Source organism: Alteromonas sp. P256, assembly GCF_036864455.1.
Taxonomy (GTDB): domain Bacteria; phylum Pseudomonadota; class Gammaproteobacteria; order Enterobacterales; family Alteromonadaceae; genus Alteromonas.
In genome coordinates this window covers 288358-504449 of the sequence record NZ_JAZETM010000003.1, presented here as the reverse complement: position 1 = coordinate 504449, position 216092 = coordinate 288358, and the positions used below count along the sequence as shown (strand labels likewise).

The 216092-nt window shown below is 43.7% G+C and carries 201 protein-coding genes, 5 tRNA genes and 1 pseudogene (1 of these 207 running past the window's edge); 112 read left to right on the top strand and 95 right to left on the bottom strand.

What is annotated here, in order from left to right:
* The 4 genes from V7R39_RS07890 to V7R39_RS07875 form a co-directional block, all read right to left on the bottom strand.
* Positions 1-951: DEAD/DEAH box helicase (locus V7R39_RS07890; protein WP_334029853.1), on the bottom strand; the 951-nt coding region annotated here is incomplete at its 3' end.
* The gene (locus tag V7R39_RS07885) at positions 948-1466 is read right to left on the bottom strand and encodes a hypothetical protein (protein WP_334029851.1); all 519 of its coding nucleotides are present in this window, start codon (positions 1464-1466) and stop codon (positions 948-950) included. The genes V7R39_RS07885 and V7R39_RS07890, both read right to left, overlap by 4 nt.
* Positions 1467-1986: 520 nt before the next feature.
* Positions 1987-2568 carry a hypothetical protein gene (locus V7R39_RS07880; protein ID WP_334029850.1) on the bottom strand — a complete coding sequence of 194 codons (582 nt, stop codon included), beginning with the start codon at positions 2566-2568 and terminating at the stop codon, positions 1987-1989.
* A gap of 462 nt (positions 2569-3030) precedes the next feature.
* Entirely contained in the window at positions 3031-3594 is a 564-nt protein-coding gene (locus V7R39_RS07875) for an HNH endonuclease family protein (RefSeq protein ID WP_334029848.1), read from the bottom strand.
* 337 nt (positions 3595-3931) lie between these two features.
* Between V7R39_RS07875 and V7R39_RS07870 the strand changes: the two genes are divergently transcribed.
* The 6 genes from V7R39_RS07870 (at position 3932) to V7R39_RS07845 (ending at position 8618) form a co-directional block, all read left to right on the top strand.
* On the top strand, positions 3932-4141 hold the full coding sequence (locus V7R39_RS07870; protein WP_334029846.1) for a hypothetical protein: 210 nt from the start codon (positions 3932-3934) through the stop codon (positions 4139-4141).
* A 357-nt stretch (positions 4142-4498) separates the two neighbouring features.
* Entirely contained in the window at positions 4499-5029 is a 531-nt protein-coding gene (locus V7R39_RS07865) for a DUF4145 domain-containing protein (protein ID WP_334029844.1), read from the top strand.
* Between the two features lie 69 nt (positions 5030-5098).
* Positions 5099-5743 carry a hypothetical protein gene (locus tag V7R39_RS07860; RefSeq protein WP_334029843.1) on the top strand — a complete coding sequence of 215 codons (645 nt, stop codon included), beginning with the start codon at positions 5099-5101 and terminating at the stop codon, positions 5741-5743.
* Positions 5744-6175: 432 nt separating this feature from the next.
* Complete coding sequence (locus V7R39_RS07855; RefSeq protein ID WP_334029842.1) at positions 6176-6811, top strand: DUF6988 family protein; 636 nt, start codon at positions 6176-6178, stop codon at positions 6809-6811.
* Between the two features lie 226 nt (positions 6812-7037).
* Positions 7038-7727: a LapA family protein gene (locus V7R39_RS07850; RefSeq protein WP_334029841.1), complete on the top strand. Its 690-nt coding sequence runs from the start codon at positions 7038-7040 to the stop codon at positions 7725-7727.
* Positions 7728-7847: 120 nt separating this feature from the next.
* Entirely contained in the window at positions 7848-8618 is a 771-nt protein-coding gene (locus V7R39_RS07845) for a hypothetical protein (protein WP_334029839.1), read from the top strand.
* A gap of 253 nt (positions 8619-8871) precedes the next feature.
* Here the strand turns inward: V7R39_RS07845 and cadR are convergent, their stop codons facing one another.
* On the bottom strand, positions 8872-9294 hold the full coding sequence (gene cadR / locus V7R39_RS07840; protein ID WP_334029838.1) for a Cd(II)/Pb(II)-responsive transcriptional regulator: 423 nt from the start codon (positions 9292-9294) through the stop codon (positions 8872-8874).
* A 79-nt stretch (positions 9295-9373) separates the two neighbouring features.
* Here cadR and V7R39_RS07835 point away from each other — a divergent pair, with 79 nt between their 5' ends.
* The 11 genes from V7R39_RS07835 to V7R39_RS07785 all read left to right on the top strand — a co-directional run bounded on the left by V7R39_RS07835 (position 9374) and on the right by V7R39_RS07785 (position 22659).
* Positions 9374-10000 (top strand): cation transporter, encoded by a 627-nt coding sequence (locus tag V7R39_RS07835; protein WP_334029837.1) that lies wholly within the window; start codon positions 9374-9376, stop codon positions 9998-10000.
* The gene (locus tag V7R39_RS07830) at positions 9997-10362 is read left to right on the top strand and encodes a DUF3703 domain-containing protein (protein WP_265609021.1); all 366 of its coding nucleotides are present in this window, start codon (positions 9997-9999) and stop codon (positions 10360-10362) included. Before V7R39_RS07835 ends, V7R39_RS07830 begins: the two co-directional genes overlap by 4 nt.
* Positions 10349-11248, top strand: a complete 900-nt coding sequence (locus tag V7R39_RS07825; protein ID WP_334029836.1) for a cation diffusion facilitator family transporter — start codon at positions 10349-10351, stop codon at positions 11246-11248. The genes V7R39_RS07830 and V7R39_RS07825 overlap by 14 nt, the downstream gene beginning before the upstream one ends.
* 19 nt (positions 11249-11267) lie before the next feature.
* Positions 11268-11645, top strand: a complete 378-nt coding sequence (locus tag V7R39_RS07820; RefSeq protein WP_334029835.1) for a hypothetical protein — start codon at positions 11268-11270, stop codon at positions 11643-11645.
* Between the two features lie 71 nt (positions 11646-11716).
* Positions 11717-13114: a TolC family protein gene (locus tag V7R39_RS07815; RefSeq protein WP_334029834.1), complete on the top strand. Its 1398-nt coding sequence runs from the start codon at positions 11717-11719 to the stop codon at positions 13112-13114.
* Positions 13107-14036: an efflux RND transporter periplasmic adaptor subunit gene (locus tag V7R39_RS07810; RefSeq protein ID WP_334029833.1), complete on the top strand. Its 930-nt coding sequence runs from the start codon at positions 13107-13109 to the stop codon at positions 14034-14036. Before V7R39_RS07815 ends, V7R39_RS07810 begins: the two co-directional genes overlap by 8 nt.
* 60 nt (positions 14037-14096) lie before the next feature.
* Positions 14097-17204, top strand: a complete 3108-nt coding sequence (locus tag V7R39_RS07805) for an efflux RND transporter permease subunit (protein ID WP_334029832.1) — start codon at positions 14097-14099, stop codon at positions 17202-17204.
* Positions 17205-17686: 482 nt separating this feature from the next.
* A complete protein-coding gene (locus V7R39_RS07800; RefSeq protein WP_334029831.1) occupies positions 17687-19708 on the top strand; it encodes an AIPR family protein in 2022 nt (673 codons plus the stop codon).
* A gap of 384 nt (positions 19709-20092) precedes the next feature.
* A complete protein-coding gene (locus V7R39_RS07795; protein WP_334029830.1) occupies positions 20093-20320 on the top strand; it encodes a hypothetical protein in 228 nt (75 codons plus the stop codon).
* 93 nt (positions 20321-20413) lie between these two features.
* Complete coding sequence (locus V7R39_RS07790) at positions 20414-21199, top strand: hypothetical protein (protein WP_334029829.1); 786 nt, start codon at positions 20414-20416, stop codon at positions 21197-21199.
* Positions 21200-21606: 407 nt separating this feature from the next.
* Positions 21607-22659, top strand: coding sequence for a Y-family DNA polymerase (locus V7R39_RS07785; RefSeq protein ID WP_334029869.1), 1053 nt, complete (start codon positions 21607-21609; stop codon positions 22657-22659).
* A 210-nt stretch (positions 22660-22869) separates the two neighbouring features.
* Here V7R39_RS07785 and V7R39_RS07780 read toward each other — a convergent pair whose 3' ends face one another.
* Positions 22870-23349 (bottom strand): glutathione peroxidase, encoded by a 480-nt coding sequence (locus V7R39_RS07780; protein WP_334029828.1) that lies wholly within the window; start codon positions 23347-23349, stop codon positions 22870-22872.
* 95 nt (positions 23350-23444) lie between these two features.
* On the opposite strand from V7R39_RS07780, the gene V7R39_RS07775 reads away from it, so the two are divergent.
* Positions 23445-24320: an NAD(P)-dependent oxidoreductase gene (locus V7R39_RS07775; protein WP_334029827.1), complete on the top strand. Its 876-nt coding sequence runs from the start codon at positions 23445-23447 to the stop codon at positions 24318-24320.
* A 28-nt stretch (positions 24321-24348) separates the two neighbouring features.
* On the opposite strand, the gene V7R39_RS07770 is transcribed toward V7R39_RS07775, so the two are convergent.
* Positions 24349-25929 (bottom strand): response regulator, encoded by a 1581-nt coding sequence (locus tag V7R39_RS07770; protein ID WP_334029867.1) that lies wholly within the window; start codon positions 25927-25929, stop codon positions 24349-24351.
* 408 nt (positions 25930-26337) lie between these two features.
* On the opposite strand from V7R39_RS07770, the gene V7R39_RS07765 reads away from it, so the two are divergent.
* The 4 genes from V7R39_RS07765 (at position 26338) to V7R39_RS07750 (ending at position 30307) form a co-directional block, all read left to right on the top strand.
* Entirely contained in the window at positions 26338-27492 is a 1155-nt protein-coding gene (locus V7R39_RS07765; RefSeq protein ID WP_334029826.1) for an acyl-CoA dehydrogenase family protein, read from the top strand.
* 48 nt (positions 27493-27540) lie between these two features.
* Entirely contained in the window at positions 27541-28659 is a 1119-nt protein-coding gene (locus V7R39_RS07760; protein WP_334029825.1) for an enoyl-CoA hydratase/isomerase family protein, read from the top strand.
* A 98-nt stretch (positions 28660-28757) separates the two neighbouring features.
* Positions 28758-29654, top strand: coding sequence for a putative RNA methyltransferase (locus V7R39_RS07755; protein ID WP_334029823.1), 897 nt, complete (start codon positions 28758-28760; stop codon positions 29652-29654).
* Complete coding sequence (locus V7R39_RS07750) at positions 29651-30307, top strand: D-glycero-alpha-D-manno-heptose-1,7-bisphosphate 7-phosphatase (protein WP_334029822.1); 657 nt, start codon at positions 29651-29653, stop codon at positions 30305-30307. The genes V7R39_RS07755 and V7R39_RS07750 overlap by 4 nt, the downstream gene beginning before the upstream one ends.
* Before the next feature lie 146 nt (positions 30308-30453).
* On the opposite strand, the gene V7R39_RS07745 is transcribed toward V7R39_RS07750, so the two are convergent.
* Positions 30454-31974, bottom strand: a complete 1521-nt coding sequence (locus tag V7R39_RS07745; RefSeq protein ID WP_334029820.1) for a DUF3413 domain-containing protein — start codon at positions 31972-31974, stop codon at positions 30454-30456.
* 12 nt (positions 31975-31986) lie between these two features.
* Positions 31987-32202, bottom strand: coding sequence for a DUF1414 domain-containing protein (locus V7R39_RS07740; protein WP_163106290.1), 216 nt, complete (start codon positions 32200-32202; stop codon positions 31987-31989).
* A 159-nt stretch (positions 32203-32361) separates the two neighbouring features.
* Here V7R39_RS07740 and yejK point away from each other — a divergent pair, with 159 nt between their 5' ends.
* The 3 genes from yejK (at position 32362) to V7R39_RS07725 (ending at position 35572) form a co-directional block, all read left to right on the top strand.
* Positions 32362-33468, top strand: a complete 1107-nt coding sequence (yejK, locus tag V7R39_RS07735; protein ID WP_334029819.1) for a nucleoid-associated protein YejK — start codon at positions 32362-32364, stop codon at positions 33466-33468.
* Positions 33469-33533: 65 nt separating this feature from the next.
* The gene (locus V7R39_RS07730) at positions 33534-34409 is read left to right on the top strand and encodes a 6-carboxytetrahydropterin synthase (RefSeq protein WP_163106292.1); all 876 of its coding nucleotides are present in this window, start codon (positions 33534-33536) and stop codon (positions 34407-34409) included.
* Between the two features lie 377 nt (positions 34410-34786).
* Positions 34787-35572 carry a M23 family metallopeptidase gene (locus tag V7R39_RS07725; RefSeq protein ID WP_438823528.1) on the top strand — a complete coding sequence of 262 codons (786 nt, stop codon included), beginning with the start codon at positions 34787-34789 and terminating at the stop codon, positions 35570-35572.
* A gap of 157 nt (positions 35573-35729) precedes the next feature.
* Here V7R39_RS07725 and V7R39_RS07720 read toward each other — a convergent pair whose 3' ends face one another.
* Complete coding sequence (locus tag V7R39_RS07720) at positions 35730-37592, bottom strand: M61 family metallopeptidase (RefSeq protein WP_334029816.1); 1863 nt, start codon at positions 37590-37592, stop codon at positions 35730-35732.
* Between the two features lie 186 nt (positions 37593-37778).
* On the opposite strand from V7R39_RS07720, the gene V7R39_RS07715 reads away from it, so the two are divergent.
* The 4 genes from V7R39_RS07715 (at position 37779) to V7R39_RS07700 (ending at position 41273) form a co-directional block, all read left to right on the top strand.
* The gene (locus V7R39_RS07715) at positions 37779-38462 is read left to right on the top strand and encodes a PilZ domain-containing protein (RefSeq protein WP_334029815.1); all 684 of its coding nucleotides are present in this window, start codon (positions 37779-37781) and stop codon (positions 38460-38462) included.
* A 232-nt stretch (positions 38463-38694) separates the two neighbouring features.
* Positions 38695-39156, top strand: a complete 462-nt coding sequence (locus tag V7R39_RS07710) for an Mpo1 family 2-hydroxy fatty acid dioxygenase (RefSeq protein ID WP_334029813.1) — start codon at positions 38695-38697, stop codon at positions 39154-39156.
* A 214-nt stretch (positions 39157-39370) separates the two neighbouring features.
* Positions 39371-40444, top strand: a complete 1074-nt coding sequence (locus V7R39_RS07705) for a sensor histidine kinase (protein WP_032094152.1) — start codon at positions 39371-39373, stop codon at positions 40442-40444.
* Position 40445: 1 nt separating this feature from the next.
* Positions 40446-41273: a LytR/AlgR family response regulator transcription factor gene (locus V7R39_RS07700; protein ID WP_334029812.1), complete on the top strand. Its 828-nt coding sequence runs from the start codon at positions 40446-40448 to the stop codon at positions 41271-41273.
* 87 nt (positions 41274-41360) lie between these two features.
* On the opposite strand, the gene V7R39_RS07695 is transcribed toward V7R39_RS07700, so the two are convergent.
* Entirely contained in the window at positions 41361-42356 is a 996-nt protein-coding gene (locus tag V7R39_RS07695) for an ATP-dependent 6-phosphofructokinase (protein WP_334029810.1), read from the bottom strand.
* A gap of 152 nt (positions 42357-42508) precedes the next feature.
* Between V7R39_RS07695 and V7R39_RS07690 the strand changes: the two genes are divergently transcribed.
* Positions 42509-43351 (top strand): DUF6279 family lipoprotein, encoded by an 843-nt coding sequence (locus V7R39_RS07690; RefSeq protein ID WP_334029808.1) that lies wholly within the window; start codon positions 42509-42511, stop codon positions 43349-43351.
* Positions 43352-43367: 16 nt separating this feature from the next.
* Here the strand turns inward: V7R39_RS07690 and V7R39_RS07685 are convergent, their stop codons facing one another.
* Positions 43368-45008, bottom strand: coding sequence for a response regulator (locus V7R39_RS07685; RefSeq protein WP_334029806.1), 1641 nt, complete (start codon positions 45006-45008; stop codon positions 43368-43370).
* A gap of 131 nt (positions 45009-45139) precedes the next feature.
* Between V7R39_RS07685 and V7R39_RS07680 the strand changes: the two genes are divergently transcribed.
* From V7R39_RS07680 to V7R39_RS07670, 3 genes are all read left to right on the top strand, one after another.
* Complete coding sequence (locus tag V7R39_RS07680) at positions 45140-45658, top strand: VC2046/SO_2500 family protein (protein ID WP_334029804.1); 519 nt, start codon at positions 45140-45142, stop codon at positions 45656-45658.
* 132 nt (positions 45659-45790) lie between these two features.
* Complete coding sequence (gene trhO, locus V7R39_RS07675; RefSeq protein ID WP_334029802.1) at positions 45791-46801, top strand: oxygen-dependent tRNA uridine(34) hydroxylase TrhO; 1011 nt, start codon at positions 45791-45793, stop codon at positions 46799-46801.
* A 71-nt stretch (positions 46802-46872) separates the two neighbouring features.
* The gene (locus V7R39_RS07670) at positions 46873-47115 is read left to right on the top strand and encodes an EF-hand domain-containing protein (protein WP_163106303.1); all 243 of its coding nucleotides are present in this window, start codon (positions 46873-46875) and stop codon (positions 47113-47115) included.
* Positions 47116-47207: 92 nt separating this feature from the next.
* On the opposite strand, the gene V7R39_RS07665 is transcribed toward V7R39_RS07670, so the two are convergent.
* The 3 genes from V7R39_RS07665 to V7R39_RS07655 form a co-directional block, all read right to left on the bottom strand.
* Positions 47208-48539, bottom strand: coding sequence for a DEAD/DEAH box helicase (locus V7R39_RS07665; RefSeq protein WP_334029800.1), 1332 nt, complete (start codon positions 48537-48539; stop codon positions 47208-47210).
* Between the two features lie 249 nt (positions 48540-48788).
* Complete coding sequence (locus V7R39_RS07660) at positions 48789-49445, bottom strand: CoA transferase subunit B (protein ID WP_334029799.1); 657 nt, start codon at positions 49443-49445, stop codon at positions 48789-48791.
* Entirely contained in the window at positions 49445-50152 is a 708-nt protein-coding gene (locus V7R39_RS07655) for a CoA transferase subunit A (RefSeq protein WP_269519810.1), read from the bottom strand. The genes V7R39_RS07660 and V7R39_RS07655 overlap by 1 nt, the downstream gene beginning before the upstream one ends.
* A 104-nt stretch (positions 50153-50256) precedes the next feature.
* On the opposite strand from V7R39_RS07655, the gene V7R39_RS07650 reads away from it, so the two are divergent.
* Complete coding sequence (locus V7R39_RS07650) at positions 50257-51252, top strand: LysR family transcriptional regulator (protein ID WP_334029798.1); 996 nt, start codon at positions 50257-50259, stop codon at positions 51250-51252.
* Between the two features lie 70 nt (positions 51253-51322).
* Here the strand turns inward: V7R39_RS07650 and V7R39_RS07645 are convergent, their stop codons facing one another.
* Together V7R39_RS07645 and V7R39_RS07640 are read right to left on the bottom strand one after the other, a co-directional pair.
* A complete protein-coding gene (locus V7R39_RS07645; protein WP_334029796.1) occupies positions 51323-52081 on the bottom strand; it encodes a hypothetical protein in 759 nt (252 codons plus the stop codon).
* Between the two features lie 190 nt (positions 52082-52271).
* A complete protein-coding gene (locus tag V7R39_RS07640; protein WP_334029795.1) occupies positions 52272-52973 on the bottom strand; it encodes a sensor histidine kinase in 702 nt (233 codons plus the stop codon).
* 209 nt (positions 52974-53182) lie between these two features.
* Here V7R39_RS07640 and cysB point away from each other — a divergent pair, with 209 nt between their 5' ends.
* The gene (cysB, locus tag V7R39_RS07635; protein ID WP_334029794.1) at positions 53183-54157 is read left to right on the top strand and encodes an HTH-type transcriptional regulator CysB; all 975 of its coding nucleotides are present in this window, start codon (positions 53183-53185) and stop codon (positions 54155-54157) included.
* A 100-nt stretch (positions 54158-54257) separates the two neighbouring features.
* Here cysB and V7R39_RS07630 read toward each other — a convergent pair whose 3' ends face one another.
* The 3 genes from V7R39_RS07630 to pabB all read right to left on the bottom strand — a co-directional run bounded on the left by V7R39_RS07630 (position 54258) and on the right by pabB (position 57857).
* Complete coding sequence (locus V7R39_RS07630) at positions 54258-55643, bottom strand: L-serine ammonia-lyase (protein ID WP_334029792.1); 1386 nt, start codon at positions 55641-55643, stop codon at positions 54258-54260.
* Between the two features lie 196 nt (positions 55644-55839).
* Positions 55840-56412 (bottom strand): CoA pyrophosphatase, encoded by a 573-nt coding sequence (locus V7R39_RS07625; RefSeq protein ID WP_334029790.1) that lies wholly within the window; start codon positions 56410-56412, stop codon positions 55840-55842.
* Positions 56409-57857 (bottom strand): aminodeoxychorismate synthase component I, encoded by a 1449-nt coding sequence (gene pabB / locus V7R39_RS07620; RefSeq protein ID WP_334029789.1) that lies wholly within the window; start codon positions 57855-57857, stop codon positions 56409-56411. The genes V7R39_RS07625 and pabB overlap by 4 nt, the downstream gene beginning before the upstream one ends.
* 209 nt (positions 57858-58066) lie before the next feature.
* Here pabB and V7R39_RS07615 point away from each other — a divergent pair, with 209 nt between their 5' ends.
* Together V7R39_RS07615 and rmuC are read left to right on the top strand one after the other, a co-directional pair.
* Positions 58067-59596, top strand: a complete 1530-nt coding sequence (locus V7R39_RS07615) for a fumarate hydratase (protein WP_334029787.1) — start codon at positions 58067-58069, stop codon at positions 59594-59596.
* A 124-nt stretch (positions 59597-59720) separates the two neighbouring features.
* Positions 59721-61112, top strand: coding sequence for a DNA recombination protein RmuC (gene rmuC / locus V7R39_RS07610; protein WP_334029785.1), 1392 nt, complete (start codon positions 59721-59723; stop codon positions 61110-61112).
* Between the two features lie 126 nt (positions 61113-61238).
* On the opposite strand, the gene V7R39_RS07605 is transcribed toward rmuC, so the two are convergent.
* On the bottom strand, positions 61239-64664 hold the full coding sequence (locus tag V7R39_RS07605) for a S8 family serine peptidase (protein WP_334029784.1): 3426 nt from the start codon (positions 64662-64664) through the stop codon (positions 61239-61241).
* A gap of 520 nt (positions 64665-65184) precedes the next feature.
* Here V7R39_RS07605 and V7R39_RS07600 point away from each other — a divergent pair.
* From V7R39_RS07600 to rmf, 28 genes are all read left to right on the top strand, one after another.
* The gene (locus tag V7R39_RS07600; protein ID WP_334029783.1) at positions 65185-66372 is read left to right on the top strand and encodes a thiamine pyrophosphate-dependent dehydrogenase E1 component subunit alpha; all 1188 of its coding nucleotides are present in this window, start codon (positions 65185-65187) and stop codon (positions 66370-66372) included.
* Positions 66372-67349 carry an alpha-ketoacid dehydrogenase subunit beta gene (locus V7R39_RS07595; RefSeq protein WP_163106318.1) on the top strand — a complete coding sequence of 326 codons (978 nt, stop codon included), beginning with the start codon at positions 66372-66374 and terminating at the stop codon, positions 67347-67349. The genes V7R39_RS07600 and V7R39_RS07595 overlap by 1 nt, the downstream gene beginning before the upstream one ends.
* A 17-nt stretch (positions 67350-67366) precedes the next feature.
* Positions 67367-69079 (top strand): dihydrolipoyllysine-residue acetyltransferase, encoded by a 1713-nt coding sequence (locus tag V7R39_RS07590; RefSeq protein WP_334029781.1) that lies wholly within the window; start codon positions 67367-67369, stop codon positions 69077-69079.
* A 234-nt stretch (positions 69080-69313) separates the two neighbouring features.
* Positions 69314-70165 (top strand): 23S rRNA (adenine(2030)-N(6))-methyltransferase RlmJ, encoded by an 852-nt coding sequence (locus V7R39_RS07585; protein WP_334029780.1) that lies wholly within the window; start codon positions 69314-69316, stop codon positions 70163-70165.
* Between the two features lie 2 nt (positions 70166-70167).
* Positions 70168-72021: a protein kinase domain-containing protein gene (locus V7R39_RS07580; RefSeq protein WP_334029779.1), complete on the top strand. Its 1854-nt coding sequence runs from the start codon at positions 70168-70170 to the stop codon at positions 72019-72021.
* Positions 72014-72874, top strand: a complete 861-nt coding sequence (locus V7R39_RS07575; RefSeq protein WP_334029777.1) for an acyl-CoA thioesterase II — start codon at positions 72014-72016, stop codon at positions 72872-72874. The genes V7R39_RS07580 and V7R39_RS07575 overlap by 8 nt, the downstream gene beginning before the upstream one ends.
* A 147-nt stretch (positions 72875-73021) precedes the next feature.
* The gene (locus V7R39_RS07570) at positions 73022-73540 is read left to right on the top strand and encodes a gamma carbonic anhydrase family protein (protein WP_334029775.1); all 519 of its coding nucleotides are present in this window, start codon (positions 73022-73024) and stop codon (positions 73538-73540) included.
* A gap of 651 nt (positions 73541-74191) precedes the next feature.
* A complete protein-coding gene (locus tag V7R39_RS07565; protein WP_334029865.1) occupies positions 74192-75280 on the top strand; it encodes a pyridoxal-phosphate-dependent aminotransferase family protein in 1089 nt (362 codons plus the stop codon).
* A 173-nt stretch (positions 75281-75453) separates the two neighbouring features.
* Positions 75454-76209 carry an SIMPL domain-containing protein gene (locus V7R39_RS07560; protein WP_334029774.1) on the top strand — a complete coding sequence of 252 codons (756 nt, stop codon included), beginning with the start codon at positions 75454-75456 and terminating at the stop codon, positions 76207-76209.
* A gap of 12 nt (positions 76210-76221) precedes the next feature.
* Positions 76222-76683 (top strand): GAF domain-containing protein, encoded by a 462-nt coding sequence (locus tag V7R39_RS07555; RefSeq protein ID WP_334029773.1) that lies wholly within the window; start codon positions 76222-76224, stop codon positions 76681-76683.
* Positions 76680-76970: a hypothetical protein gene (locus V7R39_RS07550; RefSeq protein ID WP_032094124.1), complete on the top strand. Its 291-nt coding sequence runs from the start codon at positions 76680-76682 to the stop codon at positions 76968-76970. Before V7R39_RS07555 ends, V7R39_RS07550 begins: the two co-directional genes overlap by 4 nt.
* A gap of 16 nt (positions 76971-76986) precedes the next feature.
* Positions 76987-77655 (top strand): RNA chaperone ProQ, encoded by a 669-nt coding sequence (gene proQ / locus V7R39_RS07545; protein WP_334029771.1) that lies wholly within the window; start codon positions 76987-76989, stop codon positions 77653-77655.
* 2 nt (positions 77656-77657) lie between these two features.
* The gene (gene prc, locus V7R39_RS07540) at positions 77658-79700 is read left to right on the top strand and encodes a carboxy terminal-processing peptidase (RefSeq protein WP_334029769.1); all 2043 of its coding nucleotides are present in this window, start codon (positions 77658-77660) and stop codon (positions 79698-79700) included.
* Between the two features lie 83 nt (positions 79701-79783).
* Positions 79784-81118 (top strand): sodium-dependent transporter, encoded by a 1335-nt coding sequence (locus tag V7R39_RS07535; RefSeq protein ID WP_334029768.1) that lies wholly within the window; start codon positions 79784-79786, stop codon positions 81116-81118.
* Between the two features lie 173 nt (positions 81119-81291).
* Positions 81292-82767: a Na+/H+ antiporter NhaC gene (gene nhaC / locus V7R39_RS07530; RefSeq protein ID WP_334029767.1), complete on the top strand. Its 1476-nt coding sequence runs from the start codon at positions 81292-81294 to the stop codon at positions 82765-82767.
* 31 nt (positions 82768-82798) lie between these two features.
* Entirely contained in the window at positions 82799-85411 is a 2613-nt protein-coding gene (pepN, locus tag V7R39_RS07525) for an aminopeptidase N (RefSeq protein ID WP_334029765.1), read from the top strand.
* Positions 85398-85640, top strand: a complete 243-nt coding sequence (locus tag V7R39_RS07520) for a DUF2835 family protein (protein WP_334029764.1) — start codon at positions 85398-85400, stop codon at positions 85638-85640. Before pepN ends, V7R39_RS07520 begins: the two co-directional genes overlap by 14 nt.
* Positions 85641-85922: 282 nt before the next feature.
* A complete protein-coding gene (locus V7R39_RS07515; RefSeq protein ID WP_334029763.1) occupies positions 85923-87986 on the top strand; it encodes a DUF1302 domain-containing protein in 2064 nt (687 codons plus the stop codon).
* Positions 87987-87998: 12 nt separating this feature from the next.
* Complete coding sequence (locus V7R39_RS07510) at positions 87999-89366, top strand: DUF1329 domain-containing protein (protein WP_334029761.1); 1368 nt, start codon at positions 87999-88001, stop codon at positions 89364-89366.
* Positions 89367-89445: 79 nt separating this feature from the next.
* On the top strand, positions 89446-90492 hold the full coding sequence (locus V7R39_RS07505) for a WD40/YVTN/BNR-like repeat-containing protein (protein WP_334029759.1): 1047 nt from the start codon (positions 89446-89448) through the stop codon (positions 90490-90492).
* A 15-nt stretch (positions 90493-90507) separates the two neighbouring features.
* Positions 90508-92826: an efflux RND transporter permease subunit gene (locus V7R39_RS07500; RefSeq protein WP_334029757.1), complete on the top strand. Its 2319-nt coding sequence runs from the start codon at positions 90508-90510 to the stop codon at positions 92824-92826.
* Between the two features lie 174 nt (positions 92827-93000).
* Complete coding sequence (locus V7R39_RS07495; RefSeq protein ID WP_334029755.1) at positions 93001-97839, top strand: NAD-glutamate dehydrogenase; 4839 nt, start codon at positions 93001-93003, stop codon at positions 97837-97839.
* 71 nt (positions 97840-97910) lie between these two features.
* A complete protein-coding gene (pyrD, locus tag V7R39_RS07490) occupies positions 97911-98918 on the top strand; it encodes a quinone-dependent dihydroorotate dehydrogenase (protein ID WP_334029754.1) in 1008 nt (335 codons plus the stop codon).
* 62 nt (positions 98919-98980) lie between these two features.
* Positions 98981-101077 carry a bifunctional 23S rRNA (guanine(2069)-N(7))-methyltransferase RlmK/23S rRNA (guanine(2445)-N(2))-methyltransferase RlmL gene (rlmKL, locus tag V7R39_RS07485; protein ID WP_334029752.1) on the top strand — a complete coding sequence of 699 codons (2097 nt, stop codon included), beginning with the start codon at positions 98981-98983 and terminating at the stop codon, positions 101075-101077.
* Positions 101074-101307 carry a glutaredoxin family protein gene (locus tag V7R39_RS07480; RefSeq protein ID WP_334029863.1) on the top strand — a complete coding sequence of 78 codons (234 nt, stop codon included), beginning with the start codon at positions 101074-101076 and terminating at the stop codon, positions 101305-101307. Before rlmKL ends, V7R39_RS07480 begins: the two co-directional genes overlap by 4 nt.
* Positions 101304-103244, top strand: coding sequence for an ATP-binding cassette ATPase Uup (gene uup / locus V7R39_RS07475; RefSeq protein ID WP_334029750.1), 1941 nt, complete (start codon positions 101304-101306; stop codon positions 103242-103244). The genes V7R39_RS07480 and uup overlap by 4 nt, the downstream gene beginning before the upstream one ends.
* Positions 103245-103256: 12 nt before the next feature.
* Positions 103257-105014, top strand: coding sequence for a DUF3466 family protein (locus V7R39_RS07470; RefSeq protein ID WP_334029749.1), 1758 nt, complete (start codon positions 103257-103259; stop codon positions 105012-105014).
* Positions 105015-105387: 373 nt separating this feature from the next.
* Complete coding sequence (gene rmf, locus V7R39_RS07465; protein WP_334029748.1) at positions 105388-105564, top strand: ribosome modulation factor; 177 nt, start codon at positions 105388-105390, stop codon at positions 105562-105564.
* Between the two features lie 75 nt (positions 105565-105639).
* On the opposite strand, the gene fabA is transcribed toward rmf, so the two are convergent.
* Positions 105640-106158: a 3-hydroxyacyl-[acyl-carrier-protein] dehydratase FabA gene (gene fabA / locus V7R39_RS07460; protein ID WP_032096223.1), complete on the bottom strand. Its 519-nt coding sequence runs from the start codon at positions 106156-106158 to the stop codon at positions 105640-105642.
* A gap of 130 nt (positions 106159-106288) precedes the next feature.
* On the opposite strand from fabA, the gene V7R39_RS07455 reads away from it, so the two are divergent.
* Positions 106289-106576 carry a hypothetical protein gene (locus V7R39_RS07455; protein ID WP_334029746.1) on the top strand — a complete coding sequence of 96 codons (288 nt, stop codon included), beginning with the start codon at positions 106289-106291 and terminating at the stop codon, positions 106574-106576.
* Between the two features lie 37 nt (positions 106577-106613).
* Here the strand turns inward: V7R39_RS07455 and V7R39_RS07450 are convergent, their stop codons facing one another.
* Together V7R39_RS07450 and V7R39_RS07445 are read right to left on the bottom strand one after the other, a co-directional pair.
* Entirely contained in the window at positions 106614-108224 is a 1611-nt protein-coding gene (locus V7R39_RS07450) for a cryptochrome/deoxyribodipyrimidine photo-lyase family protein (RefSeq protein WP_334029743.1), read from the bottom strand.
* A gap of 71 nt (positions 108225-108295) precedes the next feature.
* The gene (locus V7R39_RS07445) at positions 108296-109624 is read right to left on the bottom strand and encodes a DASH family cryptochrome (RefSeq protein WP_334029741.1); all 1329 of its coding nucleotides are present in this window, start codon (positions 109622-109624) and stop codon (positions 108296-108298) included.
* A gap of 124 nt (positions 109625-109748) precedes the next feature.
* Between V7R39_RS07445 and V7R39_RS07440 the strand changes: the two genes are divergently transcribed.
* The 7 genes from V7R39_RS07440 to V7R39_RS07410 all read left to right on the top strand — a co-directional run bounded on the left by V7R39_RS07440 (position 109749) and on the right by V7R39_RS07410 (position 120591).
* Positions 109749-111173, top strand: coding sequence for a cryptochrome/photolyase family protein (locus V7R39_RS07440; protein ID WP_334029739.1), 1425 nt, complete (start codon positions 109749-109751; stop codon positions 111171-111173).
* Positions 111174-111176: 3 nt separating this feature from the next.
* Positions 111177-112715 (top strand): cryptochrome/photolyase family protein, encoded by a 1539-nt coding sequence (locus V7R39_RS07435; RefSeq protein WP_334029737.1) that lies wholly within the window; start codon positions 111177-111179, stop codon positions 112713-112715.
* Positions 112702-112848, top strand: a complete 147-nt coding sequence (locus V7R39_RS07430) for a DUF2256 domain-containing protein (protein ID WP_081926553.1) — start codon at positions 112702-112704, stop codon at positions 112846-112848. Before V7R39_RS07435 ends, V7R39_RS07430 begins: the two co-directional genes overlap by 14 nt.
* 117 nt (positions 112849-112965) lie before the next feature.
* The gene (locus tag V7R39_RS07425; RefSeq protein WP_334029735.1) at positions 112966-114384 is read left to right on the top strand and encodes a DUF2254 domain-containing protein; all 1419 of its coding nucleotides are present in this window, start codon (positions 112966-112968) and stop codon (positions 114382-114384) included.
* 111 nt (positions 114385-114495) lie between these two features.
* On the top strand, positions 114496-115911 hold the full coding sequence (gene nhaC / locus V7R39_RS07420; RefSeq protein WP_334029733.1) for a Na+/H+ antiporter NhaC: 1416 nt from the start codon (positions 114496-114498) through the stop codon (positions 115909-115911).
* 3018 nt (positions 115912-118929) lie between these two features.
* Positions 118930-120054 carry a tyrosine-type recombinase/integrase gene (locus V7R39_RS07415; protein ID WP_334029732.1) on the top strand — a complete coding sequence of 375 codons (1125 nt, stop codon included), beginning with the start codon at positions 118930-118932 and terminating at the stop codon, positions 120052-120054.
* A gap of 186 nt (positions 120055-120240) precedes the next feature.
* Positions 120241-120591, top strand: a complete 351-nt coding sequence (locus V7R39_RS07410) for a hypothetical protein (RefSeq protein ID WP_334029730.1) — start codon at positions 120241-120243, stop codon at positions 120589-120591.
* 164 nt (positions 120592-120755) lie between these two features.
* Here V7R39_RS07410 and V7R39_RS07405 read toward each other — a convergent pair whose 3' ends face one another.
* Positions 120756-121178, bottom strand: coding sequence for a universal stress protein (locus V7R39_RS07405; protein ID WP_334029728.1), 423 nt, complete (start codon positions 121176-121178; stop codon positions 120756-120758).
* Between the two features lie 139 nt (positions 121179-121317).
* Between V7R39_RS07405 and V7R39_RS07400 the strand changes: the two genes are divergently transcribed.
* Complete coding sequence (locus V7R39_RS07400) at positions 121318-121800, top strand: c-type cytochrome (protein ID WP_334029727.1); 483 nt, start codon at positions 121318-121320, stop codon at positions 121798-121800.
* A gap of 70 nt (positions 121801-121870) precedes the next feature.
* Here the strand turns inward: V7R39_RS07400 and V7R39_RS07395 are convergent, their stop codons facing one another.
* A complete protein-coding gene (locus V7R39_RS07395) occupies positions 121871-123502 on the bottom strand; it encodes an FMN-binding glutamate synthase family protein (RefSeq protein WP_334029726.1) in 1632 nt (543 codons plus the stop codon).
* 323 nt (positions 123503-123825) lie between these two features.
* On the opposite strand from V7R39_RS07395, the gene V7R39_RS07390 reads away from it, so the two are divergent.
* The 3 genes from V7R39_RS07390 to bfr (V7R39_RS07380) all read left to right on the top strand — a co-directional run bounded on the left by V7R39_RS07390 (position 123826) and on the right by bfr (V7R39_RS07380) (position 126475).
* A complete protein-coding gene (locus V7R39_RS07390; protein WP_334029725.1) occupies positions 123826-125397 on the top strand; it encodes a cation:proton antiporter family protein in 1572 nt (523 codons plus the stop codon).
* Positions 125398-125531: 134 nt separating this feature from the next.
* Positions 125532-126008 (top strand): bacterioferritin, encoded by a 477-nt coding sequence (gene bfr, locus V7R39_RS07385; RefSeq protein WP_032096236.1) that lies wholly within the window; start codon positions 125532-125534, stop codon positions 126006-126008.
* Entirely contained in the window at positions 126008-126475 is a 468-nt protein-coding gene (gene bfr / locus V7R39_RS07380) for a bacterioferritin (protein WP_032096237.1), read from the top strand. The genes bfr (V7R39_RS07385) and bfr (V7R39_RS07380) overlap by 1 nt, the downstream gene beginning before the upstream one ends.
* Positions 126476-126483: 8 nt before the next feature.
* Here the strand turns inward: bfr (V7R39_RS07380) and V7R39_RS07375 are convergent, their stop codons facing one another.
* A complete protein-coding gene (locus V7R39_RS07375; RefSeq protein ID WP_334029722.1) occupies positions 126484-126963 on the bottom strand; it encodes a hypothetical protein in 480 nt (159 codons plus the stop codon).
* A gap of 228 nt (positions 126964-127191) precedes the next feature.
* Between V7R39_RS07375 and ccoN the strand changes: the two genes are divergently transcribed.
* From ccoN to V7R39_RS07315, 12 genes are all read left to right on the top strand, one after another.
* A complete protein-coding gene (gene ccoN, locus V7R39_RS07370; RefSeq protein WP_334029720.1) occupies positions 127192-128625 on the top strand; it encodes a cytochrome-c oxidase, cbb3-type subunit I in 1434 nt (477 codons plus the stop codon).
* A 15-nt stretch (positions 128626-128640) separates the two neighbouring features.
* A complete protein-coding gene (gene ccoO / locus V7R39_RS07365) occupies positions 128641-129246 on the top strand; it encodes a cytochrome-c oxidase, cbb3-type subunit II (protein WP_032096240.1) in 606 nt (201 codons plus the stop codon).
* Between the two features lies 1 nt (position 129247).
* Positions 129248-129409: a cbb3-type cytochrome oxidase subunit 3 gene (locus V7R39_RS07360; RefSeq protein ID WP_032096241.1), complete on the top strand. Its 162-nt coding sequence runs from the start codon at positions 129248-129250 to the stop codon at positions 129407-129409.
* Between the two features lie 16 nt (positions 129410-129425).
* Entirely contained in the window at positions 129426-130379 is a 954-nt protein-coding gene (gene ccoP / locus V7R39_RS07355; RefSeq protein WP_334029718.1) for a cytochrome-c oxidase, cbb3-type subunit III, read from the top strand.
* A gap of 228 nt (positions 130380-130607) precedes the next feature.
* Positions 130608-131087, top strand: coding sequence for a FixH family protein (locus tag V7R39_RS07350; RefSeq protein ID WP_163106358.1), 480 nt, complete (start codon positions 130608-130610; stop codon positions 131085-131087).
* On the top strand, positions 131087-133474 hold the full coding sequence (locus V7R39_RS07345) for a heavy metal translocating P-type ATPase (protein ID WP_334029715.1): 2388 nt from the start codon (positions 131087-131089) through the stop codon (positions 133472-133474). Before V7R39_RS07350 ends, V7R39_RS07345 begins: the two co-directional genes overlap by 1 nt.
* A gap of 1 nt (position 133475) precedes the next feature.
* Positions 133476-133691, top strand: a complete 216-nt coding sequence (ccoS, locus tag V7R39_RS07340; RefSeq protein WP_334029714.1) for a cbb3-type cytochrome oxidase assembly protein CcoS — start codon at positions 133476-133478, stop codon at positions 133689-133691.
* Complete coding sequence (locus V7R39_RS07335) at positions 133678-134337, top strand: sulfite exporter TauE/SafE family protein (protein ID WP_334029713.1); 660 nt, start codon at positions 133678-133680, stop codon at positions 134335-134337. The genes ccoS and V7R39_RS07335 overlap by 14 nt, the downstream gene beginning before the upstream one ends.
* 47 nt (positions 134338-134384) lie before the next feature.
* On the top strand, positions 134385-135125 hold the full coding sequence (gene fnr, locus V7R39_RS07330) for a fumarate/nitrate reduction transcriptional regulator Fnr (protein ID WP_334029712.1): 741 nt from the start codon (positions 134385-134387) through the stop codon (positions 135123-135125).
* 117 nt (positions 135126-135242) lie between these two features.
* On the top strand, positions 135243-136166 hold the full coding sequence (gene uspE, locus V7R39_RS07325; protein WP_334029711.1) for a universal stress protein UspE: 924 nt from the start codon (positions 135243-135245) through the stop codon (positions 136164-136166).
* Positions 136167-136345: 179 nt separating this feature from the next.
* Positions 136346-137299: a tRNA 2-thiocytidine(32) synthetase TtcA gene (gene ttcA / locus V7R39_RS07320; protein ID WP_334029709.1), complete on the top strand. Its 954-nt coding sequence runs from the start codon at positions 136346-136348 to the stop codon at positions 137297-137299.
* Complete coding sequence (locus V7R39_RS07315; protein ID WP_334029708.1) at positions 137300-138310, top strand: patatin-like phospholipase family protein; 1011 nt, start codon at positions 137300-137302, stop codon at positions 138308-138310.
* Here the strand turns inward: V7R39_RS07315 and V7R39_RS07310 are convergent.
* Genes V7R39_RS07310 through V7R39_RS07300 form a run of 3 tightly spaced genes read right to left on the bottom strand, consistent with a single transcriptional unit; the run spans position 138302 to position 140449 of the window.
* Complete coding sequence (locus tag V7R39_RS07310; RefSeq protein ID WP_334029707.1) at positions 138302-138937, bottom strand: DUF2987 domain-containing protein; 636 nt, start codon at positions 138935-138937, stop codon at positions 138302-138304. The two genes, V7R39_RS07315 and V7R39_RS07310, sit on opposite strands and share 9 nt — an antisense overlap.
* Complete coding sequence (locus V7R39_RS07305; RefSeq protein ID WP_334029705.1) at positions 138934-139725, bottom strand: glucosaminidase domain-containing protein; 792 nt, start codon at positions 139723-139725, stop codon at positions 138934-138936. Before V7R39_RS07305 ends, V7R39_RS07310 begins: the two co-directional genes overlap by 4 nt.
* Complete coding sequence (locus V7R39_RS07300) at positions 139718-140449, bottom strand: stress protein (RefSeq protein ID WP_163106368.1); 732 nt, start codon at positions 140447-140449, stop codon at positions 139718-139720. Before V7R39_RS07300 ends, V7R39_RS07305 begins: the two co-directional genes overlap by 8 nt.
* 524 nt (positions 140450-140973) lie before the next feature.
* On the opposite strand from V7R39_RS07300, the gene V7R39_RS07295 reads away from it, so the two are divergent.
* Complete coding sequence (locus tag V7R39_RS07295) at positions 140974-141405, top strand: tetratricopeptide repeat protein (protein ID WP_334029703.1); 432 nt, start codon at positions 140974-140976, stop codon at positions 141403-141405.
* A gap of 39 nt (positions 141406-141444) precedes the next feature.
* On the opposite strand, the gene V7R39_RS07290 is transcribed toward V7R39_RS07295, so the two are convergent.
* From V7R39_RS07290 to V7R39_RS07270, 5 genes and pseudogenes are all read right to left on the bottom strand, one after another.
* The gene (locus tag V7R39_RS07290) at positions 141445-142071 is read right to left on the bottom strand and encodes a LysE family translocator (RefSeq protein ID WP_334029702.1); all 627 of its coding nucleotides are present in this window, start codon (positions 142069-142071) and stop codon (positions 141445-141447) included.
* Between the two features lie 12 nt (positions 142072-142083).
* A pseudogene (gene cobB, locus V7R39_RS07285) lies at positions 142084-142857 on the bottom strand (Sir2 family NAD+-dependent deacetylase); the annotation flags it as partial.
* A gap of 34 nt (positions 142858-142891) precedes the next feature.
* Entirely contained in the window at positions 142892-143719 is an 828-nt protein-coding gene (locus V7R39_RS07280) for a sulfurtransferase (RefSeq protein ID WP_334029701.1), read from the bottom strand.
* A 119-nt stretch (positions 143720-143838) separates the two neighbouring features.
* A complete protein-coding gene (gene tpx, locus V7R39_RS07275; RefSeq protein ID WP_334029699.1) occupies positions 143839-144336 on the bottom strand; it encodes a thiol peroxidase in 498 nt (165 codons plus the stop codon).
* A 77-nt stretch (positions 144337-144413) separates the two neighbouring features.
* On the bottom strand, positions 144414-145097 hold the full coding sequence (locus tag V7R39_RS07270) for a tRNA-uridine aminocarboxypropyltransferase (protein WP_334029861.1): 684 nt from the start codon (positions 145095-145097) through the stop codon (positions 144414-144416).
* 209 nt (positions 145098-145306) lie between these two features.
* Here V7R39_RS07270 and V7R39_RS07265 point away from each other — a divergent pair, with 209 nt between their 5' ends.
* Positions 145307-146422 (top strand): EAL domain-containing protein, encoded by a 1116-nt coding sequence (locus V7R39_RS07265; protein WP_334029698.1) that lies wholly within the window; start codon positions 145307-145309, stop codon positions 146420-146422.
* Between the two features lie 121 nt (positions 146423-146543).
* On the opposite strand, the gene V7R39_RS07260 is transcribed toward V7R39_RS07265, so the two are convergent.
* From V7R39_RS07260 to V7R39_RS07120, 31 genes are all read right to left on the bottom strand, one after another.
* Positions 146544-147338 (bottom strand): phytanoyl-CoA dioxygenase family protein, encoded by a 795-nt coding sequence (locus V7R39_RS07260; protein ID WP_334029697.1) that lies wholly within the window; start codon positions 147336-147338, stop codon positions 146544-146546.
* 57 nt (positions 147339-147395) lie between these two features.
* Complete coding sequence (locus V7R39_RS17830) at positions 147396-147521, bottom strand: glyoxalase (RefSeq protein WP_438823522.1); 126 nt, start codon at positions 147519-147521, stop codon at positions 147396-147398.
* 23 nt (positions 147522-147544) lie between these two features.
* On the bottom strand, positions 147545-147688 hold the full coding sequence (locus V7R39_RS17825) for a VOC family protein (protein WP_438823521.1): 144 nt from the start codon (positions 147686-147688) through the stop codon (positions 147545-147547).
* Positions 147689-147973: 285 nt separating this feature from the next.
* Positions 147974-148141, bottom strand: a complete 168-nt coding sequence (locus V7R39_RS07250; RefSeq protein ID WP_334029696.1) for a hypothetical protein — start codon at positions 148139-148141, stop codon at positions 147974-147976.
* Positions 148142-148855: 714 nt separating this feature from the next.
* Positions 148856-152311 (bottom strand): PKD domain-containing protein, encoded by a 3456-nt coding sequence (locus V7R39_RS07245; RefSeq protein WP_334029695.1) that lies wholly within the window; start codon positions 152309-152311, stop codon positions 148856-148858.
* 13 nt (positions 152312-152324) lie between these two features.
* Positions 152325-155237, bottom strand: a complete 2913-nt coding sequence (locus tag V7R39_RS07240) for a hypothetical protein (protein ID WP_334029694.1) — start codon at positions 155235-155237, stop codon at positions 152325-152327.
* Complete coding sequence (locus tag V7R39_RS07235) at positions 155230-156513, bottom strand: hypothetical protein (RefSeq protein WP_334029693.1); 1284 nt, start codon at positions 156511-156513, stop codon at positions 155230-155232. The genes V7R39_RS07240 and V7R39_RS07235 overlap by 8 nt, the downstream gene beginning before the upstream one ends.
* Position 156514: 1 nt before the next feature.
* Positions 156515-159634, bottom strand: coding sequence for a hypothetical protein (locus V7R39_RS07230; RefSeq protein ID WP_334029692.1), 3120 nt, complete (start codon positions 159632-159634; stop codon positions 156515-156517).
* 2 nt (positions 159635-159636) lie between these two features.
* Positions 159637-160263 (bottom strand): hypothetical protein, encoded by a 627-nt coding sequence (locus V7R39_RS07225; RefSeq protein ID WP_334029690.1) that lies wholly within the window; start codon positions 160261-160263, stop codon positions 159637-159639.
* Entirely contained in the window at positions 160260-160853 is a 594-nt protein-coding gene (locus V7R39_RS07220) for a hypothetical protein (RefSeq protein ID WP_334029689.1), read from the bottom strand. Before V7R39_RS07220 ends, V7R39_RS07225 begins: the two co-directional genes overlap by 4 nt.
* Complete coding sequence (locus V7R39_RS07215; RefSeq protein WP_334029687.1) at positions 160854-163253, bottom strand: phage tail length tape measure family protein; 2400 nt, start codon at positions 163251-163253, stop codon at positions 160854-160856.
* A complete protein-coding gene (locus tag V7R39_RS17820; protein ID WP_438823520.1) occupies positions 163253-163519 on the bottom strand; it encodes a phage tail assembly protein T in 267 nt (88 codons plus the stop codon). The genes V7R39_RS07215 and V7R39_RS17820 overlap by 1 nt, the downstream gene beginning before the upstream one ends.
* Positions 163520-163560: 41 nt before the next feature.
* Positions 163561-164028 carry a hypothetical protein gene (locus V7R39_RS07210; protein ID WP_334029685.1) on the bottom strand — a complete coding sequence of 156 codons (468 nt, stop codon included), beginning with the start codon at positions 164026-164028 and terminating at the stop codon, positions 163561-163563.
* Positions 164028-164447 carry a phage tail tube protein gene (locus V7R39_RS07205; RefSeq protein WP_334029683.1) on the bottom strand — a complete coding sequence of 140 codons (420 nt, stop codon included), beginning with the start codon at positions 164445-164447 and terminating at the stop codon, positions 164028-164030. The genes V7R39_RS07210 and V7R39_RS07205 overlap by 1 nt, the downstream gene beginning before the upstream one ends.
* A gap of 2 nt (positions 164448-164449) precedes the next feature.
* The gene (gene gpU, locus V7R39_RS07200; RefSeq protein ID WP_334029681.1) at positions 164450-164848 is read right to left on the bottom strand and encodes a phage tail terminator protein; all 399 of its coding nucleotides are present in this window, start codon (positions 164846-164848) and stop codon (positions 164450-164452) included.
* The gene (locus tag V7R39_RS07195) at positions 164848-165399 is read right to left on the bottom strand and encodes a phage tail protein (protein WP_334029679.1); all 552 of its coding nucleotides are present in this window, start codon (positions 165397-165399) and stop codon (positions 164848-164850) included. The genes gpU and V7R39_RS07195 overlap by 1 nt, the downstream gene beginning before the upstream one ends.
* A gap of 2 nt (positions 165400-165401) precedes the next feature.
* Positions 165402-165683, bottom strand: a complete 282-nt coding sequence (locus V7R39_RS07190) for a hypothetical protein (RefSeq protein ID WP_334029677.1) — start codon at positions 165681-165683, stop codon at positions 165402-165404.
* A 2-nt stretch (positions 165684-165685) separates the two neighbouring features.
* Positions 165686-165934: a hypothetical protein gene (locus V7R39_RS07185; RefSeq protein ID WP_334029676.1), complete on the bottom strand. Its 249-nt coding sequence runs from the start codon at positions 165932-165934 to the stop codon at positions 165686-165688.
* 58 nt (positions 165935-165992) lie between these two features.
* Complete coding sequence (locus V7R39_RS07180; RefSeq protein ID WP_334029674.1) at positions 165993-167882, bottom strand: phage major capsid protein; 1890 nt, start codon at positions 167880-167882, stop codon at positions 165993-165995.
* Positions 167879-169438: a phage portal protein gene (locus V7R39_RS07175; protein ID WP_334029672.1), complete on the bottom strand. Its 1560-nt coding sequence runs from the start codon at positions 169436-169438 to the stop codon at positions 167879-167881. The genes V7R39_RS07180 and V7R39_RS07175 overlap by 4 nt, the downstream gene beginning before the upstream one ends.
* A gap of 3 nt (positions 169439-169441) precedes the next feature.
* Positions 169442-169954 (bottom strand): hypothetical protein, encoded by a 513-nt coding sequence (locus V7R39_RS07170; RefSeq protein WP_334029671.1) that lies wholly within the window; start codon positions 169952-169954, stop codon positions 169442-169444.
* Positions 169954-172020, bottom strand: coding sequence for a phage terminase large subunit family protein (locus V7R39_RS07165; RefSeq protein WP_334029670.1), 2067 nt, complete (start codon positions 172018-172020; stop codon positions 169954-169956). The genes V7R39_RS07170 and V7R39_RS07165 overlap by 1 nt, the downstream gene beginning before the upstream one ends.
* Positions 171953-172432, bottom strand: coding sequence for a hypothetical protein (locus tag V7R39_RS07160; protein WP_334029669.1), 480 nt, complete (start codon positions 172430-172432; stop codon positions 171953-171955). The genes V7R39_RS07165 and V7R39_RS07160 overlap by 68 nt, the downstream gene beginning before the upstream one ends.
* A 106-nt stretch (positions 172433-172538) precedes the next feature.
* Positions 172539-172760 (bottom strand): phage holin, encoded by a 222-nt coding sequence (locus V7R39_RS07155; protein WP_334029667.1) that lies wholly within the window; start codon positions 172758-172760, stop codon positions 172539-172541.
* A gap of 99 nt (positions 172761-172859) precedes the next feature.
* Complete coding sequence (locus V7R39_RS07150) at positions 172860-173264, bottom strand: hypothetical protein (RefSeq protein ID WP_334029666.1); 405 nt, start codon at positions 173262-173264, stop codon at positions 172860-172862.
* Positions 173261-173677, bottom strand: a complete 417-nt coding sequence (locus V7R39_RS07145) for a glycoside hydrolase family protein (protein ID WP_334029665.1) — start codon at positions 173675-173677, stop codon at positions 173261-173263. The genes V7R39_RS07150 and V7R39_RS07145 overlap by 4 nt, the downstream gene beginning before the upstream one ends.
* Positions 173678-173865: 188 nt before the next feature.
* A complete protein-coding gene (locus tag V7R39_RS07140) occupies positions 173866-174216 on the bottom strand; it encodes a hypothetical protein (RefSeq protein WP_334029664.1) in 351 nt (116 codons plus the stop codon).
* Between the two features lie 2 nt (positions 174217-174218).
* Positions 174219-174896, bottom strand: a complete 678-nt coding sequence (locus V7R39_RS07135) for a replication protein P (RefSeq protein WP_334029663.1) — start codon at positions 174894-174896, stop codon at positions 174219-174221.
* A complete protein-coding gene (locus tag V7R39_RS07130; RefSeq protein ID WP_334029662.1) occupies positions 174865-175695 on the bottom strand; it encodes a hypothetical protein in 831 nt (276 codons plus the stop codon). The genes V7R39_RS07135 and V7R39_RS07130 overlap by 32 nt, the downstream gene beginning before the upstream one ends.
* The gene (locus V7R39_RS07125; RefSeq protein ID WP_334029660.1) at positions 175692-176186 is read right to left on the bottom strand and encodes a hypothetical protein; all 495 of its coding nucleotides are present in this window, start codon (positions 176184-176186) and stop codon (positions 175692-175694) included. The genes V7R39_RS07130 and V7R39_RS07125 overlap by 4 nt, the downstream gene beginning before the upstream one ends.
* Positions 176186-176440 carry a hypothetical protein gene (locus V7R39_RS07120; protein ID WP_334029659.1) on the bottom strand — a complete coding sequence of 85 codons (255 nt, stop codon included), beginning with the start codon at positions 176438-176440 and terminating at the stop codon, positions 176186-176188. Before V7R39_RS07120 ends, V7R39_RS07125 begins: the two co-directional genes overlap by 1 nt.
* A 234-nt stretch (positions 176441-176674) precedes the next feature.
* On the opposite strand from V7R39_RS07120, the gene V7R39_RS07115 reads away from it, so the two are divergent.
* Together V7R39_RS07115 and V7R39_RS07110 are read left to right on the top strand one after the other, a co-directional pair.
* Complete coding sequence (locus tag V7R39_RS07115) at positions 176675-177148, top strand: hypothetical protein (protein ID WP_334029658.1); 474 nt, start codon at positions 176675-176677, stop codon at positions 177146-177148.
* Positions 177149-177356: 208 nt separating this feature from the next.
* The gene (locus V7R39_RS07110) at positions 177357-177533 is read left to right on the top strand and encodes a hypothetical protein (RefSeq protein WP_334029657.1); all 177 of its coding nucleotides are present in this window, start codon (positions 177357-177359) and stop codon (positions 177531-177533) included.
* A gap of 111 nt (positions 177534-177644) precedes the next feature.
* Here V7R39_RS07110 and V7R39_RS07105 read toward each other — a convergent pair whose 3' ends face one another.
* Positions 177645-177851: a Cro/CI family transcriptional regulator gene (locus tag V7R39_RS07105; RefSeq protein WP_334029655.1), complete on the bottom strand. Its 207-nt coding sequence runs from the start codon at positions 177849-177851 to the stop codon at positions 177645-177647.
* 95 nt (positions 177852-177946) lie between these two features.
* On the opposite strand from V7R39_RS07105, the gene V7R39_RS07100 reads away from it, so the two are divergent.
* Complete coding sequence (locus V7R39_RS07100; RefSeq protein ID WP_334029654.1) at positions 177947-178672, top strand: LexA family transcriptional regulator; 726 nt, start codon at positions 177947-177949, stop codon at positions 178670-178672.
* A gap of 7 nt (positions 178673-178679) precedes the next feature.
* Here V7R39_RS07100 and V7R39_RS07095 read toward each other — a convergent pair whose 3' ends face one another.
* Entirely contained in the window at positions 178680-179633 is a 954-nt protein-coding gene (locus V7R39_RS07095; RefSeq protein WP_334029652.1) for a hypothetical protein, read from the bottom strand.
* Between the two features lie 155 nt (positions 179634-179788).
* Between V7R39_RS07095 and V7R39_RS17815 the strand changes: the two genes are divergently transcribed.
* The 11 genes from V7R39_RS17815 to V7R39_RS07045 all read left to right on the top strand — a co-directional run bounded on the left by V7R39_RS17815 (position 179789) and on the right by V7R39_RS07045 (position 185056).
* Positions 179789-180208: a helix-turn-helix transcriptional regulator gene (locus V7R39_RS17815; RefSeq protein ID WP_438823519.1), complete on the top strand. Its 420-nt coding sequence runs from the start codon at positions 179789-179791 to the stop codon at positions 180206-180208.
* Between the two features lie 18 nt (positions 180209-180226).
* Positions 180227-181102 carry a hypothetical protein gene (locus V7R39_RS07090; protein WP_334029651.1) on the top strand — a complete coding sequence of 292 codons (876 nt, stop codon included), beginning with the start codon at positions 180227-180229 and terminating at the stop codon, positions 181100-181102.
* On the top strand, positions 181102-181305 hold the full coding sequence (locus tag V7R39_RS07085) for a hypothetical protein (protein WP_334029649.1): 204 nt from the start codon (positions 181102-181104) through the stop codon (positions 181303-181305). The genes V7R39_RS07090 and V7R39_RS07085 overlap by 1 nt, the downstream gene beginning before the upstream one ends.
* A gap of 30 nt (positions 181306-181335) precedes the next feature.
* On the top strand, positions 181336-181704 hold the full coding sequence (locus V7R39_RS07080; protein WP_334029647.1) for a hypothetical protein: 369 nt from the start codon (positions 181336-181338) through the stop codon (positions 181702-181704).
* Between the two features lie 2 nt (positions 181705-181706).
* Positions 181707-182564, top strand: coding sequence for a DUF2303 family protein (locus tag V7R39_RS07075; RefSeq protein ID WP_334029645.1), 858 nt, complete (start codon positions 181707-181709; stop codon positions 182562-182564).
* A gap of 39 nt (positions 182565-182603) precedes the next feature.
* Positions 182604-182789, top strand: a complete 186-nt coding sequence (locus V7R39_RS07070) for a hypothetical protein (RefSeq protein WP_334029643.1) — start codon at positions 182604-182606, stop codon at positions 182787-182789.
* Positions 182776-182958 carry a hypothetical protein gene (locus V7R39_RS07065; protein WP_334029641.1) on the top strand — a complete coding sequence of 61 codons (183 nt, stop codon included), beginning with the start codon at positions 182776-182778 and terminating at the stop codon, positions 182956-182958. Before V7R39_RS07070 ends, V7R39_RS07065 begins: the two co-directional genes overlap by 14 nt.
* A complete protein-coding gene (locus V7R39_RS07060; RefSeq protein WP_334029639.1) occupies positions 182958-183353 on the top strand; it encodes a hypothetical protein in 396 nt (131 codons plus the stop codon). The genes V7R39_RS07065 and V7R39_RS07060 overlap by 1 nt, the downstream gene beginning before the upstream one ends.
* Positions 183354-183567: 214 nt before the next feature.
* Positions 183568-183843 (top strand): hypothetical protein, encoded by a 276-nt coding sequence (locus V7R39_RS07055; protein WP_334029637.1) that lies wholly within the window; start codon positions 183568-183570, stop codon positions 183841-183843.
* A gap of 1 nt (position 183844) precedes the next feature.
* Positions 183845-184051, top strand: a complete 207-nt coding sequence (locus V7R39_RS07050) for a DUF4224 domain-containing protein (RefSeq protein WP_334029635.1) — start codon at positions 183845-183847, stop codon at positions 184049-184051.
* A gap of 3 nt (positions 184052-184054) precedes the next feature.
* Positions 184055-185056 (top strand): phage integrase central domain-containing protein, encoded by a 1002-nt coding sequence (locus V7R39_RS07045; RefSeq protein ID WP_334029633.1) that lies wholly within the window; start codon positions 184055-184057, stop codon positions 185054-185056.
* Positions 185057-185074: 18 nt separating this feature from the next.
* Here the strand turns inward: V7R39_RS07045 and V7R39_RS07040 are convergent, their stop codons facing one another.
* The 13 genes from V7R39_RS07040 to V7R39_RS06980 form a co-directional block, all read right to left on the bottom strand.
* Positions 185075-185770 (bottom strand): hypothetical protein, encoded by a 696-nt coding sequence (locus tag V7R39_RS07040; RefSeq protein WP_334029631.1) that lies wholly within the window; start codon positions 185768-185770, stop codon positions 185075-185077.
* A gap of 11 nt (positions 185771-185781) precedes the next feature.
* A complete protein-coding gene (locus tag V7R39_RS07035; RefSeq protein WP_334029629.1) occupies positions 185782-186048 on the bottom strand; it encodes a hypothetical protein in 267 nt (88 codons plus the stop codon).
* A 168-nt stretch (positions 186049-186216) separates the two neighbouring features.
* The gene (locus tag V7R39_RS07030) at positions 186217-186720 is read right to left on the bottom strand and encodes a Panacea domain-containing protein (protein WP_334029627.1); all 504 of its coding nucleotides are present in this window, start codon (positions 186718-186720) and stop codon (positions 186217-186219) included.
* A gap of 324 nt (positions 186721-187044) precedes the next feature.
* Positions 187045-187131, bottom strand: a tRNA-Leu gene (locus V7R39_RS07025).
* 58 nt (positions 187132-187189) lie between these two features.
* A tRNA-Cys gene (locus tag V7R39_RS07020) sits at positions 187190-187263 on the bottom strand.
* Between the two features lie 63 nt (positions 187264-187326).
* Positions 187327-187402: transfer RNA gene (locus V7R39_RS07015), tRNA-Gly, on the bottom strand.
* 169 nt (positions 187403-187571) lie between these two features.
* Complete coding sequence (gene pgsA, locus V7R39_RS07010; protein WP_032096271.1) at positions 187572-188144, bottom strand: CDP-diacylglycerol--glycerol-3-phosphate 3-phosphatidyltransferase; 573 nt, start codon at positions 188142-188144, stop codon at positions 187572-187574.
* 114 nt (positions 188145-188258) lie between these two features.
* Positions 188259-190076: an excinuclease ABC subunit UvrC gene (gene uvrC / locus V7R39_RS07005; protein ID WP_334029626.1), complete on the bottom strand. Its 1818-nt coding sequence runs from the start codon at positions 190074-190076 to the stop codon at positions 188259-188261.
* A gap of 18 nt (positions 190077-190094) precedes the next feature.
* Complete coding sequence (gene uvrY / locus V7R39_RS07000) at positions 190095-190739, bottom strand: UvrY/SirA/GacA family response regulator transcription factor (RefSeq protein WP_269519736.1); 645 nt, start codon at positions 190737-190739, stop codon at positions 190095-190097.
* Between the two features lie 224 nt (positions 190740-190963).
* The gene (locus V7R39_RS06995; RefSeq protein ID WP_334029623.1) at positions 190964-192331 is read right to left on the bottom strand and encodes an aminotransferase class I/II-fold pyridoxal phosphate-dependent enzyme; all 1368 of its coding nucleotides are present in this window, start codon (positions 192329-192331) and stop codon (positions 190964-190966) included.
* 9 nt (positions 192332-192340) lie between these two features.
* Positions 192341-194449: a 5-histidylcysteine sulfoxide synthase gene (gene ovoA / locus V7R39_RS06990; protein WP_334029621.1), complete on the bottom strand. Its 2109-nt coding sequence runs from the start codon at positions 194447-194449 to the stop codon at positions 192341-192343.
* Between the two features lie 383 nt (positions 194450-194832).
* Positions 194833-194924 (bottom strand) — tRNA-Ser (locus tag V7R39_RS06985).
* A 232-nt stretch (positions 194925-195156) separates the two neighbouring features.
* Entirely contained in the window at positions 195157-195615 is a 459-nt protein-coding gene (locus V7R39_RS06980) for a DoxX family protein (RefSeq protein ID WP_334029619.1), read from the bottom strand.
* Between the two features lie 203 nt (positions 195616-195818).
* Between V7R39_RS06980 and V7R39_RS06975 the strand changes: the two genes are divergently transcribed.
* Complete coding sequence (locus V7R39_RS06975) at positions 195819-196748, top strand: LysR family transcriptional regulator (RefSeq protein WP_334029617.1); 930 nt, start codon at positions 195819-195821, stop codon at positions 196746-196748.
* Here the strand turns inward: V7R39_RS06975 and V7R39_RS06970 are convergent.
* The 3 genes from V7R39_RS06970 to V7R39_RS06960 all read right to left on the bottom strand — a co-directional run bounded on the left by V7R39_RS06970 (position 196726) and on the right by V7R39_RS06960 (position 199656).
* Positions 196726-198192: a DUF3360 family protein gene (locus V7R39_RS06970; RefSeq protein ID WP_334029615.1), complete on the bottom strand. Its 1467-nt coding sequence runs from the start codon at positions 198190-198192 to the stop codon at positions 196726-196728. The genes V7R39_RS06975 and V7R39_RS06970 overlap by 23 nt on opposite strands.
* A gap of 124 nt (positions 198193-198316) precedes the next feature.
* The gene (locus V7R39_RS06965; RefSeq protein ID WP_334029613.1) at positions 198317-199126 is read right to left on the bottom strand and encodes an alpha/beta hydrolase; all 810 of its coding nucleotides are present in this window, start codon (positions 199124-199126) and stop codon (positions 198317-198319) included.
* A 438-nt stretch (positions 199127-199564) separates the two neighbouring features.
* Positions 199565-199656, bottom strand: a tRNA-Ser gene (locus tag V7R39_RS06960).
* 239 nt (positions 199657-199895) lie between these two features.
* On the opposite strand from V7R39_RS06960, the gene V7R39_RS06955 reads away from it, so the two are divergent.
* The 5 genes from V7R39_RS06955 to V7R39_RS06935 all read left to right on the top strand — a co-directional run bounded on the left by V7R39_RS06955 (position 199896) and on the right by V7R39_RS06935 (position 202353).
* Entirely contained in the window at positions 199896-200561 is a 666-nt protein-coding gene (locus V7R39_RS06955; RefSeq protein ID WP_163106388.1) for a Bax inhibitor-1/YccA family protein, read from the top strand.
* A 64-nt stretch (positions 200562-200625) separates the two neighbouring features.
* A complete protein-coding gene (gene tusD / locus V7R39_RS06950) occupies positions 200626-201015 on the top strand; it encodes a sulfurtransferase complex subunit TusD (RefSeq protein WP_334029611.1) in 390 nt (129 codons plus the stop codon).
* The gene (locus tag V7R39_RS06945) at positions 201015-201383 is read left to right on the top strand and encodes a DsrE family protein (RefSeq protein ID WP_334029610.1); all 369 of its coding nucleotides are present in this window, start codon (positions 201015-201017) and stop codon (positions 201381-201383) included. The genes tusD and V7R39_RS06945 overlap by 1 nt, the downstream gene beginning before the upstream one ends.
* Positions 201383-201796, top strand: a complete 414-nt coding sequence (locus tag V7R39_RS06940) for a DsrH/TusB family sulfur metabolism protein (protein ID WP_334029608.1) — start codon at positions 201383-201385, stop codon at positions 201794-201796. Before V7R39_RS06945 ends, V7R39_RS06940 begins: the two co-directional genes overlap by 1 nt.
* A 209-nt stretch (positions 201797-202005) precedes the next feature.
* Positions 202006-202353: a TusE/DsrC/DsvC family sulfur relay protein gene (locus V7R39_RS06935; RefSeq protein WP_032096282.1), complete on the top strand. Its 348-nt coding sequence runs from the start codon at positions 202006-202008 to the stop codon at positions 202351-202353.
* 239 nt (positions 202354-202592) lie between these two features.
* Here the strand turns inward: V7R39_RS06935 and V7R39_RS06930 are convergent, their stop codons facing one another.
* From V7R39_RS06930 to lrp, 7 genes are all read right to left on the bottom strand, one after another.
* Positions 202593-203291: an SOS response-associated peptidase family protein gene (locus tag V7R39_RS06930; RefSeq protein ID WP_334029607.1), complete on the bottom strand. Its 699-nt coding sequence runs from the start codon at positions 203289-203291 to the stop codon at positions 202593-202595.
* Between the two features lie 253 nt (positions 203292-203544).
* A complete protein-coding gene (serS, locus tag V7R39_RS06925) occupies positions 203545-204840 on the bottom strand; it encodes a serine--tRNA ligase (protein WP_334029605.1) in 1296 nt (431 codons plus the stop codon).
* A gap of 10 nt (positions 204841-204850) precedes the next feature.
* Complete coding sequence (gene crcB, locus V7R39_RS06920; protein WP_032096285.1) at positions 204851-205246, bottom strand: fluoride efflux transporter CrcB; 396 nt, start codon at positions 205244-205246, stop codon at positions 204851-204853.
* Between the two features lie 12 nt (positions 205247-205258).
* Positions 205259-206575, bottom strand: coding sequence for a replication-associated recombination protein A (locus tag V7R39_RS06915; RefSeq protein ID WP_334029604.1), 1317 nt, complete (start codon positions 206573-206575; stop codon positions 205259-205261).
* The gene (gene lolA, locus V7R39_RS06910) at positions 206562-207341 is read right to left on the bottom strand and encodes an outer membrane lipoprotein chaperone LolA (RefSeq protein WP_334029603.1); all 780 of its coding nucleotides are present in this window, start codon (positions 207339-207341) and stop codon (positions 206562-206564) included. The genes V7R39_RS06915 and lolA overlap by 14 nt, the downstream gene beginning before the upstream one ends.
* 4 nt (positions 207342-207345) lie before the next feature.
* Positions 207346-210171, bottom strand: coding sequence for a DNA translocase FtsK 4TM domain-containing protein (locus V7R39_RS06905; RefSeq protein WP_334029602.1), 2826 nt, complete (start codon positions 210169-210171; stop codon positions 207346-207348).
* Positions 210172-210394: 223 nt separating this feature from the next.
* A complete protein-coding gene (gene lrp, locus V7R39_RS06900) occupies positions 210395-210880 on the bottom strand; it encodes a leucine-responsive transcriptional regulator Lrp (protein WP_032096289.1) in 486 nt (161 codons plus the stop codon).
* Between the two features lie 160 nt (positions 210881-211040).
* Here lrp and ald point away from each other — a divergent pair, with 160 nt between their 5' ends.
* A complete protein-coding gene (gene ald, locus V7R39_RS06895) occupies positions 211041-212174 on the top strand; it encodes an alanine dehydrogenase (RefSeq protein WP_334029601.1) in 1134 nt (377 codons plus the stop codon).
* A 116-nt stretch (positions 212175-212290) separates the two neighbouring features.
* On the opposite strand, the gene pyrF is transcribed toward ald, so the two are convergent.
* From pyrF to V7R39_RS06875, 4 genes are all read right to left on the bottom strand, one after another.
* Positions 212291-212986, bottom strand: coding sequence for an orotidine-5'-phosphate decarboxylase (gene pyrF, locus V7R39_RS06890; RefSeq protein ID WP_334029860.1), 696 nt, complete (start codon positions 212984-212986; stop codon positions 212291-212293).
* Between the two features lie 63 nt (positions 212987-213049).
* Positions 213050-214219, bottom strand: coding sequence for a lipopolysaccharide assembly protein LapB (gene lapB / locus V7R39_RS06885; protein WP_334029600.1), 1170 nt, complete (start codon positions 214217-214219; stop codon positions 213050-213052).
* Entirely contained in the window at positions 214219-214479 is a 261-nt protein-coding gene (locus V7R39_RS06880; RefSeq protein ID WP_334029599.1) for a LapA family protein, read from the bottom strand. Before V7R39_RS06880 ends, lapB begins: the two co-directional genes overlap by 1 nt.
* Positions 214480-214578: 99 nt before the next feature.
* Positions 214579-216092, bottom strand: the 3' portion of a protein-coding gene (locus V7R39_RS06875) for a PilZ domain-containing protein (protein ID WP_334029598.1). The gene runs 826 nt beyond the window's last position; only the last 1514 of its 2340 coding nucleotides appear in the window; its start codon lies beyond the right edge, outside the window — the gene reads right to left on this strand; it ends in the stop codon at positions 214579-214581.

The window sequence follows — 216092 nt, the reverse complement described above, 5'->3', positions numbered from 1 at the left end:
GCCAACAGAAATTATCCACTTTTGACGGCTACCTTTGAATCGCCGAATAAGGCTTTCCGGATCGTCTTCCTGATATGTCACTATGTCACTTGACTCGCCTAACTCAGTCAGTAACAGTTGAACTTGTTTTGCGTGATTTACCGACGCTGAGACAACCAATCCTCCAGCATCTGGGAAAATCTGACGCTCTCTGTTTAATTGAACTATTCCATGCTTTAATATTCGGCGAATTACCTCATTGTGAGAAATAATTTCAGAATACGATAACCCGCTTTTGAGAAGAAAGTCTGAGATCGATGTAAATGAACTCTTATCATCATTTTCAATAACGTTTATAAGCTCACTGTCGAAAAGAGTCATATGAGGTGTGCGACATACTCCATCTTCAATAGCTTGAGTTAGGTCATATCGATAATCTACTTGTAATCTACTGTCTTCACCTAAGTAGTTAGCCAAAGCGATTGGAATAGTGTCACTCCTCCAGGGAGTCCCAGTTAATGCCATCGTGTAGCGAGCTCTTCCTTGTATGTTTGTGAGGATTTGCTCTCCCCAGGCATTAGCATTTTGAGTTTCATCACCAGCACAATGATGACTCTCATCGAAGATAACAAATACGTTATAGGTATTAAACAACGTCCAAAACGTTGCATCCAAATGCCTCATACTCTGATAAGTTAGCGATGAACCGCTTGCACCGAGTCCACCACAGAAACGTTTCTTCGTTATAGCTTCGAGTTCTACTTTGAAGTCATTTGCAACTACGCTTGATGGCGAAAAACACAATACCAAATCGACCTTATCTGTCTTTAAAAGAATATCTGCAAGGGTAGACGCCATGACGGTTTTACCTGCCCCCGGAGTTGCTAAGCATAAAAAGTGAGAAAACGGTGTTTTAAATTTATGTAGGGCGGCTTTAATGGCTTCAATTTGCCAATTTCTCAAATTCATCATAAATATGCTTCATATTGAGCCAACAGACGCTCGAACCCTTTTACTTTACCTAGCATCACCTTCGCTTGCTCTCGCGTATGCTGGTAGTGAAGCTTTACGTCGTCTGCTAACTCGGGCATTTCAGTTACCCACTCAGAATAAGCTTCAGTTTCACCAATATTTGTCAGCATTTCAGTCTTGTATAACCTGATCTTTTCTTGCAGATTTTTAATGATATGCATATGACTTTTATTTTCTATATGAGAAACTTTTTGCAATCTATTTGTGTCTTCGCCGTGCCCTGGCCAACAAAAGACTATGGCATTTTGACTATTTGTACTCAGTTTCTTAATGACTCCCTCTCTCTCAAGAAGTTTAAGGTGGCGATAGACGAATTGAGTAGCGTTTTTCTTTTTGTCGAACATCTTTACGTGAACTTCTGAAAGGAGTCTCGTAACATCTGTAACTGTGAACTTTTCTAGTGAAAGTGAACGTATAAAATCATGTATATCAATATCATACTGCTTCTTTGGCATTGTAAAATGTCTCTTTAAGTGACTTCTGTCTCGAATTTCGCGACAGTCTACTTTGTCTCTATCATCGAGACAATGAAAACATCAGTTTATTCACCTCATTACGACAAACTTAGGCTGTGGTTAAAAACACATCGTGAGGAGCAATGTCTCTCTTTGCGAGAGGTCTCTGAAAAATGGGGGAAGCATCACTCAATCTTAGGCAAGATTGAACAAGCGAGACGAAAAATAGAGCTCGTAGAGTTCATTGAGTTGTGCCAGATACTCGAGTTGGATCCACGTGAGGGACTCACTATTTTGATGAAATCAATGGATGTATATCACAATACTTCTGGGCCATGAGTGATTGGTGCACTCTTGTAATTATAGGAAAGTTAGAAAGTCCCATACTAGGTTGCTATATGTGTTGCCGTTCAGGCTGTGTTTTGAGAAGCAATTGAAAATAAAGTTTCCTAGCAGATGCTGGCTCATTGCAAGTTTTATAACAGAAATAATTCCATGAAACGGTGCTACTCATAGCGGCCTACCAGGGTTGTATTGAAGGAATGATAACTTCAACTAGGTATAATCCCAACGCTACTAAATGTGTTGCTACAGGGACGCCGTATTCTAGGAGTATCAGCTCTCGGAAAGTACGATTTGAAGACTCAATAAGTGTCTCTCTGTCTGCCTTGTAATCTGCAAGCCAATTTGTAAGCTCGTTATTCGTGAACTCGTTTGAAGTTATCCCTTCACTGTTTTCGATCTTTCTAGCCAAGGTTTCGATTCCTCGTTCGTACTTATCGAAAATATCGAAACTACGTGCGATTTTGTACTTAGCGAAATCAGAATGAGCAAACTTGACGAAGTACACTAAGTAATACGTCGCAATGAGGACTAAGGGTGTGGTAGGGCTAGTTGATGTGCTTTCAAATTTTAGCCAACCAACCTGAGTTAATTGAACACCAGCGAATAACAAATAGGCCGTAATACTTGAAAATAGAAGGAGTTTTGCTCGATGTTTTCTTGTATTTTCCGAAATCGGCTCTTTGAAAATAGAACTAAGAACCCTGTTTAAATCTGACTTTCTTGTTTGCAGTCCTGTATCGACGACAACTGTTCCCATAATTAATCCTTATTTATGAGGTAATGATCTGAGACTTCGAGCCAGCTATCAGATATTTCCCCCAGAATATAACCTTTCCAAACCATCAGCATTAATTATCAAACAATTCTTGAAAGGGCTAGCCGAACTAAACTGCCAACGTGGAACATTTCAAGCCTTAGAAACTTAGAGGTCAGCTTGTGAATAATGGAAAAAATCTAGCGAAAGAAGTCTGAACTCAAAGTCTGTTGGAGCCAGTAGAAGCTTAACTTAGGCTGTGAACGTGAAGCAGCCGATGGCTGATTGCAAGTTTATCGGCGACTATTAGCGAGGACCCGCTGTTCTAATGATTGCCCACGAATGCGAATAAAAGCGCCACACCAAGCATTCAAGCTTCGCACTTTAAATGATGGTTTCCGTTATAATGCGAGTTTCTCAATTTTTTGCGAAGTATCGTGGTTGCGAGTCCGAGTTCCAGTTTTCCTAACTTTTACAAGCATGGAGCATTCTATCGACGATCCTTTTCTCACTTGTTATATACGTTAGCTCGTATTTATATATCACCGCATTGAAGTGTCGCAGATATTCACACCTGTATGAGTGTCTGGGCGGCATCCATTCGTCGGGACCTTTAGCGCCCTTTTGACGGTTCAATGAAGCTTGCACCAGTAATAGATTATCTGGGTCGTTGGCAAACTGTCTCTTAAGCTCCCGACTCCACTTATCGCCGCCATGACCATGCGCCCACTTGAGCGGCACTACATGATCTAGGTCCAAAGCCACTGAGTCTGCCACTATTTCACCGCTGTATGGATCATGCCAAGAGCCAGTGAGCACATTGCACTCGTCGTCAGTTTTAAAGCCAACACGAGCCTGCGAGGTTATCAGCAACAACTCATGCCGTGTATTTTGGCAGTCGCCATCATCATCTGACCAATGCGGCCAATCGCTTCTATCGTAAAGAGCAACAAAATCTCTGCCTTCTTCTAGAGCTTCGTTGACAGGGGCGTTCACCCGTCCTTTAGGCAGTCGACCACCTGAGTCCACGCAAGTGCTTATACTGTCATAAGCGGTGAAATTTTTAGTCCGTTCATATGAGGCACTGGTTTCATCATGACATATACCAGATGAAGACTTTTTTACCGTGACTGGGGCAACGTTGGTTCTGATTTGGGCTGATCTGACCCACAGCCTGTTTGTAACAATAGGGCGCTGGCAATTACTAACAGCTTATAAATATTCATAAAGTTTCAGATAAATGATGCATAGATTGAGCCTGCCACATTGTTTAGGTAGTGCCAACACTACACTATTCCGAGGTACAGTTATAAAAGGGGAGGCTCGCTGCTAACATAGCTCTAAAATCAGAGGGGCTGGTGATAAAATGAACATAGAGCAAGTAAGAGTCGACATCGCTGATGAACTGAGATCTGTTCATGACATCATCAGCACGATACTCGAGAGCTTCCCAGACGATGAGCCAGAGCATAAAGCTATCAAGTGTAATGACAATGCAATAGTGCTGCTTGAGTATGCCCGCGGTTGTGTTAACAGCTCATTCAAATGTCTGGATAAGCTGAGTAACCATAGATAAGTTTTTATTCAATTTCAGCTTTCGTAGTAATCAGCCTGAAAAATTTTTCAATCGAAACGAACAGTCGTAATTTGCATATTCCCGTTTGTCGATAACAATCATGGGGCAGCAATGTACGTGAAGCAGAAGTCTCACATTTTTCCGCCGAAAAAATAGATATTGGTTCTTCAATGAAAACTGGTGTTACTATTTGGTCTAAGTAAAAGATGTTATGTATCAAGGAAATATAAAGTGAGAATCATCAGAGTTAGTACACAAGAAAATACGATAAAGTTTGATTGCCCAATTTGTCAGGCCAAATCTCTGAGTGATATTTTGTATATGAGTATTCAGGGACATATATCTACTGGAACTTACATGCTTTTGTGTAGAGCGTGTGGAGAAGGGTCTGTTTGGAAACAGTTTGATAGAAAGGATAACTATAACTACAACCTTCGACTGGTTGACCCAATACTCCCTTCGACTCCACTAGCTTCGGACGACATGCCAGAAGATGTTTCCAGTGACTACGAAGAGGCGAGATTGGTCGCAGCATACTCCCCTAGATCTGCCGCTGCTCTTCTAAGACTCGCACTTCAAAAACTCTGTAAGTATCTCGGTGAGCCAGGAACTCACATTGATACAGACATTCGTTCCTTAGCAAAGCGCCCTGAATTTGGAGAGCGGCTTATCAAGGCGGCTGATACTTTGAGAATTGCTGGGAATAACGCTGTTCACCCCGGTGAAATGAACGAACAAGACATAGATAATATCTGCAATGGGCTATTTGGACTGTTAAATTTAATTGTGCATGCAGGTATAACCCAGCCGAAGGAATGGGATGCAATGTATCTAGGACTACCGGAGAAGCCAAGGCAAGCCGCTGAGAAGAAAGACGGTAGAACTTAAACATATAACAATTCAATTTACTCAGCGCCTTCGGCGCCGGTTATTGAAGCTTTGGAGTTGAGAGAGAATATGTCTGAGTTGATGTTAAATATTGTCTTATCTTTTTTATCCGCAATGGCTGGCGCTTATGGCGGCGCACTAGCGGCGACGTGGTGGCAAGAGAAGAAAGAAGAGAAAAGCCTTGTGAAGGCACGAGAAGCTACGATTATCAATGCTCTTATAATCTGTCGTCATTATGGTGAGGTGATTAGTAAAGTTGATAAAAAGATTGTTCCCGATGGGCGGGAGCTAGAGTGGTACGAAGTTAATTTGGTTGAGATATTTATGCCCCCTAATATTCAGCATAACCCATCAGAGCTGATCACCTATCTAGGTAAAAGTGAATATGACCTTGTCGCCAGTATTATTCATGCTGAATGGGTTGCAAAATCTGCTATCAATGTAATAGAGAAGCGTGACTTGGAGTATTCAGAACTGCAAAAGTATCTAATCTCCAAAGGTTCTTCGAGAAAGCTGAGTAAAGAACAAGCAACTAAAATAATTGGTGATGCATGGTCTGCTAAATTAGATTCTCTAACAAAGGAAATGCATACCGCAGTTCGAGCTGCAATCAAGCAAAATATGGACTGTTTTAACAGCTTGGTTAAACTCTTACCCAACGAGAAAAAATTGAAAGATGCTTTTGAAAGAATTGAGCCAACGATAACACTCTAACAAAGTTGTCAAACTGACAGTTTTTCTGTAGTTCTTTCTGTACTTGGTAGCGCAAGCGGACGCTTTCAAAACGGTGCTTGATAATGGCGTTGAACGTCCGTTCATTGTCTCAAGCCGAACTTCACGAATGTACGTAAAGTGGACAGTTGGACATATCAAGAGGAGCAAAATCCATTTTCAAATAGTCCGCTGCTTAGCTCGATTTTTTTAATCTTGTATTCGCTGTTTAAAACATTTGTTTGCTCCCATATTCAGGAAAACGACCCAATTGCGCGTTTTTGTCATATGCTCGTTTAGCTCAGCTTTCTTGCAGCCATTGCCACCTTTGACTTTTAGAAGCTGGTGCGTTCTGGCACTATGAAAAAAACGAGTAAATGCAAGATAGAAAAATGCGCAATTTGCTCTACATTAAATTGTCAAAGGGCAGGCAGCATGGAATGCATATTTAAGGTTAGAGAGCAACTTGAAAAGATATGGACATTATCAGAATCTTGCTCTGTTAGTAACACTAGACGAAACCGTTTAGTATCTTCAATGCTTTTCGTGTCACTTAATCACTGCGATGCAATTCAATTACTTTCGCAAAAGAAGAATTTTTCATCTTCTTATGCATTGTTACGCCCTCTGTTTGAAACAACCTTCAGAGCAATATGGTTGCATCGTTGCGCAACCGATGATCAAGTAGCTAAATGCATAGAAACGGATAAGTGGAAGAGTGCATGGGATTTGGTTCAGGAAATCGAGTCACACACTGGAAACCCTCCTATATTCTCAAAAATGTGGGATGAGCTACGATTTTTTATGCATAGCTTCACTCACGGGGGAATTCAGAATGCGGCCAGGCAAATTGGAGATAAAAATTATATTACCCCGAATTTAAGTGATGACGAGGTTTTTCAATTAATGCAAAAAGTAGGCTTGTTTTCCTTGACCATTCTAGGCGAACTTATTGACTTGGCAGAAAAGGAAGATATTGTTCCAATTTACAAAGAGCTTGGCCTTACCTTGCAATCGTGGGCCTTTAACAAGTCAAGCACAAAGGACGTGCTAACGCCCCCCTCTTCTTGAAGCGTTGACAGTTGGCTCATTTTCCATTTATGCACGTTAAGGCTTGCTGTAGTTAGACTGAGTACATTTAGCAGACATTCCATTTTCTTTCCCACGCAAACACAGAATATAGTTTTTAATGGGGAACGGGTGTTACTATGAAATCTCAGTAAAAAGCTCTAGCAAAGCGTTGAACCGGACAAGCCGATGAACACGGCGTTAGTGTTCACATGAAATAGAGAATCGAATGGAATATATAGTTGTATTAGTATCTTTTTTACTTGGAATCGCGGCAGGTTACTTTGCTGCTTATGGAAAAGAAAAAGGTAAAAATCGTGCCTTAAAAGAAGATATTGAAAACTTAGAGGAGCAAAAGCAGCAAGTTCAGGTCAAATACACGAAAGAAATCGAAGAACTAAAGAAAAATAATGTTCTAGATGTTGAATTAAGAAAGCACAAGTATGGTGAGAAGAAAAACCAATTCGCAAAGTTCTTTACCTTACTCGACAAATTTCACGCCAAAAGCAACGAGATTTTCATAGAGCGATTTGGCCCGATTCATTCGAAGTTTATGAAAAACTATTTGGTTGATGATGCATCAACACAAAATGAAGCTATTGCTGAGTTTAACCAAGGCATGATGGCTTTATTTGGTGAGCTACACCAAGAGCATTTAAAGCTCACAACGGAAACAAATAGCATTCGCCTGATTTCATCATCAGTTTTAGATGGTCTTCTGGATCAATTAACAGCTAATGTTGGCGAAGCAACAAATACAGCGCAAGAAATGTTGAGGATGATGGCAAGCCCTGAGTTCTGGGCTGATCAAACGATGTTATCACCACTTCAGGAAAAAGCCGAAGAACAAGGCCGAGAGATTATTTCAATTCGCGACAATATTCGTAAACAAATGAAGGTTGAATTAGACCTAATATAAAACACTAACAGAGCCATCAATTGACAGTTTTTCCGCTACGTCTTTTGTGCTTTAAAATAGTACAAATGCCCCCAATCCAAGACTGCAAATTATGGCAGCGTTACTTTTCGAAAGGTACTGATGGACACTGAAACTTTAGTAAAGCGAACATTGGAAGAGCACTTTAACCTCCAAGTCGAGAAAATCCCTGAGTCGGACAAGCGAACGCCGGACTTCTTTGTGTTCAACGGCATTAACGAATATTTGATAGAAGTCAAAGAGAAAGAGGCAAATCCAGAGCTTGGTGAAGCAAGAGAGGAAGCTTTTTCGAGAGGTGAAATTTTCGAAATTTCTGAAGCTCTCGCTACAAAAAGTGTACTTCAAAATGTAGTGCGAGACGGCCGCAGGCAAATCAAAGCACACGTTACTGACGATTTAACTTTCAGAGTAGTTTGGGTTCACTGTACAGGGTTAGCTTACGACGCCTTACTAGAGCAAATAATTACTGGGCTTTATGGTAGTGAAACGGTTGTAGACTTTAGCTCCGATGAGGCTTTTGCGGGAACTTGCTATTACTTCGGCTTTAGTCAGTTCTTTAAGTATCGGGATTCAATAGACGCTGTAATGGTCACTGGCCGTAAAGGTGAGGCTACTATCTGTGTAAACAACCATTCACCTCGGTATGAGTCTTTCAAAGCGTCTGTTTTAGTGCAATCTATGCCAGTAGGTGTCAGAGACCCTATATATGAAGAAAAGGAAGGTTGTGCTTTTATAGTCGAAGGCGAGGTTGATCGTAATAAACCAAATGAAGTATTGAGCTATCTCAAAGAAAAGTACAAAACAGATAAGCTCAACGTAATGAAAATGCGCCATATGGAGGTACATATGGCTGTCCCACATAGAGAAATGTAACAAGCGCAGGCACAGGTAAAAAATTTCCTCAGCGCTTCAATTTTGCCCGCGCTGCGGGTGTTGAAGGTCTGCTCTTTGTCTCAAGATGCCCCTCACGCTGTGGGACTGAAACGTACGTGAAGCAGACCTTGGCTCATTAAGATTTTAATGACACGAATGAGGTAATCAACGGTCATGCTACTAATAAAAATTGAATGGCTGCTTTAGCCGAATACCTATGACAAAGCTCCAACATAAAACTGATAATTCGAGACTAATTCTCCGTACTAGAAGAACACACTTCTGCAAAGCTATCTAATTGATGCAATACCCCGCACTCTTTAACCTTCTTATCATGATCGCAAGCAGAACGAATTGAAATCAGTGTTTCTTGCAGTACTTTTAATTCAGCTATCCGATGTTCGATATCGTCAACATGCTTATCTATTGTAGTATTAACGTTTTCGCAGCTATTCTCTGGGTTTGCTCGGGTTTCCAGTACTAATTTAATTTCCTCGATTGTCATATCTAATGCGCGACATTGCTTTATAAACAATAACTGCTTCAGTGCATCTTCAGAGTAGCTTCGATAATTCGATGCCGTTCGCTCAGGTGCAGCCAATAGTGATTTACGCTCATAAAAACGAATTGTCTGAATACTTAACCCTGTCTTAGCTGCCAGAAGCCCAATTTTCATTTTAACTTGCCTAAAGCTTGACTCTATACCAAGTATAGAGTTTACACTCGCGTTATAGGTGAGTAAAGCGAGTGTTTTTATGAGTGGTTGTGGGTGCGAAATTGAGATAAAAGACCAAGAACAAAAGGCAGTTCTCTACTGGCTATTGGGCATCAATGCTGTGATGTTTATCATTGAAATGAGTGTAGGGTTACTCGCTGACTCAACGGCACTTATTGCAGACTCCCTTGATATGTTGGCTGACGCAGTCGTTTACGGTGTTGGTATATATGCAGTAGGGAAAACAATTGTTCACAAAGCCAATGCTGCAAAGGTAAGTGGATATTTTCAATTGGCATTAGGCCTATTAATTTTGTTTGACATAGCTCGTCGCGCAACCTTTGGAAGTGGGCCTGAATCTATGCTTATGATGGGCATGGGCGGTGTTGCACTTATCGCTAACGTTATATGTTTGGCGATAATCAGAAAACAAAAAAATGGCGAGGTGCATATGCGAGCAAGTTGGATATTCTCGGCAAACGACTTCATTGCAAACATAGGAGTGATATTGGCGGGTGTGATGGTTTATCTATTCGATACTCGTTGGCCTGATTTGGTCATAGGTTTTATTGTGTCTATCGTTGTGTTACGAGGCGCAGTCTTAATTCTAAAAGACGCCAGACAGGAATTCCGTGAAAACAGCTCGACGAATGGAGAGATCGTATGAATTTCACTCAAGCAGCAAAACCTTACATACTTCAAAAACTGAGCGCCGCGCATCAATCCCTTTCGAACAATGACAATAAAGCAGGATTTAAGGCCTTAGAGGATGCTCATGTCATCGGTCAGCACTCAACATACCACCACACACGAGTGCATTATGAAATGCTTAAATTTGGAATAGAACGCCGCGACCTTAAAGAGATATTTGGACAAATTTTTAGAATGCTAGGTGCGCTGACTAAAACTCCAATTGGCTTATTGCCTGAGGGCAATACTGGTGGGGCAAACGTGAGTCCATTCAAGCCAATGTCTATTTCACCCGAAAACAAAGCCATATTGGAAAAAATTAGAAATGCACAGTCATAACCATTCACACTCGCAAGAGAATTCAACCGACGCGTCTAAACGTATTGGATGGGCGTTTTTCTTAAATGTGGTGTTCACTGTTATTGAATTCATTGGTGGATGGCTTACCAACAGCACCGCTATTATGGCTGACGCAGTGCACGATTTGGGTGATAGTCTTTCCATTGGTACAGCGTGGGGATTAAACAAGCTTAGCGATAAAGATTCTAATCAAACATTCTCATACGGCTACAAAAGATTTTCCTTACTCGGTGCATTGATTAACGGTATTGTGCTGACGGTAGGCTCCATTTGGATATTGCTTGAAGCGATACCTCGTTTGGCTGAGCCTGAAATGCCCCAAGTTGAAGGGATGGTTTTATTGTCTATCTTTGGGATGGCAGTAAACGGCTTTGCGGCTTATAAACTGAGTGAGGGAGACTCATTAAATGAGCGAGTCCTCAACTGGCATTTGCTGGAAGATGTGCTTGGTTGGGTAGCAGTTTTTATCGTGTCCATCGTCTTAATGTTTAAGCCTTGGCCTATTTTAGATCCAATCTTATCCATTGGCTTTACTTTGTTCATCCTTTTCAATGTGTTCCGCAATCTCAAAGAAACTCTAATGCTGTTTTTGCAAGCAACGCCCGATGAAGAACAGCTTTCAAAGATTCGAAGCGATTTACTGGCAAACGATAAGGTAAGTGATCTTCATCATTTTCATATTTGGTCTCTAGACGGTGAGCGTAACGTAATGACGGTCCATCTTGTTCTTGATGAAGATGTCAGTCTTGAGCACCTCAAATCACTCAAAGAAAACATACACAGTTCGTTAGAAAAGTATAAATTTGAACATACGACAGTTGAGCTGGAGTTTGCTAATGAACAATGTCGTGACGAAGTGAATTAGGCTTGGTAAACTTTCATACATGAAAAATCTAAAACGCATAAGTTACATCGTGATCTCGCTGATACTCTTTCAGTCGTTTTCTGCCGTGGCGAATTCGTTAGATTTTCATGCAATAGACATTCAGCACTTGCAACACGAGCATAAGCATTCTGAGCACGAGCAAGTGCAGTCTGAGCTGTCTGCCAATGAAACCAGTGATAAAGTAAGTACAGAGCACCACAATCCTGCTGATTGTCACCATTGCGGCCACTGCCATGGCACACATGCACAGTGGGTTAGTCAGAATCATATCAACAGTCTGAAAACAGTGGTTTCAATCCACAATTTCAATTATTTAGATGCGGTAATTGACGCACCTATTAACCGATTACTTCGCCCACCCAAAATTACGTCCTAGTACTTTTTTCGATAGTGCCGCGCTGATAACACTCGCGACGCTAAACTTTGATAAATTATTAGGATATTCCAATGAAAATGTTTCCTATTTTCGTGCATGCACCTGTCATTGTGTGTAGTTGCATAGTGGGCTTATTACTCAGTCCACCGACCGCACATGCGGCGAAAACCAACAGATTTGTAGACGAAAGTGTTCAAGCGCCCATACGAGAAACGCTGACTCTTGAAGACACTATTAGAATGACACTTGCCAACAATCCAAGTTTGTATGAATTTGAATTTAAACAACGTGTTATAGACGGAGAGTCAAAAACGGCAGCGCTTAAACCAGCACTGAATGCCGGGGTTGAATTAGAGAACTTTTTGGGAACCGGCGAGGTATCGGGTCTCAAAGAGCTTGAAATTACCTTGACACTATCATCAGTATTACAGCTCAATGATAAGCCAGCAGCAAGGTTGAATGTACTCTCTGAACGGAGAATACAGCAAGATGTTGAAAAGCGAATACTCACCTTAGATATCCTCGGTGAGCTTAATCGTCGTTACATCAAAGTACTCGTATTGCAGGCGAACTTAGACGTCATAAAAGATGCAGAGGCACTTGCACTTTATACATTGAATGCCGTAACGAAACGCGTTGAAGCAGGCGCGTCCCCCTTGTTAGAACAAAAACGTGCCCAAGCTGCGCTGGCCCAAGCAAAGCTCGATGTTAATCTAGCTCAACAGGACCTAACGTTTGCCTTGCGCAGTTTATCCATCATGTGGGGGGAGCAGACCCCGAGCTTTAAGCATGTGGAAGGCGATCTTTTTGCTTTTAACAAAGTTGCGTCGTTTGATGCGCTGGCAGTCGCAATCCAAAATAGCCCTCACATTGACCTATACGCTAAACAAAGCCGTGTGCAAGCGGCGCAGCTTCGTTTAGTGCAAGCGAATAACCGCGCTGATATTGAGTGGTCAGCGGGGCTTCGCAGAATGCAAGGTATTGATGAAACAGCACTGGTTGCCGGAGTAAGCGTTCCACTGTTTCAAAAAGAACGAAACCTTGGTGAATACGAAGCACATAAAGCACGTCTTGACGCAATAGAGCTGCAAAAACAAAGCAACCTTCGCAGTCTATTACATTCAATTAATCAAGCGTTAGGCGAACATACACGTGCATTGCTAGAGGTTGAAACGATTCAACTCAACGTAATCCCCCCCTTAAAAGAAGCATTAGATTTAGTTGAGAGCGCCTACTTAGAAGGCCGTTTTAGCTACTTGGAATGGGTAATTACTCGACAGGAACTTCTGGCAACCCAGCTGACATTAATAGAGTCGGCGTCTCAAGTGCATTTAAGCAAAACAGAAATTGAAACACTCACAGGCCTCGCGCTGACGACTGATCACAATGATGACTCAACGCACTCAAGTCACCAAAACAATTGGCAGCAGTCATCTAACATTTCGATAAGAAGTCATGATTATGAATAAATTCACACTACAAAAAGTACTTATTTCTATCTTCACCCTTAGCCTTTATAGCTTCACCGCAATCGCAGGTTATAAACAAAGTGATGCAAATTCCAACGATAGAGGCAATCACGCAGGTGAAGTCGTAAGGATGAGCAATGAAACAGCAATTCATAGCGGTATTTCTGCAACTCCCGTGCTCGCACGCGAAATTGCGGTAAAAGCTACACTTTACGGACGAATTAGTGCAGATCCCGCCTCATTAAGTCATATAAGAGCACGGTTTGACGGCGTTATTAAGGATGTAAAAGTTAATATTGGAGACCCCGTTAAGAAAGGCGATATTTTAGCAGTTGTGGAGTCCAATGAGAGTTTGAAAAGTTATTCCATCACGTCACCTTTTGATGGCAATGTGATTGCGCGACATGCGAATAATGGTGAGCTATCAAACGGGCAAGTACTCTTTTCGTTAGCTAACTATAAAAAAGTATGGGCACAACTAACCGTTTTTTCGCAAATGCTTAGCAACATAAAGGTTGGACAGTCAGTTGACCTAAGCCACGCAGGTTTCAACCAAACCTCCAAAATTGCTTACATTACGCCTTCCGCTGATGGCAATCCACACTCTCTTGCCAATGTAACTGTCGACAATAGTACTGGATATTGGCCACTCGGTACGCTGGTCAAAGCACAGGTTACGACATCAACTAAGTCAGTCAATCATGCTGTTCCTCTATCTGCTGTGCAAGAGTATGAAGCCAAGCAAGTTGTGTTTGTGGTTGAGGGTGATGAGTATGCGCCCAGAGCGGTAGAGCTTGGTGTCTCAGATGGTCACTATATCGAGGTTATCAGTGGCCTTGAAGCAGGCGAACGCGTCGTGGCTTCCAATAGCTACATAATTAAAGCAGATTTGGAAAAATCGGAGGCAGGCCATGATCATTAATGCCTCACTACAACTGATATTTCCCTGTCAAATGGCGTGTAGTTCTAAGGGAGGTTTAAGATGCTAGTTTCCATTATTCGTACTGCAATCGAAAAGCGCGGTATTTTTCTGATGCTTTCCTTTTTGGTGATTGGATTAGGCCTATTCAGTTATCAAAAGCTGCCTATTGATGCCGTACCCGATATCACCAACGTTCAGGTACAAATCAACACACAAGCAGAAGGTTATTCACCGCTTGAAACTGAACAACGTATCACCTTTTTGGTAGAAAACGCTTTGGCAGGATTACCAAACTTGGACTACACACGTTCACTATCGCGCTATGGCTTATCACAAGTGACGGCCGTTTTTGAAGAAGGCACGGATCTCTATTTTGCCAGAAACCTCATAAACGAACGGCTAGGCATTATCAAAAGCCAATTACCCGATGGTATTGAGCCTAAGATGGGGCCGATTGCCACAGGTTTGGGTGAAATTTACATGTACACGCTTAGCGCGAAGCCCGGCACAGTAACTGCCGATGGCAGAAAATTTGATGCAATGGCGCTTCGAGAGTTACACGATTGGGTGGTGAAACCTCAACTGGCCTTGGTTAAAGGGGTAACAGAGGTTAATGCAATTGGGGGGTTTACCAAACAGTATCATGTGAAGCCTAATCCTCAACTTATGCTTAATTACGGCGTTAGTACTGACGATTTATTGCGGGCATTAAATCGAAATAACGCTAATCAGGGCGCTGGGTACATTGAACGCAACGGCCAGCAGATACTAGTACGTTCACAAGCGAGACTTTCGAGCGTTGAGGACATCAGTAACGTGGTGGTAACGCTTACAAACCGATCTCCCGTTACGGTAAATGACATTGCAGAGGTCGCCATCGGTAAGGAGCTTAGAACGGGCGCTGCAACACGAGAAGGTCAAGAGACGGTGTTGGGCACAGCTATGATGCTAATAGGCGAAAATAGCCGAGCTGTTGCGCTAGACGTGGCTGATAAAGTGGATGAAATCCAAGCAAGCCTGCCAGAGGGCGTAATTATCCAAAGTGTATACGATCGCACTACGCTCGTGGATAAAGCCATCAATACAGTACAAAAAAACCTTGTTGAAGGCGCACTACTCGTTATTGTTGTCTTATTTTTATTGCTGGGCAATATACGGGCAGCAATTATCACCGCCGCTGTCATCCCACTTGCCATGCTTGCCACAATAATAGGCATGGTACAAACGGGCGTTAGCGCGAACCTAATGAGCTTAGGCGCGTTAGACTTTGGACTGATTGTCGATGGAGCGGTTATTATCGTCGAGAACTGTATTAGGCGATTAAGTGAATCGCAGCGGCGAACGGGTGCAATACTGCCTCTCAGAGAACGTCTTGAAGTCGTATTTGAGGCAACGAATGAGGTGGTACGCCCAAGTCTGTTTGGCGTGATGATAATCACGATTGTGTATATTCCTATTTTTAGCTTAACAGGTGTAGAAGGGAAGATGTTTCACCCAATGGCGGCTACCGTAATATTGGCATTGCTAGCGGCAATGGTATTTTCAATCACCATTGTGCCCGCAGCCGTTGCTATGTTTATGTCGGGCAAAGTCAGTGAAAAAGAGAGTCCAATAATCACTGGGGCTAAATCAGTTTACCGCCCTGTATTGGAGTGGGCATTAAAATTACGATGGTTGGTAGTAGGTGCAGCAACATTACTCGTAATTATCAGTGTTTGGTTTGGGATGCGCCTAGGTTCTGAATTTGTGCCGCAACTAGATGAGGGTGACATAGCCCTTCATGCAATGAGAGTGCCCGGCACAGGAATTGAACAAGCTGTCGATATGCAAAAACGGCTTGAACAGGTCATTATGCAATACCCACAGGTAAACACCGTATTTGCTAAAACGGGTACTGCTGAGGTGGCTACTGATGCTATGCCACCCAACGTCACTGACACTTTTGTAATGCTAAAACCAATTGATGAATGGCCAAACCCTGCATTATCGAAAGCGGAATTTGTCGAGCAATTGGAGAGGGATCTTCAAAATGTACCTGGCAATAACTATGAGTTTACGCAACCTATACAGATGCGCTTTAACGAATTAATTAGTGGCGTTAGGGCAGATTTAGGGATCAAGATATATGGTGATGATCTGGATAAGCTGCGGGATTCAGCTGGTGATGTTTTATCCGTATTACAAGATATTCCGGGCGCTGCTGATGCACGAGTAGAACAAGTAGATGAGATCCCCATCTTCACGGTGAACCCGAAGCCTTATGCGCTGGCGCGTTACAACTTAGACGTAACTGACTTGCAAACGTGGTTAAGTGCATCAGTTGGCGGCAAAGAAGCTGGTTTGGTATTTGAAGGCGACAGACGCTTTGAGATTGTTGTTCGTTATCCTGAAGAGATTCGCAGTGATTTAGAAGCGCTGAGAAATATCCAAATCATGACCAATGATGGTGAGTATGTGCCAATCGCCGAGGTGGCTGAGCTTGAATATACCAATATTCCCAGTCAGATAAGTCGAGAAAACGCAAAGCGCCGTATCGTCGTCACAGCAAATGTGAGAGATCGTGATTTAGGCTCTTTTGTCAATGATGCTAAAGAGCAGATCGCCGCCAATGTGGCACTGCCAAGTGGCTACTGGATAAGTTATGGTGGAACGTTTGAGCAATTGGAAAGTGCAAGTCAACGACTGAGCTTGGTTGTGCCCGCAACGCTTTTCCTGATCCTTGCATTACTTGTGATTGCATTTGGCTCAGTCAAAAACGCCTTGATAATTTTCACAGGCGTCCCTTTGGCATTAACCGGCGGCATCTTTGCTCTTTGGATCAGAGATATGCCTCTTTCAATATCGGCAGGGATTGGTTTTATCGCGCTCTCTGGTATTGCTGTATTGAATGGTCTGGTAATGCTGTCTTTTATCAGGCAGAGGATGGAAGAAACTGGCGAGTTGGTAAACTCGATTATTGATGGTGCAATGACTCGCTTGCGGCCAGTGCTGATGACAGCGTTAGTGGCGAGTCTTGGTTTCGTGCCCATGGCGCTTAACGTAGGTACTGGCGCAGAGGTGCAGCGACCTCTGGCAACGGTGGTCATTGGTGGGATCATATCCTCTACCTTGTTAACTCTGGTTGTACTACCTGTACTCTATAGACTCGTTCACTATAAGGTGAATTAACAGCACTGGGGCATTTGGGTTTATAAATCAATGCCCCGGATTTACTTACCCCCATGACGATCATTCGACTTCTTTTGACAAAATGGGGAGGTGGCTCGTAAATCGCTTTGTAATAAAAATTTGGAGTTGTAGGGTTGGTTATCAATTGTAATATTCAACATTCGGCTTTTGGAGGCGCATCCTGTGGACTATTGTGGTCTGAATAACTGCTTTATGCCACTGAAGAGTCAGTCAGAATAAAGCATGTTAACTTCCGCTTATGGTAAATATCGGAATCAAGAGCAGAGAGCCCTGAACGTCTGCTGTTTGTCTTTTGTTGCCAGCCAGCTTAACTCATGGGCCTTCAAAGTACCTCACGCGAACATCTAATTTACTTTCCCGAAAAACACGGGAATTGGTTTTTGAGTAAAAACGAGTGTTATTATGAAGTCTTAGTAATATGCAGTGAGGCACCCAACTCAAATTAGATCAAAGGACGGAATATGGCAAAGAATGATGCATTGTTACTTGATGGGATAATTGATGATCGAATTGAAAATAACACGCCGTCAAATAGACGAGACGAAGCATTTGAATATCTTGCGTTCGAGCAAATTCTTAAGAGCTATGATCTCTCTGGTGAAGAAATAACCTACGGTTCTATAGATGGTCGAAATGACGGCGGAATCGATGGCTTCTTTATTTTTGTTAATGGTCACCTACTCACGGATGTAGAATCATTTTTATGGCCTAAGTCAGGGGCATTGCTAGAGATATGGGTCATAACTTGTAAGCATCACGATACTTTTAAACAAGCCCCCTTAGATAATATGGTCGCAAGTTTGTCTGAGTTGTTCGACTTGAGCATAATCGCAGATCATTTTAAGGGGGATTATTCTGATGAAGTGATAAAGCTCAGGGAGAACTTAAAGTTCGCATATAGAAAACTCTCGCCCAGATTGAGTGGTTTCAACATTCAATACATTTATGCATCTAGAGGTGACACAGCGCTGATAGGTGAGTCTATCGCGTCTAGGTCAGATCAGCTCGTTAATATAACAAAAGACTTTTTTGGAATCTGTAAGGTTGGATTCCATTTTATTGGTTCCACTGAATTAGTAAATCTCCACCGAAAGACACCAAATTTTAGCCTAGAACTTCCATTTACCGAAGTGTTGTCTAGTGGTGAGCGATACGTACTACTAGCAAATCTAGCTGACTATTATGGTTTTGTGTCGGACGAGGGACGTTTAAGAAGGTATCTTTTTGACTCAAACGTTCGTGACTTCATGGGTCTAAACAGAGTTAATGAAGATATTAAGAATACACTTGAGGATGATGAGACTCCTGATTTCTGGTGCTTAAATAATGGAGTAACGATACTTGCAACCTCGGCTAGTCTCGTGGGTGATTGTATAAAATTAGAAAACATTCAGATAGTTAATGGATTGCAAACAACGGAATCAATTTTTAGATATTTTGAGGCCGGAGGGAAAGATAAGAAAAATAGATCTGTTCTAATTAAAGTGATTGTTTCTCAAAACAATGATGTAAGAGACTCGATAATCCGTGCCACAAACAACCAAACGGATGTTGAGATGGCTTCATTGCATGCAACAGATAAAATACAAAGAGATATAGAAGACATTTTCGAAAGATCAGATTATTTTTACGAAAGAAGAAAGAACTTCCATAATAATAATGGGAACCCTTCTGCAAAAGTTGTAACTCCTCTATATATTGCTTCAGGTTACGTAAGTCTTATCTTGAAGTCTCCCCAAAAAGCATCAAATCTGAGATCTCGTTTCATGCGCTCTGATGAGGCTTACAACACTGTCTTTTCAGAAAAAATACCTTTGTCAGTGTATCCGGTGATAGCCGCAGTACTTAAAAAAACAGATCTTGTGTTAGAAGGGATTCGCCCTAAGCGAGGTTCAGGGGGAGAGCGTTTTCTTAAGCGCTGGAGACAAATAATAAGCTTTATTACAGTATCAAGGCTTTTAGGTAGCTACGATTTTTCTGTGGTTGAGCTATCAAAATTGGATATCGCAGCGTATACATTTGATGAGGTGAAGACAACATGGGACTTTGTATGCCTGAGGCGCTCGGAAGATGTAAAATCTAAAAGCCTTAAGAATAAACGTTACTATGTTGAACTGTGCCAAGAAGCAGCTGAAGAGTTCTCAATTTCCTGTATTGCCCGTGTCGAGAAGGCTAATAATTTTAATGCTTCTGGCCCTGCAGCAGACCGATATACAACAGAAAAAATGATTGTTGATTTAGAGTTTGCTCGGAAAGTTGATAGCCTTCTGCCGCCTCAGCCATGGAAGCCAGGAGTTCATAGAAGAGTTACTCAAGAGCTAGGCTGCTCTAATAGAGAGTACTTTGAATCAGTGCAGATTCTTATTGATGAGGGCATAAGAAATAAGCAGGTTGACGGTGTCGTATATGATGATGAAGGTAATGTCATTGTTTTTGACCCAGAAAGAGTTGACCCAGACACTCTTGAGCTGCTGGACGGCTAAATACCACACAAACGCATTTTGTCGGACTGGTTTTCCGCTCCGCGACAAAGCAGCGGCAAATGCGGGAGTTACCGTCCTCTTCTTGTCTAGTAATGCCCGCCAATGCCTATGGTTGGGCAGGTTCGTACGCGAAGGGGAAGTTGGTTCATAGAATTATTGATGCGCCAATGAATTGTAACACGCATCAGGCAGTCAGTTCGAATTGAGCAGCTAACGGTCAACCTTGGCATGCTTTATGTTATGCCGCTAATGCATGGCCCTTTTGTCTAACCTATTCTCAATGTAATGCCGCACTCAGAATTGCTGATTAGCAACAATCAAATACTTTGCAGTGCTCGCTCAATATGCAACAATCTTTTTTAAAGTGATAAGGATATCTTCCCTATGAAAAATATAGCTCTCCTCTCAGTCGTCTTTCTCTCTCTTTCTTCGAACGCAGCCATGATGACCAAGGCTGAGTATATTGAAGTGGTGAAAGAAGCGCGAAGCACATACCCTAACGTTCAGGGAAACGGCACGGAACTGCCTGACTCCTACATGGTTGGTGACACCAACATTGTTGTCACTAGATTTAAGGATTTAGGGAAAGACTATTTTAAAGCGTACATCTAACATCCCTTCCCATAAAAACACAGAATATGATTTTTCAGGGGAAACGGGGGCTACGAAAATCACAGTAATAAATGTTCGCAGTTGGAGGGAAATTTGGGTATTTGCGCATATTGTGAAGAAGAAAAGAGTTTGACGAGAGAACATATAATTCCTGATTTTATATATAAAGTAGAAAAGGGAAATGAACCTCTTGTAGGCTGGAATGAAAAAGCAAAGAAAATAGTTGGAGGTGAGGGGAAAATAAAGGATGTATGTGTGGACTGTAACAACGTCAAACTAGGAACATTAGACCGCTACGCAAAGACAATGCTTCAAAAATCCGGTGTTCTGACTCAAAACTATTTAAGTAAGACTCTAAATTTAGAATACGATTACGATCTATTTAAGCGATGGATTCTAAAAGTTTCCTTCAATTCAGCGAGAGCTTCAAATAATAACCCTAAAACTTTCAAAAAATTTGTACCCTATATTTTAGGTTATGAAAAATCTTGTGATGATGTTGTTATTCTCGCTGGTCTTTATAAACCTGAAATTCTTTCCGCTGACGAAATTTTAAAATATAAAGGAAAATTTGATATCGGTCCGAATGGAGAGTTTAATCCTTTTCATGCGAGGCTTGCTTGGATGCCACAAGTTGATCCAGACTTTAAAGTTCGCGTTATTGTTGTAGGAGCCCTTTTAATTCACATTGTTATGTTTAAATTCAATTTACAAGCAGGTTACAAAAGAGCAAAACTGAGACAATGGCTAAAGCTGAATACTCTGATGCTGGAGGTTAGCCCTAAACGTAAAGCTCTAACAGTACACCAACTCGACATGACGTTTATTGATGCTCAAGAAGCCCAACATTCAAGAATGGAAGCGTTAGGTGCTATTTAGAGAAACTACTAACAAACAACTGTTGCCCCATTCTACTCTACCTAAGACTGTAGTGGATAAGTAAATTTGGACAGCCATATGTAAGTCGGACGTTGTGTTGCAATACTAGAAGTAATCCGAAAAGTCAGAGTGAACTATGGTGCGTAACTCGGAAATGTCCAGAAGTGAGTTGTGTGGTGTCGAGTGGAGATTGTACGATTACGCCCCTACGTAATTAGTCCGTTAGTCTCCCTCGGTAATCAAATTAGTACATCTTAGCGATCAAATTAGTAAAAAATTAGACATGTAGATCAATGCCCACCTTAAAAAATAGACAGCGGGTTGGGCTGGGTGATTTTTCTGGTGTTAGACGCCAGCAACCCTTGCGGCAGAATGGTTTCTAACTTACTCGCCTATTTTTAGCGGAAATTCTTAGCCAACTGTATGAGCTGTATCACTCTTTGAGTACCAAAATGATGGACACCATCGGCCAGTTCGCCGATGACATATACGTATATTCCATAGACGAAGTGTTTGCGCGCTTTAACACTGCGCTTTCTCACGAAAGTTGGATGGCGCTAGGCCGTGAAATCAGACAAACAGTATGGAAAGAGGTGAGATTACCTGTAGGCGCAGGAGGAGGATTAACCCCTACGTTAGCCAAAGCAGCCAGCCACGCCGGTAAGCGGCTGCCAGGGTACAATGGTGTCGCAGTTATTCACAGCGAGCAAGAGCGCGTCAATATCTTAGAGCAGATGGATGTAACGGATGTGTGGGGGGTAGGTCGCCGTATAGGACACAAGCTAGCAGCCCTTGGAATTAACAACGCGCTTCAACTGTCCCAGCAGTCACCGGCGCGGATAAGAAAGCAATTTTCAATTTTATTAGAAAACACGGTGAGAGAACTCAATGGCGAGCTTCGTATACACTGGGATGATGTGAGGCCTGATAAACAACAAATTTACAGTACCCGTACTTTTGGTGCACGAGTGACATCTAAATCAGAATTACACAAGGCGATTACAGGGCACTGCGAAAGCGCAATGCGCAAACTGCGTAAGCAGCGTGGGTTAACAAAGGCAATCACTGTTTTTGCCTCTAATTCGCCCCATGATGACGCGCGCTATTACAGAAAGTCGGTGTATCACCAATTTGCCATTCCCACTATGGACACCCGTTTAGTTACTAACGCTATCCCGGCCGTTATAGATAAAATTTACAAGCCGGGTATTTGTTTTTATCGCTGTGGCGTGGGACTTGTCGAGATTATATCCGCAGCTAATTATCAGGCTGACCTTTTTGCCGAGAGCAAAGATAACCCTAAATTGATGAATGTGCTTGACGCTGTCAATGATAGATATGGTAAAAGCACGCTCCAAATTGCATCAAAGGGTTTCACTAAAACTCATGAAATGAAACGACAGTTTATCACTCAACGAGCGACCACCCGATGGAGTGATATACCCACTATTCAATGTTGAACCACAGTTGATGGTAAAGCTTGATGGTAAAGCTTGATGGTAAATCGCGGCTCATAAAAACTCAGCAATCTGTTTTATTCATATCTCGCGTACTGAAACACGCAACCCGTATTGTTACGCTATTATTCATGCGTTCCCTTGGCGCTATTCATCATAAGTTTTTAAGAAAGGAGCTCATTTTAAAAAAAGGAGCTCTTTTTCAAAAAAGAGCTAGGGAAGTAACTTTACGATATCTTTTTCGATATCTTCAGGCTTCATGGTTGGTGCGTAGCGCTTTATCACATCGCCTTTATCACTTACCAAAAACTTAGTGAAATTCCATTTAATGCGTTTAGTGCCAAGTAAGCCGGGCGCTTTATTTTTTAATTCGGTGAAAAGTGGGCTCTCATTGTCGCCATTAACCTCAATTTTTTTAAATAAGGGAAAAGACACGCCAAAGTTTACTTCGCAAAATTGCGCAATTTCATCATCGTTACCTGGCTCCTGATGGCCAAACTGATCACAGGGAAACCCCAGTACTTCAAAACCTCTTTCTTTGTACTTTGTATACAGTGACTCGAGGCCTTTGTATTGTGGGGTAAAACCACATTTACTGGCGGTATTAACGATAAGCAGTGTTTTCCCCTTATACTGCTCAAGAGCAATATTTTCACCTCTATTACTTGCTACAGTGTGCTGATAAATAGTCAATTTCTTTCCTTTATATTTTTGTTAGTGTGAATTCTGATATTCTATTCGCCAAAAGAAGCTTAGCTTCTACTGTAAACAACAAGAGAGTATTTTGCATGTCAGATTTAAACGTAAGCTTTTTAGGACTCGGTGTTATGGGATTTCCTATGGCCGGACACCTAGCTAATGCAGGCTACAAAGTCACCGTTTACAACCGTACAGCATCGAAGGCAGAACAGTGGCTAGCAACTTACCCGGGTGCAGCGAACACGAGTTCCATAGCGAAAACCCCTGAAGAGGCGGCCGAGGGTGCAGATATTGTATTTATGTGTGTGGGTGACGACAACGACGTTAGAGAAATAGGTACTCGTGCACTTAGTAGAATGAAACCTGATGCGGTGTTAGTTGACCATACTACCGCGTCAGCTGATATTGCTAGAGAGCTTGATGCAGCATGCCGAAAGCAAAAAGTACACTTTTTGGATGCGCCGGTTTCTGGTGGGCAGGCAGGGGCTGAAAATGGACAGCTCACCATCATGGTGGGTGGAAAAGAAGCAAGCTTTCATCGCATTCAGCCAGTAATCAATAATTATGCTCGCCACAGTCAGCTTCTTGGAAAGTGTGGTAGCGGTCAACTGGCAAAAATGATGAACCAAATTTGTATCGCCGGTATTGTTCAGGGGCTTTCTGAGGCATTGCACTTTGGGCAAAAAGCTGGTCTCGACTGTAACGCGGTTATCGATGTTATTAGCAAAGGCGCGGCGCAATCGTGGCAAATGGAAAATCGCGCTAGCACCATGTTATCTAACACTTACGATTTTGGTTTTGCCGTTGACTGGATGCGCAAAGACTTGGGCATAGCATTAGATGAAGCAAAACGAAATGGTTCGACACTCGCGCTAACCGCATTGGTAGATCAATATTACGCCGATGTACAAAAATTGGGTGGCAGTAGATGGGACACTTCAAGCTTGCTGACACGCCTAAAGTAAGTTTATATGAACACCGTACTTGAGATAGCTAGCTGTTTGCCCTTACAGACAAGGTGAGCTGGGCGAGTCGCGCTGTGTTTGATTCGCTAAGGGCAAGCTCGGAAAGCGTATCTAACAATTGGTGAATATTAAATCGTCGGTATACTGCGGTATCAGCTTCAACCATACATTGTAATAGGTTGAGGCCGAATGCAGCAGTAGCGGGCGACAGTTGAAATGCATCATAAAAGTGCTTCATCGCCTGAGCGTATAAACCGTCAATGAAAAGTTGGGTCCCAGTGTCGTTAATCGCTACCGCGTGCTCATGATTAAGACCGAGGCGTTCACCTCCTGAAAAAATTGACTCCTCGTTCATCACCTGCTCAGAAATGCCCCGAATGTCGCTGTTCTTTTGTTTTGCCATCAGTAACAATTCACCTGCGCGACGCTCATCTCCCAAGCTGTGATGGACTTTTGCTGCGATAACCAGCATCGAAGGCTCGGTTCTGAGGTGGTTATCCATATAGTCAGGCTCAAGGAAATAAGCCGCTTTGTCTAAATCCCCATCAAGTACCGATGAAAAGGCGAGCAGGTAGTCTCGCTTTTGTAACGTTTGGGCGTCTGCCTGGTTTCGACCGGCAATGCCAACCAGCTTACGAGCTTGAGTTAAGCTTTCTTTCCGATTAGTCTGCGGAGAATCCTCTGCAAGCAGTAAATAAAATTCCGCTAGCTCAAAAGTGAAATCGTTGAATCTATCTTTGGCAGACCTATGTAGAGCTCGCTTTTTTTGCAGCAGGTCGATGGCTTCTACCACCTTATCTTGCTTTTGAAACGCTAGGCTTTTGAGCTTGGCCGCAGGTAAACTCAATTCACTAAACTTAATTTGTTCTAAGTACTTTTCAACATCCTCATAAGAGTGTTGTTCAAATGACAGAGACGCCAGCCATTCAAACGCTTCGTCTCTGGCTAAACTGGAGTTTACCATTGCGCTGAGCTGTTCTTTGCACTGTGGCCATTGACCAGCGGCATACTGGCATTTTATTTTTCCCCACTGTGCCCACAAAACTTTATCTGAGCGACTTAAAATATCGTCATAAATATTAAGCGCTCGTTGAACCTCACCATTACTGAATAATAATCGGGCGTACAACTTGCGAATATCTGAAACTAGGCGAGGGGGAATACCTTCTTTAATCTTAGTTCTTATGACACCTATCGCTCTTTCAAGCTGCTTATTATCAAGCGCTTCTAATATGTTTTTCACGAATTCGCGATAGTAGAGGTAATGTTCTATCTGACGGGAAAGGGATGCAATGGTGTAGGGCTTAATGAGCAACACATCGGGCTGTAGGTCCATGATTCGACCGATAACCTGTGGAGAGCGATCTGATGTAAGAAAAATCACACCAGTACTGGGTTTGATAAAGTCTGCCTCTTTTAAACTTTGCAGCCACTCTACACCCGTTTTTCCCTCGCCCAGGTGATAATCCATGATGAGCAATTCAAAATTCTGTTTTCGCAAGGCGGCTTTGAGCTCTACCCCCGAGGTGTAGCTACTAACCGATAAATTTGCGATAGACATAACGTGACCGCGCAATGCTGTGCGGGCGGTGGCGTTGTCTTCAACAATAGCTGCTCGTAATTCCACAAAAACCAAGGTTAGTGATAACTCTTTGGTTAGCTTACCAGCGAAGACTCAAAACTGCACGAAACAATAAAACCTTAGTATCCACATTCGCCAAAATTTAAGTTACACATTATCAGCAGCCTACTATCTGTATCCGTTCTGTTAAAAAAGCGGCTAATTTAACGGCTTGTGCAAACGCGAATAAAACGACAACGAGTCGTTGAGGCGTGACGGGCTTTAAAGATGCGCATGACAGAGAACAGTAAACATTAGTCCGCATTTTCGTCACATTTTATTTACGTCGTCGCAATTATAATTTAATTAATGTTTTACCTTTACGTTTACGTAAGGGGTAACTTTTAGTTATCGTGTTAATACAGTGTAAAGTCACAATAATGAAAGGCAATCCACATGAACTTTGAATTAAATGATGATCAACTGGCGTTTGAAGAGACAGCACGTCAGTTCGCACAACAAGAATTAGCACCACATGCTGCTACGTGGGACAAAGAGCACCACTTTCCAGTTGACGCCATTAAAAAGGCGGGCGAGCTTGGATTCTGCGGTTTATACACTCCAGAGGAAGCGGGTGGCCTAGGGCTTTCACGTTTAGACGCGTCAATTATTTTTGAGCAGCTATCGATGGGCTGTACGACTACCACTGCGATGCTCACCATACACAACATGGCCACGTGGATGATTGCTCTATGGGGTAGCGACGACGTAAAAGCCCAATGGTGTGATGAATTAGTCACAGGCGATAAGTTAGCGTCTTACTGTTTAACCGAGCCAGGCGCAGGTTCTGATGCCGCATCACTTAAAACCAAAGCCACAAAAACAGACGATGGTTATGTGCTTAATGGCGCTAAAGTATTCATTTCAGGTGCTGGTAGTACTGACGTATTGGTTGTTATGGCGCGAACGGGTGGCGACGGCCCTTCAGGTGTATCCGCTTTTGCCGTGCCGGCAGACAGCGACGGTATAATTTACGGTAAAGCCGAAGAAAAAATGGGCTGGAATGCTCAGCCAACACGAATGATCACCTTTGATAACGTTAAACTTCAAGACGCATGGCGACTTGGCGACGAAGGTGAAGGGTTTAAAATGGCGATGCAGGGTCTTGACGGTGGTCGTATCAACATAGCAACCTGCTCAGTAGGCACTGCGCAACAGGCCCTGAATGTAGCAAGAGACTATATGAACGAACGAGAGCAGTTCGGCAAGGCTATTGCGGGTTTCCAAGCGCTGCAGTTTAAACTAGCAGATATGGCAACAGAACTTGTAGCCGCTCGCCAAATGGTGCGCATGGCCGCATGCAAGCTTGATAATAATGACGTGGATAAAACCACCTATTGTGCAATGGCGAAACGGTTTGCTACTGACGTTGGCTTTAGTGTGTGTAATGATGCACTGCAGCTGCACGGTGGTTATGGGTATATTAAAGAGTATCCGTTAGAGAGACATTTCCGTGACGTGCGAGTGCATCAAATTTTAGAGGGCACTAATGAAATCATGCGCGTTATTATTGGTAGACGTTTGTTAGCAGATGAACGCAGCATTCTCTAGCCTTTAATCAAAATTAAAAATCGAAAATCAGTTTTAGGAAGTCGCAATATGGACTCGGTTGTTATCAAAGAAGAACTTTCGGCTAAAGATGGAAGCCATATTATTGGTCGGCTAACGCTGAACAAACCAAAGGCATTAAATGCGCTTGATTTAGACATGGCAACCATCATGCTGGATGCATTATTAGCTTGGCAAAGCAGAGATGATGTTGTCGCGGTTGTGATTGACGCCATGGGAGACAAGGCTTTTTGTGCGGGTGGCGATATTGTGTCTATGTATCGCTCTATGGTCGAGGCCGAAGGTGGAGTTCCAGAGTTTTTAGAAACGTTCTTTAAAACAGAATATACCCTTGATTACACCATTCACAACTATAACAAACCTATCATAGTGTGGGGTGCTGGTATCGTGATGGGCGGTGGAATGGGGCTGCTAAGCGGCGCTAGCCACCGAGTTGTAACCGAAACTTCACGCCTAGCTATGCCGGAGGTAAGCATTGGTCTTTATCCAGATGTAGGAGGGAGTTACTTTTTACCCAGACTACCTGAAAAGACAGGGCTGTTTTTAGGACTCACTGGCGGACAGATGAATGGTACGGACGCTCGATTTATTGGGCTAGGTGATCTGCTGGTGGCTTCATCTGAAAAAGATACGATGGTTGATAGCCTGTTGCAGCACTCATGGCAGCCAAACGATATGGCAGGTCAGGTTTCTACGCTGCTAAGCGCGTTGAAGCAGCCCGAAGAGCTTCCTCAAGGTAACATAGAGAAACACAGCGACCTGATAAATTCACTTTGCCAAGGCGATAGCGCAGAAGAAGTAGTTAACGCGATATTGAATTGCGATATGAAGGGCGATAAATGGCTTAGCCGCGCTCAATCTACGCTACAAAAAGGCTCGCCTATTACCATGCACTTGGTGTTCGAGCAGTGTCGTCGTGGTGCATCTATGACCCTCGCAGAGTGTTTTAAAATGGAGGTCAACATGTCATGCCGCTGCGGCGAAAGTGGCGAGTTTCAAGAGGGCGTTCGCGCCTTGTTGATAGATAAAGATATGTCACCTAAATGGAAATATGCATCTGTAGACAAAGTGCCCACAGAGGTTGTTGAGCATTTTTTCAGTTCACCATGGACAGAGGAAACTCATCCTTTAGCGTCTTTAGGAAAATAATTAGGTGTGAAAATCACTGACAGCAAACATGCGATTGCTGTCAGTGCATTCAATTTGATAAACTTAATATTATCGCAACCGACCTTAAGACCTCCACTATGTGGCTATGCCCACTTTGCAAAACACCTGTCTCGCTAAACGAAACCCCAATTCGCTGCATTAATAACCATAGCTTTGATAAAGCGAAAGCAGGTTACGTGAACTTATTACCCGTTCAGTTTAAAAAGTCAAAAATGCCGGGCGATGACAAAGCAATGGTAAGGGCAAGAAGAGAGTTTCATCAGCGAAACGCGTATAAACCGTTAAAAGACAGAATGTGCGAACTTATCGGCCTTCACTTAAACCCAAAAATAAAAGAGCGTGGACGTGTCAAAATCTACGATGCGGGATGCGGCGAGGGCAGTTATTTGAATGCAGTTGTAGCTGGTTTAAAAGAGAAAAGTTTTAAAGAGCACACGCTACAAAATCAAAAAATAAGCGGGCAAGCCTCTCAAGCACAATCTATTGAAGTTGCTGGTGCAGGCAGTGACATTTCCAAAATCGCCGTAGAGCTTGCTGCAAAGGCGTTTAAACAACACACCTTTGTTGTAGCCAGCAGTTTTGACCTTCCACTGGAAGCTAACAGCCAAGATGTAGTGCTTCAAGTATTTGCACCTGGCAGCAACGACGAATACCAACGCATCCTCACACCAGAACACGGGTTGTTGATCACCGTAGACCCAGCGGAAGATCATTTATATGAAATAAAGCAGCGGGTTTATGATGCTCCAGAAAAGCATCAGCTCGACGTGAGTGGTCGTGAAGGGTTTTCGATATTGACTCGCGAGACATTGCGTTTTGAAATATCGCTTTTAAACAACGAGCATGCATTATCGCTAGTGAAAATGACGCCTTTTTATTGGAAGTTACCTCAAGAGAGCATTACGGACATGGTAAATGCACTGACCACTGTGACCGCCCATTTTCACATTCAAGTGTGGGAAACGTGTGTATGAGCAAGCTTAAAGGCCTAAGTTCTCATCAGAAGAACACTCAACAGAAGCACACTCAACAGAAGCACACTCAACAGAAGCACACTCAACAGAAGCACACTCAACAGAAGTACACTCAGCATAAAGCGTTGTTTTTAGACAGAGACGGCGTGATAAACGTTGACCATGGCTACGTGGGTCATTACGACAACTTTGATTACGTTGAAGGTATATTTGACGTGGTAAGAATGTATGCCTTAGCAAAGTATAAAATTGTTATTGTCACCAATCAAAGCGGCATCGCGAGAGGACGCTATACCGAAGCCGACTTCCATGTGTTGATGGATAGGGTAAAAGAGGATTTTGCTGATAGGGGCGTGCCCGAGGTTGCTGTGTATTTTTGTCCTCATCACGTTGAGGGCAGCGTAGCAGAGTATGCCATTAACTGCGCATGCAGGAAGCCAAAGCCAGGAATGTTACTGCAAGCGTCACAAGAGCTCGGCATAGCACTTAATGATAGCGTACTTATTGGTGATAGCTGGAGAGATATTGAGGCAGCGCACGCGGCTGGCCTGAAGAAAAGTATCTACTTTTCTGAAAATGCCATACCCGCTGGCGCTACTATAAATGGTGTGCGTAAAGTTGTGTCCTTACAACAGCTTACTGCAATAGAGTGAGCGAGTGAAGAGAGCCGGTAAGGTGAAGAATAAGTTATGCGTAACCTCTTCTCCACCTTGTTGGGTTTTATTTTAACGTAAACCACTAACTTAGATGGGACCGCCTAGAACCGTTTGCGTAATACTGCTCGCTTAAAACGGCTTAGTCAGTTCTGTGTAGAAAAGCGAGACATGTGCTTTATCGCTTGGCTAAGCAGGTCTACATTCAAAGCATCATTGCTACGCTTACCAGTAGCCATTTCTGTTATTTCGTAACTGCCGTTGCTTAATACGTCTGTACGTTTTCCCGCATGAAAAACAACAATGCGCTCCCCAGATGTACTCACTAACCAAGGGCGTGTTGGCGCTAGCAGACTTTGTCCCGTCGAATAAAAGGTACTGGGCGCATTGCAGCCTAGTGCTTTTAAGATGGTGGGTGCCAGGTCCTCGGTGCTCGCAACGTTCGCTCGTAGTGGCAGGTTGCTATAGAGCACGCCTTTACTGTCATCACTTCCGTAGCCAGTCGCGACAATTACATCGTGTTGTCTTTGTATCGCATTCCCAATGTAATCCTCAATATCAACGCCGTCCATAAAGGCAATATGCAGGCCGTCATGCTCGTTTGATTGAGGCTGTTGGTAGCCGGATAGTTGCGACATTGGAAGGGGACTATCACTGTGAACCGATACAGGCATACCAGAGCCTAAAGGTAGCGCTAACATGACGGGGCGTTTTTGAGAGAGTGCGTCTTGATAAATTTCTGGCACACCGAACAAGGCCGTGGTCATCAAGCCTTCTAAACTGCTTGCTGTTGAGTAGTAATTATCAAGCCGGTTGAGGTTGAGTGATGTGCTTAAATCATTAATTGCCACGTCATCAGTTTGCACTACCACCGTCAGGTTCTTGCTGGTGTCTACAGAACAATAAACCGGCTGTGCTGGATAGGTTGTGCTGTGGAACTCGGGGTTAAACTGCAGCTGTTTACGCTCTTCATAAGCGGCAAGGTCTAATAACCCATAGCGAGACATGGTAGTTTTTGCCGTCGCTGGATAAGACAGCGGAAACATATTGTCTTGTTTGATGATGGGCTGATATAGCTTAGCATCCGCCCATACATGAACCGCATGGCTTGTGACAAAACAGGCTACGAAGAAGGTAGTAACCGGCACACCTATTTTGTATTTTGTAAAACGCTCTACGCGTTTATAAATGGCATTTGCTAACACTAATTGAAAGCTAAGCCACACAACAAAAAGCAAAAACAAAAATCCCCACTGCTGCCAATTCTCTATCGCTATTTGAGACTGTGCCTCGCTGCGAAGCAAGTCTGCCGCGTGAAAGCTAATGTGAAAGCCCGTGCGATTGAACAGCAGCGCGTCAAACGCTAGTAAGGCGAGGCCTACGGCGGCAATGACAGACGCACTGGCTTTAATAACCCGGGAATTACTCACGAGATAACATAAAGGGAGTACAAAAATGACAAAGCCGAAAAAGGTCATGAAACTAATATGACCAAACCAGTTTGCCAGCAAAAATACCGTTCCCACACCAGTGCCAGGCATTGGAGAAGAAAAGACAAAAATAGATGCGATTACAATCGCAATAATGATATTCGCTAGGGCAAACCAATGCCCCCAGTTTACTAGCTTTGTAACGCGCTGGCGGCGAGGAGATTCGGCAAGTATCATAGAACTACCTTATTACGCTTTGACACTTTTCTTCAACACGTCGGCAAATTGAGAAGCCATCGCTTCGCGGTTTTCTGCTTTAACTTGCGTATTTAAGATATGGGTAATGACATTGCCTAACACCATAAGTGAAAGATCGCGATTTGCACCACTTTCTTCAAGTGTTAATATTACCTTGTTCATCAGCGCTTCGAATTCGTCGTTGCTGTAACGGCTATTTTGGGGCATTGCTACGCCTCTTTTTTATGTTTTCTTTGATAAAAAGAATGGTTTTACTCGTAAAATGATTATAATCGTTGTTTGAGTGAGTACAATCATTCATTCTAAAAACCCACAATTCTTTGGGCATTTCATACACTTTTTAAGCAACAGGACACCCGATCAATTATGAGTGCACTGATTCACCACTTTGTTGTTCATCGTTTAATCGTTAACAAAGAAGAAAAAATAGAAGCGATCCCTCGCGATAAATGTTTAGCGGTTACCCCAGAAATAGAGTCACTCGCTCATCAAATTAATCACAGTTTTAATGCTAAACCTGGCAAGGGTGTTGGCCATTTTGTTTCAGAAGTGCCTCGCAGCGCCGATGTTAGCGATAGCGACGAAGACAGCTCACAAGAGAATACAGTACAAAACGTATCAGGTTTCGCTGAGGGTTTAAAAAATTATCTAAGCGCACACAAAGCAGGGGGCGACAATGTGGAAGACGCATTTCACGATTTCTCTGTTGATGCCACTCATCGCCTGGTTAAAACCCTCGCAGACACAGGTACGGTTGAAACGGGCTTTTTAATATTTTGTCAGTATGAGTATCTATCTACGCAGTTTCTTATGATCGCGTTACTTAACACGCGCTCCCACGTTGAGGTTACCAATTCTCTGGACTTATCATCAAGAGAGCATCTCGATTTAGCGAGAATGCAGTTAGCCGTTCGTTTCGATTTAACGCAGTGGGACATTCAGCCTGAACAACAGCGTTACGTGAGCTTTATTAAAGGCCGAATGGGCCGCAAGGTATCAGACTTTTTCATGCAGTTTGTTGGCTGTGAAGAGCTTGTTGATGTAAAACAGCAAAATAAACAGCTTATCTCTTCGGTTGATGCTTATTTGGCCAGCGAATCTCTCGACCCACAAGAGCAGCACCAACATCGAGAGGAAGTAAAATCCTATTTTAAAGAGCAAATTGATGCTGGCGAGAGTTTATCGGTAGATGAATTGGCCAACCGCTTGCCTTCAAATGAAGAAACGAAGAACAATTTTGCCGCGTTTACCGACTCACTTGAAGTGCCGCTGGAAAAAGAGATTCAGCCTGATCCAGCTGCGCTTAAACAGCTGGCGAAATTTACAGGCCAAGGCGGTGGCGTGTCGGTAAGCTTCGAACGCAAACTGATGGGGGATAGAGTGTTTTATGACCCTGCCACCGACACCCTAACTATCCGCGGGATTCCACCGAATTTAAAAGATCAGCTCAATCGTCAGTCCTCTATGGACTAATGACTGCGCTCAAGTGATAAAAAAAGTATACTAGCAACAGAAAATAAACTCGATTAAAGGGTGTTATGCAATTATTTGTAAATGATTTGACAGTAATGGACTTTTCTTACCTGTGTCCGAAGCGCGGAATGGTAGGGGAAAGTTGGATTGTCGATGTAGTATTGGACGGCGAACTGAACGAAGAGAGCATGGTCCAGGATTTTGGGCACGTGAAGAAAAATCTCAAGCGATTGATAGATGAATATGTCGATCATAAACTTTTAGTGCCCGCAGAATATGCTGGGTCAGAGGTTATTCACGATGAAGACAGCGAGCAAGTTGAAGTGCGTTTTAGTCGTGAGAACGGCGAGAAAATAATGCTTTATTGCCCGGCTGAAGCCTACGCCATTTTATATTCCGATGTGATCACCATGGACTCGGTAGGGGTTTATCTTAAAGAGGTGCTTGCGACGCATCTTCCCGAGAATGTAGATAATTTGACATTGAATCTACGAACGGAAGTAATAAGTTCGCCTTTTTATCACTATACCCACGGACTTAAAAAGCACGACGGCAACTGTCAACGTATTGCACACGGTCACCGGTCTCGTATCGACATTTATCTCGATGGTAAGATATGTGAGGAAAGCCAAACCTATTGGGCAAAACGTTGGGAAGACATCTACGTTGCCACTCGCGAAGACGAAATTAAGTACGCTGACAGAAAGTTATCGGGCTCTGTTGACGCACCTGAAGACTATTTGTGTTTTGGTTATGAGTCTTCGCAAGGGTACTTTGAGCTACTTATTGCAAAAGCCGTGTGTGAAGTGATTGAGACAGATTCCACGGTAGAGTGTCTAGCGCAGTACTTGCTAGTGGAACAAAAGAAAAGAACGCCAAACGGCGAATGCAAAGTGGTTGCATACGAGGGCGTTGGCAAGGGCGCATTAGTTTCTGGGTAACGCGTAACCGAAAAGTTGGGGTGCAGCCCTGGCGTCTGTGCTCTAGCTCCTGTGTCCTGTTTATCTGTATTAGAGACTCTGCGACGCACACATTTTTGTTGGTAAAGGATGTCGACCTCATGAAGTTTTCACTGAATACTAGAAATAGAAGTACGCAATTCACTTCTGTGCTAGCCGCATTTGTTATCGTTAGCTTTTCTATAAACGCTTATGCTACCAACGTGTACTCCACTGGCGCTTTTACAGGTAGCTCACTCCCAGGTAGCTCACTTCCAGGTAGCTTGCGCCCGAGCAGCGATGCGCCCAATATTGCCCTCAGAAATAGCTCGGTCGCGGGGGCTACGCTATCCACTGGCATTGCGGCGCAAAGCAGTAAAATGGATACCGAGCCAAGCGATAACAAGCAACCATCACCACTTGTGTTAAACGGCGTATTTACTCAAGGTGCATTGTTACGCGGTGAAGTACCTATAAATGCAACTGTGACCCTAAATGATGCTGCGGTGCCCACAAATCGTGATGGAAAGTTTGTTATTGGTTTTGAGCGAACTGCACCGCTTGAACATACCCTTACAGTAACCCTTGCTGATGGCAGTGAAACAGTGCGCCACATTTCGTTAGAAAAGCGTGAATACAATATTCAGCGTATCGACGGTTTAGAACAAAAGATGGTAACGCCGCCGGCATCGGTCACTCAGCGTATTAAGCAAGACAACATTAACGTGGCAAAAGCGAGAAGCACTAACAGTGATTTAGACGCGCTATTTACTCGCTTTACCTGGCCCGCTAAAGGCCCCATCACCGGCGTATATGGCAGTCAGCGGGTGTTAAACGGCGTGCCTAAGTGGCCACACTACGGCGTAGATGTGGGCGCTCCAACGGGAACACCTGTTTATGCCCCTGTTGATGGCATTGTCACCATGGCAGAGGATTTATATTACTCAGGTAATACTCTCATTCTCGACCATGGGATGCGGGTATTTTCTACCTTTCTTCATTTAAACAGTATGACCGTTAATGTTGGTGATAGGGTAAAAAAAGGCGAGCAAATTGGTACAATCGGCGAAACGGGGCGGGCCACGGGTCCACACTTAGACTGGCGTATTAATCTTGGTAAAATGCGCTTAGACCCGCAAACTATTGTATCTGGTACTCCAGAATAAGGACGGAATTGACTAAACACTTTTTACTTCAGCGTGGCGTTTAACAATCATTTCGATAAACAAGCGCCTTGATAAACAAGAGCCTCGTTCAACCAAGGTTTTTATGACACAAGGCAGCGCTGCAGTGCGCCGTCTCAGCGCACCGACTTTTGACAAATTACTTAACGCCAAGCCAATGACTAAACACGTCTGCGTCGTTTATCTCAAAAAATGCCATGTCTTTTCTCGCTTCCATGATAGGTAAAGTCACGTTTAACAATTGGCCGTCTCGAATTAAGCTGACTTCTGCTGTTGACTCTAACGTTGTATCCAAAATACGTTGTAGCTTGCCTTGAGAAACCACATGCCCATTTATCGCAATAATATTATCGTTCAGTAGGATCCCCGCGTGCATGGCGGCAAGCCCCTCAAATACTTGAGCAACAGTTAATCCTAATGGGGCGGGTTTAAGCGTTGCGCCAAGCTGTCGTTTCATTGGCGCCTTCAATGATAAGCCGCCTTTATCTTCGCTAGATACCTTTGCCCGAGTGCGAAGTGCAATACCAATTCGTTGGACTAATGCTTCTAATTCAACGTCGTCTGTGTGGTATACCACGCGATTTAAATAATCTGATACATCAATATCAAAGTGGACTTTACATAACGTCTGTATGACATTATCCGGCGTTCCACTCTCATCTTTACCGTACTGCTGCCATAAAACACGCATGACATCGTCAAGGCACACCTTTTCGCCAGATTGCTCTCGCAATAGTAAATCGAGCCCTAGCGCGATAATACCGCCCTTGGTGTAATAGCTAACAATATTGTTAGTGGCACTGGCGTCTTGCTTGTAAAATTTTGTCCATGCATCAAAACTACTTTCGGCCGCACTTTGCTTAAATCGTCCAGCGTTTTGCAAAAGCCTACTTATATTTTGAGCAACAATATCGAGGTACTTTTGCGCTGGTATTGTGCCAACACGAGCAAGGGTGACGTCGTCATAGAAACTGGTAAATCCTTCGTATATCCACAGTTGGTTGGTATAGCTTTCTTTGGATAAATCCGGTTTTACCATCACATTAGGTTTAATGCGTTTCACGTGCCATGTATGAAAAAACTCATGACTACAAAGACTTAAAAACGTAACGTATCCATCTGTCTTTTCTTCGCCGTCACCAATCAGAGGAAGCTCAAAGCGAGGGTAGAGCAATGCCGTAGAATATTTGTGTTCTAACCCACCAAAACCGTTATCGGCTAGCAGGGTCATAAACAGGTAATCTTTCACTGGATAGGGCGTGCCAAAAAGTGACAGGTGATGTTGGCATATAGGGGTTAAGTCTTTTGCAATTCTCGCATAATCAATGTTGTTGTTACCTGAAAATAGCAGCGTGAAGTTCACATTATCTACTTCAAACTCATAGGTGTCGGCAACGCCTACATAAATGGGATGATCGATAAACTCATCATAATTTTTCGCTCCAAAATACCACGCCCTCGCATTGGCATTAGCATTGGCATCGGCGTCTATCTTACTATTTAAAGAACAGGGCGCTCGCGTTTCCATAGACGTATGCGCACTCCAGTTGGATGGAATAGCATCGTCTAGTGTTATTTCAAGCTGATGCTGTGAGTTTTCAAATTCTGCAATATGTAAAAATGCACTGGTTCCATTGATAAACGCATATTCATGATTGATGAAGGCAGACCGAATAGATAAGTCATTAGCATAAATCGTATAATCGATAATGCAGGCCTCACCATCAGTCTCTATTGACCATGTTTGTTTGTCTAACTTCTCAATGCTAACGGATGATTGAGTAAAGGCTTCTGCTGCTGATGTATTCGCCGCTGTTTTCTTTGCAGACAGCGAGACAATGTTCTTTGCGAAATCGCGAACCATATAACTACCCGGTATCCAACTAGGTAAGGAAAGCGTTAGCGAAGAGGCGCTATGAGCTGGAATTGATAGCTGAACATCGAACTGATGACCCTGCCACTGAGATAAATTAAGAGAAAAATGCAACGTGTTATCAGACATAAAAACTCATTTTATTTACGTAGTTAAGAACTAGTGTACTATAAGTGAATACTGAAGTGAGCGTACTTAAGCATCAAACGTGCAAGACACTATCTGAAATATTGTCTAAGCCAAATGTGTTTCTAATAAGCGATAGCGCGACCGATATTGCTTCTAACAGGATGAGAAGGGCTGAGTAGTAAACCTATGGTTGAAAGAACTAGCACTAAAACAATAAGCGAAGAAGATTTTGAGGCGCTCAATGCGTTTCAACCAGGGGATGTTGTTGATCTTGAGATCACCATGCCTGCGGCTTCTAAACGCGTCAAAACTGAATATTTAGGTATGCATACCAACGAATGTATGATGTTTCATATTCCGACTTCATCAAAATGGATAACGGTAAGAGATGCGTTAACGGTTGATAATGATATTGTGGTTCGCTCGATAGTCGAGGGAAGCACCGGGCAAGTCATTGCTTATCGGGTAAAAGTGCTGAAGCTACTTTCTAAACCTGCTGGCATATTAATTACCAGCTTTCCTTCACGTATACAGCGAATAGGGCTTCGAGCCTCAACACGTTCACTACCTGGCGTTGCCATAAACATCAAGTCAGAGGTTTTCGAGGGCGATGAAGATGCGTCAGGCATCATCGTCGACTTATCAAAACACGGGTGTAAAATAGGGCTTCAGGTGAATCCTGAGTGGCCCACTTTGATTGACAATACCGAAATAACACTTGTATATATGCTCGATGGTGAAGCGGTTGAAATTAAAGCCATAGTCAAAAATCACAAGTTAGATAATCGCATAGTCTATTACGGGCTCAAATTTCAAACTGGTGATGCAATGATTGGCGAGTTGCTCGCAAGACATACTTTGGTGTCATAGCTTTTTTAAAACTGACCCTATGTGTTTTCATCAAAAGCGGTACTGTCACCAAAAGAGGTACTGTCACCAAAAAGTAAACGGCCATCAAAAGAGGCAGTGGCAACATAACGCGGGGATGGGTATATATTATCATCCACTGTATAATTTTTGATCTTAATGTAAGCATTTTATTTGCTAGTAAGCTAAGTAAAAACCTAACAAACTCATAATTCAAATAATAAGGTGAGGGACAATGAGAAGTATTGAAAGGCTGCTGATGCAGTACGGTGAAAGCCATCAAAATAAGACTAACGTGATAATTCACGCTATTGCAGTGCCGAGTATTTATTTGGTAACCCTTGGCTTGCTTTGGAGTATACCTACCCCAGAGGCTATCGCGCATTTTGATATTACGTGGGCGCACATCATCGCTATTCCGGTACTGTATTACTACTTTTCGTTGTCTGGTCCTATTGGTGCGGCTATGACATTACTGACTATCGCGTGTTTTGGCGTGGTAAATCTGTTGGTTCACTTCGATATTTCTGTTTGGCAATTCAGCTTAGCGCTGTTTGTAGTTATGTGGATTTTACAATTTGTTGGCCACAAAATAGAGGGGAAAAAGCCCTCATTTTTCGAAGATCTTCGTTTTCTGCTCGTTGGGCCTGCATGGTGGTGGGTTCACTGGCTTAAGCGTATGAACATTAGTTATTAAAGCAGTTACACAATTAGCCCGGCGTGTTGACGTTGATCTTTTCGTTTTGTCGTTACAAAGCGCTTATTGCTGCGAAAATACACAGTAAACGTCAACTCGCTCCTAGCTGCGACCAGACGCACTACCTACACGACCAAGCTGCTTGGGTCATTAAATTCCAAGCGTATAATCTCACTATAAGCTCTATATTTGGTAATAATAAGTTGGTGTTACAGTGAGTCGCTTCCAGCGAGTAATCGAAAGTAATGAGCGTTTATTTTGGACTTTGCACAGTGCAGGGTGGGCAGGATTTGCGCTAATTTACTACATAGGCTCTTTTCTACATGATGTAAGATCCATTTGGGTTTTCATTATCATGCTTAATGCATATGCAGGTTGGTTACTGACTATTCCGTTGCGCTATGTATATCGGTGGGCTCGAAAGCGTTCTCCACTCAAGATGATCCTCATTGTTATCGCATCGTGCTATATCGTGGCGCTGGTGTGGGCTGTAGTAAAAAACATCAACTATTGGGAGATTTACAAACACGGTTATCGCCCAGACGAATGGTATATGTACTTCACCAACACCATTAACTCGTTGATTATGGTTGGTTGTTGGAGTGGTGTTTATTTTGGTATCAAAAACTTTCAAATGCTGCAAAAAGAGAAGCAAAATGCGCTCAAAGCCAGCACTATGGCACATCAGGCTCATATCAAGATGTTGCGATATCAATTGAACCCTCATTTTCTATTTAACACGCTTAACGCTATCTCAACGTTAATCCTGTTGAAGGAGAATGACACTGCCGAAGCTATGGTTTCTAAATTAAGTAACTTTTTGCGTTACTCACTTGATAACGATCCCATTAAGCGAGTTCCGCTAGGCCAGGAAATAAAGGCACTTCGTCTCTATCTTGAAATCGAAAAAGTGCGATTCGACGACCGCTTAGAAGTCATCTGGGATATCGATACAAAATGCGAATCGGCATTGGTACCGAGTATGATACTTCAGCCCATAATTGAAAATGCCATTAAACATGCCATTTCTAAAATGGAAAATGGTGGCCAAATTGCGATAACGGCCCGTACCTTCGGCAATGACTTACTGATGGACGTGGCCGATAACGGCCCTGGTGCTGATATAAAAGATGGCAAATTGAGCCGTAAAAATGGCGTAGGACTTGTGAACATAAAAGAGCGCTTACAATCGCTTTACCAACGCAACTTTGCATTTTCTATTGAGCACAATCAGCCCTCGGGTGTACGAGTACGAATTCGTATTCCCTATGACGTAAAGGACGTATGATATGACCAAGCAAATGATTAAAACCATTGTGGTAGACGATGAGCCTCTTGCTCGCAGAGGGTTACGTGCAAGGCTTGAACGTCATAGCGATATTCAAGTGCTGGCCGAGTGCCAAAATGGTCTTGAGGCGGTAAGCAGTATTTCTCAACATCGCCCGGACCTCGTTTTTCTCGATATCCAAATGCCAGGGCTCAATGGATTTCAAGTCATTCACAAACTTCGTGAACTAAAACAGCCCATTCCAATGATTGTTTTTGTCACCGCATACGACAGCTATGCGATTAAAGCGTTTGACGTGCATGCGTTGGATTATCTATTGAAACCAGCAGATGACGAGCGACTTGGCGCAGCCCTCGATAAGGTAAGAGAATACACCAGCACGGCACACCAAGACGAACAGTCACAAAAGTTAGTGAGTTTAGTTGCAGAATTAACAGGCGACGACTGTGAAGAAATTTTACGCAAGCTAGCGAATGGTGAACCGGTAGAAACCAACCCTTACCCAGACGTGCTTGCTATTAAAGATGGCTCTGAAGTGACACGAGTCAATGTTCAAGATATTCAGTGGATAGATGCGGCTGGCGATTACATGTGTGTTCACGCGCTAGACGGTATGCACATCATGCGTAAAACCATGAAAGAGTTGGAGCAGGAATTGAACCCTCAGTTCTTTGTCAGAGTTCATCGCTCCGCAATTGCAAATATCCGTTTTGTGAAAAAACTAGTGAGTCATATTAGCGGCGAATACCACCTCATTTTACAAAATGATACCGAGCTAAAGGTGAGCAGAAGTCATCGCGACAAAGTGAAAGCTGCAATGAAGATGTAGTTGAGGTTTGGGCCTAAATTAACGCTTTTTTGCATTTTTACCGATAAAAAATGACTTTAATCATTGAATGGAAAAGGTTAGACGGTACTAACCATACCTTTTATTCATTATTGATTTCATTAAGGCAACTTGTGCGCTGTTTAAGGGTTTATTGTCACTGGTTGTGGTGAGCGGCACCGTAGTGGGTTCTCTGTTCACTTCTCCTACCATGACATTGTTCGTATCTGTACCCACTAGACTTACCGCGTATTCGCCTAATGAAGTCGCAAGTAGCCTGTCGTTGCTTACCGGAGTACCTCCTCGCTGCACATGTCCAAGAGTTACCGGTCTGACATCAGTAATTCCACTGTCGTTAAGCGCTGTAGTAAGGGCCTGCAGCCCTTGCGGCCATACGTTTTCTGCCACTACCACAATAAAGCTTACCGAGCCTCTCACGCGGCGCTGAGCATGAATTTGTGTGAGAATTTTCTTTATCTCACTTTCTGGCGATTCAAAGAATTCGGGTAAAATAACATAATCTGCTGCTGACGAGAGCGCTGCGTTCAGCGCTAAGAAACCGGCGTGCCTTCCCATCACCTCAACTAAAAATATGCGTTCAAATGCATCTGCAGTATCTCGTACCTTATCGATTGAGTTCATTGCAGTATCTATAGCAGTGTAATACCCAATGGTGGCATCGGTGCCGGCTATATCATTGTCTATCGTGCCTGGAATACCGATAATTTGACCATGGTAATGGTCGGCCAGATGTGTAGCCCCGCGAAATGAACCGTCACCACCAATAACAAGAAGAGCATCTACGCCTGCCTCGGACAAATTAGCAGCCGCTTGCTTTAATCCCGCTTCTTCAGTGAAGGCTTTACACCGAGCGCTGTGCAATACGGTACCCCCTTGCTGAATAAGGTTGTGAGTAGAGTCTAGCGAAAGAGAGATAGATTCTTGTTTAATTAATCCATTGTAGCCATGAAGATAACCTATTAAATCGTAATTCCGCTTTTTGCAGGCAATCACAATTGCCCTAATACATGCATTCATACCCGGTGCATCACCACCCGACGTTAATACTGCGACACGTTTTGACACAATAAAATCCTTCTCAGTAGGTTTCGTTCTTATAGTATGAAAAGTAGAGCAGACTGTCTGGAAGGTAAAGCCATTTATATTGCACTTTTTCCATCTTAGCGGTCTATACAGTATTACGCTCTTTGCACACAACATATTGAAGGCTAATCAAAATGCGCGTTGCTATTATCTTTGTTCTGCTACTTTCTCTTACAGCGTGTACCTCTAAGCTCGCTTACGACAACTTAGATTGGTGGGTATATTGGTATCTAGATGATTATGTAGAGCTTAACGATGAACAAGAAGAACGGTTTGATGACTACTTAACCAATTGGCTTCAATGGCATAAACGAAGTGAGTTGAAACGCTATGAAAATCAGCTTAAAACGCTGAAACAGCAAGTACTAAACAGCGAATTAGATTACGATACGGTTTATGCGCATATGAACGATGTGAGAACGCATTGGGAAAGGGTGAGGGCACAGATTAGCCCAGAACTTGCTGAGCTGGCTGTAGATCTTACTGACCAACAAATAGTGTCCTTATTCGCCACACTAGAAAAAGACAACAAGGAAGAAGAAGAGGAGCGGCAAGAGTTTCTCGAACAGTCAGAGGCAGAGCGCAGTGAAAAGCGTATTGAGCGGATGACTGACAACGTGGAAGAGCGCATTGGCGCTTTGTCTGAGGAGCAAAGACAAATTATTGCTACCTACAACGAACAGTTTGTGTCAACGTCTGACGAATGGTTGCAGTATCGCAGAAAAATTCAAAATGCAGCCCGTCGACTATTCATTACCAAAACCACTAATCCAAATTTTGTCCAAGACTTAACTTATTTAATGCAAAATCCAGATAAATACCGAAGCGAGGACTATCAGCAAGCAAGCGCCCATAATATGAAAGTGGGAGCAACCATGATTGCGGAAGTTGCATCCACACTCAGCGATTCTCAAAAGAAAACCCTGGTAGAGAATATTGATGAATTTATTGAGACTGTGGGTAAATTTCAAAAGTAGTCGTAAATCAAAAAAGTTATAAGCCAAGAAAAAGCGATAAATCGTCCCGTAAATTCGAGTACTTTTCGCTGTAGGCGTCTTTAAGTGGGATATTGTCCAATAATTTATAAAGGCGCCTGCATTCTCCTGCCATCTGAGAGTCTGCTTTGTTTATTATTTTAAATAGCTGAAGAAGGCACTGAAGCAGGTTCAAGGCTACGCCAATATTCACTGGGGCATAATTTTGGGCCAGAGCAAACGACGCTTTTGCTCGCTCAAATGAGTTCTGTTGATAGTGCTGAATACCTTCGCGGTTAAATTGCTGATAATTTGCCAAGTTGGTCTTTGCTTTTTCTGCCTTTTGTTCAAGCATTGAAGCGCTATTCTGATCTAATTCATCTGTTCTGGTTGCCACAATTTTCGACAGCGCAAGAGCATCATCGTACTCTCCCAATGTGTACATCACGTTAATACTATCGGGGAGATAAGCTGTGGGAGGCTCGGCGTACTTCTCCTCAATGGCAACTTGAGAGTTAACCAAGTGCTTTTTAGCATCAATCAACTTGCCGTCTATTGCGCTCACCCTGGCGTTGACAATATTTCCAAAAATGTCCACATCAAAATTTCGATCCATTTTCACAAGATGTTCGTCAAACTTGCCCCGTTGAAGTGCTAGCAATGCCTCTTGTTGATATTTGTTCCGCAGTTTTTGGTCTTCTGAATGCTCGGCAACATCTAGCAGGCTGCGTATTAACGTACACCAATGCAGACTGTTTTTATGTACGGTACGTTTAGATAAATTCCAAATAGCGCTGCACGAGAGAGACGCAGTGACGAAATCAAGATTTTGCTTTGCTATTTCGCAGGCTTGTAAATGACGGGAAACAGAGTAGGGCGATAGTTTTATTGCTTCCTTGATTGCGCTTAAGGCGGCTTCTCGGTTTTCTAACCCTTGATGGGCAAGCGCCAATATGTCGTTCGCATCAGCGCTAAAACGATTCCGCTTAAGGATTTTCATCGCGATAGTGATAGCCTTGTCGTACTCGGCGTTTTGAATGTAGGTTTTTCCCAATGCAATTTGAGCCCACAATACAGGCTTGCCGCTAGTGTAGGGGGCTAAGATAGCCAACGCCCGTTTACAGTCGTTTTTACGACAATAGGTTTCAACTAATAGCTGTTCACAATGGCCTTTGTAATGAGAAGGTTCTTTATACAGTTTGTTTAGCACTGTTATTGCATCAGTAAATTGCTCCTTCTCAATGAGCTCATAGGCATGCTGTAGAAACTGTCGTTTTTGCCATGCTCTGCTAATTCTGCTCTTCAATTGAACCTGTGAAAAGGGCTTAACTAAAAAATCATCAGGTCTTCTATCAATAGAACCAAGAACCATAGAGCGAGTACTATCTGCACTTATCAAAATAAATACAGAGGTCGTTTTTATCAGTCGCTTGACTCTTAGCTCTTCTACTAATTCATAGCCATTTTTGTAATCTGCACCTAAATGCAGATCGCACACCACAATATCAAACTTTGTGCGTTTGGCTTCAGAAATAGCGTGTTCTGCCGAGGATTTTGTCACGATGTTGGTCGCGCCCATCGATTGCAATAATCCTTTAAGCATAAGCAGAAATGGTCGCTGATCTTCAACAATCAGTACTCTTTTATCACTGTATTTCACTGCATCCCCAAAGATTTGCAGAGCAAGAATACATAATGATGGTTTAAAAATTCGTAATGAGCAATTTGATCCTTCAGAATATTCTTATTCAGCCGACAACTAACGTATGAATATCACTACAGTTTTTCATCATGAGCGTTGAGCAAGTCAATTCAAACAGCACTGTTGAATTAGACCCTAGTTATCGCTGGGAGTTTGACGGTACATTGGCAAAAGCCTCCTCACAAGGTTGCTTGTTTGCTCTTTATCTAGCCATGCATGAAAATGCGTTAGCCCATCCTATACATCTAACTCCACATGCAAAGAGCGAAGACTTACCCTATCAAAACGAAATAAGTAACCTCAGTCATTACAGGCAGCCCGCATTACAAGCTGCAGATAAAGACTGGGCGAATATGGCTACGTTGGCATCACTCATGTCATCTGATTTAGCCTCTGCTCGTTTATTCTTATCGATGAACCCTTCACCACTTGCCCAATCTGACGACGCTTCACGCATACCGGATGATGTAAAAGATAACTGTAGCTTAGGCACACAAAAGCGTTTAGCGAATCTTTACAGAAGTGATATCAAAGAAGATAACACCATGTTGTATGACATCATTAGCGCTAAAAACTCTAATGAAGAGGCTATTAGGATGGCAGTGTAGGGCAGTTTTATTGATTTAGATCTACTGCAACAGCGTTCTCTCGATTTTCCCATTGGTTTTACCTATCGTTTTGGTATACTGCGCGCCGCATTTTGCACTGGTCTTACGCTCCAATCAGCAAAGGTTAAAACAATGTCTACACAATCTGAATCAAAATATATTGTATGCGCGATGTACAAGTTCGTTGCGCTTGAAAACTTTAAGGCGATGCGCCAACCACTTACTGATGTCATGGAAAAAAATGGCATCAGAGGCACGCTACTACTCGCTCATGAAGGGATAAACGGAACCGTTTCCGGTCCTAGAGAAGGTATCGATGCGTTAATCAGTTACTTAAACAGTGACGAGCGGATTAACCCTATTTCCTGTAAAGAGTCTCTTCACGACGAGCAACCTTTCTATCGCACTAAAGTGAAACTTAAAAAAGAAATTGTCACCATGGGTGTTGAAGGGATAGACCCACGACGAACCGTAGGAACCTACGTAAAGCCCAGTGAATGGAATGACTTAATAAGCGACCCAGACGTTACCGTTATCGATACGCGCAATGGCTATGAAATAGAAATTGGTACGTTTAAAAACGCGATAGACCCAAAAACCGATACTTTCAGAGAGTTTCCTGAGTACGTCGCTAAGACCCTCGACCCAGCTAAAAACAAGAAAGTGGCCATGTTCTGCACAGGCGGAATACGCTGCGAAAAATCTACTGCCTATCTCAAAGAACAAGGCTTTGAAGACGTTTATCACCTGGAAGGCGGAATTCTTCAATATTTAGAAGATGTGCCAAAAGAAGAGTCTCTGTGGGAAGGTGACTGTTTCGTTTTTGATAACCGGGTTGCGGTAAACCACGATTTAGAAAAGAGTCATTACGAACAGTGCTATGCGTGTCGGCTGCCGATAACCGAAGAAGACAAAAAAAGTGATGTATATGAGCCAGGAGTAAGCTGCCCCCATTGCCATGGCACCCATACTGAAGATCAAATTTCCCGCTTTAGAGAGCGTGAAAAACAAGTGCAGCTAGCTAAAGCGAGACAGCAAGAGCATGTAGGAACAGACGCTAGGCTTACCATGGAACAGAAGCGTTTAGAAAAAGCTCAGGCGCAGCGCGAGCGGGCCTTAAAAGCAAATGAAAAAGCAAAATAAAAAGAGGCATAGACACTCGAAAGGAGAGACGATACACTCACTACATCGTTGTAAAGTTTTAAGGATTGAGAGTGAGTACTCAACTTTCAGATGCAAAAATTGAAGAGATAAGAAAAGACTTCAGTTTTTTTGACCGTGACGGAAATGGTCAGATAGATATAACAGAGTTTATTGAGCTTTTAACTATTATCTCGCCAAAAACAAAGGCGAGTCACGTTGAAGAAGGCTTTAAATTAATCGACGGCAATGACGACGGTTATATAGACTTCGAAGAGTTTTTAGAATGGTGGCAAGAGTGTTGGTGGGAATACTAATACGTTTGCAACAGCGACCAATTCAAACACGAACAAAAAAAGCGAGCATAAGCTCGCTTTTTTTGTATTAGCATCCGTGAATGTTTGATTGACTATTCTTCCTCAGAATCAGGCGCACTGGTATTACGGGGCTTGCGCTTTACAGGAACCATTCCAATATCCTCACCTTCCATAGGGTCAACACGTCTAACAGGCTTTGCTCTAACAGGTTTAGCATCACGGTTTTTACCTGTTGTTGGTTTTCCTTTGTTCTGCGTACTCTTCTTCTTAGTGAAACCTTCAAACTTTGCACTAAATTCATCATGAGGTTTACACTCAAGGGCGTATTGAAGATGAGTTTTAAGTGCCTCGAAACTGTTCCAGTCTCTTGGACCAACAAGAGAGAAAGCTTCGCCTTTTTGTCCTGCTCGGCCGGTACGTCCAATTCGGTGAATGTATTCATCGGCATTTTTGGGAAGGTCGAAGTTAACGACTAAACCTACTTTTGATAAGTCTAGACCACGAGAAGCTAAATCCGTTGTTACGAGAACACTTTGCTGACCTCTAGAAAAACTGCTCATGATAGAAGCACGTTGATGTTGAGCTAAATCGCCTCTTAAGGCGATAGCCTCAAGGTTATCTTCGTTGAGAATTGCTGCAATCCTATCGGTATCTTCGCGGGTAGCGGTGAACACAATGGCTTGGTTGTACTCTCTTTTAGCGAGTTCAAACCGAAGAATTTCGTCTTTGTTACTCACATTATCGGCAAAAAAACAGGTTTGTTCTATATCGCCATGCTCGCCCGTAGAACTACCCACAGCCACTCTTACCGCTGAATGAGTGAGCTGCGTTGTCATGTGCTTAAGCTCAATGTTATCGAGGGTGGCGGAAAATAACATGGTTTGACGTTTTCTGTGGTCGGCGTAGGTATTTATTAATTTAAGCTGAGCGGCAAAACCCAAATCAAGCATGCGGTCAGCTTCATCAAAAATGAGTAGTTCTAAGCCGTTTAAATACATACTCTTGCCAATCAAGTGGTCGGCTATACGTCCGGCTGTACCAACAATGATGTGTGGATTGCGTCGCAAACCTTTTACTTGGTCGTTGAAGTTATCGCCGCCAACAATCAGTTCGCAGGACAAACTTAGGCCACTACACATTGACTTTGCTTCAATAAAAACTTGCTTTGCCAGCTCTCTGGTTGGAGCAAGTATAAGCGCACGAGGGTCTTGTCGACTCAGTGCTTTTTGCGACATAAGTCGATTAATTGCAGGCACCAAAAAGGCAAACGTCTTACCTGATCCTGTCTTTGAGGACGCGATAATGTCCTTACCCTGAATACCGGGTAGCATTGTCCGCTCCTGAATTTCCGTAAGGGTGGTGATATTCTTACTTTCAAGTTTGGAAATAATTTTATGATGAACCGGTAAGTCAGTAACTAACAAGGTAGAGCCTCTATGTGAATATACCGCGCATTATCCCTCAAAGGTCACCGATTTGAAAGCAGGCGATTTATAATCTTTGAAAACATGCTCTGTTAAACATGGCTTCTTAAACATGGTCTCTTAAACATGGTCTCTTAAACATGGTATTTAAAACCAAAAAAGCCAGAAAATACTGCTTTTGAAAAAAGAACGGGATTCTTTTGCTCTCTTACGCGTTGTATTTTCTGGCTTTGTTAAATGCAGGAAAAGTTAGAACACCATTTCTGCTACATCGTCAGGCACAATAAGCTTACCAAGGGTTTTCTCTTTAATCTCTTCTACAGATACACCAGGCGCTTTTTCCTGCAATACAAAAGCACCGTCCTCTACGGATAAAACGGCGAGGTCAGTGATAATACGCGTTATACAGTTTACGCCTGTTAGGGGGAGCGTACACGCGGGTAGAAGTTTTGAGTTACCGTGTTTATCTGTGTGGGTCATAGTCACAATGATATTTTTAGCGCCTGCTACTAAATCCATTGCACCGCCCATACCTTTAACAAGCTTTCCAGGGATCATCCAAGACGCAATATTGCCAGACACATCAACCTCAAAGGCCCCAAGTACCGTAAAGTCCACATGGCCACCGCGGATCATGGCAAAACTTTCTGCACTGTTAAATATTGATGCGCCAGTGGTCGCCGTCACGGTCTCTTTACCTGCATTAATCATGTCTGCGTCAACTTCGGCCTCGGTTGGGTAACGTCCCATTCCCAATAAGCCGTTTTCTGATTGAAGCATAACGCTGATGTCGGCAGGCACATAATTGGCTGCAAGGGTAGGAATGCCGATACCGAGGTTTACGTAGTCACCGTCTTTAAACTCTTGTGCAACTCGCATTGCAATTTGATCTCTAGTTAAAGCCATTACACGTCCTCCTTTGTTACTACACGGCGCTCTATACGTTTTTCAAATTCGCCTTTAATAATGCGGTTAACGTAGATCCCCGGCGTATGAATTTCGCTAGGTGACAAGGTTCCAGGCTCTACAATCTCTTCTACTTCCACTACCGTAATTTTACCTGCTGTCGCTGCCATAGGGTTAAAGTTTTGCGCTGTGTGTCTAAATACACAGTTCCCAAACTTGTCGGCTTTCCACGCTTTCACAATGGCAAAATCGCCAGTAATGGCGTGCTCTAATATATAGGGTCGGCCATCAAATTCTTTCACTTCTTTGCCTTCGCCCACAGGGGTTCCATAGCCAGTAGCGGTATAGAACGCTGGAATACCGGCACCACCAGCGCGCATTTTCTCGGCCAGGGTACCTTGAGGCGTCAGCTCTACCTCAAGTTCACCGTTTAACAACTGTTTCTCAAATAGTGCATTTTCGCCCACATAAGACGATACCATTTTAGAAATTTGCTTGTCTTCTAGGAGTAAGCCTAATCCGAATCCATCGACGCCACAGTTGTTCGATACGACAGTAAGATCTTTTACGCCCATGGTTTTAATATGTGCAATCAAACCTTCAGGAATACCACAAAGACCAAACCCTCCAGCAATCACCGTCATTGAGTCCGATAATCCCGAGAGTGCTTCTTCATATGTGTTAACTACTTTATTAAATCCAGCCATTTAATTCTCCACCAATGGATTGTTAAGAAATAGTATCTGTTCTGTAGCAACTTATGTAAAATTGAATTTATCTTCTTATTAATAAGATAAAGTTATTAATTGCCATGAACATTTCCTATCGTCACTTGCGTGCATTCATCGAAGTTGCTCACTCTACAACGTTCGCAGAGGCGGCTGCCAAGCTTTTCCTCACTCAGCCTGCGCTATCTTCGTCAATAAAGAAAATGGAAGCTGAATTAGGTGGAAGATTATTCAAGAGAAACACACGAAATGTCAGTTTAACCCCCGAGGGAGAAGCTCTGCTACCCAACGCACTTCGCTTAAGTAGAGACTGGGATAATACGTTTTCGGATATTCAGAATTTATTCGCAATGGCAAAAGGTCAGCTTACCATTGCCGCAATGCCATCATTCGCAGATTCACATTTACCGAGTCTGCTGCGCGACTTTCATCACAAAGCGCCCAATATTAACCTTCGCGTTGTAGACGTAGTGATGGAGCAAGTCGTTCAGGAAGTAAGAAACGGACGTGCAGAAATTGGCTTTACCTTTGAACCTGAACATAAAGAAGGCTTAGAGTTTGAGAGCTTGTTCACTGATCATTTTGTGGTTGTAGCGTCAAAAGAGCAGGCTGCAAAATTCAATAATAAGTCGAGCTGGCAGCAGTGCCTTAATTTTCCTCTGGTGATGATGAATCGTGGTTCAGCGGTAAGAAAGTGGACTGAAGCAGAGTTGTTACAGTATGGCGAACCCAATATTGTGGCAGAAACCGGGCAGTTGGCTACGTTGGGAAAACTGATCAAAAGCGGGTTGGGAATTTCTATTATGCCATCAATTTGTCAACAGCAGATGGAAGCGTTGGGTCTTATAGCGCTTCCTTTTTCAGAAGCGTCTTCTGATACACTTCCCTGTGATAGAGAGCCCTGTGATAGAGAGCCCTGTGATAGAGAGCCCTGTGATAGAGAGCCCTGTGATAGAGAACCCTCTGACAAAGGACCATTATGTAAACGAGTGGGATTATTAAGAAACGAGCGTCGAGGGCTGTCTGTTTCAGCGCAAACCCTGTGGCAGCTAACCACAGAGCGCTATACTAATGAATAAAATGTCAGAAGATTAGTTAAAAGCTCGTGATTGAGTAGGGTACGCAGCAGTAGCAAATGCAGGAAAAGTGTTACCACTTTTTCTTGGGAGCGAAGAGTTCGTCGAGCTCGTCTCGTTCTTCTTCTTGCTTTCTCGCGCGATCTTTTTCGTTAACGCTTTTAAGGTCAGACTGAATTTCATTTAGCCATGCGTTCAGCGTTGCGAGTTTTGATGACACATATTCATCATGATTAATTTGATTTTCTAATGCGATTTTTGCTTTTTCGAAGTATTGACGGGCTGAGCCTAGCATATTTGAAGACTGAGCGGCTCGCCCTCGCTTGATCAGTGTTTCCACATTCACCTTAACTTGCAGTCTTTCTAACTGCTTATCTTCTTCAGAAAAAAGCTTTGAACCCACTTGGCCCTTGCTGTGTTCCGAGCGCAATAAAACACGAAGCTTTTTAACCGCTTGAATATATTGAATGATAGTTTTGTCGTTGTCTGGCAGTACAAAATCGACATTATCACTGCCATCGGTTTGAAGTGACGCGTCTGCAGCTTGCTTGCTACTCTCAATGCGTTGCTTTACATCACGGGTCGGTGCAATACTATCAATCGCCTCAAGAGCATTTGCCATGCGATTATGCAAAATACCGATAATTCGAGATGAAACAGTCATGTTGGTACAAGCAGTAAGCACGTTCTCCGTCTCATCAACAATGGTTTTTTGCTTTGCTAATTCGGCTCTTCGCTCAGCTTCCAGTTTTTGTCTGTGCTGCTGAATGGCGTTTATGAATATCGCGGCAATGAGCAATACAACAATTAGAATAATTATTATCACGTACATGCGTGTGGTTCCATCAGTTCATTATTTGTGAAACATTATTTTTAAATATACTGTTTTTTAAATACATTGTTCTTTAAATACATTGTTTAAGAAACACTATCTTAAACACACAGTTCTTTAAAAAATAGGGGCTCAGTTGCCAATTATTGCTTCGTGTTTTTTAAATTGTTCAATACGTTTATAACTAATACTACGGTATTTTTACTTCAAATACACTTCCGCCGAAACATCCGCCGTTAGATAGTGAAATGATACCTGCTTTATCATTGTGTGAGTGAGCGTCTGCTATCAATTTAGCAAAAAATAAACCCAATCCAGTGCGGCCCTGACTCAGTTCAAAGTTGCTCAAGGTTGAATGACTTTTAGAGAGCATTTCTTCTGGGTAGCCATTCCCGTCGTCTTCAATTTTTATCGACAAATAATCATCGTCAATGCGCGCCTGTATGGCAATACGAGATGTGCCGTAGCGCAGTGCATTGACAATGACATCGTTGATTAAAAGATAAATAAGCTCGCTGTCTAAATACCAACTTATATCCTCATTAACATTCACACTAAGTTCGATGTTTTTTTGTTCTATGTAAAACGCATTTGACCCTACAACATCGTCAATCAAATCCGCAATAAAGCACTCATCAGCACTGATGGGAATACTTTCTAATTCCGACCGATACAGTGACAGTATTTGAACCAAATTCGTGTTTAGACGAGAAGCTTCGTAATGCACATTGGCGACTTGCTCTCTAGCTCCGCTATTGTCTTTGGGCAACGCGTCCCTTAGCCCTTCTATTGATTGAATGAGTAGAAACAAGGAATTTTTCATGTCGTGCACTGCGGCAGCTAACACTGAGGAAAAGTCAATTTTCGAGGATATTTGTTTGTTCGATGTCATTGTTTCTCAGTCAGTAAGGCGGCGACAACCTATGCATAATGTAGAATAAAACTAAGCAAAATGAACCCATGTTTCTGAATTTTATTCATTTTAATCACTATTTGAACTGTATTATGGCTATTTAGTAATATCAACCTTTAAAAAATTGTAGTTTTGGTTATAAGTATAGGAGTATAGTGTATATAAAGAGCAATGAAGCGGTATAACCAATGAAACTACAGCAACTTCGATACATAGTAGAAGTCGTCAACAATAACCTCAACGTATCTGCAACTGCAGAGAGTTTGTACACCTCTCAGCCCGGCATAAGCAAGCAGGTTCGTATGTTGGAAGATGAGCTTGGCGTTCAAATTTTTGGTCGCAGTGGAAAGCATCTTACTCACATAACGGATGCCGGCGGCGATGTTATTAATATTGCTCGGGAAATACTAGCCAAAGTGGAAAGTATAAAAGCGGTTGCTAGAGAGCACACGTTGCCCGACCAGGGTAAACTCAACATAGCCACCACCCATACTCAAGCGCGCTATGCATTGCCCGATGTTATTCAAGGCTTCATGACAAAATACCCAAAGGTGTCATTGCATATGCACCAAGGTACGCCTTCGCAAATAAGTGATTTAGCAGCAAAAGGAGAGGCGGATTTTGCAATAGCAACTGAAGCACTTCATCTGTACAACGACCTTGTTATGCTGCCTTGCTATCACTGGAATAGAAGTGTCATTGTAAACAAAGACCATCCGCTATCGAAAAAAGGCTCGATCGATATTAGCGATATTGCGAAATATCCGCTTGTCACTTACGTTTTCGGCTTTACTGGGCGTTCTGAACTAGACCACGCGTTTGAACGGGCAGGCCTTACCCCTAAAATTGTGTTTACCGCCACCGATGCCGATGTCATTAAAACCTATGTGCGCCTTGGTGTTGGTATTGGCGTGATTGCTTCCATGGCGGTTAATGAAGAGTTAGATTCTGACCTAGTGAAAATTGATGCCAGTCATTTATTCGACTACAGCACCACGAAAATCGGCTTTAGAAAAGGCTCATTCCTACGCAGTTACATGTACGACTTTATTGAGCGCTTTGCTCCCCATCTAACTAAAGATAAAGTCGAAAAAGCCATGATGCTTAAAAATAATGATGAAGTTGAGAAGATGTTCAAGGGCGTTACACTGCCCGTTAAATAAAAAGCTCAACAATAAAGCGATGCCTGTCAGCGAGTTTAGGCATAGCCGTAAGAAAGGGGCACACTGGCCCCTTTTGTCGATATCACAAATTTATGCAGCGCTAACACTCAATAATGTTGACCGCTAAGCCACCGCGTGCGGTTTCTTTGTACTTTGTTTTCATATCGTTTCCAGTATCGCGCATGGTTTTAATTACCTTGTCTAAAGATACTTTGTGCTCGCCGGTACCGCGAAGAGCGAGTCTTGAGGCGTTTATCGCTTTTATCGCGCCCATCGCATTACGCTCAATACAGGGAACTTGAACTAAACCGCCAACGGGGTCGCAGGTAAGTCCTAAGTTGTGCTCCATCCCGATTTCCGCTGCGTTTTCTACCGATGAGGCGGTTCCGCCCATAATTTCTGCAAGTGCGCCGGCTGCCATTGAACACGCCACACCCACTTCACCCTGACAGCCCACTTCAGCGCCAGAGATGGATGCGTTCTCTTTATAAAGTATGCCTATTGCGCCAGCGGTGAGTAGAAACCGACTGGCTACTTCTTCATCTACAGGTCGAATAAATTTATCAACGTATTGTAAAACTGCCGGAATGATACCTGCCGCACCATTGGTCGGTGCTGTTACTACACGACCTCCCGCAGCATTTTCTTCGTTAACGGCCAATGCAAACAGATTTACCCAGTCCATGGTTTGCATAGGGTCGGTGGTGTGTTCGGTTTGTAGACGACGATAGAGCCCTGGAGCACGACGCACCACCTTCAACCCACCAGGTAAAATGCCTTCGCTTTCTATCCCACGCTGAATACACGCTTTCATGACCAGCCAAATGTCATACAGCGCTTGCTTTACTTCATGTTTAGGCCTGAATGTTGACTCATTGTTGAGCATTAACGAACTGATGCTCAAACCATTGTTTTTACACAGTAGTAACAGCTCTTCTGCGCTCTTAAAGGGAAGGGGCACTTCAGCCTGTAGCGATGCGGCGTGAGCTTTCGTTTCATCAAAATCTTCATCTTTAATAATGAAGCCACCGCCAATGCTGTAATAGGTTTGCTGAGCGATAACCGTCGCGCCGTTCATGGCGAAAAACGTTAATGCATTTGCGTGTTTAGGCAACGTCTTTCTGCGGTGAAAAACAATGGCGTTCTTGTTAGGGAACGCTATTTCTTTTTCACCGTTTAAACACAGTGTTTCTGATAAGCGCACATGCTCAAGCATGGCGTCAATTTTGTCCACGTCTACAAATTCAGGGGTGTGTCCTAAAAGACCGAGGATAACGGCTTTACCCGTTCCATGACCTATACCGGTTTGGCCCAATGAACCAAAAAGCTCAACCTTTATTGTATCTACGCTTGATAAAAGCGACTCAGATTTCGTCTGGGACTTCGCTAAAAAAGCAGCAAATTCCGCACCTGCTTTCATTGGGCCAACAGTATGTGAGCTCGAAGGGCCAATACCAACGCTGAACATGTCAAATACACTTATCATAAACTTCTAAATGTTATTTAGGAATGACGACGATCATGCATTCAGCAAACATTAACTACAATACAGAAATGCTAATAATGTGATTAGTTTTGCTAATAGACTGTAAAGATAAATTGATAGGCACTACGGCTAGCCCGCGCTCAAGGTGCCGGAGCCTTTGTGAATGAAAACTCAAATGTAACTATTTTTCAGTTGCTTACGGATGAATATGGTGTGAAAGATTTCGTAGGATAGCTGCGGTAGCTCCCCAAATCATTCGCTCTTGCCATGGAATGAAATAAATAGGAAATGACCGTTTATTAAGATGGGTCTTATGAATTAAGTGATTTTTTCGGTTTAAAACGTGCGCTAGCGGTACTTCAAAAGCGCTTTCAACTTCATTAGGGTCAAGAGTGAGTTCAAAGCTTGGATTAACAAACCCGACTACGGGTGCAATTTCATAACCACTGACGGTGCGATAACGTGGAAGTACACCAACAATATCGACATGGCTTGGCGGCAATCCAATTTCTTCATCGGCCTCTCGCATTGCGGCATCATAAAGTGTGTTATCAGACTCTTCAACTGCACCGCCGGGAAAGCTAATTTGCCCTGGATGATGGCGTAAATGATGTGCTCGTTCTGTGAGAAGTACGTTAAGCGACGTGCCGTAGTCTATCAAGGGAATAAGAACCGCTGCGGGCCGACCCGTTTTAGTAAGCGGAAAATCAGGCTCTAAACGCGGCAGTCGCAAATGATGAAACTGATTCAAAAACTCGGTTTTTGTCATTCATTGCCCTCGTTAAAAGCACCTAACACAGGAATTATTTTCGATACTTTATCTAATGTTTCCTGGTATTCGTCCGTCGCCTGTGAGTCCAAAACAATACCACCGCCCGCCCAGCAGTGCAGTTTATTATTTTCTGCTAGTACTGTGCGTATACAGATACTTGAGTCCATATCCTCACGATACCCCATGTAAAATATGCTACCACAATAAATATTGCGCCTATGCGGTTCTAACTCATCGATAATTTCCATCGCCCTTATCTTGGGCGCGCCAGTTATTGAGCCCCCAGGAAATGCTGATGCCAAAAGGTCTAGTGGTGTTGATTCGCTCGCTAACTTTCCTGTGACAGTACTTACTAAGTGGTGCACCGCTTCATAGCTTTCAAGTGCAAACAGGGCAGGAACATTCACCGTTCCGGGGGTACAGTGTTTTGAAATGTCATTGCGAAGCAAATCTACAATCATCAAATTTTCAGAGCGATCTTTTTCTGCACTAAGTAACGAGTTTGCACTTTCTTCATCGCGCTGTCTATCCGCAAAGCGGGGACGGGTGCCCTTAATAGGCTTGGATTCTACAATGCCATTCTTTACACTCAGAAAGCGTTCAGGCGATATGCTCGCTATGGTTCCTTCGGGTAAATGAAAATACGCTGAAAATGGTGCTTGGTTGGTATCGCTTAATCGACAGTATGCTGTCCAAAAATCGCCACGATATTGGGCTGTGAAACGCTGAGCCATGTTCACTTGATAACAGTCACCTGCAGTAAGGTACTCGTGGATTGTTGAAAGTCGCTGACAATATTCCTCTTTAGTGAGGTTCGACGCAAAAGGCGTGGTTATTGAAAAATCGTTGTTATTTTTAAACTTATCAGGCTGAGAAAAGTCAGGCTGAGTACTGCCATCTGCTGAGCAATAATAGAAAACCCCTGTTTCCGTATCTTCAATAATCGACTGTAAGTAGAGGCCTGCAGCAAAATCAGGCGTATTGTAGTCATCTAAAGCTTTAGCGGGTAGGGTTTCGTAAAACCTGCCTGTATCATAGCCTGCCATTCCAGCAATTCCTATGAGAAAAGGCAAATGAGCAAATTGGCTGTCAACCGTATCGGCAAGATGTGCAACCTGTTTGTGAAGATATTTCTCAGTTGCTTCGAAAGGCCCTTCAATGACTGTACGTGAGGTATTACTGATGGTATCAATAAATTCGGTTTGTCCTTTTGCGGCTCTAATCATCAAAGGCGGGTTCCACGCCATGATGTTAAAACGGCCATCACTGTGCTTTGAGCCCGCAGTGTCAAGCAAAATAGACCATTCACAGTTAGCCACCTGACTAAACAGGTTTAAAAATGTGGTCGAGGCAGCCGTGTTATCGACACTCAAAAATTGTGAAATTTGTTGCTGTGTGAAAGCGGTAACGGAAACGTTGGTGATATCTGCAATAAAAGACATAAATATTGTTTGCGCTTTATTCTTATATACTAGGCATATTCGCTGCACTCAAATGGGTATATTCGTTGTAATGAATGCGTAAACTACGCTTCCAAGAATGATTAAAATCCCACGGCACACGCTTTTGCATGGTGCGATGATAATAGATGCGCTAGTATACGCTTTTTTAGCTAGCTAAGACCACGAAAGCCAAATAAAAAGAGGATGTCATGACCGTTATCCGTCAACAAGACTTCATTGATAGTATTGAAGATTCCCTGCAGTTCATTTCTTACTACCATCCACTAGACTATGTAAAAGCAGTCGAGGAAGCCTATAACAAAGAGCAAAGCCAAGCGGCCAAAGACGCCATGGCTCAGATTCTTATTAATTCTCGTATGTCGGCAGAGGGCAAACGTCCCTTGTGCCAAGACACTGGAATAGTCACCTGTTTTGTGAAAGTAGGAATGGGCGTGTCGTGGGATAAGACCGAAATGACAGTGCAGCAAATGGTAGATGAAGGAACGCGTCGTGCCTATCTCAACCCAGATAACCCCCTTAGAGCCTCTATTGTGTCAGACCCAGCAGGGGCAAGACAAAATACAAAAGACAACACACCAGCAGTTGTCCATATCGACATGGTGCCGGGTAATAAAATTGAAGTGATGATCGCAGCTAAAGGCGGTGGTTCTGAAAATAAATCAAAAATGGTTATGCTTAACCCTAGTGATGACATTGCTGATTGGGTGGTAAAAACATTGCCAACTATGGGTGCAGGTTGGTGTCCGCCAGGTATGCTTGGCATAGGTATCGGCGGTACTGCTGAAAAAGCAGCAGTATTAGCTAAAGAGAGTTTGATGGACCCTGTGGACATTCAGGAACTGATTGAACGCGGCCCACAAAATACCGATGAAAAATTGCGTCTCGAGATTTTTGAACGGGTGAATAAGCTAGGTATTGGCGCTCAGGGACTTGGCGGTCTGACTACCGTTGTTGATGTTAAGATTAAATCACTGCCTACTCACGCTGCATCTAAACCGGTAGCGATGATCCCTAATTGCGCGGCCACACGCCATGCACATTTCTACCTCGATGGTTCGGGTCCTGCAGATTTCACACCACCGCGTTTGGAGGATTGGCCAGAAGTAACCTGGGAAGTCGGTGAAAATACTCGCCGGGTTAATTTAAACGATGTCACTAAAGAAGACATTCAAGACTGGAAAGTAGGCGAGACCGTATTACTTTCTGGAAAAATGTTAACCGGTCGAGATGCTGCGCATAAGCGCATTCAAACTATGATGGATAATGGTGAAGGGTTACCAGAAGGCGTTGACCTGACTAATCGATTCATCTACTACGTTGGACCAGTTGATGCGGTTGGCGATGAAGTGGTTGGCCCAGCAGGCCCAACAACCGCAACACGTATGGATAAATTTACCGATATGATGCTTGAAAAAACAGGCCTTATCGGCATGATTGGTAAAGCCGAACGCGGTCCTGCCACGGTAGACTCAATTGCTAAACACAAGGCCGTATATTTAATGGCTGTGGGCGGTGCCGCTTACTTAGTGTCTAAAGCCATCAAGAAGTCTCGGGTTGTAGCCTTTGAAGAGCTTGGCATGGAAGCTATTTATGAGTTTGACGTTGAAGATATGCCAGTAACGGTAGCGGTTGATAGCACTGGTGCTAATGCCCACAAAACTGGACCTGCTATATGGAAGGCAAAAATCGAAGATTTAGATTCGTCACTGAGTAAATAAACGTTATTTTAGACGATGCCGAACACGCATGATGAGCGTTGGGTAGTCACTAGAAAAAAACAGGTGCCAATGGCGCCTGTTTTTGTTTATAGTGCTGTACAAAATAACAGTACAAAAGCGCACTATGTTTATCCAATACTTATCCTCACACTCCCTTGTATTATTCATCATTGCTGTCATCACCTTACTTCTTCTTGTCGGCTTTGTTGCTCGCTCTTTTCATTTAAACGCTCAATTACGGAGCAAAGAAAGCAGTTATGACGAGCTATCCAGTGAACTTACGTCTCTACGACAACATTTTGCAGTGGTTAGCGCAAAATCTGAACGAGTAGAGCAGCTCGAAAATACGAATCAATCCCTTGTGCAGTCGCTACATGAAGAGCGTATTGCGCTAGCTAGAGTGAAAGCGCAAAACGAGGCTCAGCAGGCTCGAATAGATGCGCTTCATGAAAACCACGAAGAAAAATTGGCGAACATGGCTGCCTCTGAACAACGACTTCAAACCCAGTTTGAAAATCTAGCCAATAGAATTTTTGAGGAGAAGCAGCAGCGTTATACAACGCAAACCAAACAAAATATTGAGGCAGTGCTCGCGCCGTTTAAGAACGAACTTGAAGGCTTCAAGCGTCAAATATCAGAGCAGCATATAAGAGAAGGACAAGAGCGAGCGTCTCTTAAAACAGAGATACTAAGCCTTAAAGAGCTTAATCAAAAAATAACAGAAGAAGCATCTGCGCTGACCAGCGCGCTCAAAGGAGATAATAAGAAACAAGGTAATTGGGGCGAAGTGGTTCTAGAGCGCATACTAAAAGAGTCGGGCCTTAGAGAAGGGCATGAATTTGAGACCCAAGTATCTGCTAAATCTGATAGCGGCAGGCGTTTGCAACCGGATGTTGTTGTCCATTTACCTAACGATAAAGATGTCATTATAGATTCAAAAGTCAGTCTTGCGGCCTATGAGCGTTTTTACAACTGTGAGGATGAATCGCAAAAAGCGCTGTATTTAAGCCAGCATGTAACTTCTATCAAAGGACACATTAAGGGGTTAGGGGCAAAAGACTATCAAAATCTGAAAGGATTAAGAACCCTTGACTATGTGCTGCTATTTATCCCTATTGAGCCCGCATTTTTATTGGCGGTAGAAGAAGAACCAGAGCTAGTCACACTGGCGCTAAATCACAATATCATGTTGGTCAGTCCCACTAATTTACTTGTTGCCCTGCGTACAATTAACAATATTTGGCAGTACGAATATCAAAATCAAAACGCGCAAAAAATAGCAGAGCAGGCCGGAAAGCTTTATGACAAATTTGTAGGCTTTATTAACGATATGGAAAAAGTAGGCAAGTCGTTAGAAAATGCCCAAGGTAGTTTTGAGCAGGCTATGAACAAGTTAACCCGTGGTAGAGGAAACATTGTTCGCCAAATAGAAAACTTTAGAGAGTTGGGAGTGCAACCTAGTAAGCGATTAGATGTGAACCAGCATGGTTTATCTAGCGACGATAAACAGGATTAAGCTTGCGCTGATAAGAGCATAAATTTAAACATTTACTCAAACAAAAACGTCTACTTACTCTTGTGTTTGCAGAGTTTAAACCAATAAAAAAGCCCCTTAGATAAGGGGCTTTGTAATTTCAGCTACTTAAGACTTTTTAAAGCGTCTACGTAGGTAAATTGCTGGTAGAAGTAACACACTTAACCAACCTGTAGAACCACCGCCTGTTGAGCGAGGTTCTGGCGCTGGCGGTGGTGGAGCAGGCTGCTCACTCACTTCGTCAGCAAGGTTGTTAACCGTTACTGTCACTTCCGCTGGCTCAGAAATGTTTCCAGATGTATCGATGGCTACAACTTCCATTGTTACACTTTCAAATCCGGCATCAAAATCTAGTAATGAACCGTCTGCAACCGTAATAGTACCATCACGTGAAACAGAGAGTGCAATTGAGCTAGAAGACTGAACGAAGAACTCTGACACTGGGCTTGTTATGCCGTCAACGTCGGTTGCCTCGATAGTGCCAACTACCGTACCAGTTTCAGTGTTTTCATCAACGTCGAAAGACTGTGCTTCAATCGTTGGCGCATTTCCACCGTCTACAGGAATAGTTGTTGCAACAGCACCGTCAGCACCTAGGAAAGTAAAGCCACCAGCCCCTACACCACTAAGGAACGCTGTCTCACCTGGTTTTAACGTTTCTACCGCTTCACCGCTAGCGTCAACTACTGACGGTGTGCCTAGAAGTGGGAATGAGTAATTAGCAACTACCAAGTCTTCGTCATACGCTGCCGATGGGAAAAAGTCGAACGCACTGTTTTCAGCACGGAACGCAACAGTTGCATCCGCATTACCAAGGTCCGCAATTGTCAACCCTAGTGCATCTGCACAACTCAGCATAGTAAGAACATTTGAACCTGGCTCGTGAAGAGTACCAAGCAATTGACCTGATAGCGCGTTAAATGGGCGTGTAAAAGTGACAACTGCAGTAGAGTCTCTACCGAATGCCGACTCGTTTAGCGTCTGTGCTGTAAAGTCAAAAACGCCATCGCTATCAATATCAACATCCATGAAGAAGCCGGAAGAATGAAGCGATGTAATCGGATCGCGCATAGTAATATTAGTAAGCACAACCGCTTCAGCTTCACACATTTCAGGAGACACGGACGCGTACTCAAGAGACGTACTAACAATGTCAAACTGCTTATCAGCATCTACACCGCTGTCAATCATCGTAGCGACAAGCGCTGGATCAAAATCGACAGAGCCTGTGTTTGTTACCGTACGTAAAACGCCGTCATCTGTTAACTCTGTGCCTAATTCTACCGAGCCGTATGCTTTTGGCAGTACGTGGTAAACAAGGTGCATTGTTTCTTCAGACTCGTCAGTAAACATAAGTGCACCGTCGAATTCGACCGAAGTAAGGTCTGCTGTTCCATCTGGACCACCGACCACTGCACTATCTAACGTCCACTCAGGTAGTTTAGCTGGATCGATAGTTGCGACAACATCAAACGTTACTGTTTGGCCCGCAGGTACAGTAACTGTACTTGGGTATTCCATTGTAAGCGCACCAGTTTCTGCATCATCAGCAAAACGGGCCTCATCTGACAATGTATAGGTTTTTGATTCGCCAGAGAAGTTTTTAACCGTGACTGTTTTGGTAATTGACGCTGTTTCGTTTAGACCAAGGAGGCCAAACGCAAGAGCAGCTTGATTAGTTGAAGAGTCCCAGGCTGCGGTAGCAGACATCGATGCTTTTTCTACGTCCACAAGACCGGCACCAATATAACTAATTGGAGCAAGTTCAGCTTCTGGATTCGTTGAGCGAGGCTCTAACGTAACGTCAAGGTTAGCGTTGTTCATTAATGTCGCTTTAAGCTCAAACGCATTACGGTTAGGGAATACTTCCGCTAACATTGCCATGGCACCGGCCGTAATTGGGCTTGAGAATGATGTACCGCTTATCGGAGCCGTACCGTCACCCGTACCAACAGCTGCTGTATCAATCGCTGTACCTGGTGCAGTAATTTCAGGCTTTAACAAGCCATCTACAGATGGACCGCGAGAGGTAAAGGTTGCAATCGCTCCTGGCTTGGCCACCAATACAGAATCGAACGCAAACGTTGCAGTGCCTGCCGTAATCGCTTCTTTAAGAGTGTCACCATCTTCTTTCGAGATCATCACTGAGTTAATACCGATTGGCTCAGCTGGCGTCCCGCCCATTGTGAACGCGCCGTCGCCTTCAACATTGTTAGCCACAATAACAAACGCTGCTCCCGCAGCTTCAGCATTAATTACTTTTGTCGTAAAGGAACAGCCGCCGCGGTCAATCAGTACCACTTGGCCTGTCAAATCTGCCGAATACTCAGCACATCCCGTTGCATTTGTTTCTGGTTCTGCATAAACGATAGGCGTAGTGCTGTCGATTGAAAACTCTGGCTCCGGGTTAAACGCTGCAGCTAAAGCAACAATAGCCGTTTCGCCAAATGATGCTGTTACATTTGGTGTTTCAGCAGTGGGGTGGGTCATCGCGCCAACAGAAAGTGCGTTAGTTGTTGTACTAGGACCACCGACAATAAAGGGAGTAGGGCCGTCATTGCCTGCAGAAATAGCAACTACAACACCTAACTCAACCGCCTTATCAATAAGCTCTGCAACCGCACCACCACGATTTGTTCCATAATCACCGCCAAGAGACATATTGATAACGTCCACACGGTCTGAAATATCGCCATCGCCATTCGGGTCCATTGACGCCTCAAGGGCAGCAAGTTGATCGGCGCCTGGACAGCTTTGATCGCACACTGTGTAAGCATAAATTTGCGCGTCAGGGGCAACACCGAGGACGGAGTGAGTTACATGAGTCCCGTGGTTGTTGTTATCCATTGGGTCAGGGTCGCCGTTAAAGAAGTCGAAACCGCCAATGACGTTTCCGATAGGCCATGCTGGCGTATCAGCCAAATCGGCAGACGCTGCTTCAAACGCTTCTATTGTGCCTGGCCCACCTACAGCGGCATGCGTATAATCTAGACCCGAATCGAGAATGGCAACACGAACACCTTGACCGCTTGCAACATTACCAGTTACCAAGCTTGTTGCGTTGATGTATTCAGCACTCTCGGCAATGTGAAGCTCTGAATTCACAACAGGTAGTACGCTTTCTACGCCACTGAGCGTTTTGATTTTTGCGATGTCTTGTGATGTACCGTCAATTACCAAACCTGCAACTAATTTGGTCGTTCTTAACTTAAATGATACATCTAAACCTAACGACTCAATTTGTGACTGTAGTAAATCAAGTCCAGCGTTAGCGTCGTAAACCGCATCAGATGGGTTTGATACACTTAACAAGCCACTTTTATTTGCCAGAGCAACATCCGCTACTGAAGTCGCAGTTGTGCTCTTTGCTTTAACTAACCAAGTTGTGCCCGTCTTTGAAACTGCTGACTGGTCAACGGTTACATTTTTTTCGAACCTTTTAGCTAGCGCGTCTAGGTCTAATCTGTCATTAGCCGCAGCAGTTGTGGCAGACAAAGCCATCAACACTGCAGCGCTTAAAGTTGTTTTTTTCATAATTAATCTCTTGTGGTTTTATTCCCCGATGCCTCGATGATTGTGCTTTTATTGTTTTTTAGCTGACAGTTCGTCACTGCCTTTATCACCGAACCATTACAATTATTAGCACACTTGTCACATGAATGTCATGAGTGTTTCAAAATTAAATACATTACATATTTTGTTACATTTACAGCGGGCATGATTTTGGAATAAAACAAAAAGATTTTGCGAAGTTTTCGCTGTGAGATACGCAAATCTCGTAACTAAATTACACATTTAGGCTTCGACAAATGTTTCTTTTCCGACACCGAGCTGTTCATTAAATAGAATTATATTTCTCATTAATGTCACAATTTTTACAACGAATTTACCTTTGTAGGATATATATCCTATCTTGAGCAGGTTTAGTAGTTCATGCTCTTCATCTTGCAAACAAATTCATTTCTAATGAGGGATACACTTCCTCATTGTTTCTACTACCATCTTTTACAACGATAGGTATTGCTATTAGCCCTCAAATATAAGAGGAAAAATTGTGAAAGATAGAAATCATCTCGCAGATGTAAAAACCGTATCCAACGTACAAATAATAAAAAATGGTGTGGTCGACATCCCAATGCTTCAGATTTTGTCTGCTGAAGGAAGTGTCATTGATGGCGCAGTGGAACCCACACTGACAAAAGAAGAATCACTTAAAATTTATAACACGATGGAATATATTCGTGTCTTAGACGAGAGAATGGTGGGTGCGCAGCGCCAAGGTCGTATTAGTTTTTATCTTGCCAGCACCGGCGAGGAAGCTGCGTCGGTAGCAAGTGCGGCAGCGCTGTCGCCAGACGATATGATCATGTCGCAGTACAGAGAGCAGGGCGCATTAGCCTATCGTGGTTACACGACAAATCAATTCATGAACCAAATGTTCAGCAATAAAGACGACCCAAACAAAGGCCGTCAAATGCCCATCCATTATGGTGACAAAGCGCTGAACTTCATGACTATCTCATCACCCCTTGGTACCCAGATTCCTCAGGCATCGGGTTATGCTTACGGCCAAAAGATGTCTGGAAAAGACGTTGTTACCATCTGCTATTTTGGTGAAGGTGCTGCATCTGAGGGTGATTTCCATGCAGGTTTGAATATGGCTGCGGTATTAAACTGTCCAGTTATATTTTTCTGCCGGAATAATGGATACGCCATATCGACGCCAGCTGAAGAGCAATTTGCAGGTGACGGAATAGCGTCTCGTGGTCTTGGTTACGGTATTAAAACTATTCGCGTTGATGGTAACGATCCGCTGGCAGTTTACGCTGCAACGAAAGAAGCCAGAGCCCTTGCTATTGCAGAGAAATGTCCAGTACTTATTGAAGCTATGACATATCGCCTTGCTGCACACTCTACGTCTGACGACCCAACGGGTTATCGCTCAAGAGACGAAGAAGATAAATGGCGCGCCAAAGACCCAATTACCCGAATGGCCAATTGGCTTGAAGGAAAGGGATGGTTTGATGAGAAAGAAAATGATAAGCGCGTGGAAAAAGCCAGACAAGACGTGCTTGCAGCCATGAAGGCGTGTGAAAAAACAGATGTATGTGATATCGACGACATCATCGAAGATGTATACGACACCCCACCTTGGCATCTGAAGGAACAGTTAGCCTCACTAAAGGCACATATAAAGAAATACCCTCAGAGATACCCTAAAACAGCGGGGAGAGTGAAGTAATGGCTAAAATGAATTTATTACAAGCAATCAATAACGCCCTCATTACTGCCATGACCGAAGATGAAAAAGTAATGGTATTTGGTGAAGATGTTGGCCACTTTGGCGGTGTTTTTCGCGCAACAAGCCACTTACAAGAAAAGTTCGGTAAAGGTAGATGCTTTAACACGCCATTAACCGAGCAAGGGATTATTGGGTTTGCGAATGGATTAGCGTCACAGGGCTCAGTACCGGTGGCAGAAATTCAATTCGGCGATTATATTTTTCCCGCATTCGATCAAATTGTAAATGAAACCGCGAAGTGGCGATACCGCTCAGGTAGCCAGTTTGATGTTGGTTCGTTGACCATTCGCACTCCTTACGGTGGCGGCATTGCAGGCGGGCTGTATCATAGTCAATCTCCGGAAGCGTTTTTTGCCCACTGTCCTGGCCTTAAAATTGTGGTACCCAGAGACCCTTACCATGCAAAAGGATTACTGCTTGCCTCTATTAGAGATAAAAACCCGGTTCTGTTTATGGAGCCTAAGCGCCTTTACAGAGCCTCTGTGGCCGATGTTCCTGAAGAAGATTATGAACTGCCTCTTGGTAAAGCCGATATTGTGCAAGAAGGTAACGACATAACGTTGCTAGGATGGGGTGCTCAAATAGAGATTTTGCAAAAAGCGGCAGATATGGCACTACAAGATGGTGTGTCATGTGAAATTGTAGACTTAAGAAGCATATTGCCATGGGATGTTGAAACCGTCATGCAGTCAGTCATGAAAACGGGACGCTTGCTGATTAACCACGAAGCACCACTTACTGGCGGTTTTGCCAGTGAAATTGCAGCAAGTATTCAAGAGCGTTGTTTTTTATATCTTGAAGCGCCCATTGCACGAGTGTGTGGCTTAGATACGCCATACCCCCTGGCTCATGAAAAAGAATATATGCCAGACGAAACTAAAACGTATGAAGCTATTAAGCGTACGCTTCATTATTAATGACGGGAGAAGTAGCAATGACAATTGAATTTATTTTACCCGACATTGGTGAAGGCATCGTTGAATGCGAATTGTTGGAGTGGTTGGTTAGCGAAGGCGAACACATTGAAGAAGACCAGCCAGTAGCAGAAGTGATGACGGATAAGGCAACGGTACAAATTCCTGCTATGCATGCTGGCGTAGTAGAAAAGTTGCATTATGCTGTTGGCGAAATAGCAAAAGTGCACGAGCCGCTATTCTCTATGAAGCCAGACGCTTCTGATGCAGAAGCATCCATTTCAGAAGTAACTGAAACAGATACGGCGGAACCAGACGCACCTCAGACTAACAGTAGCAATTCAACAACTTCAGATGTGTCATCTAATTCATCGACTATCGAAGACTTTATCCTTCCCGATATTGGTGAGGGGATCGTTGAATGTGAAATTGTTAAATGGAATGTGCAAGAAGGCGACAGCATTGAAGAAGATCAGGCCGTTGTTGAGGTGATGACCGATAAAGCTGTAGTGGAAATTCCTGCTAAAAATGCGGGTATCGTTCACAAACTTTATTATGCACAGGGCGAAATTGCTGAAGTACACAGCCCACTTTTCGCGCTTTCTGTTGAGGGCGCTGAAGTAGGAGAGCAAGCACCAGCCGACGCGAAAGCATCAGACTTTAACAGTGCAGCTATCGCCAAACCAACATCTTCGAATGCGAATGCACAAAGCAGCAGCAAAGCAGTCGAACGGGAAAACAATTCCAAGTGGAAAGACGGCGACTTTGAACCACCTGTTTCTATTCCAGGCAAAGTGCTAGCAAGTCCTGCGGTACGTCGTATCGCAAGAGAAAACGATATTGATTTGCTCAACGTATCGGGGTCGGGGAAAAAGGGGCGTATTTTAAAATCTGACGTACTTGAGTCTACATCAGCTTCTGCGTCTGCTTCTGATCGAGGCCAATCGGTGTCTGGAAAAGATACTACGTCTGCAGCAGCGTCAGCGAAAGAGACTTCAACAAGCGCAGTTCAAAGTACTGTTACAGGCACAACTCGCGTGGAAAAAGTGCGCGGTATCCAATCTGCAATGGCTAAACAAATGGCGGCCTCTGTTTATACCATTCCACACTTTACGGTAAGTGATGAGGTGGTAATGGATAACCTCATTGCACTTCGCAAAAATCTCAAGCCCGAATTTGAGAAAAGAGAGGTTAAACTTAGCTTCATGCCGTTTTTCGTCAAGGCCATGTCGCTTGCGCTTACCGAGTTTCCAGTCATCAACAGTCAGCTCAATGATGAAGGTACTGAGCTGACGTATTTCGATGACCACAATATTGGATTTGCGGTGGACTCCAAAATAGGGCTGTTAGTGCCAAATATCAAAGGGGTTCAGCACCTGTCGCTACTCGATATTGCTGTGCAAATGCAGGGTATTATTGACCAGGCAAGAGCAGGGCGAGTATCCGGTGAGCACCTTAAAGGAGGTACTATCAGTATCTCAAATATCGGTGCGATTGGTGGGATCACAGCGACTCCTGTGATTAACAAACCGGAAGCAGCCATTGTTGCCTTGGGCAAAACGCAAAAATTGCCACGATTTGATGCCGACGATAACGTGATTGCTCAGCATATTATGGCGGTTAATTGGTCAGGGGATCATCGCATAATTGATGGCGCAACCATGGTTCGTTTCAATAACCTATGGATGAGCTACCTTACTTCTCCTGAAAAAATGCTCATGCATTTGAAATAAGCATCGTTTGAAAGCGCTATCGTTAGAAATAGCTACGACAGCGTGACTAATTGAGCGCTCAGAAAGTAGCGTCTTATAAGGGTTAATTGGTATGTCAATTAGCCCTTTTTTATTGCCCTTTTTTCTACCTTTTTTAGCCCTTTTATTAGCTCCCACAGGCTTAGGAATGTACTCGGTTAACACGAGAGGTTATTATGGCGTTACAGAGTTATCAAAAATCGATGTAGAGGTTTTGTGTTAAGTTATCAACATGCATTTCACGCGGGCAATCACGCCGACGTTATTAAACACTTGTGCTGGTTAGGTGTAATAAAAGCGCTTAAGAAAAAAGACAAGCCCTTTACCCTTTATGACTCCCATGCAGGTGCCGGTTTGTATGACTTTACCGATTCGCTATCTGCGAAGAATAAAGAATACGAAACTGGCGTGTCGAGTTTAAGCAATGTGTCAGCAAGTTGTGAACTACTCAATGATTACATCACGTTATGCCAACGGTTTGTAGACAAAGATGCCTACCCTGGCTCTCCCATCATCAGCGTTGAATTAAAGCGGGATCACGACGTACTTCATGCTATGGAACTTCACCCTGGGGAGTATGCCAAGCTAGAGGCTAATTTTGCTGCCTATGCAGGGCATCATTCACATTGTCACAAGCGAGATGGTTTCGAAGGCCTAATAGCGCTTACTCCCCCAAAGCCAAACAGAGGGGCGATATTAATAGACCCACCTTACGAAAGAGCGAATGAATACGGCGATGTGGTAAGTGGTATCGAGGGCGTTTTAAAGCGATGGCAACAAGCCCAAATAGTGGTGTGGTATCCGCTACTGTCTGAGCGTGCAGGGGCAAAACACGGTGCCAGTGAACGTATGTGCGAAGCACTCAGTGCATTGGGAGCACCTTGTTTTAAAGCTGAAATGCAGGTAGCGGAAAATACCCATGATGCAGGCATGTATGGTTCAGGGGTAATGGTGATAAACCCACCATGGCAGCTTGATACCACACTGAGTGCGGCTATGAATGAGGTAACAGGTTACATTGGTGAAAACAGCACATGTAGACTTGTTTGGGTTAACGAAGATAATTAATCATGTCCCAACTCAAAGGTCTTAAGCATTTTTATATACCCGACGAGCAGTCTATTTACTTGCTGTCCCATGCAGACGCTAAAAAGTTAAAAGACTGGGTGAGTCTGTGTATGGCCGAACTTAAGAGCCTAGGTTATATCAATATTGAACTGCTAGGAAAAGGTGCCTTTGGTTTTGCCTTCTCTGGTAAATCGCCCAATGGCGAACAACGGGTATTCAAATTCTCACGAATCACACTTCCCCAACATATTCGAGAGCGGTTAGAAGAAGAAGCGTTCATGCTGTCTCATGTAAAGCATAAATATGTCCCTCGCTTTATTGAATATCAGCAAATCAAAAAGCAGTCCATTCTAGTTATGGCCCAAGCACCAGGAGAGGACCTTGAAAAAGTAAGCCTTCGATTAGGCCCCTTACCGCCGCGAGTGATTGTTAAAATTGCGGTGCAAGTTGGTCAGCTGCTGTTTCATTTTAGGCATTTCGTCGACAAGGGGCTGGAAAAACCCATCGTACACGGCGATATTAAGCCGTCAAACTTGGTATGGGACGCCGAAAACGAGTGCATTGGCCTTATCGACTGGGGCTCGTCGGTGTTCGCCCAAACTGACGCATCAGGGCAATTCATTACTAATAACGTTATGGATTTAATGTCGGGGGAACTTCATCAAACTAACGCTCGTCTTGGCGATGTGTATTTTATTGGTGAAGAGCAACTTAACGGCGCTTTATCCACTCCTCGTTTTGATGAGCAGGGACTAGCCAGTACGCTCTATGCACTGGCTTCTGGGCAATCTTGCCGTTATGGCAGTAAAGTCATTACACCTTCATCGTTAGGCCTGCCCAAAATGCTGGCTGATATACTCACCTATATGTTAGATGAAGATGCGACCAAAAGAAGGCAGGGGGGAGACTACTTTTTTAAGCACCTTCATGTGCTGAAAAACATGGTGTTTTCCGAGGATAAAGATACTGCTTACACGTCGCTTATTCCTACCTGGGTCCACCAAACGAGCCAAGATATTGAGACTGTGGTTTACAGCTCAAGAAAATCATATCTTCGTCAGCAAGCGGCGCTTGAAAGTGAAGAGTTACGGTATATTGATGACGCCCAGTTTGATCGATATTACAAAAACTACCTTCAAGGTATGGGAGATACTGAAAAAGCGTTTGTTTCTGCTATCAGTCGTTTAGGTCGCTATCCCGTGGTTGGGGGAATGGCTGTCAGATGGGAGCCAGAGGGTATCTATGTAGACTCTAGTTTGAACCTGCACGACCCAAGTTTACGCCGTGCATTTGAACAGGCCGTCAATAATGTAATTACTCTAGCGAGGGCCATTCACAAGCCAGCAGTATTTAAATGCTGTATGTTCAATGCGAAAAACACCGTACACATTGAACGTGATAATGAGCAACAAGACTTTATTCCGTCAAAGGCGCTGCACATTCCTTACGAGTTATCAAAAGTGTCATTGTCAAAAGACGACAGTAGAACCCATTCTTATTTCGAAGATGGCGATGATCCCGATGAGCTGCTTGAGCTGCCTGAAACAATTATCGACACTATCAAGGCTCTCAATGCAATTCATCATACGGGGTGCATTATTTTTGAAGCCTTACCCATGCATTTGAAAATTCATAATTACTATACGCTACTCGATCACAGTCAAGAAGATACGTTTAAAGCACTTCTTGCAAACTTAGTGGCGCAAATTCCGCTTGTAAAAGGGTTAGGTATTTCAGGGTTTATGAAGTTACCCTATAAAGATACTCGCTTTTTTGAGCATAAGGCATCATTGCCTGAAAAGTATTATCCAAGAAATCCCAAAGCATTAAATCAAGAGAAAGAACAACATGTCTGACATAAAACTATCCTCGCTATTTGAGTTAGAAACTGTAGAAGCAGGCCTTTACCGAGGACAAAGCTGGGACCTAGGATTTAGAGCGCTTTTTGGTGGTCAAGTGCTTGGTCAAGCCCTTGCAGCAGCCTATGAAACTGTTGATAAAGACCGCGTTGCCCATTCGTTTCACACCTATTTTTTATTACCTGGCGATGCGAAAAAACCGGTTGTTTATGATGTTGAAATTGTCCGTGATGGCCGCAGCTTCTCTGCGAGAAGGGTGAAAGCTATTCAAGACGGTCGAAACATTTTTTACATGACGGCATCATTTCAAGTACCTCAAGAAGGCATGCATCATCAGGCGCCCGAGATGCCTGACGTGCCGCCACCTGAAGAGGTGCAGTCAGACATCGATTTTTACCAAGAGAATTTTAGTAAAATAGCGAGGCCAATGAGAGAGGCCCTGAGCTATCACAAACCGGTAGATATACGCACTATTAATGCGGCTAACTCTTATCAACCAGTAAAGCGTGACCCAACGCGCTATATATGGATGAAGGCGAGAGATCCCCTCGCTGGGTCTTTGTCCGTTCACCAAGCTGCTGTTGCTTACGCGTCTGACTACCATTTTTTAAGTACATCACTACAACCACATGGCGTCGCGGTAACCGACAAATCTCTACGAATGGCAACCATTGATCATGCAATGTGGTTTCACCGTCCTGTTAACTTAAATGAATGGTTACTTTATGCCATGGACAGCCCTTTTAGTGGTGGTGCTCGTGGCTTAGTAAGAGGTCAAATTTTTACGCAGCAAGGCGAGCTTGTCGCCTCAACGTCTCAGGAAGGGTTGATGCGTCAGGTAGACGTGTAATTTTATATGGCAAAATCACATCACTATTTGCGTCTCGTCTATAAGTCAATCGACACAAAAAAAGAACAGAGCCTGATTCGAAGCCTGATTGGTTTTTAAAAGGGCTTTTAAAACGGCCATTAAAAAAGGCACTTGAAGGAGAACAACATGCACTATTCATTAGGCGAATTAACGCCAACGGTTGACGAAAGTGCGTATATCGCACCCGGCGCTCATCTCATCGGTAACGTGAACCTTCATCAGGGAAGCAGCGTGTGGTTTAACGCGGTTATTCGTGGCGATATGGATATAATTACGGTAGGCAAAGATACCAACATCCAAGATGGCAGTGTTCTGCACACTGATGCTGGTGTTCCTCTTACTCTTGGCACAGGTGTTACCGTTGGTCATAAAGTGATGCTTCATGGTTGCACCATTGGTGACTATTCGTTGGTTGGTATCAATGCGGTTGTTTTAAATGGGGCAAAAATTGGAAAATATTGCATTATTGGTGCAAACGCTTTAATCACCGAGAACATGGAGATACCAGATTATAGCTTGGTGGTCGGTTCGCCTGGAAAAGTGGTGAAAACACTTGATGAAAGCGTATCGTCAAAGCTAGAAGCTTCCGCAGCGCACTATCGAGGCAATGCGCAACACTATTTGAAGCACCTAACTGCTTTGTGATGCAGCTTAGTTCCCGCTGTTTAATTTTATCTCGATAAAAGACATGGTCTATAAAAATTTAGGTCTACACTAACGAAAACGCATAAAGAATTAAATCAATAAACAATTAGCCCCAATAAAAAACGCCCAGAACAATCGTTCTGGGCCTAGGGGAATGGCCCATTGCTGAGCCGTGCGCTAACTTTGACAGGGAGAGATAATGCGTATATCAACGTTGAATATTAAGTATAGGATAGCTTTGTGCATTTTATAAACAAATTAACGGTTAATTTTTTGTGACACCGTTATTTTAAAAATTTATATAACCGCTACAATGCGTTACACTCCAACATCTCTGGTTCGACCATTAAATTATTCCTTGTTTTGCACACCACCCAACCAAACTATCAGTGCGTAATGTATAGAAATCCCGCTGTGTATTGTCAAAATCTTCCTCCATTAAGCCTGAAACACCGCCATATTTTGAAAATGTTTAACTAAAACCCCATTCATAAAATTTATGTTGAGTACAGATGGTTGTACCCCATGACGAACCTTGTAGTATGTGCCAATGAATTAAAACTCCTGAATGTAAGAGGGGCTAATATGAAAGCATCTACAACGCCATTTACAAAATCATTATCAACATTTATTCCACCAGAGCGCACTTTAATGGGACCGGGCCCCTCTGATGTAAGCCCTCGTATTCTTAACGCCATGGCGCGTCCTACACTAGGGCATCTCGACCCTTTGTTCATTGAGTTAATGGATGAAACCAAAAACTTGCTGCAATACGCGTTTAAAACTGAAAATGCGCTAACAATGCCAATTTCTGCCCCTGGCTCTGCCGGTATGGAAGCCTGCTTTGTGAATCTTGTCGAACCTGGAGATAAAGTCATTGTTTGCGTTAACGGTGTTTTCGGTTTGCGCATGGTTGAAAATGTAGAACGCTGCGGCGGCACTGCCATTACTATCCACAACACGTGGGGAGAGCAGACCGACCTTAATGCAGTGGAAGATGCGTTGAACGCCAATCCCGATGTAAAAGTAGTGGCATTTGTGCATGCAGAAACCTCAACAGGGGTGAGAAACGAAGCCAAATTGCTTTGTGAGCTTGCGCAAAAACACAATTGTTTAACTATTGTTGATGCTGTTACCTCTCTTGGCGGTATCGAACTTGATGTGGACGGCTGGGGAATAGACGCCATTTATTCTGGTTCGCAAAAATGTTTAAGCTGTGTTCCCGGTATAGCGCCAGTGTCTTTCAGTGAGAAAGCAGTTTCAGTGATTCAAAATAGAAAAACCAAAGTGCAAAGCTGGTTTCTCGATATGAATTTGATTGTAGGGTACTGGGGCAAGGGCGCTAAACGTGCGTATCACCATACTGCGCCGGTTAACAGTATGTACGCGATGTACGAATCGCTTCTCGTATTGAAAGAGGAAGGCCTTGAGAATGCTTGGGACAGACACGCAAGCGGACATGCAAAGTTAGCGCAGGGCCTTGAGGAAATAGGTCTAAAGCTAACAGTTGATAGCGACTTTAGATTACCACAGCTCAACGTTGTACAAATACCCGATGGTGTTGATGACGCCGCGGTGCGCAGTCAGTTATTAAATGAGTTTAATTTAGAAATTGGTGCTGGTTTAGGAGAGCATGCTGGAAAGGTATGGCGTATTGGTCTTATGGGATATGCCTGTAAACAGCGCAATATCGACCACTGTATCGCGTCGCTTAAGACTGTACTTAAGTCATCTACTTAAATTACAAATACTAAATTACAAATAGAGATTAACCTAAAGCTGGAGGCATAAATATGCAGCCAGCTTTTTTATTTTAAAACCAACGCCTTGTTATTTGTTCACTCAGGGTTCATATAGGATGGCATAGACTGGATGCGCTATAATTAACCTAAGTATCGATTAAAGGAACTGATATGCAAAACGTGCTTACATTTACCAAGACACTTATACTCCTTACCGTATTTACCGCGCCTTTATATACTGCACAAAGTTATGCACATACTGAGGCGAGTAAGGATGCTGCTAAGGAAAAAGAATCGCAAGCCAATGAAAGGTCATTAGGAACAATTAGTGTACAAGGAGTAGGGGCCATTGATGTTACACCTAATGCTTACTCCGTAACCTTTATCGTTGAAGAACAAGGCACCACGGTATCTAAGCTCAGTGGGCAGCTTGAAAACGATTTAACCTCTATTGTTAGTTTCTTATTAGAAGAGGGTATCGAAGAGCGTTACATTCAAAGTATGCAAGTACGTCTTTCGCCCCGATACAACAATACGCCGCAGGGTAGAGAACAAAATGGTTTTACACTGTCTAGAGAAATCGCCATTACCTCAACAGATATAGAGAATTACGACCGTGTGCTTGATGGCGTGCTCAAAAGGGGGGTTGATCGTATCCAACAATTCAATTTTGTAAACATGGGTGAGGCTTCTGTCTATCAAAAAGCGTTGGTAACAGCGGTCGCTGATGCAAAGAATAGAGCACAGTTGCTAGCAAAAGAATTAGGTGTGGAAGTGGGTGAAGTGGTTGCAATATCTGAATCTGGTGGCAATATGCCGATACCAGTCATGCGCGCCAACACGTTTTCCAAAGAAATGTCGCTGTCTTTGCCAGGGCAAGAGAGCGTGAACGCCCGTGTGAATGTGACGTTTAACATCAATCAATAACAGGGTTACCGTTTGAAACAACAACAATATAGCCAGCTAATAAGCCAAGCGAAAAGCTTGGTATCGGGCGAGCAGGACTTAATTGCCAATATGGCAAACATAAGTGCACTGCTGTTTAATGGCCTTGCAGATGTAAACTGGGCTGGTTTTTACCTGTACAAAGACGAACAGCTGGTTCTTGGGCCTTTTCAAGGTCAGCCTGCTTGTATTCGAATTCCAATGGGAAAAGGCGTGTGTGGTACCAGTGCGTCCACACAGACGGTTCAGCGAATTGACGATGTCCACGGGTTCGATGGTCACATTGCATGCGATGCGGCGTCAAATTCTGAAATTGTTGTACCCATTGTGGTTAACAACACATTAATCGGTGTGTTGGATATAGACAGTCCAAATCACGCTCGCTTCACGCAAGATGATGAGGATGGCCTTGTCGAAATTGCGAATATATTGATTGAATCTCAGCAAGCACTATGAAATCAAACGTCGATATTCATGTAGTATTATCTACATTCGAGGACATGGAAGACGTTCATGATGACCCAGATGAGGCATCTGAACGTTTAAACTTCATTCTTCACGGGATATATGATGCTGCTGAAGAAGATATAGAAACACAGCGTTTAGAGCAAATTTTGCACTACGCTTGGGAGTCTTGGCAACAAGATGCACATTTATTAGAAATTGATGACGACGAATTGCTCGATTGGGTTGACCACACGCTGGCAACTTGGGATGATGCAAATAACGATGAAATCTCCTGAATAATTTAGAAAGTTAATGGAATCAACAGAGAAGTTTACTACGAGTAAGGAAGTTATTGCTTTCCTTGCAGAGACCTTCCCAAAATGTTTTAGCATTGAAGGCGAAGCCCTCCCACTTAAGATTGGTATTTTTCAAGATCTTGCTCAACGGTTAGACGGTGAAGAGCGCGTGAGTAAAACGCTATTGCGCTCAACCCTTCGTCATTACACAAACAGTTGGCGTTACCTATACAGCATTAAGGAAGGCGCTCACCGCGTTGATCTTGATGGTGAAAAGGGCGAAGCAATTGAGAAAGAACATTCAGATCACGCGCAAAAGCAACTCGAGGAGAGTAAAGCTAAGGCTGCAGAAAAACGCAAGGCGAAGCTAGCACAGCAGCCTAAGCGTTCAGAAAAGCGTCAGTTTAATCGTCCTAAAGGCGAAAAACCGGTTAATTCTGCGCAACCTGAGGCGAAGCGCGGAACTAAACCGAAGAATAACAGACCAAATACTACGCCACCTGCTAAGTTAACTGAAGACGACATGAAGCCAGGCACTCGCGTTACCGTTAAGCTGGGTAAAGAACCTATGCCAGCGGCTATCACCGAGATTGCTAAAGACGGTATTCATGTTCAGCTTGATACGGGTATGGTGGTAAAAGTAAAAGCAGATGCTTTACGTTTGGCACGTTCCAAGAGGTCGTAAATATGAAAGATATCCTTCGAATTTCTATTGCTAGCGCATTTTTGACGGTAGGCGTCGGCGCCGGTGCAGTTACGTCAACACCAGACGTTGATGAGCTTCCTATATTACAACAGGAATCTCAGCACAGTGTGGCAGCTAAAAGAGTCAGTGCATTGTTCACTCGCGCCCACTACAAAGAAATTTCGTTGGATAATCTTCTTTCAGCTCGCGTTTATCAACGTTTCATAGAGTCACTTGACCACAACAAACAAGTGCTTTTATTAGACGATGTCGTCAGCTTTGAAAAGTACCGTGATTTGTTTGACGATGCGTTGGGCAAAGGTAATTTATCCATTGCTTATGACATGTACAATGTTACTGCTAAGCGCAGGGTCGAGCGTTATGAATATGCACTTGCATTGCTCGACGATGGGCCTTTTGATTTTGCTAAAGAAAACGACAAGTTCTATTACGACAGAGAAGACGCCGATTGGGCGAAAGACACTGCTGAACTTGACGAAATTTGGCGTCAGCGAGTTAAATACGATGCGCTGAATCTTATATTGGCGGATAAAACGTGGGAAGAAGCGAAAGAGCTACTTACCAAGCGTTATACCCGTGCAATAAAGCGCACAAAGCAGGCGAAAAGTGAAGATGTTTTTCAAACTGCCATGAACGCGTTTGCAAGAACTATCGAAGCCCACACAAGTTACCTTTCTCCTCGAAATGCAGACCGTTTCCAAATGGAAATGAATTTATCATTTGAAGGCATAGGTGCGGTACTGCAAAGCGAAGATGACTACACCATTATTAAAAGTGTAGTGCCAGGTGGTCCAGCAGACCAGTCTGGGGCAATCAAGCCGGAAGACAAAATTGTTGGTGTGGCTCAAGACGATGAAGAATTTGTTGATGTCATTGGATGGAGACTCGACGAAGTTGTCGAGTTGATTAAAGGTCCAAAGGGCAGCATGGTGCGCTTGCAAGTAGAGAAGGGCGCAACAGAAACAAAGACAACATCAGTCGTAAAGCTAACCCGAGATAAGATAAAGCTGGAAGATAGAGCGGCAAAGTCTGAAGTGTATGTACCTGACGAAGGTCCGCATTCAGGGGAGCCCTTAGGTGTTATTACCATTCCCAGTTTTTACAACAACCTAAGTGTTGACGTTGCAAAAGAAATTGAAGCATTAAAGTCACAAAACGTGAAAGGTGTTATCGTCGACCTACGCGGTAATGGCGGCGGTTCATTAACAGAAGCAACATTGCTGTCTGGACTTTTCATTGAAAAAGGTCCCGTGGTTCAAATTCGATACGGACAGTCTAAGATTAGCGTTAATCGTGACACCGATGGGAAAGTGTCTTATGACGGCCCACTGACTGTGCTTGTTGACCGTTACAGCGCCTCAGCTTCAGAAATTTTTGCCGCAGCAATGCAAGACTACAATCGCGCCTTAATTGTTGGTGAGCAAACTTTCGGTAAAGGTACGGTTCAGCAGCATCGTGGCCTAGGTAAAATTTACGACCTGTACGACAACCCGTTGGGTAGCGTGCAGTTTACAATAGCTAAGTTTTATCGAATTGATGGCGGCAGCACACAGCATAAAGGTGTTATTCCCGATATTTTGTATCCCTCAGCTATCGAACCTGCAGAGTGGGGTGAAAGTCAGGCTGATAACGCGCTTCCATGGGATAGCATTAACAGGGCCAACTACACTACGTTTGCTGACGGCCAATCTGCGTTAGATGTATTATCAGCGAAGCACAGTAAACGAATTATGCAAAACCCCGAGTTTTCATACATTAATGATGACATCGAGGAATACAAAAAGAATAAAGACAAAGATTTCATATCGCTTGTAAAGGCTGAGAGAGAAGCCAAGAAAAAAGAAGCTGAGGTAAAATCATTGGCACGCGCTAACGAACGACTGCAGCGCCTAGGCTTAGAGCCAGTAACGACGCTTGATGACCTTCCAGAAGACATGGAAGAGTTAGACCCGTTTTTAGACGAGGCGGCTAATATTACTTTCGATATGATTGAAACAGGCCGATACGCTATCACTACACATTAAGCGCTGTCGGAAAAGGGCTGGTCTAGGGCCAGCCCTTTTTTTGTGTCTATACAAATATTACAACAATAATAAAGGCAAATAACATGGCGATACGAGGCGAGTTTTCTTCTCGAATAGGATTCGTGCTGGCGGCTGCAGGCTCAGCGGTTGGGCTTGGAAATATCTGGGGTTTCCCCACAAAAGTAGCAAGTAACGGCGGTGCTGCATTTGTACTCGTTTATCTATTACTGGCCTTTGTCCTAGCTTATCCTGTCCTAATGGCCGAGTTGATCATTGGTCGTAGTACACGCTCAAATATGGTCGACGCGCTTGGCAAAATATCAGGTAGTTATGTAGGTAGAGCAACCGGCATCTGGGGCTGTGTTACTGTTTCTCTCATTTTAGCCTTCTATGCCATTGTCGGTGGCTGGATGCTGGTCTACTTTGCTGACTCAGCGGTAAGACTAGTAGGACTACAGTCTGCAAGCGATTGGCTTCTTACCTCTTCCGTTACGCGTAACGTTATTTTCTGCTCCTTATTCATGATGTTAACTGCATTTATCGTAGTCGGTGGTGTTAAAGCCGGTATTGAAAAATGGTCAGTTAGATTGATGCCAACCTTAGTCATTCTCATACTAGCGCTAATCGTGTACGTTAGTATGCAACCCGGTGCAGGTGAAGGATGGAGTGCGTATTTAGTCCCTGACTTCTCACGAGTACTCGACCCTGACTTGTTAATTAATGCAATGGGACAAGCTTTCTTCTCAATGTCTTTGGGTGTGGGCACAATGTTAGTGTATGGCTCATACTTAAGTAAAAAAGAAAACCTGCCAACAATTGGAGCCTCAGTGGCACTGGTTGACATTGGTGTAGCGGTAATAGCAGGTATGCTTATTATTCCGTCGATGTACGTCGCATTGAACAACGGCGTAGAAATATTCACCCCAGAGGGTGCCTTAATTCAAGGTGACACACTTATTTTTAAAGTGCTTCCCGCGTTGTTTGACACTATTGGCACTGTAGGTGTTTTCGTGTCGTTCACTTTCTTTGCGCTAATGGCTATTGCGGCGGTGACCTCTTCTATTTCCATGTTAGAAGTACCGGTCGCGTTCATGGTAGAGAGTAAAGGTTTGCAGCGTGGCAAGGCCGTGGTATTTATGGCTGCGTTAATCTTTATTCTCAGCTGCATCATAATTCTTAATTTCGATATGTTGTTTGGGTTCGTTATTGCGTTAACCACAGAATACAGCCAGCCACTGCTAGGTTTAGTGCTGTGTATTTTCGCTGGTTGGGTGTGGCGCAGAGATGCCATACTTGCTGAGCTTAAAGAGGGCAACGAAAACGTAGAGCACGGATTATTTTGGAAAATTTGGCCGTGGTATGTGCGCTTTGTTTGCCCTGTTATTATCGCGCTCATGTTCTATCGCTCTGTTTTTTAGATAATAGTAAAGGCTAATTTTTCAGCGATTCTTTTGAATGTAAGCAGCTTTTAAAATCAGTGCTCTCAATTTTAAAAGCGATTAATTTAAGAAGCTATTGATTCAAGAAGCACCATTTAAGTAGCTCGCAAAAACAAATAGCTTTCAAAAAAAGGTTTTATAAAATAATAACAATGACTAATAAAGAGTTAAAAACACCGTCACTTTTAGATGCCTTAATTCCAATTGTTGCACTGGTTCTTATGATGGGAACAGCGGTGTATTTGTTTGGAGACGGTTCATCCTATGGTCCAAATCAAATTGCGCTATTGTTAGCAATGGGCTTGGCAGCCATTATTGGAATGAAAAACGGCTATAGCTGGAAAATAATAGAGAAAGGGATAGTCGATGGCATTTCAATGTCATTGGGTGCCTGTCTTATCCTGCTTGCGGTTGGCTCCTTAATTGGCACCTGGATGCTGTCTGGAACCGTTCCTACGTTGATTTATTTTGGCCTCGAACTTCTTAACCCTTCGTTTTTCTATGCCGCGACGTGTTTAATTTGCGCAGTGGTTGCCATGAGCATAGGCAGTTCTTGGACAACAGCAGCGACAGTAGGTGTTGCGTTAATGGGCGTTTCAGCAGGTATGGAAATGTCAGCGGCTATCACAGCGGGAGCGGTTGTGTCTGGTGCCTATTTTGGCGATAAGATTTCGCCACTGTCTGAAACCACTAACTTAGCGCCCGCAGTAGCCGGTACTGATCTTTTCGACCACATTCGCTACATGCTCTGGACCACAATCCCAAGCTTTGCTATTGCGCTTATTTTGTTTACTGTTATCGGGTTTAGTGAAGTAGGTGAAGCGAAGGCCGAGCGCATTGAGCAAATGCAGCAGCTTCTCAGCGAGTCTTTCAATCTTGGATGGCACCTTCTTGTGCCACTTGTTGTGCTTCTTACTTTAGCAATTAAAAAGATGCCGGCATTTCCAGCCGTTTTTATCGGCGCGTTACTCGGCGGTATTTGGGCCGTTATATTCCAATGGGATGTCGTCGCTGCAATGGCAAGCGTTAATGACACTGCAAGTATTGGTGCATTAAAAGTGGTTTGGACAGCTTTGTTTGATGGAGTAAGCTTTTCAACACCTGATGAAAATTTAAATAGCTTATTATCTCGAGGCGGCATGTCCTCAATGCTCAATACAATATGGCTGATAATATGTGCCATGTCTTTTGGCGCTGTGTTAGAGCGAGTTGGACTTCTCAAGCGTGCTGTAGCCACTATTTTGCTAGGCGCAAAATCTGCTGGTGATATGGTAAGTCGAACCATTATGACGTGCTTCGCGACAAACTTAGTCACTGCCGACCAGTATATTGCTATTGTCATGCCTGGCCGCATGTACAAAGAAGAATATGCTAAAAGAGGGTTAGACCAACTAAACCTGTCACGCAGTTTAGAAGATGGCGGTACACTTACATCACCACTTATTCCTTGGAACACTTGCGGTGCCTATATGCATAGCGTGCTGCTAGTGAATCCTTTTGATTACATTTTCTACGCGTTCTTTAACTTAATTAATCCATTTCTTGCTATCGTTTACGCCTATCTGGGAATTAAAATTTTGCGCATTACGCCGCCAACATTTGAAACGAAAAGCGAAGGGTCCGTATAAACATTATATAGACGCTTCATTAAGGAGTTCTATGTCAGTTCAAATTAAACGCCGAGCGGATTACATGCCGCCGGCTTTTGCTATCTCTACCGTCGATTTACACATCACACTTCATCCAACTGAAACTCGTGTATTCAGTTCATTGCGTATAAAAAGACAGGGCAGTCATCAAGACGCCCTGGTATTGGATGGCGACAACCTTCCTGTCAACAAACTCACAATTGACGGTATTGAACTGTCACATAAAAGTGATAACAGCCTAGGCTACGTACTTGACGAATCGTCTCTGACAATTCCTGTTGAGAGCGATGATTTTACACTCGAGATTGAAACCACTATAGCCCCTAGTCGCAACAAAGCATTAGAAGGCTTATATCTTTCTGGCGGTGCTTACTGCACGCAGTGTGAGGCAGAAGGGTTCAGGCGTATTACTTTCTTTATGGACCGCCCTGATGTGCTGTCGGTTTATACGGTAACCGTAGTGGGGGATACATCGTTGCCTATGTTACTTTCCAACGGTAACCCTATAGATAAAGGGCAGTTAACTAACGGCCAACATTTTGTTAAATGGCACGACCCACATCCAAAGCCGTGTTATCTCTTTGCCCTAGTGGCAGGCGATTTTGACATGCTATCTGATACGTTTACCACAGCTAGCGGTAAAGAGGTTGCGCTGGAACTTTATGTGGATAAGGGAAAGCAAAGCCAAGGTACGTTTGCCCTTGAGTCGCTAAAACGCGCGATGAAATGGGATGAAGAGGTCTTCGGTCTAGAATACGACCTCGATATTTACATGATAGTGGCAGTAGATTTCTTCAATATGGGAGCCATGGAAAACAAGGGCCTTAATGTATTTAACAGTAAGTTTGTTTTGGCCGACCAAAACACTGCTACCGACGATGACTTCTTTAATGTGGAGGCGGTTATAGCTCATGAATATTTTCATAACTGGACCGGGAACCGAGTAACTTGTCGCGATTGGTTTCAGCTTAGTTTAAAAGAAGGGCTTACCGTATTCAGAGATCAGCAGTTTAGCGCTGATATGACGTCAGAACTGAGCAATCGTATTAAGCATGTGCGCGTGATGCGCGAACACCAGTTCGCCGAAGACGCAAGTGCAATGAGCCATCCCATACGACCCGATGAAGTGATAGAAATGAACAATTTCTACACGGTAACGGTGTACGACAAAGGTGCTGAAGTTATTCGTATGTTCCACACACTGCTTGGCCCAGATGGGTTTAGAAAAGGTATGGATGAATACTTTAAACGCCATGATGGGCAAGCTGTAACCTGTGATGACTTCGTCTCTGCTATGCAATCGGCAACGTCGTTAGATCTCAGTCAGTTTGCACGTTGGTATAGTCAATCTGGTACGCCGGTTGTCAGTGTAAAGCAGAGTAAGCTCGACGATGGCAAACATACCATTACATTATCTCAGCATACGCCGGCTACTTCTGAGCAGAGTGAAAAACACCCGTTATACATGCCTATCAAAATGGAAGTCATGGACGAAGACGGAGTGCAGTACACCGACAATGAAGCTATCATTAATGACGGAATGGTCATTTTAGATAGAGAATCGGTGTCCTTCACCATCGATGCTCCCAACAAAACATTGACTCCGGTGGTATTAGGCAACTTTTCAGCCCCTGCAAAAGTAAATAACGAGTTACCAACTTCCTCATTATTAACCATTTTCAAATATGGTAAAGATGCATTTAATCGCTGGGATGCAATGCAGTCTATCTACAATCGCTGTATCAGTGAATTAGAACGTGCTCCAGGCAATGCTATCGATAGCGATATTTGGGCGGGCATAAAAGAAGCCATTGCACGTGAGCAGGAGAATGTTGAGTTACTCGGCGAATGTCTGGTTATTCCTTCATTTGAAACGCTCTGTCAGTCTAGAACATCGATAAATGTTGAAACTTTGAGTGCCGCACGAAAGGCTTTTTGTTCTCAATTTGCACAACATCTCGAGTCATCATTGCTTGACGTATTTAATAGCATTGAAAGTGCACCGTATGCTTACAACCAGAATGCAGTGAATCAGCGACGTTGTAAGAATGTCGTTCTTGCACACTTGGCGCGTTTACCACAGCACGAGAGCCTTGTTATTGAGCAATTTGAACAAGCAGATAATATGACCGACAAGCTGGGAGCGTTAAGATGCGCACAGTTTTGTCAGCGTGACACCTTTGATTCGCTCATGGCGAAGTTCGAGCAAAAGTGGAGTAACGACCCGCTTGTACTCGACAAATGGTTTGCGCTACACGCTACGCAAGCATCTAAGGATATCTTCGCCACAATAACGATGCTCTGTGAACATCCTCAGTTTACTATGAATAACCCCAATCGGGTTCGCTCAGTCATTGGTAGCTTCGCGTTTTATAATAGCGAGATGTTCCATGCACTAGACGGCAGTGGCTATAAATTTGTTACTGATTATTTACTTAAACTCGATACATTGAATCCACAAGTTGCTGCTCGTATCGTAACGCCATTAACTCAATGGCATGGCTTTGCAGTTGAACATCAAACGCTAATGAAAGAACAGCTAGGTCGCTTGCTTAACCACAAAGGGCTGAGCAAGGATGTGTTTGAAAAAGTGAGCAAGAGCCTTGCTTATGGCGCAGATTGAACCAACAGATAGCGTATTTTATTTCTCTATAAGTGTGCCTTACACCCAGTGTGAGGCATTATATTCGCCTGCTGTACCGAGCGTTGTCATGTTGGCAGAATCTGGCGTTCGGGTGCAGGTTCCCACCAATCGTTTGCGCCAGTTTATCACCTCAGACGGGGTGAAAGGGCGCTTTCGTATGATTGTAGATCAGCACAATAAAATAAGGGCGATAGAACGCCTTAGGTAATTAATTAAGGGAAGTAAGCGAGGTAACATAACCCCGCTATTGCAAAACACCCACAAGTGAGCGATTTTTGCGCACTTTCAAGCTGAATTTTGTACAACCGCATAAATGACTTTTATACTCAGCATAAAGCAATAACTATTTGATACGATTAATGTTGTAAAAGTTGTTAACTGGTAGGATTAGTTCTTGCGGTTCTGGTAAAATGATGTAATGATTTTGTTAATCGTTATGGTTGGTCATGATGTCGGGCATGCACACGCGTCGACTTGGGAGTATAAAAATATGAAAAACAGGCCTAGCGCTTTTAAAATATCACCAATTGCTGCAGGGGTTCTCACTCTGCTAGGTGCTGCTGCAGTACCTGCTCACGCCGCTAATTGGCAAGTAGGTGATGTAAGCATTACGTTAGATTCAACGTTCTCGCTTGCAACAAGTATTCGTACTGAAGCTAGAGATTATGATTTAATCGGTAACAGTAATCATCCTCAATTTAACTGGACTGGTTACCACGCTGCATTCAACCCACTTTATTCTAGCGGTGATGTATGGGGCTTAGCCGATGGTGGTTACTCTACCAACGGTGATTTAGGTAACTTAGCACACGATCCAGGCGACGCATTCGCAACTCAGATTTCAGGTACTCACGAACTGGACATTAACTTCGGTGATTACGGCTTCTTTGCTCGCGGATTTTGGTTCTATGACTTTGAACAAATGGACGGTGACCGCCCATATTCAAACCCTATCACGGGTAACCAGTACGACCTATGTCAGGACCCAGAAGCAGAAGATTTACTGTGTACTGACGTACGTTTATACGATGCCTTTTTCTACGGCGATTGGTGGGTAGGCGATAAGCCGCTTACGCTGCGCGTTGGACGTCAGGTAATCAGTTGGGGTGAAAGTACGTTTATCCAGCATGGTATAAACACCACCAACCCCGTTGACGTAACGCGTGCTCGCGCACCTGGCGCTGAGCTAAGAGAAGTATTCTTACCTGTTGGTATGGTGTATGCATCATTAGGTTTAACACCTGATGTAAGTATTTCGGGCTACTATCAGTATGAGTTCCAACGCAGTTGGCTTCCTGTTTCAGGCAGTTATTTTGCTGGTAACGACTTCGCGGGTGACGGCGGTCAACGCCAGAATATCCAACTAGGTTTCAGTGGTAATCCAGATATTGATTTAGAGCACTTGTTAACAGCATTGAATGGCTACGGCGACTTGTTGCGTTCTGGCGCAGATGCTGCTGATATTTCTCAAGCCTATTTAGCGTACCCAACTAAAGTTGCTGTACGTGGTTTTGGCGATGACCCGCACAACGAAGCAGATGACCAAGGTCAGTTCGGCTTGCGTTTAACCGTGTTCTCGCCAGAGATTAACGAAACTGAATTCAGCTTCTATCACATTAATTACCACAGTCAGCGTCCACTTATTTCAGGTGTTACGTCAGACTTCACACAAGCAGGTATTGGTGCTGACCTTGCGTTTCTTGCGGGTAATGAAATAACGCGTGACAACATCACTGACTTACGTGCGTTTACAAAATCAGAGTTTTTCTACCCTGAAGACATCAAACTTTATGGTATGAGCTTTAACACCAACATTGGCACAACGGCATTAGCCGGTGAATTTGCTTATCGTGTTGATGAGCCGCTTCAAATAGATGACGTAGAGTTACTTTATATGGGTATGCCAGAACAGCTTGCAAATGCTGGTTTACGTCCTGACCTTGAAGGCATTTCTCAGTTAAATAATATCGGAAGAGCAGTAGGCCCTGGCGAAACAGCTCAAGGCTTTATTTTCTCTGATACATGGCAGATGCAGTTTACCGCTTCTCACGTGTTTGGCCCTAAATTTGGTGCAGACAATTTTGTATTACTGGGTGAGGCAGGTTACGTAAACATTGTTGATATGCCAGATCCAAACGTAGTGAGACTGAACGCACCTGGTACGGCAAGAACACCATCGCTAGAGCCAACAGCAAATGGTAATGCTCGCCAAGGTCTTCACTTAGGTTTATCTGATGGCCCAGAAACTAATCCTTTCGCGACTGATGATGCTTGGGGCTATCGATTACTCGCTGTTGCCGATTATAATTCAATTTATGCTGGAATGAATTTGCGACTTAGGGCAACGTTTTCGCACGATGTAGAGGGTACAACGCCTGATCCTCTATTCCTTTTCACAGAAGATGTTAAATCTGCGGCTTTTTCAATGACATTTGATTACCTAAGTAAGTGGGAAGCCACCGCATCCTACAGCGCTTTTTGGGGTGGTATTGGAACAACTAATGCTCTTGCAGACAGAGATTTCCTTTCATTTAACATCAGATACGCAATTTAGAGAGTGGTACTTATGATTAGAAAAGTAGGAATTATTGCAGCCGCCTTGTCACTAGCTTTGTCTAGTGGAAATGCCATGGCGAAAATATCAGATGCCGAGGCTGCTAAGCTGGGCAAAGAGTTGACACCTCTTGGTGGTGAAGTTGCCGCCAATGCAGACGGCAGTATTCCCGCTTGGACAGGGGGAATTACCTCTGCGCCAGCAGGATACTCAGTGGGCGACCATCATCCGGACCCGTACCCTGAAGATAAAATATTATTTGAAATTACCGCTAAGAATTATAAAGAGTACGCTGAGTATCTGTCTGAAGGGCAGATGAAAATGTTTGAAACATACCCAGATACGTTCCGCATGCCGGTTTATCCGACACGTCGCTCTGCTTCAAACCCGCAGGATATCTATGACGCGACTAAAGCAAATGCGACTCGTGCAGAGCTTTTAGACGGCGGTAATGGTATTAAGGGTGCTGCGATTGGGATACCATTTCCAATCCCTCAAAATGGGCTAGAAGCGATATGGAACCATATTCTGCGATATCGCGGGGAAGCTGTGCAGCGAAACGGTGGCCAAGCAGCAGTAACAACAAGCGGTGACTACAACGTTATCGGCTTTGATGAGCAGCTGCTTATTAAATACGCAGAAGAGAATGCTACGCCAGAGCAGCTGACGGAAGATAACGTGTTGTTTATGTTCAAGCAAAAGGTAACTCAGCCAGCCCGTTTGGCAGGTACAGCCTTGCTCGTTCACGAAACCGTTGACCAAGTTAAAGAACCCCGTAAAGCGTGGACGTATAACACCGGACAGCGTCGTGTTCGTCTAGCACCAAACATTGCTTACGATACACCTGGAACTGCGGCAGATGGCCTGCGTACTACCGATGATTTCGATATGTTTAACGGCTCACCAAACCGTTATGACTGGAACTTGATTGGTAAGAAAGAAATGTATGTGGCGTATAACAACTACGCATTACATTCTGATAACGCAAGTTATGAAAACATTCTTACGCCAAATCACGTTAACCCTGATTTGACTCGCTGGGAAAAACACCGTGTTTGGGTGGTTGAAGCTACATTGAAAGAAGGCTTCCGCCATATCTATCAAAAACGTGTGTTCTTCATTGATGAAGACAGCTGGCAGATTCAAGTTGCTGATATGTATGATAATCGTGGCGAACTGTATCGTGTTGCAGTAGCTTATGGTGTAAACTACTACGAAGTACCAACTCAATGGTCTACACTTGACTCGTACCATGATTTGAACTCTCGTAGATACCTAGCCATCGGCTTAGACAACGAAGAGCAAATGTACGACTTTACTGTACGTCCTCGAGATGTTGAGTTTACGCCGCAAGCATTGCGACGAGAAGGTATGCGCTAATCGGCTTACACACCAAACGGTTGGCACTTGCCAACCGTTTTTGTTTGCAGACAATTATTATTAGGGGGAATGGTTCAATATGAAAAAAACCATTGCAGCGTGCATTGCCGCCGCCTTTGCAGTGAATAACGTAAGCACTGCAATCGCTGAAGAAGTATTCATGGCACCATTGGTAGAACAGTCTGTTCTGCTCGATATTGACGCTGATCAGTTTGTTGTTATTGTCGGTGAACGTGGTCATGTACTTATTTCTGAAAACGGAGACGTTTTCGAACAAAAACGAGTTCCAACTCAGTCAACGCTTACCGCTACAACCGTAGTCGGTGACAATATATGGGCGGTAGGTCACGACGCCGTTATTATTCATTCATCAGATAAAGGTGAATCGTGGGAGGTGCAGCAGTACCAACCTGATTTACAGCGTCCTTTTCTCGACGTGCTCTTTTTTGACGAAATGCAGGGCGTTGCCGCAGGGGCATACGGCTTGTTTTACCGCACTGAAGATGGCGGGAAAACATGGAATGCAGAACGCCATGCAACCTTGCTAGACCCATACGATAGAGAGTATTTGGAAGACATCCGAAAAGAAGACGAAGCTTTTTATCAACAAGAACTGGAATCTATTCTTCCCCATATTAATCGCATTACGCTAGACGACAATACCCTGTATCTTGCTGGTGAAGCCGGTCTATTAGCTAAAAGCACCGACCTGGGAAAGTCGTGGGAACGCTACAGCGTTGATTACACCGGTTCATTTTTTGATATCAAGCCATTAGACGATAATTCAGTGCTCGCAGTTGGTTTGCGCGGCAACATGTTCATTAATCACAATGAATCGTCTTGGGAATATATTCAAACGTGTTCAACTAGTACGCTAAATTCAATTCTTATTGGCTCAGACTCTGTTGTTTATGCCCTTGGCAATAACGGCAAAATGGTGAGGGCCAACAGACCAATACCTACAAGTATGCGCGATCCTTATGCAAATCCTGTTGATTGCAAGCCAGGGAAAGGTATTTCGGTGTCTCAGATTGAAGATAAAGCTGCAATTCTTAATGCTAAGCAGTTCAAAGGCCTGAATCTCGCGGTATCAGCGAATGGCGTTAAAACGTTGAATTTAAAATAGGGCAGAATAAAAGCAATGACCCATTTTCTCGAAAAATTAGTCTTCAATAACCGAAAGCTTGTGGTAGCACTTTTCGCTATCGCAACGGTCTTTCTGGGCTATCAAGCTTCTCAAATGCGTTTAGACGCTGGTTTTGAAAAAAACATTCCTCTTAATCATGAATACATGCAGACCTATATTGAACATCGCCAAGATTTTGGTGGTGCAAACAATATCCTTGTGTCTGTATGTGACAAAAACGATGATATTTTTAACAAGAATTTTTTCGACACATTGAAAAATGTGCACGACCAACTTTTCTTTATCAACGGCGTCAATCGCTCATTGGTCATATCACTGTTTTCACCGTCCACTCGATTTACCGAAATCGTTGAGGGCGGATTTGCTGGCGGGCCGGTTATTCCTGCAGACTTTAACTCGTCAAACCCAGAAGCGTTAGAGCTGGTTGCGGCAAACATTGAAAAAGCCAATATTGTTGGGCGACAGGTTGCAAGCGATTACAGCTGTGCAATGGTGACGGCGCAACTGCTAGATATCGACCCTCAAACTGGCGAACCCCTTGATACACTGGCCCTTGCGGCAGAGTTAGAAGAGCAGCTTCGCGGCCAATATGAAAACGACGAAACGTCAATTCATATCATTGGCTTTGCCAAAATGATTGGTGACGTAGCCGATGGTGCCAAAGACGTACTGATATTCTTTGCTATCGCCATTGGTATAACTGCCATCATGGTGTACTTCTTCTCACGCAGCATAATGTTAACGGTGTTGCCATTACTGTGTTCTGTGATTGCCGTTATCTGGCAGCTAGGGCTACTTACCTCTATCGGCTTTGGTATGGACCCGATGTCTATACTTGTCCCGTTTTTGGTGTTTGCCATCGGCGTAAGCCACGGTGTGCAAATGATAAATGCGGTAGAGAAGCAGGCGGTATCGGGTATTGGTGCCAAGAAAGCATCTATGGCAGCATTTAGAAGCTTACTTGTGCCAGGCGGTATTGCATTGCTCTCTGACACAGTTGGCTTTATGACCCTACTGGTTATCGATATTGGTATCATCCGAGAGCTAGCGATTACAGCGAGTATGGGTGTAGCGGTTATTATTTTAACTAACTTACTGTTACTTCCTGTATTAATGAGCTTCTTGAAGCTTGACGAACGCTATGTAGAAAAATTTGCTGGCAAGGAAAAGGCGAACAGTAAGTTCTGGGATATGATTGCTGCTTGTTCACGTAAGAAACCCGCTGCAATTATATTAACTATCACCGCTATCTTATTTGTGTTCGGTCATTTCCAAGCACAAAAAATGAAAATCGGTGATTTACATGCCGGTGCACCAGCACTTCACGAAGACTCTCGGTATAACCAAGACACCTTCTTAATTACCGATAAATACGAAGTGACCGTTGACTACATTTCTATTTTGGTAGAAACCACGCCGGAAGCGTGTACCTCACACAATGTCATGAAAGCCATGGACGACTTCCAGTGGAAAATGGAGAATACCAAAGGCGTTCAGTCTGCAGTTTCTCTAGCGTCGGTCGCTAAAATTGTGAATGCGGGTTACAACGAAGGCAATGTAAAGTGGCAGGTTATTCCACGAAACCAACAAACATTGGTTCAGGCTATATCGCGTGTACCTACATCATCAGGTCTTCTAAACGGCGATTGCTCTGTAATGCCTATCATTCTATTTATGGAAGATCACAAGGCAGAAACCATCTCTCGCGTTGTTGATGCGGTTAAAGATTATCGTACAGAATATGAAACTGACGATATGAAGTTTAGCTTAGCGTCTGGTCCGGTGGGTGTTATGGCGGCAACGAACGAAGCGGTTAGCGAAGCGCAAGATCCTATGATGCTCTATGTATTCGGTGCGGTCATCGCTTTATGCTTAATCAGCTTCCGTTCAATACGCGCTACATTAGTGGTTGTTATACCGCTTTACGTAGTGTCTGTGCTGGCCCAAGCATTGATGACCTACCTGCAAATTGGTCTCACCGTCTCTACCTTACCAGTTATCGCACTGGGTGTGGGAATAGGTGTGGACTATGGTATTTATATACTATCGACCAAAAGCCTAATGTTGAAGCAGGGTGCAACGGTACAAGAAGCCTATTTTGCAGCGCTTAAAGAGCGCGGCAGTGCGGTGCTCTTTACCGGGGTAACGTTAGCAATTGGCGTCAGCACATGGGTATTCTCATCGCTCAAATTCCAAATGGATATGGGAATATTACTGACGTTTATGTTCGTTGTTAACATGCTTGGTGCAATAATTGTACTACCAGCGTTGGCTAGGTTCCTCTGGTGGAACAAAAATGACCCTGGTGCATAAATTATTTTTGCATAGCTAATCAAAAAAAAGGGCCTTTAGGCCCTTTTTTTAGGTGTTTTCTGCATAGTTATCTATGCTGTTAATATAAGGTTAAAAAGGGGCTTTTAATAAGCCGCTTTATTAGAGAAAATACAAAGGTTTTCAGCACTTACGATATTACTAAAAGGTTAACAAATGACAGTCACCTCACAGCGACACTCAGTACTGCTAGATAATGTATTCGCACTTATCGACAAAAAAGTAGATACGAAGCAGAAGTCTCTTGTGCAGCAATTCGGACGTCTGTTGTATAAAAACATATCAAGCGATGATTTAGAAAATCGCAACGACAGCGATCTTTACGGTGCAACTCTGAGTTTATGGAATGCACTCTCACGATTCGATAACTCTGCGCCCCACATACGCGTCTTTAATCCAGAAATTGCAAAACACGGTTGGCACTCAAGCCACACTATTGTTGAAGTGATTGTGTCTGACATGCCGTTCCTCGTTGATTCGGTTCGAATGTCGCTGAATAGACTGAACATAACTGCACATTTATTTTTGCATAGCCCCATAGGCATTAAGCGTGATACCAGCAACAAGGTGGAAAGCTTTTCTGAGCAGGGCAAAACCCTAGAAGGTGCAAAAAAAGAAACCGTTATTTTTATAGAAGTTGACCGTCAAACTTCCAAAAAAGATATCGACATACTGACAAAAGAGCTTCACTCAGTGGTCGATGAAGTATCACTGGCCGTGGCTGATTGGCAAGATATGACCAGCACACTGCACACGGTAATTAAAACCAGCGAATCGTTTAACTGGCCCGTGTCCGGTGAGCAAAAAGACCAGATAAATCGCTTTCTAAACTGGTTGGGCGATCATAACTTTACCATGATGGGCTACCGTTATTACGATGTAAAAGCCATAGAAGGTGACCATCGCTGGATCCCTAAAAACGATAGCAGCCTAGGTTTACTAAAGAACTCCGTCAATAACCGCGAGCGTCTTTTATCGAAGCTGCCAGCCTCAGCGCGCAGTGAAGCGTTAAGTGAAAACCCCCTTATTTTAACCAAGACCAATACTCGGGCTCGCGTTCATCGCCCTGCGTATATGGACTATATCGGCGTGAAAGTTTTCAACGATAATGGTCAAGTGGTTGGTGAGCACCGCTTTCTAGGGCTGTATTCGGCATCGTTTTATAACCAAAGCGTTATTGAACTGCCAATTTTAAGCGAAAAGATTCAGCTTATCTGTGCATTATCAGGCTTCGAGCCTGGTACTCACGCCTACAAGGCGTTTGTCAACATTGTAGAAACCTACCCAAGAGATGAGCTATTACAAACTCCAGCACAGGAGTTAGCTCAAATTGTCATGGGTATTTTCCAAATGCAGGAGCGAGGGATTTCTCGCTTATTCATACGCAAAGATACCTTTGGTCGCTTTTTCTCGTGCATGGTGTTTGTACCAAGAGAGCGCTACAACACGCAGTTGCGCAAAGAGACGCAGGAACTATTAAAGGTGTCGCTTAACGCATCAGAAGAGGTGGAGTTTACAACCTTCTTCTCTGAATCTGTTTATGCAAGAACACACTACATAGCGCGAGTTAACGATAATAATGCGGAATTTGATGTGAAGGAAATAGAACAAAATATCATCGAGCTAACCAAAACATGGAATGACAGGCTTGCGTCAGCTATTTCAGCATCTCACGGCGAGGCGTCTGGAAAGTCATTAGAGCGTAAATATAGCAATGCATTCTCTCGCAGCTACATGGAACATAACCTGCCATCAGCAGCGTTGGTAGACATGGGTAAATTGGAGATGCTAGACGATAAACATACCTTAGATATGCTGTTCTATCGCCCTCAAGAAGAAGACTCAGAGAGTCAAATTGTTAAGCTCAAGTTGTTCCACCGTGCAGAGCCCATTCATCTGTCTGATGTACTGCCAATGCTGGAAAATTTTGGGTTACGCGTAATTGATGAAAGCCCATATAAAATAACGTGTTCAGGTGGTGAGCATAACTGGATCATGGATTTCAAAATGCTGCACAAAAGCGGGCAGCATTTCGACATGGAAAACGCCCAAATTCTGTTCCAAGATGCGTTTGCTAAAGTGTGGTACAACACTCTTGAAGACGATGCGTTTAACCGTTTAATTCTTGGTGCAAACCTCACCGGACGCCGAGTGACTATTCTGCGTGCCTATGCAAAATACATGCGTCAAACAGGCAGCTCATTTAGCCACGATTACATTGCAAATACGCTGGCTAACTACACCGACATAGCGCGCTTGTTAGTAGATTTCTTCGACCAGCGCTTTAATCCGAAGAAAAAGCGTAACAAGAAAAAAGAAGACGCAATACTTGCCGATATTAAGTCTCAGCTAGACGGCGTGAGCAACCTTGATGATGACAGAATTATCCGTCGTTATTTAGACATGATGTCGGCCACACTGCGTACTAACTTCTATCAGCTTGATGAGTCTGAGAACGAAAAGTCTTACGTGTCGTTCAAAATGCTTCCTGAGCTTATTCCGGACATGCCTTTACCTCGTCCTAAGTACGAAATTTTTGTATATAGCCCTCGAGTTGAAGGTGTCCACCTTAGAGGCGGTAAAGTTGCCCGTGGCGGTTTACGTTGGTCAGACCGTCAAGAAGATTTCCGTACAGAAGTGCTTGGTTTAGTCAAAGCCCAGCAAGTGAAAAATACGGTTATTGTTCCGGTTGGTGCAAAAGGTGGTTTCGTATGTAAGAAATCTCCTGTAGAGCAAGGCAGGGAAGCTATTCAAGAAGAAGGAAAAGCCTGCTACCGTATTTTCATAACCAGCCTGCTGGACATTACTGACAATATTGTGAACGGAGAAATCGTACCGCCCAAAGATGTAGTGAGATTGGATGACGACGATCCTTATCTTGTTGTTGCCGCAGATAAAGGAACCGCGACCTTCTCTGACATTGCCAATGGCATTGCAGAAGAATTTAACTTTTGGTTAGGCGACGCGTTTGCCTCAGGTGGCAGCATTGGCTACGACCATAAGAAAATGGGTATTACAGCCAGAGGCGGTTGGGAATCTGTTAAGCGTCACTTCCGCGAAATGGGCGTGAATTGTCAAACTACCGATTTCACCTGTATCGGCGTAGGTGACATGGCGGGTGATGTATTTGGTAACGGTATGTTGTTATCTGAGCATACAAAGCTTATCTGTGCATTTAACCACCTGCATATTTTCTTCGACCCTAATCCAAATGCAGCAGACAGCTATAAAGAGCGTCAGCGCTTGTTTGAAAACCCAAGGTTGTCGTGGGAAGACTACGACAGCAAATTGATTTCAAAAGGCGGTGGTATATTTAACCGCTCAGCCAAGTCTATTAAGCTAACCCCAGAAATGAAAAAATGGTTAGGCACTAGACAACAAACCATGACACCCAACGAGCTTATTCATAATGTATTGAAGATGCCAGTGGATTTAATGTGGAATGGCGGTATCGGTACTTACATCAAGAGCTCTAAAGAATCGCATTCTGCGGTGGGCGATCGCGCTAACGACGATTTACGGGTAAACGGTAAAGACGTTCAGGCGAAAATTGTCGGTGAGGGGGGGAACCTCGGTGTTACTCAACTAGGTCGTATTGAATACGCTGCTAACGGCGGTAGAATCAATACCGACTTTATCGACAATGTGGGTGGCGTTGATTGTTCCGATAACGAAGTAAACATCAAAATATTGCTTAATAGTTTAGTTAATGACGGCGAGCTTACAATCAAGCAACGCAACAAGCTGCTTTATGATATGACTGACGATGTGTCTGCCATTGTGCTTAAAGACTGCTATCGTCAAACTCAGTCCATCTCGATTACTGAATTAGCTGGTGTAAAACAGCTTAAAGAGCAACTTCGCTTTATCCACGGTTTAGAAAGAGAAGGGCAGTTAAACAGAGAGCTTGAGTTTATTCCAAGTGATGATGAAATTTCAGATCGCGTTGCCACAGACCAAGGTTTAACGCGACCAGAGTTGAGTGTGCTGATTGCCTACGGCAAAATGGTGATGAAAGATGCGCTCAATATTCCTGAAGTTACCGAAAACCCCTATCATGCTCGCCTGTTGTTAGAAGCATTCCCAGAAGTGCTTCGCAGTCGCTTTAACGAACATATGCAGCAGCATCCACTGCGCGGTGAAATTATTGCCACTAAATTAACCAATAATATGGTTAACGATATGGGGTTGAATTTCGTTTTCCGCTTACAGGAAGAAACCGGCGCCAGCGTGAGCGAAATTGCTGACGCCTATGCAATTGTTCACGGCATCTTTAATATGGACGACCTATGGGGCCGTATTGAAGATTTAGACAATGTCATTTGTGCCAAACTACAGCTAACCATGCTTGATGAGGCAAGGCGCATTATGCGCAGAGGCGCCCGTTGGTATATTCGACATGGCAACAAAGCACATTCTATTGAAGACGCCATCGAAAGCTATCGCGGTACCTTCGATTTGTTGTCGAAGAACCTTCAGCATTACTTAGTGGAAAGTGAATATTCGCAACTTGAGGCTGCTACGCAGAAATATATCGAGCAAGACGTGCCCCATGATATTGCCTATCAAGTGGCTAGCTTCTCGAACATGTTCTCTAGTTTTGATTTGGCGCAAATTGTTGACGCTGATAAACATGAGACCGATGTGGTCGCTAAGCTTTATTATCAACTTGGTTCGAGATTGGAACTGCATTGGTTCCTTGACCAAATAAATAATCAGGCGGTAAGTAACCATTGGCAGGCACTCGCGCGTGCATCGTACAGGGAAGAGTTGGATTGGCAGCAGCGCTCTATTGCTGCTAACTTGCTGCAGTCACGCACCGATGCTGCAGATGCCGATCAAATCCTCGACGACTGGATAGACAGCAACCAAGTGTTGTTAAAGCGCTGGTATCACATGATGTCTGAGTTCAAAACAAGCACAACGCACGAATTTGCGAAGTTTTCTGTCGCTTTACGTGAATTGATGCTTTTAAGCGTGAAGTCTAACCATTAGAATACACGCACCTTAATGATTTAAGCCCTGTTCATCAGGGCTTTTTTATATTAGCGAGCGTTAGAATACCCATGCAATCTTTAGTGCAAAAGCTGCTACTTCAGTGTGAACCTGAAAAAAGCCACGATCTTACTATTAACTGGCTGAACAAAACGCAACATACACCGCTGAAATGGATGTACAGCACCACGCCTATTGCAAAACCAGTGACGGTAGCAGGAATTAGGTTTGATAACCCAGTTGGCCTTGCTGCAGGGTTAGACAAAAACGGTGATTGTATAGATGCATTCTCAAGCATGGGCTTTGGCTTTGTTGAGATTGGCACCGTTACGCCTCGTCCACAGCCGGGTAACCCTAAGCCACGCTTGTTTCGCCTGCCTGAAAAACAAGCCATTATCAATCGCATGGGTTTTAACAACAAAGGTGTTGACCACCTTGTTGAACAAGTGAAAGAAGCCAAATTTAAAGGGCCCATCGGCATCAATATTGGTAAAAATAAAGATACAGAAGACGCCAAGGCTCTAGAAGATTACCTTATTTGCCTAAACAAGGTTTATCCGTACGCGAGCTATATCACTATCAATATTTCGTCGCCTAATACACCAGGTCTACGAAATCTGCAGTACGGCGAAGCGTTAGACTCATTGCTTGTAGGCCTTAAAGCCGCGCAAGAAACGCTAACTCAGACACACAGTAAATACGTGCCCATGTTCATTAAAATCGCCCCTGATTTGAGCGATGAAGAAATAAGCAGTATTGCGGTGTCTTTGATGAACAGCAAAATGGATGGCGTCATTGCCACTAATACAACCCTTTCTCGTGATGCGGTGCAAGGTTTAGCCCATGCGGATGAAATGGGTGGCCTCAGCGGTTCAGTGATGACTGACATGAGTTTACAAGTGACGAAGAAATTAGATAAAGCATTGGACAAATCTATGCCTATTATCGGCGTAGGAGGCATAGACTCTCCTGAGTCAGCCCAAGCACGTTTAGATGCTGGTGCATCACTGGTTCAATTATATTCGGCCTTTATTTATCAAGGTCCATCGCTCGTTAAACGTATCGTAAACGCGTTATAATACCCCCGATCTCTCATAAAGTGCGCACGTGCTAATGTCGTGCGCCAGTTACAGGTAAATGAATGAATACAATTCTGGTTACAACCAGCCGCGGTCTCGACGAACTACTTAAACAAGAAGTGCTGACTTTATGCCCTGAGGCACAAATAAAGCAGGCTCCTGGTATGCTTCAGTTCGAGGGCTCTAAAGAAGACGCCTATAAACTTTGCTTATGGTCGCGACTGGCTAACCGAGTAATTTGGGTTTTAGCATCGGGTAAAGCGAATAATGCCGAAAGCCTTTACGATACGGCAATGACCGTAGATTGGCAGATGCAAATGGACTCTAGGCATACCCTGTCTGTTCAATTTGTGGGTACCAACTTTGCGATCAAGAACACCCAGTTTGGGGCTGTTCGAATTAAAGATGCCATTGTTGATACGTTTGTGGAAGAAGGCTTGGCGAGGCCGTCTGTTGAACGCAGACATCCTGATATTTCTGTTTATGCACGCTTGCAACGTGACAACGTAATTATCGGAATAGATTTAGCAGGGGCGAGCTTGCATCAACGAGCTTACCGCCAAGAAACCGGTGATGCGCCACTTAAAGAGCATATTGCTTGCGCCATGCTGATGCGAAGCGGTTGGACTGAAAACACCGACGCGCCATTGGTCGATTTAATGTGCGGCTCGGGCACTATCGCTATTGAGGCTGCGTATATCGCGCGTAATATCGCCCCGGGGATCAAACGTTCATACTGGGGTTTCACCAAGTGGTTAGGTCACGAAGAGAATATGTGGGACAACCTTGTTGATGACGCCTTAGACAATCAAAAGCCTTCAACTAGCGGAATCTACGCTGCCGACTTTAGCCGTAAAATGATTTCAATCGCAAAAGCCAATGCTGATTTTGCGGGGGTTTACAACGATATTGGCTTTAGTCAGCAAGATGCCACTAAATCTTCCCCACCTATCGCTACACCAGGGTACATTGTGTCAAACCCGCCTTACGGTGAGCGATTAGGGGAACTGACGTCACTCATTCCGTTATTCAGTGAATGGGGCAAGCGCTTTAAAGAAGCGTGGAAAGGCTGGCATGTATCCCTTTTAAGCAGTAACCGAGACTTATTGCGAGTACTTAAGCTGCGCGCGAGCAAAGACTACGCAATGAATAACGGTAAGCTAGAGTGTCGTTTAGCTAATTATGAATTAAACGAAGAAAATACCGTTCAGTTTAGCGAAGACACCGGTAACCATGAATTTGCTAATCGCCTTAAGAAAAATCTTAAAAAGCTTAAGCCGTGGCTAAAGAACGCAGATACAAACTGCTATCGCATGTATGACGCTGACTTGCCTGACTACAACGTGGCCGTGGATAAGTATGGCGATTGGTTAGTGGTACAAGAGTACGCTCCCCCTAAAACAGTGTCAGAAGAAAAGGCGCGCAGACGCCTTCAAGAAGTGCTATTGCATTTACCCGCAGTAACGGGCATTGCGCCTAAAAACATTGTGTTAAAAGTGCGTAGCCAGCAAAAAGGCACCAAGCAATACGAAAAATTTAATCAGTCTGGCGATATGATGGAAGTGTATGAGAACGGCGCACGTTTCTTAGTCAACCTGACAGATTACTTAGATACCGGTTTGTTCTTAGACCACCGCGATACCCGCCAGATTGTTATGAATATGGCCAAGGGCAAAGACGTACTTAATCTGTTTTCTTACACGGGCAGCGTGTCTGTGTTTGCGGCAAAAGGCGGCGCTAAATCAGTCACCACCGTGGATATGTCGAACACCTATTTAGACTGGGCAAAGAAGAATGTAGCGCTTAATAAGCTTGATGGGCCTCACGCCTTTGTTCAGGCTGATTGTACAACCTGGTTGGCCGACCACAAAGGCAAATACGACCTGATATTTATCGACCCACCTTCGTTTTCTAATTCCAAGCGCATGAGTAATACATGGGACGTTCAGCGCGACCATGTGGATATGCTGACACGGGCAAAAGCCTGCTTAAATGACAACGGCACGGTTATTTTTTCCAATAATAAGCGCGGGTTTAAACTTGATACGCAAGCCCTTGAAGCCCTTGGTTTTGGTATTGAAAATATTACGACAAAGACCATTCCTGAAGACTTTGCCAGAAAGGGTAAAATTCATCAGTGCTGGACATTACAGTCGTGAAGATAGTGTTTTATACCGGCCCCCAGTGCAGTTTATGTGACTTAGCTGACGTCGAGCTTGCGAAAACCAGCATGTTTTCGTCGCTAACAGTAGAGAAAGTAAATATAAGAGACAGCACCGACCTTTATCATCACTACGGTGCACGCATTCCCGTATTAAAACGGGAAGACACAAACAAAGAAATCGGTTGGCCTTTTGACAGTGCCGACCTGGAGGCATTTCTGCAGTGAGTATTTTGCAGTTAAAAAACATTACGGTTATTTATGGAAACCCGCCGCTATTAGACGGTATCGAACTTGTTGTAAAGCCGAAGGAAAGGGTGTGCCTCGTGGGTCGAAATGGCAGTGGGAAATCAACGTTAATGAAGGTTATCTCTGGTGACATCATTGCCGACGATGGCCAGCGAATTATTGAAAACAACACAGTAATCGCTCGTTTAGAGCAAGACCCGCCGCAAACCACAGACGTCACCTTGTTTGATTACGTGGCAGAGGGATTATCTGACATTGGCGAGACGCTTAAAGACTATTTCCATCAAACCCGATTGGTTGGTGAAGATCCCAGTGAAGCCAATCTCAACAAATTACAGCGTCTACAAGAAACCTTAGAAGCACGTGATGCTTGGCAGTTTGAACAACAAATTGAACAAACCCTCACCATGCTTAAACTTGAGCCAGAAACGTCGTTATCTACGCTTTCCGGTGGTTGGAGAAGAAAAGCGGCGCTGGCGAGAGCACTTGTACGTTCGCCAGATCTATTGCTCCTTGATGAACCGACAAACCACTTAGACATTGAAATGATCAAGTGGCTAGAATCAAGCCTGAGCAATTACAATGGTGCGATTGTGTTTGTCAGTCATGACCGGGCATTTATTCGTTCCATGGCCACCCGTATTATTGACTTAGATCGTGGCGGCATCACCAGCTATCCAGGCAATTACGAAACCTATTTAGAGAAGAAACAGCACGACCTTGAAGTCGAAGCTTCGCAAAACGCTGAGTTTGATAAAAAACTGGCGCAAGAAGAAGTGTGGATACGACAGGGTATCAAAGCCCGTCGTACAAGGAATGAGGGTCGCGTAAGAGCACTTAAAAAATTACGTGATGAACGCAAGGCGCGCCGCGCAGTGCAAGGAAGCGCAGTGGTAAGTCAGCATCAAGGGGCTCGCTCTGGAAAAGTAGTTTTTGAAGTTGAAAACCTTTCATACAACATTGGTGAGCTTTGCATTGTTAAAGAATTAAACCTGAATGTACTAAGAGGCGACAAGCTAGCGCTTATCGGCCCTAACGGCAGTGGTAAAAGTACGCTCATCAAATTGCTGTTAGGCGAGCTAGAAGCAAACAGTGGTACCTGCAAGCGAGGTACAAATTTAGAAGTCGCGTACTTCGACCAGCACAGGCATGGTCTTGACTTAGAGCAGACAGTGATTGACGCTGTAGGCGATGGCAAACGAGATTTAATGGTTAATGGCCACCCCAGACACGTAATCAGTTATCTGCAAGATTATCTCTTTACGCCAGAGCGCGTAAATGCGCCAGTGAAGTCCCTTTCTGGTGGAGAAAAAAATAGACTGATGCTGGCAAAGCTTATGCTTAAACCCAGTAACTTATTGGTTCTCGATGAACCGACTAACGATCTGGATGTTGAAACGCTGGAAATGTTAGAAACCCTGCTTAACGAATATACAGGTACCGTGTTACTTGTGAGCCACGATAGGGAATTTGTGGATAATGTAGCAAATAGCAGTCTAGTATTTGAAGGTGAGGGAAGACTCCGAGAGTTTATTGGGGGTTTCACTGACGTTGAAAGCTGGTATAAAGGGCAGCAGGAAAAACGCCTTCAGGTTGAAAAAGAAGAAAAAGCTAGGTCTAGGAATGAAACTAATCCAAGTTCAGATAGTCCTAGTGCTAAGCCTTCACCCCGCAAGGCTAAAAAGTTATCATACAAAGACCAACGTGAACTGGAATCACTTCCCGCAGAGCTAGAAAGTCTTGAGGCCGAGCTAGAAGTAATGCAAGAACAGGTAAATGACCCTGAATTCTTCAAAAAAGACAGTGACACCACTGCAAAAGCCCTCGCGCTTTTGGCAGACCAAGAATTATTGTTGTCCCAGAAATATGCGCGCTGGGATGAATTAGAAAGTATGCTGGAAGATAATCAGCAGTAAATAGGATTTTAGATGAAACAAACTCAGCTTGCCGCCGCCGTTCTGTTGGCAACAGGAAGTGTTTCGGCTCTTGCCGCGACTTATTCAGTGACACCTCTTCCGCTACAGGATTCTGCAAGAAGCAATTTTGGTCGCTCTATTGATGAAGCAGGACAAATGCTAACGATAGCGCAGCTTGAATACAATCCACCTATCGACGTTGACCAACTGATCGATGGTACCGTTTTCTTCGAAACGTTTGGCCCTTCGCTGGAAGATGAAGATGGTGCGAGAGAAGGGGTGTTCACTGACTCAGATTACTCCACTATTGTCAGCTATATCATTAGCAACCAAACGTTTCCTCAGATTCAAAAGCTGACACAGTTTAGAACTTACATTACCGATACCGTAGACGCGGAATTAGTACCTGGGTTAGACGAAATTACCGACAAGTTTGACGACTACACTCAGTCAGTTCGAGTATCAGGTAGAGACAGCCTTAGCGGTAATTATATTGTTGGTGACTCGGGCGGCTTAGTTGTTTTAGACCCCTACGAAAATGCCGACGGCGACATTATCAACTATACCTATCCGGAATCTTCACAGCAGGCGTTTGTGCAAGTTTCGGGGGAGACTAAAGTACTTCCTCCTGTAGATGATACCCTTGGCGGTTTTGGTTCAGCCCGAGCTATCAACAATAACCTACAAGTCGCTGGATTTAGTACAGTACGCTTTCAAACCGCTGTTGATGATGCGGTAGCGCGCTGTGACGATGACGAAGAGCGCGGTGATATTTCTGTTGACCGTTGTCTATTCAATTTATACACGGGTGAATTTACTGCCCCTCGCGTATCCACGCCTTTTGTGACAGCACAAAATCCTTCGGTTCCAGCCTTTGTAAGCCTATCAGAAGTCAACGCCACGATCTGGCAGCTTGATGTAAACGGCGATGTCATTGACACACAGACGTATCCTCTAATTGAAGAGCCTGCCGAGGACAACACTTTTTATCTGTACACCTACGCTTTCGATATTAATGAGCAGGGTATCGCAGTAGGTGAAAGCTTAACTGGAGATTTTGTTGCCATTACTCGCCCTAATTCAACGGCAAGAGCAGAGAGTGAGCGCGTTGCAACCGTGTTTAGAGACGGTGAAACTATTGAGTTATTGCCTCGTGATGAAAATATTATCAGCCAAGCCATTGGTATTAACGACAACAATTGGGTAACGGGTGCAGTACTGCCGCCATCAGACACAGCTTCTCGCTCTCGCCTCTTTGTCTATAACTTAGAAACTGAAGAGAAAGTATACCCAGAGGGTTTTTTTACAAGCGGTGGCGTAACGCCAAATGCAATTAACAACAATAATATTGTTGTAGGCAGCGCAGATGTAACAGCGACGAATGAAACCCAGCGTCAAATCACGGCTTTCATGTACAACATTGAAACTGAAGAGTTAATTGATTTAAACGATTTGGTATCTTGTGATAACACTTACGAGCTTGTTGAAGCTGTAGATATCAACGAGAACAATGAAATAATTGCTAACGCACGCTTAAGAACAACCAGTAAGTTTATTACTGGCGTGGAAATTTTAGACAGTGCCGGTGAAACTAACGCCGTTGATTCTATTGTTGCGGTTAAACTATCACCGATATCAAACGGTACGATAGACGACTGCGAGGTACCTGAAGATGAGCAGCCCTTTGAAAGACAGGCCGCATCGACGGGATTATTAGCATTAGGTGGTATGTTGTTAGCTGGATTACTTAGACGCAGAATACAACGCTAAGGTTCTTATTTATTACTAATTAGTACTTACACGAAATAGTTATTATCTAGCTGTGCATTTCATTGAAAGTGAATGATGTTAAAGGCTACTCTTGTCGAGTGGCCTTTTTTGTGACTGTTCATCAATCAAACGCTCATTCGTTCACAAAAATATGTGCAAAAAAATTCACAAAACTGTAAAAATAATTTCATATAAACTTCATCCATTTATTAAATGTCAAGAATTTTAATTTCAAAATTCTCTTGAACCAATTGGCTAAGTGCACTATCTAAGTAATGTACGCAAAAGATTTTCCGGCACTTTTAATAAATATGATGTAGAGCGCCCGCGAACTGACATTGTTGTACTTTCAACAAACAGAAGAGGCTAGTCAATGAAAAGACAAAAAAGAGATAAAATGACACGTGCACATTCTAAAGGCTATCAAGCTGGTATTAGTGGTCGTGCGAAGGAAAATTGTCCATTTCAGCAAAACGAAACTCGTTCACAGTGGTTAGGTGGATGGCGTGAGGCGGTAGAAGATAGGCACTTAGGATTAAGTGTAAAATAACGCATTCTCTTTTATACTGATTAAGCAAAAGGAAAAGCCCCTAAATAAGGGGCTTTTTTTATACTTGCGGTAAAGTTAGAAATTCGATGTATCTTGAAACAGACCTACTTTGAGATCTTTCGCCGCATAAATTTCTCTACCATCAACTTCAACAGTGCCATCAGCCATGCCCATAAAGAGTTTGCGCTTGATCACGCGCTTCATAGTGAGTTTGTAAGTCACTTTTTTCGCTGTTGGTAAAATTTGGCCAGTAAATTTAACTTCACCTACACCTAATGCTCTGCCTTTACCTGGACCACCGCTCCAGCCAAGGAAAAAACCGACTAGCTGCCACATTGCATCTAAACCAAGGCAGCCGGGCATTACCGGATCACCAGGAAAGTGACAATCAAAAAACCATAGGTCTGGAGATATATCCAACTCAGCGATAATTTCACCTTTACCGTGTTCTCCGCCATCTTCTGTAATTGAAACCACACGGTCCATCATAAGCATATTAGGCGCAGGAAGTTGGCTGTTACCAGGTCCAAACATTTCCCCACGACTACACGCTAGTAAGTCGTCTCTAGTAAAGCTATTTTTTCTCTCAGACATTCCCAACTCGTATTGTTTTAAATTTCAGTGCTAATTTAGCGAACAGTTGTGCGCCAAACAACTCCGAACAGTGATTTTTATAAAGAAAAACGCGTGGTACACTAAATTCTTCAATAGGTACGTGAAAATTATGACAGAAAAACAAACAAAAACAGCGCTGCAAAAGAAATTTAGCGATAAAGCGAAAGCAAACGCTGATAAACAGCGACGCTTCAGAGAACGCCAGAAAGAAGCCGGTAAAAAACTTGTGCGCGGCTATGTGTCTCCAGAAGCAAAAGCGTGTTACGACGAAATTCGCGAGAAGACAGGGTGGACAGATAGTGAGGCCATGTCAAATGCCATGCGACTTATGTATGCATCATACAAATGCGGGCAAATTAAACTTCTTACCGAGTGGCTTAGAAAGAACAATCGTTAATATGTGGTGCGATAATCAAAATAAGTGATAACTGAAACTATGCTTTCTTTTTTAGCCACTGTCGGCTCGGACTGTTTTGCATGGTGTGACGGTGCACTATGCGTCGAGCTTCACGCAATACGTCGTCGCGCTCTCGATACTGCCACAGTCTCTCTCCAGTTTTCTTAGCCATACTGCCAATATCCACAATTGGCAACACATAGTCTTTTTCTACGTCGAAATTCAGCATAATCGCTTCTAAAGGCGGCATGGCGTAGGGAGCATGCACAGTGTCACCAGGCAATTCGGCAAGCTCGGGTACCCACTTTCTAATAAACACGCCCTCTGGGTCAAGTTTCATAGATTGAGTATGTGGATTGTATAAGCGCACCGTATGAATGCCTGTTACGCTGGCCTGCATTTGAATTTGCGGGTAATGAATACCAGGCTCAAAGTCTAAAAATTGTGTGGCCAAATAGTGCGCCGCCTTTAGCCAATGTACATTAAGGTGATGACACAAAAAGCTCGTTACCATAGCCCTCATTCGAAAATTAATATAACCCGTTTGGGCGAGGGCCCGCATACAGGCATCAACCAATGGATAGCCTGTTATGCCGTTTTTCCAATGATAAAAACGTCGCTCTGCCTCGGGGCCATCAATAAATGGAAATTTTTCATAGGCAGCATTCATCGGTCGCCATTCAATAGAATGTTCACTCTCAAACTTTTGAATGAAATGACAGTGCCAATGCAGCCGAGATGTTAAGGCCGACAGTGCTCTCGACCACAGTGCTTTGTCTTTACCGGCGGAGATTTTTTTTATTAGCTTTTCTTTTTCAACAGAATGATAAACTTGTCTGATGGAGATATTTCCCCAAGCAAGATAGGGGCTTAATCGCGAGCAGGAACGACGAGCATCAAAAGGGCGAGATATATGCTTGTGATAATATTTTCCTCGCTCTTCAAAGAAATGCTTCATTACGTGCCATGCTCGTTTTTCTCCTCCTTTTTGCATTTGCTCACCAGTCTCTGATGCGCCTTCTAATAATGACCTGTTTTGAAGCTCGCCTGCATCTGAGCCAGAATTAATATCAGATCTTGAGCCAGAAAGTGAAAAAGTAGAGTAGGTGGTTTCGCTATCAGCCAAAAGCGCATGCTCAGTCCAGTTTACCCATTTTGCCAAGTCAATATCGATATCATAGGTTGCGGAATTAAAGTGCGCCTCCCAATTTTTCTGCCAACGGGTACGGTTAGGCAAGCCCCTTACCACCGCGCCTGTATTACACTCTAAAAATGGAATTTTATTTTTATGACAATAGGTTGCTATTGCCTTATCGCGGTTATACGTAACCAAAAGCCCAATTTCTTGATAGCTTCTTAGGGAAGATATGGTGAAATTTTCCTGAATCTTTAGTAGCGCATCGTGCACCTCCATGTGCAACTGCAATACTCGAATTCCGCTGGGCAATTGGGCGTTAATATCAGCAAGACTCTGCTCTACAAATCGCCAATGACGAACATCCATATGGGGGTCTGCAAGCAGGGACGGCTCCCAACAATAGAGTAAAAGGATGTTGTCACCGTTATTGACAGCATCAAACAGCGGCTGATGGTCTCGAAGCCTGAGGTCGCGCTTAAGCCAAATTACAGAAACGTCTTGTTTAGTCATACTTCCACGTTTACCTACTTGCTGTTCATTGTTTTAAACATTTCGTTCTCTAAAACATTTATATTCAACATCTAGGTTAACCATTTATTGCGAAATGCACCGTCGCGGTCGTAGGTGGCCGTTTGTTTATCTAGGTTAAACTGTCTATGTCCGCGAGGGTCGCTCCCCACGCCGGCAAGATAAAGCCAATTGCCCCAATTGCTACCCACATCAAAATCAAGTAACTGATTTTCAAACCATGCTGCTCCATAGCGCCAGTCTTGCTGTAACTCGTGTACAAAGCAGCTAGCTACCAATTGCCTCCCGCGATTAGACATGTAGCCAGTCGCTTTGAGCTGTTTCATGCAGGCATCAATAATAGGGTAACCAGTATCGCCGTTACACCAATCCACAAACACCTTGGGGTTATGTTTTGTGCTCGGCACTTTTTGCTGAATACCACCAAATTTGAACCATTTTTCACCGTATTTTGCTTGAAGCCAATGAAAGAACTCACGCCATAACAGCTCAAAATAAATCCAATAAGTCGATTCATTTTTCTCAACCTGCTCTTCAAACAAGGTAACTTGGCGTACTACCTCTCTGGGCGACAATGCGCCTACGGCAAGCCACGGTGAAAGCTTTGTGCTATCACGCCAACTGTCCAATGCGTTTCTCGTTTCTTTGTAGGTGGCTGCAGCATGCCACTCAAATAGGTATCTGTTCAGGTGCTCAAGGGCTGCACTTTCACCACCTTTAAAGTCATTACTGCTCTGTTGCAAAGTTTGGGGTTGCTTGTCGAGTTCGTCTTCAATAACTAACGTATCGGCAGAGAGATGCTCGACCACAAATGCTGTAGGATAGGTGTCAACGGGGCTGCAAACCTCTCTAGGTGTAAGCTTTTTTTCCACCTTACGGCGAAAAGGGCTAAATACATCAGGCATCTCTTTAATTGAAAAGGGTAAGTCAGATTCATTAAACAGTGTTAGCGACTCGCCCTCAACAATAGACAGCTTTGGATAGCATCGAGCGAGTTCCTCTACTTGTTTTTGCTCATGAAAACCGCAATGTTTACTTACTCCAAGATGGGTAAATTGACCTTGCTTCAGTACATCAGACAAACACTCTGAAATACTACCCTTAAGTACAATGAGTTCGTGACCTTTCTTTTCTAATGACGCTTTGAGGTCGCTGAGGGTTTCCAGTAAAAAGTGATAGCGATTATCACCAATTTGTTTCAACCCGTACTTGGTGGGTGAAAAATAGCTCTCATCTACTATATAAATAAAAGCAATTTCGTCTACTCGCTCACACAACGAAGCTAGTGCGACTTGGTCGTGAAGCCGTAAATCGTGTCTAAACCAAAAGACTCCTCGTTGTTTTGATGTTGTATTGTCACTGCTAAGGTTTTGATTTGACATGGTAATTCTCAGTTTTATTTTTATATCACTTTTGTAATCACAACGGATCCTGAACCCGTTGAATTGCGTACAAGTTCAATTACGGTAGTAATCAAAGATTAGAGCAACACATTAAGGAAAAAAAGTGACCGTTCCAGTAAGTATTATGTGGTTTAGACAAGACCTCAGAGTGAATGACAACCCAGCACTTAACGCAGCCTGTGATATGGGTAAAATTCTTCCCATTTACATTTATGACGATACCACCCCCGATGGGAGGGTACCCGGCAGTGCGAGTCAATGGTGGTTGCATCACTCGCTTACGTCGCTTAATGACAGGCTAAACGGCCACTTGAAAATCTTTAAGGGCGATCCTAAAGTGCTTATTCCGAAGATTATGGAAGCGCTCAAGGCGAAGGCAATTTTTTGGAATCGCTGCTACGAGCCGTGGCAAATAAATCGCGACAAAGAGATCAAAAAACAACTTATCGACAGTGATTTTGAAGCTTATAGCAGTAACGGCAGCTTGCTCTGGGAGCCGATGAAAGTATTAAAGAAAGATGGAACACCTTACAAAGTGTACACACCTTACTATCGAAATGGATGCCTAAAGATTGAAGAGCCACGCTATCCCAAGGCGCCTCCAGCGCGGATCACCTACGCAGATGACGAGTACAAGGATGACGGACTTGATGCGCTAAACTTGCTTCCCGAGGTTAAGTGGGACTCGACTATTAGTAAGATGTGGAAGCCCGGTGAAGAAGGTGCAGCAGATAACTTGTCAGAGTTTATACAACACGCGGCCAGACAGTACAAAGACGGCAGAGACATCCCATCCATGAGAGGAACGTCGAGACTCTCTCCTCATCTTCACTTTGGTGAAGTGTCTCCTAATCAGGTGTGGTATGCGATAAAAGATAAATTCGGCGCCACAGAAGATAAGAGTATCGACACCTACCTAAGTGAACTTGGCTGGAGAGAGTTTAGCTATTATCTGCTGTTTCATTTTCCCACATTGCCAAATAAAAACTTTAACGACAAGTTCGATAAGTTCCCATGGCGCAAAGACGCAAGAGCATTAAAAGCATGGCAAACCGGTAATACAGGGATTCCGATTGTAGACGCTGGCATGCGCGAACTGTGGCAAACAGGCTATATGCACAACAGAGTACGTATGATTGTCGGCTCTTTCCTTGTTAAAAACTTACTTTTAAGTTGGCACGAAGGTGAAAGATGGTTTTGGGATACCTTGTTAGATGCCGATTTAGCAAGTAATAGCGCAGGTTGGCAATGGGTGGCTGGATCAGGCGCAGATGCATCGCCTTATTTTAGAATATTTAACCCGATTTTGCAGGGCGAGAAGTTTGATAAGAAAGGTAAATACGTACGTAAATACTGCCCTGAACTTAAAGACCTTCCTGATAAATACATTCATAAGCCCTGGGAAACACCAGGCGTAATAGCCAAAGACGCCAACCTAGAGTTAGGTAAAAGTTACCCCGAACCCATTGTTGATTTAAAAGCCTCCAGGCAACGTGCTCTTGATGCTTTCCAAGAGATTAAAGGATAACAGATGGCGTCACTCATTCTTGTTTTAGGCGATCAGCTTACCGATAACCTGCCGGCCATTGCGAATGCAGCAAAGGCGCAAGACACCATTTTAATGGCAGAAGTAAGGGAAGAAGCAACCTACGTAAAGCATCATAAAAAGAAAATAGCGTTTTTGTTCAGTGCTATGCGCCACTTCGCACAAGAACTAAAAGATAACAACTACAACGTTGTTTACGTTACCTACAATGATGAGCGCAACAAGGGCAGCTTATTGGCTCAGGTTGAAGCAACATTAAGCGCTGGCGACTTTGACCAAGTGGTTGTTACCTCTCCAGGCGAGCACCGTCTGCTAAGTAGCATACAGCAATGGGAAAATACGCTAAAAACGCCTGTTAAAATATCAGAAGATAATCGCTTTCTCGCAACGCCTCAGGAATTTAGTGAATGGGCCGAAGGGAAAAAGCAGCTACGCATGGAATTCTTTTACCGTGAGATGCGTCGAAAGCATAACGTACTCATGGAGGGTAAAGATCCAGTTGGCGGCAAATGGAATTATGATGCACAAAATCGCGAATCGATGCCAGATGATCATAAAGTACCAAAGCACAGCACCTTTGAGGTTGACGATATAACTCAAGAGGTTATTGAGCTTGTTGAAAGCGAGTTTGCCGATCATTTTGGCGACCTAGACGACTTCTTTTTTGCCGTCACCCGTAAGGATGCTCTTAAGGTATTAAATACATTTATTGAGGAACGCCTGCCTAACTTTGGTCAGTATCAAGACGCAATGGTTGAAGGCAAGCCGTGGATGTATCATTCACATATTGGATTTTATTTAAACTGCGGCATGCTGACACCCGAAGAAGCAATAAGCGCCGCGGAGCAGGCTTATCACAGCGGGCAAGTTCCCCTTAATTCCGCCGAAGGCTTTATTCGTCAAATTCTAGGGTGGCGCGAGTACATTCGAGGGTTTTACTGGCACTTTATGCCGCAACTTAAAACGGATAACTACTTTAATAACGACAGAAATGTGCCTGAGTTCTTTTGGGACGCGCAAACCAATATGAACTGCATGCGTCAATGCATTAAAGAAACGAAGCAAAATGCCTACGCCCATCATATACAGCGGCTTATGGTGATTGGAAACTTCAGTTTACTCACCGAACTTAGCCCTGAACAAGTGCAGGCCTGGTATCTCGCGGTGTATGCTGACGCCTATGAGTGGGTAGAACTACCTAATGTAGCAGGCATGATCTTGTATAGTGACGGCGGAAATTTAGCCAGCAAGCCTTATGTAGCAAGCGGTAGCTACATCAATAAAATGTCTAACTACTGCAAAAATTGTGGTTATCAAGTGTCGAAAAAGACGGGGCCAAAAGCCTGTCCATTTAACTACTTATATTGGCATTTCATTGATAAGAATAAGGAAAAGCTCAGTAACAATCATCGCATGGCTATGATCCTTAAGACCTATGGCCGAATGAAAGAAGACAATATTAATGCGATGAAAGAGGATGCCGCCAAGTTTTTAACCAAGATAACGAAAAATGAAGAAGTCTGATCTACCTACCAAAATGTGCCCAGTATGTAACAGGCCATTCAGCTGGCGTAAAAAATGGGAAAGAGATTGGGAGCACGTTCGTTACTGTTCTAAACGGTGCGCCGGCAACAAAAACAAGACGCCAGCAAGTTAATTGGTAACTTAAGTGAAAGGGCGAGCCTACATTCGCCCTTGCTATTTATACCCCCGCCGAATATAAGTAAGCACCAGATAATAATACTAACAAGTAAAAACCAACAGGAGAAAAGGTATGGACGCGCCATTGTCGGTAGATAAAGTACGGTTTTTGCTATTCAGTTTTAAAGAAAAATTATGGATTAAACCTTTAGGTTTCTGCCTGCTTTCGCTTTTCGCGGTTTTCGCTGCGAAGATAGCAGACGGCACTTCTCTTGCTGAACACCTACCAAAAATTGAACCTGATTCGGTTAAAACACTGCTTTCTATTATGGCATCGAGCATGATGGTGATTGCCACGTTTTCCGCCGGTGCGATGGTAAATGCGTATGCATCTGCAAGCCAGTCATCAACACCTCGCTCACTCGGTCTCATTATTTCAGATGATGTATCGCAAAACGCGCTATCAACATTTGTCGGCGCGTTCATATATAGCGCAGTTGCACTGACTGCAATGAGTCAGGAATTTTACGAACAAGCGGGGGTGTTTCTGCTTTTCTGTATTACCTGCTTTGCTTTTGCCGTGGTCATCTTAACCTTTATTCGTTGGGTCGACAGTGTAGCGCGCTTAGGTCGCGTTGAATCAACGACAATGAAAGTTGAAGAAGCAACGCAGCGCGCCATTGAGCAGCGAATTAAAACCCCCTGTTTGGGCGCCATACCAGCAAGCGACATTAAAGAGCAGGGGAGTTTTGCAGTACAAACGTCAGAGGTGGGGTATATCCAGCTAATAGACCTTGCCAAGATTCAGGAGTGGGCAAACAATAACGACCTATTTGTCAACATTGCCATGCTGCCAGGGGAGTTTGTTACGCCGGAAAAGAACATCGCGTACGTGAATAAAGATATTGACTGTGAAGGGTTAATTTCAGCGTTTAGTATAAGCTCGTCGCGCTCTTTTGAGGCTGACCCACGCTTTGGTTTTATTGTGCTTGCAGAAATAGCGTCCCGTGCGTTATCGCCATCAGTAAACGATCACGGGACTGCAATCGGCATTGTAAGCAGTATCACCCGTTTATTGCTGTTGTGGTCGAAACCAAACAAGAGCGCTGATAATACCAATCAGGACGGGCGCGCTTCCAACCATAATGGAGCAGCAAAGAGCTTAGACGACAATACCTGTGAACAACCGCATCATGACGAACTGCATTATGAGAAACCGCATCATGACAAACCGAAATACGACCGCATTTCCGTTCCTAAAATTTCAATACACGATATCTTTGATGATGCATATACAAGTATCGCAAGAGATGGCGCTGGCAACATTGAAGTTGCCATAAGAATTCAAAAGTCATTACAAACGTTATCTGCGTGTTTCGAGAAACTCAAAAAAGACACCGGTAGCGAATTAGCGTCTGATTTTTCAAAAGTGGCGAATGACTTTGCCACACAAAGCTTTAAACGCAGTGAGCAGCAACTGTGCTTTGAGCAAGATAAAGCGCGGTTAGAAAAAATCTACCGCAGTAATTCTCAAAGCGCCAAGGATAAATAGTCCATTCACAAGTCGCACCAATGACAAATAGCTCCAATAACAAATAGTACCCACAAAGAAAACATGCGTTTTATACCATTAATTAGTCGCTAATAGGCAATTTAACTACTTATGTCCAAATCCACTATATCGCCACTGTGCACGCCTTCATTCCTGCAGTCTTTAATTTGCTTTAGCGTGATTGTTCTTGCCTTAGCTGGCGGTATTTTCGGGCTTGGTATTAGTCTGCATGCACTGATGTTTTTGTGTTTAATATGGGCGGGTTTAAACGCTTATTTACTTGGGTACAACTACCTACAAATTCGCGAGCTAATGACAAATGCACTGGCTCGCGCGATGCCCGCTATCTATATTTTCATATTGATTGGCATGGTAATTTCTAGTTTTATGCACAGCGGTACCATCGCGACACTGATGTATTACGGGTTGAGCTGGCTAAGCCCTAGCTTATTTTTAGCCGTAGGCATGGTGTTGTGTGCCATTATGTCTGTGGCAACCGGTACGTCGTGGGGCACAGTAGGTACACTAGGTGTTGTGCTAATTGGCATAGGAAGCACCATGAATATCCCACTTCCATTGGTGGCGGGCATGATTGTTTGTGGTGCTACCTTTGGCGATAAAATGTCACCTATTTCAGATACCACTAACCTTGCAGCAATGAGTGCAGGAAGCACACTGTTTCGCCACATTTACTCAATGCTTTTTACCACGCTACCTACGTTTATTATCACCCTCGTTATTTTTGTTGTTATAGGGTTAAGCTATGGAGATCAAAACCTTAACTTAAGTGAAGTAGCGTTAATTCAAAAAGCGCTGGCAAACAACTATAGCCTGACACCCTTTGTGACCTTGCTTCCTCTTATATTATTAGCCACCTTAAGCATTAAAAAAGTGCCTGCAGAAGTCACCATGTCATTCAGTATTTTATTAGCCGTGTTTATTGCCATCGTGTATCAAGGCGAGAGCTTTATTAGCGTGTTAAACGCGCTATGGGAAAATAAACCGCAATCGACAGGCATTGAAAACTTAGATGCTTTACTCGGTCGCGGCGGTATAACGAGCATGAGCTGGACACTATTGCTTGCCTTAATGGCTATCGCCTTAGGCGGCGTTTTACACGGAGCCGGTTTTTTAGGTTCGCTTCTTGCTGGCAGTATTGCCAGAGTAAAACGGACGGCAAGTCTCGTTGCTACCACTATCGTATCTGGCTTTGTGGGTAATGTGGCGATGGGAGAAGCCTACATCTCAATTATTCTTAGTTGCCAACTTTTTAAGCCAAAATATGAACAAAAGCAATTAGACAGCGCCGTACTTTCACGCTCAGTGGAAGAAGGGTCGACAATGACGACTGGCCTTATACCTTGGACAACGGCGGGTGCTTTTTATGCCGCAACCCTTGAAGTCGACGTTTTATCTTATGCACCATACGCCTTTTTCAATTACCTAAACGGTATTGTGGCGGTGACAATGGCGGCATTCGGAGTTGGGCTGCTTAAAAAGTCTTACTCTATACCTGTAAAGGATTAGGCCCTAGCGGCCGAGCATTAACGCTTAAGAAATTAGCGCTTTAGCTTTAGCGGCTAGATGTTTGCGAAGAGTTGATGAACCTAAAACCTAAATATTGTGACTGCGCATTCGAAAAATAGCTTGTAGAAAAACACGTGCCCAAAATATGGTAACCAGCAATCTAGTAACGAAGAAAGTAGGGTGGTCAGTACTGTTTTTGTAATAGGTAACATACGTTACTGATAGAAACCTCATGAGCTTTCTATGCTCGTACTTCAAAAACAGCGTCGGCACCTAATTATTCAAGAGGGTCAGCGTATTGCATTAACTTACTGGAAGCCCAACCTGGCGCATTGACTTATTGGAAACCCAGTTTCCAAGCCCAAGCGGAGCTACTATTTCATAGGGTAAAAAAAAACCGCCACAGTCGTTCCAATAATCTTAATGTGTATGAACAGAATCGTGAGTCATTATCAAATTAGCTTTATCTGCTTTTACCTATTTTAATTAGAATAACCGTTACTTTCACAAAGAAAATCATATACAGCCTCGATAAGCATTTAAAACCTCTCAAGCGATTTAATTTTTGAGACCGGTGTCAAAACCACTAGCTGATACTCAAGTCCTTCAAAAACCATTTGCTAAGAACTGAAAGTAGGACACTTAAATGTTCAGCATTTGTTTCAATCATCAAAAAATTTGGGAATTTTAGAATAACGTTCTGATCTTATCATCAAGGCCTGGTTAAAAACTGGCGGCTTCGAAAGAACTTATAATGATACTTATTAAATAAATCATCGGCTTGGAACTAAATAATAAACTGTAGAAAAAAGCCAACAAAGAAGTCACTCAAGCCGAGGGTAAAACCAAGAATTAAAACTTTGTTTAAGGACTGAAAAAAAGCTAAAAGACAGGAAACTAAAAAGCGTGGCCGTAATTTAAATTGAGGGAAATAAAACGACCCAGATAAATTACAGTTTGTAATACGAGTAAAACAAAGAAAGCACTTAAGCCATTGCTATAGGATTATAGGATTATAGGATGCTAACAAGATTTTAAGATAACGCTACGTGAATGAAATTAAAGAATGTGAGGTGTAGCACGTCAGATTTCACGTAGAAGGCGATTTGAAATAATACACATATCTATAGATAAAGCTGCTAGTAAGGCAGTCATTATCAAACATATACCAATTCAAAATCTTCAAAACAAGCCCCAGTAGAAAGCCAGTTCAAAGCACCGTAAACAAACTCGTAACCAGCCATCTAAAATTCCATAAAGATATAACTGACTGCAAAGCTCTGCAGATGCGATAAAAGTCGGTAAGTCTTCACGCACTGTAAACCAACCATATAGCAACACATACAACCCTGACACGTCACAATACCCAATTACATATAATGTATATTATGTTAAATAGACTATCAGAGTATCCTAAAAAGAATCACCACTCTAGAAGGTGTATCGCCAATCCATCTTTTATTGGCTTTTATTTTATGTAGAAAGGTTTTAGAGCTATTTAATTAAAAACGACACTCTTATATTGGCCCTTAGAATCGTATTCAGTGAAAAGCAAGGTTTCGACTAATTATTAGACGTGTGTTCTTCTGATTAAATTCAATAACACTTCATGTAATGGTTCTTTGTCACAAACCGGAGTTAATAGCGGCCTATACATTATAGATTAGTATGGCGGCCTGATATCTTATACATGTACTCTTTGGCTCAATCAAAAATAAGATATTGAATACTTTTGATAAATACTCTCTAGCAAAAAAGGCATTTTTAGTGACCGTTTATTTCCTATTTAATTCTTTTGATTTCATCTTATAAAATATACGTCAGTGATTTAAAGCGATGTATAGAAAGCCACAGGTGTGTTTGGCGGCGTAGCTAAAATACTTACCGTAGTTTTAATATTCAGCGACTAATAGGCTTATTCGCTTTCTGATTCTATTTCTATTTTCGCTTAGGTTTTTGAGGCTAGTTATCGATTCTTAGTTTACTAGTAATGACTATATGGAGGACAGATTTTCTCAATATTGCTCAGCTGGGATCAAATACCGTAATAGTTCGGAATCTATTTAATGATAAATTCAAGACAAGTTGTTTTGATTAACAAAGTTGAGTAAAACGACTGTACTGTCTATCTCCCACTTCAAATATTTAAAGTAAAAAAGAGAACGTTAGGTATCGATGAAGTGTTTATAAGTAATTTATGCTTTCTAATTTGTTTTATTAGCTACCAGGTATACATTTTAATGAGGCCCGAATTCGCGGGTTTTGAATTTTGTTTCATAATTTTGCGTGCTATCACTGCATACTTTTATGAGCCGAGTTTATGAGCGGAGTTTTTGAGCGCTGCCGCTTATTGCCTTTTAAGATAAAGAACTCGCTTCACATAGTTCTTGTTTACTGAAAGGTAACGTTATATCTAAAAACGTCATTTTTGTGAATTCTGCAAGGTAGATGCCCGGAAAAGGTCTCAGATTTTACGTAGGAGCGCCTGTTTTCTGAGCCACATTGCATCATCTGTAGTCTAAATCACACTAAAATACCGTCAAAAACTGTATAAATGAACAGTTATATGTTATTTTCCATGAGGTTTGAAGAGGTGTTTAATGTACCTGAATCGAGCTTATAATGCCGATATTGTCATGCTGAATATTCACGCATGATAATTACAGTTATCATGCGTGAATACTTAGAAAGGTTCGTATTTTCATATATTTATGAACTAACTTTAACTCTTCAGAACTGTGTGCCGACTATGGATTTATTAAGTATGTTCCCGCTTTGTGACGCCGCAGCTTAAGAGCGCTTATTGGTTTACAGTTAATCTAGTCTTTTTCTTCCCAAAAAGATATGCCATAAGTGTCCCTTAAGTTGCAGCATAAGCTGCTTCAACAAAAAGCGTCAACTTACACGGCACTTGGTCCGTTAACGTGATGCATTGAATACTTTGAACTCAGTGAGTAAAAGCCCTTTTCGAAAAAGGCTACCTACATTTGATAAAGAATCCATTGAGGCCTTGGCGTTATGACAATTAATCATCGTTCCCATCAAACATTCTCAGCACAGCTGGCAAATACAGCAGAAGATTCAAATGGTGCATACGGTGTTACTTCAGATAATCATGCCTATTCGTCTGCTGACCAAAGTTTTCAGAAGTATTTCACAGATATATTTTCTAAACTGCCTTACAACACACAGCGAGCTTATATCAGTGATTACAACGAATTTTCCATTTTCTGTAAGCAGAATAGTTTTCAAGGTTTGAACAATAGCTTTACCAACAATGAAGAATGCATAAAAGAATACGTTGCCCTGCTATGCCAAACTCCCCTTGCCTACAGAACCATCAAGCGACGGCTTTCAGCATTGAGTAAGTTCTTAGGCATGGCAAAGCTACCTAACCCGATTATTCGTTCGGTCTACCTTAGAGATTTTATTCGGTTGTCGCTTATAGAAAACAAAAAGTTTCGTATGTCTCATAAACAAGCGGTACCGCTCACTATCGAAATGGTCGAGCAGATCAATAATAAAATCATCCCCGATTCCTTGCTCGAACTTCGAGACCTAGCCATTATTAATCTTATGTTCGATGCCCTTCTTCGTGCAGACGAATTAGTCAGGGTGTGCATTGAACACATTTCTCATCGAAATAACACGGTACTCGTTGTGTCTTCCAAGAGCGACCAAAGTGGCGAAGGCCAATATCGATATGTTTCATCGAGTACACTTTCTATGATTAACGAATATATCAACGAGGCAAATAATAACCCTTCTACATCACTTCCTCGAGATCAAAATGACCCTCGTTCAATTAGTAAAGGTGTATTGTTTAGGCGGGTTAATAATCACAAAACGGCGCTTCATCCTTATCAAGAAACCCATAGCGCAAACCAAGACGCTGTGTTGAATTATTCTAGTATTTATAGGTTGTGGCAGCGAATTGCAGCCCGAGCAGGTCTCCAAGAAAATATCACGCCACACAGTGGACGAGTTGGTGGAGCTGTTTCGTTAGCAGAAGACGGCGCATCGTTGCCCGAATTGCAGTTAGCGGGCGGCTGGCAGTCACCGGAAATGCCAGGCCACTATACCAAACAAGCCAGTGTTAAACGTGGCGGCATGGCAAAACTGTCTTCAAAGCATAAGCGCTAGTGTTCTCAGCGTTGAAAAATTGAATCCTCAAAGTAACTATAAAACAGAGTGTTATGCACATCATAATGTTATGCGTAACCTAATCAGTTGATTGAATCTTTCCTGTCAGGGTAAATTAGAACTTACTTTACCTTTATTGCGTATCCATTAGGTAATACTGAATGTATACAAACGCATGGAGATACTATGAGTAATAGAATTGATTCTAAACATGGAAAATTATTGGCAGAAATTGTGATTCCCTCATCAAACTGGAAATTGCAACCTGAAAAGCAGTCGCCCTTTAAAAGTGATTCTGAAGCACTTAGCTATTTAGATTCTCATAACGAACCGCTTTACATGCATGTGCCTGTAAACGAAAGTGTTGACGCCATTCGCCTTTGTGTTTCGTCACGTGACGCCGATGTTGTGTTCACTATTAACAGTACTAAGTTTGGTGGGGAAACTGCAGTTCACTACTCTCACCTTAAAAATCTTGAAAGTACTATTCGCACCTTTGTGACAGACAGCTGCGGTTTATCAATCAAAGCGTTATAAAGTCTTAAACGTAGAATTTAGATTGCGAATTTGAGACGCGAATTTAATTAGCTAATTCTAATAGTATGTTTAAGTAATAGTGCAAGTGGAGCTTTCTAAAGCTCCACCTGTTTTTTTGCTTTTGATTTTATATGTGTATTTGGATAATTTTTGTGCGAGAGCTTTTATACTTTCACTGCTAACACATCGGTTTTAACACCGTGTAATACGGCATTGGCAGTAGAGCCTAAAAGTAGTTTCAAACCGCTTTGCCCATGAGTACCGACAACTATTAAATCTGCGCTTATTTTCTCTGCCAAATGATGTATCTCATCTGAAGGCGAACCAATCTCTACGTTAATGTTAGTTTGTGGTATTTCGTATTTATCTGCCACATCTTTCAATACGCTTAATGCGTGTTCACGTACTTCTTGTGAAAAGTCTTTCTCTAGAAAAAATCCATAAGGCTCTACATTAGTCTGCGGGTAAGCCACATATAATAGATGTAGCCGCTGACTGCTGCTCGATATTGCAATTGCTTTTTCGACTACCAACTCGTAATCAGAATACACATCAATAGGTACTAGAATAGTATCGTAGCTCTGCATAGTGTTGTCCTTTTAACTTTGTTGTGATGTTAATCATAGTGCATGTTTTTTAGCTTTGGATTGAGCTAAATCAAATTGTGTCGGTTATATTTAGACAATACTTGTTAATGAATCACATGGGTTGGTTAAGGAGAAAACTATGCGTATTACAATAATGCTACTGGCGTGCTTATTTCTAAGTGCATGCGATCAAGGTGCAAAATCCCCTAGAGGTTTCAGCTTACCCGAGGGCGACACCGAACAAGGTAAAACGGTATTTAAGAAGTATGGATGTAACGACTGTCACACGGTTGCAGGTGAAAAAGCAGACAGTGATGCGAGCTATTTAATAAGCCACCCTATTCCCCTTGGCGGTAGCAGTGGCAGAATTAAAACCTATGGTGAATTAGTTACCAGTATTATTAATCCTTCTCACAAACTTACACCACGTCGTCCGGCGAGTTTTACCAGTGAAGACGGCGTTTCGTTTATGCGTATTATCAATGATGAATTAACTGTGAGTGAACTCATAGACCTAGTGTCTTATTTGCAGCCTAAATACAAAGTGATGCCCTATCGCACCACCGACTACCGTTTATATCAACTGAGGGTCCCTGAAAAAGCGGCTGAAAACAACGACTGAATGGGCTATGTTAATTAGGTTTGAGAGTGTTATTCAACGCCTCTTTTAGATTTAAGGTAAAGGCAGATGTCTAGGACACTGCCTTTGTTTCTTTATCTATTTCCGCAAGCAAGCTAGAGGGCATAAAGCTATCTGCGTTAGCTTCCTCGTAGTGTAATTTGTAGCGCTCAGGAATTTCATCGGTTAAGAAAGCGCCTTTTTTAATTAAAGGGTACATTTCGTCATAACGGGCAACATTACACTGGTCGATACGCTTAAATATATGGGTTCTATTTAACTCATTGGTATTTTTGTGGCCGGTCGATGACAATAAATCAATAAGTGCATGAACCGTCTTTTGATGAAAGCGATAGACTCGCTCGAATTTGTCTTCGACGTTGAGACCTCTCGCCAATCGCGGATCCTGTGTAGCAACACCTGTTGGACACTTATTGGTATTACACGACAAAGACTGCACACAGCCTAACGCCAACATCATTCCTCTCGCGCTGTTACATAAATCAGCCCCTAAACTAAGGTTTTTAGCCAATTGAAATGCGCTGATTATTTTACCTGACGCAATTATCTTTATATTTTCACGTAAACCAAACCCCATTAAGCAATCATCCACAAAGGCCAGCGCGTCACGTAATGGAAAGCCAATAGAGTTGGTGTATTCAAGCGGCGCTGCGCCAGTGCCGCCCTCGCCCCCATCTACTGTAATAAAATCAGGGGTTATTCCTTTGCTCACCATGGCTTTACACATAGCAATAAATTCGCTTTTTCTGCCTAGAGCTAGCTTAATCCCAACGGGCTTCCCACCGCTTAAATCTCTTAGATGTTGAATAAAATCAACCATTTCCAACGGTGATGAAAACGCACTGTGCCGTGGTGGTGAGTCGACCTGGGTACCCGCTGTTACCCCTCTGATTTTAGCTATCTCAGGGGTATTTTTGTAAGCAGGTAAAATCCCGCCGTGACCCGGCTTTGCTCCCTGACTCAGCTTAATTTCAACCATTTTCACGTTTTCTAGCGTTGCTTTTTCTTTAAACGCTTCATCCTCAAACTTACCATCCTCGGTTCTGCAACCAAAGTAGCCCGTGCCTATTTGCCACACCACATCGCCCTTGTTTTCAAGATGATAAGGGGTGAGACCGCCTTCCCCGGTGTTGTGATAAAAACCGCCCTTAGCCGCACCTTTATTCAATGCCAAAATAGCGTTTTTCGATAGGCTGCCAAAACTCATAGCACTTATATTGAGTACACTCGCTCTATAAGGTTGTTTGCAATGGGGACCGCCAATATTCACACGTGGGTTTTGTTCCACATCGTCAACTTCCCGGGCGGCTAGAGAATGGCCCATCCATTCATAGCCTTCTTCGTAAGTATCCAGCTGTGTACCGAAAGGGACAGTTTCTCTGCTATCTTTGGCTCTTTGATACACTATGTTTCGAAACATACGAGAAATAGGGGCACCTCCTGTATCCGTTTCGATAATATATTGTTGAATATAAGGCCGTAACCCTTCAATTCCCCATCTTGCTCGGCCAATCAACGGAAAGTTTCTCAGTATGGCATGCTGAGGTTGATAAGCGTCATATAAACCAATGGTGAGTAATGATGCTGTGACGATGAGTAGCCACCACAAACTAGGCTCGATGACAGTCAAACCAACATTAATTGCAACTAATGCAGTTAATGTGAATAAAATTGTTTTTCGCATTGTACTTCCTTTACCTCTTTCACTGGCGTTGCTTGATTATTGGTATTGCTAAAACGGAAACCCAGTGCTCTATGCTTCCCATCGCAGTTTATGTAAACTTTAATATCTAATTGTTTTTATGTAACTTTATTGATTGAGATCAATAAATAGAGTTACGCATAACCAGTTATGGAGTTGGTGAGCCGTAATTGTTATGCGAATTTTATATTTTACGTGATAATGTTTATACCATTGAGGTCTGCCATACATAAAGACTTATTAATACTAGGGCGCGATGACCTTACAGCACCGTCATTATTAAAACTAATAGGGTTAAAGTATCCATGGAGTATGCGTTTCTTCTCTTTGCTTTCGTATGTGGATTAACGGTTAAATTAATTGGTGTACCGCCACTTGTTGGCTATCTCATCGCAGGTTTTCTTCTCAACTTCGCTGGTTATTCGTTAACTGATGATCTTACCCAAATAGCGAATCTGGGTATAACCATTATGCTATTCACTATTGGGCTTAAGCTTAATCTTAAAGATTTAAGTCGAAGAGAAGTATGGGCCGGCAGTGTTTCTCATACACTAATCTGGATTGGTGTTATCACCTGCCTTATATACGGTGCTGCGGCGTTGGTCGCCCAAACCTCTGACGCCGTTTCTTGGCAAAGTGCTGTTCTTATTGCCTTTGCGCTTAGTTTTAGCAGTACCGTTTGCGTTGTAAAAGTGCTTGAAGAAAGTGGTGAAAGTAAAACCCGTCACGGACGCTTAGCCATTGGCATTTTAGTGATGCAAGACGTTTTTGCGGTAGTGTTTCTCGTGGCAGCTACAGGTAAACTTCCCTCAGTATATGCGCTTGGGCTACTCGCACTATTCCCTGCCATGCCGCTTATTAATAAAATAATAAGCAAATCTGGACACGGTGAACTTCTCCCTCTTACCGGTTTTATATTAGCACTTGGCGGTTATCAATTATTTGAACTAGTGAACATAAAGGGAGATTTGGGTGCGCTCATTTTTGGCATCATGTTGGCTCAACATGAAAAAGCCACTGAGCTATCAAAATCACTTTTAGGCTTTAAAGATCTGTTTTTAATTGGCTTCTTCTTAACGATTGGTCTTACTGCATTACCTACTCTGAGTATGGTTGGGATGGCCTTAGTATTCTGTCTTTTTCTACCTTTAAAAGCCATGTTGTTTTTTGGGCTTTTTACTTCGTTACGCCTTCGCGGAAGAACCGCTTACCTCAGCAGTCTAGTTTTGGGGAACTACAGTGAATTTGGCCTTATTGTTGGTGCCGTCGCGGTTTCCATGGGACTGCTGGCAGAATCATGGCTTGTCATTATTGCCCTCGCGGTATCTATCTCATTTGTTTTTACAAGCGTTTTATACAAAGGTTCTCATTCACAATATAACCGGTTTAAAGACCAGATTAAGCGGTATGAAAAAGACGAGAGATTAAAAGAAGACGTATACCCTACTCTGTCGCAAGCAGAGTTTTTAGTGATTGGTATGGGTCGCGTAGGCCGAGGCGCGTTTAACGCCCTGTCTAAGCTGTCTGACGTCAATGTATGTGGTATGGATGCAGATAGAATTAAAATTAAGAAAATGGCAACCGAAGGCCATAAGGTAATTTGCGGCGATGGCGAAGATGTAGACCTCTGGGAAAATCTAGATTTAGACAGTACGCAGCTAGTACTGCTAGCATTACCCTCTATTCAAGACGCGATAAATATTACTACTCAGCTAAAGAACGCGGGTTATCAGGGCCGTGTTGCAGCCATAGCGCGCTATGAAGATGAAGTGTCTTACTTACTTGAAAACGGCATAGATAAAGTCTTTAATTTCTTTACTGAAGCAGGCCTTGGTTTCGCCGATGAGAGCTTAACGTATGTACGCTCCCATCAGTAAGGTATTACTAATGCGAACGAAGGATTGATTGAGAACTGTTTTCATTAGTAAATCATTGTTTTTACTTAAATTTTTTGACATACCCCGCACTTTCAACTAGACTCCAAACATTATTTCCAGATAGGACGTTCGCAATGCAAGGCGATAGACAAGTTATAGCGAAATTGAACGAGGTTCTCACAAGCGAACTTACCTCGATAAATCAATACTTTCTGCACGCTCGTATGTTTAAAAATTGGGGATTTGAAGTTCTCAATACCAAGAACTACAAAAAGTCGATTAAAGACATGAAGCAGGCAGATGACATTATAGAGCGCATTTTATTCCTTGAAGGCTTACCTAATCTTCAGGCGCTTGGAAAACTTTATATTGGCGAAGACACAGTTGAAATGCTCAATTGTGACGCTCGTTTTGAAAAAGAACAGCTTCCCCTTCTACGCGAAGCCATTGCGCTGTGCGAAGAAAAACAAGATTACGTTTCAAGAGATTTACTCGAAGACATTCTTGAATACGAAGAAGAACATCTAGACTGGATTGAAACGCAAGAATATCAAATTGATGCCATGGGCATTGAAAACTATCTTCAAGCGCAAGTAATGGGAGACGACTAATGAAAGGCAATCAAAACATCATCAATGGTCTTAACGAATTACTGGGCTATGAGCTTGCAGCGATGGATCAGTACTTTATACATTCTCAGATGTATTTAGACTGGGGCTTCAACAAATTGTACGAGCGCATCGACCACGAGTTTGACGATGAGCGTGGCCATGCTACTAAGCTAATAGAGCGCATGCTGTTTTTAGAAGGCACGCCAGATATGGTCACTCGCACAGGTCTTAAAGTGGGAACTGACGTTCCTGAAATGCTTGAAAGCGACCTACGCGTGGAATATGAGGTTGATGCAAAATTGCGTGAAGTTATCGCGCTGTGTGAGCAAGAAAACGACTATGTAACCCGAGACATGCTGATTGTATTACTTGACGACACTGAAATGGACCACGCACGCTGGTTAGAGCAACAGCTGGGACTTATTAAACGCATTGGTTTGCAGAATTATCTACAGGCTATGATGTAACAGCGTCGTTAGCTCTCAGTAGTAAAATACAGGTAGCTTGGCGCTGCCTGTTTTTTTATGTTTAATCGGAGTTGCCATGTCATTACCGGCTCGCTGCAGCTACCTAACATAAACCAACCACTCCACTCGCCCTTCACCGATTGTTCGAGCAGTACGGGCACTTTTCCCATATACATATTTACCCCTTCAATCCATGCACTCTCTATAATTTCATTGTTTGGCATACGAAGAGACAGCGTAATTGATTCTTCGGGCATTGGCTGTGAAGAAAACCGTGCTACGGCTAATTCACCATCAATTAAGAATTCGCAAGTTTTGTTGGAAAACGTGCAGCTACTTTTTAAACCGCTTATAATATCAGTGTCGGTAGAGACTGAAGATTGATAACTATGTGCGACATACACACACACAGCAACGACTAAAATAGCGACGAGAGGCAACTGAGTTTGTAAAAACTTTGATCTTTTATTGTTATCGCTTTTTTTCATTTCTTAAATTTTATGTATTTCTTTATTGATAGAGATCAAGCAAGACGAGTTTGTGGTATCTTTTTGTTATCAAAAACCTTATTATCCGCGGACCAACTGGCTTGGAGACAATAATTATTACTCTTTCCGGGCTCGGTGTGAAGCGTTATTATTAGCTGATACGCGTTTCAACCGCACTATTTTGGCAGTTGGAGACCATAGTTCATTTGAAGTGGAAGATTCATTAAAATGAGTGAGACAAGCCAAGCACAACCTGATTACAATTATAAAGTAGTTAGGCAATTTACCATCATGACCATAGTCTGGGGTATCATTGGTATGGGACTGGGGGTATTCATTGCAGCGCAATTGTTTGCACCTATGCTCAACTTTGACACACCGTGGCTAACATTTTCGCGTTTGCGTCCTTTGCACACTAACGCCGTTATCTTTGCCTTTGGCGGCTGCGCATTATTTGCGACGTCGTACTATATCGTTCAACGTACCAGCCAGGTAAGACTGTTCAGTGACAAGCTCGCTGCATTTACTTTCTGGGGCTGGCAAGCAGTCATCGTACTAGCTGTTATCACGTTACCCATGGGGCTTAGCAGTTCAAAAGAATACGCTGAGCTAGAATGGCCAATCGATATCTTAATTGCCCTCGTCTGGATTGCGTACATTATCAACTTCTTCGGTACGTTGGTGATTCGTAAGGTTTCGCACATTTATGTGGCAAACTGGTTCTTAGGCGCATTCATGCTTACCGTTGCTGTTTTGCACATTGGTAACAGCATGGCAATTCCTGTGTCTTTCACCAAATCATATTCCTTGTACGCGGGTGCAGTGGACGCCATGATGCAGTGGTGGTACGGACACAACGCTGTAGGCTTCTTCCTTACCGCCGGATTCTTAGGGATGATGTATTACTTCGTGCCTAAACAAGCTGGACGCCCGGTTTACTCATACAGATTATCAATCGTTCACTTTTGGGCGCTGATTTCACTTTACATTTGGGCTGGTCCTCACCACCTTCATTACACTGCCCTTCCAGATTGGACACAGTCATTGGGAATGGTGATGTCGATTATCTTATTCGTGCCTTCATGGGGCGGAATGATCAACGGCATAATGACCCTATCGGGCGCATGGCATAAGCTACGCACCGACCCAGTATTGCGCTTCCTTATTGTTTCATTGTCTTTCTATGGTATGTCTACCTTTGAAGGCCCTATGATGGCAATCAAAACAGTAAACGCACTATCGCATTATACAGACTGGACAATCGGACACGTTCACTCGGGTGCACTAGGTTGGGTTGCTATGGTGTCAATTGGCTCTATTTACCACTTGATCCCAATACTCTTTAACCAGCCGGCAATGTACAGTACCCGTCTTGTTAATGTTCACTTCTGGTTTGCCACAATTGGCGTTGTACTTTACATCGTAGCAATGTGGATGTCGGGCGTACTACAGGGTCTTATGTGGCGTGCAGTTAACGCAGACGGCACACTGACGTACAGTTTTGTTGAGTCTTTAGAAGCATCGAAGCCGTTTTATGTAGTGCGTTTCATTGGTGGTTGTTTTGTGGTTGCGGGCATGCTTGTCATGGCTTACAACACATGGAAAACCGTTCGTGCCCCTAAAGGCAGCATCGCTGTTGACCCAGCGACACAGCCGGCGTAGTAAAGGAGTCGAATAATGAAAAATCCACATGAGTTAATTGAAAAGAACGTTGGTCTTTTAACCGTACTAATTCTGGTTGCTATCAGCTTTGGTGCCATGGTTCAGATAACGCCGTTGATGTTTCAACAGCAAACAATGGAACCCGTTAAAGGGCTACGTCCATACACTGCACTTGAGCTTGAAGGTCGTGACATCTATATACGTGAAGGTTGCGTAGGATGTCACAGCCAAATGATTCGCCCGTTCCGCGCTGAAACTGAGCGTTACGGTCACTACAGTGTTGCTGGTGAGTCTGTATGGGAGCACCCTTTTCTATGGGGCTCAAAACGTACAGGTCCTGACCTAGCGCGTGTTGGCGGTCGTTACAGTGACGAGTGGCATCGTGTTCACCTGCTTAATCCTCGCAATGTTGTTCCAGAGTCTAATATGCCAGGTTTCCCTTGGCTTGCAGAAAACACGCTTGAAGGCGAGTTGACGGCAGAGAAAATGGAAGTATTCCGCGGCTTTGGTGTTCCTTACACCGATGAAGATATCGCGGGTGCAAAAGCGGCAGTACAGGGTAAATCAGAAATGCAGGCCCTTATTGCTTATCTACAATCTCTTGGCACACATTTGAAATAATATGGATCAAGGAATTATAGGCAGCATTTTTACTATCATCGTCTTTGTTAGCTTTATCGGCATAGTTTGGTGGGCTTTCAGTAGTCGCAACAAACAAAAGTTTGATGAAGCCGCAAACCTTCCGTTTGCAGACGAAGAAAAAGAAAAATCAAAAGAAGATTAGCAGGAGTCTTGAACTCATGAGTATGTTTTGGACAATTTGGATTTCAGTGATAACCCTAGGGTTGATCATTGGTTGCTACTTCCTTCTGCGCTGGTGCCTTTCTAACCAGACAGGTGTGCCAGAAGGTGAGTCAATGGGGCACGAATTCGATGGTATTGAGGAGCTGAACAATCAGCTTCCTCGTTGGTGGACAATTATGTTCTACATCACCATCATTTGGGGCTTTTTATATCTTGCACTATACCCAGGCTTAGGTGCATACGAGGGTCTTCTAGGATGGAAAAGTTCGAACCAGAACATTCAGTCTTTAGAAGAGTCTATGCAGGCGCGTATAGATGCTAAAGAGCAAGGTAAACTCGTTGAGTATGACCGCGAACTAGATTATGCGGCAGACAAGTTTGACCCTATCTTTGAAGCTTATGCACAAGTGCCTGTTGAAGAGTTAGCGAAGGACGCAAAAGCCAACAAAGTTGGTCAACGCTTGTTCTTACAAAACTGTTCACAGTGTCACGGTTCTGATGCGCGTGGTCAGAATGGCGGCTTCCCTAACCTAACGGATGACGATTGGTTGTACGGCGGTTCGGGCGATAAAATTGTGGAAACGCTTATCAACGGTCGTCGCGCAGCAATGCCTGCATGGCTTGACGCAATGGGCGAAGACGGTATTAACGAAGTGGTTAACTACGTGCTTAGCCTTAGCGGTCGCGATGTAGATCCACAGTTAGCGAAAGCAGGTAAAACTCGCTTCGCGGCTTGTGCAGCGTGTCACGGTATGGACGGTAAGGGCAATCAAATGCTTGGCGCTCCGAACCTTACTGACAACATTTGGCTTTATGGCGGCAGCCACAGAGCGGTGACAGAAACCCTTACCTACGGCAGAAACGGTGTAATGCCTGCTTTTGAAAAGACGTTGGGTAAAGATAAGATTCACGTTGTTGCAGCTTACGTATATAGCCTTTCAAATGATTAATCATTGAAAAGCTAAATATCGCAAAAGGCCCCGTTACTGCGGGGCTTTTTTTATGAGAAAATACCATCACTTAGCCATCTGTCTTACATTACCAATCGCTATGAAATGTAAACAATAAATGTATATTCATGACTATTTTGTGCTGTTTTTGAAAATCGCAAAGCAATAAGTTAGTGGTAAGTAATTATGAACATGCAGTTAGCAAAACAACGATGAGATCAACGATTAATGAATACACCTTGGTATAAACAATTTTGGCCGTGGTTTCTTATTGCCGTGCCAGTTATCACCGCAATCATGGGTGGCGTGCTGCTTAAGCTTGCCATTTCAACAGAAGATAGTTTGGTGGTAGACGATTACTATAAGGAAGGTAAAGCAATTAATGCACGACTAGACAAAGAGGCCGTTGCACGCAAACTTAATATGACCTCTGATCTCACCGTAAAAGACGGTAGCATTGCATTAGAATTTCACTCAGGTATTCCAGCAGAGGGCAATGCGCTTAAGCTGAACTTTTATCACGTGACTTTAGAAGATAAAGATGTGAGCACCCTACTTAGCCGTGATGCCAACGGTATTTATCGTGGATTTATAGAAGCGAATTTAGACGGTAAATGGCAGGTTTCGCTGACACCCGTGGACGAAACATGGAAAATCCAAAATACACTCATATTGCCTACTAATGATGTTATAAAGTTTAACCCGTAATGAGCGAAACTACCTGTTATCACTGTGGTTTACCCAATGATGACGACAAGCGTTTTGAAACCGTCATTTTAGGCCAGACCAGACAAATGTGCTGCCCTGGCTGTCTAGCGGTTGCTGAGGCCATTGTAAGCAATGGCCTGGAAGACTATTATCAGTTTAGAACCGAACCTGCCCAAAAGTCTGACGATAGCATTCTCGACACCTTAGACAGGTTAAAAGTGTTTGATGATCCAACGCTTCAAGATGAATTCGTCTTTGATGAAGGCAAGCACAAACAAATACAGTTAACCCTTGAGGGTATCAGCTGTGCTGCTTGCGGTTGGTTAATTGAAAAGCAACTATCCAAAGTAGAGGGTATTAAGCAAGTTGCGGTAAACGTACAGGAACGTCGTGCCTTAGTGACTTGGTCTGCCTCAATCATTAAATTAAGCCAAATTCTATCTACGTTAAAGCGCATCGGCTATTCCGGCTCCCCTTTTCACCCTGATGAGCACGAGGCCAGTTACAAGCGCGAAGAAAAAGTCTTTATTAAAAAGCTGGGGTTAGCGGGTATTATGACCATGCAGGTTATGATGCTGATGGCAGGCCTATATTTTGATTGGTTTGGCGCTATCGAATTAGAAACCCGACAATACTTTTATTGGGTGGCGTTGACACTTACCACGCCAGTGGTGCTTTATTCCGGAAGCACATTTTACTTGGGCGCATTAAAAGCAATAAGCGCCAAAACAGTCAATATGGACGTGCCCGTGACCATCGCTATTTTTGGTACCTACATAGCAGGTATTCGTTCAACCCTGCTTGAACAAGGAGAGGTGTACTTCGAATCTATTTGTATGTTTATCTTTTTGCTGCTGCTAAGCCGGTTTTTAGAGCATAGAAGCAGACATCGTGCAGCGCAAATTTCAGCGAATATGATGCAGTACATACCCGTTTCTGCAACTAAATTAGAAGCCGACGGAAGCGTGAGCGAATGCTTAGCTAAGCAACTGTCAAAAGACGATGTGGTGCTAATAAAGCCTGGGGAAACTATTCCTATCGATGGCTACGTTACTGACGGCAATGCGTCGGTGGATGAGTCCATGCTGACCGGGGAATTCAACCCTGTGATGAAACATGAGAAAAGCACAGTGTATGGCGGCACAATATGCAAAGACGGCTCATTAACCGTTGTCGTAACAAATACCCTTAAGAATGCGCTGGTTAATCAGATAATGCGTTTGCAGGCAAGTGCTATGGCCAGCAAGCCAAAGGCGGCACAGCTTGCTGATGAGTTCTCTCGCTACTTTGTCGTATCGGTGTTACTCATTGCATTACTCACTTATGGCTATTGGACCTATATCGGCAATGCAGAAGCGTTTTGGATCACCATTTCTGTGCTTGTCGCTACCTGCCCGTGTGCATTAGGTTTGGCAACGCCTTCAGCCTTAACCTGTGCAATGGCAAAATTGAACAAACAAGGCATCTTGCTAAAGAGAGCCGATGCTCTTGAGCAAATTACCACAATTGATACGGTAGCCTTAGACAAAACGGGTACGCTTACCCAAGGCAAATTTAGCGTTCGACATAGCTGGTATGCGCAAGGTGTAGACAGTCAGCGGGCTTGGGAAATTGCCTCGGCACTAGAATCACGCTCTGAGCACCCTATCGCACACGCATTTTCTGATGACGTGAAGCACAAAGTCTCTCAATTTACCGTGACACCTGGTGGCGGAATAAGTGGCGAAGTCAACGACGTTGCTTTTGAAATGGGTTCAGCTGTCTTTTGTGGTGTTAACTCATCAAGTAACGAAAGTATTCCCATCGCCGCCAATGTATATTTAGCGACAAAGGGGAAACTGGTTGCAGCCTTTGAAGTAAGCGATACGCTACGTGATGATACCAAATCGACCCTAGAAGCTTTGGCTTTAACAAACCTGTTGGTTGTGCTTAGTGGAGACACGCAGCAAAACGTAGACGACCTTACTGCCTCACTGCCCGTATCTGTCGCCTTGGGCGGTCTTACTCCTGAACAGAAATACGCGGAGGTTCAAACGCTTCAGTCACAAGGCAAAAAAGTGTTGATGATGGGCGATGGCATTAACGACGCGCCAGTATTGGCCAGTGCCGACGTTGCAGTGGCTGTAGGCAACGCCACTGATGTGGCTAAAACCGCCGCAGATGTTATCTTGTTGGGCGATCAGTTATTGTCTGTACCGGCGCTTATCGATACAGCGCACCAAACCCGGAAAAAAATTCGCCAAAACATTGGTTGGTCTGTGCTGTATAACATTATCATTCTACCCTTTGCCGTTTCGGGTTTACTTTCCCCCTGGATGGCTGTTGTAGGAATGTCGTTAAGCAGTATCATTGTGGTTACAAATTCAACACGATTATTGAGCAAATAACATGAGCATTATTTATGTCTTAATACCCATTGCGATTATCATTGTTGCTCTTGCGATCGTTATCTTTTTTTGGGCTGTTAAATCAAATCAGTTTGAAGACTTAAACCGACAAGGTTACAGCATTTTGTTTGATGACGACTTACCGCCTGAAGAAAAGAAGCTGGCCGAACAACGCAAAAAGCTTCAGCAAGAACAAGATAAGCATGGATCAGATTAATTACTTTTCTGCATTTTTGATTGGCTTAGCCGGCGGAGTACACTGCGTTGGAATGTGCGGTGGCATTGTATCGGCGCTTAGAATGGTAACGCCAAAAGATAAACCTGCACTTCCCTTCACTCTTGCATACAACATTGGTCGTATTATCAGCTACACCCTCGCAGGCGCAATCACCGGAGCCTTAGGCAAAATGGCTTCCGACTTTGTACCCGTGGCCAGCTATGCGTTGTCCATTTTAAGTGCCGTTATGGTATTTTTATTGGCATGCTATTTAGGAAAATGGTGGACAGGGCTTACTGCGCTTGAGAGTGTGGGCAAACATCTATTTCGCTATATCCAGCCGGTTTCAAAACGATTTCTCCCCTTTAAAACCCCTTTTAGTGCCATACCCTATGGGTTTATTTGGGGCTGGTTACCGTGTGGCCTAGTTTATTCCACTTTAACCTGGTCTCTCGCGGCAGGCTCAGCGATTCAAGGCGCTGGTATCATGTTGTGTTTTGGGCTGGGTACACTTCCAACCTTGCTTGCTGTAAGCACCGGTAGCCAGTATATTATTCAGGGGTTTAAGCATAGTGCTGTTCGACAATACATTGCCATTGCCATGGCCTTATATGCGGCTTATCTTATTTATAGCGCATTATCCTAAATGATGTTGTACCATTTAGGGGTGTGAACTTTAAGAGAATAGAAATTATGAGCAAAGGAAGCGGTTTCTCTATCCACTGCCAAAACTGCAGCTTCAGTCACTTGTGTTTACCTGTGGCATTGAATAAAACCGAGATTGAATCTCTCGATGATATTATCGAACGCAAAAAGCCGCTGCACAAAGGTGACACATTAATTAATAACGGCGACACGTTTACGTCATTATTTGCAGTAAGAACCGGATCGTTTAAATCATTTGTGACTAACTCAGATGGTGAAGAACAAATAACCGGTTTTCATTTCCCTGGTGATATTGTGGGTTTCGATGCGCTTCGCGAAAGTAGACATCAAAGCTACACCCAGGCGCTCGAAACGGCCATGGTTTGTGAGCTTCCCTACGACACCCTTGATGAAATGTCTGTTCAGTTTCCGAAGCTTCGCCATCAAATCATGAGTTTTATGAGTGCTGAAATAAAGCAAGACCACGATATGATTATGTTGCTCAATAAACGCACTGCCGAAGAACGTCTGCTTTATTTTATATCTCACTTGTCTCAGCGTTTTGAAGAGCGTGGTTTCTCTCACAGAGAATTTCACTTAACCATGACCCGCAACGAAATTGGGAATTACTTAGGCCTGACTATTGAGACTATTAGTCGGTTACTGAGTCGTTTTCAAAAAGAAGGGCTAATTAAAGTGGATGGCAAACTGATCACCATACTCGATTTTGATGCTATCGACGGCAAAGTCTCCGCGCTTAAAGGGCCGAGCATTGTTTGCAATGGGTAGTGCGTGTTGTTTTCGTAAAAGGCAAAGATGAATATGTTAAATTTTTGATCTAAAACAAGCCACATTTTCCCTATTGTCTATTACACTTAATGAGAAGCTTCATAGGAAGGAGAAGTTATGATTGAGTGTAATCACATTTTAGCGGTTCTCGATGCAGAGCGCGACAACCAACCTGCGTTAAGCCGCGCACTAGAAGTTGCCAGAAAAACAGGTGCAACGGTTACTGCGCTAATGGTTGTATACGACCTTTCTTACGATATGACCACCATGCTAAGCGTTGATGAGCGCGATACCATGCGCGATGCTGTGACTAAAGACCAATCTAAGCGGCTGTCACAGCAGCTCAAAGAGCAAGGTTTTTCCAATATCGACATCGTTGTTGAGTGGAACAGTAAAGCGTACGAATCCATCATTTACTACGCGCTGAACAACCAAATAGACTTAGTCGTCAAAGCAACAAAAAATCACGATGACCTAGCCTCTGTTATATTCACGCCAACCGACTGGCATCTCATGAGAAAATGCCCTCGCCCAGTGTTGTTAGTAAAAGACCATGACTGGCCTAAAAATGGTGAGATAATTGCGGCGGTGAACGTGGGCAGCGAAGATGAAGAACACGAAGCCCTGAATGACAAAATAACCAACATAGCCAATGAGTATGCTCGGCTGTTAAAAGGCCATGTTAATTTGGTCAATAGCTACCCCGCCACTCCTCTCAACATTGCCATAGAGGTTCCCGAGTTTGATTCAGAAAAATACCACAGCGCAGTCAAAAATCATCACCTTGATGAAATGGATGCCCATGCAGCTAAGCACGGTATAGCCCCTAACAAATGTATTGTGAAAGAAGGGTTACCTGAACGTGTTATCCCTCAAGTTGCTAAAGAGATAGATGCTGAGTTGGTGATCATTGGCACCGTTGGACGGGTTGGCATATCGGCCGCGCTGATTGGCAATACCGCAGAACATGTTATTGATGCGCTAAATTGCGATGTTTTAGCCATAAAGCCTAACGGATTTGTGTCGCCCTATACCGTGTAGCGCTCACAAGGGCCTCAAGGTGCCCTCTATTTACGCTAAGAAAACGCTAAAAAATGGCGACGGTACGTAACAGGGCGTAGTGAAACTGTATGCGTAGATATTTAACGTACACAAGCATAGTTAACAAAAGCCGCTTTATTGTATAATAGCGGCTTTTACACAAACCAAGTTAGTTAATTATGAGTTTAGGCACAAACGGCGCTGAATCGTCGTCCTCTGCTGCAGCGCAAAGTAAGCAAAAACACCATTTCAATAAACTGCAAAAGCGTCTTCGTCGCAATGTGGGAAAAGCCATAGCCGACTTTGGCATGATTGAAGAGAATGACAAAGTGATGGTATGTCTTTCAGGCGGTAAAGACAGTTATACCATGCTTGATATTCTTCTGTTTTTGAAGCGCGCCGCCCCTATTCACTTTGATATTGTGGCCGTGAACCTAGACCAAAAACAACCTGGCTTTCCAGAGCATATTCTTCCTGAATATTTAAACAGTTTAGGCGTGGCCTATCAGATAGTAGAAGAAGACACTTATTCTATTGTGAAAGACAAAATTCCTGAGGGCAAAACCACATGTTCCCTATGCTCTAGGCTGCGCAGAGCTATTTTGTATCGCACAGCAAAAGAGCTAGGGGCGACCAAAATAGCGTTAGGCCATCACCGAGATGACATGCTTGAAACGTTTTTCCTCAATATGTTTCACGGTGGAAAGCTCAAGTCTATGCCGCCTAAGCTAGTCAGTGATAACGGCGAGCATATCGTTATACGCCCATTGGCGTATTGCACAGAAAGCGACATACAAGAATACTCTACACTGTCTGACTTTCCTATTATCCCGTGTAATTTGTGTGGCTCACAAGATAATTTACAGCGTCAGCATATTAAGGGCATGCTTCAAGATTGGAATAAGCGCTTTCCTGGACGAATTGAGTCTATGTTTAGTGCACTTCAGAATGTGGCGCCATCCCATTTAGTTGACAATAACTTATACGATTTTCAATCAATAGCTACACATGATGGCCCGGTGGAAGATGGCGACATTGGCTTTGACGAGCCCATTTTTGAAAAGCCAGAAAGTGAGCAGTCAGCCGAGCCAGCAGACACTATCGACATCATTAACATCATGGAACCTCAATAGATGAAAATTGGACTCGCTTTAGGAGCGGGTGCAGCGAGAGGCTGGACCCACATTGGCATTATACAAGCACTAGAAAAACTAGGTATTAATATTGATGTTGTGGCTGGTTGTTCCATTGGTGCGTACGTAGGCGCCGCATATTCAAGTGGGAAGCTTGAAGGTCTTAAAGAGTGGGCCTGTTCTCTTAGTGATTGGCAGGTGTTAGCCCTCATGGGCGTTGGGCTGCGAAGAGGCGGCCTAGCCAGCGGTCAAAAAGTGTTTGATAAACTTGCCAGCGACTTTTGCGCAGATAGCTTTGAGGCAATGAATAAGCCATTTGCCGCAGTGGCCACAGATTTGTATACCGGGCGTGAAGTTGTTTTTGACAAAGGCCCTGTGGGTACTTCTATTCAAGCCTCTTGTGCTATTCCTGCACTTTTTTCACCGGTAGCTTACAACGACAGGTGGTTAGTAGACGGAGCGGTGGTAAACCCTGTGCCGGTGAACCTGTGTCGTCAACTGGGTGCTGATTTTGTCATTGCGGTTAACCTGAATGCCGACTTTAGACCTCTTAGACTTGAAAAATTACGTAAAGATCACGAAGACAATCAACAAAAAACTGAAGACTTCTTCACCAAAAGTCAAAATGCACTTAAACAGTGGTTCTCATCAGACAGCAAGTCGGATGACCGTGGCTCTGAAGACGGCCTTGATAAAAAAACTAAAGGAAACAACGATTCATTAGGCGCTGAGGTTATCGAAAAGGTTGAAGAAGAAGTAATGGAAGTGCCTGAGACGGTAAATAAGAAGAACCCGCCTGGAATAATGAGCGTAATGAGTAGTTCATTAGAGATATTACAAGCTCGAGTAACCCGCTCTCGACTTGCTGGCGACCCGCCTGATATCTTAATAGAGCCTCAGCTCACTGACGTAGGTATTATGGAATTTCACCGAGCAGAAGAGCTCTGCGCAAAGGGTGAAGAAACCATCACCCGTCTGGCAGAGCAAATACGCTATCAGCTATTAACTTGATGCCATTGCGGTAATACGAAGCGGAGCTTGCGGTAACGATAACCCTTTTGCTTCGCTTATCCACTCTTGCTCAATATGCAATACACCATTGGTGATGGTCACGCCTTCAGGCGTAGTGTAGTCTAAATCTCTGTCCTCAAAATGTATCATCAAGCCTTTAACCGTTGGCATGAGAAAAGACAGGAAGCTTCCCATTTCATTAAAGAACGCTTCGTACTGGCCATACACAAACGTTAATTCATCTTTGGTATAGCGAGCTTTTAAATACTCTGGTTTAGTCTCAAGCTGTACCGACATGTCGCACACATTGGCGCGCTCAACCAACGATATTCGTATTATTGCATTTGCAAGTTTAAGCGCTTTTTCGGTAGGCACCGTAAAGCGCCCTTCACTGCTTATGTCTAGGCTCATTGTTTGTTTGTCAGTGACAATTTCAGCACTGTTAACCCCGCATAAACGACCTTCACCTACACGTAGAAATCCGAATGCGAATTGCAAAGCTTGGGTATCTTCGTTATCCAACTTCTTTACGTGGCTATAAAACCGACTGTATTCAACATCAATTGTTTCTGCAATTGACTGACCGGTGAAAAACCCACACAGCAACACCATAGCAACTCGTATCATTCGCCCAAAAACTCCTCGTTGTATTTGATCATATTTTGTAGTTCTTCCACGTAGGCAGCGCCACGCTCAGAATATTTCATTAAGCCTTCGGCTAGCGCTACACCGTTAATAGCAATTTGATTGGCTCTTAATCGGCTACGAATTTCTCGTAAATCCTTATACGCATCGTGCCGGTTTAGGTTTCGCATATAAGTGTATGTAGCCCGTGATAGGTTGTCGAACTTTGCCACTTCATGAGAAGCATCATCGTTTCTCCGGCTTGGAACAAAGCCGCATCCTTTGCTAAAACACCACAAACCGAAAAAGTTATAGCCGTCCCGGGCAAATCTACTTGTGCCCCACGCTGACTCATTAGCAGCCTGTACTAAGACGAGCTCAGCAGGCAACACGTCAATTTTTTGCAATAAGTTAAGCAATTTCGTGTTCAGCGGATCTGAAGACTTTACTCGGTACTCTTTTTCTAACCACGCCAGACGGGTAATGTCGTCTTCGCTAAATGGCTCTTCAGCTAACGCTTTTCGATAAAGGGTTTGCACATAATGACGAAGTGTAAGCAAGTACGCGTTTTGTTTTTCTACTTCTGGCCTCAAATAGTTAAAAAAAGCAGTCTTCTTTTCTTCTACCTGCGTGTAGACAGAAAAATCTGGTACGGGCTTTTTCGCCTTAATGGTTTCTGGAACGTCGAGTATGTCCTGAGTTTCCTCATTAAATATAATGGCGTTAATAACAATAACAGCCAATACACCAATGGTGATGAGGACAATTTTAAACGTTTCTCGCTTATGCATTAAAATTAGACTCTTTTACGTCATTCCCTGATGCAGTAACACTGGCGCCTTGTTCTCCTATCAATTCATCGTACAACAATCCCATCGCGCTGAAATAAAAGGGTAATACCCAAATTAGCGATAAACCAAAGGTAAGCGGCACAGTAGCAAATAATAGAAAGAAAACGCCGTATACGCTCAGTATTTGACTCCAATATGCATTAAAAACGCGACAAGAGAGAATAATGGCGCTGATAGGCGTTAATTTTCTATCTGCGACCAGCATAAGAGCAAACGACGAGGCGAGATAGAAATAAATGCCAGGAATAATGAGAAGCATTAAACCTAGCTGCACTAAAATGCTGTTAACCAGCTGTGTTAATGCAACTAAAAACAGTAAAGGAAAATAGGCAAAAACCGAAAAGACCGTGGTGCTCTCTCCTCTAGCATGTTTAACGCCCGCCATGTAAAGACCGGTTATTAATGGAGAAACAACACATATCGCTACAATTTCAAAAATTGACTGATGCTCAAAAATATAACTACCGTCATCGTTGATAGTGATAAACCGTTGAGCAATCACTCCCATCACCACAAAGGCGAGAAATAAGACAACGCTGCTTTGAAGCAGAGGAGAAAAGTTAGCTTTTGTTAATACAGAAGCTTTTTTCAAGAGCGATTTCAGGTCGAATTGATATTGCTTTGCCAATGTTGTGTTTAGGCGGTCAGAATTAACGTCTTTCACTTCGTTCCTATTTTAAAACGTAATAACCGCGCGAGTATAACAATTCACGCAGTTGAATGCTTGTCTGTAACATAACAACAGTTACCTTTGTGCGTTAATAGTTATTAACGTGGTTAAATTCAAGGTTTGCTTTTCTGTCTATGCTTAGTCATCTGCGCCTATTGTCTGTTGCTTGTATTGCTTGCGTTGCGACAGCATTCAACATTAACGTCAATTAAAAGATTGAGCACATTGAAGAAATACTTTAGTGAATGCGAAACACGTTTCATATAATTAAGGTATTATGCGTTCATACTGCGAGTCACTTCGAAAGATATTTGTCGCGAGATTTTTGCCATAGCGTGAATGCTAGCCGTTTGCTTAAGGAGTACTTCTTCAGGTTTTTTTTGAAGATGGTTGCTTGAAGATGGTTGCTTGAAGCTTACTAATTGAAGACTATTACTTGCATGGCACCAGTACTTTATTGCTGCTTGCTTTGCCTATAGCGCTATCGCGTTTAATACCAAAGATGGACATGTGTTTTTATGATCAATACCAAAATATATAAAGCTGTATATCACCTTAGCGAGCAGCTTATGGAAGCTGCCAATAAAGACGACAGAGAAACTTTCGACGCATTATACAAAGAGCTGCATGCGCTGTGTATTGAACATGAAGATACTCCAAAAGATCATCCCGAACAGTGGGAAACGCTGGCCGATTTCACAGAAGAACTGGTTGACGCGCTTGTTATTTATGCCAAGGCGCTTAAAAAAGCAGAAAAAATAAATTCGAAAGACCACCTCTCTTCCATTGCGTTTTCAATGGCGCAATTACAGGTAGAGTGCGGTCAAAAGTACGCAGCCATAAAGAGCCTTGAATCGGCGAAAGTGAGTGCTAATAAAATTGAGGACAAAGAGTTAAAAGAAGAAATTGCTGACATGCTGGCAACCCTTTCTCCAGATCCTGAAGAGTAAGCACGCTCTATCTGTTTAATCTTACCAAAGCTGGTCGCGTTAACCCGCGACCAGCTTCACTGCCAACCCCACCAATAAAACGCCCATTGCGCGGTCTAACCAATAGCCTTTCTTGCCAATAAACTCTGCCACTTTTGAGGTGCTGAGCATATAGGATAAAAAGCAAAACCACAGCCCGGTGGCTATCGCAAGGTAGATGCCATACCCCAACCTCACGCTGAAAGGCGTGTCGATACTGATAATGGCAGTGAACAACGACAGAAAGAATAAGGTAGCTTTAGGATTGAGTCCGTTAGTCAGAAAGCCTATCCAAAGTGCTTTTTTCGGCGATATCATAGCGTTTGCGACTTTTTGCTCATCTGGCATAGCATCATTAGATGGACTGCTTCTTAGCGCCCCAAACGCAAGGTAAAGTAAATAGGCCGCTGCCAAATAGCTAAACGTGGTAAACAGCCACGGTGTAGTGGCAATAACCACACTGAGCCCCACTAGCGAATAGGCTACATGTAATAAAATAGCAGCACCGATGCCTACGCTGGTGAATATCGCAATTCGACGTCCATAAGCGACACTATTTCTCACCACAATGGCAAAGTCTGGGCCGGGGCTTGCTACAGCCACTAAATGGACCAAAGCGATGGTAAGGAATTCATTAAGATACTGCATTCACTCTGTCTTCTATTTTGTATATTGAGCAATAGTGTCGTCTACCCATTTCGGCACAACATCTGAGGCCAACCCCGTAAGCGACTCATCAAATAACGCATTTGAGCTGCCTGGTTCTAAATTCGCCTCAATGGTGTGGGCACCCGCACTTTTTGCTAGCTGCACGAAGCCCGCTGCTGGATACACATTACCAGAGGTACCAATGGCGATAAAAATGTCTGCGGTAGAAAGATGTGACATTATTTCGTCCATATACATGGGCATTTCACCAAACCAGACTATGTCTGGTCTTAAGGTTTTATTGCTACAGCAAGGACACGCCGTATTACCATCAAATGACTCAGACCATTCAAATGTTTGGTTTGAGGAGCTACATCGAGCAGAAAGAAGTTCGCCGTGCATATGCAGCACGCGTTCGCTGCCTCCGCGCTCATGTAAATTATCGACGTTTTGTGTTACTAACACCAATTGCGCTTTCCAATGCTGCTCTAATGTAGCAAGCGCATGATGGGCTTTATTGGCCGACACTTGGTCGTCTTGCAGTTGTGCTCTGCGCGCATTGTAAAAGCGGTATACCAACTCAGGGTTATTTTCGAAGGCTTGTGGTGTTGCCACCTCTTCAACGCTGTGATTTTCCCACAGGCCGTTATTATCACGAAAGGTTTGTAACCCTGATTCGGCAGAAATGCCAGCACCTGTAAGAATAACTATTTTTGGCAGTGTTTTTATTTGAGGCATGGTTTTCAATCCATTGGAATAGCGATATCTGATTCGTTGATTCTTTAGTGTTGAATCTTTATTGTTAAATTGTACCTAAGCGTTAATCAACAATAACGGGATATTGGGGATCGGCCCCCCACTCTGACCAAGAACTATCATAAATAGAAACCTCTTCCGCGCCGCATAAAAGGGCGGCAAAACCAACAACACATGCTGTAATTCCCGACCCACAGGTACAAATAATCGGCAAAGACAAATTTATACCTGCACGCTCAAAAACTTGCTTGAGAGATTGTATGGGAAGATAACGACCATTTTCAATAAGACTACCGAAAGGCAAGTTTAATGCGCCAGGCATGTGACCTGAGCGCACACCAACGCGAGGCTCAGATACTTCCCCTCTAAAACGTGGAGTACTTCTGGCATCTACCAGTTGTGCATTTGTATTGAGAGACTGAAGCACCGCACTGGAATTAACAAACCATCCATTGCGAGGCGACGGGTGGTAAGTCAGTTTGCCAAAGTGCTGTTGCTCCGATACAGGAAAACCTGCGTCTTTCCAAGCAGGCTGTCCACCATCAAGTAGATACACATTATTGTGGCCTAGCGCTTTAAGCATCCACCAAGCACGAGGCGCACTATAAACGCCTCTCGTATCGTAGGCCACAACGGTAGTGTTTGACGTTATGCCCTGCTTACCTAAATATACTGCGAGATCTTCGGCAGACGGCATACTGTGGGGAAAACCAGTGGCATGATCGCTGCCCTCACCGTCTAGGTCTAAATCGACTGAGGCCGGCAATACCATGGCACCCCGCTTGTCGGGTGTTTGGGTAAGCGGATCATCCATCAACGCTCGCAGAAGGGTTACAGGTTTCTCCTGCATTTTACTGGCAAGCTCTCCAACTTGAAGTAACGTTGATGTCATAGGTCTCTCCTAAAAATACAAATCGCAGTATTTATAAATACATTGGCTACCGCTGACACGCTTATTTATGCCAGCGGTTTCCAATCGATTATATAAACTGCACAACCAATTAAGAGAGTTTAGCTTAACGCAGCAACTGCGGCATCATAATTTGGTTCTTCAGTAGTTTCAGCGACTTGCTCTGTGTAAACCACGTTACCATTGGTATCGATAACAACAACACAACGGGACATTAAACCTGTTAACGGTGCTGATTCAAACGCAACACCGTAGTCGTCGCCAAATGATGAGCGGAATGTAGAACCGGTAATAACGTTCTCAATACCCTCGGCACCACAAAAGCGGCCTGCAGCAAACGGTAAGTCTGCTGACACACAAATTACGACGGTATTGTCTAGCGTTGCGGCATGTTCATTGAACTTGCGTACCGATGTGGCACAGGTTCCAGTATCAACTGATGGAAAGATGTTTAATACAACTTGCTTTCCAGACAAGTCAGATAAAGCAACTTCGCTTAAATCTGCTTTAACTAGCGTAAATGCAGGTGCACTTGCGCCTACACTGGGTAATTCGCCTACTGTTTTTACTTCATTACCTTGAAATGTTACTGATGACATTAAAATTCTCCGAATGGCTAGTTTAAAAAATTGTAGCGCCCAGAGTGTCGCAAATAATGCTTAGGCTTGTAAACGTATTACTTCACCTGCGCACTGGCAAAGTCTAGTTTGTCGCGCAAGTGAGGTTTTCCTTTTAAATATTCTCTTCGAAAAATACTGAAATACTGAGCAAGCTTTTCTGCCCCTTCTTTTTCTTTAGCCATTTCCAATATGTGCACCCCAACCTCTGCGGTACAGTGCTGAAACATATGCGATGACTCACGCAGCAAATAATCAGATGAGCCTTCAAGGTTCACCCCTAAAACGGGCAAGTTTGAAAGGTAATCACTTTTACTAAACATTTTTTTAGCTTCGCGCCAAGTCCCATCAAGAAAAATAAAAAGAAGCTTTTTCTCACCTGCCACAGGCGGTTTGTCAATGCGATGGATTTCGTTGGCATATTCGTGGGGGAACACCACAACAGGCTGATAGGCCGGGTTATTAATCACTGCCAGCATATCTGCAGCTGGCTCAGTGCGGTGCCACAAAAACGCGTAGTTTTCCTTCACCACATCGGCAATTAACCGACCCGTATTCGTGGGCTTAAAGTACTCCCCTTTGTACATGAGAATTAACACGGCAACATCCGTGCCCAATTCAGGTTTGTAGGCGCAAATACATTGAGGGACAGGCAAAAGGCACGCATCACAGCGTTTAACTTTGCTTCCTCGCGCATGAAATGGGCGCTCTGCTTTTAATAGCTCTTGTGCGCGCAGCGCCATAACTGAGTTCAACGGTTACCCTTACCAGTGGATGATCAATACTATTTCGAATACTACCACACTTGCCGTCAATCACCTGTTAGTACAAAGCTACTTACTGAATAGATATAACAGTTTATAAACGCTAATTATCAGAATTTCACTACATAGGAAACCAAAATACAGTCACTAATGTAACCATACCCATTGACATGTTTTAGGAATAACTTATGTACTGCGCAGACTGCGAATCTATTGATGACTTTTTTTTTGAGACCACTCACTTTTGGATCTTCGTGCCCACACTCGAAACATTTTCAAAAGTTGCAGGGCTATGTGGCTCAATGGAGATTCATGCTACTCAGCAGTCTGACCACTGTATTTCTTGCGTAGTAGAACGTTTAAATATTCAAAGATTCATCATGTCCCTCAATGGCGCACTAGAGTCAAAAGAAAAGGAAAATACTAAGGTCACCACTGCGTCACACGATCAACACCCAACTATTGACGATATTGGCCGTATGGTGACGCTTGAAGTGTTGGTTAATCGATATCAAGCAAAATGGCTGGTGGAGAGTATTGAGAAACAGCGTTACGAATCATGGTTTCAACCCATTGTTAGCGCTGTAGATGGGCAGGTTTTTGCAAATGAAGGGTTGTTTAGGGTTCGCGACGAACATGGCTCAATCGTACCGCCAGCATTGGCATTTAAACTTGCAGAAAAGTCTGACCTTTTATTCTCCCTCGATTTGGTTGCACGACGCTCTGCAGTAGAGTGCGCAGCAAGAGGTAAATTAAGAACTAAACTATTTATCAACTTTAATCCATCTAGCATCTACGACCCCTCTTATTGCTTAAGGGCGACCGCAGCAGCAATTAGTGACATCGGGCTATCACCCTCCGACATTGTGTTTGAAGTAACAGAAACTCACCGAGCCTCAGACATAAACCACCTAAAAGGAATTCTAGCATTCTATCGCAATGCCGGTTTCCAAATTGCCCTCGATGATATTGGCTCTGGATGGTCCGGTCTTAACTTGCTTCAAAGCTTACGCCCTGATTTTGTGAAGATAGACATGGAGCTTGTTAGGAATGTTCATAACGACAGTTACAAACAAAATATCGTTAGGAGTCTTATTCAAATAGCCAACCGCAGTGGTATTGAGGTGATTGCAGAAGGCGTGGAAACTGAAGATGAAGCCCAGTGGTTGAAAGGCGCCAAAGCAGATTATTTACAAGGTTACTTATACGGCAAACCAGCCCCTCTTGAAACGTCGCTTACAGAGCAAGAAGCCTCAGATATTGAAGATAAAATGAAACCACTCAAAAACGCAGCTGCTGAATAGTTCACGTGTTTAGTAACAGGAATTGACCAAGGGCTCGATGCCCTTAGTCAATCACTATTAACGTCATAACTTAAGCGCGCTACCAACTCCTTCGAAAATAATAACCAGTTAGTGTCCTCATCTATCTCTTAACTATTTTTGCGGACACTTCTCTTGCCAGTGTATACCAGCCATTATTATTGATGTGCGCCATCTCCTCTTCGGTTGGCAGTACCTGTGGGTCTAAAAAGCACGAAGAGATAGAATGGTACTTTCCCACACACACATCGAAAGCTTTTCTTATTGGGTTGTGCTTATACACACCTCTGTGCAGCATTTGTCCGTCGAATATCAAGACATCGCCTCGGGCAAGGTTCATCATCAACGAATCAGGAAGGTCTTCACTGTTTTTACGGCCACCCAACTCAAACCTCACATTGCGCTCTTGCTCTGTGTCCCACCGCTTGTGAGACCCTGGAACAAGCTCAAGGCCTTTTTCGTCCACTAACGGAATGCGAACATGAAGGTTCAGTATAGAATGCTGCTCATCGCGCTGAGCATTGTCTTCTATATCGCTAAACTGAATATCTCTATGCCAGTATGGAAGGCGCTGAGTGTTTGAAGGGTTAAAGAATAATTGAGTATTGTGGAAATACAGCCCTTCACCAAAGATATTATCAAGCACAGAGGTGAGCTTAAACGGCGCAATTGCGCTAAAAAACTTCTCCCTTTGATGTGGAGTATCATCAAAGTATTGGGGACTAGTTAACGAGTGCATGTTAACCAGCCTGTAATCGTATATGACTTGCTCGTTTTTTTTTACCCAGGTTTCAAAAATGCGGTCGACGTGGGTTTCTATCTGGGTAATTTCTTCGTTATTGAAAAAATTCCTTAAGATGATAAATCCGCACTCATTAAATTGCGCGTCCAACGTCATGTATTCACCGTATCTCTGGTTTATTAAGACTGTATAGAATTTTAGTCGATAGCCATTTTATTCGCTAGCTACACTACTTTGCAGTAAATCCCATTTGTTTCCGGATAAATCTTGGAAAACAACAACGGTGCCATATACTTCGACTCTTGGCTCCTCGTCAAACACAACACCACTGGCTTTCATGTGCTCATAGTCTCGCCAAAAGTTTACGCTCTCCGCTTCCCTTCATCTAAGGCTATGTCGTTGATTAAAACAAACTGTAGTTTTTCAATATAAAACTCAAGAGCATCATCGTAATCATCGACCACGATAGAAATATTGCCAATTTGATGCTTCAGGGGTTGAGACATGATGTGTTCACCAATTTTAAAGATGGATATAGGAGCGCAAGGTTATAGGAAGCAAACATGCAACGCCAATGCTCTTATTTATTAAAATGCATGGTATTTTGGTTAAGAGTAGTTGCAACGTCATTAGGCTTCATCAAAATAAGCCTAGAGCAGTACCCAAGCTGAAGTGAATAAAAAATATAAAACACATTAACTTTTTCTAACCCATATTACTAAAAACGTTACATTAAACGTTTTTCCAACTCTAATGGGCTCGGTAAAGCTCGGGATGGTGTTTTGCATGACCTATCGTTTAACTGCGTTGGCACCAACAAAGATAAGAGCTATTAATGTGACAACAAGAAACAAAAAATTTGCTTCTAAATCTACGTAACCAGACCAAGTAAACAACACTTTAGTCAGTTGAACAAAAGAAACAGCTAAAAAAAGCGCAAGTATTAATATGTATTTCATCGGTAATCCTCAATTTTGGTAATATCCCCTAATGAGTGTATTAGTTTTTGCACCGAACATCATAAAACTGAAAATTTTCTTGGCGAACTTTTGAGGCAGCATGCAAACTTAAGTAAAGCTAAAAAAAGAAAGCAACGCAAAGTCTAAACAGACGGTTCTTTCCATTAATCATCTTTCAATTTAAGAGTTAAAATTCTTTGCCAAGGTAATTTATATTTACGCCGAAAGTATCGTGTATAGATGTTGTGGCTAGATATTTTTTCGAGCAACACACAGTGAACTCTTATTTGATTTATAGCGGAAGCAGCTAAAGCGATGCTCTCTAACATTAAAAAATGTTCTTTTTGCGTGTCAGAGAGTTTCAATAGCGGAACATTGTCCAATGCTTTTATTTTTTCTTCGAGGTCATTGTATATTGAGAATAAGCCGTCAGAGGGGGAAAACAGCAAGCTATGATTTGACAAGGTAAGACGACTGAAGACAACAAATACCCTGCAAGGCTTGTTTTTAATGGGTTTAAAAGACTGTTAAAGACGATGAAATACTAAGAAATGGTGCCCGGGGCCGGACTTGAACCGGCACGCTGTTACCAGCGAGGGATTTTAAATCACACTATAAAAACCATTTATATCAATTGGATAAGGTTGATTTTCAAAATATAATGCAGCCCCGCAGGCCGCATTATACCGTGATAAAAACGCCGATATTATGAAGCTAAAGTGTGACGTATGACATGGGTTTGTTGCCACTAGAGCTTCTAGATGAAACAACTACACCTTTGTTATCTCCATCGACAAAAACAATGATAGAAAAGTAAATATTACCGCTTTTAGATACTTCTAAATCACCCAACCGAACAAGCATTTCAGAGCCTTCAATATTTATAGAATCTGTATTAGATGATATTGAGCTTCCTTCTGCTATAACTTTAACTTCTTGTATAGTGTTGTCGTTGAGCATAATGAAGCCATCTGCATCAAGCGCCAAGCCCGCAGGGTTTGATGGTTTGAGCTTCATGACTTCCCTATTTGCACGCCCAAAGTATGCGTTTACATCACCCTGTGTTACTAAATCGAAATCCAATCGTTCAATGACTTTTAAAACCTCAGAAAGAACCACCGCGGCTACATTAATGTTCACTGTACCAGGGTTACTTTCCGCCCCCTCATCATCAACTGTAACAAGCTCGAACGTGAGAGTTTGTGATGATGATCTACTAGGCGATGTACCTACTGGCCGTGCAGGGTCAGATAAATCGAGCATTACTGTATCGCCGGCAGTCTGCGTCCAGCGCCATTCTATTATTGTGCCGTCGGTATCTTGCGAACCGGTACCGTCGAGTGTGAATTGTGTAGCCGCTGCTACTGACTGGTCTGGTCCAGCGTTGGCGGTGGGTGTTTGGTTCACTGGTACTGCCTCTACAATGACGGTCTGGGTTGCCGAGCCTGTATTTCCAGCGGCGTCGGTTGCGGTTGCCGTTACTGTGTAAGTGCCCGCAGTGCTGGTGTCAACATTGTTTGTGATTGTGGGCGTCAGTGTGCCATCGTTTGCGTCAACTACCGTTACTTGGGGCGTGTAAGACTCACCTACAAGCAGGTTAACAGTGCTGCCGCCGACAAAGGTAATTTGCGGGGGCGTACTGTCTACTTCTTCGTTAATAACAAACTCAACAGAGTCAATCGTGCTACCTTGGGCGTTAGTTGCTGTAAGTTGAAGGTCATACACCCCCGCTTCGTTAAACGTGACCGTTGGATTTAGAATCGTCGCATCAGAGAATGTTGGAGTTTGGCCACTAGTACACTCCCAAAGTAACGAGTCGTAATCACTGGCAGAACCGTTTAATTGGACGGTTTCACCCACCATTCCTGCATCGTTAACACCCGCGTTAACAGTCGGTGTTGTTGCTTCTCTTGCAGCATTTGAGTAAGAGTTAACAGTGATTTCTTCAACTTCCATCGAAGTGTTTTCACCGCTAGGAGTGCTAAAGTTCATAGCTAGGGCTAGAGGTTGTGATATGTCTAAGTTTTCTAGCGTAAATTCGTTTATTACGCTAACCCCTCCAAGGACGTGAACTACTCGCGTGGCAGGGAAAATTCGAATTCCGTAAACAATTCTGGAAGTGTAATACTCTCTTTTGTCGTCGGCTTGAGTACGGTCGTAACTGCCGACAGTTTTACGAGTATCATGTTCTTTGTTTGCAACTCCCTCAGACAAGACATTAAAAATAAGGCTTCCATTATTCTTAGTCCAAATAAACCTTGCCGCGTTGCTAGGAGAACTAGGGTCGTCAAAAAACCCAATTTCGCCGTAAATGTCTTGCACATCCGTCTGCGCTTGTCTTTTAAATTTAACTTCTAATACGTCGTAATCTGAAAGGTTAAACGTGCCGAAATCTATAACGTTGGAATTTCCATTCGCGTTTAACGGAAATTCTAACAATCCATCTTGGTTTGTTGTTGGATTGCTGGTAGCTGACATTCCAGAAGTGTTATTGCTATTTACACGTAAAAGCTCAGTTTTATTCGATAGAGGGTGGATTATCGACCAATCGTAATCTATCTCGGCAACGTCTAGCATTGCGATTACGGTGTCGTTGTTTTGCGCTTTGCCACGGTAGAAACCATAAAGCCTTCCTTCGTACTCTACTTCGCTGTAATGCGTTATTTCCCCATCGTCAAAAGTTCCATTATCTCCTAACTCGACAAACCTGTTTGGCAAAGAGACAATGTTAAAGTTTTCATCGACTAACACCTCAATTGGTTTTACCGGTATTCCATCGCCGCCAGTAACTACATCTTTTCTAATGTTTACAGATAAACGGTAGTACGGCCCCTCTTTTCTAAGCGTAGAAATGTTGTGAAGCATAACTACCCAAGTCACTCCCCAACCAGCGGTAGCACCCGAATATATTACTTCTGGGTGACGGCTTCTATCGAACATAGTTATTATTTCGTAAGCTTCGGGGTCTTCAAGGTCATTGGTTCCATATATGACTTCAGAAGGGCCGCGAGAAGGATCGCCGCCGCCATGCGTAGCATTAACTAAAAATTCATACGGTTGCGAAGGGATGGGGTTTTTTATTATGTTCGCATAACCCGTGTGCATATCCCCTTGTTCTTTATAGGCATCGTAACTAAGTAAAGGTGAAGCAACACTAGTAAAATCAATTCCGTTAACACCTTTGGCTAATGACGTTCCTTGATTTACATTACCTCCAGAGCCAGCATTTAAAATATTGTGCGTGAATAGATACACTATTCCGTTACTAGAAATAACCGAAGGGGTTTCGCTCGGGGCTGCGCTTTCTGTAAATATAGGATTCGTTTTTTTAGCTATATGGTCAAACTCAGCACGATTAGATACATTTTGCCATTCTTCCCACGCGGCAGTATCCGTTGGCTCTCCTAACTCTGCGTTGTATACACGAACATAAATTCCGGTTGTCACGTTTGCTGGGGCGTGATCTGGCGAGGTATACATAATGAGAGGGTATTTAGTAGAAGGCCAGTTAGGTATTGTGTCTCCACGGACAACATTAGGCCAATACTCTGAGTACAAACCAATGCTCGCCATATCGCTATGCAGAGGTACAATTTGCCCTAATTTTGTTGCACTCAAGGCTTTCCCGCTGTGTACCAACGATACAGGTTCTTCGGTTGGGTAAGACATCCAATTAACAGCTATTGAAGGATCGTCGATTTTAAACCCTGTTTTACCTTGACCCGATAAAAATTGGTCTTTAGTTGAAAGAACTCTTTCGTCATTCACGTAAAAGGATATTTCTTCGTCCGTAACTTTCAACTTCAGTTTGTTGCCATTTCGGTTGTGTACGTCTTCACGGTTATTTTCTTCTACGGTAGTATTTGAACCATTGACTTTTTTAATAATCCGGACTCGACCGCTAGTACCATCAGAAACGGTTATTAGCCAGTTATTATCTATATCTACATAACGGGCCATAAAGCCGTATTGCTTGTTACTTTCGCTTGGCTCTTCGGCGTACATTTCAAAAACGCCGTTTGATACCGAATCTTCGAAAATAAAAAAGTTACTTGAAACAGGAGAAGACACATACGCCTTTCCGTCATTAATAACTAGGTTATTACTCGCCGCCGTTATGTTCGGAACTGAGGTTGTTCCGTCAGGGTAATTAAACTTTTCTAAAGCCATTGAAGGGTTCTCTCTATACTGTAATTGAAATTGTGTTAGACCATGCGCCGGTAAGCGCACCGTTTAGGCAACGGCATCTGATCTGGTATGTGCCTGAGGAAAGTGAAATTGGACGTTTGAAGCAACCGACAACCCCAGGCAACCCAACATTTGGAACGTTTAGAGGTGACCAGCTTGAACCGCCGTTACTCGATACTTCAAACTCCATATCGGTCATAGCGAAACGGTTCAGGTCGTCGATTGTCGGATAGGTTTTTAAAACCTCTACTGAGCTTTGAAATCCACCGAGCAGACTCCGCCCCGTATAAGCAAACCCATTTGGTTTTTTCTGGTTTTTAAGCTGTTCTTTTGTGACGCAGCGAATGCCATCGGCAACACAATTCCAAATCTCTTGGTAAGCGGGTGAATGCCCTGGGGCAAACGTTTCTCGTGTACCAAACGTAGAAATGAACTCGCTATTGTTAAGTATCGCAGCACCCCGACGGTGAGTACGAACAATCTTACAAGAGCCTTCCATGCTGCTGTGATTAACTTCGGTAATTCGCTTACAGTCGATAATTGAATCTGAGCCGTGCTTACCATCTAAATTGTAGATATGAGCCGTATAGATTTTATCTGCTTCACCCCAACTACCTACGCCCCAATATGGCGCATTAATAACAAAAATATCGCAGTTACCAAACCGACCGTTGTAGTTACCAAAGTTAGACTCCAACAATAAGTCGGCTGTGACATTACCTATTTGCTGTATTTTGGCATACGGGTTTCGGTACTCTGCAACCAAGGCTGTTTGCCATGTTTCGTACTGACCTTCATAGCCTCCAACAAAATCCATACCGTCAATTTCAACGGATTCGCAACCCCGCAGGTTTACGCCATTTCGACGGTTTTGAACTGTCACGTTCTCAAATAAGTAATGTCGGTTAGCATTATCACTGCGATAACCATCTGCGCTATTTTGCGCTAATTCTTGATTTTGAATGTGAACGTCTGGCGTTTGTCTGTTTTTAAGTCGGTCAACAGGCGGTAGCTTCCATGACAACTTAACTTCATTACTTTCTACCGAGCCGTCAAGCGTAGGAACGCAGGGAGGTTCTGTTCTTATCAACTTACGCACGTAAATATTAGACACGACAGCGCTAAGCGAATTAGCCTTTAACTCAACAGCAGAGGCGTTAGCTGGCGCACGAATTAACCAAACTTCTGTACCTTCTATATCGTGGTAATATTCCGCATCAACTGAGCCAATTGAAGGCGTGATTGTACCGCCTTCACAATTCGTCAGTTTTAGCGAAATTTGATACACCTCGTTTTCTTCAAAGGCATAACTGGATGACAAAGAACCCGTAGTTTCGAACGCCGTATAAGTAGCGTCTTTTTTAGTAAAGCCCGAACCGCTGAATGAGTCTGGCTGCACGACCTTTTCACCTACTTCAGGTGAAGGGTTAATGACAAATTTGTGCATGTAAATAACGGACTCAGTTGAATACCTAAAGTAGTCAATAGCCGTTTCCCCCGGGTCTAAATGTAACCACGCTTCGGATGGCATATAGCGAAGCGAGCCTTCTTCGGTTGGTAATACTCTTGCGCCACTGGGTAACGTTACAACGCTATGGAATGGGCGTTCTGTACCTTGAACTGCAATGGCCTCATCAAGCTTTGGAATGTGCATGTACGGTAAGTTGAGGGTTTTGTTTGCATAGACTTCAAGCGTGTCTATTGTTACCTCTGCTTTTTCACCACGCCACGACTCGCCCTCTAATAGCTCAACAGTTTCATTGTATAAAACCCCGTTCATCATCACATTGTTTAATATTACTGTGCAGGGGCCTTGCGCAGACGCAAAAGGTAATGGTGCATGAGCACGATAATCGCCGCCGTTAATCGTTAAGGTTGCATTAGGCCCGACAACAACGACACCTAAACCACCGGTTTCTTCTAGATTACAGCCGCAGTTATTTAATTCCCCGCCCTTGTGGAAGTAATACGCAAAGCTGTCTCCGGCTAGCTGACGTGTCCAACTCACCATACAATCACGCGCAGTGGAGTGTTCTAAGAACTCAAACCCTGCCCCGTCATGGCTTGAAGTTAATCCTTTTGCATCTACCTCACACGCAAACTTAAAACCATTACCGCTAAACCCGCTTGTGTCTACGTACCGGACCAGCGCTTTACTACCGGCTTCTAACTCTAAGCCGTAGAGTAACGTTTGATTTTCACTAAATTCGTGATTTTCGTTGGCTATCGTGCCGCCAATCACTTCCATTTCGGAGTGACCAGCACGTATAACAATGCCACAATCGCCAGTACCCGTAATATCAAAGTCTTGGGTCGATACGTTGCTAGAGCCTAGTGGGATATCCAGCGCTTTAAATATCGTATTAATAAACGTGAGTTTACGTAAAATCCAATCAAACATAGCGTAGCCTTGTGTGTCAATGAGGCCAGCATTGCTTAATAGCGCGCCGTGAACTTCTCCACCTCGGTTATCGGAATTGAGTTTTAGAACAGGGTCGGAGTCTTTAACTTTGATACCAAAAAAACGATGGTAGTGAGCATCAAGAATAATGAAATCGCCGCGTACTTTTTGCATCCACGGACTGTGGTTATCTAGATTTGTGTCTATCTCACGTTCACCGACTTGCAAACCAAAGTAAAACGACAGCGGGTTCCCATTTATGCCTTTAGTAATATCCAAATTCCAAGGCAAGGTTCTTGGGGTCCAATCACGCACTGTGCTGGGGTGTGAGGCAATAAAGAAGTTATCCCCAGGGGTTATTCGGTAGTCGGGGTCGCTATAATCACTGTCTGAATAGATTCGGCGGTATACCTGCTCTACATCTTGTGCAGGGTTGCAGTCGGCCCATTCTTCTCCATCAGTCCACCCATTATCGGCCAATAGGTTTACGTCAAACAGTCTATCCATAATGTGGTAGCCTCATTTTAATTGATTCAATAGTTAAGGCTGCGTTCGTTGTCGTGCCACCCCGTTTAAAGTAGATGCGGTCATTAGTAATAAATCGAGCAGGACCGGGGTAGTAAATACGGTTAGGGTCTGAATTTCCTACTGTTACTGCCATAACGTGAGTGATGTACTCAACGTCTACAATCACCTCAAACTGAAATTCATCAAATGAGTCACCAAAGAAGCGTAAAGCATCGGTACTGCCTGACGCATCCTCGGCAGTAAATTTTCGTGGGTTAGATGGATCACGAGTCCAGCTTGGGCCTATGCTACTTGGGTTATCCGGCGTCATATCTTCGCTGTACCAAAACCCATCTGCTTTTTGATAAAACGTTCGAAAAGGAGACCGCAAAGTGCCAAAGGCAACATCGAATTTGGCGTTAAGTGAATTAACATCAGACTGGTTAACGTCGAACTGATGCCAGCCGGTATCAAGCTCAATGTATTCGATAATGCCTTCAAAATACTCGCTATTGAACTCGCCTATCTTATACAGGTCTGTAACGGTAGTTTCGTATTCATGCCACTGGTGATTCGCCAGCGTAGGGTTATTTGGCAAGCCATTTCCACCGCTGCCCATAGGATAAACGCGCATTTTCACATTGCCGCTGTAAGCAGAGCTGTTATTGAAGCGGAGGATAAGCCCCCGAAAGAAAACAGGGAAAGCTCGACTGGCAATCGTAGTTGGGATAGTGAACCATCTATCGGTTAGCGCAATATGTACTTCGGTTCGCACATCATCAAACTGAATTAAGCGCTTATTGTTAGGCGATTCAGTGGGTCGAACTTCCGTTTTCTTGAGCGTTGGGTAATCACTTAACCGTTGAGTTAAACTTTGTTCTCGGTTTAATTTAGGGCTTTGGGCCACTTGTGTATTTAAATACCTTAACGCGTCTTCAACAATCGGCTGAAGTTCTGCAGCGGGGTTTTTAATTGCTTCGGTCAGAGCGTTGTAAGCTGCTCTATTATTTTCCAGCGCGGTTAGTAACGTAGAAACTGCGCCCAACGGCAATATTTGCGCCGATGCATTATTTACATCACCCTGCGCCCAATTAGCAGAAAGCTTCAGTGTTCTGGCCGCTGTGTCGTGAGCAATTACAGTAGCCGGCAATTTGCCGGCGATAAACAACTGGCTGCCCTCAATCACCCCAAAAAAGGAATCAGTATTGTTCACCGTTACGGTAGAGCTATTGTTCGCTATGCTGATATCAGAGAGACTAAAAACGTATGAACTCATTCTATTCTTCCGTACTTATGAGACTGACAGTTTGATAATCAACATCGTGAACGCCGTGATAGCGCACTGTACTGCTTACAACAACGCGATAAGTGAACACCCCGGTGGTACTGTTGGCATCGGTATATGTCCAACTTCCTCTCATTTCTTCGTTTGTGGTACAGCCGCCGAAATCAGGCTCATAAAATTGAGTAACTTGCCCTGTCACCTGGTGAGTCTGAACAGTTTGCCAGCTACCTTGCCCAACTTTGCGCTGCAGCTGAACTGTGCATGATGGATCCTGGGCTTGTGAAGGACACTGCCCCGCATAAACAGACGAACCTGCATAGCTGAAACTAAATGCAACAACTTTTGAATTTCCGTTCGTGGTGAATGGCCCAACTGTTACCGATGGGTTTTCAGTTAATACCGTTGAGCGCGCTGAGTTCGTTAACACACCAGCGCTCAACGTACCGCCAAAGTAGGAATCACCGTCTATACTTTTCCATTCGATGGCGTTGGATTTTTTGAGCTCTGACAAAATTGGCTTATTGTCATTATCTACAATCTTTTGCCCATACCAGAACCAAAGACTATCTGGGCCAAAGCCATCGGCCAGTTCGATTTTCATGAAGTTGGTACCAATCATCTCGAACTTCGGTGATGAAAGCGTGCCAGAAAACGTACCTGAACCGTGAAATTCAAGCTCACCGGTTTGAGTGTTGATACCCAAAAGAACATCACCTGCAGCATTAACCCATAGGGTCTCTGTTGCTAAGAATATGATTTGAGAGACTTCCTCACTACCGCGAATAAACAGCCCCGTCATGCGGCCGTTTGCATCGATAGCGAATTGTATTTCGCCCTGAACATTACCAATCGCGTCTTCTAATGCCTGAAAATAAGAGAACACGCTCAGCTCGTCACCATCTAGCGTGTTAATTTTTATTTGATTAAATGCCTGGGCAAAAGCGGCGCCCTCAATCCATTCACCGCTTTCATCTTCATAGCCAATTTGCGCATTTTTAAATTCAGCAATTTGTGCGCTCACGCTGGATGAACCTACTTTTTGCTGCACTGCTAAAATGTTCAGGCTATTCACTTGGTTTGCCGCTTCGACTTGGGTGACGTTGTAAACTAACGTTGAATAATCCTCACCCAAGTCACCAGTTTGTCCCGACCAATTTTCGATATCATTAATTACGCCAGAAATGGTGTTACCCAAATTATCTGGTAAGCCCGGTATTTCTACTGTTCTGACAATATTTCCCCAAAACTCATCAACTGTAGCCGTTTTTGCCACAATGAACGTCCATTGTGACTCACCAAGAGCGTTGGACGAGCAGATCCAAACCTTATAATCCCGCTCAGGTGCCAAGCCTGGGAAGGTGTATGCGTGAGCTGGCCCACGATACGGTAGTGGTGGTTCTTCATCAGTTAAGTCATGACTAATTGAGTACAAAAACGCGGTGGAGCTATCAGAGCCAGCTAAATAAGGAATAACCTCTAACTCTGTTGCGGTTGGGTTTATAGTGATGTCGGTAGGAACACCGGGCTTTTCCATAATGAGTGGAATTTCAGCCCAGCCAGAGCGCGACAAGGAGCCGCCTAGCGCCATAACTCTAAAACGGTAGGTACCGAGTGCATAACCAGCAATGTTTACGTGGTACCGCGCTATCGAATCAGTCTCAAGCAACAAACCTTGCCCATCTAACACCTGGTACAAAAATCGAGAAGCGTCAGATTCCCATGTCACTTTCACTTGAACAAATGATGAGTAAATGTGTTCTATGCTTAGGTTACTTGGCTCATCTGGATTAGTTAGCCTGTATACTGTATCCGGTATCTCAGGCTTATTTCCTCCCCCAAAAAAATCATAAATGTACGGTTGGTGCTCGCGAACTGTGAGTGTAACTTTTTCCTTGTTCGATGAGATTGATTCAATTCTGAATAACTTTCCGTCCCACCCAAGATACGATTCGTATACAGGGACGATGTCGCCCACATCGTAGATAAGCGCCCACTTTGGCAGGTGTATGCGAGTTTTCGTTTGCTCACGTGAAATTTCAAGCCACGTTTTGGCGAATTCAAGGGCTTCGTAATAGTTGTTACAGGTAACTAGGTCAACTGTACCCTCATTAATGAAGCCATTGTCCTCTTCTAATAGTTGAGCCTCTAACGCACTACCTTTAGGAGGATAAACAGCTTCCTGCGCAGTACCATCTGCAGCTGGCTCGTAGTACGTTGTCGCAACACGATTATATCGCTTATTCTTACTCCCTTCTGAAACACCATCCATCTCAATGATGTCTCTTTCCAGAATAGGAATAGCAACTGGATCGTCATCTTGCTCTATGATTAAAGTAAGTTGGCCATCAATTATCGGTAGCCAACCACGCATAGGTCTTAACAGAATATTGACGTTTTCAAGAATATTTTTGCTTGTGTCTAGTTTGCAGTTACAACTAAACAGAGGTCTTTTTTGAGGCTGTCCATCTACCTCATCAACAAGCGACTGGCTTAAGTCCCTTCCGCTATAAAAAGAAGAGGCATTTACAAGTCGGGATGGTAACCCTTTCCCATACAGAGAGTTTTTTAAATAGTCGAAAGTCCCTAAAGCTGGATTGGAATGACTGGTACCCGTTAAATCTGCAGTAATTTTAGGTTCTGAAGAAATAGCAAATTCACCACCATGATACTCTAGGCGAATGTAAGTGCATGCTTTACCTGATGCTGTGTCTGAAGATCGCCAACCCGCAGCAGACAATAGTGAATCCTCGTAATTATCCATACCATTTGGAAAATTACGCATGTGAACCACTCTCCCTCCATCGTCGTGAAAGAACGCAGGGTTATCAGACGAAACAGGGATATCATCAACATAAACTTCATCTATCGACTGAACGCTTTCAGCCCAAACAACAATAATATGTAACAGGTCGTTGTTTATATCATCTGTGTCACCATCATTAGTTTCCTTAAAAATAATGTTGCCTGTAGCTTTATAAACCTTACCTATTACCACCCCAACATGTGCATCGGTTTGTGCCGAAGTTAGCTCAGTCCCAGGTGGCAACGGTTCAGGAGCTTCTGGCGCTAGCCATCCAAAAAAGAACCCGCCTATTTCGTCTAATAAGCCCATTCTTAAACTCTTTGCGTGTTGTTTGGAGAGGAAAACCGACCGCTACCTGATGAGCCACCAGAGCTTGAAGCGACTGGGGCGTTTTTACCCCAATAGATTTTTCTTTTTGCTCTGGCCACATGATCAAATGCAGTGTCTTCAGGAAAGTGCTTTTGTTGTGAGCCCGAGTTCGTTTTTGTGCCAGCCTGCTTTTCAAAATCAGCCCACACAGATGCTAAAACGACGTCAATCTTCCTTGTTTTTTTGATGACATCGCGAGAATCGATAAAACCCTCAAATACATTAAGAGTCAGAATGACACCTGACTCGTCTCCGTGCTGCTCGTAAATAGTTACCTCAGAATTATTCCATCCTTTATTGAGAAAATAAGGGATAAATGCGCCGTCACGTACATCCAGTGTTAACGAGAATTCATTCGTTGACGGCTCTGAAGTCACTTCAATATCGTCGATACTGTCAGCAGTGATGTAGCCTGGCTGATAAATTGCGCCTGCGTGCGAGACTGGCGAGTCGCGATCAGTCAGGTAGATGAAATTGCCGTTAATATTCATTTTAACGAGATAAATTTGGTAACGAGTTGGGTTGTACCCTCTCAATCTTTCTATTTCATCAGCGGTTAAAGTCTTCACAATTGCTCCATTACTTCAATATCAAAAACCGTTTTGCCAGCGTCCTTAACGCCAAATTCGCCACCGTTTCGATTTTTGACACACACTTGAAAGCCAACATCGTCGCCGTAATGAATTTTAGTTCCCGCGGGGATATTGTGAAGAAGCGGTTGAGTTAGCGTTACAGTTGCACGACCAGTAGCATCAGAATTAGCGCTAAATGCGATTCGATAACCTTTTTTACTGATTTCAGGCTGAACAAAGTCTCCACCCCACACGGCTTTTTCTCGTGAGGGGGGTAGTCCAGCTACTTTCAACGCCTGACTACCTACCGAGCCAGTAGAATACACATACAAATCAGCGTGCTGGCGCACAGATTTAAGTGGATTGGGCAGAATAAAGTTTCTTATAGAATCGTTGTACCAATCGAGCACACCACTTATTTCCATTGCGTCATTGTGCTTAACTGGAACAGATGTGAGCGCAAACAAATAGTATGGAGCTTCGCTACCTAACGACTTGTTCTCATAGAGTCGTTCTTCTGGCTTAATGATGTCGAGTATCAATGTAACCTCAACCTGGCGGAAGAAATGAATGGGAAACGCTGACATTTATACTGGCCTCTCTAAACGAGCCTTAAACAGACGAACGAAACGCTTATCTCGTAATGCGATTTCTCGCCAATCTCGACTTGAAGCATCACCGTGGATGTGGGTTTCGTTTTTAACGCTAAGACTTGAGGAATTATTTGTTTCTGATGAGCTTAAGAAACGTGTTAGGTCGCGGTTTTGGTCTGGCTGAACAACACGCTCTCCGCCGTCCAACAAGTAGGTACCTTCTGTTGGAATGTTCGTCATCCCGCTGTGCGCCATACCTGTCAGCTTCGCAGCAGCTGCAGCACCTGTTACGACGACACCGGCATAAGCTGCCCCGCCCAACACTGGCCCAATATAAGGAATGCTGGCCAGTGCGTTATAAGCACCCATTGCCGCATCCATAGTATTGGTCCATATTGACTGCAGGCTTTTACGTTTTTTCTCGTTAAGTAACGTTTCTCCGATTGACAGGGCCATACGTGCGTAACCAGCTTCGCGTCCTTCCATCCCATCAAAGAAGCTGTTGGCTGTATCAAATAGAACGCCGTAACCTTCTTGCTGACGAGCTTGCTTTTCTTCTTCCTTTTTACGCTCTTCTTCTCTGGCTTCATCACGGATTTCAGCAAGTTTCCCTTGATGTGTTGCTTCCAAGTCTTCCATTGCCTGTTTATGAGACGCTTCAATTTCCTGTGTTGCTAAGCCTTTCTCACGCAACAAATCAAGCTCAGCTTCAATTTCTTCAACGCGTTTTTCGTGTCGAAATTGTGCTAACTCTTCATCTTTGCCGCCAGCTTCAAGCGCTGCTTCACGAATGGCAGCGTACTTCTCAGTGGCCGCGTCTATCTCACGTTGGTTTAGCTCGGCAACTTTTTCTTCCTTAGTAAGGAGCAAGTTGTTAAGCGCTTCTTGGTGTTCTTTCTCAAGCTCTTGAGTAAGTAGCCCTTTCTCCCGCATAAGCTCAAGCTCAGCGTTCATTTCTTCTACTTTTCGCTCGTATCTCAAGTTAGTTAATTCAGCTTCTCTTCCATCAGCAGCCAGCGCTTCGTCATATATGCGCTGGTATTGAGCACGAAGGCTGGAGGTCATTTTCTCAGTTTCTTCTTCGCGTTTTACCTGAGCAACTTGATCAGCATCATCTTTAATAGCGGCTTGCGTTTCAACGTGCGCCTGATTGGCGGCCTCAAGCTGCTTTTTCTGACGCTTGAATTCTTGAAGCTCTGCAGCTGCTTTTCGTTGCTGCTTTTGAAGTCCCTCTTTTTCCGATTCACCACTGCCGAACCAGCCTGCACCTTCCGAACTTGCCGTAGGTAATTTTTGCCTAATATTACCGAGCTCACTACTTCGCTGTTCTATCAGCTGGTCTAACGCTTGAAGATCGCCCTGCTCTGCTTTCATCTGCAGAATCTGATCTCTTAGCTCATCAGCTTCCGCTGAACGAATAGCATTGGCAGCTTTGGCTGCGTTAGCACCTCGTTTAGTAGCAGCTTTCTGCTGGCTATTTTCCAAGTACTGAAGTTCAATCTGCAATTCTTCAATCGTAGGCGCTATTTTTCCTCGTAACTTATCTAGCGAATACGAAATACCATCTAGCCAATCCTTAACACCTCCGCCTAAAGAAGAGCTTTCAGAGAAACTTAGTAACAACTCATCCCAACGCTGCCCCAACGTATCTACTGAACCGGCTAAGCCCCCAGCTTCCGCAGAGCCTGCCCCACCTACTTGCCCTGCCAATTGTTCAAGAATAACTTTTTGGGCGCCAGCAACGTTCCCCATTTCAACCATTGAACGGATCATGTCTTTTTGCGCAGACGTAAAACTAACGCCACTACGCTTAAGGGCATTGATACCGGCTACGGGGTCTTCTAACGCTTTACCCAGTTGCAGCGCTTTATCTTTAGCGCTTCCGCCAAAAACAGCGGCCATATCTTGAGAAAGCTCGACAGCTTGTGTGAATGTTTCGCCGCTCACAGATTTAAATGTTTGAAGAACATTCTGTGCTTCCGTAATACCCTGTACGCTAGCCAGAGTACTTAACGCCACTTGGTTTGCTTGCTGCTGCAGTTGCTCTGCAGTAAAACCAGCCGCATTTCCTGTTGCCCTAACAAGCGCTTCAGTACGCAATTGGCTTTTTTCGTACTCATTGAATACTTTCAAAGATTTATAGCCAACTGCAACTAAGCCGGCTAGCGCAGCCGCTAAGCCGCTTGTTACTGCTGCACCCGAAGAAAACAACGAATTTACAACAGACACCCTGCTAGCTACGCCACCCATAGGCCCCTGAATTGCTTGTGCACCTTGCGATAGCCCACGCATTGAGTTGTTAAAGCGGTCGTTGCTAGAAATTGCGCGCCCTAACTCACTGCGATAAGACCTGGTATTGCCTCGCAGTTCAACTTCGTAGTTTTTTTTATTCATTATCTTCTCGTAAAGCGCTTATAAAGCTCTTCTACAGACATAGGTTTGACTTGCGTTTTGGGCCGATATCCAACGATAAAGTCGCTAGATTCGAAGGGTTTATCACCCTTTTTACTTAAGTAATTTGCCACTTGAGCGCGTAAACCAGCCACTTGAAACTGATCTATTTTGCCCCCGTAGGGCTCGATTTCTCCGAATCGTAACCATTCGAGAAGCTTTGAAGCGCTGAGTCTATCTAGAAGGGAATCTGCATCTTCACAGCCCAACTTTAAGGCCAGCCGAAGAGTGGCTGTTCGATAGGGCTGGCCTATGAGGGGTTTTTTGCTAAATCCTCATCACTTAGTGGCTCGGGCTCTTCAGTTTCAGCGTTGCCATCGCTTTTAGGCGGTTGATAGAGAGGGTCTATCCATGGCATATCTGAAACACTGGCAATCTCTGCAAGCACTAATGAAATTTTCGACTGTGGAAATGAGGCGAGAAACAGCAGGTCGGTTTCACTGTCCCACTTTAGAGGTATGCGCCCAGACTTAGTGCGCAGCGACATTGCAATAGCCTGGTATCTCAGTGCCATCACATTGCGCCCTTTCTCTTCCAAGTCAGCATGGGAGCGTTGAATAAGGTTGAGCTGGTCCATGATCACGACTGCATCTGCTGCAGAAAGCTCAACAATAAGCCAGCGCCCTAATTTAACTGCTGCACTTTGCGCGCGATGCACGAAGGTTTTATCCTTCGGCATCTTGCGCTCAGCAATAAAGCGTTTAATAAAACCAATCATTAAACTAGGTCATCTTCATCGATAGGGCCGTCAACTTTAAGCGTTAAACTTCTATCTACTTGACCTTCTTTCGGGATTGCATAGCCGACTTTCGTAGTTAAACAACGGAACGATAAAGTCTTGCCAATGGGCGCAGGAAATTGTACCTGAATGTGATTTTTCGTGCCGTTGTGAAACGCATCAATAATACTTTCAATATCAGTCTGCGTTTCACGGTAACGAACAGTGATATTCCACTCACCGCCGTCGCGCAAACCGTAGTCAGATTCTTTCCAGTCATGGTCGGTACCATACTGCGTTGCATCAACCACTTCACTGGTCATTTCACCAGGTTCCATAGTCATGATATTCGCAATTGAATCGCCAAATGTTGAGCCAGCATCAGCTGATAGATGCAATGAAACTAATTTACCCTTCATGATTAATCCTCGTCTAGGTATTGGATTGTGTAAGTAAGCTGCAATTCACCGATAGTCGTTTCACTGTCACGGTCATATGCAAAGTTGGTTCTGTTCATGCCTTCAATAAGGCCGTCTAACAGTGGGTTTTCGCGCAGCAGCTTCTGAACTGCAGTAGCTTTTTGGTCTAAGGCATCATCAATATTGCCCGGTTCTCGAAGCATTATTTCAATAATGACCTGTCCCTCTGTAATCCCAGTGTCATCAAAGTCATATTCAGTTTCACCAGAATTAAAAAACACCTTTAACGCAGGAAGCTCATCTTCAAATATCTGTGCCGGAGAGTAATTGAAAGTAGTGGAGAAGCCAGCGGGTTCCGCTATCGCGCGGATGGCTTCCCGAATTTGTGAACGTGTGGCCATTACTTAATTCCTAGCGCTTTGTCCAATCGCCACGTTAATTGACGAAAAAGTTCCAAGGGGAAGTCTTTGCTTAGAGATGCTTCGGTTTCTGCATTTAATGCGCTTTTTAGTGTTTTTTCTGTAAACTGCGCGCCAAATCCAGCCACTTCGATATTGCCTCTACCTTGCCCCTTGCGAACATAGATGTTTCGCAGGCCTTTATTGGTGAACGTGTTTGGCCATTCATAAGGACCAACCGCATGACCATCACCCCGCGGTTTGGCTCCAGCTGTTCTCGCTGACAATCTGTTGGTACCTGCCCACACTTTTCCGTGCAAACTGGTAGCTTTCGCTCGTGTAATTTTGACACGCTGCCTAATGGGCGATTGCTTTATCTGCATAGCCTTGGATACACGGCGAACAATCTTTGTTCGTGACTTTTTAAGACTGTCGTTAATGGTGGCCGCCATTGCACGATTAACCTCACCTTTTCGATGAGTATCTAGCGCCCGACTCATTCGCTTCATTTCAGTTAAGGCTTGTTTTGAGTTAACCGATACAATTTTTGACATAATTAAACACGCTCGAGGATCAGACTTGTCACCTCGCCTGACTCTTGTTTTGTCACGAACAGGTATTTAACGCCATTTACCGTTACAGGCTCTCTACGCTTAATGGCAGGCAGCGATATTTTAGACGCGTCAAATTGAACTTGATTTGTATCTAGCTCACCAAACTCATGTGCTCTGGTGTAGAGGTAACCTTGAACCTCTACACCAGAGATAACCGCCACATGTTTAAAGTCAGAAAAGAACACCGACTCCATATCTGCAGCAAGATCATCTTGAAAGCTCATGACTATTCTTTATCGCCTGTATCATCAGGCCCAAACGCTGCATCTAGGCCGTCATCAACTTTCGGCACTTGGATTTCAGTATTTGGTTTTGCGTCAACGATTTTACCTTTCGATGCTGCCTGCAGTTCCTTTGCCATCGACGCCTCAATTGAGAGTATTGTTTTGCCTTTTGCCTTAGGAAAATAACTTTTTCCCATTAGGCGTACACCACGTGTAAGCTCAAAGCTTACTTCTTTTCTATCTCTAGCCATTTTTCGTTACCTTTAAAAAAAGCACCCGAAGGTGCTTTGCTAGTTAAAATTACGTAGATTACTCACCCAAGCAGAATGCTTGAGGGTGACGAACAGCAACGTCTGCGTCTTGGAATAGACGCATAACAAGACCACCACTAGCTACTTTAGTAGCGCGATCAGGTACCACATCAAGCGCACCCCACAAGCCAATTAGCGCTTGCGAGAAATCACCAAATAGCATTTGGCCAGCGTTCATTTGCGTTGTTACTGCTGCGTTGTAGTCGTTAACACGACCACCCTGCCAAATAAACTGACCTGTGCCTTCAGCTTTTTCAGTAGTTTTAAGCTTACCGCGTAAAGACGGACGCATCAGATAAGCCATCGTGTTAGCGTCAGCATTTGCTTCTGCCACATCAGTTTCAAATGCCACTGTTTCAGCCCACGTTGGTGAGCCTGGAGTAGCAAAGGACAGCGCACCAATTCCACTGGTATTAGCAATACCAATTGGCTCATTACCAACACCAGAACCATAAAGGGCTCCTTGATCTAAACCTAGGCTTTGACCGCGCATAATATCGGACATAACCAATGCTTCAATGTCAGGAGTTGATTGATTCATAATACGGCGCGTGATGGGTACTGCAGTAGCTAGCGTCTTGGGACGAAGTTGCACTGTAGTAAAAGAAAGGTCGCTATCAGTAGCTGCACCGTCTTCTTCTACCCAGTAGAAGGTTGCCGATCCATTCTGTTTAGGGATATCAACATCACCCACTAAACCCGAAACCATACGAGCCCCAAGTTGACCAACAACAGCCTGAGCGCGAAGTGCTTCAATATACATTTCAGCATGAAGTTCGGTAGCTACAAGCTCAGCCCCTTTACCTGCACCGCCAGCTGACTGCATACGAGCAAGTTGCATTTGGCGTAAACCGTAACCCATAGCTTCATAACTAAGGTAAATGCCGTCTGCATCGCGACCAACACGCTTAGCGATAGCCTCAGACACTTCACGTTCAAGGCCGGCTTTTTTGAAATTACCCGTTGCAACAGCACGAAGCGCATTAATAACGCTGTACTTACGCAGCTCGTTTTCACCAATATCCAAATTAATCATGGTGGACTCTGCTTCTGGGTCTTTTTTCTTGCCATGAAGCTCGCGAATTAGCGCAGTGTTAAACTCTTCGTAGCTACGACCTTTGGCAATAAAGCTATTGCCTAAATCGGTGGCACCGTACTGACGTGCTGTTTCAGCGATGCGCTGAGCATCACTTGTTTCAGGGGCTGTTTTCACTTTACGTGGTTCCGCGAATTCACGATGAGCTTGGTTAGTAGTTTCCGGTGATACCGAACGTTCGGCTGTTTCATCCGGGGCGTTGTTGTCTTGGATTTCGATATCATCCATTTTACGTACCTCAGTGGTGGTTATTTTTACAGGGTGGTTATTTGTCTCAGCGTTACGACCAACACCTACGGTAGGGTCTGCCGGTACTGATACAGAAGAAATTTCAAGCGGTTCCCAGTGGGTAACACGGTAGTAATCTAAGTCGTCTTCTTCACGCATTAATTTCGCTGCGTGAATGCGGTAGCCAACAGAAACAGTTACACGAATCTCATCTTGCATGTCGATGAGAAGCTGCTGCCCTAGCGGGTTACGGCTCATCTTAATGTCAGCATATCCGCGGCCGTTTTCAATCCATGCTTTTTGAATAACACCGCGTTGGTCTGTCCAATTGTGATCACTCAGGAATGGTCCTTTGTTGTTAATACGGGAAAGGTCACATTCGCCATCTGCATGACCAAGTGTTTCTACCCATCCCCATCGCTCAACTTCATACTCACTGGAAAAGCTCAAGGTAACGATACGGCTTTCTTCGTCTACCTTTTCAATTTGCGCTTCCATGTCACGCTGCATGACAGGGCATTGCCCTTTGCGCAACATGGCTGCAGTAACTTTATTTACGTTCACTGTTCGCCCTCTTCTTCGTCATTTTTAGGGGCGTTCTTATTGGCTGCAGCTGCAACTTTTGCCCCTTTGCCAATTCCAAAACCTTTAGCCAACTCCATCGCAGGACCGAGTATCTGAAGATACTGCTCCCACCCTTCCGCCATCGAATCAATGTCGACGCCTTTTTCGTTTAAAACATCCATAGGGTTGACGGTGAAATTATCCATCGCAGCACCTATAGCCTGCTCGTCTTTGAGCGGGTCAACCCATTGCCAGCGACGACCTTTAAATGAGAAAGCATCCGTCGAACGTTCTAGGTCATAACCTTTCAAGTTTTCTATTGCGCCATTCAACAACGCATGCTTTAACCATCGCTGATATATTGCACCTACAACTTGACTGATAAACCAACCCTGAAGCCGCTTCCAATGCTCTCTATCTTCTAGCACTGCTTGTCGAAGACTCGACCATGACACTCCTTCATAGTCATTTGCGCCGGTATTGTAGTTAACATCCACACCCGCAAACGCCCCTTTCAAGGAGGCTTTCTGAAAACCTTCGACTGTATCGCCGTGGTGTTGGAAATTCGTTTCTTTGGCGCGGTAACCCTCTGGGGTAATTGCTGCTCCACCTGGTTCTAACTCAAAGATGAAGTCTCCCTCTTCCTCTTCTTCAGGCGCCTCTTGTTCCGGGTCACGTTCGTATATCACCATGTTACTCGCAGCTACCCGACTACCTACCAGCGCTGACTCGCGGTAACCGCCGATATCGTGAAAGTCTAGGAGTGATGCGTGAGCCCAAGGCACACCGCGTGTTTGCCCGGGTCTGAACATGGGGAAAGGTAGAATAATTTCTTCAGCGGGGATTCGAACGTAACGCTTACCAGTATTGTCATTTCGCCAGGTATGCTCACCAGGATGGTTGGTTAGCAAGTGGTACGCTACGTGTCGGCCCCACTTGTCTATCTCAACACCCATTTTTATACGAACACCGTTGCCTAAATCTTTGTTTAGGTTGATATCCAATAAGTCTGCTTCAATGAGCTGAATAGAGTAGCCGAATTTATTTGGGGCACCATGAATGTGACGAATGATAATGTCACCGTCTTGGCATGCTGTTTTTGCAATAAGCTGCATCGAACTAACAAAATCCATGCGCCCGCTAATTTCACAAACGCCAATCTTGCACCACTTGGCAAATGCTTTTTCAATAGACTGATTAGCAACCCTATCTAATTCTCCATCAGCACCACGAACCTCAGCGTGTAGTCGCGGTCCTTTGTCGCCAATCACATGGGTTTGAACCATAGCGAAGTAACGCTTCATATAACCAACGTCTTCACCGGCTTTACGGCTTGCCGCCTTTATTCTAGACAAATCGCGACGCAGTGTTTCGTCAATGCTCAGGCCTGACCCAAAGTAATTATTTGAGCTGATTCTTGGACTTTTCGCGGCTGCAAAACGTTCTTGGGCATGCATTTTATGACGCTGGCGATCACGAGACGAATTAGCGCCCTTGTCAATTGTCGGTTCAATTCGCTCAGATTGACCCTTTGAACTTTTGAAAATATTAAACATACACTACCTGTAGTAAGCACGACGTGGAGGGTTGGTTAAGCCTTTCTTTTGCTTAACCGTGCGAACGCGCCAGCTGTATTTGCGCTTTAACTTCTCAAGCTGCTCAATTGGTATGCGAGTTAAACTACGACCATCAACGGTGTAGTTTTCATGATCTGAAAGAATTCGACCTTCAATCCGCTTCTCTATTGCTTTGAGTACACGCTCAGCATGCGAAGTTGTGTCGCAGTACTCTAAGTCGTGGGGGTTGGCATCAATTACCAGATAGCCATGTGCGACGGTGCAACGACCAGTGCCATCATCACTAAACAAATGCCACCGATACTCGCCAGACTGGTAAGTCATTGTTACTTCAGAGCCGAGGTCTACATGAAGCACCCCATCGGCCACTGTAGTATCGATGGTGAATTTACTTTCAGGGCCAACAAGAATGTACTGGTAAGTGTGTGATGGATTCGCCACTTTGCGGGACCACTTTGCGTAGTCACCTTTTACTAAACGTTTCGGTTCGTTCATTATCTTACCTGAGTGCTAAAGCCACGCGTTCGCCGTGGGCGAGTGGCAGATGATTGGCGTTTTTTCTTGGTAGATTTCTGTTCAACTTCGCTTTCTAATTCAGCGCTGAACATGTCTTTCTGACTTAAACTGTTTTCTAGTGCATCCCATTGGGCGCTGGTCTTTGCATGGACCTTCTGAGACATTGCAGAGTGAAGGGCATAAACCTCACAGTCGGTACCTTCGTTTCGTCTACCACTTCGACACTGCCAAGTCATTTGGCCCCGAAGCTTTTTGCTGGGCGCTTTAACCTCAGCAGTGACTTGCTCCCAGTAATCTGTACGCGCATCTTTGTAGCTGTGCATGAAAGCCGCTGTACCTTGCAGACGCTTTGAAAGAAGATCTTTAGCTTTATGAGTACCAACGAGATACACAAGAACGCCGTGTTTGTCTGCTTTGGTTGAGCGTTTAGCGTTGTTGTGGTCGAGCTTTGCAGAAGGTAGTCGGAAAATTTCACGCTTTCCGTTGTCGTTGCTATCACCTTTGATTGCCATAAGGTGAACGCGTTTGTGTTTCTTGCTTCGCGTTCGAACGTAATGATAAACCGCGTGGTTGGTACCACCGTCAGAGCTATCGATACTAGCTGCTGAAAGGTAAATTCTACCTAATGTTTCATGTTCAAAGCCGTTAAAAAGTATCTGGTCTAACTCATCCCATACCGGGTCAGCTTTATCAACACAGTCACCAGATATCTCTTTCCATAGAACAAGCCAGCTTTCTTCGTTCCTACCAAAAGCCCGAATAATGATAGCTAGTCTGTCGTGCTGAACATCGATACCAGCTGTAACAATCAAGCCACCTTTTGGTACCGATAACTCTGGATAATCATCAGCAAGCGCCTGCAGCTGCTCGTGATTCAGGTTATCTTTACTTCGGTATGCGTAAGGTTTACCCAGTTTAGAATTCTGGAAGATGATCCTGCCGGCTTCATCACCAGCAGCAGCTTCATGTTCTGCCTCGAGGTAATCTTTGACTAATCCCGAAAGAGACGTGCCAGGAATACAGACGTAGAGTTCTGACAGCCCTTTAAAGGTTTCTATCACGCCATCGGTGTTAACCGTTGGTACCCAACCACAGAATTTATCGCCCTTTTCCTCTGCAACTCTGCAGGTATTGAAAATGTTTTGCTGACGCTGCCAGTCATTCCACGCGCTACCACAGTGTGGGCATGCATAGACAGACGTTTCAGGTAGATTTCTACCGTAAACAGGATGAACGGGACCGTCACCCTGCTCTACCCAACTGACGTTTTCCCAGTCTAAAACATGCTTTTCGCCACAATCATGGCAGGCCACTGGCAATGTTCGCTGGGTACCGAGGTTAATGTAATGCTCAACTTCGCTTAAATCTTCGACCGAAGGCGTACCACCCAGCACAAACTTTCGCTTTCTAAATCGTTTAATGCGTTCTCGCGCCAGGCGAATCGCATCACCCTGATCACCAACACTGCTGTTAGTATCATCAGGCTCTTCTACAAGTACCACTGGAGAAGGCGTCGACTTAACGTTACTGACTGAGTTAGAGCCGAAAACCTTAAGTGAACCCCCAGGGAAATTCTTTTTGTTACTTCGGTTACCCGCCTTTCTACTGCTGCTAACATCAACTTTTTTAGCGAGTTCTGGCGTGGCCCTGATAACAGGTTCGAACTTCTCTTCAATAAAGTCGCGCGCTTTGTCATCTTTAGGAAACAACCCAAGAATTCGACTGGGCTCACAGCAAATACGCTTTGCTATCCAGCCAGTTTCAAGCAGAGTCCAGCCAATCTGAGCGGCCTTCATTAGCCCGACCATTTCAACAAAGTCATCGTCTAGGGCATGCATTACACCCCAAAAATAAGGCACATAATCCGCGTTGTATAAACCGGCGAAGTCAGCGTCTTCAGCTGGCAACCTAAAATACTTTTCAAGCCACTGGCGTGTTGGAATATTTTCAGGAGGCAACCAACCCGAACGACACTCATCAATCAGAGTCAGTAGATTGGAACTGGAAGTCTGCAATAACTCGCATGGCAGCAGCTGTGGTTCCATCAATTGATTCTCGGTCTATGGTGATCCCATGCTGGCTTTCCAGCATGGCTAGTATTTTATCTATTGAATTACTGTACTCAGATTTGGCCAGGGCAATCCAGCCATCGATAGCTTCACGAACTTGAGCTTTTTCGAGGATTAACTTTTCCTCTTTGAATAACATAATCTCTTTCATTCGAGCGTTAGCTGAAGCTTCGCGTGTTCTGGCTTCATCAAGTTTTAAACGCTGATCGCTTGCGGTTCTTCCGCTGGCTTCATCGCGAAGTTTTTCACAGTAGGCGCGCAACCACTGGCGGTAGGTACCGCCGCGAATTAGCGTTCCGTTATCGAGGTGTTTGTGAATAGCCGGTTGAGATGCACCAACCAAAGAAGCGAATTCTGTTTGTTTAGCTTTCTCATCTAAATCAAACAAAATATAACCCCCCTCTGAAAAATTTATAGCTGTTAAAAAAACGCGAATCTATGCGCCGTGTGAGGGGGGGCCGCCAAAAGGACCCGCGAAAATAAATTTATGATAGTTATTTAGGAGAGCAATCATTATTTGGTGATGCTTCCATTAGTTTTGTATGAAGCTGCTCTTGTCGCCTATCTTCTTTGCGCTTGAAGTAGACGTTAACGCCGAAGGTGGCTATGCCTATGATAATACCTATCACTGCAACTATATGGTCGATGGTAACCATTCCCCATAAAGCGGTAAGTCCACTTGCTGCATAGTTCGTAGCTGTGGTCTTATCGGTCATCTTAAATCTTTCACTATGTGTATACATGTTATGTACTCCAGTAGGGCCCATAACATGATTATTCAATTGTTGTTCCATTGTGTATTAGACGTAAGGATATTATTTGCCACGCCATACCTTAAGGCCTATAGCAGATAGCACTACAGCCTTAAACAGAAAATCTATATCAACGCCAGCGTTTTGTAGATTGCTGATTGTCATCGCTGCAGCGTCTAGCATACGAGAGTCATCAAAGACTGCTAACGATATGGTGCCTATGATTAATAACGCGTAAGGAGATGTGATCAGCACAGTAACGTACTCATCTTTCCAGCTACTCTCTAGACCTTGGGATAATAGCGCTTCACCCTCAGCATCAGTAAGTGTCACCTCATGCTCACCGGCTAATTTAGTTTGCTTTAGCTTAGCCTTAGCCTGCTCTGCATTGGCCTTTTGTTCTTGTTTTCTTTTGAATACACCAATAACACCATCGATAGCGCTGCTTAGTGGGCTTAACCATTTCATTGCCATTCACCTGTTCGTAATTGCTCGGCTAATTGGATAGCGCGATAACCTACCTGATTGCGCCATTTGCTATCTAACATTTCGGTTGAAGCAGTTTCAAAGTCACCCTGCTCAATGTATGCCAATGTTTTTTTAAATTTGCGTAAACCATTGATTCCCAGGTTAAACGCCATGTTTATCAACACAGCAATGCGAGCATCATTTAGCCCATGAAGCCTGATGTGCTTACGAACTTGTTTTTCAACCCTGCTTAAATCGTTAGCCAGAAGAAAATCGCTCTCTTCCTGTGTTATGCCATTTGTCTCCAGATTGCGCCCTACACCGATTGTTAAATACCCTTCAGAGCATCGATAAACTTTATGTTCATCACCCTCATGAACGCGTAGCTGGGTAATTAGTTTTTCGTATTCCATAGTGCACCAAAGAAAAAAGCCCCACCGAATGGTGAGGCAAAGTTGGGATAGACAGACACAACAAGCAGAGAAAAGCAGGCACAAAAAAGGCCACTCAATGAGTGACCTTTATGTCGAGTGCAGCTTCGCTTAGCTTACGTGATTTAAAGTAGATGATCCGCGCGCGCAGATCAACAAGTTTTTTCAAATCATGCCAATTTAACATCTAAAGTGAACCCAATTAAAGCCCCATCAACCCAGCAAATAGCTGATTTATGGAGACTTCTTGCTTTTGTTTCTCCAATGTTTAACGCGTTAGAAATCATTGGGTAATTGTAATCACTTCGGTAATACATGATGACTATGTTGGCTAACAAGGGGCGTTCTCGCTTTAGTTCTGCGACTAGTCGGTCTACCAAAAGGGCCATTTCGTCATTGATGAAATACACGTTGTTATTATCGCTGTTACCGATATTGAGCCCTAATCCCATTCGGCTCCATTTGCCCCACTCATTGAGCAGGGTCTCGGTTTCGCTTGTTTCGTGCTGAACGTCTGTCACTACTACGCTACCTTATCGTCTGGTGTGCTTATGTGCGCCTGGCGTTTTCTAGAAACTAACAAACCAAGCTCTTTTATTTTTTGGCTAACTAAGTCATCACCAAGTAATGGTTTTCCATGCTTAGCAACGTAGCTGTCGATAACAGGCTTTTTGGGTGTTGAGTACTCAAGGGCTTTTTTTGCCTCAGGCAAATCACTTGTCATTGCACGACTTACCCAGTACTCGTACTCACCTTTGAACAAATCCATGAAATCTGAGTCACGCATTTGATACACACGATGCCCAACACGTTCGTCTACCAGCTCAACGGCCCTGTGGCTAAACTCAAACTCTTTTCCCTTGAATCTTCCTCGCCTGGCGATCACTTCGTCGTATGCTTCACGCAATGACGGTATGCCAATTTCCTCAGGCGTAGGCTTGCATAGCTTGGCAAACTCCGTAGGCCGTGGGCGGTATTGCTGCTTACACGCCTTAGCAATGCCTGCTTGAATCTGCATGCTGTTGGAAACACCCTCATCAACCATCTGCTTGGCGTATTCACGAATGGCCCACTGCTGCATGTCCAGTTCTGGATACTTGTTCACAAACTCAGGCCAATATTCCATCAACACTGGCTTCAAGTTTGTCAGGCAAAACTGCTCTACCTTTTCAAGTCTGGTCGTTCGCGAAGTCGAATGCATCGACTCCTTCGCCCCGTTGCGCTCGTTCATAACAGTCTCGCCATGCGGCTGCCGTTGCATTGCGATACCCACTTGATTGACTAGATTGCTGCTTGAGTGCATGACTGCCCCCTCTGACTTGGTTGTGCTTGATGGTTGCGCAGTAACGCATCCAGTACTTTCGATGCGTGGCTATGTGACGATAGGTGTTTGCGCTATCGCCAAGTTTCCACTTGTTGAAAATGGCTTGTAATTCATCCGTACTTGCTGAAAGACCAACTTGCTTGGCAAGACCTACCCAGTCATTGGAGAAGTTCAAATTTTCGCGCGCGTGCGCGTTATCCTCTTCTTCTATATCGGGTATAACGGGTATGTGTTGTTCATCGGATTTTTGAAAATTTAATACATTTCCGCCGTAGCGCTTGTGTAGCGCGGCTTTTGAGGTTTTTTTATTGCGTGTTGTTCCCGTGTTGCTCTCGTGTTGTTCCTCATTTAGACCTGATAAGTCTGTAGAGGCTAAAGAGCAGTGATAACAAGCTGCTTTTTGTTCTTTTATAGAGCCTTTTTTAACCAATTCTATGAGGTTGGCGCGCTCTAATTGTCGAACTGCAGTTCGTATTTTCTCGGTGGTTGGTTTGGGCTCAACTGTGTTAGATCCACGGGGTGGAGTGTGCTGCATTTCCTCTTTCATAGAACGTAAGGAAACGTGCACCAGTCCGTCACTATACTCCATGTTCTTTCGAAAGCAACGAATGTAAAGCGTTACTGCAAATGGAGGCAAGCAGTTATCGCTTAGCGCTTCATACTCTACTTGATTCACTTCATGCCCTCGCCCAGCGTTGTAATAGCTTCCAGCTGCACCAGGTCGTCTGCTATCTCTATTAGCTTGCTGGATATAGTTGGGTCCATGAATTGCGCTAGTGCAGTAAGTGTTTCACGCTTAATGCTAATGTCAGTAGGTTTGCGTTTTATAGACTTGAACAATGCTTCTAAGCTTTTTAGTGAGTTATGGACTGGGTCGTATTGCTTTTGGTCCTTAGCACTTCTTGCTGAGCTGATGTCTTTCACTTTTGCGTTCAGCGCGGAAACAGTATCTGCAACGGGTTCAAAATAGGTTGCAGCTTTGCCTTTAGGGGTTAGGCTCCATGTTTTATCATCGAGATCTTTCTTAACATAGCCTTGACCGCTTAGCCGACCCAATGCAGCAGAGAGCGGCGGTAGCTCAACTGCGCCAATAAGCTCAGAAAGCGCTTCACGGCTGTACGTGCAATTGGGTTTGAAACATTTCAATAATTCGGTATCAGTAAACATTACTCGCCCTCAGCTGCAGTAATTAATATTAAGTCTTCAGGCGCTAAATGAATGCGGCCATTTAAATCGTCGTCAACATGTACCATTCGATCAAAAACAAGGGCTACTTTTCCGTAGCTATCTCCATCTAGGATGGTGGGGTCAGTTAATGTGCGTGCGCCAGGAACGGGCCTAACCGCATCACCGACCTTTAATATTTTTTTCTTATCAGGCGGTAATCCCATGTACTTAATTATTCTGCGAGTCTCGACCATTACATCACCAGTGAATATGTAGCTATGGCGAAAGGTAAAACCACAACAAAAAACGCGATAGTGATCAGAACCGTTCTAATCATGCGCACAGAAAGTGGTGGCTGGTGCCACATATGATGGTGACCTTTTACTGCTCTACGTTTTGTATGCATAACCATTACCTATTTAAAGTCATTCCAAAGGTTGCTAAGCTGCAAATCGGACAAAAAACAACCCGCAACCAAAGGAATGAATGTGAGTAAAAATGCTGAACAAAAAAAACATTTACCAGAATCGCTAATATCAAAAGGGATAATGATTGAAAACGGTGCAAAAATGGCTAAAGAGCAGAGCGACAGAACAATTGACTTGCTTAAACTTACTGTGACTATAGGGCTTGGCGGGTTAGTCGCTTCGTTAGCTGCGCTTAGCAAGCTGAATATGCCAGCACTTCCGCTTAGGTGTTTGGTTTTGCTATTTTGTATTTCAATTGTTTCTGGTGTTGTGTCACTCAAGCGCTCTATAGACATAATGTCGGCCTCTTGGAATAAGTATTACAAATTGAATACAGAGCTTTTGGAGCAACATGAAAGCGTTCCCGTATCACCTCCAGGTTGGAAGGAGTATTATATTTGGTTTGACAAATCAGCCTTGAACCTATGGCGAATTCACTTCGGTACATTGCTAGCCTCATTCTTCATACTTGTGATACTGGCGTTTATCGTTTAAGACTTTACTTTCGGAAAGCTTTGTTTGCTTGAGGCTTTCATTGCGCCACTTAGATGCGTCGATTTCCATTTTTATGTATAAGGCAACCGCGACAACCAGTAGTAAAGCTAGTAGCAAACCACTCACGATTTCTGCTCCTTAGTACAGTTATAGGTATGCATCGCTTCAGTTATGCTTTCGATTGAAACGCAGTTAAAAAGGTATTGTGATGAAACAACAAAAAAACGTAGAGGCTGCTTTTGCTCTATTAAAACAAGCTGTTCGAGAGTTGCGGCCACTGTCGTTGAACGGGTCTGACGCCGACATTGAGCTATTTTTGCTATGCCTGAAGTGCGAGCTAAGTCTTCACAAAGCGCTTGTTGGTGCTGACCGTTCAAATTCATAAAAAACTAACCACTGTATATAAAAACATAAACTTTACTCGACTATGCAAAAGGTTTAGGGAGGATATACTTTGATAATCAATTAACGAGAAACCTCAAGGTTCAATCAAATGCTAAGCTGCTACATCGTTGTTATAGACATCGGGTCTTACTACCGAGCGACATACACCAATAGTGCTTTCGATTTGAATTGCGCGCATAACAGGTATTTTCTTATCTTTCCATTTGCCTACAGCTTGTTCAGTTATCCCAAGCTTCTGAGCAAGGAGTTTTTGAGTCCCTCCTGCAGCTTCAACACATATCTTAAATTCTGGCGTCATATAAACCTCCTATTTATTAAATAGTAAACCAATGCTTTATTCAAAGTAAACCAGAAAAGAACTAAAATAATAAACCTTATGTTTATGGTGCTGATATGAAAGAAAATTCTGTAACAGCTAGGCTGAAAAAAGTCATGCTTGAGAAGGGTGTTAAAAATGCTCATTTAGCCAAGGCGGTTGGCGTCACCCCTCAGGCCGTGGGCGCTTGGTTTAAAAAGAATAGTATTGGTCAGCAGTCGATCGTTGATTGTGCTAACTATCTGAATATTTCTTTAGATTGGTTAATGAATGGTGAGCGAAAAGACAACGTAGTCGAATTTGACAGCAACAAAGTAAGGGAGTCTGGCGCAGAGTACATGGGAACGATTGAACCATGGGATAGCACTACTCCACTGAATGAAGATGATGTTGAGGTACCGTTTTACATGGAAGTTGAATTATCTGCAGGTGCAGGTTTAGAGGTACAATTAGAAACTGCTGGGCCTAAATTGCGTTTTTCTCGTTCTACGTTAAAAAGGCAAGGAGTTGACGTTGCAAACGCTGCATGTGTAAGAGTTACCGGAAACTCAATGGAGCCAGTTATTCCTGATGGAGCAGCTGTTGGCATAGACACTAGCCGAACAACGGTAAAAGACGGTGATATGTTTGCTATCGACTGGGCTGGAGCCTTGTTTGTGAAAATACTTACAAGGAGGCCTGGGGGAGGTTTACGGATAAAGAGCTTCAACCACGAAGAGTACCCAGAAGAGATACTCGACGAGGAAGAGGCAAAAAACATTAGAGTGATTGGACGTGTATTTTGGTACTCTGTTTTACTTTAGGTTCTAGCTAAGCCTTTTCTAATTCGGGCTTTAATTCTATAAGCTTGTCAATGATCAGTTCAACGTCGCCAGCAGCCTCTTCAATGTTTACGCTTTCATTGCGCAACTCAGCTATGGCTTTTTTTATCATAGAAATAGGCACTTTTTTAATATTATACGAATCTCTAAACTCCGCATCGTCAAACTCTTCAACAATTTCTTCAAAATAGCTCCATTCTTCCAATAGCGACTGATTCCTTCTGATATTATCAGAGAGTTGCTTGGCCTCTTGCTCATCAATACCTTCCAAATGATAGTCCATATCCCCTTCATTTCTACTTTCAAAATCCACAATGAAAGCTTTAGCATCGGAATAAGTCAGAGATGCAGGTACCTTAAAGTCGAAGAATCTATAAAATTCTTTTTGTAATTGGCTGGCAGGTCTATGCTCCCACTTTTTAACATTGTCAGCATTTTCAAAAAGCTCTTTGATTTCATGCCTAGCTTTAGTCTGATTAAGTCCAGTCAGCGGTATTTTAAAAAACTTGAGGACTACCTTATCTTCGTCAGAAGCGGGATGAAATATACCAATAATGTCAGAGGCTTCACCCTTATTGAGTTCACCTTTACTAATTTCGACGCCTATAGAGCTTAGATGGTCATATTGCCTTTCGGTGGCGCTATCAAAGTACCAAGAAGGGAGGAAAGATACATCCTCATCTGCATCTCTTTTATCCTGTGCAACTTCCCATTTCGCGGATAGCCAATCCAAATTATTTAATAGTTTCCTCTCTATAGGCTTCGTGGTGCAGCTGATCTTTAGCTTTTGACTCCTTTTCTTTTTACTGGAAACGTTAGGTGCCGGCTCCCTATCGCTTATTGATTTCATTTCTACAATATTTTGAAGTTCTTGGTTTTTCCGTTTTCTGCTAAGAAGTACAAAAATAACAGCTATCAAAAAAGCGATTGTAACAGCGACCATACTTATTCCCTCATTTTCCAAATCCTAAAAATTAAGTTTGCAAATTTTAAACTCCAATTGCAAAAACTTTAAGTACACTCAAAATAAACCAATGATTTACTTTTATTGAAAATATTCTTGCATTAAATCTTTTTTCTGTGCTTTACTATAAACCAATGGTTTACATTGAGGTTTATAAAATGCAAATATTAAGGACAGAAACAGGCTATCAGCTTGATGCATTACACGTAGCTTCGAAGCCACATTCTAAGCTGCCGACCCAGCAAGCTAGAACACTGCTTTATGTAGCTCAAGGTTTATCTCAGCAAAGTATCGCGACTGAAATGGGTGTGAAGCCGTCAACAGTAAAGAAGGCTTGTAGCGAACTCAGTTACAGATTTCATTCGCATTCAATGCGCGAGACAGTTTTTATCGCACTAAAGGAAGGCGTTTTGCGATACGTAATGTGCATATTTCTGTGCGTCAGTGGTTCATTAAATACAGATATTCATTGTTTGGCTCGAATATCTAGGACGCCTAGAACCTCCAGAAGCTCACGAATTAGAGAGTCACATACCAATTTTTCTATCTTATAAAAATATCAAGGTATCAACATGCAAGCAAAATCAATACTTCAAGAATCAATCGCAGCAGGCAAAGAAGAAATCACACTTCTGACAAACGCAATTTCTCAAGATGAACGTTTCAACGTTCAGCACCAAATTTCATTGGAAAAAGGTTTTTTCTTTGTCGATGTGTGGAAGGACGGTCTCAACTACTGCTATCTCAGTAACGCAAATTCGTGGCCTGGTGAAAGCTTTCTGATAGACAAGTTACAACAGGCTGTCAGTAAGCTGCGTGAAATATGTCATGAATTTAATATTGATATGAAGCCTAAAAGCATTAGAACCGGCAATGTCGTCACTATGCCAGGAACAAAAGTGCCTCCAAAAATTCAGCTTCACTCTGGTACCACGTTTGATTATGCAAACATAAATAGCATGCGTTTCGATATTGAAGACATTGCGCACGCCCTTTCAAACATGTGCCGCTTTAATGGTCATACCAAGCAATTTTATTCAGTAGCACAGCATTCTGTATTGGTTAGCGACCTAGTACCAGAAGAGCATGCACTAGCTGCTCTGCTGCATGACGCTGCAGAGGCTTATTGCGGCGACATGGTTTCCCCGCTGAAGCAGCTTCTTCCTGTATATCAGAGTATCCACAACACCATTAAACAGAGTCTTTATGAAAGCGTTGGCGTTCAATGGCCGGTGCATCAGTGTGTTAAAGACGCTGATGTGAAGATGCTAGCGACTGAAGTTCGCGACCTAATGACCTCTCACTCTCGTCACTGGGCTTTTATTAAAGAACAAGAGCCCTGTGAAAAACCTATTCATGCCCTACCTCCTTTGGGCGCCAAAGAGTTATTCCTAGACCGTTACTTCAGTTTGCAAGCAAAAGCTGCAGCGCTAGCAGCTAATGCTTAATGAAACGCGAAGACGAGTTAAACGTTGACCTTGGCTTGGCAGTGCTAAGTGTGCTTATCAAGCCAGGGCAAACAATTACTCGCGACATTATCGCAGAGGTGTGCGGCTGCAACGTTTACCGCATCGACAAGTTAGAAAAGACCGCAGTTGAGAAGTTTAAACGACGAGCTTACCAACGCGGCCTACACGAATTCATTGAATAGCTGCTTGCAGCGTAACCCTAAGGAAAAACGATGAGCGAACAAGGCCCATTAAACGAATTTCTCGCTGAAGTGGACAGCGGAGCATTTCAAAGCCAGCTAACTGCTTTTCTCACAGAAGTGAGTAAATCCATCTTTCGATTCAATAAGGGTGGCAAATTAGATGTCACTTTCAAAATTGAACCGGCGGCAACGTCTGCCCAAAACGGTGCAGGCATCAAAGTGAAGGTAGTTTCTACTGCCAAATATTCACGTCCCACCCCAACGGGCAAGATCAACGAAGAAACCACCACTGAAACCCCAATGTGGGTGAACAAGGATGGCTCTATCAGTTTACTTGCTAAAAGCCATGACGACCTGTTCGCGGGTCAACTCAACGTAACCAAGATGACGAAGGAATAACTATGTTCGATCGAGATACACTTTTAGAGCTTCAGAAAAGCGAGCTTAACAAGCAATTAAACATGCAGCTGTTAGACACTGTTGAAGCAAACCAGCAAGAACAGATACCGGCCATGTTGGTACCGGAAAATTTCTCACTGCGTAACTTTGAAAACGAGCTTCAGAACCGAACACGTTTTCGCGGTTCCTTCACTACCGAAGATATTAAAAGCTTTGTTGCGTATGTGACTGAGTATGTAGGCGAAGAAACTCCACTTTACCCTAACGCTCAAGTGTTCATCGATGGTGGAGACATGAAGGCAGCTGCGTTTTTAAACGTGGGTGATTTGGTCGTGCCCGGTCATTGTGATCATAAGGCTACACTCAGCATTCCAGAAACAGCCGCTTATAAGGCGTTAATTGCAGCATGCGGTAGACGTTCTGGACAGCAAGACCTGAGTGATTTCATTGAAGACTGGAAAGACCGCATCACAGTAGATGGTATTTCAGGCGAACAAATGAACCTGTCTGTGGCTATAAACGCGGTAAGAACGGTAACTGTTGAACGTGTGCTAGAAATTGAAAGCTCAATAGACCAGTTCGAGAACAGCGCCAGCGTAACAGAGCGTGAGGCAGCCAAGAACAAGAAAGACCTGCCTGCCTACATCAACTTTACCTGCGTTCCCTATGCAGGTCTATCAGAAGTTACGTTCAGAATTCGCGTTTCAATGCTTACTGGTGATGCCCGCATAGCCTTCACGCTTCGCATTGTGGGTGAGGAAGAGCATAACGAACAAATCTCAGACGAGTTCAAAGAGAAGATTTCAGACAACTTGAACGAGTTGCCAGTTGAAGTCTTTATCGGCGGCTTTCGCGCTTAACCAAAAATAAGGTGTGGGGCGCTGCCCCACTCAGTAACTATGAAACACATATTTCAATTGAACGGTACTGGAGTTAGCGCGTTGGCCAAGGTGATTGGTTCGAACTTGCCGGTTCAGTTTAGCGCTGATGAGGTTCGCCAGTTAGAGAGTCTTGCTATTCAGTTAGAACGCGCAGAGGCGTTAGAAGAAACAAGCAAAAAGGAGTTCGCAAATGAGACCGCATAACGATGTATTTCAACAATTCACAGATTCATGCTTTCGCGGTAAAGCATCAACAGAAAAACGCCGCACTAAACAAGAGTCACTTGAAGCCTGTCGCGTTCGTCGGCGCATAGAAGCGCTGGAAATGGCGAAGGAACTGGGCGTAACACTTGAAGATTTGGGGATGCAGTAATGATTAAACTTGATTTTAAGGCCTTAGGTCACTGCCCTGTTAATGGCGCCCTAATTTCAGCCAGTGAGGTTAGAGAAGCATTCGCCCCTATCGTTGAAGCTGCCACTCGTAATGAGCAGCAGCTAGAAATGCTGCTCGAGCATTGCGTTAGCAATAACTTGGTTGGTGAAGGTGAATGTGCAGTTGATGCAATTATTCAGGAGCTGGCGCGCGTTAATACAGAAAATGAGCGCTTAAAGCGTTTGGCCATATCTGAACTGCAGCAGCATGCAGAAACCATTAATGACGGTAACGTCGAATGTGGCCTATTACAAAAAGAGTGTGAGCAGCTGCAGGAACAAATCAATCAGGTCACTCGTGAACGTGATCAATGGAAAGAGGTGGCCAGCGTATGAATTACGAGAACCTTTTTAACATTAGCTGGGCTCTCTTAATTGCTTCTTCTCTCATCTGTTTTTTGGGCGTGATTGTTAGCTTTAAATACTATGGGGGGGATTGTCGACTTGAGCCAACGGCATTTAACTATTTCATGCGGGCAGTGTGTTGGATATGGTTGTCAACTGTAGTAGCGGTTTTTGTTTTTGGCCTGTTGATGCTGGGTAAAAATTCATGATGGAGATGAAACTCCCTAAAGCATGCATTGCCTGTAATCATTTTTCAGTTAAAGGGTATAAACATGATACACACTGCCCTTATGTTGAAAAGTATACAGGCCGTGCGAAAGACAGAACGCAGTTCGGAACCTGTGAAGTGCATAGTAAGAAAGTTTTCTGCACTGAAATCTGCAGCAGCTTTGTTCACGAGTCATCAATTGAAGTTTATGAAGTTGAAAACAGACCCGAACCGCTAGAGCCATACCAGGCTAAAATGAGTGAGGTACAATGAAGTGAAAATTGTAATCGGTTCAGACATATCAACAATGACCGGGTACCAGAAAAGAAGCTCTCAGGTACGATGGTTTGAGGATAACGGAATAACTTACCGCGTAAACGCTAAAGGGGAAGTGTGGACGACCGACGACTGGTTGAATGGACGTGACAAAGTCGCTGCTGCAGCGAATGACGACGGTTTTAACCCTAACTTTTTGAAATAGACTATGCCACGTAAACGTAAAGTAGAAGATCAATGGATGCCTCAGCGAGTGTACAAGGGGCGAAGCGCTTACGAGTTTAAACCCGTAGGTGGTGGAACTGTTCGCCTTTGTGATGTCGACGCCAAACAATCGGAAGTATGGGCTGCTTACGAAAAGTATATGGCCATAGCCAATAACAAGCATACGGTTCAACACTTAGTAGAGACGTTTTTTGATAGTGCTGATTTCCGCGATTTATCGCTGCACACACGTAAAGACTATCAGAAGTACAGTAAGAAAGTACTCAGTGCATTTGGCAAAATGGACCCTAACACCGTCACCCCTGTTCATGTAAGAAAATTCATGGATATTCTTGGCCAAAAATCACCGGTGCAAGCAAATAGACACAAAGCGTTTTTGTCTCGCGTGTTTCGCTGGGCATACGAACGCGGCAAAGTGCAACGCAACCCATGCCAAGGTGTTAAGCAATTCAAAGAGAAAGCGAGAGACCGCTATATTGAAGACTATGAGTATGACGCGGTTTACCAGAGAGCCTGCCCCGTTGTTAAAGCTGCTATGGAAATTAGCTATTTGTGCATGGCCCGTAAAGCTGATGTAGTTAAATTGCATCAAAATCAGCTGATAAAAGAAGGCATATTCATACAGCAGGGCAAAACTGGTAAGAAACAAATTAAAGAATGGGGTCCTCGATTACGCCAAGCGATCAGAACGGCAAATGAAATAAACCCAGACGTATTCAGCATGTTCGTGCTTCACCAAAAGAACGGTTATCCTTTCGCTGTCGCTAGTTTCGATCAGCGCTGGCGTAAAGTGATTATTAAAGCACGTGAAGAAACCCAGCTGCCTTTAGATTTCACCTTTCACGACATTAAAGCCAAAGGCATCAGTGACTTTGTAGGCACGGTTGGAGAGAAGCAGGCTGCCAGTGGCCACAAAACAGAAAGCCAGGTTCGTGTGTATGATAGGAAGGTAACAGTGGTACCAACAGTGGAGAGTAAGAAATAGTAAAACAATTAGAACTAATCAATAATCTAATTTAAACGGAGGATGTTTGATGTAAGATTTTCGATTGCCCAAAACATCTTCATACTCTATTTCTACTTCAAGGCTTCCGAAAAAATTCTCTATCTCCGAATGTCTCTCTTCGCATAGGAAACTTTTTTTCTCCGGCCAACTATATAAAACTATGTCAATTGAATGATTGGGTGCTAACACATTCACTGGACTATTAAAAATATTAAATCCTAGTCCATCCTCAGCAAATACAGTTTGATTGCTCAAATCGAAAACCGTTTCAAGTTTTGACCATTCATATTTTTTGGAGTTGTGGATAATAAATAGTCTTTTTATAAAGCAAGGGCCAGGACCGCAACAGGTCAGACGAATAGAAGGTTCAGGGTCCACTATTTTATTTAGCTTATACTCTACGTCTAAATGACTTGAGTAAAGAAGCTCAGTATTTTTTAGAGATATCTGATTTGATTGCTTTGCTACTCGAAATGAAAAGTAAGCAGCAAAAGCAGCCCCGATACCACCAAATGCAGAAACAGTTGATGTGAAAAGAGAAAAGTAATCCTTAAACTTACCAAACGGCTCGTCTGAGAAAAGTATTAAATACCAAGCCGCAAAATAAAGAGGAGTGAATACAAGACCCACCCCAATCACGACAAGCGGTTTAAACCAGGATATCTGTTTTTTGTCATTGAAGCCTAAATTCAAGTTAAAAACTCTTAGCTAGCGTCCTCAATTAAAGCCTCATCATTGTAATGAGTCCATGGGGTTTTGAATGGAGAGGGATGTTTAAGGCAAACATCGATTATAACGTGCTTTGTGTTGGAAGCAGCCGTTTCAATGCGATTGTGAATAATGCCAGATGATGTATCACCAGGATAATCTCTGTCTCTACCGTTCTCATAGATTTTGTAACCAAAATGGTAGTGATGTATATTTTTCTCCTTAGCCAGGTCTATAAAGCCTTGAACCATTGGAGATTTCACAAGTTTTGCTTCCCAATCAGGTTTGTATTTCCCTGGGAGGGCTGATGGGTCATGACCAGCTCTGAAGTAGTCTATAAAGTTCTCGAACAACTTTACATGAACGGCTTTTGGATAACTCTTTAGTTGCTTGATTGTATGTATTGTGAAAGCGAATCCATGCTGCATAAATTATACTTCTATTTCGTCAATCCAGTTAGAAAACTCTTCCGCAGATGAAATTGTAGTAGGCATTGAAACTACGTTTTCCTCTTCTGCAGAATCCATTAGCATTGCTAGCTCTGCATCTTGGACATTAACAAGCTCACCGGCAAAGTGGTATTTTAATGAGGGCTCTGAAATGCATAAACCATCGACTCTCTGGGTATCCCTATCAAAGTGGGTCAACCAAGGAGCTTCTCTGTGTGTTTTTTGACTCAATGTCCATGCTCCAAAACGGCCAAATTCATCTAATACAAAGTTGATGATGCCGACGATAGTTTCGGAAATTTGAGGAGGCATTTGCCAATTGCTCGGGGCAGTAATATATGCATTTCCGTAGTGCTTATATTGCTGATAGATATCAGGATGAACTGGTCCGTATGGCCATGCCTCAAATTCTCCAGCAACAAGTGGCTCCCCAGTTACAGATAAATAATAACCGTGGCAGTAATAAGCGAGCTTTTGAAGCTTCATTGGACATACTTTTATCTCCTTCTGAGAAGCTTGAGCCACCAAAATTTCGGAGAATATACTACTTTCAATCATCGCTATCCTTTGTTATCCCTTACAAAGCTATACTATTATTTATACATGCTAATTGCGTTTTCTCAAGAAAAAGCGCAATACAAAATATGGCGCGATGATGACAGAAAGAAATCAGAATATCAATTTTTAAACATTAATATTATGAAATTATATTCTGAAATTATATTCTGAAATATTATGAAATGAGTTTTCGATGTGGTTTTGTATAAGAAGTTATTTGCTTTAAGCTATTGAATTTAAACAAATATAAAATGGTGCCCGGGGCCGGACTTGAACCGGCACGCTGTTACCAGCGAGGGATTTTAAATCCCTTGTGTCTACCAATTTCACCACCCGGGCATTGGGTTGCTTTTCAGCGAGGTGTCAGGCGTAGAACCTGATGTGGCGTTACAGATTATGGAGGCGGAACCCGGAGTCGAACCGAGATCCACGGATTTGCAATCCGCTGCATAGCCATTCTGCCATTCCGCCGTAGTAATCTGACTGCAGTGTTAATTTATACTTCAAAAATCAACCGCATAATGCCAGCGATTTTGGAGCGGGAAACGAGATTCGAACTCGCGACCCCGACCTTGGCAAGGTCGTGCTCTACCAACTGAGCTATTCCCGCACTCTAAAATCGTACATCTCGTTAGGTTTATGTCCTCTCGAAATGTGGGGTGCATTTTACCTACCCATTCAAAACTGTCAATACGAAAAAACGTTTAAATTGAGATAAATGCATGTTTTGACGATCGTTTGCTATTTTTTTATTCAACTTGGTTAAAGCGCGATCAATTTTAATTTGACGCAACACCTTTCAGGTGTGGCCAAGCCGCTTTTGTATAAACAACCATTGACCAAATTGACAGCACCGCTGCGATATAAAGAAGAATATAACCTAAAGTCACCCAGTAAATTGGGAAGCCCATGAACGTTTCGAGCCCTGAGAGTAAACCGATTAACGCCAACATTTGCGCTGTGGTTTTCGCTTTACCGATAAATGACACTTTTACTGCGTCGCGAACGCCGCTCGAGCCCATCCACTCCCGTAGCGCTGATACATAGATTTCTCTAACCAATAAGGCCACTGCTGGTAGCGTAATCCACAACGTGGCATAACTGTGTGTAATCATGAGTAAGGCAGTGGCAACGATAAGTTTATCCGCCACGGGGTCGAGAAAGGCTCCAAATGGCGTCGATTGCTCGAGCTTTCTTGCGAGGTAACCATCAAACCAATCAGTGATGGCGGCAAGCCAAAATACAAATGCACCGGCCTCGTGGGCCCAACGCCAATCTAAAAAGTAAACAACAACGAAAACAGGAATTAAAATTACTCTGAATAAAGTAATACAATTTGGAACATTCCACATAAAAGATATATCTCAGGTTTTGCCAACGAGGGCATTTTTTAGCGCTAGCCTTTACGGCCTATATTTCCACACACCTTACCTTAATTTAATCATTAATGCTTGCCAGTCACTATGTTATTGGTGCAGGTGATCGTAAATAGTGTCGGCTAATTCTTGACTGATACCAGGCACATTAGCAATTTCGTTCTTACTGGCTTTTTTAAGCCCGTGTAAACCGCCCATGAACTTCAACAGCGTTTGGCGGCGTTTTGCACCAATACCCGGTATAGATTCTAAGCTCGAGGTGGTTTTCACTTTCTGGCGTCTATTTCTATGCCCTGTAATGGCAAATCTGTGTGACTCATCACGGATATGCTGCACTAAATGAAGGGCGGGAGAATGGCTATCCATTGGCAGTACGTCGTGACTGCCTGCCAATATAAGGGTTTCTAACCCTGGTTTTCTCGTGGTGCCCTTTGCAACACCCAATAACATGGGCTTTTTATCGTGTGGCCAATCCTCAAAAAATGACTCGGCTTGCGCTAGCTGACCTTTGCCGCCGTCAATTAGCAACAGGTCAGGTATTTTTTGGACTTCTTTCACTGACTTGTATCGGCGTTTTAATGCTTGCGCCATCGCAGCGTAATCATCGCCGGGGGTTATCCCTTCAATATTATAACGGCGGTAATCGCTTTTAAGCGGCCCCTCTCTATTAAACACCACGCAGGACGCTACGGTTTGCTCACCAGAGGTATGACTGATGTCGAAACATTCCATACGCTGAATGGGACTGTCTACTTCCATCGCCGCTTCTAAATCGAGATACCGTGCAAATACTGATTTTTGTTGGCTGTATTGCGCATCAAGCGCAGACTCTGCGTTGGTTTGCGCCAGCTCCAAATATTGTCTCTTTTCTTCGCGAGCACCTTTAAAGAAGGTGACTTTATGCCCTGCTTCACTACTGAGCACCGCAGAAATGGCTGATTCATCACTTAGCGTATTCGCCAACACAATCTGTTTTGGTATGATTTTGTTGCCAGCAAGATAAAACTGAAGGAAGAATGATTCGAATACTTCATTTTCATCGGCAATGGTAGGTACTTTTGGAAAGAATGCTTTGCTGCCTAACAGCTGACCTTCACGAATAAACATCACCTGTATACAAGCCATGTTGCCTTTAAATGCAAAGCCAAACACATCCATTTCGTCCTGAGTACCGGCTACCCACTGACGCTCCTGCACTTTTCGCAATGCATTAATTTGGTCTCTGTAGCGAGCCGCTGCCTCGAAATTAAGTGACTCACTCGCCTTCTCCATGTTCTCAACTAAGCTGCCAATTACCTGTTGATTTTTGCCCTTCAAAAACAAACGAGCAAAATTCACCTGTTCTTTGTATTCTTCATCCGACACGTAGCCTTCAACACAGGGGGCACTGCACCGCTGCATTTGATATTGCAAACACGGGCGGCTGCGAGCGCGGTAGTAACTGTCTTCACACTGACGCACCGGAAAAATACGCTGCATTGACCTTAAGCTTTCCCTTACCGACCATGCACTGGGGTAAGGGCCAAAGTATTCACCCTTCTTCTTTTGCGGGCCGCGATGAAATGACAAACGTGGATGTTCGTGATCAGAGAGAAATATAAACGGGTAAGATTTATCATCGCGCATCACTACGTTGTAGCGTGGCTTATACTTTTTAATAAAATTATTTTCTAACAGGAACGCTTCGGTTTCGCTATTAACAACGGTAACGTCCATGTGCGCAATCTGACTAACCAATGAGCGCGTTTTGGCATTATCTACATTAGTTCGAAAATAACTGGAGACACGTTTTTTTAAATTTTTTGCCTTTCCAACATAAATAACGTCGTCCTGCTGGCTGTACATTCGGTACACACCAGGTTGCGACGTTAAATTTTTGAGAAACGCTGCTGAATCAAATGCAGACATAGTGTGAAACGTTTACACCTATAACAAATTAGAGTCGATGAGCTTATGACGTAAGGCAAGGTGAGTAAGTTCAACGTCGGTGGCAACACCGAGCTTTTCAAACATTCTGTAGCGATAGGTATTCACGGTTTTGGGGTTGATACTCAGTTCGCTGGCAATTTCAGGAACCCTTTTCCCCTTGGTTAACCGCATTGCTATGCTCAATTCCCGTGACGACAATTCGTTAAACGGATTATCTGAACGGGGCGACAATCTACCCACGGCAATACTGTTAGCCACATCGCTATCGACGTATTTTTGCCCAGCCATTACCTTGTGAATAGCACGAATGACTTCTTCTGGCTCGGCGTCTTTGGTTAAAAAACCAAACGCACCAGCTTCCATCACCTGCATAGGTATTGGGCTTTCAGTATGCATCGACAAGCAAATAACCCGCGTATTTTCGGACATACGAACTATTTTCTTGGTTGCCTCCAACCCGCCTATCCCCGGCATATTCACATCCATGAGTATTACGTCTGGCGCATTCTTTCTGCACAACTGAACCGCATCTTCACCACTTTTTGCTTCTGCGAGAATTTTAAAATCTGCAACATCTTCCAAAATACGGCGAATCCCGGTTCTCACCAATTCATGGTCGTCTACTAGGATAATTTTGATCACTTGTTTATCTCACTGTCTTTGCGACTGCCCTTGCGTTTTCACCTGCATTAGCACGGCTTTTTATTTGTGGCTTTGCGCATAGCTTTATTATATTGGGAGTTCTTACACTCACCTTTTATATCCATCTTTAGTGCAATAATACCATGAGATGGCATTTCGTGAACCTATGTTAAAAGTAGTATTTGTTGCAAACTTATATCACTAGGCTATAAGTCTGGCGAGTCTCAACGAAAAAATAACCTGTCTAGCGCGTTTACTATTTGTAATGGGTGACAGGCGATGTTAAGTCGAATCCATCCAGGTGCATTAAATTGATTGCCATCACTGCCTATCACGCCGCGGCTAACACAACTATCAAAGGTTGAAGCAGGGTTAAAAACACTCTTTTGTGACATCTTTGATGAGCTTGCATTTTCATCTGCGCAGTTCGCTGCTTTCGACAAGTTAAGCCATAAGAAGTAGCCCGCTTTACCCATCGTATATTCACTATCAATGTTCTGCTGTTTAAAGTAGAAGTGAACTAGCTTGCGATTAAGGCCAAGTGCCTTGCGAAGGTTATCTAACCAAGTGTGACCGAGGCTATAGGCAGCTTTAAGCGCAACTTGCGATAAGTAGCTTGCCTCGAGGTGCCTTGAGGCAATAGCAGTACTAAATTTCGCTCTTATCACAGGGTCTTCAATAATGGCATAGGAAGCGCCTGGAATGGCGGCCAAATTAAAGGATTTCGACACACTGCTAATATGAATGATGCCTTTTTGTGCCACAGCATCGCAATGGGAGCCGAAAAGCGGGATAGGTAGTGGTTCATCATTACTTAAAAAGCCAAATTCACTGTGTATTTCATCAGTGATAATAAGTATGCCATGTTCGTTGCAAAACTGAATAAGTTCGCTTTGACAAGATGCTGAAAGCACCTGCCCTGTCGGATTATTAGGATGGCACAGGACAAAAGCAGTGGCATTTTTTGATAGCGAACTAAGGTCAATAGAGTCGTCGCCATTCTCATCATGGTTTGTGTGAACACCGTGCACTTTCAAACTGTTGTTATTGATACAGTCAACAAGAGGACCGTAGGTCGGCGTTAACACCATGACCTCATCCCCAGATACACAGAATGTTTTAAGGGCGACGTCTACCGCGCTTATCACGCTTGCCACACTTACTACTGAGCCCGAGTTCACCGAGCATTGCTGCGCTTCAAACCATCCTTGTACTGCCTCACCCATATCGCTGTCTTGATAACCATATGCATTTTGAACGCTATCGGCTACATAAGCTGATATCTCTGGTAATGGCTTGGTGTCCATGTCGGCAATCCACATTGCGATGGTATCAGCAGGAGCTTCTGGGTATCTGCTGGATACAGCGGAAAATTTGAGCCTAGAAGATACGTCATACTCGTGTGGGTTCACCCTTTCCCATACATCTTGATAGACAAGAAACTCGGCAGGCACTGCGCCTGCCTCTGTTATTGCGCCCGCCAGTGCGCTATCAGGGCTATTCTTACTGCTACTATCTGTAGCGCTACTGTTCAAATCACTAATTTCCGTGCCGCTAATATCCTTACCGAGACTACCAATACTGCAAGGCATTGCTGTTCTTTACTTTTTTTCAAAAACGTTAAATTCAGACAGCGTATGCTGATGTTTGCGCTTAGTTTCTCGAATAACAAATGGGATGTCCTTTGGCTGTCCAACGCGAACTAAGTTCGGGCTTAACGCTTGCTCAAGTGCGTCAGTCGAACTCAGTGTCTCGCCATTTTCATCTTTATAACCACCGAGCCACTCGTTTCGCTCTGTGTATTCTTCTAGCCAAGTGAATGGGCTAGCAATAATAAGAAGGCCACCAGGATTCAAGCGTTCGCTCATGTCCGCAAGCACTTTTCGTGGGCTGTACACTCTATCAATGAGGTTACCCATAAAAATAAGATCGTACCCTGTTAGCTGAGGTTTAAGGTTACAGGCATCGCCCTGTGAAAATGAAACCTTATCTACGGTGTTTTCAAGGCCCATGGCACTGAGCTTACGAGATTTGAATGACGTTAACTCACCTTCTTCAATCAAGTTATAGCGCACTTCACCGCGCTCTTGCATGGAAAATGCCGTTTTTATAAAACGCGCTGAAAAATCAACGCCGTCAACATGGTCGAAATGGGTTGCTAGCTCGAAGGTAGAGCGACCTACTGCGCAGCCTAAATCAAGCGCTCTCGCTGATGCTCTACCGGCCATTTGCTGAATACAAAACTCTGCACTTGCTTTAGCAAAGTTTGCAACACCATAGTATTCGTCGCCATAATGAAATTCGCTGTACTGTGATACCTGAGTATCGCTCTCATAATCTAAATCATTCACTTGAATTACACTCTCACCTTGTACATATCGAAATCCAGCGTGCTGGAAGAAGTGACGTCTAAACGCATAACGGCTGTCTTTCATTGCCTCGTTACCCGTTGATATCCAACTGCCGCCTTTTATTAAGTTGTGCTTATTGTCAAAGGTTGGCGTGGTAAAGTCATCGTATAACGGATGCACTTTAAAACCATCAAAAGGATAAATGGGCGTTTCCGTCCACTGCCATACATTACCCACTACGTCATAAAACTCACCTGTCTGGTTGGTGTTCACAGGTTCGCTTGACGCATGTTTTTGAAGGGCGATATTGAAACCATCACGGTATACCGCTTGAGTAAGCCCGGCATCATCGCGCATTCGCAACCATTCATTCTCGGTTGGTAGGCGAATAACTTCGCCACTTTTTTCGCTCATATAATTACAGAACGCTTTCGCTTCGTGATAGTTCACGTCAACAGGCCAGTCTAATGGCAGCGCAAATTCCTCTGTCATGCTTCGATACACAAAACCAGACTTGGTTTTAGACCAAAATAAGGGGTGCTTTGCTTTGGTATAAAGCCGCCAGCTATTGCCTTCCTCTTCCCAATATTCTGCTTTGTCGTAGCCGCCGTCTTCAACAAACGATAAAAATTCGCCGTTGCTCACCAAAAACTTAGACGCTTTAAAATCGTTCACATGTTCCCTAAGCGTGCCGTATTCGTTGTCCCAGCCATAGTATTGATTATCCCAAGACTTATTTTGAGAAATACTGCCAGACGACACATTAACAAAATCGTTCACTGGTACCTTGTCTAGGCTGGTCACAGAATCGCTACAGCGAGGCCAGGAATCTTGAGACTTAACAAATGAAAGCGGTAGTTGGCGAATAAGCACTGAAGATGTTTCAAGATGGATCCTCTCATGTTCAATACCCATCACAATTGGCCACATGGGGCTTTCCCAATTTATTGGCATAGAAAAATTGATAGTATCAATGAGATCGCACATAAGTGTACGCACTTGGTCTCGGTATGCTCTTACTTCATCAACGGTTGGCCAATCGTAGTTGTTGTCATTGAGGTCGTCCCAGCTCATTTCATCAACACCGATGGCAAACAATGATTCAAAACGAGGATTTATCCGTTCATTTATCGCTTTGGAAAGAATGAGTTTGTTGATAAAAAATGTTGCTGTGTGGCCAAAATAGAAAATTAGCGGATGACGAAGTCGTTCAGGACGCTCATAAAAAGCCTCATCACTGCTTAAGCATGAAAAAAGTGATTCATAGGTATCGAATGAGTCGAGAAAATACGTTTTCACTTCCATACGTTTTTGCTCAACAGAACCTTCGTTTAGTTTGAGCGTTGACATTGCCTGCATATATTCCTCGTTTTTATTCTTTTATTAATGTTTGCCTGTCTACTCCTAAGGAAGACATGGAGCACCGCCTCTGATGCCGATGCAAAAAGCATTAATATTTCGTTATATACTAGTTGTAGCAAAAATCCGCTGCATTATCAGACTTTTCTGTATTAGTTTTACAACGGAGCTATATGATGGGATGAACCTTAAATACCCTACATGCAATGGTTGAGATCAAAAGTTCTTCTCTAAAAATTGCGAAAAAAGTGATGTATCACTGTCACACCTCAGTGAATGAAATTAAGAAACCGTAGTTTGAAGTGAAAGTCTTATGAGTCAGTGTAATGAATGTTTGTTACAGGCATAAAAAAACCCGCACATTGTGCGGGCTTCTTTCAATATGGCGGAGAGTGAGGGATTCGAACCCCCGGTGGGTTTGACCCCACGTCTGATTTCAAGTCAGGTGCATTAAACCGAGCTCTGCCAACTCTCCTTAAGTGCTGTGTATGATAATGATTCTGGCTGGCCTGTAAAGCCCTTATTTCAATAAAATCAATCAACTGGCGAATTGGTGAACAATGTGATTATTTTTTGATTTGTAATAACAAAAATCGAGCAATTTACACGTGTTATTGCGACGCCCAGGCCTCTATTCGGTTTCACTTCGATTTCACAAAAGAGGCTTAGTGCCTAGTACAATCACTATTAGTAGACTAACGCTGCTCTTAATTTTCTGATAGCTCGAATTTTTTTACTATTGTGCTATCTATTGAATACTTACCCCCACCCTGTATGGCCAATGCCACAGTAATAGCAAGCAGTGAGAGCGCAAATTCGTATCCGTTGTTACTCATAAATAACCCGTTACTGCCATGAACGGTCACAATAGCAATAATCATGGTGAAGGCGCTTACCACTGCGGCAGGTCTAGTTAATAAACCAAGTATTAACGCTATACCGCCAAAAAATTCAGCACTTCCTGCCAACAACGCCATTAAAAAGCCAGGCGCTAACCCAATACTCTCCATCCATTGACCCGTACCTTCTAATCCATATCCGCCAAATGCGCCGAATAATTTTTGACTGCCATGAGCAGCTAAAATAATGCCTACTGGCAGGCGCAATGCAAGGTTAGCGATGCTATTGTTAGTTGTTAATACGCTTTTTAGTATTGAATTTTTCATTTTTTAATCTCCGATAGATTTCCGATTTATGAAGTCATGAGTGCTTGTCATTTAAGCTTTGCTCTCAGGATGAGAAGAATATAACTAACAACACAACTTGAATAAATGGTGCATTTGTTGAATTATTATCAATATTTTGTTTTCAATTTTCTTTGTGAAAAACTAAAGAGTATTTTGTGAAAGATGACTGAGAGGCAATTGTTATGGACCGAATAGATTTATTGAAGACGTTTGTCGTGGTAGTGAACGAAGGCAGCTTTACTAACGCTGCATCAAAACTCGATATGTCTAATCAACTCGTTAGCAAGTACATCAATGCGCTTGAAAAACATCTCGACGCGCGCCTTTTCAATCGAACCACTCGAAAGATTCATTTAACCGAGGCCGGTTATCAATGCTTACAGCACGCTAATCATATTCTTGAAAGTGTCAATGATATGGAAGGCCAGCTTGGACTGTTGAATTCTCAAGTAAAGGGAACACTGCGCATTAGCGCTCCGGTCTCATTTTCCACCCTTCACTTATCAGACTGTATAGGTCAATTCCAAACCCAATATCCCGACGTGTCTATCAACCTGCAGTTAAACGACAGAAAAGTGGATGTGGTGGAGGAAGGATTAGATGTGGCATTGCGCGCAGGCATACTCAGCAATTCTTCGCTGATCGCTAAAAAGGTGACGACGATAAAGCTTGCTGTTTGCGCATCACCAGAATACTTGAAGAAGTACGGTACTCCGCAGCACCCACGCGAACTGCGCCCAGAACATTATCTCGAATACGCACATGTTAATTACGACAACGACAAATCGGAACTCATACAAGCGTTGAGAACAAATGCGCAAAAGCACGCACCACGATTAACAGCCAACAACGGAGAGGTACTTGCTGATGTGGCAAAGCACGGCGAGGGTTATGTACTGCAACCTACATTTATTGTATCTAAGGCGCTACAAAGCGGAGAACTGGTGTCCATTTTAGAAAACTATGTACCACAGTCTATATCACTATATGCCGTATACCCTCACCGTAAGCTTGTTTCCTCAAAACTAAAGGTGTTTATCGACTTTTTATGCGAATTTTTTGACGATACGCCCCATTGGGATAGATTAACTAAACACGAAAAGACGACATGATGGCCGGCACACCTGGAAACATGCCAATCAGCGCCATTACCGTACACAGCACGATAAAGGTGATACTCGGTATTAACCACCTACCCGCCTTACCAAGATCTAACGCTCGCTCTTTACACCCTACAATACCCAGATTATCCAGCAGCATCGTAAACGACCATCCAAATACGGGGTTCACCAGCACTGAACTGATGACGACAAGCGCTGCAGATTGGGTTGTTTTGCCCTCTCGGGTCATTTGCATGCCAGCCTCCATAAGAGGCAGAAACACGCCAACAATAAGGGCGACACATAACACTGGAGGCCAAATTGCCAAGTCCATGGGATAACCCCAAATTGCGGCTATTACACACAACAGCCCTGTTATTATTGCGCCACCGGGTATGGGTCTGCGGGCAATTGACGCTGGAATAATATAGGTGCCCCATGATGAGGCAATATTGCCACCTCCAAGTGCTGAGCCTATTGCTTGTCGAGAAGACGCAGCAATCATAGTGTCATCTATATTCATGTAGGCATTCTCGCTATTTTTAGGATAGCTAAGTTTTTGAAACACTTGCTGACCTAAAAAATCCGGTGACCACATAGCTACAGCCAATACAGCAAAAGGTAATACGGCAACAAAATGAGACCAATCGGGTAGCCCTAGTTGCCAACCGGTATTCTCACCCCACCAATAGGCTGGGTTTAAATTTGGCATCCCTGGAGAGGTTGTAAATTCAAAAGGCGCGCCTATGGCAAGTGCGATCACCGCGGCCATGACAGCTCCAAGAGGGATGGCTAACCAGCGCTTTTTGATGTGCTCGAGCCATGCAAACATCACAATAGTGGCAATTAATACAACAAATGCCAAATAGCCCATATTGAAACCTTCGGCCCATTCAAACAGTTTTTTTACCTGCCCAGTAATGCCAATAAAGCCGAGATACAGTAAGAGGCCGCCGCACACACCGTTACTGGTTAGCCTTGCAAGCAGGCTTCCCCCTTTGGTGATCCCCAATAAAAAGCCCAGTACGCCAATTAATAATCCTAGCGCCATGGGATGACCACCCGATGCAACCATTAAAGGCACTAGAGGTAACAAAGGTCCGTGGGTGCCGGCCAAGTTAGCCGATGGGTTTAAAAAACCTGAAATCAGCACAACAAACAAAACGGCGGCGATAAGTAGCTCATAGCGAACGTTCTCAATGACAAATTCCGGCGATAAACCAAGCGGCGCAGCAAAAGCCCCTACCACCGCGGCAACCATGACAATTTTACCTATAGTCGCTGCCATGCCCGGAATTAAGTCTTCCCACTCAATGCGGTAGTCTTTAAAAGGAAGATTCGGACGCCAGCGTTTCACAGACAGAATTTGTAATTCGTGATTGAGATAATCATCTCGGGTTTTAAAAGAGTGACTTGGCTTGTGCAGTTCTTTATATGAAGCGCTATCTTGAGACACAAAACACCTGTGGGTCGCTAAAAGGAAGCGCAAGGGTAAACAGGTCTAAGGAGGGTAACAATGCGACTGTAGTCGTATGAATGAGCTATGTAATGCTAAGCTGTTCACGCTTTGTACTACTAAACTAGTCGATTTTGCACTCAATTGCATTATCTCGACAAACTTTCCCTATTATTGACGTGTCCTTTGTATCAACGTAAATGTTTGTCAAATCAGTCAAAAAATCTGCAAGTAGGCTTTCGTCTATCAACCCTAGCATTTCAGCGTGGGACAAATTATTGTATCTCCTTACGACAACGTCCTTTCGGCCTAGCTGATTTGGAGTATCAATAAAATTTCCACTCACCACATCATCATTTGATGATACGAAAACATTAATTTTTGACGCTTTCGAAAAGGCTAATTTGTTCTGCACATCAATACTAGCCATTGTTAGATTTGCGTTTTCTAATACCAACTCTGAAACTTCTTCTATATCTTCTGCGCTAAGAAACCACCCCATAGGCCAGCTCAATAGGCTATTTGCAGAGTATTTAGTGTACATAGCATTGAGCGAGCTTTTAAAATTAATCATTGGAGCAACTAAAAATAAACTATCAACTTCTGTCTTTTCCGCTAATTGTGCAGCGGCAACTGCCCCCATGGAAAGACCAACAATATGAATATGGCTTGCGTTATAACTTTTTATAAATTGTTGAACCGGAAGAACGTGATTGAGGCCGAAAGAAAAGGCCTCAGAGTCATCGGGGTTCGGAGCGATAACCACATCAGCCCCAGTGACATGATTTAACCACCGTTGAGTCAAAAACAGTGTTTGTGGATTCATGCGGTAGCCAGGAAAAATAACAACAAGTTGGCCTTCCATTTTTTGCGTAGCCAGGGCCTTGTTATGTGCTTTAAATTGCCAGGTTTTAACGGTATCTCCGATATTCAAACTAAGTGTTAAAGTTGCAGGAGTTTGATCCTGAGCTTTACTTTTTTTGTGTATATCGGCTTGAGTCAGTAGTGAAATTCAATTTTCACTGTTATCGCACACGGCCTCAAGATTGAAGAGTTCGGATAAATCATCTCCAGTTATCTTGTTTTGACTTGGAACAGCGATTTTATGAGCAAGGTATGTAGTACAACCACTTAAAAAGTAAATGGTAGTGATGACCTCTATCGCTTTAAATGCAGCTTTAAATACCGTTTTAAAATGATTTGAACGTAAGAAAGTTCTTATTTGCATGAGATGAGCGTCCATATTCACCGTTGTTATTAAAGTAGATATTGCAAGCTAGCGAAAAAAATAATTAACATCAAACATTCCCACACAGCCCAAGTTTTCTTTTGGCATAAAAAAACCCGCAACAATGTGCGGGTTATTCTAATCTGGCGGAGAGTGAGGGATTCGAACCCCCGGTGGGTTTGACCCCACGTCTGATTTCAAGTCAGGTGCATTAAACCGAGCTCTGCCAACTCTCCAGAAGTGGGGCGTATCTTAATGATATTTTTTTCGCTGTAAAGAGAAAAATTAAAAAAGTTATTTAAGTGCCCATAAATCAAACAAATAACGTATTTAGTGTGTGTCTTGGGTGTTTTTATAAGCACATAACGTCATTTTCATCTGAAACTACTTGAAAATGGGAACTAAAACCCATACAACATATACTAATTACAAGTGTACCAGTTGTGGTCATATCATAGTCCTATTGGAGGAAACAATGGATCAACGTTCGATGTATTCTAGTGCATCTCAACCATCGGTATTGCAGACGAACAAGGTTCTACGCAACACCTACATGCTGCTTGCGATGACACTAGCGTTTAGTGCAGTTTGTGCAGGTGTCGCAATGGCAGTAGGAATTTCTCCTATGATGTCATTAGGCATGACCATAGGCGCATTTATCACTTTGTTTGTCGTTCAGAAGAAAGCAGATTCCTCATCAGGTATTTTTTGGGTGTTTGCGTTTACAGGTTTAATGGGTGCGTCGCTTGGCTACACATTAAACTTCTATCTAGGCGTGGCGGGACCCGGTCTGATAATGGAAGCATTAGGCGCAACGGCGCTCGTGTTTTTTGCTCTATCAGGTTATGTACTGACGACTAAGAAAGACTTCTCATTTATGGGTGGCTTTTTGGTTGTAGGTTTAGTGGTAGTGCTTGTTGCTGCAATTGCGAATATCTTCTTTGCAGTGCCAGCGGTAAGCCTAGCAATTAGTGCCGCTATCGTATTTATTATGTCTGGTTTCATCTTATTTGATACTAGCCGTATTATCCACGGTGGTGAAACAAACTACATTCGCGCTACTGTGTCGCTTTACCTGAACATTTACAACTTGTTCACTGCGATACTTCACCTTCTAGGTGCATTTGGCGGCGACGACTAAACAAGCGTTTAATACGTAAAACAAACACCCCTTAATCGGGGTGTTTTTGTTTGGAACACTTTTTATGGCGCAATATTCAGTTTTAATTACCTCACCGCCCTTTCATGGCGACAGTTCACTTCGTGCTCTTCAGTTTATTGGGGGCGTGATTGAGAGTGGCAGCACTATTGATAATGTCTTTTTTTATGGTGATGGGGTTTATCATACCAACAACCTTATGCTTGAGGCTGGTGGTGAGTGCTTTAGTTTTGGTGAATGGAAAAAGCTATCTGAAGCCCATAACGTAAAACTGTTGGTATGCATCACCGCTGCTATAAAACGCGGTATTGTGAGCGAACAGGAAGCGGTTAATAACGGCATTGCCTCTGCAAATTTAACCGCTCCTTTTATTCAGGCTGGCTTGGGTGAGTTTTTTACTGAATTACATAATTGCACTAGGTTGGTACAATTTTAATGGCGAGTTTACTTATCCGATTTACCCAGAGCCCTTATGGCAGCGGGTTTAGTCAAGACGGGCTAGACTTTGCCCTTGCAGCAACAAATTATGGGCATACGGTTCACGTTCTTTTTGAAGGTGAAGGGGTATTACAGCTTGTTCAAACAGCATCAACAAAAGGGATAAAGAACCACAGTAAACGTTTAGCCTCTATGCCTTTTTTTGATATTGAAGAATGCTTTATCTGCAAAGACAGCGTCAACGCCTTTGCAATCGAAAGTGTGCTTTTAAATACCGGATTAATAGAAGAACTCGAAGGACAACTGCTAAGCGCTTCCCAGCGACTAGCATTAATTCAACGTGCTGATCACGTGGTAACCTTTTAATGATTATTAATATTACCAGTACACAGCTTTTAGATAGCAACAAATCACTAATCAATGCCGTATTCGATGCTAACTTAGATGCAGTTTTAAATGCCGCTTTCGATGTAAATAATGAGGCGGCTTCTAATACTGGTGTTAAAAAAGACCTAGCCACTGACTCGCTGCCCATCATTATATTTTCTGGCGATGGCGTTTTTGCACAATCCAGCACCGCGGCACTATTAGACGCACTATTAGCTAAACGTAAAGCATTGTCGAAGGAAGCCGAAGCGAGCCCCAGCAAGACTATGCTTTTTGCGGTAAAAGAAGATTTGGCACTTCGAGGCGCTTGTGTTGCGAACCATGTCTCGATAATCAATCACCGAGAATTTGCAGAGCTAGCGAATCGTCATCAGCAATGGGTTACGCTGTGAGCTTACGGGTTAGATTGGTTTGCGTTAAAGAGTGTGTGGGTCGTGTTGGTGAAGCATATTTGGTGAAGCGTATTTGGCGGTTTAAAAAGGTGATATGGCCTACCTAAGAGAAATTGCGGCACTGAAACGACCAATTTGAAGCTGCTTCAAAATAGCCTTACGAGAATGCGGTACGAGCAAGACTTAAGAAAAAGACGGACGAGATAAGAATGTCACAAGATACCTTTAGCTTTACCTACAACGGAAATGAAATTCCAACAGACAAAGCGGGTTACCTGCTAGATTATACGTTATGGGACGAGGGAATGGTGCCCTTACTGGCCCAAGAAGAGAATATTGAGCTAAGCGATGCACACTGGGAAGTCGTTCGTTTTGTTCGCGAGTTTTATGAAGAGTACGAAACAAGCCCCGCTATTAGAGCATTGGTAAAAGCCATGGCAAATAAATTTGGCCCCGAAAAAGGAAATAGCCGCTATTTACAGCGTCTGTTCAAAAAAGGCCCGGCTAAACAAGCAACAAAGCTAGCTGGCCTACCAAAGCCTGCGCGCTGCCTATAACGCCTCTAATAATATGCCCTTTCCTAAAGTGTTTTCCCCTAAAGTGTTTTCCCCTAAAGAGATCTACCCTAAAGTGATCTCCCCTAATCTTCGCGTCCCTAATATACCCTTCTCTAATATGTCGTGCTCAAATTGTGCCATTGGCATTTTACTAGAGAATATTGTCACCACATCATAGAAGAGAGTTTTGTTACAGACAAAGCAGCTATCCCGTTAGCTGATGTATTTGCCTTACCCGTTTAGCGTGTGGAAGCTGGCAGTATAGCTGTGGGTGCTAAGGGTTCGCCGCTTTTAAAGGTTTTCACTTTAGTGACTTCAAGGTCGCAGTAAATTTTGGGATTCGACAATAGTTCATCGACAGCTCCGTGGTCCTCATTCCCAAGCCAAGCGTTAATGAATGCTTTGTTATGGGGTAAAAAACACGGAATGGATTTTTCGTGATACTGGCTGAAATCAGGTCTTGGCGGCCGCGTTACCACTGCGCATGAAAAGCATCCGTTGCTAAACATCCGATAGACCACCCCCAGCAGCATGGCGCCGCTGGTAGCACGCATTAAATACTGTGATTTACCGTTAGCAGAAGAATTAGACTCTCCCACCGCAGTAGCGACAATAATACCACGCCGTTTAGATATTGCTTTGTGCCAGTAAGGGCTATCCAAATTTCTTGCATTAAACGTGGTGCGATCACCAAGCGCTAATGTATCGCCAACGGGACTCGCGTCAAACCACCACGTTGCGTTTATCGTGCGCTTACTATCTACAATTAGATTAGTGATACGTTTATCTACCGCTTTGCCAAATGCCGGATAAAAATTGAGTACATCGCTATGCTGTGCCTCATCCTTAAAAAGCGGAATAGTTTCACCTAACCCCACCTCCTCAAGCAGTTCCAAAACCGCGGGGGAACGTGTCTCTCGTTGAATAAAACCGCACATATAGCCTCCATGTTTTCCACACTTAATAGACTTCAAATACGAATTACAATTTTCTAGCAAATTCGCTGGTATTTAATTAAGACTTGCGTTACGCATAACCGATTAAACCACCAACTACAAAAAAAGCCTGAGGTAGAAACCATCAGACTTTTATTGTGTGTTTAATTAAAAACCTTTTAATACAATGCTTAAGATATGAACAAGTGCAAGTAGCTACATACAGCGTTCAACTGGTAACGCAAAGCCTCTTGGTTTACTGAGGTTTAAGTACTTCAACACCGCCCATGTAAGGGACTAGTGCTTTAGGTACCGTTACGCTGCCGTCGGCTTGCTGATTATTCTCTAAAATAGCAACCAATGTACGCCCTACTGCTAAACCTGAACCATTCAATGTGTGAAGCAACTCAGGCTTGTTGGTTTCAGGGTTACGGAAGCGAGCCTGCATACGACGGGCTTGGAAATCTAACATGTTAGAACATGAAGAGATCTCTCTATACGTATTTTGAGCCGGTAACCACACTTCCAAATCGTAAGTTTTACAAGCCCCAAAGCCCATATCGCCCGTACACAGCAACATTTTACGGTAAGGTAATTCAAGTTTTTGCAGAATCGCTTCGGCATGACTAGTCAGCGCTTCAAGCGCGTCAAAGCTATCTTCAGGCTTAACGAGTTGCACTAATTCTACTTTGTCGAATTGATGCTGGCGAATTAGACCTCGTGTATCGCGACCGTATGAGCCTGCCTCAGAACGAAAACACGGTGTATGGGCAGTCATTTTCACTGGTAGCGATTTGGCATCTACTATTTCATCGCGCACGATGTTAGTGAGTGGCACTTCTGCGGTAGGTATAAGGGATAGCCCTTGCCCTTCCTCTGTTGCAGGCTGCGTGTGAAACAAATCTTCACCAAACTTGGGAAGTTGACCTGTGCCATACAGGCTGTCAGAGTTTACTAAATAAGGCACATACATTTCTTGATAGCCGTGCTCTCCGGTATGCACGTCTAGCATAAACTGCGCTATTGCTCGATTTATACGCGCAATATTGCCACGCATGACAACGAAGCGGCTGCCGGTAATTTTACTTGCCGTAGAAAAATCGAGGCCATTGTTTAAGCGCTCGCCCACGTCTACATGGTCACTTACTTCAAAATCAAACGTTCTTGGCTGGCCCCAGCGTGATATCTCTACATTGTGATCTTCGTTCTCACCTTGCGGCACAGATTCGTCAGGCAAATTAGGTATGCCTTGAGTCATCACTGTAATTTCATCTAACAATGCAGTTAATTCAGCTTTTGCTGAATCAAGCTCATCACCTAATTTGCCAACTTCAGCTAACAAAGGCGCAATGTCTTCGCCCTGTGCCTTCGCTTTGCCAATAGACTTACTGCGCACGTTACGCTCGTTCTGCAGATCCTGAGTTCTGGATTGAAGTGTTTTTCTTTTTTCTTCAAGCGAACTAAATGCTGCCACATCAAGCTTAAAACCACGGGCAGCCAAACGTTCGGCAGTTTGTTCTATATCGCTTCGCAAACACTTTGGATCTAACATGCGTTCCTACTTATCCTTTCATCAATTCAATTGCCAGCCACCCTGCTATTAAGCAAGCGCCGACATTAAGAAATACGTTTGCTACGGCCTTTAGCCACAGCCCATTTTCTAACAACGTTAGCGTTTCAATGGAAAACGTTGAGAATGTTGTAAATGCGCCTAGTAACCCCACACCTAGTAGTGCGCGGTATGGCGAATCGCTCAAATCGTGACGTTCTATCAAGCCATAAAGAAGCGCCAGCGCAAATGAGCCAATTACATTTACCGTTAGTGTACCAAACGGCATGTTTTTTCCAAACCAAGAATCTACCGTTGTGGTAACAAAATAGCGTAAACATGCACCTGTCGCGCCGCCTGCGGCGATAAAACAATACAATGTTAAGCTGTGTGATACGCCAAATGACACGCTAATACCCCTTTACCGTCTATTTTTACTCTGTGAATTTAAGCTGTCTAAGAAATCTCGTTTCGCTTTAAGTGCTTTTTCTAGGCCTCGTTCACTTGGCTCATAAAATCGCGTTCCCACAATACTCTCTGGCAAATAAGTCTCGCCTGCCGCAAAAGCATTTGGCTCATTATGTGCGTAGCGATAACCATCGCCATGTCCAAGATCTTTCATTAACGATGTGGGAGCGTTACGTAAATGCATAGGCACTGGCGCATCAGATGTTTTTCTCGCTAATGCCTTTGCCGCACTAAATGCCATGTAAACCGCATTGCTCTTTGCTGCCAATGCACAATAAACGGTAGCCTGCGCAATAGCCCGTTCGCCTTCAGCTGGGCCTACGCGATGAAATGTATCCCAAGCATTAATGCAAAGCTGCATGGCCCTCGGATCAGCATTGCCAATATCCTCTGAAGCGATGGCTAGCAAACGCCTGCCAACGTAAAGGGCATCGCCACCACCGTCTAAAATACGGGCATACCAGTATAGCGCTGCATCGGGGTCTGAACCTCTTACCGATTTGTGAAAGGCAGAAATAAGGTCGTAAAACGTGTCGCCTTTATTATCGTAGCTCGCCACTTTTTGACCAACGGCTTGCTCAATGTCACCAATGGCAATTTCATCATTACTGGTAAAGTCAGCAGATAACTCTAAATAGGTGAGAAGACGTCTGGCATCACCACTGCTTAAGTCGATAAGGGCTTGTTTTGCAGGTGCTGAAATTTTTAAATGTCGTCCGCCTAGCCCTTTTTGCTCATCGGCTAAAGCCCGTTCTACTAACTCGGCTAAAGCATCATTTTCAAGTGGCTTAAGTACGTAAACTCTCACCCGAGATAACAACGCATTATTGAGCTCAAAAGACGGGTTTTGTGTGGTTGCACCGATAAAAGTCACAACACCGGATTCTACGAACGGTAAAAACGCGTCCTGCTGACTTTTATTAAAACGATGCACTTCATCAACAAATAACAGCGTACGCTGATTGTAGCGTGCGTTATCTTGGGCGCTGTCCATGGCCGCACGAATCTCTTTTACTCCAGACGTCACCGCTGAAATACGAAGCACTGTAGCGTTAGTGTATTCGGCGATGAGCTCTGCTAGGGTTGTCTTTCCTGTTCCAGGAGGCCCCCATAAAATCATCGAATGACAGTGACCCGCCTCTAGCATTTTACGCAGGGGCTTGTCAGGGCCTAAAAGGTGAGATTGACCGCTGTATTCTTCAATGGTTGTAGGCCGCATCCGCGCGGCCAATGGGGCGAATGGGGCGAATGCCTGATTAACGCTGGTCATCGATGATAAAACTGTCTGGCACTTCAACCTCAAACGTATCAGCAGCAAGTGGGAAAGTGGTTTCTATATCACTGAAGGTCAGCGTGCTTATTTGTTGTTGAGCATCTAACATGGTTAACGCTGCGAGTTCGTTGTTGCTGTTGAATGTAAGGGTAAGCGTTAGTATTTGTCCGCCCTGCTGCTTAGGTGTTATTTGAAAGCTGCGCAAACTCGACGTGTTTTCTTGTCCTGTCCTGTTTTTTTGCCCTAATTTGTTTTTTTGTCCTGACAGCTTCGATAACGCATTATCAAGCTGGCTAATTGAAAACATCGACCACGTGCTGTCATCATTCGAGGTGAGTAACATAACAGGGTTGTCTTTAATGGCGTTAGCCTGAGATAGCACAGTAACCTGCTCTACAAATGTGTCTACATTCCACACGGCCTCGCCGTCGGCTATCAGTAGCGTCTCATCTGGAAAAGTGGTTTCCCAACGTAGCTTGTCAGGACGGGTCATCGTAAGTACGCCCTGTGCTTCGTGGACTACATTTTGTTGGGCATCCACAACGGTTTGGGCAAAGTTAGCCCGAAACTGACGCATATCACTAAGCAGTGTTTTTAATGCCGAAGTGTCTTTAGTATCACTATCGCTCGTTGATTCAGGTGCGGCCATTGATTCAGGAGCCGCTTCGGCTGAGGCCTGTGTTTGGGCATTTAACACAAAACTTGTGGCGCCTGCAGCGACCAAAAGCACACTGCGTACAAGGTACATTGCTTTGTTCTTCATATCATTATTCCTTTATTGGGGGCGGCGCTATGACTTCGCGATTTCCGTTGTGCCCCTGTGCACTTACGACCCCACTCGCTTCCATTTGTTCAACTAAACGCGCTGCTCGATTGTAACCAATTCTGAATTTACGCTGCACGCTAGACACACTTGCACGGCGTGTTTCAGTAACAAATGCGACGGCATCATCGTAGAATGCATCAAACTCTTGCTCTTCACCTTCAGGTTGTTCACCCGGCAATAATACTTCAGCAGACGCCTCACCGTTTAGAATTTCATCGATGTACTCGGGTTCGCCACGCTTCTGCCAATCGGCTACTACGGCATGCACTTCATGATCGTCTACAAACGCACCATGTACTCGCGTAGGCACCGGGCTTCCTGGCGGTAGGTAAAGCATATCTCCCATACCAAGCAGAGTTTCAGCACCCTGCTGGTCTAATATGGTGCGCGAATCTATTTTGCTTGATACCTGGAACGCAATACGAGTAGGGATGTTTGCTTTTATTAATCCGGTAATAACATCTACCGACGGTCTTTGCGTGGCCAAAATAAGGTGTATGCCGGCGGCTCGCGCCTTTTGTGCAATTCGGGCAATCAATTCCTCTACTTTCTTACCAACAATCATCATCATGTCAGCAAATTCGTCCACCACAACCACAATGGCAGGTAATTTATCTAAATCTGGCGCTTCGGTTTCCATGCTCTCTTCATTTTTCCAGAGCGGATCTTTTATCGGCGTTCCATTAGCTTTAGCCTCTTCAACTTTGACGTTGTAGCCTTTGAGGTTCCTCACACCAAGTGCACTCATTAATCGATATCGGCGCTCCATTTCGCCCACACACCAGCGAAGGGCATTTGCCGCCTCTTTCATATCGGTAACCACTTCAGACAGTAAGTGAGGAATACCTTCATATACCGATAGTTCGAGCATTTTAGGATCTATCATGATCATGCGAACGTCTTCAGGCGTGCTTTTATACAGCAGGCTCAAAATCATCACGTTCACACCTACCGATTTACCCGAGCCTGTCGTACCCGCAACGAGTACATGAGGCATTTTTGCTAAATCTACAATAACTGGCTTACCGGATATATCAGCGCCAAGTACCATGGTAAGCGCCGATTTACTCGATTGAAACGCGTCGCAACTGATGACTTCGCTCAAGCGAACCATTTCTCGCTGCTTATTCGGCAGCTCTAACCCAATAACCGATTTACCAGGGATAACCTCAACAACGCGCACCGACATGGCAGACATCGCTCGCGCCAAATCTTTCGACAAACCAGTAATTTTACTTACCTTAACTCCCGGCGCTAAATCAAGTTCAAAGCGCGTAATAACAGGCCCTGGATAAACACCCACTACCGTGGCTTCAATATTAAAGTCGGCTAACTTTTCCTCAACCAGTCGAGATATACCCTCAATCTCTTCTTGTGTAAGGGGGTTTTCGTGTTTATCGGCTCGCTCTAGCAAATCAAACGATGGCATGGGTGCAATGTTTTCATCAATTTCCTGTCTTGGCTTAATAGGCTTAGCACCCACTGCCGCTGGCGAAAACGGTTGTTGTACAGAGGTATCTACCGTTTTTTGAGCCATTGCCGGTTCTACGGGAGGTTGAATATGCGAGTTTGCTGAGTCTTCTTCGTCGCTAGCGTAAGGCATGTCTGCGTTAAACTCATCAAACTCGTCAAAGTCACCGATGGTTGGCTCAGCTTTTCTTGTGCTTGCATCTGAAACGGCATCTTCACTCACAGCATCGTTTACGCTTGATGCAGCTGAATTTCCAGACTCACCGAGCCCCACTTTATCCTTAACGGCCGCGCGCATGCCTGATAAAGAGAATGGGGACTTTTTCGGTTCTTTTTCGACATCTTGAGAATACGCTGACGGCTCTTCTGTACCGTCGCTGTGAGAATAAAATGGCGGTTCGCTCTCTTCATTTGCCTGACTGGTATGGTGAGCAGTGTCTACCGTAAAGCTCGGCTCCATTCTCTCAGAGGAGGAATGACGCTGATTCGCCGCGCTATCATCGTGTGCATCGTGTGCATCGTGTGCATTGTGTGAAGGCGCAGCAGGTTGCGCTCCCCTCTCCTGCCCCTTCTCAGAATAAGAACCAGAATCAGAGTCAGATTCATAAGCAGGCTCAGCGCGCATAGTCGTAATATCAAGCTCACCTGATGAAGCGGTATTACTCTTAACATTGCTGGTTAGCGCTAGGCGCGGCATCTCAAAAGACAGTAACCGCTGGGGCGCAGCAATCGTTTTTCTGGTAAGCCACAGAGCGCCCTCGCCTATTTTGTCAATGATCGAAAGCCAGCTCACGCCGGTCAGCAAAGTAAACCCTGTACAAAAGAAACAGAGTAAAAGAAGGATTGTACCTGCGGTATTAAAATAGGGAACTAACGCGGAGCTTATAACGTCTCCAACAAAGCCCCCAGCAGAAAAGTTATAAATATCGTCAAAGTTGATACTCGCGATACCTGTTGCGCCCAGTGCCATAAGTAAACCGCCAATAATGCGAAGGCCTATGGTTAAGTAGTCAAATTCATCAAGCTCTTTAATATGCTGAAAAAGAAACCAACCTAAGAACGCTGCACTAAAAGGCAGTAAATAAGCAAGAAACCCGAAAGAAAATAGCAATAAATCGGCAACCCATGCGCCAGTAGCTCCCACCCAATTGTGTACATCGAGCTGCAGCCCGGCTTGGCTCCATCCAGGATCGCCAGGATGAAAAGATGCTAGTGCCAGCAATAAGAAAAAGGCGAAAACGCAAGCGACTATCATGCCTGCTTCCCACACTCGCTGAACCCCTGTTAATCGCGCCATAACGTTTATAAAACCTTTAAATTATCTGCCACTACTATTTGTGTAATGCGCTATAAGTACAAGAAACCCGTTTTTGTTTCCCGCAATCCATTCTCTGTAACGGTCTCAAACCTTCTGTAACCGATATGTATTGGTTCTGTAAGGTATTGAAAGCGCGTGAGTATTAAAGCACTGTATTTTTGCACAGCCTACCATAAAAGCAACATTCTGAGCCATGCTTTCATTACTTCAAATTAATGCGCAAAGAAGACGTACTTTTGACTTCTTCCATAACCACATAGGTTCTAGACTCACTGACGCCCGGCAAGCGCAGCAATGTGTCCCCTAATAGCTTTCGATAGCTAGACATATCTGCCACTCTTGCCTTTAACAGAAAATCAAAGTCGCCTGAGACTAAGTGGCACTCTTGTATATCGTCATGCAGTTTTACCGCAGCAGAAAATTCTGCGAAGATATCCACGGAAGTTTTCGTTAATGTTATCTCCACAAACACCAACATTGCGGCGCCAAGTTTTTCGGGATCCACAATGGCGTGGTAGCCTTTTATATAGCCTTGGCTTTCCAGTCGCTTAACCCGCTCAAGACAAGGGCTGGGGCTCAGACCCACTTCCTTAGCCAGTTCTACATTAGAAACCCGTCCATTTTTTTGTAACTGTACTAGGATATTCCTGTCTATTCGGTCAAGGTGTTTTGGGGTTTTTACTAACATATTATATTTTTCAAAAGCAATGAATAGCCATACTATATGCTAGTAATTTCTATTTTTCAGCACATAGTTCGCTTTTTATTAACGTATACTCGCCAAAATAAACACACAGTTATTTAAAAGCCGAGCCATTCCGTGCTCATCAGTAATAAGAGGACCTAGTATGTTAGTTGGTGTACCAAAAGAAATAAAAAACCACGAGTATCGTGTTGGCCTAACGCCAGCTGCAGTGAAAGAATTCACAAGCAACGGTCACTCTGTGCTAGTTCAAACATTAGCAGGCGACGCCATTGGTTTTACTGACGAAATGTACGTAGCCGCTGGCGCTACTATTGCGTCAACCGCTGAGCAAGTTTTCGCAGAAGCGGAAATGATCGTAAAGGTAAAAGAGCCTCAGCCTAACGAATGTAAAATGCTTCGCAAAGGCCAGACTTTATATACTTATCTTCATCTTGCACCAGACCCAATGCAGACTAAACTTCTCGTTGAATCTGGAGCAACATGTATTGCTTATGAAACAGTAACTGACGACCGTGGAGGCCTCCCTCTTCTTGCTCCTATGAGTGAAGTTGCCGGTCGTATGTCTGTACAAGCAGGTGCGCATTACCTAGAAAAAGCCCACGGTGGTAGTGGCACATTGCTTGGCGGTGTACCGGGTGTGGCACCTGGTAAAGTACTTGTTATTGGTGGTGGCGTTGTAGGAACAAATGCGGCGAAAATGGCCCTCGGTTTAGGCGCTGAAGTGGTTATTCTTGACCGCTCTCTTCCTCGCTTACGTCAAATTGACGATATCTTTAATGGCCAAGTGAAGACAGTTTATTCTACGGTTGACGCAATCGAGCACTATTCATCAAAAGCTGACCTAGTGGTAGGCGCGGTGCTTATTCCTGGTGCTGCAGCACCTAAGTTACTCAACCGTGAACAAATTGCAGCAATGAAGCCTGGTTCAGTATTGGTAGATGTTGCCATTGACCAAGGCGGTTGTTTTGAAACGTCAAAAGCAACGACACACCAAGACCCTGTGTATATCATTGATGACGTTGTGCACTATTGTGTTGCTAACATGCCAGGTGGTGTTGCGCGTACATCAACGATGGCGCTAAACAATGCAACTCTGCCCCTTGGCCTTGCTTTGGCAAACAAAGGCCCTGTTCAAGCCATGCTAGATGACAAGCATTTACTTGCGGGCTTGAACACCCACGAAGGAAAAGTCACTTATAAGGCGGTTGTTGATGCGTTGGGTGAAGAACTTGGCCTAACCTATACACCAGCAGAAACAGCGCTTAAAGGCCTGTAATCTAGACGCTATTGCTCTGGGTTAGTCCCACTCAATTAAAAAGCTCGATGTCTGTAATAAGACATCGAGCTTTTTTGTGTGTATTTAATTGATAAACCAAAAAGTTAACTCACTGTTCAACGAATAGATTCGTTAACCGCTGCTAACACTGCCATGGGGTCTTCTGCCTGTGTGATAGGCCTTCCCATCACTAAATAGCTCACACCAGAATTAATAGCGTCAGGCGGCGTCATTACTCGCTTCTGGTCACCAGCTTGGCTTCCACTAGGCCTTATGCCAGGTGTTACCAGTAAAAAATCATCGTTATGACGTTTGCGCAGAGCAGCTGCTTCTTGCGCTGAGCAAACGATACCGTCTAAGCCGGCTTTTTCCGTTAATCCTGCCAATCGCAGTACCTGCTGCTCAGGGGTAACGTCATCAATAACGTCTGAAAGCTGCTCTTGATCAGTACTGGTTAGCACAGTGACGGCAATCAGTTTAGTGTTGGGGTTGCTGCTATTTTCAATGGCAAGCTTTGCTGCCTGCATCATTGGCAGCCCACCAGAGGCATGAACATTTACCATCCAAACGCCAAGTTCAGCAGCAGCTTTACACGCTTTGGCCACGGTATTGGGGATATCGTGAAATTTTAAATCTAAAAAGACGTCAAACCCTTTACCCACTAAACTCTTAACAAACTCTGGCCCGAATAAAGTAAACATTTCTTTGCCTACTTTGAGTTTACACAAGCTGGGACTTAGCTTATCGACAAACGCTAATGCGGTGTCTTTGTCGTCATAATCAAGCGCTACAACAACGCGGGGGCCTTGAATAGCTTCATTGGGAATAGCTTCACTGGGAATAGCTTCACTAGGAATAGCTTTGGGCATAAATCATTACTCTCCATCTAACCCTTTTATGGGTTTTACTACACCCCATTTCTTACACGATGGGCATAGCCAATACAATTTTCTTCCGGAAAAACCGCAGCTATTACAGCGATATTTGGGGCGCTGAAGCATTTGTTTTCCAACTAACTCTTTTAATAATCGCAAACTGTCGGCAGTATTCTTATCGCTAAGCTGGTCGATATAAAGACCCATTAAGGTTTTAAAGCCTCGCATGGTAGGACGCTTTCTAAGCTGCTCAATTAAGTACTCACTGGCTTGCGATATCTCACCTTTTTTCAGCAAAACATCAACCATGGCTAGGTATGATGTAGCGCATTCTTGCCAGTGTGCTTCTAAGTTCTTTTCGAAGCTATCCCACTCACCAGTATCTTCGGCAATTTTTTCTAAACTCGGCACGGCTTCACTAAACCAATTAATATCTCGCTCAGCTACCTGAACAAAATAAGCAGTGGCGTCGGTGTATCGTTTTTGATTAAGTGCTAGCTCGCCTAGCATAAGCCAAGGACGCACTGCGTGAGCATCGGCATTAACCGCTTTTTGAAGTAACGTAAGGGCTGCACCCTGACTGTCATTTTTAAGCTCAACCGTTGCCTGCTCACAATAAAAGTGGGCAAGTCGCTCGCACACATCATCGTTATCGCCGTGACATTCAACCATACGCTCAGCAAGCTCAATGGCTCGCTGCCACTCTTTGGTTGTTTGGTAAATACTGAAAAGCTGTTGCTGGGCTATGAGGTAGTGTTTTTCACTGTTCAATAACTGGAGAAACGCATTTTCTGCCCGTTCTAAAAAGCCTGCCTGTGTATAATCTTGCCCTAGTTCCCGTAACGCGTTTTCCCGCTGTGCAGGCTGAAGCTCATCACGACTCACTAAGTTTTGGTGCACCTTAATTGCGCGGTCTATTTCGCCTCGGTGACGAAAAAAACTGCCCATGGCAATGTGGGTTTCTACCGTGTCGCTATTCACGTTAATCATTTTAATTAACGTATCAACGGCTTTGTCTGGTTGGTCTGAAAGAAGGAAGTTAAGGCCTTTGTAATAATGCTTAGACAGTATGCTCGACTGCTTTCTTTGTGCCTGGCGAACGCTGTTGCGCCCCATTATCCAGCCATAACCTGCTGCGACAGGTAAAAGTAAAAACAGCAGCTCTAGCATTAGTGGTCTTTTTCCAAATGCTGCATCTTAGATTGCGCCGACATGAGCTGCACTTTTAAACGCAACCAACTCGCTAGCATAATCAAGATACCAACAATAACTCCTATAGAGAGCGAAATAGCGATCAGAGTAGATAACCTGATGTTTGCTTGAGCAATAAGATAATTTACCGTCACTACTCCTTCGTTTTGCGACCCAATAACGAACGCCACCGTGAGCAGCGCAAGAATGACCAAAAATGATACTATCCCTTTCAACACAAAACCCTTTAATTTGATTTATTGGTAAGAATAGCAAAATGGGAAAAAAGATAACACAAAAAAGCATTACCCAATGCAGATAGCAGCGCGGTTTATCGATTAATCAGGAACAGAATCAGGCTCTTTCGACTCCCGTTTTGCAATTAGGTTGTCGATAACCAGATCGTGATGCAGCGCCGACATATTAGTAATAAAAATACAGTGAGTGTACCCTGCTTGCATCGTCTCTAATTTATCGTACATCGCTTTATCGAGTTTTGATAATTGTGCCAACCGTTTCTTGGTTAACGGCGTAATAGCACCATGACAGCGAATTGCCGTTACGTCAGTGGAACTCAGCTGAATTTTTCCTTCATCCAGCTGCTCTTTAATTTGGGTGCGAAGCTTAGAGTACAAAAAGTCTCGCTCTCTAATAAAAACAAGTCTGTTGTCACTTTTGCGAACGCAGTGTACTACCAAATGCTGCTGTATAGACTCTTTAAACATTGCCTCTAGAATTAACGATTTAGGCTTGGCCTGACCTTTATCAGCAAAGAACCCGTGTAACGGAATAATATTTTGGGTACGAGAAAAAGGAAATAAGTCATCCGAGTTATCGCTTTGATACACGGTTTTGAGTCTGTCTAACGTAAAGCGATTCATTACACACAGCACAGCCAGAGAAGGCATATGCCTTACCGCCAACTCCCATATAAACCGATGGGTCAAACGCTGAATACGAGCAATGTCCCTTACTTTAAAATACGCCGTATTTTCTTCTACAATATTGTCTACATTGGCACTAACCTTGGTTTTTCGACCGACCTCAGCCAAACATAACCTAATAACGCCAGTGGCAGGCTCAAAATGTACAACCTTATATTTTTCATTTTTGATTTTAAGGTCTGGCACAGAAACCCGAATTTCTTTTTGTAATTCGCTGTTTGGCGCAACAATAAGCCGCATTCCGCTGGCAGACAAATCGGCAACCCGTGCCTCTAAAGACGAAAGCAGCCCGATTTTAATTGAGGCTGCTTTATCAATCACGTAACGTGTTTCGTTACGTCTGTCTAAATCCTCTTCCATCACATAATCAATATGCCAATTGTCACCGCTGGCTTTAAGACTGCTTGATAGTGGTTTGAAACTGCATTTCGCGCTTAAGGTTAAATTGCTGATATAGCCAGAGACATCTTTACAATAGAGAACATGAGAAATGTTAGAGAGCTGTTCAAATTCTTTGCTAGCAATATCATGTATGGCGAAGGCTTTCTGCTTATCTGTCCGCGTCACAACATCAAGACGGCAGTGACTACATATAAAATCATCGTTCTTCGCCAACAGGTAAACTAACGCGTTTAACTGGCCCATTTCTACCAGTTGCCTATGGGTAGCTGTAATCTTTACCGTGGCATTTTTGGTTTTTATTGTACCGTGAAAGACGAATGCTTCATTGTATTTCAATAGCTCCTTAGCAAGAGCATCAAAAAACGGTTTATCTTGTAAGCTGCTAAGTAACTTTTCAGCTTTGTTGTGCTCAACATTGGCTTTTGTAAAAAGCGCTATTGTTGGCTTTAGTGACTTTTTATGGGCAGATAAGTAAATGGGTAACCAAGGGCTATTTTCCAAAATTC

Excerpts from the sequence above, each read along its gene's own strand:
- V7R39_RS07885 (WP_334029851.1), bottom strand. The coding sequence starts at position 1,466 with ATGCCAAAGAAGCAGTATGATATTGATATACATGATTTTATACGTTCA.
- V7R39_RS07880 (WP_334029850.1), bottom strand. The coding sequence starts at position 2,568 with ATGGGAACAGTTGTCGTCGATACAGGACTGCAAACAAGAAAGTCAGAT.
- V7R39_RS07870 (WP_334029846.1), top strand. The coding sequence starts at position 3,932 with ATGAACATAGAGCAAGTAAGAGTCGACATCGCTGATGAACTGAGATCT.
- V7R39_RS07865 (WP_334029844.1), top strand. The coding sequence starts at position 4,499 with ATGCTTTTGTGTAGAGCGTGTGGAGAAGGGTCTGTTTGGAAACAGTTT.
- V7R39_RS07860 (WP_334029843.1), top strand. The coding sequence starts at position 5,099 with ATGTCTGAGTTGATGTTAAATATTGTCTTATCTTTTTTATCCGCAATG.
- V7R39_RS07855 (WP_334029842.1), top strand. The coding sequence starts at position 6,176 with ATGGAATGCATATTTAAGGTTAGAGAGCAACTTGAAAAGATATGGACA.
- V7R39_RS07850 (WP_334029841.1), top strand. The coding sequence starts at position 7,038 with ATGGAATATATAGTTGTATTAGTATCTTTTTTACTTGGAATCGCGGCA.
- V7R39_RS07845 (WP_334029839.1), top strand. The coding sequence starts at position 7,848 with ATGGACACTGAAACTTTAGTAAAGCGAACATTGGAAGAGCACTTTAAC.
- cadR (WP_334029838.1), bottom strand. The coding sequence starts at position 9,294 with ATGAAAATTGGGCTTCTGGCAGCTAAGACAGGGTTAAGTATTCAGACA.
- V7R39_RS07835 (WP_334029837.1), top strand. The coding sequence starts at position 9,374 with ATGAGTGGTTGTGGGTGCGAAATTGAGATAAAAGACCAAGAACAAAAG.
- V7R39_RS07830 (WP_265609021.1), top strand. The coding sequence starts at position 9,997 with ATGAATTTCACTCAAGCAGCAAAACCTTACATACTTCAAAAACTGAGC.
- V7R39_RS07825 (WP_334029836.1), top strand. The coding sequence starts at position 10,349 with ATGCACAGTCATAACCATTCACACTCGCAAGAGAATTCAACCGACGCG.
- V7R39_RS07820 (WP_334029835.1), top strand. The coding sequence starts at position 11,268 with ATGAAAAATCTAAAACGCATAAGTTACATCGTGATCTCGCTGATACTC.
- V7R39_RS07815 (WP_334029834.1), top strand. The coding sequence starts at position 11,717 with ATGAAAATGTTTCCTATTTTCGTGCATGCACCTGTCATTGTGTGTAGT.
- V7R39_RS07810 (WP_334029833.1), top strand. The coding sequence starts at position 13,107 with ATGAATAAATTCACACTACAAAAAGTACTTATTTCTATCTTCACCCTT.
- V7R39_RS07805 (WP_334029832.1), top strand. The coding sequence starts at position 14,097 with ATGCTAGTTTCCATTATTCGTACTGCAATCGAAAAGCGCGGTATTTTT.
- V7R39_RS07800 (WP_334029831.1), top strand. The coding sequence starts at position 17,687 with ATGGCAAAGAATGATGCATTGTTACTTGATGGGATAATTGATGATCGA.
- V7R39_RS07795 (WP_334029830.1), top strand. The coding sequence starts at position 20,093 with ATGAAAAATATAGCTCTCCTCTCAGTCGTCTTTCTCTCTCTTTCTTCG.
- V7R39_RS07775 (WP_334029827.1), top strand. The coding sequence starts at position 23,445 with ATGTCAGATTTAAACGTAAGCTTTTTAGGACTCGGTGTTATGGGATTT.
- V7R39_RS07765 (WP_334029826.1), top strand. The coding sequence starts at position 26,338 with ATGAACTTTGAATTAAATGATGATCAACTGGCGTTTGAAGAGACAGCA.
- V7R39_RS07760 (WP_334029825.1), top strand. The coding sequence starts at position 27,541 with ATGGACTCGGTTGTTATCAAAGAAGAACTTTCGGCTAAAGATGGAAGC.
- V7R39_RS07755 (WP_334029823.1), top strand. The coding sequence starts at position 28,758 with ATGTGGCTATGCCCACTTTGCAAAACACCTGTCTCGCTAAACGAAACC.
- V7R39_RS07750 (WP_334029822.1), top strand. The coding sequence starts at position 29,651 with ATGAGCAAGCTTAAAGGCCTAAGTTCTCATCAGAAGAACACTCAACAG.
- V7R39_RS07745 (WP_334029820.1), bottom strand. The coding sequence starts at position 31,974 with ATGATACTTGCCGAATCTCCTCGCCGCCAGCGCGTTACAAAGCTAGTA.
- V7R39_RS07740 (WP_163106290.1), bottom strand. The coding sequence starts at position 32,202 with ATGCCCCAAAATAGCCGTTACAGCAACGACGAATTCGAAGCGCTGATG.
- yejK (WP_334029819.1), top strand. The coding sequence starts at position 32,362 with ATGAGTGCACTGATTCACCACTTTGTTGTTCATCGTTTAATCGTTAAC.
- V7R39_RS07730 (WP_163106292.1), top strand. The coding sequence starts at position 33,534 with ATGCAATTATTTGTAAATGATTTGACAGTAATGGACTTTTCTTACCTG.
- V7R39_RS07725 (WP_438823528.1), top strand. The coding sequence starts at position 34,787 with ATGGATACCGAGCCAAGCGATAACAAGCAACCATCACCACTTGTGTTA.
- V7R39_RS07720 (WP_334029816.1), bottom strand. The coding sequence starts at position 37,592 with ATGTCTGATAACACGTTGCATTTTTCTCTTAATTTATCTCAGTGGCAG.
- V7R39_RS07715 (WP_334029815.1), top strand. The coding sequence starts at position 37,779 with ATGGTTGAAAGAACTAGCACTAAAACAATAAGCGAAGAAGATTTTGAG.
- V7R39_RS07710 (WP_334029813.1), top strand. The coding sequence starts at position 38,695 with ATGAGAAGTATTGAAAGGCTGCTGATGCAGTACGGTGAAAGCCATCAA.
- V7R39_RS07700 (WP_334029812.1), top strand. The coding sequence starts at position 40,446 with ATGACCAAGCAAATGATTAAAACCATTGTGGTAGACGATGAGCCTCTT.
- V7R39_RS07690 (WP_334029808.1), top strand. The coding sequence starts at position 42,509 with ATGCGCGTTGCTATTATCTTTGTTCTGCTACTTTCTCTTACAGCGTGT.
- V7R39_RS07680 (WP_334029804.1), top strand. The coding sequence starts at position 45,140 with ATGAGCGTTGAGCAAGTCAATTCAAACAGCACTGTTGAATTAGACCCT.
- trhO (WP_334029802.1), top strand. The coding sequence starts at position 45,791 with ATGTCTACACAATCTGAATCAAAATATATTGTATGCGCGATGTACAAG.
- V7R39_RS07660 (WP_334029799.1), bottom strand. The coding sequence starts at position 49,445 with ATGGCTTTAACTAGAGATCAAATTGCAATGCGAGTTGCACAAGAGTTT.
- V7R39_RS07655 (WP_269519810.1), bottom strand. The coding sequence starts at position 50,152 with ATGGCTGGATTTAATAAAGTAGTTAACACATATGAAGAAGCACTCTCG.
- V7R39_RS07650 (WP_334029798.1), top strand. The coding sequence starts at position 50,257 with ATGAACATTTCCTATCGTCACTTGCGTGCATTCATCGAAGTTGCTCAC.
- V7R39_RS07645 (WP_334029796.1), bottom strand. The coding sequence starts at position 52,081 with ATGTACGTGATAATAATTATTCTAATTGTTGTATTGCTCATTGCCGCG.
- V7R39_RS07640 (WP_334029795.1), bottom strand. The coding sequence starts at position 52,973 with ATGACATCGAACAAACAAATATCCTCGAAAATTGACTTTTCCTCAGTG.
- cysB (WP_334029794.1), top strand. The coding sequence starts at position 53,183 with ATGAAACTACAGCAACTTCGATACATAGTAGAAGTCGTCAACAATAAC.
- V7R39_RS07630 (WP_334029792.1), bottom strand. The coding sequence starts at position 55,643 with ATGATAAGTGTATTTGACATGTTCAGCGTTGGTATTGGCCCTTCGAGC.
- V7R39_RS07625 (WP_334029790.1), bottom strand. The coding sequence starts at position 56,412 with ATGACAAAAACCGAGTTTTTGAATCAGTTTCATCATTTGCGACTGCCG.
- pabB (WP_334029789.1), bottom strand. The coding sequence starts at position 57,857 with ATGTCTTTTATTGCAGATATCACCAACGTTTCCGTTACCGCTTTCACA.
- V7R39_RS07615 (WP_334029787.1), top strand. The coding sequence starts at position 58,067 with ATGACCGTTATCCGTCAACAAGACTTCATTGATAGTATTGAAGATTCC.
- rmuC (WP_334029785.1), top strand. The coding sequence starts at position 59,721 with ATGTTTATCCAATACTTATCCTCACACTCCCTTGTATTATTCATCATT.
- V7R39_RS07605 (WP_334029784.1), bottom strand. The coding sequence starts at position 64,664 with ATGAAAAAAACAACTTTAAGCGCTGCAGTGTTGATGGCTTTGTCTGCC.
- V7R39_RS07595 (WP_163106318.1), top strand. The coding sequence starts at position 66,372 with ATGGCTAAAATGAATTTATTACAAGCAATCAATAACGCCCTCATTACT.
- V7R39_RS07590 (WP_334029781.1), top strand. The coding sequence starts at position 67,367 with ATGACAATTGAATTTATTTTACCCGACATTGGTGAAGGCATCGTTGAA.
- V7R39_RS07580 (WP_334029779.1), top strand. The coding sequence starts at position 70,168 with ATGTCCCAACTCAAAGGTCTTAAGCATTTTTATATACCCGACGAGCAG.
- V7R39_RS07575 (WP_334029777.1), top strand. The coding sequence starts at position 72,014 with ATGTCTGACATAAAACTATCCTCGCTATTTGAGTTAGAAACTGTAGAA.
- V7R39_RS07570 (WP_334029775.1), top strand. The coding sequence starts at position 73,022 with ATGCACTATTCATTAGGCGAATTAACGCCAACGGTTGACGAAAGTGCG.
- V7R39_RS07565 (WP_334029865.1), top strand. The coding sequence starts at position 74,192 with ATGGGACCGGGCCCCTCTGATGTAAGCCCTCGTATTCTTAACGCCATG.
- V7R39_RS07560 (WP_334029774.1), top strand. The coding sequence starts at position 75,454 with ATGCAAAACGTGCTTACATTTACCAAGACACTTATACTCCTTACCGTA.
- V7R39_RS07550 (WP_032094124.1), top strand. The coding sequence starts at position 76,680 with ATGAAATCAAACGTCGATATTCATGTAGTATTATCTACATTCGAGGAC.
- proQ (WP_334029771.1), top strand. The coding sequence starts at position 76,987 with ATGGAATCAACAGAGAAGTTTACTACGAGTAAGGAAGTTATTGCTTTC.
- prc (WP_334029769.1), top strand. The coding sequence starts at position 77,658 with ATGAAAGATATCCTTCGAATTTCTATTGCTAGCGCATTTTTGACGGTA.
- V7R39_RS07535 (WP_334029768.1), top strand. The coding sequence starts at position 79,784 with ATGGCGATACGAGGCGAGTTTTCTTCTCGAATAGGATTCGTGCTGGCG.
- nhaC (WP_334029767.1), top strand. The coding sequence starts at position 81,292 with ATGACTAATAAAGAGTTAAAAACACCGTCACTTTTAGATGCCTTAATT.
- pepN (WP_334029765.1), top strand. The coding sequence starts at position 82,799 with ATGTCAGTTCAAATTAAACGCCGAGCGGATTACATGCCGCCGGCTTTT.
- V7R39_RS07520 (WP_334029764.1), top strand. The coding sequence starts at position 85,398 with ATGGCGCAGATTGAACCAACAGATAGCGTATTTTATTTCTCTATAAGT.
- V7R39_RS07515 (WP_334029763.1), top strand. The coding sequence starts at position 85,923 with ATGAAAAACAGGCCTAGCGCTTTTAAAATATCACCAATTGCTGCAGGG.
- V7R39_RS07510 (WP_334029761.1), top strand. The coding sequence starts at position 87,999 with ATGATTAGAAAAGTAGGAATTATTGCAGCCGCCTTGTCACTAGCTTTG.
- V7R39_RS07505 (WP_334029759.1), top strand. The coding sequence starts at position 89,446 with ATGAAAAAAACCATTGCAGCGTGCATTGCCGCCGCCTTTGCAGTGAAT.
- V7R39_RS07500 (WP_334029757.1), top strand. The coding sequence starts at position 90,508 with ATGACCCATTTTCTCGAAAAATTAGTCTTCAATAACCGAAAGCTTGTG.
- V7R39_RS07495 (WP_334029755.1), top strand. The coding sequence starts at position 93,001 with ATGACAGTCACCTCACAGCGACACTCAGTACTGCTAGATAATGTATTC.
- pyrD (WP_334029754.1), top strand. The coding sequence starts at position 97,911 with ATGCAATCTTTAGTGCAAAAGCTGCTACTTCAGTGTGAACCTGAAAAA.
- rlmKL (WP_334029752.1), top strand. The coding sequence starts at position 98,981 with ATGAATACAATTCTGGTTACAACCAGCCGCGGTCTCGACGAACTACTT.
- V7R39_RS07470 (WP_334029749.1), top strand. The coding sequence starts at position 103,257 with ATGAAACAAACTCAGCTTGCCGCCGCCGTTCTGTTGGCAACAGGAAGT.
- rmf (WP_334029748.1), top strand. The coding sequence starts at position 105,388 with ATGAAAAGACAAAAAAGAGATAAAATGACACGTGCACATTCTAAAGGC.
- fabA (WP_032096223.1), bottom strand. The coding sequence starts at position 106,158 with ATGTCTGAGAGAAAAAATAGCTTTACTAGAGACGACTTACTAGCGTGT.
- V7R39_RS07455 (WP_334029746.1), top strand. The coding sequence starts at position 106,289 with ATGACAGAAAAACAAACAAAAACAGCGCTGCAAAAGAAATTTAGCGAT.
- V7R39_RS07450 (WP_334029743.1), bottom strand. The coding sequence starts at position 108,224 with ATGACTAAACAAGACGTTTCTGTAATTTGGCTTAAGCGCGACCTCAGG.
- V7R39_RS07445 (WP_334029741.1), bottom strand. The coding sequence starts at position 109,624 with ATGTCAAATCAAAACCTTAGCAGTGACAATACAACATCAAAACAACGA.
- V7R39_RS07435 (WP_334029737.1), top strand. The coding sequence starts at position 111,177 with ATGGCGTCACTCATTCTTGTTTTAGGCGATCAGCTTACCGATAACCTG.
- V7R39_RS07430 (WP_081926553.1), top strand. The coding sequence starts at position 112,702 with ATGAAGAAGTCTGATCTACCTACCAAAATGTGCCCAGTATGTAACAGG.
- V7R39_RS07425 (WP_334029735.1), top strand. The coding sequence starts at position 112,966 with ATGGACGCGCCATTGTCGGTAGATAAAGTACGGTTTTTGCTATTCAGT.
- nhaC (WP_334029733.1), top strand. The coding sequence starts at position 114,496 with ATGTCCAAATCCACTATATCGCCACTGTGCACGCCTTCATTCCTGCAG.
- V7R39_RS07415 (WP_334029732.1), top strand. The coding sequence starts at position 118,930 with ATGACAATTAATCATCGTTCCCATCAAACATTCTCAGCACAGCTGGCA.
- V7R39_RS07410 (WP_334029730.1), top strand. The coding sequence starts at position 120,241 with ATGAGTAATAGAATTGATTCTAAACATGGAAAATTATTGGCAGAAATT.
- V7R39_RS07405 (WP_334029728.1), bottom strand. The coding sequence starts at position 121,178 with ATGCAGAGCTACGATACTATTCTAGTACCTATTGATGTGTATTCTGAT.
- V7R39_RS07400 (WP_334029727.1), top strand. The coding sequence starts at position 121,318 with ATGCGTATTACAATAATGCTACTGGCGTGCTTATTTCTAAGTGCATGC.
- V7R39_RS07395 (WP_334029726.1), bottom strand. The coding sequence starts at position 123,502 with ATGCGAAAAACAATTTTATTCACATTAACTGCATTAGTTGCAATTAAT.
- V7R39_RS07390 (WP_334029725.1), top strand. The coding sequence starts at position 123,826 with ATGGAGTATGCGTTTCTTCTCTTTGCTTTCGTATGTGGATTAACGGTT.
- bfr (WP_032096236.1), top strand. The coding sequence starts at position 125,532 with ATGCAAGGCGATAGACAAGTTATAGCGAAATTGAACGAGGTTCTCACA.
- bfr (WP_032096237.1), top strand. The coding sequence starts at position 126,008 with ATGAAAGGCAATCAAAACATCATCAATGGTCTTAACGAATTACTGGGC.
- V7R39_RS07375 (WP_334029722.1), bottom strand. The coding sequence starts at position 126,963 with ATGAAAAAAAGCGATAACAATAAAAGATCAAAGTTTTTACAAACTCAG.
- ccoN (WP_334029720.1), top strand. The coding sequence starts at position 127,192 with ATGAGTGAGACAAGCCAAGCACAACCTGATTACAATTATAAAGTAGTT.
- ccoO (WP_032096240.1), top strand. The coding sequence starts at position 128,641 with ATGAAAAATCCACATGAGTTAATTGAAAAGAACGTTGGTCTTTTAACC.
- V7R39_RS07360 (WP_032096241.1), top strand. The coding sequence starts at position 129,248 with ATGGATCAAGGAATTATAGGCAGCATTTTTACTATCATCGTCTTTGTT.
- ccoP (WP_334029718.1), top strand. The coding sequence starts at position 129,426 with ATGAGTATGTTTTGGACAATTTGGATTTCAGTGATAACCCTAGGGTTG.
- V7R39_RS07350 (WP_163106358.1), top strand. The coding sequence starts at position 130,608 with ATGAATACACCTTGGTATAAACAATTTTGGCCGTGGTTTCTTATTGCC.
- V7R39_RS07345 (WP_334029715.1), top strand. The coding sequence starts at position 131,087 with ATGAGCGAAACTACCTGTTATCACTGTGGTTTACCCAATGATGACGAC.
- ccoS (WP_334029714.1), top strand. The coding sequence starts at position 133,476 with ATGAGCATTATTTATGTCTTAATACCCATTGCGATTATCATTGTTGCT.
- V7R39_RS07335 (WP_334029713.1), top strand. The coding sequence starts at position 133,678 with ATGGATCAGATTAATTACTTTTCTGCATTTTTGATTGGCTTAGCCGGC.
- fnr (WP_334029712.1), top strand. The coding sequence starts at position 134,385 with ATGAGCAAAGGAAGCGGTTTCTCTATCCACTGCCAAAACTGCAGCTTC.
- uspE (WP_334029711.1), top strand. The coding sequence starts at position 135,243 with ATGATTGAGTGTAATCACATTTTAGCGGTTCTCGATGCAGAGCGCGAC.
- ttcA (WP_334029709.1), top strand. The coding sequence starts at position 136,346 with ATGAGTTTAGGCACAAACGGCGCTGAATCGTCGTCCTCTGCTGCAGCG.
- V7R39_RS07315 (WP_334029708.1), top strand. The coding sequence starts at position 137,300 with ATGAAAATTGGACTCGCTTTAGGAGCGGGTGCAGCGAGAGGCTGGACC.
- V7R39_RS07310 (WP_334029707.1), bottom strand. The coding sequence starts at position 138,937 with ATGATACGAGTTGCTATGGTGTTGCTGTGTGGGTTTTTCACCGGTCAG.
- V7R39_RS07305 (WP_334029705.1), bottom strand. The coding sequence starts at position 139,725 with ATGCATAAGCGAGAAACGTTTAAAATTGTCCTCATCACCATTGGTGTA.
- V7R39_RS07295 (WP_334029703.1), top strand. The coding sequence starts at position 140,974 with ATGATCAATACCAAAATATATAAAGCTGTATATCACCTTAGCGAGCAG.
- V7R39_RS07290 (WP_334029702.1), bottom strand. The coding sequence starts at position 142,071 with ATGCAGTATCTTAATGAATTCCTTACCATCGCTTTGGTCCATTTAGTG.
- V7R39_RS07280 (WP_334029701.1), bottom strand. The coding sequence starts at position 143,719 with ATGACATCAACGTTACTTCAAGTTGGAGAGCTTGCCAGTAAAATGCAG.
- tpx (WP_334029699.1), bottom strand. The coding sequence starts at position 144,336 with ATGTCATCAGTAACATTTCAAGGTAATGAAGTAAAAACAGTAGGCGAA.
- V7R39_RS07270 (WP_334029861.1), bottom strand. The coding sequence starts at position 145,097 with ATGGCGCTGCGCGCACAAGAGCTATTAAAAGCAGAGCGCCCATTTCAT.
- V7R39_RS07265 (WP_334029698.1), top strand. The coding sequence starts at position 145,307 with ATGTACTGCGCAGACTGCGAATCTATTGATGACTTTTTTTTTGAGACC.
- V7R39_RS07260 (WP_334029697.1), bottom strand. The coding sequence starts at position 147,338 with ATGACGTTGGACGCGCAATTTAATGAGTGCGGATTTATCATCTTAAGG.
- V7R39_RS17830 (WP_438823522.1), bottom strand. The coding sequence starts at position 147,521 with ATGAAAGCCAGTGGTGTTGTGTTTGACGAGGAGCCAAGAGTCGAAGTA.
- V7R39_RS17825 (WP_438823521.1), bottom strand. The coding sequence starts at position 147,688 with ATGTCTCAACCCCTGAAGCATCAAATTGGCAATATTTCTATCGTGGTC.
- V7R39_RS07250 (WP_334029696.1), bottom strand. The coding sequence starts at position 148,141 with ATGAAATACATATTAATACTTGCGCTTTTTTTAGCTGTTTCTTTTGTT.
- V7R39_RS07245 (WP_334029695.1), bottom strand. The coding sequence starts at position 152,311 with ATGGCTTTAGAAAAGTTTAATTACCCTGACGGAACAACCTCAGTTCCG.
- V7R39_RS07240 (WP_334029694.1), bottom strand. The coding sequence starts at position 155,237 with ATGGATAGACTGTTTGACGTAAACCTATTGGCCGATAATGGGTGGACT.
- V7R39_RS07235 (WP_334029693.1), bottom strand. The coding sequence starts at position 156,513 with ATGAGTTCATACGTTTTTAGTCTCTCTGATATCAGCATAGCGAACAAT.
- V7R39_RS07230 (WP_334029692.1), bottom strand. The coding sequence starts at position 159,634 with ATGGGCTTATTAGACGAAATAGGCGGGTTCTTTTTTGGATGGCTAGCG.
- V7R39_RS07220 (WP_334029689.1), bottom strand. The coding sequence starts at position 160,853 with ATGTCAGCGTTTCCCATTCATTTCTTCCGCCAGGTTGAGGTTACATTG.
- V7R39_RS07215 (WP_334029687.1), bottom strand. The coding sequence starts at position 163,253 with ATGAATAAAAAAAACTACGAAGTTGAACTGCGAGGCAATACCAGGTCT.
- V7R39_RS07210 (WP_334029685.1), bottom strand. The coding sequence starts at position 164,028 with ATGATTGGTTTTATTAAACGCTTTATTGCTGAGCGCAAGATGCCGAAG.
- V7R39_RS07205 (WP_334029683.1), bottom strand. The coding sequence starts at position 164,447 with ATGAAGGGTAAATTAGTTTCATTGCATCTATCAGCTGATGCTGGCTCA.
- gpU (WP_334029681.1), bottom strand. The coding sequence starts at position 164,848 with ATGGCCACACGTTCACAAATTCGGGAAGCCATCCGCGCGATAGCGGAA.
- V7R39_RS07195 (WP_334029679.1), bottom strand. The coding sequence starts at position 165,399 with ATGTCAAAAATTGTATCGGTTAACTCAAAACAAGCCTTAACTGAAATG.
- V7R39_RS07190 (WP_334029677.1), bottom strand. The coding sequence starts at position 165,683 with ATGAGCTTTCAAGATGATCTTGCTGCAGATATGGAGTCGGTGTTCTTT.
- V7R39_RS07185 (WP_334029676.1), bottom strand. The coding sequence starts at position 165,934 with ATGGCTAGAGATAGAAAAGAAGTAAGCTTTGAGCTTACACGTGGTGTA.
- V7R39_RS07175 (WP_334029672.1), bottom strand. The coding sequence starts at position 169,438 with ATGTTTAATATTTTCAAAAGTTCAAAGGGTCAATCTGAGCGAATTGAA.
- V7R39_RS07170 (WP_334029671.1), bottom strand. The coding sequence starts at position 169,954 with ATGAACGAACCGAAACGTTTAGTAAAAGGTGACTACGCAAAGTGGTCC.
- V7R39_RS07165 (WP_334029670.1), bottom strand. The coding sequence starts at position 172,020 with ATGGAACCACAGCTGCTGCCATGCGAGTTATTGCAGACTTCCAGTTCC.
- V7R39_RS07155 (WP_334029667.1), bottom strand. The coding sequence starts at position 172,760 with ATGACCGATAAGACCACAGCTACGAACTATGCAGCAAGTGGACTTACC.
- V7R39_RS07150 (WP_334029666.1), bottom strand. The coding sequence starts at position 173,264 with ATGAAATGGTTAAGCCCACTAAGCAGCGCTATCGATGGTGTTATTGGT.
- V7R39_RS07145 (WP_334029665.1), bottom strand. The coding sequence starts at position 173,677 with ATGGAATACGAAAAACTAATTACCCAGCTACGCGTTCATGAGGGTGAT.
- V7R39_RS07135 (WP_334029663.1), bottom strand. The coding sequence starts at position 174,896 with ATGCATTCGACTTCGCGAACGACCAGACTTGAAAAGGTAGAGCAGTTT.
- V7R39_RS07125 (WP_334029660.1), bottom strand. The coding sequence starts at position 176,186 with ATGTTTACTGATACCGAATTATTGAAATGTTTCAAACCCAATTGCACG.
- V7R39_RS07120 (WP_334029659.1), bottom strand. The coding sequence starts at position 176,440 with ATGGTCGAGACTCGCAGAATAATTAAGTACATGGGATTACCGCCTGAT.
- V7R39_RS07110 (WP_334029657.1), top strand. The coding sequence starts at position 177,357 with ATGAAACAACAAAAAAACGTAGAGGCTGCTTTTGCTCTATTAAAACAA.
- V7R39_RS07105 (WP_334029655.1), bottom strand. The coding sequence starts at position 177,851 with ATGACGCCAGAATTTAAGATATGTGTTGAAGCTGCAGGAGGGACTCAA.
- V7R39_RS07100 (WP_334029654.1), top strand. The coding sequence starts at position 177,947 with ATGAAAGAAAATTCTGTAACAGCTAGGCTGAAAAAAGTCATGCTTGAG.
- V7R39_RS07095 (WP_334029652.1), bottom strand. The coding sequence starts at position 179,633 with ATGGTCGCTGTTACAATCGCTTTTTTGATAGCTGTTATTTTTGTACTT.
- V7R39_RS17815 (WP_438823519.1), top strand. The coding sequence starts at position 179,789 with ATGGTTTACATTGAGGTTTATAAAATGCAAATATTAAGGACAGAAACA.
- V7R39_RS07090 (WP_334029651.1), top strand. The coding sequence starts at position 180,227 with ATGCAAGCAAAATCAATACTTCAAGAATCAATCGCAGCAGGCAAAGAA.
- V7R39_RS07085 (WP_334029649.1), top strand. The coding sequence starts at position 181,102 with ATGAAACGCGAAGACGAGTTAAACGTTGACCTTGGCTTGGCAGTGCTA.
- V7R39_RS07080 (WP_334029647.1), top strand. The coding sequence starts at position 181,336 with ATGAGCGAACAAGGCCCATTAAACGAATTTCTCGCTGAAGTGGACAGC.
- V7R39_RS07075 (WP_334029645.1), top strand. The coding sequence starts at position 181,707 with ATGTTCGATCGAGATACACTTTTAGAGCTTCAGAAAAGCGAGCTTAAC.
- V7R39_RS07070 (WP_334029643.1), top strand. The coding sequence starts at position 182,604 with ATGAAACACATATTTCAATTGAACGGTACTGGAGTTAGCGCGTTGGCC.
- V7R39_RS07065 (WP_334029641.1), top strand. The coding sequence starts at position 182,776 with ATGAGACCGCATAACGATGTATTTCAACAATTCACAGATTCATGCTTT.
- V7R39_RS07060 (WP_334029639.1), top strand. The coding sequence starts at position 182,958 with ATGATTAAACTTGATTTTAAGGCCTTAGGTCACTGCCCTGTTAATGGC.
- V7R39_RS07055 (WP_334029637.1), top strand. The coding sequence starts at position 183,568 with ATGATGGAGATGAAACTCCCTAAAGCATGCATTGCCTGTAATCATTTT.
- V7R39_RS07045 (WP_334029633.1), top strand. The coding sequence starts at position 184,055 with ATGCCACGTAAACGTAAAGTAGAAGATCAATGGATGCCTCAGCGAGTG.
- V7R39_RS07030 (WP_334029627.1), bottom strand. The coding sequence starts at position 186,720 with ATGAAGCTTCAAAAGCTCGCTTATTACTGCCACGGTTATTATTTATCT.
- pgsA (WP_032096271.1), bottom strand. The coding sequence starts at position 188,144 with ATGTGGAATGTTCCAAATTGTATTACTTTATTCAGAGTAATTTTAATT.
- uvrC (WP_334029626.1), bottom strand. The coding sequence starts at position 190,076 with ATGTCTGCATTTGATTCAGCAGCGTTTCTCAAAAATTTAACGTCGCAA.
- V7R39_RS06995 (WP_334029623.1), bottom strand. The coding sequence starts at position 192,331 with ATGCCTTGCAGTATTGGTAGTCTCGGTAAGGATATTAGCGGCACGGAA.
- ovoA (WP_334029621.1), bottom strand. The coding sequence starts at position 194,449 with ATGCAGGCAATGTCAACGCTCAAACTAAACGAAGGTTCTGTTGAGCAA.
- V7R39_RS06980 (WP_334029619.1), bottom strand. The coding sequence starts at position 195,615 with ATGAAAAATTCAATACTAAAAAGCGTATTAACAACTAACAATAGCATC.
- V7R39_RS06975 (WP_334029617.1), top strand. The coding sequence starts at position 195,819 with ATGGACCGAATAGATTTATTGAAGACGTTTGTCGTGGTAGTGAACGAA.
- V7R39_RS06955 (WP_163106388.1), top strand. The coding sequence starts at position 199,896 with ATGGATCAACGTTCGATGTATTCTAGTGCATCTCAACCATCGGTATTG.
- tusD (WP_334029611.1), top strand. The coding sequence starts at position 200,626 with ATGGCGCAATATTCAGTTTTAATTACCTCACCGCCCTTTCATGGCGAC.
- V7R39_RS06945 (WP_334029610.1), top strand. The coding sequence starts at position 201,015 with ATGGCGAGTTTACTTATCCGATTTACCCAGAGCCCTTATGGCAGCGGG.
- V7R39_RS06940 (WP_334029608.1), top strand. The coding sequence starts at position 201,383 with ATGATTATTAATATTACCAGTACACAGCTTTTAGATAGCAACAAATCA.
- V7R39_RS06935 (WP_032096282.1), top strand. The coding sequence starts at position 202,006 with ATGTCACAAGATACCTTTAGCTTTACCTACAACGGAAATGAAATTCCA.
- V7R39_RS06930 (WP_334029607.1), bottom strand. The coding sequence starts at position 203,291 with ATGTGCGGTTTTATTCAACGAGAGACACGTTCCCCCGCGGTTTTGGAA.
- serS (WP_334029605.1), bottom strand. The coding sequence starts at position 204,840 with ATGTTAGATCCAAAGTGTTTGCGAAGCGATATAGAACAAACTGCCGAA.
- V7R39_RS06915 (WP_334029604.1), bottom strand. The coding sequence starts at position 206,575 with ATGACCAGCGTTAATCAGGCATTCGCCCCATTCGCCCCATTGGCCGCG.
- lolA (WP_334029603.1), bottom strand. The coding sequence starts at position 207,341 with ATGAAGAACAAAGCAATGTACCTTGTACGCAGTGTGCTTTTGGTCGCT.
- V7R39_RS06905 (WP_334029602.1), bottom strand. The coding sequence starts at position 210,171 with ATGGCGCGATTAACAGGGGTTCAGCGAGTGTGGGAAGCAGGCATGATA.
- lrp (WP_032096289.1), bottom strand. The coding sequence starts at position 210,880 with ATGTTAGTAAAAACCCCAAAACACCTTGACCGAATAGACAGGAATATC.
- ald (WP_334029601.1), top strand. The coding sequence starts at position 211,041 with ATGTTAGTTGGTGTACCAAAAGAAATAAAAAACCACGAGTATCGTGTT.
- lapB (WP_334029600.1), bottom strand. The coding sequence starts at position 214,219 with ATGCTAGAGCTGCTGTTTTTACTTTTACCTGTCGCAGCAGGTTATGGC.